The sequence below is a fragment of the Paenibacillus sp. J22P59 genome (genome assembly GCF_059383895.1).
The window spans coordinates 1-230,686 of record NZ_JBXENX010000004.1; the positions used below are offsets into that span (position 1 = coordinate 1).

The following is a 230,686-nucleotide window of genomic DNA, read 5'->3' on the forward strand; positions in this document are numbered from 1 at the left end:
GAAGCAAACGAATATTTGAGTTTGACGAGCAAACATACTTCGTAAGCTAATGCCTAATGTTTGTGAAGCAAACGAATAATTGAGTTTGTTGAGCAAACATACTTCGTAAGCTAATGCCTAATGTTTGTGAAGCAAACGAATAATTGAGTTTGTTGAGCAAACATACTTCGTAAGCCAATACCTAATGTTTGTGAAGCAAACGAATATTTGAGTTTGACGAGCAAACATACTTCGTAAGCTAATGCCTAATGTTTGTGAAGCAAACGAATAATTGAGTTTGTTGAGCAAACATACTTCGTAAGCCAATGCCTAATGTTTGTGAAGCAAACGAATATTTGAGTTTGTTGAGCAAACATACTTCGTAAGCTAATGCCTAATGTTTGTGAAGCAAGCTGCCTAGACACAGTTACAGCTTGCTTGTCCCATTGTAAGTTCGACACCAATAGACAAGCATCGTCCCTTTTTCCTATTTGCCAATTTACCAAATTGGGAATAGAGAATCATTCATGAAATGGATGAAGCAGGAAAAAGAGGCATACCCACTAGGGCATGCCTCTTTTTCCTGCTCGCGAAAAGCATTGCTGACACTGCATTATTTGCTGATTCCCTGTAAAAGCTCTTAGTCAAATTATCCTTTCATTCCATATAAGCCTTAGGAACTATTTGCCTTGTTTCAAAAATAATTGGCAACATTTACACTGTATAAGTATTACTTTTTTATAGTAAAATTGTCCACTTCATAAGGCTCAACATGAACATGTACACTCATAATATTATGCTTGCCCTCCATCCGACGCTCAATCTCATCGCTGATGCGATGGCTGTCAATTAGCGATAGCTTGGGATCGACCTGTACAATAACATCAATAAGTACATTGCTGCCATGTACACGAGCCTTGATATCCTTGATGGACTGTACGCCTTCCGTGCGTTCAATTGTTCCCCTTAGCGAAGTAAGCTCATTAGCATCAAAGCCGTCGGTTAATGCATGCGTCGAGCTATAAAAAATTTCCCAGGCTGTCTTGCAGATGATGCAGCCTACCGCTATAGCCGCAACCGGATCAAGCCAAGGCAGGCCGAACTGCGCTCCTATTATTCCAACTGCTGCCCCTATACTGACCAAAGCATCCGATAAATTGTCTTTGGCCGCTGCAAGAAGCGCTTGATTATTGATTCTCTTCGCCAGCTTACGATTATAGAAGTAGACGCCGCCCATGCATACTGCCGCGAACAATGCTACCCACGCAGACGTGAGATCAGGTACACTCCGCTCCCCCGAGAATAAGCTCCGGGTTGCACTGATTAGAACCTGAATCCCCACTGTCGCCATAATAAAAGAGGCAATCAAAGCCGCTATTGTCTCCGCGCGAAAATGTCCATACGGATGGTCCTTATCAGGCGGTTTTTGTGAAATTCGCAATCCTATCAGTACAGCAACCGATGCGACTATATCTGTCAGATTATTAAATCCATCGGCAACAAGTGCTCCAGATGTGAACCAATAACCGGCAATGAGCTTTAACGCTGACAGCGTTATGTAAGCGCCAATGCTAACCCAGGCTCCCTTCTCGCCTTGCCTGATCTCTTCATATTGATTCAGATCATTTCCCTCATTTCCTGTTTCATTCAATAAGATAGCATACCTGGGTAGCATTGAGATGGGTATAAAGAAACAGTGTTTACCTGATACGTACTTTTATGCAATGCCGCTGCCATTTTTGTTCAATTTTCTTAAATAAAAAACAAAAAAGCGGCAGAGGAAGGAGATGATCTCTCCTGCTCAACCGCTTATCACATACTATCGTCGTTATTGCCTATTGTACTGCGTACATACGCTCACGAATCGCTTTAATTTCATCACTCTCAAGGTATTCATCATAAGTCATCATCCGGTCGATGATACCGTTAGGCGTAATCTCCATAATCCGATTCGCAATCGTCTGAACGAACTGATGGTCATGAGAGGTGAATAGAACTGTACAATCGGTATCTGTAAGCCCATTATTCAATGCCGTAATCGATTCCAGATCCAAGTGATTCGTTGGTTCGTCCAGAATCAATACGTTAGAGCCGCTGAGCATGATCTTGGACAGCATGCAGCGTACCTTCTCGCCCCCGGACAATACGCTTGCTTTCTTAATTGCATCATCACCAGAGAACAGCATACGGCCCAAGAAGCCGCGGATGAACGTCTCATCCGGATCTTTGGAATATTGGCGCAGCCATTCCACCAGGTTAAGATCTATACCATCAAAGTAAGGTGTATTGTCTTTAGGGAAGTAGCCCTGCGTTGTCGTTACACCCCATTGATACGTACCGGCATCTGCCTCCAGCTCGCCTGTAAGCAGTTGGAACAATACCGTCTTAGGGAGACCGTTCGGGCCAACAAACGCAATTTTGTCGCCTTTATTAACCGTGATCGTCAGGTTGTCGATTACTTTCTCGCCATCAATCGTCTTCGTCAAGCCTTCTACCAGAAGCAAAGATTTGCCTGCTTCGCGCTCGCCTTTAAAGTTGATGAACGGATATTTACGGTTCGAAGGGCGAATATCATCGAGCGAGATTTTATCAAGCAGCTTCTTACGGGAAGTTGCCTGCTTGGATTTGGATTTGTTCGCGCTAAAGCGTTGAATAAACGCTTGAAGCTCTTTAATTTTGTCTTCTTTTTTCTTGTTCTCGCCGCGCATCAGGGACAATGCCAATTGGCTCGACTCGTACCAGAAGTCATAGTTGCCGACATACATTTGGATTTTACCGAAGTCAATATCCGCAATATGCGTACAAACCGTGTTCAAGAAGTGCCTGTCATGGCTGACTACGACAACAGTGCCTTCATATTTGGACAAGAAGTCTTCCAGCCAGCGAATCGACTCAATGTCCAAATGGTTGGTAGGCTCATCGAGGAGAAGAATGTTCGGCTCGCCAAACAATGCTTGCGCCAGCAATACGCGGACCTTCTCGTTGCCATCCAGCTCTTCCATCTTCTTGTCATGCATATCCGGCGTAATGCCGAGGCCATTAAGCATCTCCGCCGCTTCCGACTCTGCTTCCCAGCCGTTCATATCAGCGAATTCTGCTTCAAGCTCGCCTGCACGCATGCCGTCTTCGTCCGTGAACTCTGCTTTGGCATAGAGGGTGTCTTTCTCTTTCATAACTTCATACAGCTTCTTGTGACCCATAATAACAGTCTCAAGTACAGCAAACTGATCGTATTCGAAGTGATTCTGCTTCAATACCGCAAGACGTTCGCCCGGCGTAATGTGAACCTCACCGCTCGATTGCTCGACTTCGCCAGACAATATTTTAAGAAACGTCGATTTTCCTGCACCGTTCGCTCCAATTAATCCATAGCAGTTGCCAGGCGTAAACTTGATGCTTACATCTTCAAACAGCGCCCGCTTCCCGAAGCGGAGCGTAATGCCACTTGTACTAATCATAGTATTTAATCCCGTCCTTCTCTTTCAAACTCATTATCTCGAACCATTATAGCATAGTCTCCAAAGGAAACGAACGTTCAATTACCAATCCTGTCAAAAAGATCACACCTTATTTGCTCCAAGGCTCAGCTATTGGTGGTTTATGGCCTTCTAGAGCAGAGCAGCGAGCGACAAGCGGAAGTGCTCCACAATAGAAACCGCCTCCTCCATACAAAAAAAAAAAAAAAACCGTCCTGCCAAACAGCCTCGAAGGCTGTCAGATAGAACGGCTCCTATACGTTGCAAAGCTTAATGTATAATCAATCCCAATTCAGCTTCACTTCATTGCCCGTACGGGAAGATTCATAAATAGCATCGAGAATCAGACTGTTCGTATAACCGGAAATAGCTGAGCTTATCGGTTCCTTGCCCTCCATTATGCATGCAATAAAATGCTTGCTTAGCAGCATGCGGTCTTCTTCGCCTTCAAGCGGCTGAATCGCAGTCTCTACAACTTGATCGCCCTCATGCGTTACGAATGTTCCATTCGTTCCCACAAGCGCTGCACCGCCTTTTGTTCCCATGAGGTGGATAAATGGATCCTCCGGCATTCCTGCGGAATGAGCAGCCCAGCTCACATCAAGCGACAGAGTCGAGCCATTATCCAGCTTGATTAATGCTGTGGCAAGATCTTCTACGTCATAATAGCCGTCCCAATTCGGTGTTCCCCAGTTGCCAATGCCCTGGCGCTCTGGGCCAAACTCGGCATAGGTTGAACCATATACCGAGACCGGCTTCGGATCGCCCATCAAATACAGCGAGAGATCCAGCATATGAACACCGATATCAATCAGCGGGCCCCCGCCTGCTTGATCCTTGCGCGTAAACCAGGAACCCCAGCCCGGGATACCTTTCTTGCGGACCCAGCCTGTCTTCACATTGTAGATACGACCCAATTCAAAGCTTTCTATCCGTTGCTTAATCGCACGATTAATGCCGCTCCAGCGCATCTGCTGGGCCATCATCAATACCTTGCCTGATGCCTGCTTGGCCTCCACAATCAAACGTGCAGCTTGTGCATCAATCGCCATAGGCTTTTCCAATAGGACATGCTTGCCTTGCTTAAGCGCTTCTATTGCGAGCGGTGCATGGAATTGGTTAGGAACCGCTATCACGACAGCATCCACATCAGGATCCTGCAAAAGCTCCTGCGGCGTCGGATGTATGGTCTTGATCCCGTACTCCTGCGCACGCTGCTCCGCAAGCGGCATATATACATCAGTCACCGCAACAACCTCTACTTCATCCAGACGCTGAAAGGTCTGCATATGAACGCTGCCGATAGCTCCTGCTCCAACAATTCCTAGACGTACCGACTTGGACATCCCGTTGCCTCCTAGTGTTTAACTTATATACGCCTAGTATAGCTTCCTCCATTTTATACGTCATTGCTCGTATTTGGCACAGTCTTGTTCTCATTTGTTATTTTCCCGACAACCGCCACGTCTCGCCATGCGGAAGCACAACAATTCGTTCCTCTTCCACATTCTGCATCTGACGAGCCTGCTCCAGGCGATCGAGCGCCTCTCTTGGCGTATCATCTGCCAGCTTGAACGCTCCATAATGCATGGGCACGAACCAATCTGCTCCTGTATCCAAGAAGGCTTGAAGTGATTCTTCAGGCGTTACATGCTGAGGCCCCATGAACCACTCTGGCTCATAAGCACCGATTGGCATAAGCGCTACATCAATCCGGAAGCGCCTCCCGATATCCTTGAAGCCATTGAAATAGCCGCTGTCACCTGCAAAATAAACGGTAGGCGCATCCGAGACAATCGGTCGCGGTGTCACTGTCTGATCGTCCGCTGCAATCTCCTCTTCTGTATGCTTGCTTTCGGGTGTCGAATCGGACGCGTACGGCTCAATAATCCAACCGCCCCAATGGGAGCTGTTCGTATCCCAAGGCGTCCTTCGCGTCCAATGCTGAGAAGGAACAAACGTAAATTTCACGCCATGGATATGCACCGATTCCCACCAATGCAGCTCCTTCACATTCGTGAAGCCCTTCAGCTTGAGCTTGGCACTGAGCCCCGCGGGTACAAGCACCTGCTTGCGCCCTCCGAGCCTGCGCAGAGATTGAATGCTCAAATGATCATAATGAGAATGGGAGACAAGGACGACGTCGACAGGAGGCACATCCTCAATCTTGATCCCAGGCGGTGCCAGCCTTTTTTGGAAAGCCATCGAGCCTGACCATACGGGATCTGTTACTATATTAAGACCTGCCATCTGAATGAAAAAGGTGGAATGTCCAATCCATGTGACAGAGGGCTGCGTGCGATTATGAATCAAATACTTCAAATCCGGTTCTACATTAGGGACAGCATAGGAATAGTCCTTCACTTTCAGCTTGCGAATTCGTTCATGACGCCATCTCTTGAATTGCTTGAATGAATTATGCTGTTTAACGGCTTCTGTATTCACGAATTTTTTTGGGCTCATCCTTTCATCCCTCTTTCCGAACATTCTATACTTACATCTAGTATTTAAGATACCAACTGGAGGCTGTAGAAGCAACTTTAGGCAATTCTCTCGATTAGCAACACAGAAACATTTCATGTACACTAAAGCTATGGGAAGTCGTTAAACAAACGGGAGGTATATTTGACTATGAAACTAATTTCCATTGAACCAACGCCAAGCCCTAACTCTATGAAGCTCAATGTTGACGAACCGCTTCCACGCGGCTTGCAGCAATCCTATACGAAGAAAGAAGCCGATTCCGCTCCAGAGCCGCTGCGAAGCCTGCTCGCGATTGAAGGGGTGCGAAGCATATTCCGCACCGCAGACTTCATCGCACTGGACCGCATATCGAATGCGGACTGGGCACGCATTCTCGCCGAGGCGAGAGTGCTGCTGCAAGGAGATGCTGCTGGCAGCGCCGATCTCTCGGTCTCTCTCTCGGCCGAGAGCTACGGTGAGGCTCATGTGCTTGTCCAAATGTATCGGGGCATTCCGATGCAAGTCCGCGTTAAGACAGGCGAGCGCGAAGTAAGGTCGGCATTATCCCAGACCTTCACCGATGCCGTAACCGAAGCAGCAGGAGCCTCGATGATTCGCGAACGGAAGCTCGAAGAGTTCGGCATCCGTTACGGAGAACTGGAGGAGATTGCAGCCGATATCGTAAAAGAGCTTGAAGCGGCATACACGCCAGAGCGTCTGCAAGAGCTTATCCAAGCGGCGAAGGTTCTTGGACAGGGCGAGGAAGCCCCAGCGCCTACCAGACCAGCACCTTTAACCGCATCAGAGATTGAGACAGGCCTTGCCTCGCCAGATTGGCAGGTCCGTTACGCTGCACTTGAACGTATGTCGCCTGAGCCGGAGCTGCTCCCTCTAATCGCCCAAGCATTGGATGATGAGAAAGTAAATATACGCAGACTTGCCGTCGTCTATCTCGGCGACTTGAAGACGCCTGAGGCTATGCCTTATTTGTTCCAAGCCCTTCGTGACAAATCGGCCTCTGTCCGCCGCACCGCAGGCGATACCTTATCGGATTGGGGAGACCCTGCAGCTACAGGGCCTATGATCGAAGCGCTTAGCGATTCGAACAAGCTCGTACGCTGGCGGGCAGCACGCTTCCTGTATGAAGCAGGAGATGAGAGCGCCATTGAGGCACTTCGCATAGCAGCCCAAGACCCTGAGTTCGAGATTAAGCTGCAAGCCCAAATTGCGCTTGAGCGAATTGAACGCGGCGAGGAAGCAGCCGGTTCAATCTGGCAGCAAATGACTTCCGCCCGTAACCAGGAGTAGCCCTCTTACTAAAAAACAAAGACGTAAGAATAGTTACCCATTCTTACGTCTTTGTTATCTTTTCTAAATATATGTGAATGTAACGGATACCAGCATCGAGCCATCATTGGAATAAGGCTGATAGCTTGCAGAGTAGCCCGCTGGGAGATTAGCTGAATCAAACGCCTTCTCCAGATCGTTGGATAACTGCTCGCCAGCCAAATAGCGGAACTGCAGGTTTTTGACTCCCCGCTTCATCTCCATCTCTATTGCACTGGCTAACTGATCCGCATCTGTAATCGTATGGTCTGAGTCCAGCCAATGCAGCCCTAACTGCTGCTTCAGCTTGCTATAAGCTGCTGCATCCTCGTTATCCTTGCTTTCCAGCCTCCGCAATTCATCGACATACCTCGTATTTGCCACTGGATAAGTTTTCTCCCAACGATGATCACGACGCATTTCTTTATCTGTTTTCAAATAATAGGTATATTGAATCGGCTGATCCGCTGGTTTCATTGCTTGCTTCGATACAGGATCATCCCAGGTAAGATCAAGGTGATACCATCGGTCATCGAGCTTAACCATATTCCATGCATGATCGCCAGTATCGACACTGCCCTCAGCAATAAGAACATCCAGGCCGGAATCCTTAAGCAATCTATAGGCGAGCAGAGAATAGCCTTGGCATACCGCCTCATACGTCGTCAATGCCTCATAAGCGGTATACTTGCGCAGAGACTGATCATATTCCAGCTTGCTCACAATCCAGTCATGGATTTGCTTGACCTTCTCATGATCATTCATTCCCGGTGTTATGATCTCGCTGAGCGTTTGTGCGACTATTCTCTCGACCTCCGCGGTCTGTTCTGGCGTTTCCCGGTATCTGGCTTCGAGCTTAATCGTCGAACGAGTGCCCCAACTGCGGATCGTGTACACATAGGAATCAAGAATATAAGCCGTATAATCATCCTCCGATAGCGCCAGCTTAATCGTATTCTGCAGTTGATCGGACAGCTCCTGCTTGTCTCCCTTGTATTGCATCGTAAAATGCTCGGAACGATTAAGGAATTGCTGCGCCAGCTCCTCCTTGAGCAGAGATAGCGATGAGTCCTGCTGAGCAACTGCACTCACAGGGAACAAGTCCAGCTTCAGGTCTAGGCTGAACGCTGCCGTGATAAGAACGGCAAGCAGTAAGAACTTCCATGCTCTTTTTCGCATTTGGCCCTCCTATTATGTAAACGGTTAACGGTTTGTAACCCAACTGTAATATATGATTCAGCTTGCTTTCATCTTATGCTTCTATAATAAATTCATGACCCCCTTTATTATATATTTCTCTCTTGCAGCCTGCGGATGATTGCCGCAGGCCTCTTTGTTTGTATTACCCAAATAAGACGAGAATAACCACCTGCAGCTGCAGGTGGTTATTCTCGTCTTATTTGTTAGACATGCTTATGTAAGAAAGGCAATACGCGCTGCCAGAAGGGCTCGGCCTGCTCCGAAGCGCTATGCCCTGCCGTATCCACGTATAACGTATCTATTATCTGACGGGGAAGCCCCTGCTCCAGTTCTCGCAAATCTTCAACCGGAATAAAGTCATCTCCATTCGAATGAATCATGAGCACGGGCGTTCTTCCAGTCTGACCTTCTCCAGCATAGGTCTTCAAGACATCTGGAATACTCGCTTCACGAAACTCCGAGCGGCTAATTCCTGAACGAATCAGCCATATGCTAGGGATGAAGTAACCGAGTGGGAAGAAAGGAACTTTTTTGCGCTTCAGCTCTGACTTCATCATCGTCTCGAAACGAACCGGCGTTGAATCCGTTATTATCGCTTTGACCCGAAGCCCTTTGGCAAGCGCTAATACAGCTCCGAAGCCTCCCATAGAGTGACCCAGCACTGCAATACGATTTGCATCTACTTGGGGCATCTGGCTAGCTTGCTTAACCGCAGCAAGAACATCATCTCGGAACATTAGTCCAGATGGCGCTTTAATACAATCACTGTCGCCATGACTTCTCGCATCATACATGAACACCGCATACCCCGCTTCATAGAGGGGCTGCACATAACGCAGCACTCTGGAGCGGTTCGAGCTCCAGCCGTGGGCGACTACAATGGTTGGCAGAGGCCCTGCATTCCTATCCTGCTCCCGTCTGAGCAGCCATCCCGAAATGCTCGAGCCGCTGCTGGAATAGGTTATTGCCTCGCAATGCACATCTCCGCCGGGAGGCTCGGTGTTCGGCCGCAATCGTGGACGCTGACTCATTGCACCTATACGCCATATCCCCGCCGCTGCAGCAAGCAGCACAGCCAATATTCCAATTATCCATCCCATTGCCGTCATGGCACCTCCCTATAAGGAGCGTACAGCTTCTACAAACTGCCGCGCCCGGTCTGTAACAAGATCAAATTTCTGCTCTCTCACCCAGTCCAGATTAACGAGCTTGCCGCCCATTCCAACCGCATTGGCACCTGCTGCGAAATACTCCGCGATATTATGCAGATCTACACCGCCAGTCGCCATCATTGGAATTTGATCAAGCGGCCCTCTAATCTCCGCCAAGTATTTGGTTCCCAGCGTACCCATTGGAAAAATTTTGACTGCATCCGCCCCTGCTTTCCATGCACGGACAATTTCTGTAGGCGTCATTACTCCTGGCCATACCGATATTCCTCGCTCACGGCCATAGGCGATAACCGCCTCATCCAGATTGGGCGAAATAAGGAACTGGGCACCTGCATCAGCTGCCGTCTTCGCCATCTCTACATCAAGAACTGTACCTGCCCCTACTGCCGCCTGCCCTTCGAATCGGCTGCGCCATCTATCGATCATAATCGCAGCTCCCGGCGTATTCATCGTAATCTCCATCATGCGAATCCCGCCGTCAATCAAGGCTTGCCCCGCGGCATCCGCATGGCGATCCTCGATTCCCCGCAATATTGCAACGATCTTATGCTCAAGCAGCATATCCAGCATCGTACTCATATTCGTTCTCCCCCATTATTCGTCTACTTACTCCCAATAATGACGCAATATACGTATAAATAAATTCGGAAAAGCAAGGGTCTCCATATCCTCCGGCCCGATAAAACGATAATGCTCGCCGCCAGATGCAACCGCCTCAGCGAGATCCTCCCCTAATTCATAAGCAGCAGCCGATTCAGCAGCAAGCTCCGAGTGAAGGTAAGCCTGCCCAAGGTCTGCTTCATAGATCCTCATCTTCCAATGAATATGGCTGAAAATATGATCTGCATCCATGAACCAACGATAAGGCCTAATAAGCAAGCCGGTATCCTCTTCGACGGCTCGCGTCAGCAGCTCGCCCGCTTCTTCCTGATCCTCCAGCTTGCTGCCATCCGTGCTAAGCAGCGACTCCTGCTCTTTAGGCAGCAGAATATGAGGAAGCTCCCACATCTGGGCGAGCAGCCCTGTAGAAGGACGCTGTCTCACTAGAATCTTCCCGGCATTCTCTCCGCTACCTCTTACGATAGCAGCAATCCGCAGCTCATTACGCGGCTTCTTGGCCTTGGTCTTAATCGGAAGCTCTGTCTCCTTGCCCGCGAGCCTCGCACCGCAATGCTCCATGACGGGACATGGCAGGCAGCTTGGTGATTTTGGTGAACATACGAGTGCCCCAAGCTCCATCAAGGCCTGATTGAAATCGCCAGCAGCGCCTTCAGGAATTAGGGAAGCAGCCAGCTTCTCAATGCCAACGCGTGTGGATGGCTTCGCAATATCCTCCTCCAAGCAGAAGAAGCGCGACAACACCCGCATCACATTGCCGTCCACTGCTGGCTCAGGACGATTAAAGGCTATACTCATGATGGCACCGCTTGTATATGGGCCAACGCCCCTCAGAGCTGCTACCGCTGTCTTATCGTCAGGTACCTCGCCGCCATAAAGAGCCGCAACTTCCCTCGCTCCTGCTTGCAGATTTCTCGCACGAGAATAGTAACCGAGCCCCTCCCAGCATTTGAGCACCTCCGCTTCAGGCGCTTCTGCCAGCGCCTGCACCGTAGGAAATTTGTCCATAAATCTCTCGTAATACGGGATAACCGTGTCTACCCGAGTCTGTTGAAGCATAATTTCCGATACCCAGATTCGGTAAGCATTACGATTCATGCGCCAAGGCAGCTCTCGTCTATTCGCTCGATACCAGCTGAGCAATTCTCTGCTAAAGTAAGCGGCTGCCTCACTATTTGCTGCTGTCATTGCTGTACACTCCTTCTTTACAGACGGCTTCGACTCCTTGCTGCTCTCCGTCTCTAAGCCTATTTTGCATGATTCTTCGGTATTGCTTCGGTGTTATTCCTGTCTCTCGCTTGAACATGCGGGATAAATAATGGTTAAGCATTCCTACTTTGCTGGCAATATCAACGATAGGCAGACTCGTTTCTTCAAGCAGTCGCTTGGCTGCCTCTATTCTTTGTATAGTGACATATTGGATAGGCGCGCAGCCCATGATATTTTTGAATGAGGTTATAAAATAATTGGGGTGAAGGAAGGTTATCCTCGCCAAATCATCCACATGAATGATACGATGCAGATGCTGGTCGATATAGGTAAGCACTTCATTCCACTTCTTCCCGTCGGCAGTCAGCTGCAGCCAATCGGTATTAGAGGGACTTTTGTCCAAAAAAAAAGCGATCAACTCATAGAGAACAGACTTCATTCTTAGCTCGCGTGTAACGGTCCTCGCGCTCTGCGCTTCGATCATTTTTGTGAACAGGCATCGGATATACGGCTCATCTGCTAATTCAATATACAGCGGCGTACTTTTCGGCTCCATCACACGCTTCTCTAACGAAGAGGTAACACGGAAGTGGCACCAATAAAAGGCGAAAGCCCCATCTCCATTCGGCTGGTAGAATTGTTCTTCCCCAGGATAGAGCAGATACAGCCTTCCATGCTTAATTTCATGATCGCTTCCATCGTGATGAAGCAGAGCCTGTCCCTGAACCACATAGCAAAAACGAAATAACTCCGGCTCCATACGAATACTAGATACATCTGGATTCAATTCCGAATAAGCCGTCATTACGACTTCGGCTTGTAGCTGATTAAGCTGATGCTGTAAAATACGATTATTTGTCATTTCCATATGCTGCACCTGTATTCCTTATCCATGTTGGATCTGCTATTATCTTATCTATTATAACGATAATACCGCCAAAATCATATGGCAGGTAAATGTTCTCATGCACACATGCGAATACAAGCTGCTTGTGCAGCAGGAGATAGAGAGGGGTTTTTAAGATGCAAAACAACCGCTATTCCGAAATAATCAAAGGTATGCTAATAACGATGATCGCAATCATTCTACTGACCGCCTGCGGCAATGCAGGTGGGACGACTGCTCAAGGCGGGAAAAAATCCGAGCATATGGACGCTTCAGGCAAAACGGCAACTGTCTACAAAGCGAATTGCGTCAGCTGCCACGGCTCTGATCTACAAGGTCGTGTCGGCCCAAATACAAATTTGCAGAAGGTCGGGGCCCGGATGTCAGAGGAGGAAATTGTTCAGCAGCTCGAGCAAGGGGAAGGGTCGATGCCACCCTTTAAGGACAAGCTGACGAATGAGGAAATTGCCGGCTTGGCGGCTTGGCTGGCAGGGAAACAGTAGGCTGATTTTCAGGCTCTGAATGCCGATCGTGACGATTCAATTCCCGCAATCTCTGCTGTGCAGAATAGATCTCAAGCTGAGAGAGAAAGAAGATGCTTTCGACATATCCTGAATAAGCAAGCCCCTCTCGATCATTTCGAGAGGGGCAAAATCAAAAAGCACCTGATTGGGTACCTATTCTATATGAAATAATAATGTTATTCTCCTTAACCGGTCGCTCCATCCTCCACACTCTTCTGGAGCTTCTTCGGGTTAGGCGGCAGAAATCGCGTTTTTAGAACCATAGTAGCCAGCAATATCACAATACAGATGATGCTCACAAAGATGTCTGTGCTGCTCTCGTATGTGATCATTTTGCGGGCGATGGCGAGAATCAAAATATCAATAACATAATAAATATCTCTCTTAATGATTAAGATAGCCAGCTCGACTCCAACAGCCAGCAGTAAAATTTCGGACAGGATGATCTTGTAATTTTCAACTAGCGTCTCTTGACTCAGTTCTTTAATAATAATGACCACGATTTCTTTGGCGGTTGCCAGGATCGTTAGCAATAACAGCCCCACAATTAAAAACTCAAATGCTCTAAAAATTTTGTGCTTATACCTGGTGTTTTTCATGATGAACCCCTCTTTATTTCAATAAATGTTGAAAACCAACATACTATAATTATCTGAATATTGCAACTTATTTATTGTACTAATCGTGTTGCAGACAACAAAATCTGACACGCGTTCCATGAAGATATTAATAATTGCTATCTAGCATCTTTTTCCTGATGATACACAAATACGTTGTTCTTTCCTGCGTTTTTAGCTTTGAATAATTCTTTATCCGCATAATTAATTATTTGCTCTAAAGTATAATTCCGTGTTTTAAGATTGGCTCCCCCGATACTTACGGTAATAAGTATATGTATTCCTAAATCTGATGTTATAATGGCCTTCACAATATTTTGTCGGATAATCTCTGCTTTATGAATACATTGCTTCAACGATTCATTGGGGATTCCTACCATAAACTCTTCTCCGCCATATCTGCCTACCCTATCCTGCTCTCCTATACTAGCCTGAATCAGACCTGCCACACGCTCTAATACCCTATCTCCTTCTTGATGACCGTAGACATCATTTATTTGCTTGAAATTATCTACATCAATCATCAGGATACATAGTGTTCTATTTTCTTTGCTTTCTTTAAGCTGCTCGTACATTTGGGTTGTTTCTTCAAATAACTCTTTTCGATTATAGACTTTCGTTAATACATCGTATTTGGATGCATATTCAACTTCCCTATATAGCCTAGCATTCTCTAGCCCAATTCCCAGATAATTAGATAGGGTCTTAACTGTGCTCAAATCTTTTAAATTAAAAAAGTTTTTCTTATAAGCTTGAGCACTTATCACTCCTATCACTTTTTCTTTCAGAATAATGGGCACAAAAATTAGCGAATAAGGTATGGTCTCTATGACATACTCCTTTTTCTTCCTTACCTTCTCTAAGTACTCCTTGAAATCCTCAAAATAACGGCTATATTCTTTTTCCGTATCCTTAATAAAGATATCCTGCTTGTGCTTGACACTATATGCCCAGAAGCTATCTTCTAATATAGACATAGGCCCGATGACCAAGCGCTGTCCCTTTTCAATAGACAGCTCATTGTAAAGGATCCCTTCCTCTTCGTTATAAATGCCAATTTGAATAATATCCGCTTGGATTAAATCCTGTATTTCCTTAGCAACAATATTAAAGATGCTTTTCTTATCCAAGTAAGACAGGATGTTCTGACCTACGCCATTCAAAGCTTCCGTTTGATTATAGAGAAACTTATAGATTTTCCCCTCTTCCTCTTCTCTTTTTCGATTCAGCATTTCCATACTCTCGGCACTGCGAATAGCCTGCATTTGTTTTTCTAATGCCATATGCTTTTCTAAATACGCATAGGCTTGTTCATAATCTCCCAGTCCTTTAAAGCCTTTGCTCATATTCAAATACACTTTATTTAAATTTCTTATAGATTTGGACTTTTCTATCTCTTCTTCTACTTGCTGCAGCTTATCAACAGTCTGCTGATATCGCCCTTGTACCAAATCCAGCTCTGCCCAGTACAATAGTGCATCTTGAAGATACAGCTGCGCTCCAGCCGCTTTCGCCATTTCTACACTCTTCACGAAATATTGTTCTGCTGTACCGTAGCACCCTTTAGTTGCATATATATGAGCCATTTCTTTTAAGACATTGGGCACCATTTTGGGAGTGTATTCTTCTGCTAACTCAAGCGCCTTCGTAATATACACGATTGCCTGATCCAGCTCGCCCAATTTGTTGCAGCATTCCGCTTGATTAATGTAACAGGCCACTTTAAAAGCATTACTATATACACGAGGTGTATTTACAATCTGATCTAATAGCTCTTTTGCCTTTTCATACTCATCAATTTCCATATACAGCGCTGCAAGGTTCCCTTTGATTTGAGTTAGCCGCTCATAGTTACCCACTTTTCCTGCTAATTCTATACCCTCCATACCATGCTCAATAGCTTTGGAAAGCTTTTGCTGCACCGAATAACCGCTTACGAAAGCGCTGCTAGTCGCCAATTGGCCATCTATATTGTTATTCTCTTTGAAAATATGATAAGCCTCTTCATAAAGAGTAGTCGCAGCTTTAAAGTCTGTGGAATCAAAATATAACCAACCTTTATTATAAAGAATCCACGGGTAGGCACAGGTTAACATATTATGTTCCCTTACAAATTTAATAGCTGCTTCATAGGCTTTTATTGCAATTTTAGACTCAATTCCTCTTATTTTTTCGCATATTTTGATAATATAATTTTCATCATCCTTCAGCTTGCCCAGCTCTTTGTTTAATTCCTCCAGCCACATTTCATCTTCACCTAGTTTCTCAGTTGTATTCATCTTGACTTTTAATAAGGAATTTTACCCACTGGGAGCAGCGAGGATGTACAAATAAAAAGATGGCTTTATTTATAATAACCATCCTGCCTTTGTATAAATTATAAATGCGCAACCCACTTTATGAGTAAAAAATAAACTTAATTCACTCTATTATAATGAATATTTAGGAAGTGTTATAGTGTTCTGAGATTGCACTCCAAGCAAAAAAGGATCTGAAAGCTTACTTTCAGATCCTTTTTCCATATTAAAGCTTTGAATTCCTTTTTATATCAACCTCTATGGGTCACTAAATATTATTTCGTTTGTTAACTTCAATCGCAATGAACTTCGGCAAATAATTGGGCGTACAGCCCTTTGATACCATTTCGTCTTTGTATAGACCCGTTTTCTCACCAAGTTGAATACAACGCGCGCGATTCTTTTCATCATAAATGCCTATCCAGCCTGCCGTGAAATTCATAGCCCATTGAACTTCAGGTTCTTCCTGCGTAATATTAGCTTCTATTGAAGATAGTAAATCTGCGGTGTTATCGGGCGGTGTTTGTCCAGTCCATCTCAGTCGCGCTTGATAATACCAAAAAACTCGCCTTTGAAGAGCAGAAGGGCTGCTTTCCCATGACTCCATCCATGCAATTGTCTTCTTGTCTTTGGTGAGCTGATTAGCCATTAACCAATCCATTAAGTTATTTCGCTCATCAAAAGTGTGAGTCTGCATATCCTTATCAAGCTTACTTAGCACTTCTTGTGCAAGAAGTTTTTTATCCATAATTAAAATTGCTAATAGTCTGGGCAAAAACTCCTCGGTTGACCAAAGTTCCATAGCTAGCTCGTGATCTTTTTTAATTTCCTTTGCGATTTTCCGTAAGTCGCCTAGCTTAGTTTCACTATTAATCTGTGATAGAATGTATTCTGCTTTTGAAGAGCGTTTCATTTCTACACTTTTATTCTTATTCATTTGACACAACTCCCCTATTAAGCTGCGTTCACCGTAAACATCTACAATGAGATTTTCTAGCTTATAGTTGTCCCATCTATTTAAATGTTATTTTCACAGTATAACCAAGGTTGCTAAAAAAACCTGTAAGGACTTTCTCCGCATTCTGTTCCGCTGATTCTAATAAGCCCATTTCAGTCGCATCATCTTTGATCTCCCCCTGCGCTAGTGTTGCCAGATCAAAGCCTTCTTTCCATTTCACTTCTCCTCGGAACAGCCCTTTTTCTGAGAAGGTTTTGACACTATCCATGTGAATGGCAGGCTCCTGTATAAACGTTGCTCGCGGCAGGACGATTTCTAGCTGCTTTTCTTTATCGTTAACTCTTATATCGTTTGATGTTATCCCTTTAAGATCAACTCCCGCAATCACTGTAGCAGGAACAATTAATAATACCTTTCTCTTTGTGCCTGGAAAATTAACCGGAATATCCTTTCCGAATAACTTGTTATCCTCTTCCTCAACGACTACTTTTATATGGGCTTCGGCTGTTGCAAGCGTTGCTAATTCTTGGACCTGCTCTACAAATGTTGTACTTTCCCTTTTAAGTGAACTTCCGGGGAGTAACCAAGCAACTACGGATATGATGGCTATGAGAAACAATATAAATAAAAAAAACTTTTTTCCCAATAATTTAAAAACAGGCTTAAATAATGCTCCTGAGAAATTGGCTTTTCCTCTACTCCGTCCTACTACAGCAGTAGCAGCACTTTCTTCTGCACCCTTCTTTATTTCTCTCAATGCTCTCTCAAATTGTGTCAATCCTTCATCTTTTTTACTCATAGTATCCCTCCTTGCATTTTGCCTTCTTACAATACCTTGTGTAAGAACTTAATTCTGTTTACTTGCCTTTACGATTAGTATAACTATACGGATATTCCCTTGTCTAAGTTCTTAATATTTTAATATTGTCTGTATAATTAAGAGCATATGAATCTTTATACTGTATTGTACTTTAGATATAAACACAACATCCACCTAAAATGATATAAATGAAAATTAAAAGAGAGTATCCCCTGTCATTTTATGACTTTTGGAATACCCTCTATCGTACTATCATCTTACTATTGAAATTGAATTCTATTATGGCGTTTTATTCTTGAATAAAATGACCATTTTTTTGCTGCCTAAATATTCAACAGATGTATTAAGCTGCTCCGACACAAAGCGTACAGGAACGAATGCGCTGTTATTTTTCTGCAATAAAGGAGCATCGAACATTATGGTTTGTTGATTCACCTTAACTTGCTTATTCCCTACACGCCAACGAATCGTTTTACCGTCTTTTTGAATCGTTACCTCTTTCAAGCTCTCGTTCCAATTTACTTTTGCCCCAAGTTTCTCAGATATGAAACGAACCGGCACATAGGTACGGCCTGTCTGAATGAATGGCGCTTCTGTCATACTGTAGATGCTGTCTCCCAAAAAGGCATTCTTGCTGCCAATAATGAAGCGTTGCGATTTAATCTGAGACTTAATGCCAGAACGATCTGCATTCAGCTTTTTAAATAGTTTATAAGTTTGAGTTCCCTCGCTTAAGTCCAAGTAGTTATCGTTCAACTGCAGTCCGTAACGTTCCGCTCCCGTATCCCAATGAAAATCATAGCTGTTATTTTGGATCGGCTCCAAATCCCAGACCCGGTTGTTGTTCAAGTGTAGGATCTTTAAGGCTTTCAAATTTCTTAACGGTTCCAAATTCCATACTTGGTTGTTATCCAAGTAGAGGGTTTCCAGCTTGTTCAATTGTTTTAAGGGCCCTAGATCTTTAATCTTATTGGAGGATAAGTCCAAAGAAGACAAGTTAGCTAATTTCTCTAAAGGGGTAAGATCCTCGATGTTATTACTGTTAGCAGAGAGACCTCCGAGGTTGTTAAATCCCTCTAGCATCTTAAGATTAGTAATATGGTTACCATCAATCCCTAGATACGTAAGGCTTTTGGAGAGCGTCCTCAGCTGCGAAAAATCTTTGATTTTATTGTTAGACACATCAAGATAGGTCAGACTTTTTATGGTGCCTAGTGAGGCTATGTTTGCTATGGCATTGTCGCTCATTTTCAAAAACTGTAATTCCGAGGCATTAGAAAGAGCTTGAACATCCGAAATTTGATTGTGGTCAGCGCCCAGCTCGACTAGACGCGGCAATTGTTTCACCACATTCAAAGATGAAATCTGATTCCAGCTTACCTCTAAATATTTCATCTCTTTCAAGGCTGACAAGTCCTCAATTGATGTAATTTGATTTGCTTTGAGGCTGAGATCATGGAGCTTTGAAAGTTTATTTAGCGGTGTTAGGTCAGTAATTTCATTATTGTCTAAATTGAGTTCCGTGACATTAACCGCATGCTCTAATCCCTGCAAATCTTTAATTCCTTTACCTGCTAGAGATACAACGGTGAGAGATTCTAAATCCGCTTTGGTAAGTGGTGCATCGTCTGTTTTAGCTAACCATGATTTAATCGCTTGTTCGAGTTTTGCATCTTTAATGATCGGTTCTTGGCTAGACGCTTCCATTGAAGCTTGTCCTGGAAGGACCAAACCTAGGACAAATACAAAAAAAAGAAAGCCTACAGTAATACGTTTGTTCATAATGACTGTTCCTCCATTGACTGTATTATATTTATATTACCCCCAGGTTTTTAATATAAACAGAACATATGGATATCTGGGTGCCTCTTATCCCCAAAAATTACATATCACTTGTAGTATAGTTCACCGCATCATAATAAGTAGGGAGAATTTAAATCAGCACCTAATCAGTCATTGTGTTATTTCCGCAGCAGCTCATCCCTTACTTCAGTCAGCACGAATCCGAGTAGGTTCTTGCCCTGCCATTTCACGGGATTCTCCGCGTCCGGATTGGACTGATCCATGCCGATCCCCCAAATGCGATCTTGCGGGCTGGCTTCTACGAGAATACGATTTTTCGTTAACTTGAGATATTCGCCAAGCTTCGTATTTTGCGAGAATTTTGCCAAGTTGCCTCTTTTTACAATGCTATAGCATTCGTTGTCCCAAATATCCTTCTCGAAATTTCTGACTGCACGCCCATAGGCTTTCATCTCTTTGGGATGCTTAGATTCAAGAATCGCACCTAACGCCTCATCATCTCCAAACAGCCTTGCTTTCTCTGCCATCATAAACTGCTCGCCACAGGAATACTCGATCCCCTCTATCACGAAAGGGCTCATCCACCATTGGCTGAAGCAGCTTTTGTCGACAACGTCATCCTTTGGCGGTGTATGTCCCCAGAAGAACACAAACTTGAACTTTTCGCCTTTCATATATGCTTTTTTTAACTGCTCAATATTATATATCATTAATATTCCTCCATATTTCTCCGGTACAAACGGGAAGGACGATGTCCCGCATTTTCCGTATAAAGATCGGTCTCTGCCACGAGATCTGCCACTTTACGCCTGAAGGCGGCTTTCAGCAGCTCTTTGTCCAAGATTACCTCGTACACCTGCTGGAGTTCCGTCAGAGTAAAAAGCTGCGGCATCAAGTGCAGCGCAATAGCGGAATAATTTACTTTTCCCCGCATCCGCTCAATCGCGTAAGCAATAATCTTCGCATGATCGAAAGCCAGTCCTTCATTTGATACGATCGAGTATGCGGTAGACGTAGAGGCTGGCTTTGATGTTATCGTCCGCTCTACAATTGCTGTAAGCTCTGCCTCTTCGCTGCTTAGCTTGAGCTCGTATTCCAACGTTTTTACATACCCATCATCAATAAGCTCTTTGCGCTCTCGCAGAAGCCGATAGGTTACCTTAAACCAGGCAGCACCCGCAGCGTCAGCGCCTGCCTTGAGCTGTACCTGATCACTGTTAATTAAGGCCATGTAGCTGCAGCTCATCACCCAAGTACGAGGGTCCCTTCCAACATCACTGAAGGTGTACAGCTGTTCCAAATATTCGTCTTCCACGCCGGTTTCCTCTCGCAGCTCCCTCACTGCCGCCTGCTCCGTCGTCTCGCTGGGCCGAACGAAGCCGCCCGGAAGCGCCCACTTCCCTATAAACGGGTGGCCTCCCCGGCGAATGAGCAAAATTCGCAGCTCTTTTTCTGGAAGCTTGCGGTAGCTGTCCGCCTCCGTGTTCGTGACGGTGAAGATAACCATATCCGCCGCCACCGAAGGCCGCTCGTAATCCTCAGCACGATATTGCTCAAAAAATTCACGTTCCGTAAGTCCATCGCCATCCAACAGATTCAAGTGTCCTGCCTCCTGTGTTCTATATTCTATCCGTACAGCTCTCCGAAGTAGTTCCGATATGGCTCAAATTTCCCCAAGACCTCGTCTACTGTGTGCATTCGTTCCTCTACATTCCCACGCAGCGTGATAAAAGGAATCCGCCGCTCTTTCAAATCCGCAATGATCTGCTTATGAAAAACATGCCGCTTCTGATCCCCGCTGCGGTCCCATGTATCGTCGTAAGGAATATCATCGTCGCATAGGAAAAATAGATCGTAGCGCTGCGCGTTTTCTAAAGCAAGTCGAGTTAAGAGCTCAGGGGCCCGGCCATGGTAATCCAAAGCAAACATATAGGTGGTAATGGCATTGGTATCGACAAAGAGGTACCGATTAGCTTCCAGCAGAGCCTGTTCTTCCCGTTCGATATGGCCCACAGCGATCTCATCGAAGGCTTCTAGGCCGATCCTCCGATCTATTTGATTCTCGGTCCAATAATCACGACCATATTCGCTCGCAAAGGTAGTGTGATACCGCCGCGCCAGCGCTTCGGTAATGGTTGATTTGCCAGTCGACATCGCTCCCACGAATACCACTTTGGCAATTAAATCTTTATACACAACATTACTTACAAATTCGCGGTATTTATAAGGGTCGGAACGGACCATCGTAGCAGAAATCGGTACTTGCTCACGGGCTTCATCCACCCGTCGGTCTTCCGCACCTAAAGCCACACTCATATGTTTACCATAAAACTCGCTGGAGTAAAAATGCGTCACTTGTTCGCCCTTAAGCAGCCCCAAAATATACTGCTCCTCCCGGATTTCATATTCCCGGTCGTTCGAATACCCAACTGGACCATCCCAAGCTTCAATCACCCGGACCGTTGGGTAGAGCTTACGGATCCAGTTCGCTCGGATAGGAAGCGGAATCGGGGTCACCGTCGTCTCGTAAATGACGACAATCAACTCGTCGACCTCTTCTAACGCTGTCTCGATCATGAATTGATGTCCTTTATGCAACGGCGCGAATTTCCCCAGTGTTAACCCCAGCGTCTTCATGCCATCCTCTCCCTTGCCCCTTTGTTCCAATTGTAGTAACCGTATACCGCGTTAACTAGATATGCACTCCACATGACGATCATCAGCAATCCATCGCCACTGCCTTCCAGCATCCGAATCACCCACAAAAGCACCGTGAACATATTCAAAACAATATAGACCAGCCATTGCTCCTTGAATCTTCGAACCATTAAAAGGGTCGCCACAATAGATAGTACCGTCGTAACAGCATCGATATAAGGCGAGTTCTGTCCCGCGATAAACGATAGCCCGCTTCCCAGAAGCAGACTGCCTGCCACGCAGACCGCTCCTACGAGGAACAGCCACTTTAGATCCATTTGACGCATGGTTAGTTTGCCGTCTTGCCGGTTATTTCTCCACATATAGAAGCCCACGATATTCATAGGAACAAAAAATATCAGATTCAGCATGACCTCTCCAAATAAACCATTAATGTAAGCCAAATACGCATAACCGACCGTATTGAACATTCCGAAAGCATAACTCATCAGGTTTCCTTTCGCTGCTAGCACTACACACAGCACACCGGTAATAAAGACTATAAAACCGAATAAGGAATCTTTAGAAATAATCGTAAACCCGATAGCAATCGAGGTAAACAAAATTAACCAAACAATTTCAAACAGACTCCAGCCGCCCCATGTTTTATTCACTTTCATCCTCTCACTTTCCTTCCAATTCTGAATCTTAACCACATGATGTTTGTTAGTAATTATTTGATAATAACAATTTGTTACTAACAAATATAGCTTATAAGACACCTGAGTTGCAAGTAAAATATGTTCTCTCTGTTAAGCTGGCTGATAGAGGTCAAGGATATAGGTGGATCGTAACAAGGACCGTAATAGAAACTTGACAATGTAATCCAAATATTTTGTTGACAAAACTTATAGGAATAGTATAAATTAAAGCAAGGAAATCTGTTATAATTATGTAAAATTAATACATCCGACTGGTTAACCAGAGGCATGCTGATGAAAACCCATTACGTGGGTTAACAAAGTATGCCTCTTTTAACTTTGTAAAAATTTATTTGGAGGGAGCATGTTAACGACTATGAAAATGCAACTACAAAGGAACTTTTATCAAAAGCTTCATCAACGTTTACTCAAACTGGGGGTATGCGCGCTGATTTTGACTTCCTTCAGCTCCGTAACGGCGCTGGACGCTCAAGCGCCTACGTCGGTGCTGGCGACCACGGATCAACAGGTGTTGGATGCATTGAGCATTCAGATCAATCAGACCAACAATTACCCTGTGCTGAAGGCCCAAGCAAAGGCTGCGTACAAGCTCGCGTACGGCGGCCCATTAAGCACAGAGGCGGAGAGCCGTCTCGATAACGCAATCAACGAGCTCGCGTTCAGCGCAATTCAGAAAGCAGTCAACAATGATCCGTATTTCCCCAAGGTATATTGGTTAAACACCCCGCCGCGCAGTTGGGTTGGTCTGAACGTGCCGGGAGGACGATATTCTTATGATAACCCGGACAATATTTACCGTACCATCCCGATTGACGGCTCGTCTCAATACATCATACGTGGCAAACGAACGTTTCCGGGACCGACCGATGTAACGTTCTCGCTGATCAGCAACCCTAATTCACAGCAGACCATCACCTATTTATCCGGTAAAGATCTAGTAGTGAATGCGGATGGCAGCTATATCATATCCGTAGACAGCAATCCAGCCAATGGACGTGCCAACCATATCCAGTCCACGAGCGCGGCTGTACAGTTGTTCGTCCGCAATAACCTTGGCAATTGGAATACTGAAACGCCTGATGCACTGACGGTAGAGCGGCTGCCCGACGGCATCCAGCGTACGCCTAAGAATCGGTTTACCATTGCTGCCGAAGCCTGGGCGAATCTGCAGGAATCGATTATCGATTATGGTTATGGAGCTTTAGGCATAAAAACTCATACCAATCCAGTGAACACACTGTCAAATCCGACCTCTTCATCCACACTAGGCACGCTGGTCACGCAGGCCAGTTCGTTCGGCCACTTCAAACTGGCGGATGACGAAGCGTTAGTCGCAAGGGTAGTAACCGGAGGAGCAGGCTATGTCGTGTTCCCAGTTACAGACCCGTGGATGGTCAGCGTAGATCCTATCAACCATCAATCAAGCCTTAACAACGTTCAAGCAGCGTCGAATGCCGACGGCAGCTATACGTTTGTAGTATCGGTTACAGACCCGGGCGTAGCCAACTGGGTTGACCCTGCAGGCCTGCATGAGGGAACAATCATGGTTCGCTGGCAGAACCTGCCGGATACAACGCCTGCAACAGGTGGACCATCCGTACAGACACAGGTCGTGAAGCTCGCTAACCTCAGCAGTGTCCTGCCGTCCGATACAAGCTACGTGACTCCAGCGCAGCGCAGCCAGCAACTAGCCGATCGGGCAGCCGGTTACGCACGCCGCTGACAGAAGGCCTCAGGGCCTCTCACTCCACTGGAGAACTTATCAACATATCATTGCAAACGTTGCTACGAATAAAATGTACAGAGGTTGTCCCAAAAGGCGGGCTACCAAGCTAGAGAAGGAATGTCATGTACAATTTAATGAATACATTTGCTCTATCTCATTGCTCAGACAGGTAAAAAGGAGCAACAGTGAAGATATGTTCATTAATGGAGAACGGTCTAAGAGCTTTAAGCCGTTCTTTCTTTAAAAGAAGGAAAGGGGCTGTCCTAAAATCATCTTCATGATTTTTGGGACAGCCCCTATTTGTGATACAGTCCATCGTAATAGGAATTACTCGAGGTTTCTTAAAATGTCATTACGTATTATTACTTAGGCAATCACAGTGTGGATATTCCCTATCTTTTGCTTAAAACACTTTGCCGTATTATTCAGTCCACAATCCTGCTTTTTCTAATTTCTGTTTACCTTTAAACGCTAATATAATAGCTCCAACATTCAAGATCAACATTATAAAAATTCCATATAGCACATACGTATAACTGCCTGTTATTTGAAAAATATAACCGTATGCAGGCAGCGCAACAATACCTGCAACTGCTAACCCCGTAATTGCAAGTCCATAAATTCGACTAAACTCTTTATTGCCGAATAGTGCTGTTGTTAAAAGTGGCCCTAATGTGCCAAGAGAGGCAACAACAAATCCATATAGACCAGTAGCTATTGTAAATAGCAATGGGTTATCAGGAGCTGTTATAAGAATCCCTACTGGAATCAGCCCCAAAAGCATAGCGCAAATTCCTGTATTCCTCACTCCTGTTTTATCACTGAGGAAGCCGAAGAATAACGCTCCAATTACAACACCCGCCGACCAAGTCCCCATAGCACTGCCTGCAAACTTAATATCATAGCCCAAATCCATTGCGAACGGCGCAACATGTTGGTTAAAAGCAGCTATTGAAGTATCAAATAAGAAGAAAAGGATTAAAAAATAAAAGGCACTCGATTTTTTCGCTACGGCAGCTGTAACTCCGCTATTTGTTGTATTCCTTTGATTCGTTTCATTTGGCTTAATTTCATCCATGCCATACGGCTGCAAGCCTTTTTGCTGCGGTGCGATTCTAATCGTTAATAATACGACGGGTATAACAACCGCCATTACGCCTATTCCTAGAATAAAGTACGTATTTCTCCAACCCTCGCTGGCAATTAAATTTCCTGCAACCGGTTGCAGGAATGCTCCTATTAAACCGCCGGCTGCGACCATAATCCCCAAAGCTAAGCCTCTATGCTTTTTAAACCAATTATTAATCAGTACAGGGCCTGCCAATTGAGTAACTAATACCGACCCCACTGCCATTGGGATAGCAAACAGATACCAGCCCCATACGGAGTTCATGAACCCAAACATCGCAAAGGAGCCTGCCTCTAGAATAACAGCGGCTACTAAAAGCATCCTAATATTATATTTCGCGATCATCCTGCCTGCAATTGGCAAGGCAAACATGGTTGTAATGGATGATATGCTAAAGTACAAGGTTAAGCTGCCCATTCCAATACCTAAATCTTCTGTAACTGGAGTTAAAAATAACCCCCCCGTAGTCATAATGCCGCCTTTAGCAGCTCCGACCATTACGATTAACCCTACTAATACCCACCAAGCATAGTGAATCTTTTTCTTTGACTGACTCATGATGTGTCCCCGATTCGCATATTCGCATTTTATTTTCATACTGTGTTTCATCTTTGAGAATATCAACAAAATAAATATCGCCTGCTCTATTTGCCGTTTGCCCTCCCGTGCATTAGTTAATTTTTAGAAAAAACACAGCTTACATGGTAAAATAAACTTTTAATAACCAAGTTATTTTATGTAACAACAATAACTCTTCGAGGATAATGTGTCAACAATATGAACTTTACTAAATTTACAAAAAAAACTATCCTCTATAAGTTGAATTTAAAACTCCTCTATGCTATCCGTATATTTGCGTATAAGTCTTAAAAATACATGAGGCTCCTTTCTGGCCCTTCCCCAAACATAAAATTAAAAAAAGGCATGAGTGCGGTACAATACCGCCCTCATGCCTAGCAAGCTGTCTAATAAACTATTATATTTTACTTTGTACATTCAGCTTATGCTTTCGGTGTACCTTCCAGCAGCTTCTCCATAACAAAATCAAGCTGCTTGTCCAGCGAATAAATATCGCTGTAATACGCAAGCCCAAATTCGATCTCGTAAAAGCGTCCTTCTTTTACAGCCGGTATGTTGTTCCACACCGAGCTTTCAGACAGATTATCCATCCCAATATAGGAGGAGCGGAATATATAATCGCCCATATGCTCCGGCAGCACTTCCATGGATACGACCTTGTTGCTTCCTGTCTCTGTCTCGATTATTTCTTGAATCACCTTCGGAGCCTTCATTCCAAGGTATTCATAAATAATTTGCGAGCCTCGGCCAAACTGCTTGCTGGCGACAATAGACATTTCCTTATGACCGCCTTCAATAATGGAAACTGTCTTGTCATAAATGCCTGCTGCCTTCAGCTTCTCCTTACTCTCTTCCACCTTCTTATTGAAATTTTCCAACAGCGTATTTACTTCCTGTTCCTTATTGAACACTTTGCCCAGCATATTCATTCGTGATTCTGTCGTCTCATTATCAAATGGCTCAATAAAAACAGTCGGAGCAATATTACGCAGCATGTTATACGTCTCCTCAGAAGGTGTAATAATCAAATCGGGATCAAGCGCAAGTACCGCCTCTGGATTCGGCTCGAACCATTTGCCGAGTGTTTGAATGCCCGCAAGATCCTGCTCGAATGCAGCCCCTTCGTATACATCAGAAACACCGATTGGATTCACGCCCATTGCCACCACATCACCAAGCATATACAGCACCACAACCCGCTTCGGCTCGGCAGGCACTTCCACATCGCCTTTCTCTGTGCTGACGATGCGTGTTGCTGCTTTCCCAGGCGAAGCTTGGCCTCCATCGTTCTGAGCGGGCGATGCTGATTCCGTCGCATTGCTTGGTGAAGCAGAAGTGCCGGCATTCGGGCTCGTATTCGCAGCACCTGATGAGCAGGCACCTAACAATAGGGTTAACACGAGCAACAAGCTAATAGCAAGACTAGGCTTTGTAATTCTTTTCATTCGAACAGACCCTCCATTTATATACTGATAATGATTATCATAATCAGTATATTGCCGCAGCTTGCTCGTTCCAATGGATATTCCAGATAAGATGAATGGACGATCTTCGGAAAGCCGCTTCTTGCGTTCTCGCTCTTGAAACCGAACTGGAGATAAGCCTGTCTGCTTTTTGAAAATCCGGCTGAAGTAATACACATCCGCATAGCCAACCTCACGGCCGATTTCATTGAGTGTCGCATCCGTACCCATGAGCAGCTCGGCAGCACGCTTCACCCGAATTTGAATTAAATACTGGATCGAGCTTGCTCCGGTATGTTCTTTAAAGCGCATCGACAGATGCCGGGGACTATAATTCAGCTTCTCCCCAAGCAGCTCCAGCGTAATGGCCTCCTGAAAATGACTCTCTATATAGCGAATCGCCTGCGTTACAAGGTCCGGCTTGCTTACTATAATGTCCTGCATCCTCATTTGCCGATGAAGCTCATGGATGAATTGATAAAATAGCGCCTTGATCTGAATGCGCTCCAGATCATCTGCGTTTTTCCATGCTTCCTGAATCAGATCTAGCGGACGAAGCAATGGCAGCGGCTCTTGGGGCTGAAAACCATATTGCAGCACAAATGGTTGATGCCGATCCATCAGCCTCGCTAGCTCCTTATTGCGCGGCACAGCATACACCGCCCGGTACAAGAGCAAATAATATTCAAACTCCTCCTCCGCCCACACATCTAGCCGCATGCCCTTACCGCCATGCAGCACATGAAACCGCTGGGCCTCATGCTCTTTGCTGTCCAGCTTCAAATATCCCTTGCCGCGCACACTATAAATGAAGCAGCTTGAAGGCAGCAAATAATGCTCCAGCAGCTCCCCTGAATCCATGATGACATGGCGTATATCCCATATTTTAATAACAGCCTGATCCCATAATTTTATATGTTCATCCAGATTCATTTACTCACCCTCCCCAATTCCAGCTTTAGCCAATCCGCTCTGTGTATCCCTTAGTTCTTCCATTATAATTGATAACACTTCTCATTTACAACGGGAAATAACGATAGGTTACCAGCAGGTATTCATGGTTGAACATATAACCTAGAAGTTTCCGTATCATCGCGACACTGAGTCGCGAGTACTGTCTTTTACGGCTCAAGGTACTGGTATTTCGAGACACTCCAAATTCATTTCAAAATTTATCTCTGTCACTTATGTAAGACTCTGCGCGCTCACTCCCGATAATAATCGTCACATTCACCGTCCCGCCGACGCTTACCATACCGATCGTTCTTTCCTGGACTAAGACCTGACCTTTCCATCAACATGCCCCTTTCTCCTACCCTAATAATTATCGCTTTGGATACTGCGAGCTCTCCCGCACTAGCATCCCTTAGCGTTTCATTCGTACAGCACCTTTAAATGACATGGCATGAAAAGGCTAGAGCGTATTTAAAGCGTACAACTGCTGCATCATTCATTATGTTATTCACAATACGCAATAGAATATTTGTTTTATCGTTACTACTGCTTGAATAAGGTAGAAATTACGCTCCTTCCTAATTTTCATTACTATTTGATGCAATCTGAATGCTGTAGATTAAGATTCAATATCATTACTGAAAATATCTACAATTAAATACTGAGCAATTGGAAAATTAATACACAAAAAAGACACCGAGATTTCTATTCATCAGTGTCTTTTTGTATGGATACTTTTCGACCATCATCAGGAGAGGGTTTTAGTTTATAGCAACTTAATCAGCTCTTCTAGCTCATCAACTAATACTTTTGCAAGTTCAAAATTAGTATCTTTTAAAGCCAATTCTATTTTCATTTCAACTGCTTTTTTATTTTGTTCCGCTTCTAAATAGTTTTTATCAAAATGTCTCGCATAAATCATCTGTTTAAATTTCTTCATAGTCATTTTTCTAATCGTCTTATTGTCAATGATTAATACATAATCCATACCATTTACAACAGAATAGAAATCATGAGATATCATGAGAATCGCACCTTTATAATCTGCGATGGCATTCTCCAATGCGATTTGTGTATAGGTGTCTAAATGGCTTATCGGTTCATCAAGAAGCAATACGTTCGCTTTACTAGCAGAAACTTTAGCCAATTGAAGAATATTTTTTTCTCCACCCGATAAAGATGCTATCTTCTGATCAACGATTGTGCCTTCAAAGCCATAGTGTGAAAGATATGATCTAACCTCATCATACGTGCTAAACCCAGCATCGATGAATTCTTCTAATATTGTATTAGAATCCTTTAGCACTTCGTCTTGAAGCTGTGATAAATAGGCCACTTTAACATCCGCATGAATTTCAATGGAATCATGATTATTGTTAAAGATATCTCGGAGTAAAGTCGTTTTCCCGGTACCGTTTGGACCGATAATGGCTACTTTATCTGTAGATTTTATCTCAAAGCTAACATTGTCTAACAGCAGCTCATCAAAGGAAACACTATAATTATTGACATTTACAACAATGGTGTCTTCAATCTCATGATCAATATCAAAACTGATGTCCGGTTGCTTAATATCAACAAATGGCGCTTTAATTCTACGCGCTTCCAATCTCTCTTGAAACCTTACTCTAGCTTTTAAAGCTCTACCTCTAGAGGCTTCTGAATTAATAGTTGCAATCACTCTAAGATTATCGATGATGTTATCGTATCTCTCAATTTCTTCTTGTTCAGCGACTGCGATTTCTTGCAACTCAATTTTTGTCTGAAGTAATGAGAAGTTATACTCAATATATCGCCCATCAAACTCTTGGATCTCAGCGTTTTCAAGGTGAATAATTTTGTTGAAACAATGATTCAATAGATATCGGTTGTGCGTAACAACTAGCAGCATTCCTTTGTGGGAATTAATAAGTTTTTTAAGCGCATTTAAGTTTTCGAAATCTAAAAATACATCCGGCTCGTCCATAATCATGAGGTCGGGACGATTAAGCATTTCCTTCATGACTTGAACAAGCTTGAATTCCCCACCGCTCAGGTCGGATACCCTTAGATCTCTACGCTTCATAAGGTTTGCTAAATTAAGTTGCTTATGAATGGTACTTTCAAAATCATCTCCACCCATTGCATCCAATGCGTCTAAAGCGAATTGATACTTTTCGAGTAACGGTTCAATATCCGATGATGTTTCCATTTCCGTACAAATCGATTGTATTTCATGTTGCAGCTTAATAAATTTTTCTCCGATGTATTCAAAAACGGTTGTTTCTTCCATTCTGTCTAGTTGGGAGAACTGACTTACATACCCAATTGTACAGGTTGGATCTATCTCTAACTTGCCTTCGAACAAATATCTTTCTGGATCCATCAGTATATCGATCAGCGTACTTTTCCCACTGCCGCTTGTTCCAATAAAAGCGCAATGCTGTGCCTCTTCTAACGTAAATGAAATGTTTTTATATAGTTCTTTTTGTGGAAATGAGAAGGATAAGTTTTCAACTTTTATCATCGTATTACCTTTCTGAATAACTAAATTTGCGACTATTATTGAAAGTATTATAGAGCATAGGTTCAGAGTTTACCGTTGTAAGAGTAACACTGTTTACAAGCAACTTCAATATATTTGTATCTCCTCTGATTCCGGGATTTGCCTGTGTTTCATAGCAGATAAAGGTAAGTAAGCATAAACGACCTCTCATCTTGTGATTTACCGCTTCGTTGACGGCAATAATATAGTCGTTCGCAGCAATACCCTTTAACGTGTCCAGCCTTCTTTAAAAACAAAGGTTTCTCCTTTCGACATTGGATCGGTATCGAATTTTATGGGAATTACGAAGACAGCATCATAACGGTAATGAAGAATGACGATAGTTTAATTTGATTTATGCTTCAAGCGACAAAGAACATTTTGATGAAATAGATCAAGTTCTCTCGAAACTGGGAGTAGTCATTTGAAATTTTCTATCTCAAAATCAGATTTTACTATTAGTTTAATGTGATATTAGTTGTATCTTTATGGAGTGAGAGCGCCGCACGGCTCCTAAACAAAGCTGCTCATCTTTACAAATCTAGAAAAGTAGATATAATGATGGATATGGAACCTTTATTGATTTATAAAGCTTTGTCTAACGAGATGCGTTGTCAAATTATGCAATGGCTGAAGAACCCAGAGGAATTTTTTGATGAAAAGCTCTATTTGCAACAGGGTCTTAACTTTCGCATTGGTGTATGCGTAGGAGATATTCAGGCAAAATCGGGACTTGCCCAGTCTGTTATCTCAAACTATTTAGCCACCATGCAAAAAGCTGGTTTATTGGAGTCCGAGCGAATCGGAAAATGGACGTATTACCGCCGAAACGAAAAGACCATTAAGCAATTTTCCGAGTACGTCCAAAGTAAACTATAGCCGAAAGGAGTTTTTTTCGTTTCTCATATCTACAATTCTATATATGAATATTAATGGAGGCATATTTTTTTATGAAAAAGTTTCACTCTTCACTTATCATTTTTCTGGCTTTAGGTGTATTTGGCATTATTACAACGGAAATGGGTATTATAGGTGTTCTTCCCCAAGTCACTCAAAAATTTCACATATCGCTCTCTCAAGCTGGGTATCTTGTAAGTATATTTGCTTTAATCGTTGCCCTTTCAGGCCCATTCCTGACCTTACTCGCTTCCGGCATTAATCGTAAAGTCATTTTGTTAACCGCTATTCTTATGTTTGCCATCTCTAATATTGTCTATGCTTACACAACCAAGTTCGAAGTCATGCTTGCTTTCCGGATTGTCCCTGCTATTTTTCATCCTGTCTTTTTTTCAATTGCTCTTGTGACCGCGGCCAGCCTTGTTCCTCCTGAAAAGAGCAGCAAAGCCGTCACTAAGGTTTTTGCCGGAATAACCGTCGGATTCGCTTTTGGCGTGCCGTTGACCTCTTATCTCGGCGAAAAAATTTCGTTGGAAGCTGCTTTCCTGTTTGGTGCTGTTGTTAGCATGGTTGCCTTTATAGGGATACTTGCCTGGTTTCCTTCTATGCCTGTTAAGGAAAAAATGTCTTTTGGCAAGCAGCTTGGCATCTTGCGCAAACCTCAATTGTGGTTAACGATCGTAACTGTTGTTCTTATCTTTGCATCTATGTTTTCAGTGTATAGCTACTTTGCCGAATATCTTGGACAAGTCACCCATATGAACGGATCATGGATTAGCATTATGCTGATGGCCTTTGGCGTCGCCATGATTGCTGGAAACTTTTTGTTTGGGGGCTTTTTGCACAAAAGCATGACCAAGACCGTCATCCTGTTTCCTCTGGTATATGCGGTCATTTACTTATTCACTTATTTTCTCGGTTCGTATATCTTGCCGATGGCGGTCATCGTATTCATTTGGGGGGCCGTGCATTCCGGGGGGCTTATTGTCAGTCAAGCCTTGTTGATGACCGAGGCGAAAGAAGCTCCCGAATTCGGCAACAGCTTGTTTGTTTCATTTTCCAATGTTGGCATTACGGTAGGGGCCTCGATCGGCGGCTGGTTTATTTCTCAGTCTGGTACACATCAGCTCATCTGGTGCGGCATTATGTTTGCATTGCTTGCTTTCTTGTTGATCATAGTAAAAATAGCCATTTCCAAATCAAATGGTCTAGACATGGACTGACCAAGCTCCTTCTTATTCAGTAGTTTCTGGTTTTGGGGGCTATCTTCCTCTCCGCCCTCCTTCCAACTATAATAAATCCCCCAGATCAGAGCGTAAAGTACTTACTGTTTTGGCTACTTGCATTTTTTTAGGGGGAATTTCACAAAATCTATACCAGTGAACATTATTTTTCGCCGTCACTTATGATACGGTTCCCCCCGATTTATCTTCACTCCGCACGCTCAACAATAACAAATGCAGAAGCAATGGCACGATCATGAGTAATCGTTACGTGAATGCGAGCGGGCTCCCGCTCCAGGCGCCTCCATGCTTGTGCAGATAATAGACATTCCGGCTTGCCGTATTCATCCCTTAATATCTCAATGTCGCTAAAGCCCACCTTATTGCCGATCCCGCAGCCTAGCGCCTTCACGACAGCCTCCTTGGCTGCGAAGCGCCCGGAAGTGAATTGAACAAGCCGTTTTCCCGAGTATTCTCCGGCAAGCTCCTGTTCTCCTATCGTCAACACTCGCTCAAGAAACTTCTTTCCCACTTTCCCATTGAGCAGTTTCTCCATTCGTTCCATATCCGTTATATCGTGACCGATCCCTTCAATCATCGTTCTACCTCCTTTATCACTAGAATTAGCCGAAATGTTCATATGTATAATTGGCTGCTGCCCTTTTGCTGCCCTGCCACAGACCAGCCTAAATAGTAATTTCCTCTACTGCACAAAAAAAGGCGGAACAGGTATCGAACCTGCCCCACCTTTCATCAAGTGTTAAATGCCGGGAATATGTGAGCGCTTGTGCTCTGTCTTCAAATACTGCTTTTCCAGCTTCTCTTGTGCCTCAGCACCAATCGCTTTGCCTTCGAGATAAGCGCTGTTCTCGTCATATAGAATGCCGAGCTCTGCCTCATCCGTCTGGCCGTCCCATAGGCCGGCTGTAGGTGCTTTGTCGAGAATAGATTGCGGCACGCCAAGAACGGCAGCAAGCTGACGAACCTGACGCTTGTTCAGAGAGCTCATCGGAGTAATGTCGACTGCTCCGTCGCCCCACTTGGTGTAGAATCCGGTTATCGCCTCGGATGCATGATCCGTTCCGACAACAAGCAGATTGAGCTCGAAGGCAAGCGCATATTGCACGACCATGCGAGTTCTTGCTTTCACGTTGCCTTTGCCGCCGCGGCTCAGATGGCGCGGCAAGCCAAGCTTCTTCAAGCCATGCTCAGCCTCAATGGAAATTTCATCAACGGCTTCGCCGATATTCGTCTCCACCGTATGCTTGAGCGCGAATGCTTCAGCTACTGCATAGCTGTCCGAAATATCGGATTGCTCGCTGTAAGGCTGATAGACACCAAGCGTCATATACTCGCGGCCTGTCTCCGCAGACAGCTCATCTGTAGCTTGCTTACACAGGCCTGCTACTACAGCACTGTCAATTCCTCCGCTTATCGCGATCAAGAGACCTGTAGTGCCCGATTGCTGCACATATTGCTTCAGAAAATCGACGCGCTTGCGAATTTCTTCGTTCGGATCAATCTCAGGCTTCACACCAAAGCGCTTAATGATCTCTTGTTGTAAGCTCATAGTTCCTCCTATTAACGGCAGAAGCGGTCAAACGCTTCAGACAGATCAGCTGCGATATCCGCAGCAGAACGGTTCTCGATCTGATGACGTTCAATGAAATGAACAAGCTCTCCGTCCTTCATCAAAGCGATGGAAGGTGAAGACGGCGGGTATGGCGCGAAATATTCACGAGCCTTAGCCGTTGCCTCTTTATCTTGACCTGCGAATACCGTATACAAATGATCAGGTGTAATATCATGTCCCAAAGCTTGTGCTACGCCCGGACGGCATTGTCCAGCAGCACAGCCGCATACCGAGTTGACAACAACGAGTGCTGTTCCTTTGGATTCTGGCAATGCTTCTGCAACTTCCTCTGGTGTGCGAAGCTCTTTAATTCCTAGACGTGTAAGATCATCACGCATCGGTTGAACCATATCTAGCATATATCTCTCAAATGACATCGACATTTGAAACACACTCCTTTTTAATAACCAAGTTTAGTTACTATTATACCGTCTCTTAGGAAAATAAAGCAACCGGAGTGAGTTCACTCCGGCTGCTGATCCGCTGTCAATTGGGGCTCCTCATTAGGCTCGCTTGTGCGGTAAGAGACATTTTTATCAGGATGCATAAATGTCGCTGCCTGTGGAGCAATTCCGCGCTCGAACAAATCGCGATTCTCTGCTGTCAAGAAGCCTATATCCTTAAAAGGATGCACCCACTGATCGCCCGCCATTACAGCTGGGTCCGTATCGACGCTCCATTGATTAAGAGGAGAATGCGCAGATTCGTACATATGGTCTCCGATAACAACACCGTATTCGTTAACGAACGGCTCCGGATTGCCTCTGCCCTTCTTGAACTCCGGAAGAAAAGCAATCTCGTAAGGGTCTAGTGCCGGATCATCATTGTTGCTCATGCCTTGGAACCTCCCATAGACAGTTGTCTATGTTGCAGGGCGATTAGGCCCGTCGAGCTTCTTATCGAAGCCTTGATCCCCCGGTGTATTAGAACGAGCCTTATTATTATCCGTTGCTTGCTTAATCTGCTCCTGTGAGCTTCCTTTGTCCGCGCTATGCTGTGACATAAGTCTGAACCCTCCCGCTTTTATCTGGTTGTTCTTCCTTAGCTAGTATGCACGAGCGATAAGCGCTTTATGTTCCTGCTTATTCAACATTAAGCAGATTTGCACTGGAAGGAGACAATAAAGGTCGTTCCTTGGCCCTCCTCCGAATCAACATCTATGCGTCCATTATGACGCTCTGCGATACTTAGGCACAGGGGCAAGCCGAGACCGGTTCCTCTTGATTTGGTCGTAAAAAAAGGCTCGAACAATCTCTTCATCTGTTCTTGAGAGATGCCTATTCCTTCATCACGTATCCTTAGCTCGATTCGATCCTGCTCTGTATCATAGGAAGTATGTAAATGCAGCGCTCCCTTATCTTCCATCGCTTCCATCCCGTTACGCGCCAGATTGAGCACAAGTTGTTTGATCTCTTTATCATTGAGCATAAGGGGAGGCATGTATTCGCATAAATGGACGGACATGCTCTGCCCGCGCATGTTCGCATCCGCTTCCAGAAGGGGCTGCATTTCCTGAATAATCGCGTTCAGCGAGTATTTCTCCATGATCAACGAGCGATTCTGGGCAAGCGACAAGAAATCGCTAATGATATGATTAGCGCGATCAAGTTCCTCGATAACGATCCGATAATAATGCTCCTGATGCTCTGGACTTCTCTCCTTCATTAGCTGAACAAAGCCCCGAATGACCGCCATAGGGTTCCTGATTTCATGGGTAATGCTCGCAGCCATCTGTCCAACCAGACTAAGCCGCTCCATTCTTCCGACCTCGTCGCGCAGAAGCCAGAGCTCCGTTACATCCTGCGTGACGAGAGCAGCTCCAGTGATCGTGCCATTCTGAAGATTATGTATGCCAAAAGACGTGGCAAGCAGCGTTCGATTCCCTTCCTGTCTAGGCTCAAGCTGTGTTTTGCTGCCTTTCAACGCTGCTTGCAGCAGCTTGATCTCGAAGTCATGATGATCACGGTCGAAGAAGTTGGAGAAATGCTCACCCATATAAGCGATCTTATCTGCACAAGGTTTGAACAACTGTCTTCCCATATCATTAAGATGGGTAATCCGGCCCTGATGATCAACAATAATGACAGCAAACATCGTCTCATCAATAAATTGCTGGAGCTTGTCCACTTCGTACCGATATCTAGTAGATACGCGATGCACCTCTTCGTGCAGCTGCCTGTTCTCCTGCAGGCTTTCAATAATAAAAACACTGAACCAGACAACCGCAGCTGACGCTGCTATCATCAATCCTTCAAAAATAAGCAGATTGCTAGAGACGTCAATGCTCTTAATCGCTACATAAACGGCTATAGTTACGAAGTAATAGAGCATGACCATACTGGTCAAGCCTATTGCGATAAGCTTTTTTTGCGTACTCGAAGCTCGCTGGAATAACCGAATCCCAGACAGCATCATCGGAATCAGGACGATGATGAAGAGGATAAGCATACCCAGTGACAGTCCTGCATCTATTACCAGAAGACGTAATAGGACATACAGAATGGTCAAGGCTGCAAATGCATACGTTCCCCCATATAAAGAACCAATGATATAAGGTACGAGCCTCAGATCTACTGCGTAGCCATTATAGTCCATCGCCGCCAACATACACAGCACCATCGAGGCCCCACTGACAGCAGAGAGAAATAGAGGAACGGTACGCCAATTCTTACTAACGCTATGCCTTAGTTGAAAAATAAACAACGGCAACAAAGAAATGAAGAATTGCAAGAGCATCTCTTTTAACACAGACGATCCGTCTCCCTCTTATCGCTTTTCCAGCTGCTTTGCCAAATGTAAACTAATGTAACATTTTACTAATTTACCTGTTAGTCCGATTAAAACATAAACACTCTTTTTTTACAATTGGATGTTAAGCCAGTCTGTCACTTTTTGAATAACATGGTCGCCTTCAAGATCATTATGCAGCTCATGCAAGCCATTCTCCCAAGAGAGGAAAGAACACCGTTCCCCGATTCGCGCAGCGATCTCTTCACTTGCCTCGTAAGAAGTAATACGATCAGCCGTTCCGTGCATGAGCAATACCGGCATCGCAAGCTCACCGCAATGGGCAATTGCCCATTCCCCAGCCTCATTAATCTCCGTGAAGGTCTGAACTGTTATTCTCGTATGGCATAATGGGTCATTCTCCACAGGTGATGCGCCTGCAAAGCCTGGACGGAACAGATCCCTTGGCTTCAACCCCGTGTCCTGCGACAGAGATGGGGCAATTCGAACGATGCGCTTGGCCAGAAACACTTGTACAGCAGCAGGCTTAAAGGCCAATCTAAGCCATGGGCTTCCAAGAATAAGCCCTTGCAGCTTCAGCCTCTGTCTAAGCGCACAATTAAGCGCAACATTGCCGCCCATACTATGACCGTATAGAAAGAGCGGCACATCCTGATGCCTTTCTCTCGCTTGCTCCAGCACGAGCTCCGTATTGCGCACGGCAGAGTCAATCGTGGACACATGCCCTCTCTTGCCTGAGGATTGCCCATGTCCCTGCTGATCATGGGCAATCACAGCGAAGCCCTGCTCAGTCAGTTTCTTGGCGACATACGCATAACGCTCCCCATGCTCCCCCATCCCATGTACGATGCAGACAACACCCTTTATAGGCTCTTCTGCCTCTGGCATCCATTCCCTTATATAAATCGTCGAGCTGTTCTCCCCGTTCATAGCCCATGCCGAGCGCTTCATGAATAACCATGCCTCCCTTGAAAGGATAATCATTATATATATATTCTCTTCCTGTATGAGGCTTTCCTCGCTTATAATAGCAGTCTAATGCTCTATTACTGCTTTACTACCTCTCATTCGTATAAACATAACAAATAGAAGGTAGAATTGGTAACATAAGCTTGCCTGACAATCATTGGAGTTATAGAAAAGGAGTACATTATGTACGATGTAATTATTATTGGCGGCGGTTCGGCAGGACTTATGGCTAGTATCGCAGCCAGCCTGAATGGACAAAAAGTTCTTTTGCTGGACAAGGGAGATAAATTAGGGCGCAAGCTCGGCATATCTGGCGGCGGAAGATGCAACGTAACGAATAACAAAGACCTTGATGAGCTCATCAAGCATATACCCGGGAATGGAAGATTCCTATATAGCGCCTTTTCAAGCTTTAGCAACAAGGATATTATCGCTTTTTTCGAGAATTTGGGCATTCTTCTCAAGGAAGAGGATAACGGGAGAATGTTCCCTGTCACAGACAAGGCAAAGACGGTCGTCGATGCTCTAGTTGCTCAAGTCCGCAACCAAGGCGTAGCTATTCGTGTTAATTCGCCGATTGAAGAGGTGCTATACTCTGGCGGAGCAGTGTCTGGCGTTCGTCTGAAATCCAATGAAACGATTCATGGACGAAGTGTCATTATTGCAGCAGGAGGAAAATCCGTCCCTCATACCGGATCAACTGGCGATGGATACGCTTGGGCTGAAAAAGCAGGGCACACGATAACCGAGCTATTTCCTACCGAGGTTCCGATTACTTCTAACGAGCCTTTCATTCAATCGAAGGAGCTTCAAGGGCTATCCCTTCGCGATATTGGCTTGTCCGTCTGGAACGCGAAAGGCAAGAAGGTGATCGAGCATCATGGGGACTTGCTGTTCACTCACTTTGGGATCTCCGGCCCGGTTGCGCTGCGATGCAGCCAATTTGTTGTAAAAGCACTCAAACAATCGAATAACGGCAATGTCATCCTTGCCATTGACCTTCAGCCGGATAAAAGCGTAGATGAAATTTATGCAGAAACGCTCGCTCTCGCGAAGCTTGAGTCCAAAAAAAGTATTAAAAACGTCCTCAAAGGCTATTTGCCTGAGAAGCTAATCCCGCTTCTGCTCGCAGAGGCACAATTGAATGACAGCCTTACCTTTGACAACATTCCCAAGCAAGCATGGATGGCCCTTGCCAAGCTTATTAAAGCCTTTCAGATCAGGGCCTATGGGACATTGTCTTTGAAGGAAGCGTTCGTAACAGGCGGCGGCGTGAATCTGAAGGAAATTGATCCTACTACGATGGAATCCAAGCTTATGGACGGACTCTACTTCTGCGGGGAAATCCTTGATATTCATGGCTATACAGGAGGGTATAACATAACGGCCGCCTTCTCTACAGGCTATGCCGCTGGTACCCATGCCAGTAAAAAAGCAGCCTTAGCAGCAGCAAGCAGCTAAGGCCTTTCTTTTTTCTCTGCTCATATTCGCACATCGCCAGAAAAGTGACCGTACGTGCCTGGATCTGGCAGAAATTCGTCACTATAATCCGATGCGTCATCTCTATTATGGAGTCCATCTTCTGATTGAGAGTAAGCATCGCTCCAATCCTCATTCACGATATGAGCTGGGATCGTTATTCCGTTCAAGGAATAGGCCGTCTCGGTGACCGCACTTGCGCTAATGGACGATTGTTCCAATAGCTGACCGCCATACGACTGTGCTATTTCGAGAGCAGAGGTCAGATCACTGCCATCCACATGAATATGCACCCGATTCTCTTCATGCAGCAGCGGTTCATACCCTAGCTCCTGCAGCAGCTCGCAGGCAACCGCGGCACTGCGATTATCAGTGAATTCAAACATGATCGCCGAACTCGTCATGACGTATTCATCTCCCTTTTTCTAATCAAGCCTTTATTAGGTTGCCCTAGTGGCCGCTCTTTTTATGAATGAATCCGTTATTTATCCTTTTTTATTACTATTATTAATTAAGTAAGGTGGCCCATAACATGCATAGTATCTTTTATTTATTAGCTGATCCTATGTTTATCGTATATTACGAGCATAGCCGCTGGCATATTCGCGATATTAATCAAGCTTTTATCTCTTTAACAGGCTATAAGAAACAAGAGCTGATAGATGCCAGTCCAGACATGCTGCTCAAAGAGAATCTCAGCTTCGATCAAGTCATTCATCCGTTAAGCGTAGATCAAGAATATAGTATGGAGCTTGATTTTGTGGCAAAATCAGGCATGATTGTCCCGGTCAAGCTTACCTGTACTAAGCTATTAGTAGAGAATCGCTCGTATTATATGGTCATCTGCAAAGATTTGTCGCATGTACGATGGATTGATGAATTCACTATGGATAACAAGGTCACGCTGATTCTGTGCATCACGAGTAAATTTTTGATCGCCAGTACAACAAGATCCTATTCCCCATTGAATTATCGGCCATCCGACTTGGTTAATCAGCAGTTGTTCAACAATGTCCACGAGGAATACCGAAAGCCGCTTCGACGCGCCATGGACTATGCTCGCAATAATGGGACTATCGAGCAGGTCGAATTAGCCTTTTCGTTCAACGATACCAAGTATTTGACCTCTGCCATCATTAGACCGTTCTATCATGGGAATAAAGCATTTCGAAATTACGTCATTCTCCTGACAGATATTAATAGGCAATCCAAGGATGAGGATTCCGCACTGAAGCTGAGAATGCTCATGCTCAGCAGCAATATGTCTGCCAGTGAGCTATCTCGGCAAACACTAATTTCTTTGACCACGATATCCAAAATTCGCAATGGCAAAATAAAAAAGCCCCAGCGTCTCACAGCACAATTGATTGCTGGAGCACTGGGGGTGAAGCCAGAGACGATCTGGAGCAGCTACAAGCGCTGACCGTAAATAAATTAGAATGAAAATTTCATGACCAGATCATTCAAGTCCTGCGATATTTCCGTCAAACCGCCCGCTGCCGATGCAATTTCTTCTGCAGAGGCTGTTTGTCGTTCTGCACCTGCCGCTACATTACGGGCAATATCATACGTACGCCGCGCGATATCTGTTAGCTGCTCAATGGATGAGCTTACTTGCTCTGAGCTTGCCGCCAGCTCCTCAGCAGCTGCTGCTACCTCTTCGATCTTGCTAGAAACATCGCTGGAGGCCTCCGCAATTTGTCCAAAGGAAAGGCCAGCCGCATTCACACTCGCTAATCCCTTCATCGTCTCTTCACGGCTAGCAGCCATCTTATCTACCGTCAGCACCGTATCTGCTTTAATCTTCGTAATGACGGCGGCTATCTCCGATACAGAATTAGCCGTTTGGGTAGATAGCTTACGCACTTCCTCCGCCACTACTGCGAATCCTCGGCCTGCTTCTCCAGCGCGTGCAGCCTCAATAGCCGCATTCAAGGCGAGCAAATTCGTCTGCTTCGAAATGGTCCCAATGAGATCTGTAATCGATCCCACATTGCGCATATGCTCTTCCAGCAATTCTACATGCTCAGCGGCTGAGCGCACAGTTGCATCAATGGATTCCATCGTTACCACAGCTTGTCCGATCGTCTCGCTTCCAAGCTTCGCTTGTGCCGCAGCATTCGCTGACAGCTCTGCCGCATAAGAGCTGCTCTCAGCAATTTGCTGTGTACTGATTGCCATCTCTTCAGAGGAACGACTGATTTCTTCAAAGTTCTGCAGTTGATCCTGCGAGCCGGCAGCCGCTTCGTTGAACATTGTGGAAGCCTGCTCCGCGGAGCTTGCATTCTGCTCTGCGGCGGCTAGCATTTCTTCCGAGGATGCTGAAATACTCGTCGAAGCTGCCTGTACGCCTTGCAGCGTATCCCGAAGAGATGCCACCATCGCCCCGAGCGATTGAACCATCGTACCAATCTCGTCACGGCTGCGTACAGTCGGAATCGTCACGGCTAAGGAACCCTTAGCTACCTCCTCCAATACTTTGGAGGAATGTTTAATAGGGAGCGAGATTGTTTTACGAATATAGATCAATAGTCCGATAACAAGCAGCATAGCCACTGCAATACTCCAGCCTATCGTTGTAATGCCTTCCTTGTTCAGCTTCTCGCTGGATTCCTCTGCCGCCTGCGCACCCTGCTCGTTAATATGTACGATCGAATCGACATACGTTATCATCCCATTATAAGAACGTTCTGATTTGGTAAGCGCTTCGGCTGCCTGAGCGTTGTCCGCTTGTCCATTTACGAATTTAACCAAGGTGCGGTAATGCTCAATGTAAGCTCTCCATTCACCATACAGATTTTTGGATAAGTGAATGCTTTGTTTATGCTTGGAGCCTGTTATAAAAGCATTGTATTTCTCATCCAATGCCTTAATTGTTTTTTCGCCGTCAGCTTCAAGCTTTTTGCGCTTCGCCGGGTCTGATTCAGCAAGTAATTTGTACTGAACCGTGAACAGATGTTCATTTGAGTAATTGATCTCATAGATTAGTCTCGTGCTGTTCATCCATACTTGGGCAATTTCTTGCGTATTGGCATTCATTTTGTTCATCATATTCAAGCTTAGAACGCCATTGCTCACTAGTATAATCATAATGGCTAAGAAGGAAAGGGTTAATCTTTGACTTACTGATATTCTCCATTTGAATTTCACTTAGCACCCTCCATTAGTCCTATAAAATATGGTTATATTAAGTATATCCCACTATCAAACAAGGATAAAAGTCCTAAATTCCATATAAACCACCCTATTCGTAATCATTCTCATCGGATTTGACTCCCTTTTCTCCTTCTTGCAAATAAAAGTTTAAAACTTTAAACAAATGGCACTTAGTTTAAACGCATTATTTAAATAAAATACAAAAAGAGTCCTTTAAAACCATTTGATGGTTAAAGAGGACGCTTTTTGCTTTTTCTTCATTTGACTCGGTGTACACCTAACAGATCATAGCTTGTTCCTTCTATTGTAACAATCACTGAATCCCGCTTAATCACCCCATTACTATAGTAAGCTACAAATTCAAAGGTAATCGGCCCATCCTTCAGCTTCTCGAAGGATATGTCCCACAGTTCTCCCCTCCACTTCGTTCTAGCACCGTCCTTGGGTAAAAGCGGGATACGATAGCTTCCCATTACAACTTCTACACGTTCTGCTTTCGTTGCTGTGTTCGTAGCTGTCGTGTCTGCCGATAGGAGGAATTTCTCTCCTGCCCAGAACACATCATAGCCTCGCGGTGAGTGAACCGTACCGCTCGCTTTACTATTGTAGGCTTCCCGATATTCATTCCACAAAGGGCTATGGAGAACTTGTCCCTCCATACTTAACGGGAGAACCTGAATGTTCCGGGTAATCACAATCGGATCAGCGATACCATCACTAACCGTCATGGTAATCAGCCATATCCCTGTCTGCTTCATTGGAAGCTTTGGCCCATCCATAGAATAGGGACTAGTGATTTTGTATAAAAAGGATTGCGTCTCACCCGTCGGGCTCTTCATCACATACTTAACTTCCAGCTGATCCTGATCCGGATCACTAACATCTGTGACAAAGGTGGTGAGATCCCCTTCGTATACGGGCTTCGGGGACCAAGCAAAGTCGGCTGTCGGAGGACGATTCGTATTGAAGTAAATATAAGCATATTTGCCTTGATTGCCTGCTGTATCGTAGTCGATAACCGTCACTCGATACTCGCTGCCTGGCTGTAATCCTTTCACATGATAACTGCGGGCACTATTGGCAAGCGGAAGACTATACTCCGCCACGCCATCGCCACTTAGATCAATTTCTGTGAGTGAATCATTCGCATTAACCTTCTGCATGTAAAAAGCTCTTGATGCATGGCCCGAGGAAGGGGCTGCATCACGAAAAGCATCAAACCGAACCGTTACCGAGGCTGCTTCAATGGTTAGTTGTTCATTCACATCATCTGGAGGAACCGTATCTACAAAAAAGTAACCCACCGGCGGATAGCTGCCCCATAGATATCCATCATAAGCTCTGGCGCGCCAATAATGGAGCCCTTCCCGAAGCTTCGGTGTTGTATAAATTTGCGAGCGGGTTGCCTGATTCGTATCTACAACCATCATGCCGTCCAAGCTCTGAAACACCTCATAATCCACAAAGACAGCAGGATGCTTCTCGCGATCAACGACTGCTACTTGAAGGCTCGGATTATTCTTATTGGTGTAAATGGGAAGTTCAGCACTCGGGCCGTTAAAGTTAAGCAGCATTGTCTCTGGAGCCGTATCTATAATCATATACACGATGTTGCTCTGATTGGACCATAGCCCCTTGGAATAGACCTGCCCTTGCACACGAATGACTCGCCCTGGGTTCAGCATGCCAACAGCAACCTCATAGCTGCGATTATCTCCATGAATTTGCAGCTTCAACGCTTGTTCATTAGTATCGTCATAGGTAAAGGCCAATCTGTACTGCTCTTGCTGATCATTCTCACGATCATGATACAGCCAATGAACTTCAGGCTCTTTCGTTAATACCATCGGATTAGCTTTTGTACCCGATGGCAGTGTAATCTCCATCTCCGGCTTCGTCTGATTGACAGGAGGGAGCATTTTTTTATAAACTCTCGTCTCAGACCAGTATGACCATGCCCCATGAATATCCTTCACTTGCTCTTGGATAACCAATTCTACCCCTGGACGGCTGTAAATACTGCGTTGCCCTGCTGTCCAAGCTGACTCATCTGCCCACCTTGTCCGGAATACCCTCTCAGCCAGACGGTCTGGAGCATCCGGGTCATACGATTGGTCTAGAGAAAGATAATCCAGCGCCTCTCCCTCAATATAGACAATTCCGGTAAAAGCAACCTCCGGCAACGCTATTGGTCTCCTATGCACGTAGAGATTTTTGGTTACAGGCTCCGACCATTTGGCATAAGCAGGCAACCCCGGATTATCCTCAGCCCGATGAGTAATTTGGAATCTTCCCGGCTTGTCCAAGCTGTTCAGAGAATCCGGGAAGGCTCGCCCAGCAAATTCACTCCGTCCAAGTGGAATAGCGAAGTACGTGGGATCATGCTCGTAGCTCCACTCCTCTCTCGCTTTTCTATCCGCCTCAGGATCATTGAACAGCTTCTTATAGTCAATTTGTTCTCCAATTAATACGGCTTCGAAGGTTTCCTCCGGGACGGTAGTTCCGTAATTCGTTCGCTTTATTCCATGGAATGATGCTTGCTGCTGCCCCAGAGACATAATGCCGGCAGAGCCTTTTTTATAAGTGCTGTCTTGTGCTTCCAGCTGTATCACGCCATTAATCGTTAACCGCAGCGTCCCTGCAGCTGCTTCCAGCTTTACTGCATAGGGCAAATAAGGAGCTCGTATCTTATTAGCGGCAGACAATGCGATTTTCTTGCCATTGACTACTTTGTAAAGAGTAAGAATATCGTTCATCCACTCTAATGCATACATATTCTTTTCATTCTGAATCTGTATAGCAGCGCCGATCATTTTGTCATTAGCCATCGTATTAACTGCAACATTAAATTCCAATACTTGATTGTGCATCGTGCTGTGAGGATCATAGAATAAACCTCCCCACTCATCATCCATAATTTCGACTGTTTCTTCGTCCTTTGCAATCGGATATGAGGCTCCATTAGCCGGCACTATAGGCGTAATATAGTACTCAGGCAGAAGCCCTTGCCATGCTCCGCTAGTATCTGTAATGCCATAGAAAGAAGAGAACGTATATACAGCACCGTCCGGCGTTATTTCGGAAGTATCATTTAATCTCCAGCCTCCTGAGATAGGAACCGTATCCGTCAGCTTCTTATAGAAAGAGTTATCTTTGTATAAATCAAAGGATATGCTTTTGTTCTGAGCTCCTTGTACCATCGACAGCACATCGCCAGCTGGCTGATAGAATGACTTGCCACCTTCCCCAAGCCCTTCAGGCATCCCTGAAATTCCAGGTAGAGCATTTCCCCACTTATCGAAGATACCGCCATAAAACTGCATGTATGCTGGAATAAAAACGGCTCCACTCCCTGTCACTATTGGACTTACGACACGTGGGATTTCGCCTAGATCACTTAAAGAGAGGTATTCGCCCATGACGGATGTTCGTATATCAACAATAGTGTCCGCAGCTGCCCTATATACTTTAAGCAGATTCCTATGGTTATAATAGCTGCCTTTGTTCACCATAGCCGCATGGACATAGATCAGACTGCCATCCTCCGAGATGGTCGGAAATGAGCCGCTTCCTGCTCCATACAGGTCCGTTCTCAACAAAGCGCCATCCTTACTAACGGCGGCAAACCATACTTTGCTGTCCATTTGAGGTTTTTTCCCATGAAAGGTAAGATAGCTGCTTCCATTAGGAGCTATTGTGAGATTAACTCTATTAAACGTTTCTATCCCCTCACTCGTGTAAACCGTTGTTCTCCATATCACCTTCGCATGCTCCAAAGAAAACTTGGTAAGTGAAATAAAATCTGCATTCTCATCATTTTTTCTGTGCTGCTGAACTAAATATAGAAATTTGCTATCTTTAGAGAAGGTTAAACCGATTAAACTCCCCTTACTTCTTGTCTGAGGGAATATACCCAGATCAAAGCTAATATCAGATAGAAAATTGCCTTTCAAGTCATAAGCAAGCAATCTCTTCGCACTTGAATGGGGTCTCTTGTCTGGATCATGCGAAATATAAAGAGTTTCGTTCGGTGCTATACCGAGAAATTCCCCTTGAATATAGGTTAATGATTGCTCCTGCTCTTTTCTCACCGTGAAAGAATTCATCACTTCCCCATTCTTCGCATTACGAACGTTAAAATCCATTGTGTAGTCGGTTAAATAGTTTTGGGGATAATAAGTTAATATGCGGTGTCCAGATAAAATTCGAGCCACATAGTTTTCTTCTATACCAAGCTTCCACGATGGGAGCATAGTTATATCAGGTGCCAGATTATAAGAAGATCTAGCATTCGGCCCATTGCCGATATCCGGGTAACCGCTTGGGAAGATAGCCTTAACTGCATTTTTAGTCGTTAAAGAGCCCGCCTTGACCATCCAAGCTGCCTTAGATGTGTCCCCTCCCGTATATGGAAGCTTCAGCGACCAGGACCTACGTATAGAATCAGCGGTATAGGTTGTAATAGGTGGAGTGCTGTCTTCTCCCTGATCTGGCTGCTGTGTGATGCCACTGGCTGCAAAATCGACATAAGGGGCTTGATTAGTAATGTTAGTAAGAGCATAGTTTGAAGAGCCTGTTAATCCATAGTCTTCTGTGACGGTCGCGCGATACTGCCGTTTGCCTACCGTTGTATAATTCACAAGATGAGTATCCTTATAGCTTCCGTTGTAGACCGTCGTCCATACTTCATCGTCGAAGCTGCTGTCATTATTAGAATCGTATCGCTCCTCAATGAGTAAGTCGATAATTGGGTCCTCATCCGGGCTGCTCGCTTCGATGAATAAGGGAAGCTCCATGGCACGATAGCCTTCTTCAGCTGCAAGGATATCTACTACAGGCGGCTGATCAGGAACCACTTCAAGAAGCATACTGCCCCATTCGCTAGCTCGGGCTTGGGAATCATATACCTTTCCCTCAATGCTATAGCTGCCTAAACTCATAGGCACTTTCGTGGGCCACCCTTTGTCATAGCTATCAGCATCCGTTCTTTTATAACGCATCTCTGATCGGCTGAAATCAATCCTCACTCCGCGATCTGCCAGAGGGGTATATGAATTGCTCAAGCTATAGGGCGAAGGGAAGTCGCGGCCTTGAACTGCACGTGGAACTCCCGCTACCACGGCAATTGGCTTAGGATCAATAACTTGCAGATAAGCGCTGTCGCTATCCTCGTGCTTGGAGTTTGCTGCATGAAGCGTGGCATAATAGACACCCGGCTTATCAAACTGAATATTGGTATAGTCGAATTGAGAAGCATTCGGCAGTACCTCCAATAGGTTAGCTGAGAATTTCCAATTTAAATTATCATAATTTTCTGACTTATTAATAAGTGAAGATGTTTCTCCTGTTACAATCACAGGCGGATCAAATTCAATATCTGCCTTTACCGGTGGCAATGAGGGTTCCGGGCTTGAATTAGGACCTCCCGGAGTTAGGTGTTCATCGGTCCTTGTCACAGTAATAGGACAGTCCACCGCTTTCTCCTCACTTGTTCCGTCGGTGAAGTACACCATTGCTCGCATGACGATATTTTCAGTATAACTGTCTACTCCATCGAGCTTGGGTTGCAGGATATTAAATGTGAATTTGTGAGTAATACTTTCTAAGACAGGAACCTTCTGCGTCTGTAGCTGCGACCCATCCTGCAGCCGCCCATATAGCTTCCATTCTTTTATACGATGAGAACCCTTTTGTCCAACCGATGCCTTTAGTGTGGCATTTACTCGAATGTCCTTTCCCGTAAACGTTGGATTGGACGGGTTAGCAGAACAAGAGCATTCTACAAATGGTTTATCAGGCTCTGGCAATTTTTCATAGGTAACTCGGACCTCGCCCTCGTAGTAATAAGTATCCGCTTTCCAAGCTGTATCTGTTTTCATGATATATTTTAGTGCGATTGCATCGCCTGTGCATCCTGTGCAGGATTCTTCATTGTAAGAAGTATTATTTTTGGTTAAAGGAACTGAAACTTCAACCCTACCATAGCCAGCTTTCCCTCTACCAAAACTCAAAACTTCATGGTAACTATTTGATTTTGCATTAATAATTTCTATAGTGGAGGCAATTACTGCACTTTTATAAACACTCGTCTTCCTTCCAGAGTAATCAAAATTATAAGCTATCGGACCTGCAAATTCTTCACTCTCTTCTATAGCATAATTTAGCGTGCTTTTTCCGTTAACTGATGTTTTAGTGCTTCTGACTTTATTATCTATAGCTATTCCTCGATTATCCTTTAACGGAAGTTCTCCAGGGCATACCGCTTTCGCCCCTACCCAACAATCATCCTCCTTGGGCGGTGTGACGTAATAAGTCCCTCCTCCATTGCTACTTCTGCCTACTATCCATTCCGTACCATTAGATCTTCTATTAACAACATAGTACATATCTGATTGATGGCCTATATTTGTTAATCTGACTTTTGTACCGGGAACATTGTTTATATTCAAGGTAGTTCCCGACAAACTAAAGCTTGAAGCACGTTGAACTAATTTTAGATTTTTATTTTCATCCGCTACCATCATCCATAACTTATAGGAAGCAGCCCTGTATCCTGTTGGAACATGAAGAACTACTTTTATATTTGATAACGATGAATTTGGATTAAATTCTTGGCTTGCAAGAAAACTAATTTTTTGCGGTATTGTTATCGTTTCATTGGTTGCTGCAGAAACTGTCATCGAATAAGTAGGAACCCAGCTTATATTTAAAGAAAGGAGTATCAGAATGGCAATAATGGCCTTTAATTTTATCTTTTTGCCCATTGATCCTTCACTTCCGTTAAGTAAATTTGGTATTTGCGATCTCCAAATGCTCCCCCAAATTTCTCTAAATGAATAGGGAAAGCTCCAAAATATTTAATTTGGTCATTAATATATTTTTTACTTATTGTAGGCAAATAAAAATCGTGTCCTTTATTACCCTTTTTCGATAAATCTAATGCCCTTTTGTTCTCGAATATCCCTTTTCTTTCAATTGTTTTGCTGTCAATATAATGGTACTTGCGTGCTAGTGAGACCATACCCGAATTCCCTTCTCCATACATATAAAAACTACTACTAATAACCTGACTTTCTCTAGGTGAATTTAATAGACTTTCACCTATCAACTTATATGCAAAAACATAACCATTTGAGCTATTAACATCACCGAAGTATTCCGCACCCTCCAAATATTCTGCAAAAAAGCCCTTCTTATCAACTGGGTCCAGCACAATAAGCTTATCAATGGTCACCTGATATTTATCGTTAATCTTCACTGTATAGGGAAGCTTCACCAGATCATCCTGCGCGAACATCGTGATCATATTATGACGATGCCACTGAATCTCTGCGGCGCTGGAGGCACCTTGATCTGCTGTTAGCTTCGCGCCCTTTTGAATTTTCAATAGCCTAGTAACCAATACAGCTGCCTGAGCCCTTGTCGTCGTTCCCTTTGGATCAATACTTTCTGCTTGCGCCCCTGTGCGTGACAGCAGCCCCGCATGGACTGCACGGAACATAGCCTCATCCGCCGTCAGCTTCTTCCCCCGGTATCGCTCATAAGCTACGCGCACAGCAAGCTTCGCCATCTCCTCTCGCGTGGCACTAGCCGTCAGCTTATCTCCGAAATCCCCTGAGAAATATAGCTTCGCATCCTCTAACGCAGATTGATAAGGCCTATACCACAGCGTTCCTCCACCGCCGCCCTCAACCTTCATTCCGAACGTTAATGCCATCACCTTGAACAGCTCTGCACGTGTAATAGGATGATCTGGCTTAAACGTATGATCCGGATAGCCATTCAATATGCCAGCTTGAACCGCCGTTTCAATAGATGATTTGGCCCAGTGACCATATAAATCTGTGAATACGGGACTTACTGCCTTTGCATGTACTGAATTATTCCTCATTCCCGTCACCGAGAATATGAAAACTACTACACAACTGATACTTGCTAGAATGACTGCCGTTTTTTTCATCATGAACTCCCTCTCCCTTATCTGTTCTTATTCCTCTATTCTCTCTCTGCATGCCTATTCGTATATCCGTCCCGACCGAAGCAGCGACAGCAAAAAAGCACACAAAGAGCCCATGAGGCTTTAAGCGTGCTTCGCTTGTTATCCAATAAATTATTTACATATTACCTTATTTAATCATTTTATGTCAAATATTATATTATAGTCGATTCTCTCAATCCCTCTCTCTATGTGCATTGTCGCTCACATTGCTTACATTCAATCTCAGAACAGTATCCTTGACGGGAAAGGAACTCAAACAGGCAGTAAGCTTGGGTGAACTACCCTAACTCACTGCCTGATTAATTAATTCACTCAACTCTATGTTAGCTGGAAGTCAGAACCGACCTTAACCGTTAGCGGCTGCAGGAGCATTCATCTTATTCTTCCTTGCCGATATTGTAGCAATCCACACCTTCGGTGCGAAGCTGCTCAATCCATTGCTTCTCAAGCTCAGCTACAGATTTCCGGTATTGTCTCAATCGCTGGGCAGGCTGCCCTTCCTCTGCATCTGGTGTCAGGACATCTTTATAGTCATACTTGATCTTTTCTTCCAGCTTAAGCTTATCCAGCACCTCAAATACGAATGAATCGGAGCCCAGCGCATTCCAGTCCTTCTGAAGATCCTTGTTTTTATGAACACCAAAGCCCAGCTCAAACATCTCCCTACCCCAAGCCCCATCCATGTTGCTCGTAGAGCCTATATACCTTCGTCCGGTCGCCTTATTCGATATTTGGTAGACGCCTATTACGCGTTCCTGCTCCATATAATTCGCGACCACTTGCTTCCTCTGATCCTTATTCATCCTTAAAGCACCTCACATTTTCACCCAATATTCACTGCAATCATCCGTCCGGTCCAAGTAGCCATATTCAATCAAATAGCGACGCAGCGTTACGTAATCCTCTTTCCAAAAAGGCTTCAAGCATTCATTCACTTCTTTTTCTGTATAGGTCCGTCCTGAAGCAAATCTTGCTGCAAGATGACGAAGAATCACAACCTTGCGTTTTTCCTTGCGGGGAAAAGAAGCCAGCGGGCCATCCGGCCCATTCGGCAAATATTGCTTCATTAACGAAGCATATTCCTCTTCCGTAATCGCATACCGCTCATCCACCTGTGTCGCTGTCCGGTGAATCGGCACGAATCGAGGGACATCAGCAGCTACGCCGCTCTCCATCAGCTCCATAACCGCTAGCAGCAGCTTCGCTTGCTTAGCCTTTTCCTTGAGAACAAACCGATGGTTGCGAATCGTTGATGCACTGCCTCCACCCGCTTTTTTCACAATATCCGCATCGGACAGCCCTTGTGCAAAATCTCCAATTAATTCCTTCTGCAGATCAGTCAATCCTGTCGCTTTCTTGTCCAGCCCAAGCAAATAACCGAGCATCGAGCCGTGTACAGACTGTACGTGATAAGCTGCATACTTCCTTGCATCATACCAGCGGTCTTCGCTAGGAAGCCGGAATATCTCGCCTTCCTCAAAGGCTTTCCCGCATAAGAGGCATTGATAATGATTGCTCTCAGGTACATAGGTATAACCTTGCTTCATATCATCCAGCCCAGCAGACCAGAATAACTCACCCAATTCCAAAACCAAACACCTCAGCTTATGATCTGTATATTTTATAGACATTATATAATTTCGTTTGCTAAATTTCAATTAAAATATAAAAGGAATTTCCTTGATTAAATAACCAACTTGACCTATTGGAATTATTGTGTTAATTTATTTTCACATCAAACTATTTGGTCATACTGACCGGCCTACTGGATCACCAATGGCTTCCGCTCTTTATCGCTGTGCTCGCATACAAGCATTCTGCTTGTTCGATCAGAGACGATTAAAGTCGGGAGCTTTTTTGCTTGGAAGCAGATGGATAGAAAGGAGCACCTATGCCAAATACACAAAGGCTGAATACCGAATTGGATGAGACATTCCGCAAAATGATACGAAGATTCGTCGTTGAACGCGACAAGGTGCTTATTAACGGTGAAATATCACCTCAGCAGCTCATCGTTTTAGCCAAGCTGTACCGAGAAGGACCTCAAAAAGCCGGCGACCTGTCCGAAGAGCTGGACTTCTCGCCCGGAGCAACGACTAATCTATGCGACAAGCTGGTCAATCTCAACTTCGCTTATCGTACAAGACCGGATAGCGACCGCAGAGTTGTACGGCTTCATATTACCGCCAAAGGAATCAGCTTCTATGAAAGGTTACTTACCTCCAAATCCGACACTCGCGGCCTGCTCTTTGAAGGTCTCTCTCTGGAAGATAAGCAGACGCTGCTTCGCTTATCGCAGCATATTTTAAGCAAGCTGCCTAACTATTCTGAGGCGTTAAATCAGCATTTCAATCAAATTTTCGAAGGGATGCCCTCCCATGGGTGAACGTACAGCAACAGCAGTAGTAGCGTCCTGCTGCTCGGCAGCCCGGCTTCATACGGGAGCAATGACTAGCTCCATTGCCGCAGCATACCAACCTTCCCCAAGAAATCAAGAGCTAAGCAACACTGGCATGGTGTTGCTACAGGGAGGTACCTTCCTTATGGGGACGAATAGCCTTGAGGGCTTCCCCGCCGATGCAGAAGGGCCTGTCCGCGAATTCTTCGTTAATCCGCTATACATAGATGAGACGACAGTCACAAACAGGCAATTTGCTGCATTCGTCTCTGCTACAGGATACGTGACAGAAGCAGAGCAGTATGGCTGGTCCTTTGTCTTCTATTCGCTGGTCTCCAAGGAAATCGCGAATAAAGTAGATGCTGCAGTCGCTGGAGCTTCTTGGTGGTGGCAGGTTGAGGGGGCGGATTGGCGCCATCCAGAGGGACCAGACTCCAGCGTCAGCCATCGCCATGACCATCCTGTCGTGCACGTCTCTTGGCATGACGCTAATGCCTATTGCCAATGGGCAGGCAAGCGACTGCCCACCGAGAGCGAATGGGAGTATGCAGCCCGGGGTGGACTTGTCTCGCAGCGTTACCCTTGGGGTGACGAGCTTACACCGGATGGTGAGCATCGCTGCAATATTTGGCAGGGAAGCTTCCCCAAGGAGAATACAGAGGCTGACGGATATGCAAGCACAGCACCTGCACGCACCTTCAAGCCTAATGGATTTGGGCTCTACCAAATGTCCGGCAATGTATGGGAATGGTGCTCGAATTCATTCGATCTGACAGATCAGACCAAAGCGCTGAGGGGCGGCTCCTACTTATGCCATGAATCTTATTGCAATAGGTATAGAGTTGCGGCTAGAACCTCTAATACGCCGGATAGCTCAACAGGACATATGGGCTTCCGTTGTGTAAGGGATGTTTAATTATAAAAGGAGGAATAAACATGTCTATTTGGAAAAAAGAAAAGTTCCAAGGCCATATCGGTGCATCAACAGAGGATTCCACCCCGTGGTGGCCGGAACCTGCAGCTCCTCGTGAAGGGGCGCCGAATGTCGTCGTTATTTTGCTCGATGACCTGGGCTTCGCGCATCTTGGCTCTTACGGTTCAGATATCGCAACGCCGAACATCGATGCGTTGGCAGAAGGCGGCCTTCGCTACAATAACTTTCACACGACAGCCGTCTGCTCCCCTACCCGCGCTGCTCTCCTGACAGGCCGCAATCCCCATGCTACAGGCGTATCCTTCGTATCAGGCTTTGATGCCGGGTATCCGAACACGCGCGGTAAAGTGAGCAAAGAAACCGCACTGCTTAGCGAGCTATTGGTAGAAGAAGGCTATAACACCTTCGCCGTAGGCAAATGGCATCTCGTACCGGCAGCCGAGCATTCCGCTGCTGGACCCTTCGATAACTGGCCCTTAGGACGCGGCTTCGAGCGTTACTATGGCTTTCTTGAAGGAGCAACCAATCAATGGAATCCTGATCTGGTCGAGGATAACCGTCCTGTACCGCAACCAAAGTCAGCGGAAGACGGCTATCACCTAACGGAAGACCTCACCGACAAAGCCATTCAATATATACGTGACCAAAAGTCTGCCGCTCCTGATAAGCCATTCTTCTCTTATGTCGCCTACGGCGCTACACATGCTCCTCATCACGCTCCACAAGCTTATATTGATAAATATAAGGGCAAGTATGACAAAGGCTGGGACACCGCACGCGAGGAATGGTTCGCCCGCCAGAAGGAGCTTGGCATCATCCCTCAGGATGCTGTACTGCCGCCGCGCAACCCAGGTGTGAAGGCATGGGATACCCTAACAGAGGATGAGCAACGTCTATTCGCACGCCAACAAGAGGCATTTGCAGGATTCTTGGAGCACACGGATGAGCATATTGGCCGGCTTGTGGACTTTCTGCGAGAAATTGATCAGCTCGACAATACCTTGTTAATCCTGTTATCGGATAATGGCGCTTGCGCGATGGGGGGCCAAGAAGGAACAGTTCATACATGGGCTGAGAACTTTGGTGTAAAAGAATCGTTCGATGAGAAGCTGGCGAGAATTGATGAGATCGGCTCCCCTCTCGCGAATAATCATTATCCGACAGGCTGGGCTCAGGTTGGCAATACGCCGCTCAAGTGGTACAAATCCTTCGTTCATGCCGGCGGTGTAAAGGACCCGCTTATTATCCATTACCCGAATGGGATCAAGGAGCGCGGAGCTGTTCGCAGCCAATTTCACTTCGTGACGGATATCGTCCCGACTGTGCTGGAGCTGCTTGGTATCGAGGCGCCGGAAACGTATAAAGGCGTTAGCCAGCAGCCGATTCACGGGACCAGCCTTGCTTATACGTTCGAAGAAGCGGAAGGCCCTTCCCGCAAGTCGGTTCAGTATTTCGAGATGGTCGGCAATCGCGGCATTTGGAAGGATGGCTGGAAGGCTGTTGCTATTCACAAGCCGAACACACCCTTTCCTCAAGACGAATGGGAGCTGTATCATGTAGACGAGGACTTCTCAGAGTCGCGCAATCTAGCTACCGAGCAGCCTGAACGGCTGCGGGAGCTTGTGGACCTGTGGTGGGCCGAGGCAGGCCGCAATGGCGTTCTTCCGCTCGATGGCCGTTCCATTATCGCCAAAGTGAAGAGCATTGAGACACTTCGTCCTGTGAAGCAGGATATCGTATCACGCACCTTCTATCCGACCTCCTTCGGCTTGCCTTTCGCCAAAGCCCCGGATATTCGCAATAAGCCCTTTGAGATTCAGGCAGACATTGTTCGGACCAGTACAGCAGAAGAAGGCGCTATCGTCGCTCAAGGCGGACGGTTCGGAGGCTATGCGCTCTACGTCCAGAATAACAGGCTTACTTTCTTTTATAACCATTCCTATGGTGTTCAATATGTTATCACATCGGAATCCGAGCTGCCGACAGGTCCAATTACTCTCTCGTTCCGCTTCGCTAAGACGAGCGATAACGAAGGCATTGGATCGCTTTACAGTCAGGGAAACCTGATTGGCGAGGGCCATCTGGGCCATACAGGCTATCTGGGCTTCTCCAATGAGCAGTTCCATGTTGGAGAGAACTCTCCAACACCAGTCAGTCCAACCTATGCGTCTCCTTTTGCTTTTAACGGTATTCTGCAAAAAGTAGTCTATACGTTAGGCGGTTACTCCGTCGATCTGGAGTCGCTGCTTGCCGTCGAGCTGGCCACAGAATAAAGGCGCTGTCCCCAAATAAAAAGAAGCTTCCACTCCACTTTGCTTGTGGATTGGAAGCTTCTTTTCCTAACATCTATATCTCAGTAGTGTTGCCTGCTGGACTTCTTTATTTCCTCATATCGGTAGACGAACAGGTCAGGATGTAAAGCTGGATCACCTGCTCGTCTAGTGAAGCATTTTTTCTATCTAATGAGGATACTTTCACTAAAATGATTCCTCTGCGTGCTTGATCACAGGTTAGCGCCACTAAGGTCCCTAGTCGAGAAGCTTGGTTTCCCACTAAGGGACCCAGCTTCACTGTCTCGTTCTTCTGCCAAACTATAGTGTGGAACAGCGCAATGGGATTCACCGATTAGCGAATGCTGTTCTTTCCTAGAACAAACATGCTTTCCGCTATTCAAATGATGTAATCGAACAGCTTAGCGTCTCAACAATAGGGGACGAAAAAGAGGCTTCCCAAAGCACCGCCACAGATCAAAGAAGAGGATAGCGACACAGGAATCATAACCTGCATCGCTATCCCCTCTTTTATCCCAGCATTTTTGTTCAAAGCAAGCTAGATATCTGTCTAGCATCCTTACGACTTTCGGACACTCTCTTTCTGTTCACGTAAGAACCGCTAACGCCGATCTTTAGGCAAGAACACAGATAGCAGGCCTAGCAATGGCAATACACTGCCCGCAAGCATAACGCTCGCAAGGCCATAATGATCCGCCCCAGTTCCGAAGGCGATAGCACCAAGGCCTCCCATACCGAAGGCAAGCCCTGTAATTAGTCCGGAAGCCATGCCTACCTTGCCTGGGAGAAGCTCCTGCGCATACACGACACTGACCGAGAAGCCTGATTGCAGGATGAATCCGAGCAAGAAAATCACTGGATAGATCCATGGAAGCGGCAAATGCGGCAGTATCAAAGCGAATGGCGCTGCTCCTGCAATAGAGAACAGCATCATGCGCTTGCGCCCGAACCGATCGGATAATAGCCCTCCTACGAAGGTACCCGCTACCCCGGCAATCATGAAAATAAACAGGGGAACCTGTGCGGCTCTGATAGATAGCCCATACTCCTGCTGCAAATAGAATTGATAAAAGCTTCCTAAGCCTGCCGCATACCAGGAACGCGCAAATACAAGTACAAGGAGCAAGGCAAGTGCGAAGGCTATCACTTTACTGCTGTAAGCATCACTCGGCAGCGCAGCTGCTGATTTCCCTTTCGGTTTGGGAGCAGGCTTGCCTTTCTCGGCCAACTGGGCGCCATACCATGGGACGACACGCATTAGAACTACAATAGCGGCAATTGCCAGAAATGCGCCTAGAGCAGCTCCCCGTTGACCTAGCGGTACGAAAATATAAATCGTCATCAGAGGCGCAAGCGCTTGACCGAAGTTACCCCCTACTTGATAGATCGATTGTGCCAGCCCTCTCCGCTCACCCGCCGCAAAATAAACGACACGCGAGCCTTCGGGATGGAACACGGCCGAGCCGAAGCCGACAAAAACAACGGCAAGCAGCAGCGTCCAGAAGTTAGGGGCATACGCAAGGCCGAGCATGCCAATTAAACTGCAGCCCATGCCTGCAGGCAGCATCCAGGGAGCAGGCCTTTTATCAGATAATAATCCAACAGCAGGCTGCAATACGGATGAAGTCATATTAAGCGTAAAAGCAATCCACCCGATCTGTCCAAAGGTTAGGCCGAGTGAGTCCTCAAAAATGGGAAACAGTGCAGACACAACCGACTGCATGGAATCATTGAGCAAATGGACAGAGCTGATAGCGAACAGAATCGTATAGACTGTACTGTTCTTCACCATAGTTGATCTGGCAGAATCACCAGAGGACATGCTGCATTCCTTCTTTCGTCTTACTCTTCAAATGTGCCGCCAAAGCGAATGCACACTGGACTTGCTACCTCCAGAATAGTACCCTTGGAAGATATCATTCCAGTATTCGAATCAATCGTGTATAGAACGACATTGCCTGTTTTGGCATTGGCGACTAGCAAATGATTTCCATCCGGCGTTATGCCGAAGTTGCGAGGCGAATCGCCTCCGCAAGACTCATTTTGTACAACAGTCAGTTCCCCATTATCTTGGTTTACCGCGAATACGGTTATACTGTTATGTCCTCGGTTAGAGCAATACAAGAATTTGCCTGACGGCGCCAAGTGAATATCCGCACCATCCGAATAGCCGTCAAAATCAGCTGGCATCGCAGATATAGTCTGGATTGGAGTCAGCTCGTCACCGCTTTCAGATACCTTCAATGTTGTCACTGTCGTATCCAATTCGCCCATCACATAGGCATACGGAATTTGATTATGAATCGCCAAATGACGCGGGCCCGCTCCAGCATGGACGCGACAGGAACTTTTGTAATTGAGTGCCTTTCCTGCTTCTGCCTCATAAATATGGATCGAATCTGTTCCTAGATCAACCACATAGACAAAAGGCTTGGAGCTGTCCGGATGAGGTAGAATTGCATGTGCGTGAGGGGCCTCTTGCCTCCCTTTATCTGAACCCAGCGCTGCTTCTTGACGAACATTAGCAGTTGCCGGCTCCAATGTTCCATCTGCCGCGATGGGCAGCAATACCGCATTGCCACTCGTATAATTAGCTGCGAACAAAGACAGCCCTTGCGCGTCAACGCTTACATAACAAGGATGGTCGCCTTGAACAGGCTGACGATTCAATGGGGTCAGCTTGCCTGTCTTACGATCAATGGCAAAAGAAAAAGCCGAGCCAGGCACGGATTTCTCATCTTCCTTCGTCTCGCTGGCAGAATAGAGATAATCCCCTGAAGGATGAATCGCAAGGAAAGAAGCTGCCTCTGCATTCTGAACCTCCTGAATAACAGTCAGTTCTCCCATGCTGGCATCGAGCGAGCATACACGAATAGTCGTTTCTGAAGATTCTCCATAGGAACCAAGATACAGGATCATCGCCTTGGAGGTCTTTGGAAGCGAGTACATAGACATAAAAACATCAACCTCTCTTATAGAGTTCTAGAGTGACCATAGCACACGCCTCGTTTCCATACAATGTTTTTTCAAAAAATGCTTTTCATCCTACTTATAACCATGCTATAATGTAAGCGCTATCAATTCAGGTTCACATTTCTTAGGGGGGAATGCGGAATGATGAATACGACACTGCATGAGCGGAATGTATACGAGGATTTCGAATTGGAATCAGATATCCTCTATTTCAAGATCGGCGCACTTGGTCTAGTCAGCTTTCACGGCAGAAATTATAATATAAAAAAGAGAATGTCTGCTGAACAGATGACAGAAATTATGAACCACAGCTCCTTCTATCCCGTCCGTTCCAACTGCTACATCAATATTGGGAAAATCCATTCCATTGCTAGTGGCGTCATTTACTTCGGCTCTAAATACGATGAATCGAAGCAGCTGGCCGTTCCAAGAAGAAAACTGTACATGGTTCAACAGCTCTTCACACAGCGGGCTATTGATCATGAGCTGCGGATAACGCCTTAATTAAGCTACCATACTTAGATTCCGCCGCCTTCCAGCACCATGGAATGCGGCGGTTGTTTGTATAAGAACATCCTGCTATTCTAATCTAGAAGAACGTTACTGCATACAATTAAGGAGGCTAGCATGAGCACTAACAGGCAAGCATTTGAACAGCCTTACAATGGAGAACAAGCGGTCTGGCTTCAATGGAACGCTTATCAGGCAGCCGTACTGCCGCACATCGGCGCCAATTTAATTGCTTTTCGAGATACAGATAGAGGCTATCACTTCCTTCATGAGCCAGCCGCAGGCGAGGAAATGGAGGCCTTCAAAGCAAATCCGGGCATTCATGGAATACCCGTGCTTTTCCCGCCTAACCGTTACGAGGACGGCACCTTCCAGTGGAATGGAGCCACGTATACTTTTCCTGTAAATGAAGTCGCAACAGGCAACCATCTGCACGGCTTTGCGCATACTGCCGTTTGGCAGGTTGAAGATTACGGGACAACTAAGACGGAGAGCTTCGTCGCATTAAAGCTGGCGGTTGACGAGAACCATAGCATTTATCGCTATCTGCCGCATCAGTTCACTATTCGGCTTCGATACGCACTAAGTGACCTAGGTCTAGCGCAGCATGTATCCGTACATAATGAAGGTGCAGATGCTATGCCATGCATGATCGCCTTCCATACTGCCATTAATGCGCCATTTGCTCCGGAGAGCACCGTCGACGATTACTCCTTCACCTTGACTGTCGGCAAGCGCTGGATACTTAACGAACGCAAGCTGCCTACCGGCCAGCATCAGCCTCTCGGTCAAGAAGAGGAGTTAATGCGCACAACGGGACTCAATCCTTATTGGGAAGCGATGGACAATCATTATACGAGCGAACCGAAGAACGGGCGTAACTGTATGGTGCTTACGGACAACCGAGAGCATATCTCGCTTATCTATGATGTCGATGCAGCCTTCAAGCAATGGATGATCTGGAACAACAATGCGACAGCCGGTTTCTTCTGTCCGGAGCCGCAATTGAATGTAGTAAATGCTCCTAACGTTGCACTGCCCGCCGATGAATTAGGGCTCGTAGCTCTGGAGCCTGGCGGTATATGGGAAGCTTCAAGCCGTCTGTATATTCGACCTGACCAACCCTGAACAAGACAATGGGGCTGTCCCAGAAGCAATCCCTTTGCTTTGCTTTCCATGACAACTCTTTTAATGCCAAAACGAATAAATGGCGGTGCCGGGATATTACTCCTGCACCGCCATTTGGCTTTTATCCGTCTTCTTGAGCAATGCCTTCGTCTATAGTGAACGGCGCCCATTCTGCGAACCAATAATTTTCAAGACATCAGATACCAATTCCATTTACTAAATAACGTCTCTTCAACTGGGAGCAACGCTTTCCTCACCATTGTGTGAGGCTATCCTCACTCCAATAGCCAGTTTACCCTACAAATATGTGCTATATGAGGCTAGCCTCACAGCTCAGGAGGGGAGAATCCCGAGGAATGAGCTTTACCTCATACACTCAAGCTGCGCTCTCCACTCATCATAATTATAAGTGCTTAGCCTCACAGCTATGTGAGTTAAGCTCATAGGAAGTCGCCCGCCCTTCCCAACTCAAAATTTTGCGAGAGCACTATTATGATTTCTGCAGTTTTGCAAGCCTCATTAATCTAGCAGCCTGCCGATCCCTAGCCGTTCTGCCTCAGCAGCATAATAAGCGGCAACAGCAATGTCGAAGACAGCCATCCCCATTGGGGCGAACAGGATCGTCTCAATCTCAGCGTCAAGCGGATCATTGCCGTCCGAAGCATTACCTGCACGAGGCTGAACGAGCATGCTTGCAAGTGCAGTTGTATGTTCCTCCTCCAGCCCTCCTGCCAAATGAAGCCGTTCGATATCTGTATCAGCCCGGCATACTTCCTCCCAGCTATCCACAATAAACCGCCGGATTCCTTCCATAGCCCCCACCGTATAGTCACGCAAGGATACATGCATCAGTATGCTGCCAGACTTGGGAGACTCATTAATATAGCGCTCCGGGGCAGCCGTACAGGTGAATATAATATCGGCCCCCCTATACGCTTCCTGCCATGATCCGCACCAGTGTATGGGGACCTGCGAAGCCATAGGCTCTGTTTGCTCTTCAAATTCTTGTATGTCGACAACTCGTTGATCATGGACTCTTATACAGGCGAGCCTATCCCCGAATAAGCTCCTTAGCATCCTAACATGCATAAAGCCAATCGGTCCCATTCCAATAACGGCAGCCGTAAGCTTTCCATCGTCTCGAACGCTCAATAGTCTTTGCAGCAGCGCCGCACTCACAGCAGCGGTACGTATAGCACTAATTAGACCGCCTCTAATCAAGGCAATAGGTGCTCCCGTATCCGGATCATTCAGCACCGTTATACTATGTGCCCTCGGCAGCCCGGCTTCAATATTGTCCGGATAACTGGCAATCCACTTCAAGCCAGCCGCTCGTAACGGGCTTGTTACATAAGCAGGCATGGCAATAATCCGATTCTTCCGGCTGCCGAACTTCAAGTAAGGCTTGATTGGCTGTGCACACTCTCCAAGCCAATGAGCCTCAGCGGCTGCTCGAATGACCTTCACTAACGCAGTCCAATTAACACCAAGCTTGACTATATCCCCTTCATTCAAATATTTCATGGCAGTGGCACGTTTCTATGTGAGGTTTGTTTATCGGGCAAATTGCCGAGTTCCAATTCTACCCAATCATCATCATATACCGTATTCAAATAACGCTCTCCTCGATCAGGAAAGAGCACCACACATATCGAGCCCGGTTTGATCTGGTCTTGATACTTCTTAACCGCGGCAATTACGCCGCCAGAAGACCCGCCAGCAAGAATCGACTCCTCCGCAATCAACTGTCTACATGCTTCTACACATTCCTTATCATTCACGCGAATAACAGTGTCAATCCCTTCCTCCGGGCACAGCTCGGGACGAATGCCCGCTCCTAGCCCTGGCAGCAGCCGTGTAACCGTCCCCTTCTCATTGCCGAATATTAAGCTGCCTTCCGCATCTACAGCAATCACCTTCGTGCACAGCTCATACTCACGAATAAAGTTGATACAGCCGCGAAGCGTACCGCAGGTACTGACTCCACAGAACAAATAATCGACCTTTGGCAGATCAGCGGCTATCTCCGCCATCGTCGTGCGTTCATGAGCAAGGGCATTATGGGGATTAGCATATTGATTAGGCCAATAAGCATGCGGCAGCTTACGCAGCCAATGCTGAACGCGGGCAAGACGGGCAGGCACATATTCACCTGTAGCGGGATCAGGCTTGGTGACAAGATCAATTCTGGCGCCATATGCTCGCAAAATTTGTAAATTAGCTGTCGTTATACGCGGATCTACTACGCATATGAACAAACAGCCGATCTCCTTGCACAGCTGAGCTAAGCCAATGGCTAGATTGCCAGAGCTCGATTCAACAACTATCCCTCCCGGCTGTAGCCATCCCTCAGCTATCGCAGCCTGCAGCATGGACTTCGCCGATCGATCCTTGATACTGCCGCCTGGATTGAATAGCTCCAGCTTGGCATAAACATCAAATTCAGCCCCAGCAAACAGCCGTCCCAGCTTGAGAAGAGGGGTATTACCGATCAACGACATCATGTTGTCATGAATGCTCACCCTTATCCCCTCCTCTCGCTGCATCCTGAATATAGAGCTTCTTCTGCTTAATCGGCAGAACTATTCCTTCCCCTGCTTCAAGGGAATCCTCCGTGCTGTACACGAATCTGACATCCATAGCCTCTAGCATACCGCCGCGAATCATCATGCCAATCTCAGGTATAACGCCGTGAAGCTCCGCTTGTATGACAGCCTTAACGCCATCCTCTACCTCCAGAGGCGTAACGATATTGACCTGCAAGCGATTGCCGATAACATGTACCCTTACCTCTGCTTGCTGAATATGCTTGAATATTGCATTCTCTATGTCATAAATGCTGATCTTCTCTCCATGCTTCAGCTCAGGACCAACGCGCTTCACGAGAGCGGCAAATGTAGTTGTCATCTTCCCGTCCCGCTCCTCCGTACGAAGATCACGCACAACATCATAGGTCACGTAGCGAAGAGCCGGAAAACGCCGCCGTGCCCAAGAGGTTACTACGAGAATCTGCTCGCCATCAGGCAGCTCCACACTGCTAAGTCCCGCCTCCACGGGCGATATTCCCTCTGCCAGCAGGCCATCCAGCAGAACATAGCGGTCAAGCTCCCCATCATAATAAGCTATCGTACCGATCTCAATGCTTCCATAGGTATCAAGTATATCTGTCTCTTTAATGCCAAGCTGCTCGGAGACCCTCTTCCGCCATGCTGGAGGAGCTGGCTCGCCAACCAGAATGACGCAGCATAACCCCCACTGGAAGGACTCAGGGGCAACACGAAGCAAGCCATCGAGCAGCGATGGCATCGTATAAAGAACATTAGGGCGAAATTTTGCATATTGCAGCAAATGAGCCCCTGCTGGAAGCCCGAACGGCACCGTCTCACATGTGAGCCCTAATTCTCCAAATATTCGCTGTGCTGTCGCCTCCGCATGCCCCGTCCCCATATCACTTAGAACACGAGAGGCTCCCCTGCCCTGCAAAAGCTTGGCGAAAAGCTCTATTTTGTGATTGGCATACACAAGCTCATCCTGAGGGTCATAATAAATAGCTCGTCTTTTCTTCCCGCTAGTACCCGACGTTCGATATACATTCCAGTCTGGATGAGCTGCGCCTTCTCCCCGCTCATAATAAGGAGCCAAACGTTCATGTGTCAAAAGTGGAGGAATCTCGTCTTCTCCCATTTCTCCCGCTTCGGTCAGCTCAGCATACCAAGGATATAACCGCCTTAGTTCTTCCCACTTCGTCCTGACAGACGGCTCCCGTATACTAATTCGCATGTTCATCCCTCGCTTTTTAGCCTTCGATCGTACCATCTTATGCACGCACGAAGCGAAGCGTCCGCTTACACCCATTCTTTCGCAGACCAGCAGGCATATGCTGTAGCAGCAAGGTCATTACGGATGAACGGAGGAGCATACATTGCCTAGAGCCTCTCGCCTTCCCACAAGAACAAAAAGTGTCGCCAGCAAATGGCGCAAAACGATTGCCTTGAATCGCAGCCCCTCAATCAGACGGTATATACCTCTTACTAAGCGACTAAGAGGCAGCGCCCTCATCCAAATGCTGAAGCGCTATCGGATGGTCTATATCAAGCCCGTACGTGGTTCGCATGGCAAAGGGGTCATGAAGATCGAGCAGCATCAATCCACCTACACTCTCCATCAGGGAGCCAAAATCACTCAAGGCCTATCCCGTAAAAGCCTGAATCGAATCGTCAAGCAGAAGACAGCAAACAGTCCCTATCTTGTACAGCGAGGCATCGACATGCAACGCTACAAAGGGAGAATATATGATCTTCGTGTCGTAACCCAGCTTAATTCGAAGAAAAACTGGCAAGTAACCGGAATGCTGGCACGCGTCGGACGTCCTGGGCGAGCAGTCACGAATGGCAGTCAAGGAGCTTCGATTCATAGTATCCGCACCGTTCTTTTGGCACAGGGCAGTAAGACTCAACGTCGAAAAATAGATGCAGAGCTCCGCGGCATATGCCTTCGCTCGGCACAGCAGTTAAGAGGCTCTTTTCCCTTTCTGAAGGAGCTGGGGTTTGATATTGCTCTCGATAGAAAGCTGCATCCTTGGATTTTGGAGGTTAATACGACGCCAGAGGCGATTCCATTCCGCAAGCTGAGGAATCAAGCGATGTATCGACGCATTATGGCATTTAGAAAGCTTCGTTAAACTTTAGCAAGGGCTGATGCTGGCAGATCGCAGGCCCAGTTGTTCCTTCTTCTTTACTCGTCTTAGGGAAACCGCCTACCTTAAGCAGCTCCCCTGAGGCGAGCTTCTGCGCTATAGCTTAACAATTGTGCGGCCTTTCAGTTTGCCTTCCAGAATAAGAGACAGTGCTTTAGGCAGTTCTTCTAGCGTAATCTCGTTGACAATACTGTCGTTGAGCTTACTTGGCTTAAGATCATCCGCCAATCTTGCCCATATCTTCTTCCTGATCGCCATTGGACAATCAACCGAATCAATGCCGAGCCAGTTCACCCCTCTTGTAATAAATGGATAGACCGATGTCTCCACCTCATGACCGCCAGTCAGACCGCTGGTCGCTACTGATCCTCCATATTGAAGCGTGCTTAATATATATTGAAGCGTTTTCCCGCCAACAGGATCGACCGCAGCCGTCCACAGTGGCTTGCGGACAAGCTTGCGCTCCGAATCTATAAGCTCAGCCCGATCAATAATTTGGGCAGCGCCCAGCTCTCGCAAATAGTCATGCTCGCCCGACTTTCCCGTGCTCGCAACCACTTCATACCCTAGCTTAGCCAATATATCAACAGCTACACTGCCTACTCCGCCTGTCGCTCCTGCAACAAGTACAGGACCCTGTCCGATGCATAATCCGTTATCTTCAAGTCTCTGAATGGATAGAGCAGCTGTGAATCCAGCCGTGCCAAGAATCATCGCTTCACGCACAGTAAGACCTTCAGGCAACGGAACAACCCAATCGGCTGGCACCCGTGCAAGCTCGCTGAAGCCTCCATGATGGCTGACACCAAGCCCATAGCTGGTAACAATCACTTGATCCCCTGCACGAAAACGAGCATCCGTCGATTCCTCAACCGTCCCTGCCAGATCAATGCCTGGAATGAGCGGCAGCGACTTCACCATTCGATGCCATATAGCGACCATTCCATCTTTATAATTCACACTAGAGTAAGCAACTCTCACCGTCACCTCACCTGCGGGCAAATCCGCAGAGGACAGCTTCTGCAGCTCGAATACAGGCTCTTCACCGTTTAAGCTGCCTTTTTTTCGATCCAATACATAAGCTCTATATTCACTCATAAGTCTTCCTCCTTTTTCAAATAAAGAAAAGATGAACAACAAGCATGCACGGCTCGCAGTTCATCTTCATTCTAAACTTCCTTAGGTATGAAATTATAGATTTCCCCGGTCTCGAACGTGTCGATCAATCGGTGAAGCCATTTGTAATAAGCCAATGCTTCTTCAATCTTCAGCCTGTCGCTATCCATTACTTCGGTAAAGGCAGGATCATCTTCGTATTGCTGCTTGAGCTCATCAATCTCCTTCAGCGAGCGCGCCAAGACGCTCATATTCTGCTCTACCGCTTTCCTCCATTTGATCGAGAAAAAATCTGTGAAGTTCTGATGCCAGTCCGGCACAACCTCATATAAGTCTTTGCGAGATCCCTTGCCCCATACTTTATTGATCATCTTCAAGTCATGCAGCGTGCGCATTCCTGTACTCATGGACGTCTTGCTCATGCCCATCGTCTCACTCATCTCATCGAGCGTCACCGGCTCGCGATTAAAGTACATATTGCCGTACAAATGACCAATGGACAAAGTAATTCCATACAAGTCCATATTTTTCCCAATAGATTCAATTACACGGCGGCGTGCCTGGAATACCTTCGCTCGCTGCTCATCCGATAATGCGATTAGCTCATTCATTTTGATTTTGTTCCTCCCAAGATCCCAAGCGAAGTATATACCACCCATTGTACTCAAATGCCCCTTTGAATGTAAAGAATGTCGTTGGTACGAAAAAGGGAGCTATCACGAGTATTCTGAATATACAGTACGTAAAGTTATAACTGTACAAAGTATACAGAGGTATACGCCTTTTGACCCCTGTAAAGATAACCCACTAAACTTATAGGAGTCGAAATATTCCACAAAGGGGGCATAAGATGGCGATCATAGAAGCCAAAAGGCTAACCAAAATTTTCGGAGCTGATCCGAAAAAAGCGATCCCACTGCTGGATAAAGGATGGTCCAAAGAGAAAATCCTCGCAGAAACGAAACTTACAGTTGGGGTGAATCAAGCAGATTTTGCAATTGAGCAAGGACAGATTTTTGTCATTATGGGTCTGTCAGGCAGTGGCAAGTCCACGCTTGTCCGTCTTCTTAATCGGCTCATAGAGCCTACTTCCGGTCAAGTTCTATTCAATGGAACAGATGTTTTACGAATGTCACCGGAGAAGCTGCGTCAGTTCCGCCGCAAAAACGTTGGCATGGTATTTCAAAAATTTGCGTTGTTTCCTCATCGTACCGTTATTCAAAATATTGAATATGGCTTGGAGGTACAAGGCATTAACAAAATAAATCGCAGAGAAATGGCGATGCAGTCGCTGGAGCTTGTCGGCTTAAAGGGCTATGAACACAGCTATCCCGAACAATTAAGCGGCGGCATGCAGCAACGCGTAGGCTTGGCAAGAGGACTTGCCAATGACCCTGAAGTGCTCCTCATGGATGAGGCATTCAGTGCACTTGATCCCTTAATCCGTAAGGATATGCAGGACGAGCTGCTCGAATTGCAATCCAAAATGAAGAAGACCATCGTCTTCATTACCCATGATTTGAATGAAGCTTTGCGAATTGGCGATCAAATCGCCCTGATGAAGGACGGCAGTATCGTCCAAATCGGTTCCCCGGAGGAAATTCTTATGCAGCCTGCCAACAAATACGTTGAACGGTTCGTTGAAGATGTTGACCTCTCCAAAGTGCTCACCGCTTCCCATGTCATGATTAAGCCAGAGACCATTACACTTGAAAAAGGACCTCGTGTTGCCCTTCAATTCATGCGGGACCGCGGCGTGTCCAGCCTCTATGTCGTTGACAAAGAGAAGCGATTGCTTGGCGTCGTAACAGCTGAGGATGCTTCGCAGGCTATCAAAGAAAACAAACGCTTCGAGGAAGTCATGCAGCTTGATGTTCCAACTGCTACACAAGAAACCTTATTGCATGAATTATTTGAATCCATGAGTAATTCCAAGCTTCCAACAGCCGTCATCGGCACGAATGGGAAGCTGATTGGCATCGTTATAAAAGGTGCTGTACTTGCGGCATTGTCTGGAACTACAGGGTTAGAGGCTGGTGAACGTCATGAATCTGCCTAAAATCCCGCTTGCAGACTGGATCGAATCATTAGAAGCCTGGTTAGAGCTTCATTTTGACCCATTCTTCAGGCTCATACGCATCATTGTCGGTGAAACCGTAGGAGGGCTCGATTCCCTGCTTAACTGGTTCCCGCCGCTTATTCTTATCTTATTATTTACAGCAGCTGCATGGTTTATCGGCAAATGGCGGATGGGTGTGTTTACGCTAATCGGACTCGCCATAATTGAAAATTTGGGTTATTGGAGTCAGACGATGCAGACGCTTGCACTCGTCCTTACTGCCGCTGCTATCTCCGTCATCATCGGTGTTCCTGTTGGTATTCTCTGCGCTCGCAACCACGTAGTTCAGAAAATCGTTACCCCGATACTCGACTTCATGCAGACCATGCCTGCATTCGTCTACTTGCTCCCAGCGGTTACTTTCTTCTCGCTTGGCGTAGTACCCGGAGTCATTGCATCAATCATATTTGCGATTCCACCAACTATTCGCTTAACCAATCTTGGTATTCGTCAAGTTCCTGCCGAGCTTGTAGAGGCTGCCGATGCTTTCGGGTCAACCCCTTCACAAAAGCTGTTCAAGCTGCAGCTGCCGATCGCTATGCCAACCATTATGGCCGGTATTAACCAAACGATTATGCTTTCTCTGTCTATGGTCGTTATCGCTTCGATGATTGGCGCTCAAGGGGTTGGAGCCTATGTATATCGTGCTGTTACGCAAGGCAACACCGGCGTAGGCTTCGAAGCTGGTCTAGCTATCGTAATTCTGGCTATTATTCTGGATCGCTTAACACAGAAAATCATTCGCCAGACAAAAACCAGTTAAGAGAGACTTTCTTACCTCTCGGGTTTTCAGCTGTCTCTGTACTGTTCGCAAATTCGTTTGAGCCATAAACATTGTTTCTTAGTTAGTGTCTCTTACTCAGAGCAGTTTAATCGGTATTGTTTTAGTCAGTGTTGTTTTAGTTAGTTGTTTTTTAGTCGGTATTGTTTTAGACAGTGTTATTTCGAATTTTTTTACAAAATCGGAAGTTAGCGAAGCAGATGGATTGTCGTGGAGAAGCGTAGCGTTCGCCTTTTCCCCTAAATTTTCACGCTAGGCGTGATCATTCATAAAAATTTAGGAGCAACAGCGATCGGAGGGACAATCCATCTGTGCAGCGATAAGCTGTAGATTTTTCAAACTTCACATGCTTTCGAAGCAAAAATTGGAGGAGTGTTAAAAATTGATGAAACTTAACAAAATGCGTTTTATGCTGGCAGCTATCATGATCATTGTTCTATTGGCGGGATGTTCCACAAACGGAAGTGCTGGAGGCAAGAAAGAAATATCACTAGCCTACGTCGCATGGGATTCAGAAATTGCGAGCACCTACGTCGTAAAAGAAGTACTGGAGCAAAAGCTTGGCTACAAAGTTGAAATGCTTCAAGTAGATGCAGGCCCGATGTGGGCAGGCGTATCGGATGGCAGTGTTGATGCTATGGTAGCTGCTTGGCTGCCTACGACACATGCTTCCTACGTGGAGAAATACGATGGAAAATATGACGATCTGGGACCGAATCTAGACGGCACCAAAACGGGCCTTGTCGTTCCTGCCTATATGGACATCGACAGCATTGAGGATCTAAAAGGTGAAATCGGTGCTTCTCTTGATCACACCATCATCGGGATCGAGCCAGGCGCTGGACTAATGATGTCTACAGAAAAAGCATTGGATGAATACGGCCTTCGTGATGATTGGAACCTGCTTGAAAGCTCTTCCGCAGCGATGACTCAGCAACTAGAGAAATCCTATGCTAAAAAAGAGCCGATTATCGTAACAGGCTGGACACCTCACTGGAAGTTTGCCAAGATGGAACTGAAATATTTGGATGATCCTAAAAATGTATACGGCGGAGACGAGCAAATCCATACCATCGCCCGCAAAGCTCTAAAAGACGACCAACCAGAAGCTTATGCTTTCCTCGATAAGTTCTCTTGGACACCGGATGACATGGCCGCAGTTATGGTCAGCATTCAAGAGGGCAAAGAGCCTGAAGCAGCAGCAAAAGCTTGGGTGGAACAAAACCAAGACAAAGTTGATGCTTGGTTGAAATAAGCCCAATAAAAAGAACCCCTCTCACCGCAATTGAAGTGTGAAGTGCACCCCTTATAGTAAACATTGGAAAACCCCATATGGGAAACCGATGATACTTTAGGGGTGTATTTTTATGAGGAAAAGAGAGCAAACGAATAAATGGTATTTAATGAAGTAAGGAAAGAAATTTTATAGACAACGCCGCAATGGAGAGTTTCTTCTCGCATCTGAAAATGGAAGCACTCTCCCCCTATGATATTAGTTCAATTAGTGAGGCTCAACAACGAATTGAGAAGTTCAATAATGAACGAATCCAAATTAGATTAAAACAACAGACGCCAAATGAGTATCGACTACAATTTACATTATGAGTGCAAATGTTAGACTGGACCTCATTAAACTAACGGGCAGGATAGTCACATGAACCTCCCTATCATTAACCCATCTTTCTAAAAATAGTTTCTAGTCTAGCCAATAGTTAACTATTAGTCCATGCTGAAGAAAAATAACTCACGTACACTGTACAATCTTTATAGGAGGTGTAATGGTTGAGTTGTCCCGATACAAAAAAACGGTGCAAAAGGAAATCCATTATTGTATGCCATCCAAAAGGAAAAAAAAAGAAACGTCATCCACGATTTAAGAAGAAAGTTTGTATAAAGTGTCCCCCGCTTAAAGGACAGCAATTATTACGTGGAATTGCGGGGGCAATTGCAGAGGCTGGACCTCAAGGACTTGCGGGAGCACTTGGACCCCAAGGATTAACAGGACTTGTGGGTGCAATCGGTGCACTTGGACCTGAAGGGCTTGCAGGAGCACTTGGACCCCAAGGAGCAGCGGGTATTGCAGGAGCACTTGGCGCACTTGGACCTCAAGGACTTGCAGGAGCACTTGGACCTCAAGGAGCAGCAGGCCTTGTGGGTGCAATCGGTGCACTTGGACCTCAAGGACTTGCGGGAGCACTTGGACCCCAAGGATTACAAGGCCTTGTGGGTGCAATCGGCGCACTTGGACCTGAAGGACTTGCAGGAGCACTTGGACCCCAAGGATTACAAGGCCTTGTGGGTGCAATCGGCGCTCTTGGACCTGAAGGACTTGCAGGAGCACTTGGACCTCAAGGAGCAGCAGGCCTTGCAGGAGCGATTGGCGCAGCTGGATTGACAGGTCCACCGGGAGAAGCGGGACCAGCGGGACCAGCGGGACCAGCGGGACCAGCGGGACCAGCGGGACCAGCGGGACCAACGGGACTAACGGGACTAACAGGAGCCACAGGTGCAACCGGAGCAGTTGCAACAACACAAAACGGACTTTTTCTTGTTAGTGTATCACCTATTGCAAATGGTACAGATATTTCATATGTAACCTCATTTATTAATGGCCCTAATATTTCACATCCAACAGCCACAACCTTTTTATTAGCAACAGGGCACATTTATTTGGTTTCCTATACTTTCAGGGCAACTAGTTCAGTAGCTGGAAACATTACTGTTACACCAAGGCTTAATTTAGTATTTAAAGGTGATTTTTCAGGTAAAGCAAATACTGGTACTTTAGATGCTAATGCAAGTGTTTCTGGTACGTTCTTAGTTGACGCTACCGCAGGTGCTGTAACAGTAGATTTTCTTTATAATGGCTTGGCCCCAGCTAATCCGACTGATGGTTCTGTTTCGATTATTCAGGTTCAGTAAACTATGAGAGGCTAATATTTGCCTTCCCTAATTAAAACTAATTAATTTACGCGGTCTGTTTATTTCACTCCGATAACGTTTGCACAGATTTTTACAATTTCAAGTTAATGGAGTAGAGCCAGTGACTCCATGCCAACGATGACGCTGCTAAGTTTGTAGGATTTGAGAGGATCTTGGATCCAGCGCGAATAGATCGAACCCTTTACGATGGTTGCCTAACTCGAGCGGCGTTCCAAGAGCAATCCCACGAAAGCTGACCATAGTAGAGCGACCTCCTGATGGGCTTTTTGAGGCATTTGACCTCGTGCGTAACCCCATCGTACAGAGATAGGTTAACGGGAGATTATAGTTCAATGATTGAAACGGCGGACCAGAATTTGGTCCGCCGCTTTGTTATTAAACAGTTCAGTTAATAGGGCTTTTTTCATCGTCTACAGTATTAGGGCTTGACCATAATTGACGAAAGGAGTTCTTTTTCACGCTCACATCTTACTTCGATTAGTTAATGCGCTAATAGAGCCAATTGCAGCCCCGAACAAAGCGCCTACAGACACTTCAATCGGCTGATGCCCAAGCGTCTCTTTTAATTGCTTCTCCCGGCGCTCATGGCCTATGCCTGGAACCTTGCCCGATAATTTCTCCATATGCTCATCAAGATCATTAACTTGAACGGCAATTTCCCCGGCATGGCGCCTAATATTCATCGCATCGTACATAACAATGATACCAAGCATAGCTGCAACCGCAAATTCAGGTGTTTTCACCCCGTAACGGACACCTGTATAAGCAGCAAGCGCGGATACTCCACTGGCATGCGAGCTTGGCATACCTCCAGAGCCAATCATTTTTATAGCCTGCCATTTGCCTGTTTTGGCATAATGAAACGGCACCTTCAACAATTGGGCTGCTCCTACCGCTAATAATGAAGTACAAAGTCCACGATTCATAAGGAACCACCTCCATCAAATAACTAGTAAAGGTAGTTTGCTCTCGACCAGTGGAATTCATGCCATTATTCCTGAACAGAGTTCAGGAACGAGGTGATTAATTCCCCAGTATCAAGTACAGCCACTTTTTGTGGAGGCAGTCCTGTTCCCTCTTTATAACATACAGCCATTTTGTACTCGTCATGAATCGCATAAGGCTGAAACCAATAGCATTCATCCTCATATAAGGTAAAAGAACCGTTCTCGATATTTGTTCGTATGCTAAAGGCATTAAGCGGAAGCGAAAGCCCCATCCCTACCTGCTTAATCAGGCTCTCCTTCATGGTCCAGATCGAGTAGAAATAATCCAATTGATCGCTTGCATGCAGCAACGCTTCAATCTCTTCCGGCGCAAAAAAACGCTGCGCAATGTCCAGAAATTCGAACGTTTTTTTCTCCTCGACATCTATCCCTACAGCAGATTCTGATAGAGCTGCGACTACCCATAAGCCAGAATGAGAAACATTGAAATGCAAATTATCGTTGCCTATAATATAAGGCTTACCATACTTATTTTTATCCATCTGGATCGCTTTAATTGGAAGACCGATTAACTGCTTAATCTGTGTTTTTATCAGCATTTCACTGAACAATGAACGGTAAGCATCCTCTTTTCTAACAAAGCGCAGAGTTCGCTCTCGTCTATCATTCGACATATGTCCAACTAATTCATTGAATAAATCTGTTGGCATAGCGGTTGGAATTTGCACTGCGCAAACGGAATGAATCGTCATAAATACCTCTTGTAGGTGTAACGCTCAGCTAGCACGATTGCGGTGAACATGAGCAGTTACGCCACCCTCCCTTTTATTCCATTCATTCGCCATACTATACTATAATCTTCCAGAAACGTCTATAAAGCTGACTTAAATGTAATGAACCTTATTACTGACTGAATACTTAATCTAGCTATGCCTACCGTTGCTTCAAAGGAGTAATTCTTCTTTTCTTGAAGCGATTACGTGATAATGTACTACTGAATATCATTCAAGAGAGAAGCTAGTTGGAGTGTGAGATCGACTGCTGACGTCACTCAATCCCATACTATAAGCTGCGCGGTGCAGAAAGAGTAAGGAAGCGGCCACTGATATGAGGCAAAATCATATATAAATGAGGAAAAGCACCTATAATTGGACCGAGCGGTGAGGGATGTTGGAAGGTATGAGGGAAATCCCATATCTCAGGAAGTCAGGCTCATAAGCAATGAGGTTAGCCTCATTGTTCTCATGTCGTACCGTTGAACAGCTGATAGGAGTGAGTTTAGCCTCACAGAAGAGTGAGGTCACTGCCTCGTGTCCCGACACTAGTGGTTAGGAATTCCTATTTGCCGCTTCTGCATAAAAAAGAAACCGTTCTATGAAAAATGGAAGGTGTAGCCTGCCATTTTTCATAGAACGGTTAATCATCTGGAGAATAGCTTTTCATCCTCCACACATCTTTATAAAGATACTTAAGGTGCAACAGCTTCCTTCACGGAAAGCTTATATTCCTCTTCCCCCACACGAATGATGCTGTTAGCTGGAAGCTCGACCTGCTTGTCTAGCTGTACAACGACTTTACTGGCATAATCCGCCGCTGATACACTGTTGCTGCCATCACCGGTTCCAACGGGAGGATGAGTCTCCTCATTGGTGCCATCAGGTGTAGCCGCAGCATCGTTTCCGGTCGCAGAAGCATTATCAGGAACAGGCGTTGCCGACGGACTAGCGGATGGAGTAGCAGACTCAATCTCTGCTCCTACTGGTGACTCTATTGGCTGTTCCGATTCCTCTGGTGAACCGCCCTCTGTGTTTCCTTCAGTCGCTGTGTCTGCCTTACATGTTGGAGTGAATGTTAGCTCCTTGTATTCAACAGCTGCAGCACCGGGCGACTCTATCGTTAAGGCACTCGGTGAGAACTGTGTGCATACGGCTGCATCTTTGAACAAGAATACGAGTGCGGTCGTTGCCTCCTGGCCCTCAGACGCGACAGTTTGCTCTGCATATACCATCGTAGCTGGCTGAGCAATATCAATTGTAGGTGTCGGCTGCAATTCCGGCACAATCGGTTCATCCTCTCCTTTGCCGGAGGATAGCATAATGCCAGCGACAATTAGAATAACACCTAATGTGGCAACAGATGTGATCAGCGTCGCTTTGCGATTTTGACGAAAAAACTTGGCGAGCGGCGAAGAAACCTCCCGCTCTGCTTGCTTATAAGCAGCTGCAAGAGCCGAACCAGCCTTATCGAAATATTGCTTACGATTCAAGCGTTTTTTGAAGGCTTCGCGGTCATGCTTCTTGAAATAACCGACGATAGCGCTCGTATAGGCTGGCACGAAGCCTCTCGACTTCATGAACTCAGACTGCTTCTCGGACCATTGGAAGAAACGATAGATCAGCTCCTTATTTGGAGCGTTCCGCTGCAAATAATCCAGCAGGGCTGCATAATCTACCGCTTCCATATCCGAGCTCCGCAGGAAGCCTAGCACGAGTCGCCGTGAATCAGCCAGCTCCAGCTGTCCCGCCAATAGCTTAAGTCCTATTTGCTGAACGCGAGTTGTCTCTGGCAAGGACAATCTGCTGAATATGGCTACGGTCGGTTCAGGGAGAGCGAACCATTCATAGAGGGCAAGCAGCTCAAGTGCAGCTGACTTCTGCCGAGTATCCTGCAGCTGCCCGTTCCAGCGCTGCAATTGATCCTTATAGCTTAGGAAGCTTGCCTCTGCAAGCTGCTCCTTGCTCAGCCTCTCCAACTCGACCTTGGACAGCATTGCCTTATATGCAGCAAGCTCCAGCTCCTGATAAAGTTCAATGGCTTCATGGGAAGAGGACATCGATGGCATTCTTCCTGTATTCCCTCTCCCTGACCGCGCTTCACCTTCCAGCCTTCGCAGCTGCTCGAGAACCTTGCTCGCCGCGGCTAATGAATGACGCTCACGCTCCAGCTTTTCCGTAAGCTGCCGATGAGCGAGCTCTTGGAATGATCCATAGCCAAGCAGCGCTGGATATGCGCTTCCCCATTGCTCGATCAGCTCCAGCAAGCTGCTTGCTGCCGTTGCAGCCTTGAGCTTCTTCTCAAGAAAAGGAATGAGCACGCTGTTTGCCAGCCTAGGATCAGTCAGCAGCTTATTGAAGAATGCTTTACTAAGGGGAGGATCGCTCTCAATCGCCTTATAAAAGGAAGACGAAGCTTCTTGATCATTCTTCAGCTTGGCATTGTTGAGTGCGAGAATGAGATAAGAGACGATTTTGCTCTCGCTATGTTTACCGTCAATCTGATAATAATCTCTGAACGCATTGACGATGAACGTCTCAGGCACGACACCCTGCCGCACCTGATCATATTCATAATCGAACCGGGACAGGAATAAATCATTCAGACGCATTCTGGATTCCTGCGAGCCCGGCGGCTTCAAATAATCGAGCAGCCCGCGAAGGACTGCGGTTTTATGCGCTTCATATAACCTCTCATTGCCCTCTTCAATCTGGTACATGACACATAGCTCATGATAGCTGGAAGCCGCGATTTGACGCTCTGCCCCCATCCCAGCTACCATCTGCTCCGCAAATTGAAAGAAGCTATTCGCACGCGCAGGATGATCCAGGTTGTCCCATGCAAAGTCCAGGTAAGGCTGGTCGGCTCCATCGAGATCGACATTCATGAACCGATTATTGGCGAAGTCGAATATATAGTCCTTCTCAATGTTTCGATCATTGGGACGCAGGCTGCCCTGCTCAACGAAGGTTACATGAACTGACTTTCGGCTTTGCGGCTCTTTGGCATAAGTGATGAAGCCAAGCTGTTGGCGATAAGCATAAGGCAAGCTTCCATACAGCACAGAAAGCAGCTGCTTGGCATTATACGATAGCTGGACAATTGGCACAGCAAGGGAAATATAGACCTTCTTTTTGCCGCCAATTGCCATCATCACCGCATACAGAAGCTGCTTAAAGGTCTTCTCTCCTATATTCAGCAGCGTCAGTACAGAACGATAGGAAGGCCTCACTGAGGCAGCTTGAACCGGCAAGCTCGCTAATTCACTAATTTCTGTGCCCTGATCAATATCATAGCTATCTATGAAAGAAGCTTGCAGCCAGCTCTCATAATCGCTGGACGACTCGCTGGCATGTTCTCTTGGAATGACATAGTTATGGGTGAAAAACGCGCTGCGAAGGCCGGTGAAATCCGCTGCTTGATAGACACTGCGCCCTAGCAGGACATCGCCATTCTCCTGATGAAGCAAGTGCATCGCCTCAGGATACGCTGCTCCATCCTTCTCGCCCCGCGTTGCAAGCTCATTCGGAGCATCATACACGCATAGCGGGTGAAGCACCTTTTTAATGAAAGAAGGGTCCAGCCTGCTTGATTTGGCGATCGTGTCATAGCCTTCCGTGGATCTGAAAATGCCGCGTCTTTCCCGTGCGTACAGCTGCTGCTGGATCATTCTACGGGGTGTAGTATCGCGCACTATTCTCTTCTCCCCTCAATAAAGTTCAGCTTATAGAGCAGCCAAATGAAGGGCTCGTCTACCCGAATAGGGCTCACGACCGTTTGCAGCTTCTGGTCAATCGGATTGCTGCCGAGCGCCGATACCGCATAATAAGCTGTATCCTTGAAGTAGACATCCATCGTTCCCTTGAACGGACGATCGACCTTTTCTATGAAGCGCCTGATCTCTCCGTCAATATTCTCGAATTCCGTCAGATTAAAATAATTGCGATGAATCATATTATTAAATATATTGCTGTTCGATTTGATATACTCGCCGTCTTCATCCTTGAGAGAATGAAGCATATCACTCTTCGTAAGCACAACAGCGGTCGGAATATCGGTTTTACTATTCTCCTGATAAGCAATAAAATCACCGAACATGGACAATACAACATCACGAGGCTCGTCATATTGGGATACCCATTCACCAGGCTTGTCACCCAGATTGATTCTGATCTTTTCGCGAATCGAACGAATTTGCAGCGGATCTACCATTAGGAGAATACCCGCCGAATTTTTAATATGCTGACCATGCAGGCTCAAATAATCCTGCTCGACCATACCCTCGCCCGCTACATCAAAAAATACGAGCGTAAGCGGCGGCTTAGATTCATCCTTAAATACGAATTGGAAAATAAACGGCTCCTGCATCTTCTCCTTCTGAGTGGAAGCCAGCAGATCGCCGCGCTCAAATAAGGGCTCTTCATAATAAGTGCGGAACTTGCGGCTAATCTCGGCATTCAGCGGCATGCACGCCGCATTGAAATGATCGGCTGTCGTATTCTGCAAAGTATGGATTAAAGCCGTCATATAGACGGATTTCCCTACTTGAGAGGCGCCTATAATCGAGATAATGTTGCTTGGCACCTTCCCTGCCGTAACAGGAAGCTCATTATGGCATTTGGGGCAGAGTCTTCTGCGGGTTAATTCACCATAGCGATCATTAAGACCAATCAATACATGATCAGAGTAAATCCGATGCTCCATAGGCACGTCATCAGGATATAGCACGGCCTCCATATCATGTACGGAATCAAGGCCAAAGCGCTCACGGTATTTGTTCAAGGCTTCGTCTTCTCCAAGCGCATAATCCTCATCATCCTCACGGGAATGAGAAGCCCGGAAAACAACCTCGTCCGGCGTAAATTTACTGAAGCAATAAGGGCAGACGATATCGTAGAACAATGGGCGCGGCTTTGCTTCCGGTTTTTTTTTGAATAGATCAAAGATGCTCATGCGAGTTCCTCCTTTGCCTTAATCTTTATACTGAAATTAACTCATACATTTGTCCGTAGGTTCGGCCATCAGTGAAAAACAAACGAATATAATCGTCTTTGCCAATCTCAATAGCAGGCAAAGTGTTCTTGCCCGCTGCAAAAGGGGCGACGAATGGATATAGCATGCCATCCTCTTTATTCGCTGGATAGCCGCCCTGCTTCTTCACATAACAGAGTACATCCTTTGCAACCGGCACCTCTGTCGTCACCTGTATTTGAACCGTTTTGTACTTCCTGAATAACAGGCTTTTGCTTGAGATCGAATAATAAATTTTGGCCTTGCCGGCACTAATCTCTATTCGATTGTCCTGATTAGGCTGGAGGATGAGCAGCGGGCCGCCGCTCCCCTCCACGGAGGCATATACGGTGAAAATATACAGCCCCACACCATCTATACGAGTGTGATAGCCGTTATTCGCTTTGTATTCTGCCTTCGTATAAAGCTTTACATGATCCGTAGACGTTACGTCTGCTTGCTCGGCAGGCACTTTTCCAATATAAACGGCTTCTATGCCGCTCGGCCAAATCCAGCGCAGCGTGCAGCGATCCTCCTCTAGCATTCGGGTCAAGCCGCTAATGACTGGAGAATCCTCTTCTGCATCAATAAACCGCATTTAAGTCCGCCTCCTGCATCGTTTAGAATCCATGGCTGCGGCTGTCCCTCGTCCGTCCGCCTACCCCTTCCGAGGAGCGGCTGCTTATGCCTTTTCTCCCACCGCGCAGCTTCTTGTTGTTATTCTCACCGATTGGAATTACTAATGTGAATAAGCCAATGATTGCCGCAAGCACAAGAGCTGCGATCAGGCGGCATAAGCCATCGGAGAGCGTATGCCCGGACAATCCGGCATCGAGAATATAGCCTGCCAGCAAACCGCCGACAACGCCTCCAGCGCCAAAGCTAATAGCAAGGAAGCGATTGTCGAACATTAATCCCAGTGCTACGCCAATTGCAGCGCCAATAATCGCGAATGATAAAATACGCAGCAGTGTATAGAACGTACTGTCTGCCAGCGGACCAGTCCGCTCAGTTAAGAGTGTCCGATTATCAATCGTATCGTAAATATTTTTGAAGACGAGCGTTAATCCATTTGCTTCCGTCACATCATAATATCTGCCGCCAGTCGAATTAGCGATATCCTGCAGCAATACGGCGCCCTGATCGTTTACGACACTAAGGCCAATCGTATTCACAACAATCTGCTGCTCTTGAAAAGCTTTAAGCTGCTGAGTGATACTGGCATCACTAAAGCCATCCGACAATAGCATCACCATCGTCCCGCGCTTCGCATCTGTCTTATCCTCTATGATCTCAAGCGCCTCGGACAATGCCGCGCTGAAGTCTGTCCCTCCATCATTCGGCTGCAGCCGGTCAATCGCGGCGTATACCGAATCTTTATCTGCTTGAGAAGCTACGCTGGTGAAGGGATGCAGCAGCTCTGCCGTGTGCGTGAAGCCAACTACAGCCACTCGTTTATCCTTCTCCATGTTATCAATAAGCTGCTTGGCAGCCGTGAACCGTTCGTTGTCAGGGTCGGTCTCCAGCATGCTACCGGAGTTATCAATGACTAGCACGATATCCTTTATCTGCTTCGCGCCGCCATAGGACAAGCCATAATTAAGCTGAAGCAAGCCTCCTGCTATAAAAAGCATAACCAGCGTCGCTGGTACGAGCAGCATCCAAGATAACCCGGTGTAACGCTGCCGCCAGGAAGATCCATTCAACCGAGGCGTAATCAATTCGGCAATCAGACAAGATAATCCAATGCACAGTGCAAGAACACCAAAGTAGAGGCCCACAACGACAAACCGCGGCCAGCCCTCCGATAGCCCGCCTAGTATAACCTCACCGATCGCGAATCCAATTGCCCCTCCTATTAAACTGAATAATAGAAGAAGCATATTTATTTTCCGTTGCATAATGACTGCACCCTTTCTGCTTGCTAATGGACTCAGCGATTATTGCGATGTATACCGGGTTAGCGAAGCTCCGGCAGAAGAGCGGGATCAAGCACATGAAATTCATACCCATTCTGCAAATAGGTTTCATAATATACTTTACCGTTTCGGTAATACATCAAGTCTTCCAAATGGAAGCCGCCCATTAAATTTAATTTCTCTACTCCGCTGCTGCGCTTCTCATGTACACAGCCCAGCTTATATATCCGTGAAGTCTCATCCACGCCAAGAGCATAGCGAATGAATTCACTCTCGCGGTCTCCGAACAAATACTTCTCTTCATAACGATGCTCATGCGTATAGTCGAGAAGCCGAATGTTAATCGCTGCGTTATCCTCCAGCGTACGATACAGCTTATGGAACAGCTCATCCCGTGATAAAGCCTTGCGATTGGTGTATTCCACCGATACATTCGCCCGCAGCAGCAGCTCCTCCTCAAAGGTCTGTGCGAATGGCTCAGCAGCCAAGATGTGCTTGCGGCATACCTCAATCAGCCGTTCAATGAGCGCTTGATTGCCCTGCTCCAGCAGCTCCGTCACATTGCCAACAAGACGCTCCTCGAAGAACACGCCTGCGCCGCGCTTCTCTTCCATATCCGCCATGATGCCTTCGGTTACGCGTTCATAATAATCGAATATATTTTGCCCGATATAATCGTCCGCGAGGCGAATGCTTTGCAGCGCCGTCTCTTTAAGCTCTGCCTCCAGCAGCTCCATCTGACGCACACGAATACGATAAGCCTCGTGCAGCTGCTCCAGCTCTCCTGCAAGTCTCCGATACAGAGCAAGCTCTGATTCCAGCCGCAAGAGCTGCCACTTCAGCCGATAGACCGTATCGAAAAAGATACGAATAAAAGCACGCAGATTCTGTTTATCCATGAACGGAATACGTTGGAATTTCAAATCCTCTACACGTACTTCATGAATACGGTCCAGCTCCTCTTGAGCCAGATCAATCTCTCGAACCAAATCACGCATTCTAGCGCGAAGTGTCTCCACCACGCTGCCCGCTTCATTCTTCTCATCCGTCCATTCCGCTACCTGATAGAAGCAAATCTCCGGCTGTTCCTTACTGCTGCGGGCAACGGTACGGCGCAGCTCCTCTGCTGGCTCGATCTCACCAAGACGTTTCTTCGCGGCATCGGTGAAATGCTTATGGAAGAACACCTTACAGCCATCCCCGAACAAAGCTTCCTCTGCCTCACGCAGCGACATTCTGCGAAGCTGCTCATAACGCACACCGCTCGTCAAGAGCCCTGACATGTCGTTCAGGTTGCCTTCATCGGGTACGATCTCAGCGGTTTTAGCCTCCATCGCCTTACTGTCCAGTCCGAAGAAAGCCAGCTTCTCCTTACTCCCCTGTTCAGGAACGTTCTTCATCCGTTCTGTCAATTGGGCAAAGAAGTGATAGAGCACCGTAAGAGCAATAGAGTAACTAGGGCGCTTCACCTTAGCAAGTCCCGCAGATACGAATCCCTGCCTTCCCGATTCAGCCATCAGACTGTTCTTGAAGGAAGAATTATTATAGCTTCCGTCATTCGACTGAATTTGTGCGTCTTTCCGTCTCCTGTTTTTGAGCAAAAGAATATGGCAGATGATCTCATAGTTGTCCTGCATGCCGCCCAGTGTCGTCATTCCCCGCTCATTCCGATCAGATAATAAATACACGAGATCGAATAAGGGCGATGGCTTATGAATGACCGGGATGGACAAGCCGTCGCTCGTTACCTGCAGCTTCATTGAGTAGGAATAATCAGGCTGCTGCATTCCCTCCAGCTCACGCAGGAAGCTGATTCCTGCAGCACTCCCATAGCCAGACTGCTCTCGCTCACTGATCAATGCATACAAATCCATTTGCACGGACTTGAATAATTGTAGAAATATAGATTGCGCCAGCAATGATATTTCGGGAACAAGCACGCTCATCGGATCATCAGCCCTTGTAATAATAGCAAGGTGGAGACGATCAAAAGAGGCATACAATCGGCCATAATCGGCAATTCTATCGCTAACCTGCCGCAGCATTCGATTGAGCTCAACGAGATGACGGTCCTCTTGATGAAAGGCTGTTCCGATATCCCTGCGTTCTGTCTTCTTATCGCTGTCAGCTGTCGTAAGTCCGCTCATCGGCACATGTATGACTTTTTCGGCAGATCGACCATTATCCGCCTCGCGATAGGCAAAATCCGCATTTGCCGCTCCGGATGATACATGGAGGTAAATAACGCCTGCACTATTATCCCACTTCAATTCATTAGAACGAATCATCGGCTCAATAGCATGTCCAGCTTCATCGCCAATGAATAGAAAGACAGTGGGATAATGAATGCTGCTCTGATCATCCTCAAGACCTCTCAGCTTCTGCTCAGCGGCCGAATAATCGGCCGCGAATCTATCTAGCAATACACTCATAGCTACTTCAGCTTTCTGAGAATTTCATTAAGCTTGGTCGTCATTTCCTTATAGAACCGGTACAGCTCCTCGCCGTTCGCCAGCTCCACCTTCTCATATTCTAGGCGCTCGCGTGCATCAAGGAAGGCTCCGAACAGCTCCTCAAGCTTATGAAGCAGCAGCTTCGTATCCTCTGTTGCCGTCAGTTCAGTTACTCTGCGCGCCGCTTTGCGCATTAGTGTGCTGCGATTCTTCTCCTCCAGAGCACGGAAGCTCTCGAACACCTCATGCTCGACATAGCTGCTGCTCTTCATCAGGTTAGCAAAAGGCGACCAAGCCTCCTCTTCAGGCTCCCGGTCATAGACATATAGCGCACCCTTCTTGGTAATCGTGTCTGTGTACAGTGCCTCAATAAATTGATCGAACCACTTTTCCTCGTCCTGATGCTGATTGAGCAATTGCTCCAGCTCAGCAGCCTTCGCGGAAATCTCCTCGTACTTCGCTAATTCCTCACGAACCCTTCTTAGCTGCTCTGGTGAGCGAATTAGATTCTCCTGTGCTAGCTCCTCGGAGAAGCTTCCGAATATATCCTTCGTAGAATCGAGCTGAAGCCCCTCAGACAATAGGCGTTTCAGCTCATTAAGCGCACGCTTCACTTCCCCAAGATTAGGCTTCGCTGCATCCAGCTGCATATTGAACGGAGCAAGCACATCCGCAAGGTGGAGTGGCTTCGTGTAACGAACCGAATAACGATTGCTCGTATTATGCTCGCTGCCCTTCTCCACAATGATTCGATAGCTCTCTGCTTGCATAAACTCGGCACGGACTTTGGCATTATAGCTCTGAACCCGTGGATTGACGTACGTGTCACCCCATGATTTCTCTGGAATCGGCGACGGCAAATACGTCCAATTGACCCGATCAGTCTGCACCAAGTGACGTCCAATGCCTTCCTTGTCCAGAATGGTGCGTTCATAGCTCTCCTCATAGACCTTGAGCGGCGTATAGACGAACAGAGGCACACCATTCTTCGTATTCAGCCAGAAAATCCGGTTCTTGACTTCACTTTCCTTAATTGTGAAGTGAGACTTGCCAATCGAGTTATTCTGGTAATTGCGGATGCCTCGCAATATGCTAGGCGCCTGCACTGGCACAGATACGAAGCCCCATGAAGGCACATGCAGATTGCCTGAGCTGTTGCTAAGATGGAAGACAGGAATCGCTTCCTCATCCAGCTTGCTCGCGATATGCCGCTCTACAAACTTATCAATAGACTCATCATTACCGTATTTCATAACGAGGAAGTCTTCCATTGATTTGGTAATGAGATCACCGAATTTGTCAGTCAAGAACTCCGAGATCGAGCTGACAATGTCGATTTCCTGCTCCTTCACCCATAGATTCGAATGGTCAAGCAGCTCCTGAGTGAAGTCACGAATCAGATCATCTCCGTCCTTCTTGTCCATCAAGCGGCTGATGACATCCGAGATATCGGGAACATCAACGATATTCCAGTAATACGTCTTGTTCCCTTTATGGTCGGTCTGCTCTTCACTGTTCGTCAATATATCGCCATTCTTGGCAAAGATCGAATTCAGCACATCAAGAATTTCAGTGAATACATTATAGATTCGATTATTCTCTTGGTTCAGCAGCTGATGCAGATCCTCATAGAATTCGATCATCTGCTCCATGCGCTCCACATCGGCGTGAAGCCAGTACTCATTGATCTTCGCTTCAATATAATTGTTTTTCTTCTTGTCTTTGGACACGAACGCACTCTTCGCATCTCCCATACGCTCCTCTGCTTGTTCTCTAGCTGCTTCGATATCACGAGGTAGGCGTGACAGCCCTTCGCGAAGCGTCTCAATATAAGAGAGCAGCATCTTCAGCAAGCAGAAGCCCTTCTCCGTATACAAAAGGCGCGATACATAGAACGGCCCTTGCTCAGGATGAAGAAAGGTACGGCGAATTTGATCGGTGAATTGTCCAACGATCTCACCCGGAAGCTGCTTCTTGGCCTTAATGTATTCCTCACGCGCACGAGCCAAGAAGTTCTGCTCCAGCTCGGTATCCATATTCACGGCTTGCATCTTAATAACGTTATTGTAGCTTAAGCGCTCGCTGTTCTCGAAGCCAGGCAGCGGCTCCGGCACACGTGAATCGAAGGTCTTCATCATCGTATCGAGATCGATGCCAAGCTTGCGGGCGAATTTCTCCACATCGTCCTGGCTTGGCGCCTTTTCGAACATCTTATCCATTTTATTGAATAGCCGGTACGCCAAATACGTCGTCATTTCCTCGATTGGCAATACAGCCGAAGAAGCTCCGATAATATTGTAATCGTAGTTGGCAGGATACAGCTTATTCATCTGGGCAATATTCGTCCGGATGTTGCTGATATAGTCATGAATGGCGAATTCTTCGCCAGACTGTTTTTCCTCACTGGAAATAAAGTTTGTAATATTCTCTGCTGTTACATTCATGCAATAATCGTAGGCATTCTCCAGCAGCTTGCCCTCCGCGTTCGTAGCGGAGATAAGATGGCATAGGTTAAAAGGCGGCAATGGAGAGTTAACCGACAGAATGCTGCCATATTGCTGCTTGAACCGTTCCCCTCGGCCGTCTACATTCATCCAATAATCCAATTCCTTAAGCGCGGCATATCCGTTCTTCTTAATGTACTCACGGGTATGGTCGCTCAAGCTTTTGTTCGCAAGGTTAATGTCCGGCGTGAACAAATAGCCAAGTGTATTCACTCGGTCGATGCCAGCAGAGCCATGATCGCGCTCAATAATGCCTCTGACGATATACGAAATATCGAGGAAGCAGCCGCTGCCCGTTCCACCAGATAGACCTGTAAGCAGGAACACCATCAGCTTTTTGTTCGTTCCGACTGACAGTGTTTTGATTTTTTTATCAATGCTCTGCACGACCTGATTGATCTTCGTGAACAGCAGCAGCCGTCCTGCTTGACGAACGCCGGCAGCGCCGTTCATTCCATCGGTAATACTCAGCTCTGGGGACAGCCAGTCTGTAATGTACGGCTCTAGAATGCTGCGATTTTGCAGCAAGCCTCCAACCTCAGCATTGGATAACAGTACGAATTCATTAATAGGATCGAGACCGATCCCTTTATATTTCTTGTTGCGGTCCTGTTCATTCGTTTCGAACGCCAGAAACTCAACATTGTCGGGCTTATCGCTCTTCCTCTTGGTGACAGGGTCCGCAGGCAGCTTAAAGCGGCGGTTAATCTGGTATTTCAAGCGCAGCAGCGCGTCGATGCCGGTACCGCCCAAGCCTATGATCAGGATCGGGTTGTCGATCGTATCCACTCTAATTTTCTCGCTGACAATTCCGCCGCCAAGTGATACATCCAGTTGTTGTATATGTTCTCTAACGATTGGTTTCATTCTTAATTACCCCCTAGGGACGATTTATACGAGATATTCTATAAAAATCATTTTGTCTACATGCTGTAAGGAAACCGTAATTCGGTCACCGCTCTTCAATTCCAATCCATCTGCTGTCTGGATCGCGCGTCCTGACTTCTCAATCATGCAGGCAGAATCATTATGCAGCATGATGCGGTCGTTATTGCCCGGTCTAAAGATAACTTTCTCCGTCTCCTTCAGCTCAGGCGCCAGCTGCAGCAGCTGATGGAGCTGAAGCTTGCCCTTGAAGGCTGAGAGCTTCTTATACTGCGGCGGTGTTTTGTCTCCCGTATTCTCATCACGAATCTCGATGACGAGCTGACCGACAAAGCCGCGATTAGCCTGCTTCATCATTCGCATTACGTAGTACACGGCTGCAAGCAATACAATTAGGCCGACAGCTCCAAGAATGACAGGAATAAGAGGGAATGGCTTCTTGGGCTCAGCAGGCTGACCAGGTGCAGTCTGTCCGGATTTTGCAGTAATCGTAACCGCATCGGTCTCCCGAAAGAAGCTAGCCTCCTCGGCCTTCACTTTAATCTCATAGTCATGCTCATCGGCAATTTTATAAGTACCTTCGAAATGGTCACCGGCATTATCCATCTTAATTTCCTTCGTTGTACCGGTATCTAAATCTTTAACGAGTAAAACTGCGCTCATGTTGCTGTATTGTGCATCGTCCTTTAGCTTTTGCCCGCCGCTAACCAAATACGAGTTGACCTTAACCTTGTCGCCTTTGGAATAAGCCGTCGTTGCAAGCGGGTCCATCGCCAAGCTCAGATCATAGTTAAAAATAAGGTTAATATCGATTTTGTCCCGGTTAACGCCTTTAACCTGCAGCGTCCAATCGCCTTCCGTTGGTTTGAGCAGCTTTATTAAGGAATAGCTCTTCGACTTAGACAACATTACGTCATCCGACGGAATTGGAACGCTTTTGCCTGATGGATCTACAAGCTTCGCCTCTACTGGCTTGGAGGACATAATCGAAATATTAGCTTCCAGCACATTGGAGTTAGGAACCGAAATCTTCACATCCTGATAGCTGCCGTTAGCCGTGAAGGAATTGACAGGCACCACGTTCAGCTCAAGATGGCTGGCAAAAATTTCACTTAATATTTGCGGCAGATCATCTGCCGAATTCGTGGAGAACGACTTGCCCTTGGTCAAATCGGACAGCTCAGCAAGCGCTTCTTTATTCAATTTGCCATTAGCGTTCAAGCCAATCGTATAGATCGGCACGCCGCTGTCATTCGCTTCCTTAATCGCCTTGTCCATATCAGCGTCAGACTGGGCTTGCGTTCTACCGGACTTATCGTCGAAATCGTTATTGCCGTCAGCAAGCAATATAATCATCGGCTCATGATTCGGATCAGAGCCATCCTTCAAGATTTGTACGGCTTCCTTGACCCCCACTGCTACGTCGGTATACGCACCCCGATTCAGCTGATCAATAAAGCTCTTCAAGTTCTCTTTATCCGAACCCGACTGGATTTCGAGCAGTGCTTTCTCCCGCTGAATCACATCGGTATAGGCTACAATTCCTACCCGGTCTCCCTTTGTCGGCAGCATGTCGATGAACATCTTCATTGCTTCATTGCCGATTTTGCCCGGATCACTGGTGCTCATTGAATTACTCACATCAAGCACGAGCACCGCATCAATCTGTGAGCCCCCTTGTGCTGCTGACACTTGCGATAAGCTGCTGAAGGGCAGCAGAAGAATGGCGGCAATCACTAAAAGCTGGCGTGAAAAACGTGTAACTCTATTCATAATTATACTCCTTTGTAATAGGACGGACGGTTTTACCGCATTAGTCCAATAGTCACTGTTAGTCATTGGTCCTGCAATGATGATATACTATAAAATAAGTATACCTGATAGATTTCCATAAATCACTTTTACTGTTAAGAAAGGAACCGCATATGGTTACATACGTCTGTCTAGGGTTATTGTTTCTTTTTGCAGCGATCAAGGCCCTTAGCTACCGTTCGCGCCGGAGACGAGCCCCTTCTCCCGAGCAGCTGAGCAAGCTCGTGTTATCCATCATTAAAGGTCGGCAGCGTGATCACGAATGATGAAGAAGCTGCCTGTATTGCTTAATCCTTATATTAAATCACGCTATCCTTATAATAAACTTAAAATATGCCGCCGCTGCAAGCACTTCACCGTACTCGGCGAAGAAGAATGTCCCGTATGCGGCAAAGCTGCCCTGCAAGACGCAGAGGCTCGGGCTGCCTCTATGCTTCAACGATCTATGTGGAGAACACGACTCTTCGTCGTGTTACTTACAGTCGCCGGACTAGTTATGAGCGGCTCGATGCTGCAGACGATTGTAATGAGTGCCTCGGGTGTGCTCATACTTTCTCTATTATGGACGATCCAGAGACGCTCGACCCCTGCACTTTTGCTCTATCAGCTCGAAAAATTATTTCTGGATGAGGCTCGAGGCCTAATTGCAGGGCTAATTAATGACCGTGAGGCGGCGATAGAAGTATTTCATAACGGTGATAAGCCGCTTGCCTATGAGATGCTTCGCGAGGTCGGTGCTCTCGTCCGAACCGATCAGCTCAAGGTTGAGCAGATTCTATTGCTCCAATCCTTCATCCTGCGCAAGGATATGGATCTGATGGTCGATCCGCTGCTGCTGGATCATTTCAATCCCGATCTTGTCGAATATATTGGCGAGATCGCGAAGATCAGGCGGGACCTGCTGAAGGAAAATACGTTCCGTTATATTTTGCAATATGAGGTGCAAATTTTGCGGATGGAGCATGGCGAGAGCATTCTAATCAGTGTCGCGGGTGCAGCCGTTAGAATGAAGCGATACATTACGATGTATCCCTACTTGGTGCTGCGCTATGCGCGCAAGCTCCCCAAAGACCGTTTTCTGCGCCTGTATCGAATCATTCAGGATAGTCCGCAGTCCACCTTATATGATGAGGTTATGAGTATTTATAATGAGAAGTACAAATGGGATGAGGACTTTCAGTCAGTAGGCAAAGAGCGAGGCTAGCAGACTATCATTTTTATGAGGGCAATTAGAAAAAGGTATTCCCCTGCCGATTGAACGGTGAGGGAATACCTTTTTCTAGTTATAAGAAAGAGAAATAAGAGGGTTAAATTCGTCTAGTCCCTGCCTTTTGGCATTTGTAGCAATCAGCCCAGCATTAGCTTTGTGCTGCCAGCTCGTCCAGCCGCTGCTCGTATTGCTCCAGAAGCACGTATAATTTTTTGTTGCTCATTGCTAATCCCCCTGGCCTGTTCCGAGACAGCCACAGCCTATTGAATTGTTCAATGATTGCTGTAAGCTCAGCCTTAATCCTTTTCAGCCAGGCAATCTCTGCTTCGGCATCCGGCATGTCGATTCGGAAAATATATCTGTGCAAGTCAGAGCCGTGAGCAATAAGACGAATCGCATTCGCTAGCTCGCTTACAATAAGGTCAGCCTCAGGATGATCAAGGCTTACCCGGCTTAGCTCTTCCTCCCGCTCCTTCAGCCATTCTTGCATCTCTTGATAGCGATAGTCCAACTTGAACGGCGTTCCGCTGCCTCCAATCTCCACTAGCAGCTTCACCAGCATGGCCGTATCCGTCTCCAGCATCTCTCTCGTAGACAACCCGCGATTAAGCAGATAGCTTGTGTATGTCATGTTCTCCAGCGTGCTGTTCTCCAGATGGTAATAACGCCCCAGCTCCAGCAACAGCTTGCCAATAGCGCCTCCTCTGTCGCGCAAGAGACATTCCGATACGTAATGCTCCATCTGGTCCATATTCTCCATATTAGCTTCAACATTCCAACTTGCGCCAGCAGCATAGACATAGCCTGGATAGCTCATCACCATAGGCTGCCAATGCCCAGAGTCTCCCCAATCCGTTACAATAAGGCCGCCCGCGCCATAAGCCTTACCGTTCTTGGCAGCATCTGCGATATTAGCGAGCATATTATCCGTTCTTCCCGTAATCGCTGACCAAGAGCTTGTACCTGGGCACACGTAAAAGGATAAGCCATTGTCCCGAAGCAGCTTGCAGTGAGCCTCAAACGAAATATGACCCTCATAGTTCCAATCCAGAATGGTGACGTCCTTCGGCAGGTCCGGAATAATTTCCTCATGCTTCGTTAGGATATCCCCCCACATCAATACGCGCTTCCCGTGATTATGAACGATAGCAAAAACTTGCTCTGCATAGTCCAAATACAGTCTGCCTAAGCCGATTTCATCTGCTCGCTCCTTGCTCTGTCCCGTTCCCAATCCAAAAGGCTCGTCCATGTTGATATTGACATAATCAGATGTGAAATTCGGCAGCAGCTCATCGAACATCGTCTTCACCAGCTCGATCGACCGTTCATCCGTCGGATTCAAGGTCGTCGGCGGCAGGTTGAATTGGATCGGTGTCGGCTGTCCATTAGGATGCTCTGCAAGCTCAATAAATTCTGGCTTGGCTAACCAAGGCCCCATATGCCCAAGACAGTTCTGGTTCGGCACCAGATCGATGAATCTGGCCTTTGCATAAGCGTCCAGCTCCCGTAATTCTGCTGCGCTGATCGGCGTCGCATCAGGGAACGATTCTTTGTAGGCGGTATAATCGAAGCAAAAGCCCTCCATATAGAGCTGAAGATGGTTAATCTTCACTTCAGACAAGCGATCGATCAGCTCCAGAATCGTCTCTACCTTCGGTATTTTATTGCGTCCGATATCAAGCATAACGCCGCGAACCGGAAAATCCGGCTCATCCTCGATTCGGAAATGCTCCCATTCCAGCCCTTCGCGTGCAATCAGCTGCGCAATGGTCACGATTGCATAATACAGTCCTGCCGCTTCGCTGAATGTGATAGTAACGGCTGCACCGTTCCATTCGATGGCATAGCCTTGCGGATGCAGTCCCGAATCATGGCTGATCTGCAAGGAGGTAGGAGGCAGCGTAGAATGGTGTGAAGCAGCCGCTTCCAGCCGCTCTTTGATTTGCAAGCCAGAGGAGGCTCGTTCAGCCTCCGGCCCCATGAATTCGACAGCGAATTTGGATGACAATACAGAGCTTCCACCGAGACGCTCCAGAATACGCGGCTGCGGATACAATCGAAATGAATTTGGCAATGGTCATACCTCCTATGCGCTTAACTATTTAACTGCTTAATAACCTGTGCGAGACTCTCTTCCGTAAACTTGCCCCCGCTAAAGGAGAGCAGTCCGCGCAGCGGCATTTGTGCCAAGAACGCCTTCAGCATTTCGGCATGCTCCTCGTTAATCGAACCGGCAAAGGGAAGCGAGCTGCTAAACTGCTCCACAAACGCCGCTCCTTTTTCCGTCTGCATAAGATCTGCTACCGTTGAATTGCGGTGAAAAATTCGCTCGCGAATATAGGTGGACGTAACGATAACTTCCTCGGACAAAACAATATCCTGCGATGACTTTCCGATCATAATCTCGAATGATCCCGACTCTACCATCCAATCGCAGATATCCACATCGTAATAGGCAAAGCTTCGCTTATCTAACAGGAACGCTACCGTCTTCGCTTCACCCGAAGCAAGCTCCACCTTGTCGAATCCCTTCAATTCTTTCTCGGGACGAATCACGCTGCTCTCCGCATCTCGCACGTAAAGCTGTACGATTTCCTTACCCTTGCAGCTTCCAGTATTGCGGACCTTGACGGTCACATTAAGCGTTTCCGATTCCTTCAATTGTTGCTTATCGACCGTCAAATCGGAATACTCGAAGGTTGAATAGCTAAGGCCGTATCCGAAAGGAAACAGCGGCTGCAATTTTTTCTTATCGTAATAGCGGTAACCTACGAACAACCCTTCCCGATATTCCACTTTGTCTCCTTCACCAGGGAAGAACAGATAGGATGGGTTATCGCTGAGCTGCAACGGGAACGTCTCCGCGAGCTTGCCCGATGGACTCTCGTCTCCGAACAGCAGATCGGCAATCGCGCCTCCAAGCGCTTGCCCGCCTAGATACGCTTCCAGTACAGCCTTTGCGCTGTTCAACCAAGGCATCTCGATAGGCGCTCCATTACTCAGCACAACAACGAGATTAGGCTGCACGGCTGCCAGCGCCTCAATAAGAGCAGATTGATTATTCGGCATCTTCAGATGCTTGCGGTCGAAGCCCTCCGACTCATAGCGCTTAGGCAAGCCTGCGAATAGAATGACAACATCCGCTTCTCTAGCACAGTCAGCAGCTTCCCGAATAAGCTCAGCATGGTCTTCATCACTATCCAGCACATAACCTTGTGCGTAAGAAATCTCCGCTCCCGCACCTGCCGCCTTCGCCAGCTCCTCGCTAATATCTTCAAGACGTGTCGGCTTAATTTGCGAACTGCCGCTTCCTTGATAACGAGGTTCCTTTGCCAGCGCACCGACAACCGCAATCTTGCCGCTTCGCTTCAATGGCAAAATGCCCTCCTCATTTTTCAAAAGCACCATACTCTCCCTCGCAACCTCGCGAGCTAACGCATGATGCTCCTCCGGGTCAAAGGAGGCGTCTGGCTTACGTCCGTCTACGGCTTTGAAAATAACCGCAAGCAGTCGCAGAGCAGCCGCATCCAGCTTCTCCTCCAGCAGCGTCCCGTCCTTGATCGCAGCAAGGATCGCCCTATCTCCTTCGCCATAGCTCGATGGCATCTCCAGCTCCAGACCAGCAGCCAAGCCCTTTGCCCGGTCGTTTACCGCGCCCCAGTCTGACACCACGAAGCCTTCATGGCCCCATTCATCCTTCAAAATGTCCGTCAGCAGTATTTCGTTCTCAGCAGCATATTCTCCGTTTACTTTGTTATAAGAGCACATAACTGTCCATGGCTGTGCCTTCTTCACCGCACCTTCAAAGCTGGCCAAATAGATTTCCCTTAGTGACCGCTCGTCTATAATCGAGTCAGAGGTCATGCGGCGATGCTCCTGATTATTCGCTGCAAAATGCTTGAGTGACGTCCCGACGCCTTCGCTCTGTACCCCAATAATGTGATGAGCTGCCATCTCTGAGGAGAGGTAAGGGTCCTCGGAGAAATATTCGAAATTTCTGCCGCATAGCGGAGAACGCTTAATATTCGCCCCAGGCCCCAGCAGGACGGCTACATTCTCCGCTTGGCATTCCTTGCCGAGCGCCTGCCCCATCCGCTCGATCAGTTCGCGGTTCCAAGAGCTTGCGACGCCTGCCGCCGAAGGAAAACAAGTGGAAGGCACACTGTCGAACAAGCCCAAATGATCGGCCGATGCCCGCTGCTTACGCAAGCCATGCGGTCCGTCCGTAACCATAATGGATGGAATGCCTAGCCTCTCGATTCCTTTCAAATGCCAAGTATCAAGTCCAGAGCATAATGCTGCTTTCTCTTCGAGCGTCATTGCTGCGACTATTGCTTCTAAATCCCGTTGCTTGTTCATTGCTGATTCCTCCTTCATAGGCTCGTCTCTACTTCCGTGCTTATCCATTCAAACTCTGCCAAGGTAACATCACGGCTGTTTCTTCCGACATAAGCTACAAAATCACCTGGCTCCGCAGAGTAACCGCCTACTGGCGACCAGAACATCAAATCCCGCTTCCCTATTTCAAAAAGGATTTCCTGGCTTTGCCCAGGCTCAAGCCATAGCTTGCGGAAGCCCTTGAGCTCCTTGACCGGACGCACGATGCTGCCATAACGGTCTTGAATATACAGCTGTACCGTTTCTTCCCCCGCAGCCTTTCCTGCATTCGTAACGGTTACCGATATACAAAGCTTCTCTTCATCTATAATTACGCTGCGATCTGTCTTCAAGCTCGAATACTCAAAACGGGTATAACTAAGCCCATAGCCGAAAGGATACAGCGGCTCATTCGGACCATCTATATATTTGGAGATGAATTTGTTAGTTTGATTTGCTGCTGTCAGCGGTCTTCCTGTATGAAAATGATTGTAATAGACCGGAATCTGTCCCTCATGTGCCGGGAAGCTCATCGTTAGCTTGCCTGACGGATTATAGTCACCCATTAGGACATCGGCGATAGCATGACCAGCTTGAGAGCCTAGGAACCAGGTTTCTACTATGGCGTTAACATGGTTATGGAACCAATCGAGCACCAGCGGCCGCCCATTCGTAAGGACAAGAATAACGGGCTTGCCAATTGCAACTGCTGCTTCTGCAAGCCGCAGTTGAGCCTCTGGAAGATGAATGCTTAACCGGGATGCCGCCTCGCCGGACATATCGCTGCTCTCGCCCAGTGCAAGAATAACCAGATCAGCCTGAGCGGCTTGAGCCATCGCTTCCTCCACTCCGCCGTCGATGGCCTCGTTCACTCCGCACCCTTGCGCATAGAGTAACCGCTCCTCCGGGATGCCTTTGTCCCGCAAGCCCTCATAAAGCGTAACCGTCTCATGCCCATACTTGGAGAACTGCCATGGTCCCAGCAGATCCTTGCTATCTGCGAACGGACCTATCAGCGCGATCTTAGCACCCTCCTTAAAGAGTGGAAGCACGCCATCGTTCTTCAACAGCACGATTGACTTGCGAGCTAAATCTAGGCTCGCTTGCAGATGCTCCTTATGGAAGTGGTATTCCTGCTCCTTCTCGGGCCGGATGTACCGGAACGGATCATCCATTAATCCGAGCTTATATTTTAGATGCAGAATACGGCGAGCAGCAGCTTCAATTACTTCTTCTGCCACTGAGCCCTCCTGCACCAGCTCCAGCAAATGCTCATAGGAGCGGGTAGCCATCTCGATATCCATGGTCGCATTAGCTGCCAGCTTAGCGGCCTCCTTCACATCCTTGGCATATCCGTGCTGGACGATCTCCTCTACTGACCCATAGTCGGAGATAAGGACGCCATCAAAGCCCAGCTCATCGCGAAGCAGATCCTTAAGCAGAGCCTTGCTCGCTGCCACAGGCACCCCTTGGTAAATATTAAAGGCATTCATAACCGAGCCCGCTCCAGCTTCAATCCCTGCTTGAAACGGCGGCAAATAGACATTGCGCATAAGGGCTTCCGACAAGTCAACCGTGTTGTAGTCTCTGCCACCCTCTGCTGCCCCGTAACCGATAAAATGCTTCAAGCAAGCAACAATTGTCTCTGGATGCATCAACGAGTCGCCTTGGAAGCCTTCCACCTGCGCCTTCGCAATGAGGGAGCCTAGATACGGATCTTCTCCAGCCCCTTCAACTATACGTCCCCAGCGAGGATCACGGCCGATATCAATCATCGGTCCATGGTTGTACACCGTGCCCGAAGCGCTTGCTTCCTTCGCAGCTATTGCGCAGGCTTCTTTGATTGCCGGCAGATCCCAGCTGCAAGACCAAGCCAGCGGCACCGGAAAAATGGTCTGTGCGCCGTGGATAATATCCGCATTGAACAAAAGCGGAATGCCATACGGCGATTGCTCGACAGCGATCCGCTGCAGCTCGAACACGCGACTGATATCAAAGGCGCCCAGAACGGAGCCTGACCTGCCTTCCGCAATCAGCTTCTCTGGCGGATCAGAATCCACTGCGCTGCCGAATGAGAAGTTGGATGCTGGAACCTGGAACATCTGTCCGATCTTATCGGCTAGAGACATTCGCGAGAGCAGTTCCTCCACCGCTTCATGAATCTCCTCATCAGACCGTTCCTTGACGTTACTCTTCCGATAAGGCGCTGCTATCGTCTCCAGCTCAGCCGAGAGTGCAGCTCCTCTTCCCTTGGCTCCTTGCAGCTGCATATTCCCGAAATTCGGAATATACAAATCACCCGAGAAGGACTCCTCCTTGAATGACAGCTGAACGACGACCTCTTCCGCTGGATTCCAGAATGCTTTGCCCGCTCCGTGCAGACAGCTGCCATCCCACTCCACCTTCGTTAACTGTATAGGCAGAGACAACGGCTCCGTCACCATATCAAGCGTGTACCTTGCCGTCCGCCCAATTTTGAATTGCACCTTCATTTTCATACGCGGTGTTTCGATAAACGCATGCCACAAGCCGATCATAGTTCTATCACTCCTTTTCTAGTGCTTGCCAACTAACCCTTCACAGCGCCGATAGTGAGTCCTTTGACAAAATATTTTTGGAAGAACGGATACGCTGCCAATATGGGCAGCACTCCGATAACAGCGATCGCCATCCTGAATGTCTCGCTTGGAAGATGTGCCGCCGCATTGCCGGCATTCATATTGCTGTTGTTTGCAAGGAATTGAATATCGTTCATGATCCGATTCAGTACGTTCTGCAAGCTGAATAGATCAGGCTCCGTCACGAAAATAAGACCATTATTCCAATCATTCCAGTAGGCGAGCCCTTGGAACATCCCCACTGTCGCCATAATCGGAAGCGATAGCTGCAGGACGATGCTGTAGTAAATCTTGAATTCGCCTGCGCCGTCTATACTGGCAGATTCCAGCACAGCGGTCGGAACGGTACTACTGAAGAAGGCTCGCATGAGGAGGACGTTGAAGCCGTTCATGAGCAGCCAAGGAATAAGCAGCGCGAACAGCGTATTTTTCAGCTCGAAGATTTGAGTATATACCATATATGTCGGGACCAGCCCGCCATTGAATAGCAGCGTGAAAAATACGATAAAAGCAAGCACCATGCCTCCCGGCAAATCTTTACGGGATAACGGATAGGCCAGCATAGAAGTCATGATTAAGCTTGCCGCCGTGCCCACGACGGTAACTAGAATCGTGATGCCGTAAGCGTGAAAGATCAGCTCGGATTGCTCCCAGAGATATTTATAAGCACTAAAGCTGAAGCCGGACGGAAAAAACGTATAACCTTCCGTCACGATAAGCTTCTCATCCGTTATAGATGCCATAATTAGCAGCACGAACGGCAATATACAAGCAAGAGAGAACAATCCCAGCACGAGATGTGCCGTCCATTGCCAGCCCCGGTATGATTTCGACATTCTGATTCCCTCCTTAGAACAATGCGTTTTCTTTATTGATTTTGCGGACAATATAATTGGATAGCAGGACAAGAACAAAGCCTACGAGCGATTGGTAGAAGCCTGCTGCGGAGGACATGCCGATGTCTCCCAGCTGCATTAAGCCGCGGAACACATAGGTATCAATGACATTAGTGGTAGAGAAGAGCGCTCCTGAATTCATAGGCACCTGATAGAACAAGCCGAAATCCGAATAGAAGATTCGACCTATGCCAAGAAGCGTCAGCATCGTAATAATTGGCGTAATCATAGGCAGCGTAATTTTTCGAATCTGCATCCATTTTGAAGCGCCATCCAGCTCAGCAGCCTCATAATACTCTTTATCAATGCTGATAATAGCCGCCAGATACACGATACAGGAGTAGCCAGCTCCCTTCCAAATATGGACCAGCGTCAGAATGTATGGCCAATATTTCGGCTCGCTGTACCAGGAGATTGGATCAAGTCCAAGCGCAGGCAACAGCGTCTTATTAACAAAGCCCGTATCGATGCTGAGCATCGCATACACAAGGTAGCTGACCAGAATGATTGAAATGAGGAACGGCAAAATAATAACGCTTTGATAAAATCGCTGAGCAAGTTTATTCTTCAGCTCATTGAGCAAAATTGCGATCGAGACCGATACGATCAGCCCCAGAATAATGAAGGCCGTATTGTACAACAGCGTGTTTTTTGTGATGAGAAAGGCATCGCTTGTCTTGAACAGGTATTCAAAATTTTTCAGTCCTACCCAGTCGCTATCCCAGATGCCTTTGGCATAGTTGATATCCTTAAAAGCGATGGACAGGCCAAACATCGGCATGTAGTTGTTAATGGCCAAATAAATCAGGCCAGGCAGCATCATGGCATACAGCGGGATATATCTTCGAAAGCCTCTCCATTTGTTGCGTTGTTTTAGCGTGGACACTGTTGTTTTCCCCTCCTTGCGGCTTGTTGCCGATTACACTTCTAATCCTATACAAAATACAAATCAGCCTCTGCCGCTCAGACGACCACCAGCTTGCATTTTTCCGACTTTCCTTCATCAGGGCAAAGGCGGAATTATTGCTATGGACGAAGGGCTGTCTCAGAAGGGTCTGCTTGCTTGAATCGGCAGCTCACTTAACGAAACACCAAAAAAAGAAATGGCGGTAGTAGAAGGGCATCCTCGTACTTTCATTTCTGACTTTTGGTTCATTGCCTCCTTCATTAGAAAATGATGTCTATCGAACGCAACCCGACCTCTAGGCTCGCTTTCACTTAGAAAGGTAAAAGAGTATCTTTTATTCTAGCAAAGAAGATGATTCGCTAATTGGTGAACCACTTTTCGTTGTTTGACAACATTTAGCGGTAGAAAATAAAAACAATGAAGCTAGGTTCACTAGTGGAAAACCGGGCTTCTCCAATAGACTCCTTAGCGGCGCTAATCCTCCAACAAGCTCTTAAAGTGATTCAATTAGAGCAAATTGCCTCGCTAAACAGAGAAAATGGCTCATTAGAGGAACAATGGTTGAACGAGCATTTAGGTAGTTCCAGCAAAGAAGATGATTCGCTAATTGATAAACCACTTTTCGTTGTTTGACTATAGTTAGCGGTAGAAAATAAAAACAATGAAGCTAGGTTCACTAGTGGCAAACCGAGCTTCTCCAATAGACTCCTTAGCGACGCTAATCCTCGAACAAGCTCGTAAAATGAGCCAATTAGAGCAAATTGCCTCGCTAAATAACGAAAATGCATCATTAAAGGATCATCAAGCACGTAAGCCTACTTTGTAACCATCCACTTTTCGATCAACAGGTTTAAAAGTTCCAGCAATCAATTTGTGAGTACATATCACTCACCAAGATCTATATCTAAGAACAAAAAAAACCATCAAATCCACTTCACTCGTTGGATTTGATGGTTTATCACTTACAGTTCAGGAGTCTTCAAATACCTTTGAGACAGCCCTAACGTGATTCATTCGATTGCATTACATAATTACTTCACGCCGTTTTCCTTCGCCCATGTGTCGAGCTGGTTCTGTTTCTCTCCGATAATTTTAGCGATGCCAGCAGCTTTCAGCTTAGAGATAAACTCCGGTAAAATATTAGCGGGATCAACGCTACCCGTCTCAAGCGGAAGCTTATATTGCGTTATAACGTTCATAACAGCTGCGTATTCCGTTTTCACAGGAGAAATATCGAACATGAAGCCCAGCGCTTTGGAACGCTTCGCGCTTTTGTTGAATTCATCCGTTTTCGCCCAAATGTCAGGATCATTGCCTTCCAGAACATACGAAAGGAACTGATTGCCGAACATCCAGCCCAGCGGCATATTATAGCCTACTGTAGTAGAGTTAAGCCCGCTTGGGTAAGCAATCACATTGTCGGTGCCTTCTACCTTAACGTAATGCTTGCCCTCAATTCCCCAGTCAAACAAATTAACGATATCCTTGTCGCTGAACATCAGATTCATGAACGCCATAGCTTTCTCAGGCACTTCGGAATGTACAGGAATTCCCCACATTGCGCTGGTGACCGTACCTGTTGTTGCAACTGGCGCCAGCAGCTCTGCCGTCACCATTTCGATGCCGCTTGCTTGTGTTTCTCCGCTTGCAAAGCCTGGCTTCTGCCTGGACATATAAGCAAAGCCTTTGTTCGACTTAATCAGATCGAACTGGGATGACTTATTCGTCGCAGCATCCTTCAAAATATAGCCGTCCAAGTACCATTGACGAATTTTTTGAATATGCTCCGCGTATTCCTTCGTTTCGTACAGGTTAACAACCTTCAGGTCATTGTCATAGTTCGGAAGAACGCCGATAGAATCGCTAAGTTCATCGAAATATACATAATCGTCTGCGAACGAGCGCCCGATTGCACCCGGCATAAGCGGAGTGAAATTGTTATCTCCATTCTTTACCGTCTTTAACATGCTCTCCACATCGTCAAGCGTCTTAATAGAAGCAAGATCGATGCCGTGCTTCTCTACCAGGTCTTTGCGCATCGTCAAGCCATAGCTAGTTGCGAGGTCGCGCACTGTCGGCACGGCATGGACTTCTCCTTTTACCTTAGCCGCTTGTAAATACTCTTCGCCGAGCGCAGCTGTAATGCCTTGACCATGCTCCTTAATAAGTGCATCAAGCGGAAGGAGCTGTCCTTTGGCAATCATATTGCTGTATGAGGTTCCCATCACAACAAACAGGTCCAGCTTTTCGTTGCTAGTAAACATTAGATTGGTTTGCTGCTGCCATTCACTTACGCTGATCGGAAGAAAATCCACCTTTGCTCCGATCTTCGCCACCGCGATCTCATTGATCGCGTCTTCAATCAATTGCATATCCTTAGGTATAGCTCCGACAAAAGGGAAAGCGAGCGTAAGCTCATCCACCTTAGCAGGAGATTCTGCGCCTCCTTCATTCTGCTTGTCTTTCCCTCCGCCGCAAGCCGAGAGCACGAGCGTGAAGCAGAGGAGCAATGTAGCTACACCCATCAACTTGTTTTTCATTCCATTCCCCGCCTTTTTATCTTGATGATGTTAATAATTCCATTCTACTGATGCGGGGGGCACCCATCTGCTCCGATTACGACTTCTTGTTACCGCTTTCCCGACTTTCAGCAGCGGCAGCTTGTTGTCGACTGTTCCTGTACTCAAGCGGATTCATATTTTTATGCTTCTTGAACATGCGCGAGAAATGAGAGAAATTCGCATAGCCGATTTTGGCACCAATAGCACTCACCGAAGAATCGGTATTCTCCAGAAGCTCTGCGGCAATATCTAGTCGCTGTTGCAGCAAATATTCGGAAATAGACAACCCCGTCTCTTTTTTAAATATGCGGGTTAAGTAATCAGGATTCAAATAGACGTGGCTCGCGATGCTCTCACGGGATAGTTCCTCCGCCAGATGCCTTCTAATATAAGCCTTCGCCTTATCCACTACACTTTCTGATTGCTCAATCGAAGCAACAAAGTCCATCGCCTTATCGATACTATGGTGCATCCAAGCCAGAGCATCCGTTACTGAACGCGCAGACATGGCGTATAACGCGATGGAGTTCCGGTCTCCAAGCAGTTGGTGAGCCTGAATTCCTTTAACCTTAAGTACGTAGTAAAGCATCTGCTGAAAATCCTGAATGAATTGGTTCAACAAACTAGGCGTTAGCTGGTTCAACTGGACTTGGTTCATAATATAGCTTTCTGCAGCTTCTAGTACCTTCGATCTCCCGCCTTCCTCAAGCAGAACTGCCCACACGCCCATATCAGGCAAAAGATACTGAACAAGTGATGGCTGGAAATCCTGCAGCTCGAATACTTTCTCATCATAGGCTACATTATTGGCATCAAGCTTCAATAGCTTCTGGAACATGGCAGCTAGCTCATGACCGCTCGCATTGCCTCCGATATAACAGGAAACGCCCATATAAAAGTAAGTGCGGCAAGCTTCAATATAGCGTGTGCAACGCTCCCGCAATTCACTTATTTGGGATACGTGAGATTCCCCATTCATCATAACAAGGATATAGCCATTTCCTATCGTTACAATTAGCCCATTCTCTGGTCCAACCAGCAGCAGCTCCTCGGCTGATTTGCGTATGGCGTATTCGATTACCTTCTCGTCACGCAGTGAAATCTCCTTATACCGTCTTCTAATATGAATAAGGATCGGCAGAATAGTAAGCTCCTCCGAGTAAGGAATATTCCGCTCCTCTGCTACCTTCTTGATCGCTTGTGCATGGCTTGGAATCGATTGCTCCAATATATCCAGCCAGAATCGTTCAACAAGCATCGGTTGATGCTGAACCCAGAACTTTCCATAGTTACTGAATTCATTGATTCTGCTATCCAGCTCAAGCTTGTTAAGCGCCCGCTTAACCACCTCTTCTAGCTCTTTGAAAGGAATCGGCTTCAACAGGTAATCTAAGCTGCCCAGTTGAATGGCTTGCTTCGCATAATGAAAATCGGCATGACAAGTTAGAAAAATCGTCTCTGTCTTGGCATAATGCTCGCGCACCCATTCCAATAGCTGAAGTCCCGTTCCTTGCGGCATCTCGATGTCGCAGAGCATGATATCTATAGGCTCTTGTTGGAATATTTCCTTAGCCTGATCGGGACTATACGCGGTCAATACCTTGGTGATGCCAATTGCAGACCACTCGACACCTGTTCTCAATCCTTCTACAGCAATAAGCTCGTCATCTACGATCAGCAGCTGCCGCATCGTCCCTCCACTCCTTCCCTTCCAATGGTGGATGTAATGGAATAACCAGCTCCACGACCGCCCCTTGGGGATCGTCATTATAGCATTCCATTGTCGCCACAGTCCCATATTGCAGCCTTAGCCTTTCCTGCGCATTCCATAGGCCGATATGCTCGCCTGCCTCATCGACATAGAGCTTGCCAAGACGAATGCTTTCCAAAGCAGCCTCTGAGAAGCCCCCTCCCGTATCCCGAATCGAGATATTGACCATTGGCTCCTCTGCCAAATCATCCAGAAAAGCTTCTATTGTAAAGGTTATCGGTTCACCCATCTTCACCGCATGCTTGATCGTATTCTCCACAAAGGTTTGCAGCAGCAACGGCGGTACGGGCGTCATTTGCAAATAATCAGGAACCTGAATCTCATAGGTTAATTGATAAGGAAAACGCAGCTCCTGAATGCGCAAATAGTTTCTCACATGCTGCAGCTCATCCTTAAGTGAAGCAAAGGAGCTGTTGCTCTGGAACATATAACGGAAATAATGGACGAGGCATAGCGTCATTTCTTGAATAAGCTCGTAATTTTTCACTTGTGCCAGGCTGTATAGAATATTAAAGGAGTTCATAAAAAAATGAGGGTTAATCTGCAGCTGAAGATGCTTCAGCTCCGCCTTTTGCTTGTTCAGCTGCTCTTCATACACATTGATTTTCAATTCCTCGATTTGAGAAATCATTTGATTAAAGGTGCGATTGACCAGTTGGAACTCATCCGGAAGCGGCTCTGTCTCAATACGCGTATTGAAATTCCCTTCTCCAATGCGACGCATCGCCGTCATCATTCTTCTTAGCGGAAGCAGCAGAACTCGACGAAGAGACCATAGGCTTAGTGGAACCATAAGAATCGCTATAAAAACAACAACGGTGGAGATTTTGTTTAAATAAGGGAGATTCTCAAGGATCTGCTTGTTGGGAATAACCGATGCCAAGCTGAAATCCCCTTTTTCTGACGAGTCTCCAATTATGAGATAATCCTTGCCGGTCCCAGATAAATAATAATGCTGGAACCCTCTTGTGAAATCCAACTGCGGATCAGAAAGTGGCCTTGTACTATACAGCTGCTGTCCTAGATCGTTCACGAACAGAAGCGCTCCTGAAGCGCCATTCTGCATTTCACTTAACGGCTTCAACAATGTCTCTACCTTTACCCAAGAGCCTATATAAATGTCGCCGCTTCGGAACAGCCTCACAAGATGGCTCGCACCATTAATCTGCTCCACAGTCCACTCATTGTTCTTATAGCCCGGCTGATCAGCCAGCATGATGACTTTTTCCTTCATCGCATTTCGGATTCCTGACAGCTGAATATAACTCATAGATCCGTTGAAAGCGTCTACCATATCTTGTTTGGGAATAGAATACACAAAAAAACCGTCGATGTAGGGATAAACCGACAGATCAGAAGACAAGCGCCGCGATACGCTGCTCTTGGCTATCGCATATTCATCATCTGAATTCGGCTCTCCCATTGTCTGAACATTCCATTCCGAGAACGCAAGTCCCATCATATGGCGTTCTGCCTCAGACAGTTGGTCGTCGATTTGTTTCATATAAAGAGAAATTAAAGTTTTATTCGATACGGCTACCTGATTATGAATCACATTGACGCTATAATAATTGTTGTAAATCAATAGCACGATAAGAGGCAAAGTAATGCTCAGAAGGCCAAGCACCAGCTTGACCCGAATGGATTTCCAAGGGATTTCGCTTAAATGTCTGATCATATATGTGCGCACACCCTTTTAAGTATTGATGGAGTAAAATATTATAGCATCCCTTCATCCTAATGCCACTACTTATTATAATCCACCCTTTAGACGACTATTCAGTTGCACTTTGATGACATCATTGAGCGAAGATATTATCTATGAAATATCGTTTAGTTGATGAAACCTTAATGTATAAAAATATTTATTCGATGAAAGCAGTCGACGCTCTACGTAAACAAAGGAGATGAGACAGTAAAAAAACCTATCGTCGACGCAGTTCTTTGTTAACCAAAAAGCACACAAGTCTGCCACGGGTTACGGCGGTCTTGTGTGCTTTAATTCATCCTAAATTTATTGATATATCTTCCCTACATACAATAAATTTATATAGTCAACTGGCTCAATAAAATCTTAAACAGAACTCTTAGCTATTTTTTCACCCTATCTCCGTTTCCCACACATTCCCTTCAAATGGCCATTCCCACAAGTCCATAAATAGCCCTAGATCCCTTATCTCCCTTATTGCATCCTCACATATGATGGAGCTACCAATATCCATGTAATAATCGTAGGAAAAGTTCAAGAAAAACTTATCGCCATGTCTAAGCTGGCAAGCAATATCCTCTCTCATGCCCAATCTAACGATATATTCGATTTGTTTACCTGTAAGGAGAGACCCATCCTGTAAAGAGTAATAGGCATCTACAATCTCTTGAGGATAGCATTTCGGATATTTTAAAATGTGTTCAGTAAAAAGCTCTTCTCGTAATTTATTCATTAAGCAAATTTCTAATTCATGAACTTGAATACTGTTCATATAGATATCTACTGCCCTAACATATTTATCCTCAACAGATAAGTACTCGCTCATCGAGAGGCTTACCCCATTATAAGTCTGCCCTATATCTATTATCGAAGTCCACGTAGGTGTTTTGGGCTTATTCTCTTCCCCTTCTTTCAAAGGAGGGTATTTTCTTACTTGCCAATAATGCATGCTCAATTCTCCATTCCCCACTCGTTTCTCAATAGGCTGATTAAAACATTAAAATCCTTAAGTTGATTGGGGTTTTCAAAGATTTTTATATCCCAAGTTGCGCCCTTACATATTCTAGATTTCGTGCATTGTTCAATTTAATTAAAATACCCATTTTAACCCTTCTTGACCATTACAGGGTAAACCGATTAAAAAGAAACCTTCAAAGGCATGATACCTATCTGAAGGGCATCCCTTAGAATGGACATTGGATTAACCTACTGGTCTTTACGATGAATTATTAGGGGGTGTATTTTCATGCCGGTAAAGGGACTTTAGTTTAACATTAATCCACGGCCACAAATCGCCATAATAGCTCCTTGCCAGCTGAGATACCGATGCGTGGTGTTTTCTCTACTTGTAGGACTTGATCCTTCTGCTCCAGAGAAAAACGATTATCTGGATCATTAATGAGGTCATATCCATAAAAATCTTTATTGATGTTTAGTCCCTGAGTTAGCTTTCCGGGACCATTCAAAAGTATTTTATCACTTTTAACCGGTCGATTATTTCGGATCAGTTCGATCCCCTCTATCGGTTTAGCGGCACGTAACAATACTCCCCCGACAGTTCCAGGCAGATGCGCAACCACATTCATGCAGAAATACATACCGTAAATAAAATAAACATACAAATGACCCACTTCTCCAAACATAGCTTGGGTGCGGGGTGTCATTCCTCGATAGGCATGGCTGGCTGGATCTTCACCACCCTTGTATGCTTCCGTCTCAGTAATTTGTACACGTATTATTCCATTCTCTGTTTTTCTCACAAGATAGCAGCCAATCAGCTGTTCAGCCACCACAAGCGTATCCTGTTCGAGAAAGGTTCTATCCATGATTAGTTTTCTCCTTGTTATCCATTATACGAACGTTCATTCGGTTGCCTAAAATAGGGACTGTACATATTCCAGATTTTAAGGAAAACGAGTAATCCTGAATACATCTTGTTATAAACAACATTTCGGACACCTATATAGTGAATACTGTTTTCTTCATTTTTACCCTCTCTAAGCATTCCTTAATCCAGTTTATCTTGATCAACTTGCCGCTACAACTATTCATTCTGACAACTATGACATGATTTTTTCGCCGTTACTTAGGATAGGACTCACCTTAACGGAACTAACTTGAGATTAAACTAAATAGTGGATACACCCTAAGGAAAAACCTTTAAAATAGAATTAACTAATAGGTGGAGGTGTGACATGGGAATAGCCGCCAGCAGAAATTAATGAAGCGAATATGCAAAAGAGGCAGATGATCGCTCATCGGCCTCTTTTGCATGTTCTGTAATCATTCTTCGGTGCTTTCCTACTTATGAGACAATCTCTTTGTTGAGGTTGTCATGATCCGTTAGCTAGAAGGATTCGTTACTACATACATCCATGCTAGCAATGAATCAAGGGTTCTCTTCTGTTTCCTTGGGAATGGAATTACTTTACAGCATTTATGCCTAACAACACCAGAATCCCCATTCCGACAGCCCATACGACTATGGCAATCGTTTGCCAAATCATCACATATCGTTTCGATGCACCCGATGCAATACAAACTAAAGCCGCGATATGGTCTCCGATCAGTAAAGGACCTAGAAGCGACACTCCGGGAACACCGTACTTTTGAAATAGCTTCTGCCCACGTTCTAAACGTTTATTGTGCTTTTCTTGTTTACGTTCAGACGGTTTTCTTCTTTGCAGCCACTGCCTTACTCGATCACTAGCCAGGATAACAACCATAACCGAGATCCAGTTTCCGACGATTGCCGCTACGATAGTCATCACTGCAGGGAACCCGACCGCAATCCCTATAGGTACTGCAAAGTATCCTTCGAGAAAGGGGATCATTCCTACAAGCATAACCCCAAGGAATTGTAATATCGGATTAGAGTCTTGCAACTGCTGCAAAAATTGTTCCAACTTGCCATCATCCTCTTCTAATTTGTAACTATTAAATTTTTGTACATAAGAATGCATATCTACGCGACTATCAATAATTTTGATTGTTAAGGGCGCAATTCATACTTAGTCATTCACTTTTTTAATTTATACTTTGCGAGCTACATTCCGATTTAGGAAAGTGCCATTTTACATTCAACGCTCATGGATTGCGTCACTGTGAATTAGCACTTTCCGAATCGCGGAGATTTTGAACCTCAATAACTGACAAACCCTTGATACGCCTGCGTTTTCACTTACTCTGGTGACGGTTTTCCGTGGCATTTCATTTTACTGTGAGTGACAATCGCATGTATAACGTGTGACAACAGTACGTATTGCCCACAGGTCCAACCATTCCCTACACCTTAAAAGCCTTCATCGCTTTGCGCAGCTCTTTCCAGCTTGGGCGCTTGCCGTACATCAGTACGCCTGTGCGGTAGATCTTCGCCGAGATCCAGCCTGCGATGTAGATCGTAACGAACAGAATTCCGATGGACAACAGCACTTCCCACATCGCTGGGTTCGCAAGACCAAGGCGAAGCATCATTACGAATGGGGAGAAGAACGGAATGAACGATGAGATGATGACAAGCGTGCTGTCTGGACTCGAAATACTGAAGTTTCCGATGTAGAAGCCTGCGAGAGCCAGCAATGTAACCGGCAATACAGCTTGCCCGAGATCCTCAGTCCGGCTCACAATTGATCCTACAGCTGCGAACAGCGTCGAATACAAGAAATATCCGGCTAAGTAGAAGACTAGAGCATATACCAGAAGCATCGGATCAATCGCCGACAAGTCAATTTCGAACGACTGGAAAGCTTCTTTATTATGAGGCAGATTTATATTGATAATAACAATGATCACATATACGACAATTTGGGATAAGCCGACGATGAACATACCGAAGATTTTCCCGAACATTTGCTTCAAAGGCGCTACGCTCGTTACGAGAATCTCCATAACACGGGAGCTCTTCTCCGCTGTAATTTCCGAAGCAATGAGATTGCCTGTGAACATAATCGCGAAGAACAGCAGAATCATAATGGCCATGACCAAGAACATCGATACACCTTGCTCATTTGCCGTTTTTCCATTGCCGGCACTTCCTGCTCCGCCGCCTGCCGCGATTTGAACGAAATCAATCACGACGGGTGAATTAAGAATCACCTTCTGCTCAGCCGTCAGTCCTGCATCCTTCAATACTCTATCCTGTTTGATCATGTACAGAGCACCTTGCAAAGACGCTGTTACTTTCTCGTCAAACAGCTTTTCTGATTTATAAGTTACGCTTGGCAGACCGCTTTCTGTAGCTGCACCGAAGGTAAAGTAGCCTTTAATCTCCTCGGCTGCAACTTTATCCTTCAATTGCTTCTCGTTGCTCTCGACAGATCCAGCATCCGGATATTCGATCAGCTTAATGTCCGGCTTTTCCTGTGCGTCATAATACACCTTCAGCTGCTGCACAAGCTCTTCTTCTGAGTTAGCTGTGTAACCAACCTCGATGGCCTTGCCGGCACCTTTATCGAATAGAGTAATGATATAAGGAATGTTCACACCGATACTAAGAATAATAGCGAAGATCAATGTTGTAATGAGGAAGGATTTGGCCTTGAATTTATTGCGAACCGTGAAGCTAACGACCGTCCAAAAACTATTCATGACTGTCACCACCTACTAATTTAATAAAGATTTCATTCAATGTCGGCTCCATAATCTCGAAGCGCTGAATATCCGTCTGACCGATCGCATGGCGTAAAATATCTCCAGCTGCCTTCTCGCTCTGAATGCCAAGCTGATAACCATTGTCCTGGCGAGTTACCGACGTAACGCCCCTAATAGCCTCCAAGCCGCTGACTTCCCCACTTGTTCTCAGCAGGACACGCTCCCTTGGATAACGAGCTTTAATGTCCTTAAGATTCCCTTGCAGAACGGGCTTCGAACGATGCATAATCGTAATATTCTGACAAAGCTCCTCGACATGCTCCATACGGTGCGTAGAGAACAGCATTGTCGTTCCGCTATCGCGCAGCTCCTTGACCGTCGATTTCAGCAGCTCGACATTAACCGGGTCCAATCCGCTGAATGCTTCATCCAATATAACGATACGAGGATTATGAATAACAGAAGCAACGAACTGAATCTTTTGTTGATTACCCTTGGACAGCTCTTCTATCTTCTTATTGTAGTATTCCGAGATCTCGAAGCGTTCCAGCCATCGCTTCAAGCTTTTATCCGCATCCTTCTTGGACATGCCGCGCAATTGAGCGAGGTAGATTAATTGATCGCTTACCTGAATCCGTGGATACAGTCCGCGTTCCTCTGGCAAGTAGCCCAGCATTCTGAGCTGGTCATTCGTATAAGGCTGGCCATTGTATAGAATTTTACCGTTATCCGGAAAAATCAGGCCCAACACCATGCGCATGGTCGTTGTTTTCCCTGCTCCATTCGCGCCTAGCAATCCATAAATTTCTCCTTCGCCAACCTCGAAGCTGATGTTGCTAACCGCTGTCTTATCCCCATATTGCTTCGATACTTGCTCTACTATTAACGGTTTCATATCTTTATCCCCTCTCTCTTCTTAAGAACGTGCACGCAGCCGCTCCTGATCTATCAGAATGGACAATATATCATCCAAATTCATCGCTTGCCTGCTCATAATGTGAATATCCTGCTGCTCACACCATTGCTCTGCAGCCATCGCCTGCCTAGTTACAATACGCAGTCTACCGCCGCCAGTATCTTCAATGCTGCATTGACCAGGTATGGCCTCTGCCCTTGCCCTCGTTAACCCATCTCCACTAACATAAAAAGAATGCCAGCTGCTGAATAACTCATCCTTCTCATACACCCCAAGAATTCTTCCATAGGCCATGAACACAATGTAATCAGCAAGTCTCTTTACTTCCTCTACAATATGAGAGGCCATAAGAATCGTCCGATCCCCGTTATCCATGTACTTGTGGAGTACATCAATCATCGTTCGCCAAGCCAGAGGATCAAGTCCCGAGGAGGGCTCGTCGAGAAGCAGCAGCTCCGGATGATGCGATAAGATCAAAGCAAGCTCGTACTTACGCCTCATCCCTTTGGACATGCTCTTCAGCTTGATGCTATCGTCGAGCTCGAATATTCGCAGCAGCTCTCGATAGCGGTTGAAATCCCAATTGGGATACCATTGTCTCGCGAATGATGTCTTATCCGCAGCCTTCATTCCATCGTCAAAAATACTGAATAATTCAGGTAAATATCCGATTTTCTGCTTAACCTCCGTGTCCTTTCCTTCGCCAACGCGGTGACCAAGCATATCAATCGTCCCCGAATCCGGCTTCACAAGATCAAGCAGCAGATTGAAGGTTGTACTTTTCCCCGATCCATTCGGTCCGACAATTGCGGTGACATATCCTGCGGGGATATCCAAATTGATTGGTCCCAGTCGAAATTGAGGCCGCTCCATCTTAACTTCAACAAGCCGCAGGGCAGCTATCGCATCCTCCATCATCATCTTCAGCCCGTCCCCTTCCTGCTGCTATTCTTTATATTTCCTCTCCAGCACTTCATGGAAAAGCTCAGCTAACTCTTCTTTTGTGCATTGTACCAGCTTGCCTGCAGTCACTCCTGTCTCGAATGCCTCAATGACCGCTTCAAGGCGATATTGGTCCATCTGCAGCTGTTCGACGCGAGCGACATACGTTCCGGTTCCTTGCCTTGTACGTAGCAAGCCTTCTGTCTCCAGGTCCTGATAAACCCGGCGAACCGTTATTACACTGCACTTCAACATTTGAGCAAGCTCCCGTATAGAGGGAAGCAAGATTCCTTCTTCCAGCTGCCCGCTTACAATAAGTGCTCTTAGCTGTACTTCAATCTGATAATAAAGCGGTTCGGCACTTTGCTCGTTAATTTGTATAGGCAGCCACACAGCCTCACCTTCTTTGCCATTTCATTTATATCACACTTAATTGTTAGCGAAGCTTCGTTTCTGAAGCCGCTGAACGATGAGCTTATATCCTACAAATAATGATGCTAAGCAGAATGCTAACGAAAGAATGACATACAGCCAGTTCCCAGCTATAGATCCCTTCATTACACCAAGTACGATGTTTGCTCCAAGCAGCTTCAGCCCCATAACTAGTAGAATAATAATTGGGAGGAAGAGATAGCAGAACATCGAATACATTTTTCCGGAATACCCCAGCTCCCAGTAGACATAAGAAACGGATACACCAAGCGCATAGAACAGCCAGAACATCAGATTCAGCAAGAATCCACCAAGGCTCATCGTTTCTTGCAATTGATCGACCACTAGATATTGAGCTGTGAAAAACAAGATCAGCATGGGTAGCAGCACGATAATTAGTTGAAGAAAGCGGCCGATTACCAATTGTTCAATCGGAATGGGCATCGTGCGCCAATACGCCAGCTTGTCTGAATATGAATCCTCTCTCCATACCCGGAATGTAGTTTTGGTCATGATGAATGCCAGACTTGGCAATGCGCTAATAAATAGAAAGTCCAGTAACCATGACATTGTTCGAGCTGCCTGTTCGTCATCATCGTACAACGTTGAGGATGTGAACGAAAGGTATAAACAGAATATAATCGTAAGTATAAGACCGTATCGATCTCTGCTCAATTCATGCTTGGCAATCTGCCAAGCTCCCTGCCAAAGCTTCACGAAGTTATCTCCTTCCACCCAAGAGGTGATTATACTGTATATATCTTTATACACAGTATAATCACACCCTCCAATCATGTCAACATATTCCACAAAAAATAAAAAAGCACAGCTGCCTTATCCGCTTCCGCCGATAAATCAACTATGCTCCTATATTAACTATATTCTCTCTGCTCTTATAATCCGAATATCGCATCAATCATTGGTTTCGTATGACCGCCTGGATACATGAGGTACAGCATGATGTAGACGAGAGTACCTGTAATCGCCGTAATAAACCAAATAATAGACGTAATGCGTCCCCACTTGCGATGCTTGGCATACTTGCTCTTGAAGCCGAGCACCAAAGTCGTGATGCCGAATACAGCAGCTACCGTCGCAAGTGTGATATGGAACAATAAGAAGGTCAGATAAAAGGGCTTCAAGCTATCGGGTCCGCCCCATGAAGTGTTTCCTACTAGAATAGTGCGAGAGGAATAGATGATGAAGAAGATGATAGCAGCAATAGCTGCAGCAATCATCACTTTCTTATGCTCCACCAGTCTCCGTTTGATCGCCAGTGACCAGCCAATCGCGACCAGAATAGCGCTAATAACGATAAATGTTGTACTAACCGTTGGGAAAATCATATACCAGTTCAATGTCGATCCCACCTATAATGTAATATTCACGATAATCTGCAATTATGCTGTGCCTGTACCCGCATTCGGAAGCTCGTCATCCTTATGTTCCCGCTTGAACCAAATGGCGAAAATATAGGACAGGATAATGCCGTACATAAGCTCTTGTACCAGCTTCATCACAATACCGCCAAGCTGCTGATCCTCCGTTACGTCCATCCAATTGAAAAACTCTGGACCGCCACCTACCAGCTCAAGCAGTCTCGCAGGATCGCCGGATACACAATAGCCCATAGCTTCCACCCATACCTGGGGATCATTATAGATCGCATACATAGGTGAAGTAGCGAAAATAATAAGCGCGCAGGCAGGTGTAAGCAATACGCCATTCGCGAATACATAAGCCATTTTTTTGAGATCAGTCAATCTATTCCACTCTGGCACCGGACAAGTAATCTGCCACCACATCATCATCGCTGTAATCAAGAGAATGCCATAATAGAGGCGATGCACGGTGAAATTCGTCATGACATAATCATGAATAATCGGAATATGGTACACCGAGAACAATAGATTGAATAGAATTAGCGTAACAACCGGATTCATCAAGAAGCTGAGCTTAGACCAGCCTTTAGCGGCAAAAGCCCTTCTCCACACAAAAGCCGGTATACCCAATAGCACCATTGGAGGGACAATCAGATAAGATACCGACATATTAACCATATGGAAGGTGAACATCAAATGTCCCAGCAGATTGAATGGACCACCGTGAACCATATAGAACAGGAAGGCAGCAGACACGAATAACAGCTTCTGCTTGCCTGTTGCTTTCTCCTCATCAGGTACCAGCTGCTTCTCTCTCCAAGGCCCTATAATATAGAAGTAGAGAATTACAACAGCAATCGTACCGAATAAAAACCATGGGGTCCACAACTCTTCGAAGCTGAAATATTGTAAACCTAGCATTTGTGGAAGCTCCTTTCACATATCTACAAAAGAGGAGGGACCCATAGGGGGACCCTCCTCTTTTCAATTATACGTTGGCTTATTACCACCAAACCCAATATTCTGCCATGATTACGCATGTGAAGACGATAAACACGCCGCCTAGAATACCGATAATGGCGAATGTATGACCGCGATCCTTCATATGCATCCAGAACGCTAATTGAACGAATACTTGCAGGAATGCACAGCCCATCAAGATGATGTAGATGAAATCTTTATTGATCTCGCCGCCTGCAACAGCAGCAAAAGCAATTACCGTCAGCAGAATCGATAAGATAAAGGAAATGATATGCTTCTTCGGACCTTCAACCTTATGACGCTCAGGACGTTGTTCTTCCGTAGCGGAATGATTGCTAGCCATCGGATTAAACCACCTTTCCCATCAAATAAACGACGGTGAAGATAAATACCCATACTACGTCGATAAAGTGCCAATACAGACCTGCCACATAAGCTTTAGGAGCTGTTACGACTGTAAGACCTTTCTTCATCAATTGCATGATCAGAATAGAGATCCAACCAATACCGAATGCTACGTGAGCACCATGGAAGCCGACAAGCGTATAGAACGAGGAGCTGAATGCGCTCGTTGTAAAGCCATGGCCTTCATGTACATAGTGAACGAACTCGTAAATTTCCAGTCCCAGGAAGCCTAGGCCAAGAACGACCGTCACGATCAACCAACTGATTAATGCTTTTACATTCCGTTGGTGCAGCGCTTGTGTAGCGAATACGCTCGTCAAGCTCGATGTCAGCAACAATGCTGTTGCTGTAGCAACCAGCGGCAAGGAGAAAAGCTCGCTCGGCGGAGGACCATCCATAACCTGATGGCGCAATGCCAGGAACGCTGAGAACAGCGTTCCGAACAATACCGTTTCACCACCAAGGAAAAGCCAGAAACCAAGTATCTTATTGCGTCCCTCTAGGGTCGCTTTTTCGGGCTCATGAGGCAATTGCCCGTCTACATGCGAATGCGCGCTCATGCTTTTACCCCCTTGTCTTGCAGCTCTTCTGGTTCAATATGGAAGCCATGATCATCAAATACAGAACGAAGCACCATGCAGGCGAATGTAATAACCAATCCAGCACCAACTACGATGTAGCCTGTATCAATACCTGCAATCTTACCCCACTCGCCATTGGAATACATCAATCCGAAGCCTGTAATGAACAAGCCAAGTGACATAAAGAATGGCAGAATAGATGGGGATGGCATATGGATCGATGCGATAGGCTCAGCAGGCGTCATGCCTGTATTGCCTTCCATCTTCTCTTTCCAATAAGCATCGTAACCGCGAACGAGCGGCGTTTGTTTGAAGTTATATTCTGGCGGCGGGGATGGAATTGTCCACTCCAGCGTACGGCCATCTTCCCATGGATCATTAGCAGCGTTAGCCGGCTTGAATGCCGTAATAACAACGTTAAGAAGGAAGAAGATCGTGCCGAGACCCATCAGCAAAGCACCGATTGTACTAATTAAGTTCATTTCATTGAAGCCGAGACCATCAAGATAAGTCCAGATACGACGCGGCATACCAAGCAAGCCAAGGAAATGCTGAACGAAGAACGTCATATGGAATCCGATAAAGAAGGTCCAGAACGTCCATTTGCCAAGTGTTTCATTGAGCAAGCGTCCGAACATCTTAGGCCACCAGTAATGCAAGCCCGCGAAGATACCCAAGATCAAACCGCCTACGATAACGTAGTGGAAATGGGCTACGACGAAATAGCTGTCATGATACTGGAAGTCAGCAGGTGCAGCTGCTAGCATAACGCCCGTTACGCCACCCATTACGAAGGTAGGTACGAAGCCTACAGCGAATAGATTTGCTGCCGTGAATTTGATCGAGCCGCCCCACATCGTGAACAGCCAGTTGAAAATTTTGATACCTGTCGGTATAGCAATCAGCATCGTTGCTATTGAGAAGAGCGCATTCGCAACGGGCCCAAGACCAGTTGTGAACATGTGATGCGCCCAAACCATGAAGCCTAAGAAGCCGATAAGGATGGTAGCAAATACCATCGAGCTGTAACCGAACAATCTCTTGCGTGAGAATGTACTGATAACCTCCGAAATAACACCGAAGGCCGGCAAGATGAGGATATACACCTCAGGATGCCCGAATATCCAGAAAATATGCTCCCACAGTACGGTGTTACCGCCGCCTGAAGGATTAAAGAAGTTTGCATCAAATATACGGTCGAACATCAGTGCCGCCAGACCAACTGCCAAGGCAGGGAATGCGAACAAGATCAGAGCTGATGTAATGAATGCTGTCCATGTGAATAGCGGCATACGCATGAACGTCATGCCTGGCGCACGCATATTAATGATCGTTACGAGGAAGTTAATGCCCCCGATCAATGTACCAATACCAGCGATCTGCAAACCTATTACATAATAGTCTACGCCATGATCGCCATTGTATGTAGTGCCTGCAAGTGGTGCATAAGCAGTCCAGCCTGCATCTGGAGCTCCGCCAGTGAACCAGCTGATATTCAGCAATACACCGCCGAATAAGAAGGTCCAGAAGCCTAGTGCGTTGACGAATGGGAACGCTACGTCGCGAGCACCGATCTGCAGCGGGATAATCGCATTCATTAGCGCGAATATCATAGGCATCGCTGCAAGGAATATCATTGTCGTACCATGCATGGTCAGCAATTCATTGAACGTGTCCGCGGATACGAAATTGTTAAGCGGCTTCCACAGTTGAATACGAATGAGCAATGCTTCCAATCCACCGACCAGAAAGAAAAATCCCCCGGCTATCAAATACAATATACCGATTTTTTTGTGGTCAACCGTCGTCAACCAGTCCATAAGACCAGTATGGCGTTTAACCGCATGTCCATGAGCCAAAGTAGGTACCTCCTTCAATCACTGATGATTTATTGTTCATAGTCGAGCGTAAGCTTCGACAGATAATCCGAGATGCCTTCAAGCTCCTGTGGTGTCAAATCAACCTTAGGCATTTGGTTGCCTGGTTTCACCTTCTCTGGATCTTCGATCCAACGATGCAGGTTCTCATATACCGTACCTTCGTTGGAGTATTTCTTATCATCAGTGTTAACAAGAATACCTCCGACAGTCTCACGGCTACCGATACCAGTCAAGTTAGGGAAAGCTGGTCCACCTTGATCGCCTACTGCATGACAAGTCAAGCACTTGCTGACAAATGCTTCTTTGATTGCAGGGTCACTTGGCAGTGCTACCGGCTCTTGAAGCGCAGCTGTCCAACGATCAAATTCATCTGGACTTACTGATTTCACTTTGAAATCCATCAGACCATGGGAAGGTCCACATAGCTCTGCGCATTTACCTAAGTAAACGCCTTCTTTTGGAGCTGAGAAGTACATCGTATTAACGTTAGCGCCAGCATTGGAGTCAATCTTGCCGGCAAGCGCCGGAATCCAGAAGGAGTGCTTCACGTCAGCTGACTTAGTCTCAATAGAAATCGTTTTGTCTGTTGGAATGATTAATTCCTGTGCAGTCTTAATACCCAGCTCTGGATATTCGAACTCCCACCAGTAGAGATGCGAAGTTACGATAACTTTAACCGCATCAGGGTCCTTCGTATAATCCTTGGACAGATTGAATACCGATTGTACGGTAGGAACGCCAAGAATGATAAGCATGATAATTGGAATAACGGTCCAAATAATCTCCAGCTTATGGCTTCCTTCCACTTGCTTCGGAATCGTGTTGTCTCCAGGACGTCTACGGAAACGAATAATTACATACAAAGAAATCGCAAACACGACTACAATCACGATCAACATGATTGAAATCGCCAGCTTCATCAGTCCGAACTGCTCTTCCGCTACGGGACCTTGGGGATTCAGCGTGGACAAGTCACTTCGTCCACATGCCGACAGCACCAACACCATCAAGGCCAGAAGCGGCGCAAGCCGTTTTACAAACTGCCACCGATTCATCAATAATCAACCCCACTTTTGACGTTTTCGCAGCTGCAAATATCGCGTGAATTGCGGCATACTGCGTGTTTTTCACAGATGTTTTGACAACTCCTGTAACTTAAATCACTTTATTAAATATAAAGTTGAACCCCATATTTGTCAATGTTCCACAGAGAGTTCACAAATTGTTCGCAAAGCTGTCAAAAAGGCTAATTGCCAAGGTTTTTTGACGGCCGATGAGGCTTGCCCCACTCTCTAATCCCCATCCTACATTGTGCACCAAACCCATGGTCAATTATGTATGGACCTGCAAGCGTATATTTCATCGTTCCCTACAAACCCTATTCCTATAACCGCCCGAATGGAGGCTGACCTAATAATGAAGAAACGAGTTGCTGGATTACTGATTGGCTGTGCCTTATTGACCACCACAACTGCCTGCAATTATGAGCAACGCATTCAACAAAGTGATTATGATTATGGAAGCCGCACAGCTGATGATCCCAAAATGCTTGGCAATAAGCTTTATGGCTCTGCATCCACCAACCCTCACCAGCACGACAATCGTTTTTTTGAATACAGCAATACGATTTCAGGAAAGGTCACCGAGCTTAATGGCGTCGCATCCGCTATTGTCATGCTGACAGACAAGAATGCTTATGTCGGCATTATGCTGGATTGGACCGCCGTTGGAACCAAAAGCACAGGCAAGACAGATGAACAGGATAACAGTGGCGCGGGCGGCGAGGGTGTCTATAACCATGATACCGGCAGCCCGAGATGGGATAACAGGCAGCTGGTTACGCCTTATAATTCTTATTTCTCGGTCAATGACCATAATCAATTGTCGCCGGAGCTTAAGCAGACTATCGCAAGGCGTGTTCGTGAGCTGGCGCCTATGGTTCAGGAAGTGCATATTTCGGCGAATATGGATTACGTGAATCAAATGAATGATTATGCCAAGCAAGCTTGGATGAATCATTCATTGACACCATGGCTGGAGGATTTCAATAACTTAGTCAAATATCAATTTGCGGGCGGAAAAATTATGCCTAAGCAAGTGTCCGATTATGAAGGAATACGCGCTAGAAACCGGAAAGGACAGTCATTAATACCTACACATTAGATCAAATTTATTGATGCTAAAAAAATCGCTTCCTATTATATATAGAAAACGAGCAAAAAGGAGCAAACCCCCTTTTTGCTCGTTTTCTCTTCATATTCCAATGTTTCCCTCCATTATACACTCATTGCTAGCCTTGTTGTTTTTGCGGTTTCATGAGCGCCTGAAGCTTATGGATCGCATCCCGATAATCCTGTTTATCCTCATCATTCATGGCGAACTGCTCCAGCATCTGAAGCTCTGCTTCGTACTGATCAAGCAAGGCTGTAATCTGCTCAGCAGGCTTATTAGGCTTCTTCCCCGAGATGCTCTTATAGCCAGTCTGTACGGACAATTCCCCTTGTGCATCAATCTGCGCCATAAATACATTCTCCATCGCAACCTTCTGCTTATGCAGCTCTCTCTTCAACCACTGTTTGTCTCGTCCGGAAGCCTCCAGGGATTGCTCAAGCACTTGACCATCCATAAGTATGGTTTGCGGCTCCTCCTCCTGAGGCATCTTCCACCCTAGCATGTCAGGGGTTAGCGGACGATACTCCTTCTTGAGCAGAACGTTAATAACGCCGCTTTGCTCCAATATAGCGAATTCAACATCTGCCACTCGGAAAACATCTTTTTTTCGCAGCTGCTCCAGCATTTCATCTATTGTAATTTTTTCCTTCTTCATATTTTCTTTCAACATAACACCCTTATCAATTAATACCGTTCCTCGGCCATCTACAATATCTCGAAGCTTTTTATTGTGAAGTGTCCAATACTCTATCCCAACAGAAACCGCTACCCAGACAACTAGAGATACAATACCCAAATACCAATTGTTATCTAAATCCAATGAAATATAAGCGGCGATATTCCCCATTGTTATCCCCGTGATATATTCAAAGAGCGATAATTGCGATATTTGTCGTTTGCCTAGAAGCTTCGTAATGGCGAACAAAATTAGGACAGACGATAAGGTCCTCAGTGAAATCTCCAACCAATCCGGCATTGCATTTCCCTCCTGCTGGCAATTACTAATGTTGTCTTTCCTATAATCTCCCGTTGCCAAGAAGTCATACATGCTTACATAGTTTTCCTTCTAGTTGCATTTCTGACTGAGATGAGTTATACTTTAGCTATTGTGTTGTATTTAACCCCAGTATATCCCTCATTAGAAAACTCAACGTTTTCCTCAGATTTTGATTTTCTTTTCCTGTTAATTTCCAATCCTGTACGTGCTGTAAGAACTTTGATTCACACTGGCGCGGTCATCGGAGCCGCGAGGACGGAAGAGAGGTAGGGCTTTCGTTGTTTTGAAGAATGCTTACGAAACTGTTTTGCGCTCACGCAGAACCTAGTAGGCAAGATAATGCGATCTTGCTGTAATTAACAAGGGATATTGAACGGCCATCCCGTTGCTAGCATGGCCCGATGAGACTAACCTCAACCCGAGGTTAAATATATGTTACACAAGCCAACGGCATCCAGACTATCTGGATGCCGTTATCCATTCTGCCCCTTCTCCATCGTCTTGCTGTATTCTTTCAAGCTGAAGTAGACGCATAGCATCAGAAAACAAACATAGGCAAGAGCGCTCGCTGTACCATAGCTCCCTCTCATGTGCCCTACCATTGATCCGGTAACAATTGATAATAGACCGCCGACAATGGACAGCCATATCCCTTTGCCATAGCCCCCTGCCTTCGCATCAGATGGAAGACCCGGTTTCTTTTTCCTGAGAACACCTATAAGCAAGAAGCCAAAAAAGATAAATTGCACGGCAAAGGTTATAGGCATAATCCCATAGGTTACAAACAGGACTACCTCATCTGTGTTATTGAAAGCAAGACCAGCAAACAGAGATATCGCTAGACCAGTCAGAACATTGGCGAAGTCATAGTTTTGCTGCTTTGTATAAGAGGTAAGGCCTGTCAGAATAGCAAAATATAAAACCGCAAATTTAATTAATATGGTCGGAATATATCCCGAAATCAAAAATATATCTACACGATCCAAAAAGTCGGTCACATGGATCTGCTGAACGAGTATCCAGCCAATATACAGAAGTCTGGAAGCAAGCACCGGACTGATTACACTCACAATACAGAATAGCCATATCGTTAATATAAAAGCGGATATAACGACACCCATCTTCACTGCAAGATAGATATCGCGCGGCTTCCGTATATGATGCAGAAAAGCCCCAATCGCAATGAGATCGGCAAATGAACTGACGACAAGTATACTGCTTTTCATTGGAGGAATTATGCCATCGCTCAACACAGGAGGCAATTTGTTCAAATCTATTTCATTCAACAGCAGCAGGGGCAATAGAACGTACATAGTGATGAACACCATACTAAACATAAGGTTAGCTCTTGCCAGATGCTCCATCGTCCCTGTAGCAAAGTACATCATTAGAAATACCGTCAATAATAAAATAAACTCATGGGGGGTCTTCAATAATATGGAGGAATTAAAAAAATCACTAAATAGCCTTAGCTGGCTGACCAAATCCATAAATAAATAACCGATTAACAGCGCATTCAGCAGTCCGCCGAACCATTTGCCCCATAAGGAATTAGCCATATCGAACAGATTTTTGCCCGGCATGCTGCGAGCCAAGCGCCACAGCATATAAGCATAGCCAATTCCAAGGGGTATAGGGAGCAGGAAAGAAAGCCATGCATCTTGATTGGCGATCCCCGTCAACGCCATTGGCAAGCTGACCATATTGGATGCAATAAGAAAAGAACTGACCAGCATCGCTAGTTTCAGTGTGGAAATTTTCATGTGATCCTTCATTGCCAGCTCATCCTTTCATCATAGTCATTATTTTTATAGCCAGCGTATACAAGATAGAATTTTCCGTAATCCACAGATTAATGGAAATCGCATAGAGAACTAACGCTGAACTATTTATTATCAGCAGCGAAATGAATACGGCTTTGCTTGGTACACAGGTAAGCTTTTTCCATTTCCTAACAATGACAACGATCATAATTGCCAACACGATCATTACATACGGGATGTCCATTAATTCGCCTTCCTCGTTAAATTTTCCCTGTTCATTCCCAGGCGATAGATATTCGCCCCTGTCACCACTTCAAATTCACATTCCGAGAATACAGTGTCCCAGTTTTTGCTCCATTCCTTTTTCCATAGGGAAGGGTATGCACGGTCAGCATATTGTCCAAATCCAATTACATCGGCATTGTGGCGCTGCATAAGCCTAATTGCTTCTTTAAGTGAAGCGGACAGCTTCTTTTCTACCAGTTCTTCAATTGCCAGACGTTGTCCAATATCATCGTAATCCCGTTCTATATGGGTATCCTCGGATATGCTCACCTCTACGTTCGCATCAATGCGAAATCGAAGTTTAGTATCGTTCACCATCGGTTTGATTCGAACGTTGGCCTTACTAATTAGAACGCTGATCACGCCGCTCTCATCCTTTAAGGTTTCGTTATAGGGACGGAATCTTCCACTCAATAATCTTATTCCGTTGGCAGCATCACCTTTGGCGACGCCAACCATCTTGCCATCATGCGTCAAGGCAAATCCCATTATACCCACATCATTTTGCTCTTGCGTGGGAATCTTGCTCTCGATTACCGTTAAGTAAGGTAAGAAGGCATCCGAGCCTACTACTGATACTTTTGAAGCTACATCCTTCAAAGACACTCTAACCGTAGCATTCGATTGCAGAAGCTCACGCATGGACTCTGCTGAGAATCTTTCCAATGTCGTTTGTGTATTTAAGAGGTCCAACCCCTTTCCCTTGGAAACAACTATAAAGGAAGTCAACCGATTCTCAGGCAGGCGAGTAATGCTGTCCACTATCCAGCCAACTCCTTTAGTTTTGGCCAACTCCTCACCAATAATGAAAACTCTGCGGTGACCAAAATATAGCCGTCGGGGCAGCTCATTCTGAAGCTTGATAATCCCTTCTCTTATGGTGCTCCCTGTCTCTGTCTTAATCGCATAGGATTTTTGGCCACTGCCCCCGCCTCCTCCACTCCCAGCTGCCCCCATATTGCCAGGCAAAGGAATCAGGACACTGGTTCGTATCTTATCGCCCTCTATGTCTACAGCACTTGCTAATACAAAGGCCATATCATTAATTTCTGTACGATCCCAACAGCCTGATAACAGAAGAGGTGAGCAGACTATTAATAAAAACAGCAATAGCGATCGCTTATTCATGTTCATAACGCGAATTACCTGTTCCCTTCAAATTATCTTGTCTCACTTCGTTTTCTGGATTCAGAAAAGCAGGACGATTCTTCATTTTCCACCATGGTGACCTAATGAATACGTCCCTCCAATCTTTGAACGACACAGGCGACACAGGCGAGAAATAAGGAACGCCAAAGGAGGTAATTCTCGACATATGCGCTACAATAGCAACCGCTCCGATCAGTATGCCGAACACACCGAACAAAGAAGCAAGCAGCATCAAAGGAAAACGCAGCATTCTCAAAGATACGGCAGGGCTGTATCTGGGCAATGTGAAGGACGCTATCCCTGTCATGGATACGACAATAACCATAGCAGCAGACACGATGCCTGCCTGGACAGCCGCTTGCCCCACGACCAGCGCCCCCAATATGCTGACAGCTTGCCCGACGGTTCGCGGCAGCCTGATTCCTGCTTCACGCAAGGCTTCGAAGGAAATCTCCATGATTAATGCTTCGACTACCGCCGGGAATGGAATCGCTTCGCGAGAAGCAGCGATACTCAGCAGCAGATTAGTTGGAATCATCTCTGGATGATAGGTCGAAGCCGCAATATAAATGGCTGGCGCGAATAAAGCTACGAATAAGGCGCCAAACCGTAATAGTCGTAGAAGAGACCCTATTATAAATCTTTCATAATAATCCTCACTCGACTGCAGCCACTGAAAAAATCCGAACGGGGCAATTAGCACGAACGGTGTCCCATCTACCATAATGGCAACCCGCCCTTCCAGAAGTGACGCTGCCACTGCATCTGGCCGCTCTGTATTCTGAATTTGCGGGAATATCGAATAGCCTTGATCCTGTATGAGCTCTTCTATATAGCCGCTCTCCAGCACACCATCTATCTCAATTCGCTTGATTCGATTCACAACTTCCTCTACTAGCTTCGTGTTCGCGATCCCTGCCATATAACTAACGATGACATTCGTATTCGTCTCTCTTCCTACGACGAAGGATTGCATCTTTAGGCGGGGAGACTTGATCTTATTGCGAAGCAAACCCGTGTTCGTCCGAAGCGTTTCATTGAAGCCCTCTCTTGGTCCACGAACGACCGTCTCCGTCTCCGGCTCGGATACGCTTCGGCGTTGTCCTCCCCGGAGTCCCAAGCAGACAGCTGTATCGCAACCGTCTACGAAAAACCCGCTGTCTCCGGATAACACATTCACCAGAAGCTCCGCGTAGGTCTGAACCTCCAATGTCTGAACGACAGGCAAGGCTTGTTCCACGATATCATCTGCTTTCGAAGCATTTCCTTCGAATACCATGATGGATTGAAGAGCAGCATCAACCGCATCGGTCATCACCATGCCGTCGACGTAACAAATTAGCGCATTCGGGCCGTTCTGAATTTGGAAGCCCCGTATAACCACATCCGAGCTATCCTTGAACAGCTCTTCCAGCATTCGTCTATTACCCTCTACCGTCTTGCCAATCGGCACCTCTTTGAATTCCTGAATCGCATGGTGATCCAGTCTTCCTTCCTTTACATTGGTTTTTCTGGGCATAGTTTTTCACCGCCGGTCATTGTTTTGTAGTTATTTTCTTCCTATAGCACTTTATTTATGCAACAAATAGAGAAGCAGCATCTAACTGCTCCCTGTTATTGCACAAAAAAAATACGCTCTGGCCAGTAAGGCTCAAGCGTATTCCATCTCATTATTCCAATAATAATTCATGATTAGAAATAGCGATTCCGACTTTTTTTCCATAAGCAGAAGTGGATAACCGACCATCATTGCCGTTATAATAAACGGCTCCTGGCCGCAGTACAACTCCTTCGATTTCTACTATTCCGCGAATCACTACATCAATGCTCTGTCCGCCTTCGCCATCCGATGCAGCTACCCCAAGAGGTGTTAAATACGGTCTTCCTAATGACAGGCACTCTTCATCCTTATAGGCAATAGCAAACAGTTGATTCTGGGAGGCATCTGTGACAATGCAGAATGCTCGGGTATCATCTATCGGAAGAAATACAGGTGCAGCATCTGCTGACGTTGGGATAGCGTAATGTTGATCGCGCGGAGCTGTCCCGTCCAAAGGGGGATCCGTATCTAGAAATGCGGCATACACATCCTGATGGGGCAGTCCAACACTAGAAGTATTGCCGCTAGCCCATCTCGCTTTATAGAGGAAGACTGCTCTGCCGCCCATTCGATGAATATCCGTCATAATCGCCCGCATGCCTGCCTGCCGAATAATCGTATCGCCAGCTTGATATAGTGCTGAATCAAGGAAAGCATAGGAAGTCGTCTCCATTACCTCCAGATTGCTTCGGTCTGTCGTTAGAACAGCTGCTCTGCCATTACCATCGCCTATGATGCCGTGAGTCATCCGATTGCCGCCGATATCCATATAGAAACGTTGATGAACAAAAAGAACGCCATTATCATCAACTTCGATGAGGTGGGTAGAAATAGATTGCACAACTACTTTACGGCTAGTTATCCGTACAGCATGAAAGCTGCTTCTCTCATAATCAAGCGTTACAGAAGGTCCGAACGCAGTGAAGGAAGGGCTTCCTCCTGTATGGTCATACTTGAATACGCGGGCAATCAAATTCTGGCTGGGATTGCTTATCCCAACGACAAGAATCAAGCCCCCTGCCAACGGAAATAATCGACTGTCCAAATAAGGATCATTCATATCAAGGCTTGCTGTCATCTTGCTTGTTAATCCATCTCCGCTAACAGAGGCTACCATCACCTTTACTTCCTCATAGCCAGCCCCTCGCAAATATTGGTCTGAACCGTAGGCTGGTATAATCCTCTGTTTGTATTGCAATGCCAGCGTACCTGGAACTAATTCAATAACCGCAATATTGTCAACATGGCTATAAGAGAACGTATGCGAGACTAGCGGACGATACCCGCCCTCTTGCGGCTCGAATATAGATAGCTTGCCATGCCAAGTATCTCTTTCTCGATAGGCTAACGCGATATAGCCATTAGACATAACGATAGAGTCATAATAACGGCCATTACGATCAAAATCACCAGTCACTGACTGGAATTCTCCGATACCAGCAGTTATAAATCTTAGAGGTGACCAAGAATAGCGGAACAGCTTGATTCTGCTTGCTCCAGCAGCCACGAAGCTCCCTTCTGTTCCAGATGCACTGAGATAGAAGCTCTCCGCCCTGCAATCCTGATCCCATATATTAATGAGTTGTTCCTTCTCCTTGAACGCCTCGAATGCTTCCTGACTGGGCAAAGCACGGACCATAACCGTCTGGGTGTAATTATTATTATTAGGCGTCAGCGAATTAAAGGTCAGAGCGAATAATGAATGGCTCAGGGAAGTGAATGTCAGCTTATTGCTTCCACCGCTTACCCGATCAAGAATACTCTGCGAATACAACGGCTGCAGCTTGCTATCCGCCGTATCAAATACACAGAACACCAGCCTGCCAGGCTGCATATAAGTCGATTCACTATTGGGCTTGTACGCCAACATGAACCGGGTATCCGATATCTCGATAACATCGAAAACCGGATCTCGCAGCTCATCCTCAACTGCGTGAGAATAAAGATTAAGCTTATTCAGCTCTATCGTTGCATTGATAAGCTGCAGCACTCCCTCTTGCTTGTTCAGTATGACGAATCGATTGGATGTGAGCAGAAGATGCCTTAACGAGACTGATCTTAGGGAAGAGTTCGTTATTTGCTTGTCTCCCAGTGTGATTGTTGAGCCCTCGATTGATAACAATCTGGTCACCAGTTGAGAAGAGTTCTGCTGAAGCACATAACTGACGGCGAAACTCCCCGTTGCCAGCTTACTGAATGCAAAGCTGCTGCCTAGAAGACTATTTGTTTCGATCTCCAAGGGATATCCTTCGTACGTAAGCGAATCTTCAGAGCCAATGCTCACAATCACCGCTTTGAGCCTTTGCGGCGTCGCCTTATAGCATTGCCATGCCAGAACAAAGCTCGTAGAAGAAATGCTCTCGATTGCAGGCAATAGGGAAGTGTACAATTCAGCAACGAAGGGCTTGCCTAATTGGAGACCATCAGTGTCCCCCCAACGAATGACGATCAACACCCATTTGTCGGTATTATGCTCCAAATAGCATAGAAGGCCAGCCTCGCTTGTCAATGGACGAAACGTCAACAGATTCATTCCTTCAACGCCATAGATAGGAATCGTTCTGCTGCTCTCCACCAGAATCCCATCCGTTCCTACTCCCAATCTCGTGAGAATGATCGTACTCTGCGTCGTTGCGATATGAATAAATCCATTTGCATAGATAGGATGGATGACGTGGCTTTCCGCAACAGAGGGCAAATAAAGAACATCCGGACTGAATCTCGGAAGACTGCTGATCGGAGCCTTGGCGTTTTTATAAAGCCGATTATTAACAACGGAGACGATGTCGCCTTTTTGAATTGTCTCCCCTTGGGCAGCAGGAAACGATCGCCTTATAACTCCCGCGCTTCCGTTCATCATCCCCTTCAAAGAGCTATACAACCGAAATCACCTCGACTCCTGATATATCTAGAGATAATGCCCCTGCGACGGTCTGTCTTGCTGCAATTTTCGTCCCTTTGGGCAGCACCGTTTCGAATGTAATTTTGATCGTATCCTCACCGCTAATAGTTGTGCCAATACGCTGTGTTTCCGCATTTGCCAGCTTGCCTGGACGAATGACATATAATAGCAGCTTGGAGCCAACGGGCGTGGTGTTATGAATGACAATGCTCTTCAATATCGTTTTTTGACTGAGGGTTACTAGATCCGTGATTGCAACGGCCGGTTGCCCAGCATACAGATCAATCGCTGTGTAGACTTCATAGGGCATTCGCCTTTACACCTCCATCCAGTGCAGGCAAAGCATGTTGCTTAGCTTGATATTCAATTCCAATTCCAGCCTGTCCATGCGTGCTTCCGCCTCGTCCAGCGCCGTATTAACCTTCTGCGCTCCTGCATACAGGCTGTCAGGAGCGGCCGGGTCCAAATTAATGCGGTTCGGATTACTCATTCTCTTCACCCGCTTCTCTAAGATAACGTAACCATCAGCCGCCTCGCCCTAGGTGTTTCAGCTCTGCTAGCTTCCGTATTTGACTGCTTGATCCGGATTCGAACCTGTTTTTTGGCAGTAGCCAGTGTCGCTTCATACTTGTATTGCGTGTACTGCCCAATGAACTGCTTGGCGACCTCCGCCCCCAACGGATGCCATGCAGCCCCATCGTCCGTACTGTACTCCACGCTCTGAGCGGTCCCCGACGGCGTGTGGAAATCTACGTAGATCGTTAACTTAGTAAAAGGATCATTGACGAACCATTGCTTGCTAATATAAACACCCGCCGGTTTGAAAGCCAATGCTGCAGCTCCGATGGCTTCCGTCTGAATGACGGGCGAGCTTTTTTTCGTTCCGCTTAACATCGCCCTTACTTGAATATCCTTCGTCGGATGGCCAAGACCTGTTACGCCTGTATCAGCTAGCGCATACCAATCCTCTCCATCCGATGACCATTGCCATTGCAAATTGCTGCCCTGCGGCACCAACTGGCTAGTGGATAAGAGCAGTTGAGAGGCTGCTGTCGAGAGCTTAAGTCCCTTGAAATATAGCTGGCTGCTCGTACTCTTGAATTCAGCCGCATATAGCCTAAATTTCAAATCCATATCCTGATGCGCTGTCCAAGCTGTCGCGTTCGAGCTGGAGAAAAGAAGGCCAACTGCATAGGGCTGTCTGGATACGATATTGCCGCTGATTAGATCCTTGCCGCTCATGCGAGCCACGAATAATCGGTACTGGCTTGATCCAGTCAGTATAACGATGGCGTATTCAATATTGGCTTGAAGCAGAATGGGATCTGCGAACGTTACTTTTGTCGGAACATCTCCCTTTAATGATGTCTTAACCGAAGGGGCCTCCATTACTTTCGAGGCGAGAACAGTAGTACCGGGATAGCCATTCACAACGTCTCGCAGCTGGATCGTTACAGGCTTATCATCGTCCTTCGTTTCGAAGAACAAGTCTACGCTCGTGACAAATCTCTCTTCAAGCAGCAGGAACGTCTGGGCGAGCGGATCAATCTGGTTCCACCATGGCACCTGCCAGAAGGTCTGCTCAATAATTTGCCTTCTGCCCACTCCTACATAAGACGTTCTTGATTCATTCTGAATTTGAGGCTCAGCCACTGCAATACCTCCTATACGTAATTAAATATCCGCACTTCTCTCGTTCCAGTACGTATCTGGTCTGGAATTGTGAACAAAGCGGTGAATCTGCCTAAGCTATTTGCCTTTACCGTACCTGGCTTCGTTCCGGCCTCCGAGCCTGCTGCCGGACTTAGTGCGATCGCTACGCCGTCGAACGTCGCTTGCAGATTGTTGCTATGGGGCTCGAACCCTTCACCATGCACCGTAACAACTCTTCTTCTAATAAAGGGAACATTCTCATCTAGAATGACCCTTGTTTCCGTACGATTGCCGCTCCACCATGCATCCCACCAGCCCCACACGGTTTGATGAATATAAGTAGTCTCCACCCATGAATCCTGAGATGGGGTTAGACGCATAGTCGCTTGCGAGCCGAATACCTGATACGGGTTAACATTCAATGATTCTGTGCCATGGCTCTGATCCAGTACAACCTGCTCTATATAATCCATCGTAAGGAGTCTCTCATGCTGTCTTACCGACTCTCCGCTCTCGAAGTCCAATTGAATGAACTGCTGGATCGCTGGGAGCTGCAGTGTCTGATTCACTGGATCGATCATGGAGTCGAAGCCCTCTCTTGTTACGTCAGATCGCTCGAAGTTGGTAAAGTTATCGGAGAATATCCCTTTCTTCGCTAGCATAGGGTCAGCAATTTGAGCTGTCCGATCCAGCTCCACCAGTGCCTGGTTGTACTCTGCCCGTTCCAGTCGGTCAAGAAGAGAGCGAAGCTCCAGCATGGTAAGGCGTTTGGGCTTATAGTTAACAACTCTCACCTCGGTACTGGCCGGGGGAAAATAGAGCTCGCCAAGCTCCAATATATCCGGCGGCACAGGCGGAGCTGGCGGATTGACATCCGACTGTCCCGACACAATTCTGACTTGCCCGTCAGCAGTCAAGTAGAAGGCATCCTTACGAGCTAGGTAGTAATCATAAGTGACATTAAATATAGAGCCATCTACAGGCCGATCCTTAGCTAGCCAAGCAACAGTATGATCACCGTCCAGTTGATAATCCTCACCTTGAATCATCGTCTTCATATAATCATAGGTGGCCTGATAGGTCTCACCGATTCCAGGCTTGTCCATCCCTATAGACCAATCGATATGATTGCCCGACAGCTTGTAATCCCTGCCCTTAACGAAGGTCTTCGCTCCCTGCACAATACTGATAATATCAACAACTGCATTCTGGAGGAGCGGATCATGCTGATCGGCAGAATTTTGTCTGGTCATGATCATATTGGACAAGCGGACCTTCGCTGTCAGCTCCGCAATGGCCTTAACCGGTCTGCTGTTGAGCGCATAGAGACTCGTATTATTGGCATAGCTTTTCACTTCATCGGCTACTCTTCTCGTATCCAACGCCTTGGGCAGCTTGCTTCTCGTCGGAACCAGACGGTTGATCTCATAGCCTTGAACATACGCCTTTCCCGCCTCAATAACTAGATTGATGTGGTCACTGCCCGCAGGCTCAATAAAACCGTCCATTCCTGATACAAGGAAGCTGCCGCTCGTATCATGTGTTCTTCTGGCTAGCACCGGTGTGAACCCTTCCAATTCGGGCGGGACCTTGGCGGATACAACCTCCCCATCCACAAGCCGATACATCGGTATGGCAGCTGCATCATTCAGCACCCAATCCGGAGAAGCGATTAGCCGATCCATACCCGGGGAGCCAAAGTTTGCGTAACCGACCGCCGGGTCGAGCAGCTCTTTCTCTGTCTCAAAGGTTACGGTTCGATAAATAATTTTGAGCCCGATCACTTCTTCTCCCTCGGACGTTATCGGAATGCTTTTTTCCCCAATGTCATGAATTACGCCGTCGAAATAAACGGTAGCAGGAAAAATAATAGCTGTACGATCCGGCTTAATATAAATCTGGCCGCCTTCGATAATATGGCCGGAGCCGAATATGACATCTCCCATGCGCTTATCGCGATGCAGCGACAAGGATTGGATCTCATTCAATTCGGCAGCCTGCAAGCGCCTGCCAGTCTGAGCTTGCAAGGAGACCCAGCGCTTGGCCGGATCAAAACGATTGTATACACTCATCCTGCGATCCTCCTAAACAAGATGCCCTTACTGGGCTATATAGCTGCAGCCAATGCACTTGAGCCTCTATCAGAACTCAACAATAAACTCAAGATATTCCCGCTGATCCGCCGTTCGATGAATTGGAGAGCGATTATTGACAATCAGAGCGTATCCCTGACTGTCTACCTCCTCAGGCAATACGGCCAGCTTACCCGGCGGCGTATCTGCACGGAGCTGCAGTCCCGTTACAATGGCACTTTGCCGATAGCTGACGGCTGGCAGCTCGTTGCCTGTAAGCCATGCTGCGACATAGACCCAGCGAGTGAAGCTCTGCGATGCTTCCTCCTCAGAGATTAGCTTCCACCTTTGCTCGAATTGGATAATATCTCCTTGGCTATCGGGCATGATGAAACGTACCTTTTCTGCTTTCTTATAGCCAACCGGCTCGATAAGCTGCATAGAGCTCGATACTTCGGGAACGCTGTCCGCCTCATTCCATGGCGTAGGCTTGCCAATGCCGATCCAGACATTATCCGTATGAACGAGATGAAGCGCTTGAAAGGTCCTCATGCCAGCCACCGTCGCCGTATAACTGACTCCCATCTATTGTCCTCCTCAGGTTAAGTCATTACTGTAATGTGTGATCTCTGAATACGGAAATCATCCTCTAAGTAAGTAGTTTGATCGGTAAAAAATACATTTGGAGACCACCAAGCGGATCTAGAAGCTTCAGTTTTACTTATATAATAAGAAGAGTTAAGAAGACCCGTACTTACCTGTACGCCGCTTAGCTCCTCATAAGAAAGCTTCGTTGCCCGATCTGGACCCAGATAGAGGCTTCTTAGTGTTCCGGTACGAGGATTCGTCAGCTTGACGGCTTGCTTCAACGTAACGGCCAGCCAATACTTGAATCCGGCAAAGCCGCTAATCTGAATCAAATTGCGAACAATGCTCACTTGATCAGGATTGACGTAGATTGCGGTGATTAATGGACCATAGAATTGTCCATCGGGGAATACGGCGTCATCTCCTGACAGCGTATATCCATCCTCTGGACTTAAACGATGGGTCTCTACTGCGGACAATCCCAATGCCTGCAAGGTCTCCATATTCAGCGTTCCCGAGGAACGCAGCTTGGCGAGCAACGCTTCTCTCGAAGACTCTTTCAGCTCTTGCTGCCATAAGTAGATCCATTCCTCTGGCGTCTCTGACAGGAATAAGGAATGAAGCAAATGACTATCAACGTCGGGTATATCCGGCCATGAAGCCTCCATTATGGCATTCATTTGCCTGCTTTCCTGATAGTAGTCAGGCAAATAACGCATCAGCGGAGTCGTCATACGACAATCACCTTCGCTTCCAAGCTATGGTCAATCGGCAGCGTTCGATTCTGCTTTGGTTCGAGCACGGAAGCATCCGCCGCACCTGCGGTAATCAATGCCGCCACTATTTTGGATATATAGATCGTGCCGCCAATATTCACCGTCCGCAAATATTTATATACCGCATTTTTCGCTAGGGATTCCTCCAGACCGATGACTTTTACTTTTACATCCAACTTCTCTGGCACTACCTTTTTCACGCACACGTCCACCCCGAGCGGCTTCTTCAGCTCAATAAGACGACTGACATCCTTGCAGATCTGATCAATGTCAGCAGCAGCGCCGATAACAACATCAACTGTACCGAGTCCGCGGGCGAAGTTGACGGCTTCTGCATAGGTCACGCCTGTCACCGATAAAGCCCAGCGCTTATAATCTGATTCCGTACCGCCATGCTCCGGATTGCGCTTCTGATACAAAATGCGTTCCCTGAGTACCTCGTCAGCCTCCTGATTCAAGCCGCCTGCAGCCGGTAGCATATTATTAACCGTCCATATATCCTTCACAGGATCGAACAATAGACGAATCATGTCGGCGTTGACATTCCCGATCAATCCCGGCTGTCTGCACCTCGCCATCACGGTCGTTCTGCCATTGCTGCCAATAACCGCTTCCGCTATCGTAACAAAGGAAAGATCAGAGTTTGCTATGCCGAGCGTAGTCCCTTCTGGGATAACCGCATTTACAATGCCCGTCAACTCCAGCTCCACCTTTGCCGATGCCGCAGGGGTACGCTCAAGACCATAATCCTTCGCAATCAAATCAAGGAAACGCCCCTCCGCTGTTACAGCGAAGGCTTGCTCCAGAATACTGCGAAATTTGCTCTCTTCCATCCATAGCTGCATGGCAATTGGCGCCAGCGCATCATAGATAATCGAGCCTTCACTCTTATCCAGCTTGTCATCGACCCTGTCTAGCAGCTGCTGCAGCTTCGACTCGAAGCTGAGCGTATTCGCTCCTTCCAAGCTACAACACTCCTTCATACCGCACAGTACCTTGGGACGAGTCCACCCGAAAGGCAATGGCAACCTCATCCTGCACCGAATGAATAGTAAAATCATAGACACGGCTGATCCGTTCATCATACAGAAGCGCCTCTGTTACCATTCGGATCATCTCCACTCTAATAAAGCCTTGGGAATAGGGCTTGCCGAGCATATGCAGAATCTCGCAGCCATAATCCTTCGAATAGATCGGGTAATTGAATCGAATGGTTTGGATCGCTTTATGAATGAATTGTTTAATCGCATCAAGACCGTCTATCCGTCTGCCAATTTCACCTGTCTCCATATCCAAATGATAGGTTTGAAGGGCCGGGGTTTTGCTGACAATTACATTCGGAAATTGAACATCAGGTGTCAGACCCATTCGCTGGCGCCTCCCTTCGACGGTTAATATTGAACGATCCGATCGATAATAAAAAACTTCTGTCCGCCCTCGAAGGAGATTACCATCACTTTGTCGCCCTTTTTCAGCAAGTCATCCTTCTTCTCCTCGTTCAGGTAATGAAGCTCACCCTCCTTCATCTCGAAGTTACGGCTCGCCAAGGCAACGGAAACATCAGCCGTATGAACATGGCCGTCCACTGGTGACGGGGTCATATTCGCCACCGGGAATTTTTGCGTCTGGATTTCTGTTTTTCCCTTATTCGTAATGTTAACCATACGCTTCACCCGGCATAGATGCTCTGCTACAACGATCAGCTCCTTCGGTATGATCAGCTTATCGCTGCCCTTGAGCTTAATCTTCAAGTCAGGGGCATCTGAGACAACCTCGGCTTCCATCAGCTCCGGAAGCTTCAACGATTGTATGCTTTTTAAGCTATGCTGCTTAATGATCTGCCCCAGCGACATCGCGCTTCACCTTCTTTGCCATCATGTCATTTCTGTTAATGCTAGCGACATCGTATGATGCCTGCCTTTGAATTGGTGGCTATCTTCCTCGACCGCATAAGCCTGCTCAAGGCCAAGCTCCGCTATCTTCACGATAATGACCGTTCCCGATACGACATCGGGAAGACCCAATACTTCATCCAGCCGCAGCGCCTTCTTCACCTTGCCCTTTGTCTGCAGCATCCGATCAGCAGATTCCTGCAGCTGAGCGCGATTGACCTTCGTCTTCACCTTCTCATAATGCTGCAGCACGCCAAATTCCTTCTGCAGCGACTTGTTCTCTGCGGTAGCGATAATCGTCTGCTTCTCTTCCCCGCCCACCAGCTTCACCTTAGTAATAGTGTTCTCAATCGACTCATCATAAGAATAATCAATCAGATTCATGCCGGACTCGATGACCCATTGCCTGCTGTTCTCCTTATAAGGCACCAACTCTACCTTACCAGCCCTCGAATACAGAGAATACCTGATTCCCTTATGCTTAAAGGTGATCTCAAGCGCCTTCTTCACCATATCGAACAAAGTTTCCTCGTCGCAGACCAAATAAGAAATAACATGACCGGTATCCTTAATCATGCCTGCCTCAATGGAGAAATCCGAGCATAGCCTGCTTAAGATGGTAGAAGCCTTCATGCTGGTGAACACGTAAGAATCCTTGTTGTTCGTCAAATAGATGAGCTGATCATAGGCAGTAAGACTAAGCTTGCCAGGCTTGTACTCGGCATGGAATACAATGCCGCGGAACAGCTCTTCTTCACCATGAAGCAGCAGGATGCCGCTGCCATTAACAATAGGCTCCAGCGTTTCACCACCCTCAGCGGCATGGACAAGACTGACGGCCAGCTTGCGAACTGCCTTCTGGGAGGTTCCTGACCACTCCACGCTTTCAACAAGCGGTGTCATATCCTTGATGCTGCCGCCCTCAATGATCAACACTTGAATTGGAAGTTCAATCATGGAATGACCAGCACCTGATTTGATCGAATCTGGTAGGGCGGCTTAATGCCATTCGCCGCGGCAATTTTCTCATAGGAGACCCCAACACGGCGGTCTATCGTCCATAATGTATCGCCCGCTTTTACCGTGTAAGACCTCGGCTTTACCGTCTGATCCGGACGCTGTCCTTTGCTGCTGATCTCAGCCGTAGTCTGGCCCTTCTCTTGCCTCGTCTTCACACTTCGCGATTTTCTGTACTTATATTCCTGGAGCGTGAGCTCATAATAAATCGTTCCGATATCTCCTGCCTTCTCTTGGTAAGAAAGTGATTCAATTGTCGCAGGTACGGTAATATCGAGGCCTTCCGGATTAATGACAATGAATTGAATCGGAAATCCGCTATTTTTCCATCGTTCGATTAGATCAATGGCCTGCCAGGGCTCCGGAATATTCTTATAGATACAATAAGGCCCATAATGCTTCGGAAATTGGGAAGACAGCTCATAGGTTTTCAGAACGGGATCTTGAATAACCGTCACCTGTCCGAGCTTCTGCACAGATACGGTCTCATTGGCTGAGCCAATCGATACCTTTAATTCCGGAGGATTGACGGGGAGGCAGATGCCCTCTTCCGCGTTGTTATAAGTGAGCCAAATCTCAACCGACATAGACGCCCTCCCCTTCTGTCAACAGATCCTCCTCCAGCAGCCGCTTCAATTTCTCAATGAACCGATTCTCATCCGCCTCATCATGGACATGCATCTCCCCGACCATATTCGCAATCTTCACTGATTTATTCTGATTAACAGTGCCAGCTCCGCCCCCGCTGTATGCGTGCAGCATTGAAGCTTGCTGCTCTGTAGAGAGCTGTCCGCCGCGATAATCATTCGCTTGTCTCGCAGTAAGCACCATCTCGCCCTGATGCAGCTCCGCCATATAACCATTGAAAGGCACATGGTTCAATCCGAGCTTATGGCTTCCATCTACCTTCTGCACGGAAAAGCTGACCGCGGCTTGGTTGCCCGTAAATATGCTCCTCACAGCGTCCATTATTTGCGATACCTTCTGCATGAGCGGGCCCGCCATCTGCTCAAAGCCAAGTATAAGACCATCCATGAATTGTTGCCCGTAGGACATCGCCGATTGAACAAGCCCATTCAGAACGTCGTACACGATGCGAGCTCCCCAAGCAAAAGACCCGATAATAATTCCCAGCATCAAAGTTGTAAACTCCGAAATAGAAGAGAGAGCGGACGAAATAGCCCCTCCTACAGCAGCCATCTTGCCTACAACCGACAGGTACATAGAATCTAGCGCATCAGTCACGGCTGCTGCGGCTGCTTTCCAGCCTATATCGAACAAATTCTCCATTACCGTAATTGCATTTGATAGATAGGTCTCAATCTCGGTTATTTTATTCTGAATGCTAATAACTACAGAAATGAGAGCCTGCAGGGCAGCCATTTTTATAGCAAACGCAGTCTTATCAAAAAAAGAGAGCATTGCCGAGCCTAATTGCTGAAGATAGCCTGCGAATGCCGACAAGGATTGCAACGTAGAAGTAATCGCCTCCCCTATTCGCTGGCCAGCAGCTATAGCGATAGCAGCACCTTGATTCAAGGCCGCATATACGATATTCCAAATCGGCACGATAGCCGCCTCAATTGTTTGTCCGAGCTGGGAGATGCCTGACACATAGCCCATCACGAAATTAATGGCATGGCCTGCAGCCGTCGAAGCGAAGCCTTGCAGCAGACTGCCGACTTTGCCTAGTGCGCCTGCAATCGCTTTCCTTATCGTCTCTATCGCCCCAAGGTGATCACCCGCCGCTCCTTGCCAGACCCCTGCGAATATACCCCGGAGCATCTCCATGCCCGCCGCTCCGATTCCGATAATGGTATCGAATGTTGCTGACACGATACCGCTCACCGATTGAAAAGCTGCCTTCACGGTATTCCCAATAAACAAACCGATTGAGCCTGCAATACTCGCCATTCCAGTCCATATAAGCGAGTAGAGCTGAAGCACAGTCGCCATAGTACTGGAGACAATCGTCCAGATCTGCTGGAAGACATTGCTGACTGCTGCTCCTATCTTAGCTGCCAACGCCGTTGTATCAGCAACGATATTGCTCCAGGTCTGTTTCGTCCATGCACTCAAATCCGCATATAATTGCTTCGCGTCCGTTATAAACTGTGTGATTGCCTGCTTCGCTGCCTGATAGGAGGATATGATCCAGGCGATTGCATCAGCCGTAATATCTCGAATGCCAAGCCAATTGCCCGTCCATGCGGCAGTTAAGAGGCCAATTGCTGCGACAATCCAGAAGATCGGATTGGATAGCAGGGCGACAGCAACACCGATTCCTGAAATAATAGAAATGACCGTCGTAATGACCGTAAAAGCGGCAAAAGCAGCGATTAGCCCATTCAGTATAGGCTTTAGTGTCTCGAAGTTGGCACCCACCCAATCGAGCGCCTTCTCCAGCCAGCCGAACACAGGCTGCACCACATCGACCATCCATAAGAAGCATTTAACGAGTACATCGACCGTCTTGGCAGCGATATCCTCCAGCTTCTTGAAGCCGCCGTTCTTGAGCCAATCTACAAGCCGCTGCATCACTGGCTTAACTTTATCCAGTGCAGCTACACCTGCATTCTGCAGAGAGCCTTTGACACCTTCCGTGATAATTTCCCACATCCCGTTGGCTGACGCATTCAGCTTATCCCCGCCGCCTTGGAACCACTTGTCCGCCTCCTTCAGAAAGGTATTCCAGCCCTGTTTCTTAAACTCCAGACCGAACCCCTTCATCTTGGAGTAATCACCCTTCTTCGCATCGCCGATTGCCTCCATCGCTTCTTCAATCGACTTGCCGGGGTTAAAGGCAGCCATATCCTCCGCCAGCTTGACGAGCTGCATCGCTTTACCCGTGTCACCCTTCGTCAGCTTGATTGCTTTCATCCCGCCTGCTAGCACCTGATCAGCAGAGAAGGCGGTCATCTGCGCATTCTCACGCAAAGCGGTCCAATAATCCGCGAATGATTGTTCCAAAGCCTTAGCGCTTGCGGGACCTTTCCCCTTGGCTCCACTGCCCGGAGGCTTTAGCCTGCTCGTCAGAAAATCAAAGCCGATCTTGCTCGACTCCATATCTGCCGCTGACACTAATGTCGCATTCGCAAAGCTGGTGAGCGCACCCGAAATGCCAAGAGAGCCTACCGCTTCATTCATAGACTTCATATTCTCTCCCAGCTTCTCATTGAAGCTTTTGGCTCCTGCGCTGAGCTTGCTCTTGAATCCCTTCAAGCCTGTACTAAGCTTGGAGAAGCCTTGCTTGGTGGAGCCCAGACGCGCATTCAGCTTGGTCCCGAAATCGACCAGGAACTTTACGGCAGCCATCCTAGCCTGTCACCTCCTTCCCTGCAGCTAACAAGGTTTCTTATCTTCGTTTAGCTGCCCGCTCTGATTTGCGCTCGGCATCCATTTCTACAAACTCCGAGGCATAAATAAACGCGCGGTGGTAATCATCCATTCCCCACAGGTCCTGGGGAGCAATATGATGCTTTTGCCACACCCGATGAGACATGAGCGCATGATAATCACCACTGCGAATTAGTTTTTTGCGTCATCCACCAGATCTTCGAAGTCCGTATCGAAGCCATTCACTCGCTGTACTGCTTGAATCAATTCGGCATACTCGCCGCCTACATTTAGTATCTCCTTCACAAGATCGCTGGGATCTACGAGACCATAGCTGCTTAGCAGCTCAGGATCGCGGAAGTTTGGATAGACCGTTGTTTCCACAGCAAGCCGGCAAGCAAATCGTTTCCAGTCGACCTCTTCGCCAATCTTCTTTCCCTTCTTGAACTGCGGCACTGTACATTCATCCTGCAAATCTTCAATTCGTTTCGTATCCACCGCTTTGAGCGTGAAGGGGATGGGGCTTCCGTCTTCCGCCGTATAGCGTTTGGACACAATCACCTCTTCAAGAACAGCCTGCTTGGCCTTTCCTTTCATGAACACATCCATCGTCTTCGTTGTCGTTGTCATATACATCCTCCTTCTAGTGTCCTATCGAAATATCCGTTCCTGATAGCCTTCGTCGGCTGCTGCGATTATTCAAACGATTCGTTCAGCGACTCCGGTATTTCCGCACCCTCGAAGGTGAACGGAATTTCCTCCTCTAGCGCCTCCGCCTCGACATTGAACTGTCCTATCTTCACTGAGTCAATATTGCAATTCAGCAGCGTTACTCTTTCCTTCCCTCGTCCCGAGCCAGGGTCATCAAGTACTCCTTGCAGCGTGAAATAAACATCTTTGCCTGTAGTCGCATATTCAAGCAGCATATTCGAGAATTTCGTCGTAACCTTATATAAGGTCAACGTCCCGGTGCCGCTTAGGCTAGTCGTTTTCTTGCCCATCCAGCGATTTCCAAGAATAGCGATATCGATTTTATTCTTCTCAATCGTTGCCTCGAAGGATTTGGCGTAGCCAATCTCCTCACTATCGAGAAATAGTCTCGCCTCCCGCCCGTTGATCGTATTATCCGCACGAAATTTGGCCATCGTTTATCGAACCTCCACGGTAAAGAAAAATTTCTCCATACTGTCGACTGGCTGAATCCCCAAATTAACATGAACCTCATCGCCAACCGATCTTACCGGATCAATCTCAAAATCCTTAATAAAATCCACATTCTGAATCGCCCCGGCGTCCTGCAGGTCACGCAAATATTGATTGGCAGCCGCTTTGAGCAAGGCCTGGCCATCCGCATTGTTATCCATTTTGCCGATGTAGCTGTCGTTTGCCACCTTTGCAAAATCATTCGCAATAGCGTCTAGAACACGTACGACCCGGTTCTTGGAGAACCTTCCGTTACGCGTCTGGGAATAGGTAACGAGCGAGTTAATATCCTGCTCGACCTTCACCTTCACACCATCATGCACGAATACGAATTGACCTCGCTTGAGCGCATTGATCACCTGACTGTTCTTCAGTCTCGGATTCGCATCCACTGCCCCTTCGTATGGGCTATAAGTATTCGATTGGATAATCGAAGCGCCAGCCGTTGCCCCGGCAACCCATGCGACAGCATCGGTCGCTGTAAGCTCCGTGCCATCAAGCAGCACTACACCGTTGCCAACACTGACAACGCCTTCGTAATCCGCTATGTTCAGGAAGGCACCATCCTTCAAGGTTCCGGCAATTACGCCCTGAATTTTCTTTCCTTCCTCTTCACGCATCCTCTTGATGAACGAAATAAAGGAAATCTTCAGGTTGGCATCCTCGAAGGGATAAGCGATCACCTCAAAATGCTGGGTTTCCGTCGCCTCCAAGTAGGCTGTATGCTCAGCCCCCGTAACCGTGCCATCCGTTCCCCCGAGCAGCGGTGTTCCTGCGGTTTTCTCTACTGCTCCAGTTCCAGAAAAAGCTACCCATGCATTTGCTCGAAGCTCCGAGCTAGTACTGACAACCTGCTGATCAACCACTCGTCCATTAAGCAGTGTCTTAACCAGCTTCTTCGCATCCCCTGAAGGATCATCTTCCGCTGTAACTGCAAGATCATTGCCGCGCGTACCTGTATGAAGAGCTGTCGCTGTCGTTGTATTAGGCTCAGCTCCAAAAGAAGCCTTCGCTTGCAATCCGACATTCAGCCTATAGATAAGAAGGGTCTTCGCCCGCTTCTTGGCCTCACGTACTTTTCTCACTTGCGGATCATTAATGTCGTAACCAAGCAGCTCCAGCACATCGCCATCCTTCTCGATTCGCAGAAACTTATGAGATTCTCCCCAGCTTAGAGCAAGCGGCATGGTTACCGTGCCTCTGTCTCCTGATTTGATCCGCTCAAGCGCAGCAATCTTGAAATTCATATATAATCCAGGTCTTACCTTCTCAACACCTTGAATCCATGTGCCTCCAGCCATCGTTATTTAACCTCCCTATGCAAATAAGCCGTAATCTTTTCTTGAGCTTCCACAATCGTATATTCCGAATGATTGGAACCGTATAAGGCACCATCCACAATCTCGGGATTCACTTGAAATAATTGCAAAGCATTGCGTCTTAAGCTAGCTGCTGAGTAGCGCGTCTCAACTGCTGGTGCTTCTACAACGGTCTTCTGTATGGGCTGCTCTTGCTGTGAAGCATCAGCCTTCCGCGGTCTCCCCATTGGTCTTCACCCTCTCCACGAGTATTAATTTATTTATTCGTTCATTGCTTTCTCTGTCATAGCTAACCTGTCTTGTCCATGTTAGCGTCAGCTCTGCTTCACCGGGACCTGCCATCTGCAGCTCTAATTGTTCGATTCGCAGGAGGATATCTGTCACATTCTCCTCCTCATCCACTAGTGGAATCCGATACTTGGAATAGCGGATTCCATCCGCTATGGCTTCTGCTGCCACAAACGCTTCGCGGTCTGTTTCATGGCATACTTTTATAACGAGCGTATACCTTTTGCGAAACGAGCCTAGCGTACCGGGACTGTCTACAATGCGCGGAGGCGGAAAACAGAGCGCAGGAATAGCCTTCTCAGGTGGAACGTCTCCCATATAGATCTGCGCACTAAAAAATTTTGTGCAATAAACCGCGATAGCATCCATGTCGGCAAACAATCCATCATCTCCTTACCGTTTGCGCCCTTTGTGGCGGATTCCACTCTCACCTCCACCTGAAAGAGCCACCCTTGCCGGATGGCTCTATAAATGTTCTGTTTAAGTGTAATCCGTTTGCCGCTCATTATCGGTATAGGTTTCATTCAGATTCAGCACGACAATCGCCCAATAAAAGTTTAAAGAAAGATCACTGCTTGCTTTACCCCACCGCATAGGGAATATGGAGTGAGGGAATTAACCATAGATACAGAAAGAACCTTCCTATCCACTATCAAAGTGGAAACGAAGGTTCTTATTTAACCCTTACTACGTATAGCGTTTTCTCTATAGGAAAAGCTTCCTCGGCGGAAGCTCGTATTCATTCATTTGAGGTTACAGCATATTAGCAGCCTTCAAGATCGTGGTCAAGGTATGAATGGCGCGTGATTTGTAAAGGTCATATGTGCTTTTCGGTATTTTTAGAACAAACTCATAGAGGTACTTGTCTTTTTTCTGTTCAAAAAAGCATTTCGTTAATATTTCCTTCCCTTCATACGGCAAGGCTTCCAGAGCCCGTTCGATCGCCTTGCATTTCCAAGCATATTCAGATAGATGAGCGGTGCTGCCATCCCATACCGATATGTCTACTGTGGCTTTCATCGCCGGGTACATCTTCAGCAGTTGCTTAACCCTCATCCGTTCCTCTTCAGAAACGACCGCTTGCAACAGTTCCATCACATCATTCCTCCACCGGCAGCTTTACTAAATCACGCTTCTTTCTTCATTGGATTATTTATTCCAACCCAGGCTCACCACCGCCTTTTTTGAGGTATGCCTAATTTTATCAAAAAAACCTTTTTTGTGAAGAGGAAGTTTGGACGATTTTATCGTTACTATTTTATTTATTGCCTTTTAATGTTTGTGAAATAAATCACTAATTCACAATTTCGACATTGTTATTTTATCCAATGTAGCTTATGATAAGAGCAATTACACATTGTGATATTTTTCACACTTTTTAACGAACATTGTGAAATAAATCACGTTTCCTTTTTAAAGCACAGCTCCACCCATTCCTTTTGAAGCGATTTTGTTTCACAAAATTTAAACCTATGCTTTCGAAGTAATTTTGCTTCGCAAAATTTAAGCCTATGCTTTCGAAGTAATTTTGCTTCGCAAAATTTAAGCTTCGCAAAATTTGAAGGAGGTTCCCCCTATGAAAATTGCAGTCATCGGATGTACACATGCAGGAACAGCAGCTATTACGCAAATGGCCAAGCTTTACCCAGAAGCTCAGATTAACGTTTATGAAAGAAACGATAATATCTCCTTCCTCTCGTGCGGAATTGCACTGCATGTAGGGGGTGTCGTTAAGCATGCCGAGGATTTATTCTACTCGTCGCCAGAGCAACTGGCCGCAGTCGGCGTCCATACGTATATGCGCCATGACGTGCTCGCCGTTGATACAGATAACAAAACAATAAAGGTGAAAAACTTACTAACAAATGAAGAACTCATAGATACTTATGATAAGCTCATTGTCACTACAGGATCGTGGCCGATTATTCCGAAGATGGAAGGCATGGAGCTTGATAATATTCTTCTATGCAAAAACTATAGCCACGCACAGACTATTATCGAAAAAGCCAAGCACGCTACCAACATCACAGTGATCGGAGCAGGCTATATCGGAATCGAACTGGTCGAAGCCTTCGAGCAGCTTGGCAAAAACGTCACGCTAATTGATAATATGGACCGCATTTTGTTCAAGTATCTGGATCGCGAATTCACGAATCCAATCGAATCGGAGCTTGCAGGCCACGGGGTAAAGCTAGCCCTTCGGCAAACTGTACAAGCATTTAGAGGAGAGAACGGCGCTGTTAACCGCGTTGTCACTAACCGAGGCGATTATATGACCGATCTGGTCGTTCTCTGCATCGGCTTCCGGCCGAATACTGAACTGCTCAAAGGACAGGTTGACATGCTGCCTAATGGCGCCATCCTTGTCGATGAATACATGCGCACTAGCAAAGCAGATGTATTCGCCGCAGGCGACAGCTGTGCGGTTATGTACAATCCAACCGGAGAGCATGCCTATATTCCTCTCGCAACCAATGCCGTACGAATGGGAACGCTGGCAGCCAGAAATTTGCTTCAGCCTACTGTGAAATATTTAGGGACTCAAGGGACATCGGCGATCAAAATTCATGACTTAAACATCGCTTCGACCGGCATGACCGAAACAGCAGCCATTGCTGCGGGATTACATGTGAAAACTGTCACAATAGAGGAAAATGATCGTCCTGAGTTTATGCCTACCTATGATAAGGCGCTTTTAAAAGTAGTCTATGAGGATATAGGGGGCAGAATCGTTGGTGCACAGGTATTATCGAAAGCGGATCTTACACAATCGATTAATACACTGTCGGTCTGCATTCAGAACCGCATGACGATGGATGAACTAAGCTTCGTCGATTTCTTCTTCCAGCCTCATTATAACAAGCCTTGGAATTTGCTTAATCAAGCTGGCTTGCAAGCTATTTAACCCGTCAACCTGTAATCCCAAAAAGCAGAAGCACCTGTCATACCGCTCATTCAGCGGTATGACAGGTGCTTCTTCGGTGTTGCAGGTGTTCTAACTATTTCAGCGGTATTGCAGGTGCTTCTGATGTTATGTGCTATGCTACTCACTTATTCGTACTACAAAAGGTATCGTCAGCACATCGCCATTTCTCTTGAATTGTCCCCATATTTTGTAGATCCCTGCCTTCGGAAACATCGTTGCGAACTTCGGGCCAGTCGATCGCTCGTCCAGAGGATGCACATGCAGGTACTCCTCCAAATCCTCACTTATAATAACGACATGCCCGACAGCGCCTAGGTAAGTCTCAAGATCAGTTATTGGCTTGCCCGTGGAGCCATTCGTGAATGAGAAGGTCAGCTCCGTCTCATCTCGCGCCTTAGTGGAAGACAGCGACAAAGCTACGGCATTGTCCTCCACTTTCTGGATGAGCTTGCTGTCTGCCTTCAAGGGCGACTCTTTGGAGCGTTGTCCATGTACTTGAACAGTTGTGCTCACCATCTGCTGCCCCCAACCTATCGGTATGAAATCAGCAATCAGCTTATACGCCCCTCCGGCTGGAAACTTCAAATCTGCTGTGAATCTTCCTGATCCCTGATCTATAGGGTGGACATGGCTGAAATAGCTTAGATCCTCGCTGACAATGATTAGATGCAGCTTCTTCTCATGATTTGTCGCAAAGCTTCCCAACCGCTCTCCCGTCGCTGTAGTCACCGTTAATTCAAGAAGAGATTCCTTACCTGCAATTGGCTCCCCGTTCGCAAAGCTCCATTTGGCCTTGGCGTTCTCGGCAGTATGTCCCTCATGCAAATTTCCAACAGTTGGATCTGACTCCGCACTTCCATGCTCAGCATGTTGCTCATGAACCGGTGACTGAGAATGACTCCATCCAGAGAGAATCATTACCATTGCCAGAGCTGTAACTGCTGCTATCATCTTTATTGTTCTTTTCCGCATATGCATCTTCCTTCATCTGTCTCTATTATCTGATAATATACCCCACTTGGGTATATTTATACGCAAAAAAAAAGAGCATGCTTACCTTTGAGAGAGGCGAGCTCTTCTTGTTTTTATTGCTGTAAAAGATTAATCTTCAGAATTTCTTCAGAAAGTTCCTAGGCAGGAACTAAGTATTTTTTTCTAAAATGATGTTGTCCTTAGCGGGACGAACACCAGTCATTTTCACGAAATGGGGAGCATACGTGGATCAAATTATGACAATGATAAGCCATTATGGCTACATTGTACTTTTCTTAGCCTTCTGTTTAGGGCCTTTTGGGATTCCAGTTCCAAATGAGGTGACGATTATCGCCGCTGGAATTATGACGTCTCATGGATTGTTGCACCCCTTTTACACCTTTGCATCCATTCTATTTGGAATGACATCCGCCGTGACGTTGGGGTATTGGATCGGCAGGCTAGCAAGAAACTACGATTTCCTTCGATTGAGCCATTTCGCAGGATATAAGAAAGCTGAACAATTTTATATAAGGCATAGTGGAACAGCTTTGTCTTTAGGCTATTTAATTCCGCTAGTTCGATACTTTGTAAGTATCTTAGCCGGAGTAAACAAAGTTTCTTTTAAACGAATAATCTTCGTCTCCTATCCCAGTGCTATTGTTTGGATCGGCACATTATACGGTATTGGCTTCATTTGTGGCAATCAATTAATCCAAATATTTTAATGAGGTGAACAATGATAAATAATCATTCACTGCTTTTTTTAAAAAAATTCATTCTTAATCCAAAAAGGGTTGGAAGTGTCATTCCCAGCTCACGTTTTTTGGCGAAACGTATGGTTGCAGCGGCAAGGTGGAAGCAAGCTAAAAACATCGTCGAAATCGGTTCAGGTACTGGTGCAATTACACAAGTAATTGCACATCGGGTAACGTCTGAAAGCAAGGTTATCTTATTTGAAAAAGATGAGGACATGGGACAAAGGCTTCAACGGGATTTTCCCCAGTTCATTAGAGAAAGTAATGCATTACATTTAGTTTCCCAACTTAAGAAGCACAATATCCAAGAAGTCGATTATATCTTTAGCGGATTGCCGTTTTACAACTTTTCCCCAGTGATGCGTAACCAACTGGTTCAGCAGTGCAAAGAAGCGCTGAGACCAGGCGGTAAATTTATTGCTTTTCAGTATTCATTGCAGATGAAAAAATTGCTTTCGGAGCATTTTGAGATTGAAAGTATCTCTTTGGTCCCCTTGAACATCCCTCCCGCGTTTGTTTATGTTTGTAGGAAAATCGAAAAATAGTACATTTAGGGAGAGATTCAAATGAGTTTAATTTTAGTCGTAGATGATGATCCGGAAATCAGAGACGTTATTCATGTTTATTTGCGCAATGAAGGATACTCGGTCCTTGAAGCTAAGGATGGAGCGGAAGCACTCGATGTGCTTTCGCAACGGGAATTGGATTTAGTCATTTTGGATGTAATGATGCCACGAATGGACGGTATTAAAGCATGCATGCACATTCGAGAACGATATGCTGTCCCAATCATTATGCTCTCTGCGAAGGAAGGAGATATCGATAAGATCATGGGGTTATCGACAGGTGCGGACGATTATGTTACGAAGCCATTTAACCCCATCGAACTAATTGCCCGAGTGAAGGCGCAGCTAAGACGACAAAAAATGTTCGAAAAGAAGGATGTTCTAAACCATCAAATAACCATTGGAGAGCTCGTCATTGATATTGCAAAGCACTTTGTATCGATCCGAGAACACGAGGTTATGCTGACACCGCTTGAGTTTTCAATTCTAAATCTGCTTGCGGCTAATGCAGGACAAGTATTTAGTGCTGAGACTATCTATGAATCCGTATGGAAAGAGCGTATCGGCTATTCAGATAATACGGTCATGGTTCATATACGAAATCTGAGGGAGAAACTTGAACTCAATCCCAGAAAGCCAGAGTACATCAAGACGGTATGGGGTGTTGGTTATAAATTGGATAAATAAACGTCTCAAAATTAGACATAGCGTAAGATATTCCTTTCTATGTGCTACGCTCCTGACCATAGTGATCTCCTACTGTCTTAGCTTGTATATTGTCGGGTTCGTTGCGCAGTTGGTCGATCCGATCTCATCAAAGGGAAAGCCAGCGAATATTGTGATTCTGATCGTTGTATCGCTCGCTATTTTCATAGTGATCTTCCTCCTTTCATTCTACATGCTAACTAAGCGAATTATTAAATACTTTTCGGTTCTTTCGGAAGGGTTAGGGTTTATATCACATGGTAATTTTGAGTATAGGGTTCCCGTTCGCCGCGAGGACGAATTGGGCATACTAGCCAAAAACATGAACAGAATGGCTGAACAGCTCGCATCCCAAAAAATGAAAGAAAAGGAGGCTGAAGATTCTAAAATGAATCTCATTACAGGCGTTTCTCATGATCTTCGAACTCCGCTAACGAGTATGATTGGCTATTTGGATTTACTTCGTAATAGATCCTTCTTAGACGAGAACGAATATGATCGGTTCGTAAACAATGCTTATAGCAAAGCCCAGCAATTGAAAAAGCTTATTGATGATCTATTCATTTATACCCGATTGTCTTCTGGGGAGATGATTTTGACGAAGCAACATGCGGATATGCACGAGCTTTTGGAGCAAGTGCTATTTGAGTTTGTGCCAATTGCCGAAGAGCAGCATGTAGTGGTTAGGCCACAGATAATTATTCAAAAGGCAGCCGTCAATATTGACCCTGAACAAGTCGCTAGGATCTTAGACAATCTCCTGATGAACGCTCTTAAATATTCAACGACTCCTAAAGTCATTGATATCCGCTTAACCTCAGATGAGGCATCCGTTTACTTAACCGTAGCAAATGAGGGAGAACATATTACGAAAGAACAGGAGGCCAAACTCTTCGAGCGCTTTTATAAGGCGGAAAATATGGAGCATAACACACATCTTCAATTAGGTGCTGGCTTAGGCCTTGCGATTGCAAGACAACTTGCAGAACACCAAGACGGTCGCCTTACACTTGCATATGATAATGGTCATTATGCATTCACGTTAGAACTTCCCCTGCTTACTATAAGAAAAAATTGAATTATTCAGCACAACATGAAGCTCAACAGATAGCCCCGAACCGTAATATAATTGTAAATAGACGAAAAGATGGATAGAGATTCAGATGCATTCTGAAATCTCTATCCATTCTTATTTCGCCAATATAATGTCTAATATTGATTGCTTATCATTATTTATACTTAAACGATGTCGTAGCCCTGCTCTTCAATAGCCTCTTTAATGGCATCCAGAGATAGCTTCGCCTCATCGAATTGGACGGCCACTGTGCCGCCAGCCAAATCAACCTTACCGCTAGCACCTGCTGTGCTTAAAGCCTTCTCTATTGAATTAACGCAGTGACCACAGCTCATTCCTTGAACCTTCAATGTTACGTTCGCCATTTGTAACGCCTCCTAATTAGTTATGAGTTATTTCATTAATTTATTGACTGTAACAAGCAGCTCGTCGATAACTTCGCTCTCTCCAGCCTGTATACGATCAATGACACAGCTCTTCAAATGACCTTCAAGCAGCAGCTTCCCGACGCCATTGAGCGCCGATTGAACAGCTGCTATTTGATTCAGCACATCATCACAATAGGTGTCCTTCTCAATCATTGCCTTCACTCCGCGAATCTGGCCCTCAATACGGTTCAAGCGCGAGACGAGATTCGACTTCATTTTGTCTGAATGATGGCTTTTCCTTATGCCCGAATTCTCTCCCGTCTCTGTATCGCCAGATGCGGAATGACAATGCTGCTGTCCTTGTTCCTCCATACTAAATACCTCCCGGGGGTATGCTTGCTACAACTCTATCCTAACATACCCCCATAGGGTATGTAAAGTGATATTTATACCACTATATTTTGACCGTTCGCCTAACATTCATGTAAGATAATAGCGATATCGCCAATTCCAAAGATTAGCATTAACCTTTGCGCTCAATTAGGACAAATGACGAACATGGAGAGGACGAGAATAACGATGACACAGCTAATTAATTACGCACACAGAGGAGCTTCCGGCTACTGTCCCGAGAATACCATGGCCGCCTTCACAAAAAGTCTTGCGCTTGGAGCGACCGGTATAGAAACGGATGTACAAATGACCAAGGACGGTGAGCTTGTACTCATTCATGATGAGAAGCTAACCCGCACAACCGGAAGGAATGAGTTAGTCGCCAACGTCACCTACAGTGAGCTTACGCAATTGGATGCAGGAAGCTGGTACGCCCCTGAATTTCATGAAGAACGCATACCTACTCTGAGCGCACTGCTTGCTCTTGTTAGACAGACCGACACTATTCTCAATCTGGAATTGAAGAATGGCATTGTGCTTTATCCGGATATTGAGCAAAAAGTCATTGAAGCAGTACGCTCAGCGGGTATGACGGAACGTGTCATCCTCTCAAGCTTCAATCATTATTCTCTAGCCGCTTGCCACCAATTGGCCCCGGAGATTACGACTGGCATCCTTTATATGGAAGGAATCTATCGTCCTTGGGACTACGCCAAATCATTAGGTGCAACGGCTCTCCATGCTGCCCATTATGCTGTTCTCCCTGAATGGGTAACCGAGGCTAAGGAGCATGGTGTGATTTATAATCCATTCACCGTTAATGAACCCGCCGATATGAGTCGTTTAATAGATGCTGGTGTAGCAGGCATTATTACCGATTTCCCTGACCGCCTAGCTGCCTTGCTATAATCCGATTACGAGAGGAGCTTGTATGCGATGAAAAAAACGTGGCTGCTTGGCTTCGGATTTTTCAGTATCAGCATTACCTGGGCACTGTACAACGCCTTCGTGCCGTTCTTTCTTGATAAATTTATTACGAGCACGATGCTTATCGGCTTCATGATGACGATAGACAACTACTTTGCCCTGTTCCTTCAGCCCTGGATAGGCAGAAAAAGCGACTCTACCACTACTCGCTTCGGCAAGCGCATCCCCTTCCTATTGATAGGAATGCCGCTTGCCGCTATATTCAGTGCCCTGATTCCCTTGCATACTTCTCTGCTCACCCTTGTCCTATTCATGGTGCTTATGAACCTGTCCATGAGCCTTTACCGTTCACCCACCGTCGCACTCATGCCGGACATAACGCCCGAGCCGCAGCGAACGAAAGCCAATGGCATTATTAATTTCTTAGGCGGCATCGGCTCAGTGCTGGCCTTCTTGGTGGGCTCCTATTTATACAAAGCAAGCCCCTCCCTGCCTTTTCTGTCGGCCTCTATTCTCACCGTAATTTGCCTAATTATCGTGATGGCTGCCATTCGAGAAAAGCGGGACAGCTTGCCGATAGATACTCTGACAACAAAAAAGACTTCATTCAAAGAAGAATGGAATCGCCCCACCATCTTCCTGTTAGCCGCCATTTTCTTCTGGTTCGTAGCCTATCAAGGCGTAGAAACCTTCTTTACCCTCTATGGCAAGCACCACCTCGGGCTCTCGGAGAGCGATGCTTCCTTCTCCCTCGCCTTTTTCTCGCTTATGTTTGTATTAGCGGCTATACCAGCAGGCTTCCTCGGCAACCGATTCGGTCAAAAAAGAGTCATCGCCAGCGGTATCATCGGCCTTGCTCTCGTCTTTATCGCAATGACCTTTGCAGACTCCTTGCTATTGGTAAGGGCTTTGCTGCTCGCCGGCGGCATCTGCTGGGCTCTCATTAATATCAACTCCTATCCCTATGTCATTGGACTAGGCAGCCCAACTAGCATCGGGACTCGCACCGGCATGTACTATCTGGTCTCTTCTCTTGCAGCTATCGCTTCTCCACCATTGATGGGCTATCTAATCGACCTGTTCGATTACTCCATCCTGTTCTACAGCGCTTCTGCCAGTATGGCTATTGCTTGGCTGCTGCTTGCGGGAGTCAAGCGACATGGAATGGCGCAGCCACTCAGCGATAAGCAGCATACTCATTCCTCCTAGAATTTGATCAAGCATAAGCGAAAAAGCCTCCAGACCACTGCTGCAGTGGTTCTGGAGGCTTCTTTGCTTGTGTAAAGACATCCTTACATGAATGGAATCAATGAATCTGCTTCTTTGCGAAATTCCCGCCCTGCACATCAGATACATGCTCAATAGCAATGAAGGCACGCGGATCAATTTCTTGTACTATGGATTTGAGCTTAGCTACCTCAAGACGGCTGACAACACAATAGACCATTTGGGTCTCTTCACGTGAATAGCCGCCTCTTGCTGCGATATAAGTCGTGCTCCGACCTAGGCGTGTCATAATAGTCTCGGATATTTCTTCGTAGGCACTGGAGATAATCGTTACCGATTTCGATTCCTCGATACCTTCGACTACGATATCCATTACTTTCGTTGCTATGTAGTACGTAACCATGGAATACATCGCTGAATCCCATTCGAATACGAAGCCGGCCACGATAAAAATAAATACGTTAAAGATCATGATAATTTGACCGACTGGCATATTGAACTTCTTGGAAGCCAATATAGCGACAATCTCTGTCCCGTCAAGTGATCCCCCGAAACGAATAGCTAGACCGACACCTCCGCCGAGAATAATCCCGCCGAACAATACGGCAAGCAATTTTTCATCCGTGAACGCCTCAACATGATGAAGAAACTGCGTAGTAAGAGACATAACGATGATGCCATACAGCGTAGAAATAGCGAACGTCTTGCCGATCTGCTTGAAGCCTAGAAACAAGAAGGGTAAGTTAAGGATGAAGATGATAATACCTAGCGGCAGTCCGATCTGGGAGACCATAATGGATATACCGGTTATTCCTCCATCAATAATCTGATTTGGAACGAGGAATAATTCCAGTGCGACACCCATTAATATGGCGCCTGCTGTAATGAAGAAAATCCTTTTAACGATTTCTAGCAATGATAACTTCTTATGTACTTTTGCCATCCCTACCTCTAACCCCCGCCTTTTTTATTACTTATAAGGTTATCACACAATATGTCGTTTTTCAAAATTTGTATACAATTAAAATTTAGAATGTCACCATTGCTCTCATCATGTTGATTCTAAAACTAGTTCTAGTTTACGGGAATAATGGTATAATAGTTCCAACTGCCTAATAGAAGAATATGGAATTAGTCCGTGAGGGGGAAGCATTGCTTCATGAATAACCTATTAACTCGAATGTTTGTCTTTTTTTCAGGAATCCTGCTGGTTGGGGGCATCGTGCTGGGCCTGACTTTGTACCGTTCCTCCACCCACCTTGTAGAGGAATCGTTGGGCATGCAGGCGAAGGCTATTGCTGAACAAGCTGCCCGCCTCATTAATATTGAAGACTATGGAAAAATAACAGAGGAATCAGACTACTATCAAGCTTTGCGCCAAGAGCTGAATGAGCTTCGCGCTGCTAATGGATTAAAATATTTGTATACGTTAGAGAGAAAAGAGCAAGACGGGGTGTATAAGTACTTCTTTGTCGTGGACGGTGCCCCCGAGGATGTCTCTGAGGAAGACTTCTCTCCTTTTGGAACAGAAGAAGAGAATGCCTACCCTGATATGATTCGGGCCTTCGAGGAAGGAACGGCTCAGAGTGGTGAATTATCCAATGACAGCTATGGAGCTACGCTTACCGCCTATGTGCCTATTCTCGGCAAGGACGGTGCCCAGCTCGGTGTGATCGGTGCTGATCTTGACGCTTCGGATGTCTATGCATTAATGAAGTCTAACCAACGCACAATGCTTGGGACAGGCGCCCTTATTTTATTAATCAGCATGGTGCTTATTTATACGCTCGCCCGTTATTTGACCTCCCCGCTCAAGAAGCTTACTGCACAAGTAGCCAAAGTAGGAGAAGGAGACATGACCGTAACGGTGCTGCTCAACCGCAAGGATGAGATTGGACAGCTTGCTGATGCCTTCAATCGGCTCGTAGCTGATACGAGAAGCGTTATTCACGGCATTCAAGACAGCTCTGCCAAGCTGCTTGCGGCATCGGAGGACGTATCTGAGCATGCGAGAATGACAGCAACAGCAAGCTCCTCTATCTCAACTAATATTCGTGAAGCTAGTGAAGGTACGCAAAATCAAGTTCAACGGTCCGCGGAGATCACAGCAGCAATGGAGGATGTAACCAAGAGCATGCAGCATATCGCCCATTCCTCCTCCATCGTAGCTGAGGTGTCCCAAGAGACAACAGATAATGCCAAGCAAGGCCATGCCTCCATTGATGCAGTTATCCAATCCATGCAGGCGATTCATGCCTCATCGACCAAGATGTCCTCAGCCACCCAAGCGCTGGAGACCCATTCCGGCCAAATCGTGGAGATTATCGCTATGATGGCCGATATTGCAGCCCAAACGAATCTGCTTGCTTTGAATGCAAGCATCGAGGCCGCTCGTGCTGGCGATAATGGCCGCGGCTTTGCGGTTGTCGCAGCCGAAGTAAGGAAGCTGGCTAACCAGTCCCAGCTCTCCTCTCAGCGTGTAGCAGAGCTGATTCAGGCCATTATTCACCAATCCTCTGAGCTCTCGGAGAGTATGGCGGCGAGCTCGCTGGAGGTTCAGGCAGGCATGGACACCGTATATACCGCAGGTGAGTCCTTCTCGGCCATTCGTTCTGGACTTGAGACCGTTAATGACAAGCTTCATGAGGTATCTGCCGCTTCCGAGCAGCTCTCAGCCGGCTCCGAGCAGGTAGCTGCCTCCGTTGAGGATATGGAGCATATCTCAAGGCAATTCGCTAAGCGCTTTGAAGAGGTCGCTCACGCTTCCAAAGAGCAGCTTGTATCCATGGATGAAGTTAGCGCCTCATCCGAGTCCATGCGTGTCCTCTCGAGCCATTTGAAGAAGCTTACTGAACGATTCACTGTCTAGAATTGCGACGAACGAGCTTCCCTTGTCTACTAATAAAGAAGAGCGAGCAAGCCATGCTGTCATGGCTTGCTCGCTCTTCTTCTTTTACTATTAGTTCTCAGTAGCCGGAGTTATAGCGTAATGGAGCTCCAGCTCCAGTTCCTCCGCATAAGCCTTGCTCATCTCTTCCGACCACCCGAATATAGCAGCCATATAGACATGAACACGATCCTTGCATTTGTCGACCCGCGTGCGGTCGAACAACAGATTGCCCGTACGGCGAATCCAGAAATCAGTTGGCTTGCTCGTCATCTCATGACGAATTGAATACATAAGCTCTATAACAATCGGAATCGGCAATTCATAACTGATCGCATCTTCCCTTGCTTCAGGCATCAGCTCCAGTACCGTGTCAATATTCGTACCGAATCGGCGGACGATTCGCTCTGCATCCTTCTTAGGCAGCCCGGCTTCAATAGCATAGGCTATTTTCTCCTGCAAGAAGGCAGGATATCGGCTCGACCCGCCGCAATCACCGCCAGAGATCGGCATCGACTTCGTCATGCTTGGGCCAATTCCGGCACGGCCCTCTGCAGTCAGCTGCTCTGCCGCCTTATTGACAACCGTCTCAGCCATCTTCCGATAGCCGGTCAGCTTGCCCCCTGCAATTGAAATCAGCCCTGACTCCGATTGGAAAATTTCATCCTTCCGCGAAATCTCGGATGGGTCCTTGCCCTCCTGATGGATGAGCGGGCGAAGCCCTGCCCAGCTTGATTCCATGTCTGCTTCCGTCAGCTTTAACGTCGGGAACATGAAATTAGCAGCATTAAGCACATAGTCCAAGTCTTGACGGCTAATTCTCGGATAAGCGATATCCGCCTTATAATTCGTATCGGTTGTCCCAATATAGGTTTTGCCGTCACGCGGAATCGCGAACAGCATACGCCCATCTGGAGCATCGAAGTAAATCGCCTGACCAAGCGGGAAACGCTCCTGATCGAATACGAGATGGACTCCCTTCGTCAAGTGAAGCGTCTTGCCTTTCTTCGAGCCATCCTTCTCGCGCAGTGTATCCACCCATGGGCCGGCTGCATTAATAATCTTAACAGCTCGAACCTCACCTGCATCGCCCGATAACAGATTACGAACATTCGCCCCAACGGCTTTGCCATTCTCATCGTAGATGAAGGACTCTACCTTCACATAAGGGATCGCGAGCGCTCCAAGCTCAACCGCTTTTTTCATGACTTCAATCGTCAGTCTCGCATCATCGGTACGGTACTCGACATAATAGCCTCCGCCCTTCATTCCCTCACGCTTAAGCAGCGGCTCCTTGTCCATCGTCTGGTCCAAGCTGAGCATCTTCCGTCTTTCAGTGCGCTTAACGCCCGCAAGAAAATCATATACCCGAAGTCCGAGCGAAGTGCTGAAACGTCCGAATGTTCCCCCTTGATAGAAGGGCAGCAGCATCCACTCTGGTGTAGTGACATGCGGCCCATTCTCATATACGATAGCTCTTTCCTTGCCCACCTCAGCTACAACGCCGATCTCAAGCTGCTTCAAATAACGGAGGCCGCCATGCACGAGCTTCGTCGATCGGCTGGAGGTGCCCGCCGCGAAATCCTGCATATCTACAAGGGCGGTACGCAAGCCTCTCGTCTGAGCATCGAGCGCAATTCCCGCTCCCGTAATGCCGCCGCCAATAACCAATATATCAAAGGGCTGCTCCTGCATGCGCCCGAATAGCTCGTTGTGGTTCAAAGCATTGAATCGTTCATTTTTCATATACCATTTATTGTTTTGGACCATCGTGATCGCCTCTTCCTGTTGTAGTGTTATTCCCCAATGGAGATCCCAAATAAACAATAAAAGAAAAACCGCAAACACCTCCTACCATGCTATTCGCATAATAAAAGGATATTGCGGTTTCTCCTGATCTCCGACCGAATATGAACTTGTAACGAGATTATAGCATAACGATCAGCGGAATGCCATAGCCGCTCTAACTGCCTTTTGCCAGCCCTCGTACAGCTCCTTGCGGCGCTCCTCATCCATAACAGGCTCAAATGAGTTCTCGCTTGCGCGCAGCTGCGAAATCTGCTCGCGATTGTCCCAGTAACCGACAGCAAGGCCTGCCAAGTACGCAGCACCCAGAGCGGTTGTCTCGCCGACACCCGGCCGTTCAACCGGCACGCCGAGCAGATCGCTTTGAAATTGCATCAGCATTTCATTGCGAATAGCACCGCCATCCACACAAAGCGATTGCAGCTTGATTCCCGCTGATTGCTCCATCGCATCGAGCACATCCTTGGATTGATAAGCAATAGACTCAAGCGTCGCACGCACGAAATGCTCACGCCGTGTTCCCCTTGTCATTCCGAATGCAGCCCCGCGCACATCGCTGTCCCAGTAAGGCGTGCCTAAGCCTACGAAGGCAGGAACCACATAGACTCCATCCGTCGAATCGACCGAAGCAGCAAGCTGCTCACTTTCCTCCGAGGTGACAATCATGCCGAGGCCATCTCTCAGCCACTGAATTGCCGAGCCGGCAACGAATACGCTGCCCTCCAGCGCATAATCAACCTGACCATCAATTCCCCAAGCAATCGTTGTCAGCAAGCCGTTCTCAGATTTGATTGGTTCAGCTCCGGTATTCATGAGCATGAAGCAGCCTGTTCCATACGTGTTTTTCGTTTCTCCCTTATCGAAGCAAGCATGGCCGAATAGTGCAGCCTGCTGATCGCCAGCAGCCCCTGCAATCGGAATTTCTCCACCGAACAAGCTGGCATCCGTCTTCCCGTACACCTCCGACGAGGAGCGGACCTCAGGAAGCATAGCAGCAGGAATATCAAGCCAAGCGAGCAGCTCTTCATCCCAGCGGAGCTCATGAATGTTATAGAGCAGCGTACGAGACGCATTGGAATAATCGGTAACGTGAACCGCGCCGTTCGTCAGCTTCCAGATCAGCCAACTGTCCACGGTGCCCATCAGCAGCTTGCCTTCCTCGGCCCTTTCGCGTGCGCCTTCAACATGATCAAGCAGCCACTTGACCTTTGTACCCGAGAAATACGGATCAATCAGCAAGCCTGTTTTATCACGAATGGCTTGCTCATGGCCTGCTGCTCGGAGACCCTCGCAAATGTCGGATGTCTGTCTCGATTGCCAGACAATGGCATGATAAATAGGCTGGCCTGTTTCTTTATCCCAGACAATTGCGGTCTCCCTTTGGTTCGTAATGCCAATAGCGGCAATCTGATCCGCCTTCAGCTCGGCCTTGGCCAGCACGTCCCTTATCACCTGCTCGGTGCTTTCCCATAATTGTACTGCGTCCTGCTCTACCCAGCCTGGATGCGGAAACAAGCAATCTATTGCGGTCTGGGCAATGGCGAATGGCTGCCCCTCTTTATCAAATAAAATAGCCCTAGTGCTCGTCGTTCCCTGATCGAGAGCTAATACATAAGTCGTTTCGTTCATTGTGTGATGTCCTCCGTTCCCCTGCCCCTATAGTAAGCCTGCTTTAACCATCCACCTGAGAATAGCGCTTCCATAATTCACGTCTGGAGGTCGTTACGGCATCAGCGCCTGCTTTCAGTGCCAGCTCCACGTCCTGCTCCGTACGAATCAGTCCTCCTGCCAAAATCGGCGTACTCGTCCGCTCCAGAACTTCCTTAATCATATGGGGCATCACACCTGGCATCACTTCTATAAAGTCAGGCTTCGTACGCTGCACAAGTGCAATGCTTTTCTCCAGCGCAATGGTATCCAATAAAAACAATCGTTGAATCGCGAGCAGCCCATTCTGCTGCGTCTTCTGAATGACACCCGTTCGCGTCGAAATAATGCCCGCTGGACGAATGTGCTGGCATAGGAACTCAGCTGCATATTCATCATTCTTGAGCCCCTCGATCAGATCCGCATGCACCAGCATCTTCTTGCCGTGACGAGATGCTTCGTCAACAGCGCCCTTGAGTTGTCCAATATGGCTGTCCAGTAATACCAGATAAGTAAAAGAAGAGTCCAACAGCCATTCAAAGTCTTTCCATCCACGCACAGCAGGCATGATGGATTGTCCGAAAAACGACATCAGCTAACGCCCCCAGCTCAAGCACGTATTGTTCATCACTAGTCGTACAGACTTTATTATGTATTTGTCTTGGAGTCAAGCCCACTCCTTGTACATGGGAAGGATTTCCTCTGCTCTGCAATAAGGTGAACAAAGACAAGGAGCAGTGCAAGAACGACTGCCCCTTTTCCCTCTGCTTCTCTAATCAGAACCGTTCGGAGACAAGCTTTGCCTGTGTGAACAAAAGCAAATAATCTCTGCCGCCTGCTTTGGAATCTGTTCCTGACAGATTAAATCCGCCGAACGGATGCGTACCGACAAGCGCTCCTGTACATTTACGATTGAAGTATAAATTACCCGCGAAAAACTCTCTTCGCGCATGCTCCAAATGCGTCCGATTATTAGAGATAACAGCTCCAGTCAAGCCATAATCGCTCAGGTTGGCGAATGCCAGGGCCTCTTGGAAGGAGGCGGCTTTCGTGAAAGCAACGATTGGACCGAATATTTCCTCTTGAGCGATACGAGCAGTCGGCTTCACCTCGGCAAATATCGTCGGCTCAATGAAATAACCGGATTTATCCCCCGTACCGCCGCCCAAGACGAGACGCCCCTCTTGCTTACCAAGCTCGATATAATGCTGAATTCGTGCATACGCCTTCTCATCAATGACTGGTCCAATCTGCGTGGAGGCTTCCGAAGGGGGGCCCATAACCAGCTTCTTCGCCCGCTCGACTACCTTGCCCAATACAACCTCGTATACCGCTTCATGAACAATTGCCCTGGAGCAGGCCGAGCACTTCTGCCCCGAGAAGCCAAAGGCCGATGCCGTTATCGCATCAGCAGCCAGCTCCAGATCTGCTGAGCTGTCGACAATAATGGCATCCTTCCCTCCCAGCTCAGCGATGACTCGCTTGATCCATCGCTGGCCAGGGTTCATTCTGGCAGCACGCTCATTAATCCGTAAGCCGATCTCACGCGAGCCCGTAAAGCAGATGAAGCGAGTTAACGGATGGTCAACCAAATAATCGCCTACCTCGCCCCCTGCTCCAGGCAAGAAGTTGACCACACCTGCTGGCAGCCCGGCCTCTTCCAGCAGGGCAATAAACTTCGCGGCAATGACAGGGGACGAGCTTGCCGGCTTCAGGACAACCGTATTTCCAGCGACAAGCGAGGCTGCCGTCATCCCTGCCATAATTGCAAGCGGGAAATTCCATGGCGGAATGACAATACCGACGCCAAGCGGAATATAATAAAGTTGATTCTCCTCTTCGTTAGCTATCGTGAGCGGCTGCGGCAGGCTTAAGCGCTGCATCTCGCGGGCGTAGAACTCGAGGAAATCAATAGCCTCCGCCGTGTCCGCATCCGCTTCGGCCCTAGTCTTGCCAGACTCCAAGGTCATCCACGCGGACAGCTCATGCCTGCGGCTTCGCAGCAGCGCGGCTGTTTTATATAAGTAGCGAGCACGCTCATTCGGCTTAACGCGGCTCCAAGATTCGAAAGTACGGGCGGCCGATTGGATGGCAGCCTCTGCTTGCCGTTCATTCGCTTGGGAGATGTATCCGATGACTTGCTCCTTGGCAGCAGGATTAATGGAGGCGATCTTGCGATCCGTAATGATCGTTCTGCCGCCAATGACGAGTCCGTATTCCTGACCTAATCGGGCCTCTGCCTCAGCAAGTGCAGCATCATACTGCTTATTCATCCGCTCATCCTCAAAGTTCGTGAACGGTTCGTTACGGAACGCTGCTCTCATACCGTTGCCCCCTATGAACATTGTATCCAGCAAATCTACATATTCCATTTATAGTTCATCGATCCAGCCGATATGACCCAAGCAGCGAAGACTGCTGGAAGGAGTGAGCCCATTATGCGTATTGGTATGCAGCTCTATCAAAAAACCGTACTCTCTATTGCAGGCAACAAGCTTGTACGCAAGCTATCCATGAAGTACGGCAGCAAGCTTGCCCGTAAATTCATTGCCGGTGGGACGCTTACTGATGCTTTAGAGGCTGCACAAGAATTGAATGCACGAGGAATTATGGTCACACTGGATCATTTGGGAGAAGGAATTAAGGCAATAGAGGAGGCATCGGAATACAAAGAAGCTTATTTGCGGCTAATTAAAGGAATCTCTGAGCACAAGCTAAGTGCCAACGTATCCCTGAAGCCTACCCAAATGGGACTTGCGCTTGATCCCGCGGCTTGTCTTGCCAACATTCGCGCAGTCGTTGCATGCGCAAGATTGCATCGGAATTTCGTGCGGATTGATATGGAGAATACGCCTTATACGCAGGCCACAATTGATATCGTTCAACGGCTTCACACCGAAGGGCTCAAAAATGTAGGCACCGTCCTTCAAGCCTATCTGTTCCGAACAGAGGAAGATGTTACAGCGTTAATGGCTAAGGGCATTAATCTTCGTCTTGTCAAAGGAGCTTATCAGGAATCTGATCTAGTCGCCTATCAAGAGGCCGAAGAAATTATTGCAAGGTTCAAGTCGATGATCGAGCAGCATTTGCAGCAAAAGGTATATACCGCTATCGCTTCGCATGACGATACGATTATCGAATGGGTGAAGGACTATGCGATGCGCAACAGTATCCCCAAGCATTCTTTCGAATTCCAAATGCTCTTCGGCCTTCGCATGGGCAAGCAAGAACAATTAGCCAAGGATGGCTATCGGGTTCGCTGCTATGTCCCTTATGGGACGATGTGGTATCCCTACTACACACGCCGTCTTGCGGAGAAGCCTGCCAATCTTATGCTCGTCCTCAAGAACATGACTAACCGTTGATGCTTATAAAAAACGCGCTCACCGCCTATTGGCCGATGAACGCGACTATTTCTTGTACCGATCCAAACTTTTAAAAGCGCAAGTCTCTCCTTACTTGATACCCAGACTTTGCAGTTGTTTAGGATAGCTCGTCAATACCTGGCTTGAACCGTCCGCCTGAATATAGATATCATCCTCGATTCGTACGCCGCCAATAACCGGATGATAAATGCCAGGCTCTATCGTAAAGAGCAGGCCCGGTTCAATAATCATGCCATTCTGTCCTGAGACGGAAGGCTGCTCATGCACATCCATTCCGAAGCCATGCCCCACCCGATGGGTAAAAAGAGCGCCGAAGCCTGCTCCGTCAATAACATCCCGTGCTGCCTTGTCTACAGCGGAAAGCGCCGTTCCTGCCCTTGCTGCCTCAATTCCTGCAAGATTGGCAGCCAGCACGGTATCATAGATTTGACGCTGCTCCGCTGAAGGCTCTCCCATCACGAAGGTTCGGGTAATATCCGAGCAATAGCCCCCTGCTTGAACGCCAATATCAATCAGCAGGAAGTCTCCTTGGCGAATTGGCACATGCTCGGGCTTGCCATGAGGCAATGCTGATCGAGCCCCGGCGAGCACAATCGATTCGAAGGCCGGACGATCCGCACCAAGCTTACGCATCTGATACTCAAGCTCAGCAGTCAACTCAAGCTCCGTCATGCCAATAACGGCGTGAGCCGCTGCATAGGCAACAACCTGTTCGACCAGCTCAATAGCGGTACGGACTTTAACAATTTCCTCTTGGCTCTTGTTCATTCGCAGCGAGAGAATGAAGCCCTCCAGATCAACGAGTGAGACATCGCCGAATGCCTGCTGCAGCCTTTCTGCCTTCGCCAAGCTAACCGCTTCCTTCTCTACTCCCATGCAGCTAACATCCGTTCTAGAATGTCTCTGAATAACAGCATAAGCATCCTCCGTATCGGAGATCGGAATAACATCTCCATCCGTGCCATGCGGCTGCGCTGCTGCAAGATCAAGCAGCGGCACATAAAGGGATTCCTTGCCGGTCTGTGCATCTATGGAAAGGGCTAAAAAACGCTCATGCGGATTGCAATAGAAGCCGGTGAAATAATATACATTCGTCGTAGATGTAATCCAGACGATATCGATCTCGTTCTCTCTCATATAGGCTAGCAATCGTTGCTTTCTATTATGCCAAGTGGACTCCATGCTTGCTCACACTCCAATTCCAATAAATAAGTATCCTTCTCATTTATTATAACGCTGCTGCTCGAGTTGACCAAACCTGCATAAAACTCATAATAAAAAGGCCGACCAGTTAGAAAACACTGATCAGCCTTTTTCGGAAAAGCTTGTTATGAGGATGGGGTTTCCTTACTCTTCCGATCCTAATTCCGTATTCAAGTTATCCGACAAATATTGAATAATGCCATTCTCTGCATCCTGGGCATATTCCCACACCATGGAGCCTGCCAAATCCTTTTTCTTAATGTACTGAACCTTTGCCTTGAGCGCTTCTTTATCTTCATAGCTGATGAACGTTTTGCCGTCATACAAGTACGCGGCCTTCGCCTTATCATCGAAGTAACGCTTGAAGCCTTTCTGGTTCAAATAGCTTTTCTCAATGGCCTTATAGTCAATATCCGTTTTCTCGATATCGATCGGCTTGCCCTCAGCGAACAGCCCGTCGCCATCGCTCTTCACATTGGTCCAGCCATAGGAGTAAGCCGGCACGCCGAGCAGCAGCTTTTTGCTATCGATCTTATGGTCCAGATAGGATTGAATAATTTGATCAATGCTAAGCAGAGATTTGTTCTGCTTATCCATATAGAGGTTGGCGTTAAATCCAGTCGTGTTCGACCATCTGCCCGTTAAGTCATAGCTCATTACATTGATATAGTCTACATACTTCTCAACCTCTTTGACCTCGACGTTCTTGAAATACCAGTCCTGCGTTCCCGCGGCAAAGGTCAGAATATATTTACGGTTTCCTTTATGCGGCAGTTGGTTCAATCTTTCTCTCAATTCCCGCATTAGGCTCGTAAAGTTTTTGGTATCCTTTGGACTGGCCTTGACCGTTCCCCAAGCATCAAACGCCGGGAATTCCCAGTCAATATCAATGCCATCAAGATCAAGCTCCTTGACCAAATCAATAATGCTTTGTGTGAACAAATAGCGATTGCCGTCCATGGAGGCATCTGAGAAGCCGTCAACCCCATAGCCGCCTACCGCCAGCACCATTCTAGTCTCCGGATTATTCTTTTTAAGCTGCTTAATATTTTCTTTGATCATCGTGTTGGCGGCTTCATCCTCATGGAAGAATAGGCTTGTGCCTTTGATTTTGGCGAAGGCTACGAATGCAATATCCACCCCTTGCTCCGACAGCCTGACATCCTTCGGATCACGCCATGCTTCTATATAGACCGACGAGATTTTGCGCTCTTCTGCATTGACGCTTTGATAGAAATAGATCGCCATGCCAATCAGCACGATAGCTACAATTCCTTTGGTCAAAAAATTCACTTTGATTGCTCTTTTCGCCTTCATCGGTTTCATTGCTCTACCCTCTTCCGCCGAATAATATTTGCGTTACCCATCGATTCAGATTAAGCACCTTGACGATAATATAGCTGATCGAGAAGATCGCTACGATATTGAACAACAAGCTTAGCGTTGTCTCGAGGAAGGTAGCATCTACTGCCACGCTTCGGGATACGAGCATATCAATCAACAAATGAATCAGGTAAATGCTGAAGCTTGCTGTTGAGATTGAGCCGATTATTTTTTTCACTTTGTAATTGGTATGTTTGGTAATGGCATTTTCCTTTTCACGGAAAAATAAAAACATGCCAACAGCCATAAAGAAGCTTGTAACCGAATAGTTGCCGTAGAACATTTCATCCAATACTCCCTTATTCACCGACACCCAATAAGTCAGCACAGGAGCGACGAAGAAGGAAAGGATACCCAAGTTGAACAGCGTATGCTTGAGTCTAGGAGGAAGCTCGAAATTAAACAAATAATAGCCCAGTATAAAGTAGCCCAGATACCCTGTAAAAAGCGGAATATTCAAGCTTGGAATGTACAGGTAGGTCTCCGTCACCCGAAACACAATGTCGGATACAAAACGATAGCCGATGCTGACAATAATCCATAGGAGCAAGAAGTATCTTATATCCTTCTCACTGCATGCGCGTATCAGCTTGCCAATCAACGGAACAGTCATATAGACCGCAATAATGGCGTAGAGGAACCATAGATGTACATAGTTCTTATCAACCAGCAGCTTATAGCCAAAATCGACTATGAACTCTAACGCCGTCATTTTGCTGCCAAGTATCTTATACTGAAAGTACAAGCCATAAATCAAGGACCAGGTGAACAAAGGGATGAGGAGCGGCACTACCCTTTTGATATAGAAGTCCTTGTAGGACTTTACCTCAACCCTCAGAATCATCGCGCCGCTGATCATGAAGAATACAGGAACGGCAAAGCGGCAAATAGAATTGAATACATTGCTGACCCACCAGGAAGTGGTCGTGAAATCATTCGTACGTGTCAACAGCGAAGCGGTAATATGAAGCACAATAACCGCAACGATAGACAAAATCCTTAATAAATCGATATACATAATTCTTTTTCTTGGTGCACTTCCTTGTACGACGCTGCTCATTATTTCCCTCCAATATTATCTAGATGCCATATTCTGGCTGATGCTTGCCACTCCTTTGCGTTCTACAAAGCCCCACCCTTCGTCATTATCAAAGTATTTGAATGTGCCTACAATGTTGATATACAGAAGCACGAGTCGGTACGTGAACAATTCGACTTGGCTGAACATGAACATTTTGCAATAGTCCCAGAAAGAATAGTTGCTGCCGAACTTCCTGCACAGATGCAAGGAGATAACGATCTGTACGGCATTGATCAGAATCGTAATGATAAACATAATGATGGCAACCATTAGATTCCCGCCCGCGAAGATCGCTTGAACCATATGGAAGATCGTTGTAAAGGCCGTCAATGTTCCGAGAATAAAACCATCAATGGCAAAGAAAATGCTTACGCCGAAGCCAAAGCTCTTGGATAATTTGGACCAATAGATTAAGATGCAATCGACGAATGCCTTCTGCCAACGAATCCGCTGCTTGTAGAAGTTCTTCATATTTTCCGGACATTCTGTATAGCAGACTGCTTCCGGTGCATAGACCAGCTTGCTTTTGAGCTTATTGGCTTTGATATACTCATGAATCTTCAACGTAATGTCGATATCTTCGCCAACTGTGCTTCTGAAGCCGTTCACGTCATACATCAATTCTTTATAGAACGCTCCGAATGCTCCTGATATAACCACGATAGAGTTAAAGACAGATTGTGTTAGCTTACGTACATAGAAACTGTGTATATAGCTAATCACTTGGCTCTGGATAATTCCTTTTCCTTTGAATTTCTCCATAATAACGCCATCTTTTCTCTCCGCACCTTGTACGATCTTAACTGTGCCTCCCAGAGCAATAATGTCCGGGTTGTAAAAGTATTGATTCACGTATTTGAGGGAATTTACTTCAAGCATGCTGTCGGCGTCCAAAGTAATGACAATCTCGGCGCTGGCATAGTCAATTCCTGCATTGAGCGAATCCGCTTTGCCGCCATTCAGCTTATCAATAACATAAATATGAGGATATAGATTAGACCGATAGAAGCCTTTAATGCGCTTGTACTTAAGCCTCTGATTCGGTTTGCGGTAGTCATTGCGGAGATCGAGCAGCTCTTGCAGCCTGTGGAAGGTACGATCCTTGGAGCCATCATTAACGATGATAATTTCGTGGTTGGCATAATTCAGCCCTTCCATCGCGTCAATGCAGTTCTTAATCGTCAGTTCCTCATTATAGGCCGGTACGAGTACAGAGATCGTTTTCTCCTCAAGCCCGCTCTCCAGTTTTTTCACCTTGCTGAATATCAAAGGGATAACTGTGTAAATCAATTGAAATAGTAGGAAAACTATCGTCGTTAAATACAGTACGTATTGAATAAGGACTCACTCCTTTTCTCTAATCAAACAGTTTCTTAAAGCAGTCATGACAGGCATCCGCCCATTAGTTGCTTCATGCTGGTAAGCGGGAAGATAACCGAACAGATAGGACTTGAGATCAAGATTTGGATTAAAATAAATGATGTCGAATCGCGGAGTTGTTGCGGAGCAATAACCAACTATGCAGATGTATGAAATGATGTTGGCTGCTAATATTCTCCTTTCTTCTAAAAAGTGCTTATCGCCAAAACCAATTTTTTCTTCTTATACTACTAAACTATCTTATTAGCACCAAAAATGTAAAACCTCTCATATTTTGAAGAAAACGAATACATCAGGGTTTTTCATGAAAAAACTCCCTTTTTTCTCGATTTGCTCCCGTTACGCCAATATTATTGTACGTCCCGGTTGTAGAAGATTTGTCGAAGGAAATGACGAATAATGTCGAATTGTGACATAAGAATGCAGTTATGCAACAAAAAAACAGCCTAGAGAAAGGATTTTCTCAGGCTGTTGTATAAAATGCATAAAGTCGAATCATCAGAAAAAATATTAGTTATGCATGTATTCCTTATTAATTGTAATTTTTTACCTTCACGTAACTGTCACAGTTAGCTGTTTCAAGCTTTTTCCACTGCTATTCTCGCTATTAATATTCGTATCTTTACAAATATAACATATGCTTTCTCGTGAAAGCAGTACTCTCTTCTATACTTATGCGAAATATAACATACATACTTATTATTAGACCCAAACCAAGGTTCCCAGAAGCTCTTTCGTTCTTCTACGAAGTACTTCCCCATTATCCGCCATAAAATCTCATGAATAATATTCCTGCAAAGGCTGTTACAATACCAGCAGTCTCCAGCTTCGTGAACCGATCCTTCACAACAAACCGTGTATACAGTAATACAATTAATACATTTAGCGCCGTTACTGCCGATACAAGGCCCGCTTTCCCATGATCGAAGGCAGTAATGATCAGCATCATTCCGACTACATTCGTAATGCCGACCATCATGCCGATTCCGAAGGTGCGTTTGTCACTCCAACGGCTTGCGCTTGTATTGGCATTATCGTCCGAAGCGGATGGCTCCGCTCCACTAACAACCGCCATAGCATCCCCGCTACCCGCTGCTGCCAAGCTTCTCATACTCGCTGCCCTTTTCTCTTGCCTAAGCTCCTTCAACCACCATAGGCCGAAGCAGGCTGAGCCAATTCCGAATAAATAGAACAAGGACGGCAAAAGCGGCGCGTCCATCATTGTTGACCATTTGCCCGACAGATCATTCCCCGCGAACATCAATAGTGCCAGCACGCCCCACTGAGCTCCTTGTAGATTGCTCCATGACAGGTCGTTTGAATACCTTACCAACAGGATGCCAATAACGATAACAACAAAGGCAAGCAGCTGCATCAGATTCAATGTTTCTCCCCATAGACCATAGGCGACAAGAACGACAACAACCGAAGGCAATGCCGTTAATATAGCAACTAAAGAAGCTCTGCCTACCGCAAACCCTTTGAACATGCTCGCATTGCCTCCGAAGGAGAACAGCCCCATTTGCAAGCCAATCAATGCCGTTGTCGTCCATTGCTGCCCCGTCACAAGCGCCCCTATTAAACTAATTAATGCCCCTGAAAAAAAAGCCCCGCATAACAGCGCATTGCGGCTCAACGGCAGCTGACTCGTCCAATGATATAAAATCCCCCGCAAGCCAAAGCTGCAAGCAGCAAGCACGGAAAAAATAAGCCATGTCATTCTACTATCCCCTAACTTGATCATCAAGCACTTTCATCATGGTGTTGGATTATTTCAAACCACCTTAATAATGACAGCTAGCAGAGCAATTGTAAATCGAATCCTTCTTAGATTAGAATTGCTTCTACTCTACTATTTATAGCATTTCAACCTATCGGATACTCTATTATTTAATGTGGATAATTAAACCCACAAACATGTGGATAACTATCTCGTATTCATCCGTTTTTCCCCTATTCGCCATGTTGATAATGTGTATAACTCTGTGGATAAATATAACAATAGAGCTTACGGAAGTGCCAGCCAGCCGCAAGCTCTATGCATATTTACAACGTGTATAAGAAAAAAGCATAATCCGTTGGAACGCCTGTCTGCCCTTGCTGCCTCAGCATAGCCGTTACATTGCCCCGATGATAAGTGGCATGGTTCACGACATGTTGAATGGCACCCGAGTACGATGCCTCTGCTATGCCATACGTAGGATGCGACAGCGTTAATGGGCCATCCAAATCGGCTGTCTCTGCAAAAAAGCGGTGATAGCGTTCCGTTATCTCGTGATATCGCTTTTCCAGCTCTTCTACAGATATCCCCCTGACCTCTTCCTTCGCTTTCCCGGCATCCTGTATGATCTGCTCGAACTCATGCTTTGAAGCAACGCCGAGCCAAATGAGATCACTCACATAAATATGCTCCATCACCGCTGAGACGGAAGGAAACACACTGTTGACCTCAGCGTAATAAACTTCCTCCGGCAGCTGCTTCAAATGATTGAATAATTGGTTATTCGCCCATACATGATAGTGATAGGATTGCAAGGCATGATGCTTCATTGGCTATTCCTCCTCGAATGATATGCTCTCATCTTCAGCTAGTATAGCTATTATTAACTGACAGACTCTGTCAGTTAGTTCGAATAATGCTTCAGCAGTTCTGAAGCGGCTTCATAGAGATGCTGCTTAAGCTCAGTCGGCTCCACTACAGTGATCGCCCTGCCATAGGGAAGCAGCATTTGGGGAATATAGCTCTTTATCGCTTTCTCATCCACTTCAAAATAAGCCTCATGCGAAGTTCGGGATGTTAATATATGATTGAACATCCAATTACCGCATAGGTCATTAATGGCCTGTGCCATTCCGTGAACATGAATCGTAATCAATCTCGCATGATCTTGCCGCTCTGGAAGAAGGCTTTTCATGAAATAATCTCTCGCCGAAAAAGCTGCCGGTCTCTCAAAATAATAATTCAGCAGTGAGAGCTCGCGAACACGATCCGCGCGGAAGCTGCGAATCTCCCGGCGCATATGACAATAGCCCACGAAATACCAGCGGCCCTTCCAATAAACGATCCCATATGGATCAATAGAACGTGAAGCAGCTTGTTGCTCGTTATAGCCGCTCTGATACACCATCCCTATTCGTCTGCTCTGTGCGATAGCTGCCTCCAGTTGCTGGACAACTACAGCTAACGAGCCGTCTCCCGGCGGCTGAATAACCTCAAAGCCTGCAGTGTGACGATTGATTTGATCGCTTTGCTCTTCATTATTATGCCTTTTCAGCTTAGTTACTGCTCGATTGAGCTCTTCATCAAACGGATAACCCGCCTCCTTCGCGAACACTGCCGCATGAATAAGCGATTTCTGTTCATCAATATCGAAGAAAAGCGGCGCTTTGGCAAAATGCTCAAGCAAGCTATAGCCGCCATTATGCCCCGAATCTGCGACTATCGGAACACCGCTTGCGCATAAGGCATCAATATAACGGTATACCGTCCGAACGTTTATTTCCAGCGCTTCCGCAAGCTGCTTGGCTGTTACTCTCTTCTCGGCCTTCAGCATCCATAGAATCGCCAGCATATTGTCTACTTTAGACATAAATGATCTTGTTCCTGCCTTTCCTATGGTTGAAGCGAATTATGCTTCTCTATTCCATGTCCTTCATCATACAACATGTCTGCCAAATGACAACAGACCAAAGGAATACTCCTTTGGTCTGTTCTGGTTGTTAGGCTAGCTCACTTACGTATAGGAAGCCATTGCAGCACCCTTTGAAGCTGCGCATCCCAATAGCTCCACGTATGGTCCCCAGGACCATCCTCATAAGTAAGCTCATACGAAGAACGAAGGCATGCATCGCGGAATGCTATATTTTCCTTGTAGAGAAAATCCTCTGTTCCACAGCATTGATAGAGCAGCGGCTTCTGCCTCTGCTTCTTGTCTCCTTCTTCAAGCAGCCACAATAGATCATTCCCAGTTCCAACAATCTGCTGCTCCCCATAAATAAGATGGATTGTTTTCCCCAGCACAGAGGTTAGCATAGCGTTCTCTCTTATTCCTTGCATATCCAGTGCTCCCGATAAGCTTGCCGCCGCACCAATTCGTTCCGGATAAGTGAGAGCCCATTTCATAGCCCCATAACCCCCCATGGACAAGCCTGCTGCGAAGTTATCCTCCCGCTTGTCAGACAAGGGGAAGAACGAACGGGCAATAGTCGGCAGCTCCTCGGTCAAGAAGGTCCAATAATTGTCTCCGTACGCCATGTCTGTGTAGAAGCTTTTATGTACAGCAGGCATTACAACCGCTATTCCAAGCGAGGATACGTAGCGCTCGATCGAGGTCTGACGCATCCATATCGTATGATCATCGGATAGCCCATGCAACAAATACAGCGTTGGGAGCAATCCCTCACGCTTCGATCCCTGCATGCCAATCTGACTGGCTGCCTGCTGAGGCAATATTACCGTCATCGAAGTGCTCAGACCGAGTGTCTCTGAGTAAAAATCACATTGTAGTAAGGCCATCTTCATACATCTCCCGAGTGAATAATATACATTGCTATAAGGCTAATTGTATCCCGTTGCGGGCTCAATTACTATAATAGGCTGCTGCATAGCAGCTTTGCGCAACCGTAGCCAAAAGTGAGAGATCAATCTTAGGAGGATGGCAGAATGTCCATATTCAAACGCTTGCGTGATCTGACCTTATCGAACGTCTATTCCCTGATCGAGAAGGCGGAGGACCCGATCAAATTAACCGATCAATACATCCGGGATATGCAAGAGGATTTGGAGGATGCAGAAAAAGCAGTAGCTGCCCAAATCGCTCTGGAGAAAAAATTCAAGCAACTATACGAGGAGCAAGCACAGCTCGTAGAGAAACGAGGTGAGCAGGCTCGTATTGCCGCACAAGCCCAGAACATCGAGCTGGCACGCCGCGCGTTGGAAGAGAAAAAGGCTGCTGAAGCCAAAGCCGCAGATTACAAAACCGGATTTGATTCCAATAAAGCAATGGCAGACCGCCTTCGCGAGAAGCTGGCAGAAATGCGCAAGCAGCTAACCGAGATCAAGAACAAGCGCGAAACGCTCGCAGCCCGCTACAGCGCAGCCAAAGCGCAAGAGCATATCAATAAATCACTAGCCGGATTTGGCTCAGACACAGCCAGCTCTGGGCTAAAGCGCATGGAAGAAAAAATGCTGCAAATGGAAGCCCGAGCCGAAGCCAGCAATGAATTGGTTCAAGCGAAGGGCAAGTCACTGGATGAGGAGTTCGCAGCTCTTGGCAAAGACCAAGCGATCGAAGATGAGCTTGCCGCCCTGATCAACCAATACAAAAAGAACGATTAGCATAACGATTGTTCCCGCTGGTTGCTTGTCCTTGCACGGAACAGCCGACGGCTCGGCATACAACGATCCGAACAAGCGAGGCGTCGGCTCATTATCCTTATATTACCCATATCAAGGGGGAAGCCATTCTATGACTTGGACAGATTTGCTGCAGATTCCAGTGTGGACCGCTGCGGGAGCCCTTTTACTCTTTATTCTGATGTATCTGGACTCCCTATCCACCAAATACCATGATTTTCAGGAAATGAAAAATGGCAATATTGCCGTAACGACACGATTTATTATGAAGCTGGGTGCCCAAGCCTATATTTTATCCCAGTCCATCGGACAGTCCACCTTTATGTGGGAAGCACTGCTAATATCGCTCGCTTCGTTCATTACGCTGCTTGTTGTAGAAGCATTATTCCGAATTATATTCTCCGCTGCCGCAGGAATAAAGCTTGAGGATGGCATCCATGAGGGCAAGATCAGCTGCGCGCTTATTGCTGGTTCCCTGCATATCGCAGGCGCTCTCATTATTGGATCTATATAACGAATTAAGAAGGAGCTACCCCAATGCCTCTTTTCCAACGAATAAAAAACTTGCTGGCCAAGCCGGAATCCGTACGGCCAGAGAAAAGCATGCTCTCTCTTCATGCAGGAGATATATGCGAGGTATCGCTCATTACCTATCAGGTAACTGGAAGAACACAAAACCGCAGCAGGAACAGCGTTATTCTAACTCTTCAGGATGGGACAGCTATCAAGTATTTGTCTATTGAAGACAGAGAGCAGACTGTGTACACGCTCTATGAACCGATAGACGGACGGCTGGATGCGTTCGATGAGGTGCCGACTACGCTTGAGCTGGATGGACGGGACTATCATATGGAGGAGCATTATTCAGGGTTAATTGCAGCTAGCGGCAAAACTCCATTCATGCAAGGCGGAGAGCAGCATGTGTGGCAGTATCAGGCAGACGACAGGAGACTGCTGCGCATTGAATGGCTGGATGGGCGCTTCATGCTGTACATAGGCGAGTCTGTTCTGGCAGCAGATATTCAGGTGGTGCGAGGCGTCTAGCCTTATTTAGTTGCTAGGAGGATTATGATGGCAAAGAAACGATGGCTGTACAGCCTCAAACTCATTCTTATATTAAGCCTTGTCATCCCGCTTCTCGCTGCCTGCTCCCTATCAGATTCGGTGAAAGAGCAGTACCCGTTAGAATCGGTGAACGGCTCAGGCAAGGAAACCTCCTACGTCTACCGGGCTGAGGGTCAGACCGTACCAGAGGTTGCACAGCTGCTTGTCGACAAGCGCAAGCCCGAGCAGCAATCGGAAGAAAGCAAAGAGCGTATTTTCCTCGTCTACCGAGATGAGATTATTCATGTGCAGCAGGCGAGCGATGACCCTGCCGATACGTTAATCGAGGTAAGCTCCAAAGCCTATGTCCGCAGCAACTATAGCATAGGTTTTTTACAAGGATACTTATTAGCCAGCCTGCTGGACGACCTGTTCGACAACGGACGTTATGGCAAAGGAACTTACAGAGGCTACTCCTCCAAAGATGTGTACAAACCAAGCAGAGCCTATCACACTCCAACCAAGCAGGAAATCAGCAAAACGCCTCCAATGACTGTGGATCGTAAAGGAATGATCTTCAAACGCTCCAAGGATGCCGATACGTCTTCCGCTGGCAGCAAGCATTCTGCTTCTCCTGCTCCCGGCTCCAAGGGAAAAATAAAGCTTGGCGAGAAGCAGCCGAGCAAGAAAAAGTCTACCTTCACGAAGCCGCGAAAGTCAGCACCCAAAATCCGAATGGGCTCCGGCAGAGTATCTCGCAGGCGATAATTAATCAGCACTAGCCAGAAAGCCCTGGCTGTCGCGTAGCTTTGCGAATTCCGGGGCCTTCTGGCTATTTGCTGTAGTGGTTCTCTTCGTGCCTTGCCAATGAGAGATTACTGAGCGGTATAGCCGCCATCCACCAGAAGAGTCGTCCCTGTAATGAAAGAAGCATCTTCACTCGCCAGGAATAAGACGGCTTTGGCTACCTCCTGAGGCTTGCCGAGTCGGCCGATTGGATGCAGGCTGATTAGATGCTGATGGACAGCCTCGCTTAAGTTGGAGAGGAGAGGGGTGTCAATATAGCCTGGACAGACGGCATTGACCCGAATGCCTTCCCGGGCGTAATCAATCCCAAGCGTCTGCGTCAGCAGCTTAACGCCGCCTTTGGCTGCTGCATAAGCAGTGACATTCCCTTTTCCCACATGGCTGTGAATAGAGCCGCAGTTGACGATAGCTCCACCCGTGCCCTGAGCTAGCATTTGTTCGATGACCGCTTTATCGCTCAGATAGACACCGGTTAAGTTAATATCAATTGTCGACTGCCACCAGTCAGCAGCAAGCTGATGGATCGGGGCATCCTTCGCAATGCCGGCATTGGCAAAAAGGATATCCACCCGTCCGTATTTACGAACGGTCTCCGCGACCATGCTGTTCACGTCTGCTGCTTTGGTCACATCGGTCTTGATGAATAACGTATCGAAGCCTTCTTTATTCAATTCCTCCGAGAGCTGCTGCCCCTTATCAGAGAAATCAGCAATAACAGCCTTCGCTCCTTCTTGCACGAATAGCTTGACGGTCTCCGCTCCTATGCCGCTGGCCCCACCTGTAACAATGGCCACTTTATCTTTGAATCTCATCTGCCTTACTACCCCCTCATCAAATTCACATGAGAGATTATTTCCATCTTGCTTATGAACTAACCAAAGCATTTGTCCTGTAAGTAAAAAAACAGCCCCGTCCAAAAAATGGACGAGGCTGTTTTTGTCTTCACTATTGCTCTATGATTTGATTAGCTTCTCATAGATACAGGAATGAAATCCTGTTCGGATACTTGGCGTTCGAATAGAGCCGCATTCTTCTCAAAGCAATTGCAGTAGTAGTCTTTCCGGCACAGCGGGCAAGGTACATTCAGCATGCGCGTTACGCCTGTCAATTTCCACTCTGGGCTGTTGCTGTAAAAAAGTCTCGCTCTGGAGCCTTCGCTAAGTGTCATGATGAACTGAAACAAACCGGATTTCAGGTCTTTGTCCGCTAAGGTTACACTCTTAATTTGAAGTTTCGAATTCAAGATTTTCACCCTTACTGTTCGTATTCGAGATTGTGTAATAATACCCCTAATAGCGCTCGAAGTCAATATTTACGGTAAGATTGCCTCACAAAAGCAGACATTCGGCATTTCATTTGGCGTCGTGTATACTTATTTATTGTACAGTTACTTAACAATAGATTTCCATCGGAGGTGTTCATGAATGATTAAGCTGGGAATATTAGACCAGTCACATATAGGAGAAGGCCAGAACGCTGCTGCTGCTTTGGCAGACACGACAAAGCTTGCACAGGAAGCAGAGCGGCTCGGCTATGGCCGTTATTGGATATCTGAGCATCATGCTGGAAGAATGCTGTCGTTCTCCAGCCCCGAGATTCTTATCGCTCATCTTGCTGCCGCCACATCTACCATTCGCGTAGGATCAGGCGGCGTTATGCTGCCTCACTACAGCGCCTATAAAGTAGCTGAGAGCTTCAAGCTGCTAGAGGCGCTTCACCCCGGCCGTATCGACGTCGGTCTAGGCCGTGCCCCTGGTGGAATGCCGCTGGCGACTAGAGCCTTGCAAGAAAATAAATATGTAGACATTAACAAATATCCTCAGCAAATTAAGGATTTGATCGGGTATTTGCATGGCAAGCTGCCAGAGGGCCATCCCTTTGCCGGGCTGCATGCCGCCCCCGCTATTGCTGAAGCGCCAGAAGTATGGCTATTAGGATCAAGCTTCGAGAGCGCCCGAATTGCGGCACAGCTGGGCACCTCTTATGCCTTTGCGCAATTTTTCGGCAGCCCCGGCGGTGAGACGGCGATGCAGCATTACCAGGAGCATTTTCAGCCGTCGAGCTTGATGGAACGGCCCCACTCCATGGTTGCTGCCTTGGCGATTTGCGCAGATACGGAGGAAGAAGCCAATCAACTGGCGCTAAGCACGGATTTGTTCTTCCTGCTGCTGGAGAATGGCGTTGACCAGCATGGCTTCCCTTCTGTGCAAACGGCATTGGACTATCCCTATACCGAGAATGACTACTATCGTATCAATCGTGCAAGAGAGCGGCGCATTATTGGTACGCCAGAGAAAGTAAAGGCAGGTATCATCCAGCTCGCAGAGCAGTATAAAGCCGACGAAGTACTCATTATGAGCTCGATCCACAACTTCGACGCCCGCCTGAAATCTTACCGTTTGCTAGCTGAGGCCTTCCAGCTGTAATCGCGTTGTTGATACTGCTCACCCTGCGGACATTGCATTGCAGCTCATTGGTAGGCGGATCCGTGAATAGCGGAAGGGATCGCGGATCGCAGCTGCGGTATTCACGCGGATTCGCGGGCGTGATCAACTTTAGCGGACCTGCGTTCCTCTATTTGCCTACGTATCGTTATTTCGCCTCGTTTAGCGGAACGCAGGTCCGCTATTCCAACGCATTCACGACGATTCCCACTTGCTCGCAGCTTTAGCGGAACCGCGTTCCTCTATTCGTCGACATATCGTTTTTCCGCCTCATTTAGCGGAACGCAGTTCCTCTATTCCAGCGCATTCACGACGATTCCCGCTTGCTCGCAGCTTTAGCGGAACCGCGTTCCTCTATTCGTCGACATATCGTTTTTCCGCCTCATTTAGCGGAACGCAGGTCCGCTATTCCAGCGCATTCACGACGATTTCCGCTTGCTCACAGCTTTAGAGGAACCGCGTTCCTCTATTCGACGACATATCGTTTTTCCGCCTCATTTAGCGGAACGCAGGTCCGCTATTCCGCGAATCTCTTCAATACGATTGCGGCGTTATGACCGCCGAAGCCAAAAGAATTAGAGAGTCCAATCGTCAGGGAGCTGTTATGCCGAGCATGATTGGGGACATAATCGAGATCGCAAGCTGGATCTGGCTTCGTCAGATTTATCGTGGCCGGTATGATTCCCTCGTTCAGGCTCCTCACCAACGCAATCGCTTCAACGCCGCCAGCTGCTCCCAGCATATGACCTAGCATCGACTTATTCGCAGTAATGGGTATACTCGCTGCTTGCTCACCGAACAACCGCTTGATCGCTAGCGTCTCTGCATAATCTCCGGCTGGTGTGCTTGTTGCATGAGCACTTATGACATCTACACCTTCCGCCTTGATACCCGCAGAAGCTAGAGCGGCGCGCATAGCCAAGTAAGCTCCTGTTCCTTCGGGATGGGGAGCGACGACATGGTAAGCATCCGAGCTCGCACCATATCCAATCACTTCCGCAAGCACCTGTGCCCCTCTGCTCCTCGCATGCTCAAGAGATTCAAGCACAAGGATGCCCGCGCCCTCGCTCATGACAAAACCATCTCGCTCTGCATCGAACGGCCGACTCGCCGCAGCCGGATCTTCATTCCTCGTCGATAACGCCGTCGCATTACCGAAGCTTGCGAGCGCAATAGGTGTCACCGCTGCCTCGGAGCCCCCGGCTATAATGACATCCAGATCACCCAGTCGAATAGCACGGAAGGCTTCTCCAATCGCTGTATTGCCAATCGAGCAGGCAGTAACAGGTGATAACGAAGCACCGAGAGTGCCGAACCTCATACTGATTTGGGCAGCAGCCATATTCGATATCATCATCGGCACCAAGGTCGGACTAACTCTTCCCGGACCTCGGTCACTGAGCAGATTCACATTGGACGCTAATGTCTCGATCCCTCCAATTCCAGAACCAACATAGACGCCTACCCGCTCCTTATCCACACTGTCCATATCCAAAGCAGCATTTTCAACAGCCTGCTCCGCCGCCGCGAGTGCGTAATGGCAGAAACGATCCATACGCCTTGCTTCTTTGCGTCCCCATCGCTCCTCAGCATCGAATTCTCTCACTAGTCCTGCAAACCTCGTTTTTTGCCCGCTCGTATCAAATGTATCTATCGTTTGTATCCCGGACTTTCCTTCGAGCATATGACTCCATAGCGTATCCACATCATTGCCTAATGGCGATAGGACGCCCATTCCCGTAATTACTACTCTATTCAATCGAACCCACTCCTTATCATTTCTTGTAGAACAAGCTCTGGTTTCACTCATTTTAACCTTTATTTATCCTATTACAAGTTTCTGGTTATCCTAGTATAATAAATACTACAATATCCCTGTCACAAAGGAGCGATCTATTACGATGAAGCCAGAAGCAAGATTGGTCGCTTTATCCGAATTCCTCAACTCACATCGCGCCAAGGTACAGCCTCGAATGGTCGGGTTGCCTGAGGGGACACGGAGACGTACTCCGGGGCTAAGGAGAGAAGAGGTCGCACAGCTAGCAGGTGTCAGCACAACATGGTATACCTGGCTAGAGCAAGGAAGAGATATCAAAGCCTCTCCTTCGGTTCTGGATGCCATTGCAGGCGCTCTGCGCTTGAACGCAGATGAGCGTAAATATTTGCATCATCTAGCACTGGAGAACGGAGCTGCTTACCCGCTAACTCCACACAATGAGACGGCTGCGCCTCTTAGTGCCTCTCTAAAAACGATTTTGAAAGAGCTCCGCTACTGCCCTACGATCATCTCAGACAAACGCTGCAACATTGTGGGATGGAACGAAGCAGCCTCGCATGTTTTTCTCAATTTCGATCTCATCCCGCCAGATGAGCGCAACCTTATTCATTTGCTTTTTGCAAAAAAAGAACTGCGCAGCCTGGCTGTGAATTGGGAGCATTTTGTCAAAGGCTTTCTTGCTATATTCCGGGTCTATTACGGGCAGTACATGGCCGATCATTGGTATAAACGATTCATAGAGCAGATGGAGCAGAGCTATCCTGAGTTCCATGACCTTTGGATGCAAAGTGAGGTTAGCTCTGCACCAGAGCTTCTGATTGAATTCCGCCATGCCAAGGCCGGAAAAATGCTGTTCGACCTATGCTCGCTTCAAGTGCAAGGAGACCTGAGATGCAGCGTCTATACGCCTGTCGAGCAGTCCAATACGGAGGAGAAGCTGCGGCGCTTGCTGATGGAAGATCATCCAAAAAAGTTAGATTTTGAAGAACAGGCAGCAAGGACCGTTCAAAAACAAATAAAATAAAATGAACCGGGGTGCTACATATGAGCATTACAGAAGATAATTTCGTCTATTGGACTTACCTGCAAGATGGACCGTGGAACTTGTATATAGCTGCAACCGCCACAGGGCTTTGTTACGTAGGATCACAAGAGGGAACGTTCGACGAGCTTACAGAGTGGGTCGATGCCCGGCTTCCTAAACGGCAGTTAGTACATAATAACGATGCTTTACAGGTCTATACTGATGCTTTTCAAGCCTATCTGCAAGGTAAGCAGAATACGCTAGCTATCCCCTTGGATCAGGTCGGCACTCCGTTTCAATTAACGGTATGGAAGGCAATGAACGAAGTGAAATACGGGCATACCGCTACCTATTCCGAGATTGCAGAAGCGATCGGACGTCCGCAGGCTTCTCGAGCTGTTGGTGCAGCGATCGGAGCGAATCCTGTACTTATCGCACTGCCTTGTCACCGCATTGTGGGCAAGGCTGGCACTTTAACCGGCTATAGAGGCGGACTGGAGATGAAAGCCGCCCTGCTTAAGCTGGAGTCCGGACAACTGTATAGAGAAAATACAACAGACTAACTAAAAAGGAACAGCTGCCGACGGCAGCTGTTCCTTTTTGCACACACTCTATCCGGTCAGCCTAACAATTTCCTGCAACGCTTCAAAACAGTGTCTGTTTCTATTCGAATTAGTAGTCAAAATCAATACTACAACTTTATTCTAATTTTTATCAAATAAATCCAAAAAAGAGCTGTCCCAAGCGAACCAATGGTTGGTTCACTTCAGAACAGCTCTTAGCTGATTGCTTCATTATGCGTTATAGAACTTCACGAGCTCGCGGACAATATCCTCTTGCTTGCCATCAACCAGCGTCTGGCGCTGCGGCTTGTCGAACAATGCCGTGATTTGCTCAGGGAACGGCTGCTCAATGTGGCAGAGCTTGATTGCTTCATCGAACTTAGCCGGGTGAGCAGTAGCGAGAGATACTGTAATCTCCCCTTCTCCGCTGCATTTGTTCGATGCGGCTACGCCACATGCAGAGTGAGGATCGAGCAAATAGTCGGCCTCCGACTTATAAGCTGTGATCGTATCCAAGCATTCCTGCCCCTGGACACCATGAGCGGCGAATTCGGCTTGAACGCGGCTGAGCGCTTCTGCCGAAATAACAATTTCGCCCTCCTTCTTGAAGCTGTCCATTAACGTACGGATTTGCTCAGGGTTTTCACCCAGTACATAATACAAGTAGCGCTCAAAGTTACTTGCCACCTGAATATCCATGGATGGGCTGTAGGTGCTGCGGAAATCGCCTGGCATATAGACGCCTTCTTGAATAAACCGCTCCAAGATGTTATTCTCGTTCGTTGCAAGAATGAGCTTGTTCACTGGCAAGCCCATCCGCTTCGCCAAATAGCCCGCGAAAATATCACCGAAGTTGCCCGTAGGCACGCTGAAGTTCACTTGCTGCACGTCTGCCTGCTTCACCACTTGGAAGTAAGCATAGAAATAATAAACGGTCTGAGCCATGATGCGTACGAAGTTAATCGAGTTGATCGCACAGAGGTGATTGCTCGATTTGAAATCCAGATCAGCGAACAGATCTTTAATAATGCGCTGGCAATCATCGAAATTGCCTTCGACCGATAGATTCAGTACATTGCTGTCCTGTACCGTCGTCATTTGCAGCTCCTGCACCTTGCTCACTTTGCCATTCGGGTGCAGAATACAAATCTTAATTCCCTCTTTGCCTTTGACGCCTTCGATAGCTGAAGCGCCCGTATCGCCAGAGGTAGCTCCGAGAATATGAATCGTCTTATTCTGTTTCTGTGATACATACGTATATAATTGGCCCATGAATTGCAGCGCAATATCTTTGAAGGCAAAGGTCGGACCATGGAACAGCTCCAGCAGGTACAAGCTGTCATCCAGCTTATGGACAGGTGTTACTTCCGGGTGACGGAATGTAGCGTAGCTGTCATTGACCAGTTTTTTCAAGTCCTCATATGGAATCTCATCATTGGTATAAAGCGAGAAAATTTCTAGAACCAGCTCTTGATAGGACAGCTCCTGCCATTCCTTCAGCTTTGCTGCAGATACGGTCGGAATTTCGTATGGGACTAGAAGCCCGCCATCATTTGCCAAGCCCATTAAAAATGCATCTATAAAGCCGATCTTGCCTATACTTCCTCTTGTACTAATAAATTCCATCTGCATTTCCTCCTACGTCCGTATTCACTGTTTTTTGTTGTATGAATCATACCACGTTTTGTATGAAATTCGAACTCTTTCTTGCAAGGTTTTGGCTGGATTAGCTCACCGCTACTATAATAAAGGTATTTCTAGCACTCTATCAGGCCCTTAAGTAATCGATCATTATTTTCTTCATTATAACAAACTGACGCTCACAGTCCAGATTGATTACCCTGCATTACTGGGGTTGAAAAGCTAGTGGTTGGCGGCGTAACTGCGAAATAAATCTTTTCTGCTGCAATACGCAAAAAACTCAAGCTCACTATTTCAGTGAAGCTTGAGTTTTTTTACATTTGTGCTAACCTGCCCCTCCCAGCTGAAGCAGACCATAAATGACGGCTGCCAGCACAAGACGATAGATAGCAAAAGGAACAAGCTTGATCCGGTTAATCAGCTTCAAGAAGAAACGAATAGAGATAAAGGCGAATAGGAACGCACTCATAAAACCTACCGCAAGAAACAGAATGACTTCCGAATTGATGGCGTCCCAGCTTTTCAAAAGCGAGATGAAGCTTATTCCTGCCATTACGGGAACGGCCATAATAAAAGTGAAATCGGCGGCCACCCGGTGACTCATTCCAGTAAGCACGCCACCGGATATAGTCGCGCCAGAACGGGAAAAGCCAGGCCACATAGATAAACATTGAAATAGCCCAACGACCAAAGCTTGCTTATACGTAATGCGATCGACATCCTCCGTTACGGAGCGACGGGGCCTTGCCCAATCTGCGATAAGCATCACGATTGAACCTGCGACGAGGCCAATAATTACCGTCTCCGCCGAAAATAAATAGCGGTCGATATAATCATCTAGCAGCAAATAGAGAACACCGGCCGGCAGCATTCCTAGGAATACCTGCAACAGGCTCAATCGCGGTCCAGACGTTGATGAATTCTTCATACGGCCCATACCAAGCAAGCGGACGAAACGATCCCGCATTAGAATGACAACGGCGAGTATGGAGCCCAGCTGGAAGACGATCTTGAACATAATTGCGAGCTCAGGGGTGAACCTGTCCTTCGTCTGGAATAGAAAATCATCTGCGAGGATCAAATGACCGGTAGAGGATACCGGCATGAATTCCGTCAAGCCCTCCACCATCCCTAGAATAAAGGCGACAATAGCTTCTCCAATCGGCATCAGTCAATGTCCGCCTTGCTGAAGTAACTCAGGGCAGCCACAAAGCCTATGACTGCCGTCAGCAGAATGGACAGATAAGAGAGATACGGCGGATAGGCAGGAACAAAGCTATGGTTGGCAATCACATGAACGGCCGACCAAGGAAACAAAGCGCTGTAATCCTTATTCGCAAGCGCGACATTCCCCATCGTCATGACAGCGGTGAAAATAATTGTCGGCACATAATTTTTGAACAGCAGGGTGACAAAGATCGTCGGCGTCGACAACAGGAACAATAAGCTGCCTCCTACAAGAAATTGCCTGAGTGATTGTACCAACACTTCCGCGCTGAGACCTTCCGCTTGTCCCACCATACCGAGCAGAAAGGTTAAGCCCCAAGCAACAAGCGTCAGCCCAGCTATCCAAAGGAATAACAGCGTCAGCTTGCTAAGCATGAGGCTGGTTCTGGATACAGGTATGGTCAATAAGTTTTTCAACGTATCCTCGGCATATTCCCGATTAAACAAATAGGCGGTAATAACGCCATAGAGCAGCGTCCCTATCAAGAGAAGAGTGTATAAATTTGTCTCCGAGAATAATTCACTATAGGTCACTACGGCGGACGGATTTTTACTCTTCATATCCAGATAGCCGATAAAGATCATCAGAGGAGCGGCGGCGGCCCCGAGAACACTGACCAAAAACATTTTCGCCCGCTTCAGCTTCAGCACTTCCACATACAGTAAATCAACCAATTGCTCCACCTCCTATCAGCTTGATGAAGTAATCTTCCAGCCTATCCTCGCTTGTCGTAATCTTGGATACATCAACGGCATGCTCGACGAATAACTTGTTCAGCACAGCTTGCTGACCGATATGCGAATAGATGCGAATAAGGCCTTCCTCTTGCACCTCATAATCCGTGATCTGATGATGCTGCTCTAGCAGCATTACCGCCTTGCTTTCATTGGACACCTGGAACTCCAAGTATTTGCGATTTCTTCTCTGAAGCTCCTCAAGCGGCACCTGCTCCAGCAGCTTCCCCCCATGTATAATACCGATATGGTCAGCTAGCTGCTCTACTTCAGACAAAATGTGACTGGATATAAGTATCGTAATTTTCCGTTCCTCGGCAAGTTTCTTAATGAGCTTACGCATTTCTTTAATGCCGATCGGATCTAGTCCATTCGTAGGTTCATCTAATATAAGCAGCTCCGGATGATGCAGAATCGCTCTTGCAATGCCAAGACGCTGCTTCATCCCCATGGAATATTGGCCGACCAGCTTTTTCGTTTCCTGCTGCAGGCCGACGATAACGAGTGCCTCTTCAATTGCATTTTTCTTATGGACGCCCATAAGTCTGGCATTGATTAACAGATTCTCATAGGCAGTCAGATTCTCATAGAACCCCGAATGCTCGACAATCGAGCCCACTCTGCGAAGAATGGCTTTGCGATGCTTGGTGGCGTTCTCGCCGAACAGCTCGATCTGTCCGTCCGTCGGTTTAATCAATCCGAGCAGCATGCGAATCGTCGTCGTCTTTCCTGCTCCATTCCTCCCTAAGAACCCGTATATCTGCCCTAGCTTCACCTGCATATTCAGATGATCGACTGCTTTTTGCGTTCCATACTGCTTAGTTAAATTCGTAGTCTGAATAACCGTGCTCATCCTTCACCTCCAGCCTGGCTTTCTTCACCAGCTCTTTATCTAGTATAGGTGATCGAATTTAAATGCCTCTTAACCACTTCTTAACGGTTTCTTAATCGCAATTCCGAAGCTTGTCTTGAGGCCCGGACTGCTCTCCACCCAGATAGAGCCGCCTTGTTTCTCGACTAAAGCCTTAGCAATAGCAAGGCCTAAGCCGCTTCCTCCGCCGGAGCTGTCACGCGCCCGATCTGCCCGATACATCCGATCGAATACATGGGGAATGTCCTCCTCTGCTATCCCTGGACCATGATCCCATATATGGAGGTGATACTCATCAGGCCTATCCGCAAGCTCGATTCCGATCATTCTGCCTTCCTGTCCGTAGTGCAGTGCATTCTTCATAATGTTGCCAATAATCCTTAGCAGGCTTAACCGATCGGCCTGAACGAGACACAGGGAGTCGGGCACCTGTATGCTCAGCTCTATATTCGCCTTGCTTATATCGGGCAAATAATCAATCAGCGCTTCCCGGACTAATTCTGCCAAATCTAATGTCTCTGGCTGCAAACTGATTTCATCCGCATCCAGCTTCGCCATCTGGAATAGTTGTTCTATCAGCTCTTTCATGGCGCTGCTCTTGCGGGCTATAATCTCGACATACTCCCGTTTTTCTTCTGGGGAAGCTGCCATATCATCCTTCAACGCATCCACGTAGCCCATGATGGAGGTTAGAGGTGTTCGAATATCATGAGATATATTGGATAACAGCTGTTTTCGCGCCCCATCGGATTTCAAGCTCTGAGCCTGAACCTTGCTAAGCTGTTCAATCAGTTCATTAATGGAGAATATAACCTCATCTGCACAAGGGGTATCCTTAGACAATAGTCTCGTATTGTAATTGCCCTCCAGAGCCCGTTGCAATTGGCTGAGCATATCGGTCGTCCTTTCCCTAACCCGCCATTGATGCCACAGCAGCGTCGCTGAAATAAGGAACAGCACGCCAAATAAAGCCCCTCGATCATACGTTAAGGGGCGTGAAGCTGCGTCTAAGACGAACAGAATAACAATTAGAATTATTTGCATAGCAATGAAATACAGTCTGCTGCCCCTACCCATCTGCTTCACCTACGAACCGATAACCAATACCCCATACAGTCTGGATAAAAAGAGGATTGGCTGCATCCTCCTCAATTTTTTTCCTCAGCCTGCGGATATGCACCATGATCGTATTGTCATCCTCGACATAAGAGCTCCCCCATACCTGACGAGAGATTTGGGTTTTCGTGAACACCTGCTGCGGATTGGACGCGAGAAAATAAAGCAGCTCGAATTCTCTTGCCGTGAGCGGAATCTCTATTCCGTTTTTGAGCACTCTGAATGTCTTAGAATCGATCTTCAGGCCTTTATAAGCAATCGCCCCCTCCTGCTCCTGATGAGGGCTGCTGTCGCTGCCGAGCACGAAAAATCGCCGCAGATGGGCCTTGATACGGGCAATAAGCTCATGGATGCTGAAGGGCTTCGTCATGTAATCATCTGCCCCTATACTCAGCCCCAGCAGTTTGTCCAGCTCCTGATCCTTGGCTGTCAGCATCAGAATCGGAATATTCGACTTCTCACGAAGCCTCCTGCACACCTCTATCCCATCTATCTTGGGCATCATCAAATCCAGCAGTACGAGGTTGTATTTGTATTGCTCGAATAGGCGCAGCGCTTCCTCACCATGGATCGCTACGTCTACACGATATTGCTCTCTTTCCAAATAAAGCTTCACGAGATCTCTAATTTCTTTATCATCATCGGCAATTAATATCCGAATATCTTGCATAGCTCCACCTGCTTTTATATCATTCTGTCAGTCGACTTACAAAATCAGGGTATCATGACGATCGCTTTTCATCAACAAGGCTGTTTTCTCCTATCGTTAGAACGCAGGAAGTGTATAAGAAGATTTATGTTTTAAACTATTAGTTAGAAGAACATTTAACCCTAATAAAATAAGGGCGCAGGATTATATCCCGCACCCCCAATTAATCCTCAATAAATAGCTGCTGCTCCTCTTTTGTTGCCTCTGCATCATCTAACATAAGAACGTACCATCTTTGATATTGAGGAACATATTTCAATTCTTTAATTATAGGTATACCCCAGTCTTTTTTCTGGATCAGCGCTTCCATGAGCACCTCTTCCCCAGTACGCCGTGGATTCCCCTTCGTCTCAATCGCAATTTTGTTAATCCTTTCCGCAAGACCTTGTGCAGGATAGGACGCTGCTAGCTCATCCCCCTCAAAAAACACCTCTACCATTTGGCCCAAAGATAAGTTTTCAGATGTGTTTACCCACACTGCCTCGTAATGGTTATTGCCTGTTGAGCTTACGGAGACCACTAGAACTTTCCCGACGTCTTTTTTGACGACATAGCCAGACAAGCCGACATCTTGACTCACATTATCTTTACTTACGTTATCGTTACCGTTTCCGCATCCAGCAAGCATAATGGCGAGAACAACTAATACGATAATTCTCAAGCTCCTCCAACCCCCTTTAACCTTGTGAAATCCCTTCTCGGGATGCATCGGATTCCCCTCAGATTGGATGCAGATCTGCCTCCCGATGTACCAGACTCTCTCCTCCGGCTGTATCCAAATCCCTCTCTGAATGCATCATATTCTCCTTCCACTGCAACAGGTAAGTCCAATCTGCATTCTCATTAACAGTAGCAACTTGCCGTTCTGAAGAGTTGACTATAAAGAGATCGAATTGCCCCTTTTATTCGATGCATGTCGAGCTTAGACGTCTATACGCACCGATCAGCAATGTTCTTTTCAGCTTAAGCTTAACGGAACGCGGTTCCGTAATTTCTTCCTATTCAGCTCCACAGCATCAAATAGCGGAACACCGTTCCGCTATCGCGAGCAAACAGCGTCTAATATCTATATTTACGTAAAATAACGGACTGCAGGTTCGTTATTTGTAAGCTGGAGAGGAATTCAGAACAATTAACGGAACCCGGTTCCGCAATATTGAAAAATGATGATACAACAATCAAGACTATCTCCAGACAAATAATGTACGCCGCACCAGCACAACGCTGTAACATACAAAACAATGATCGTTACAACTCGAAGCGAAGTACAGTTAGTGCAGTACAGTTAGTGCAGTACAGTTAGTGCAGTACAGTTAGTGCAGTACAGTTTGTGCAGTAGAGTTAGTTCAGTTTGTGCAATAAAGTTAGTGCAGTACGTAAAGCACAGCAAAGCATACAGCTTATTGAAAGCTCAGCAGGGCAATCAGACCATCTGAGAACACCCTACTAGAAAACATTATATTCCATTTGAAGCGTTGCAGCATCTTTTGCACAAAAGCAAAAAATAACTGCCGAGAATCATCTCGACAGTTATCTTCCATGCTTATTTCTTCTTTTGGGCTGTGCCCTTGATGAGCTCGATGAGCTGGTTCAAGGTATCTGTGCCTTTTTCTTGACTCATATTGCGAATATATTGCTCTCGATGCTGATACAGCTCAGACACTCTATTTTGCAGTGTATCGGCTGTCATCTGCTCCTCATAGAGTACTTCACAGTAACCCGCTTCCTCGAACGAACGGGCATTCAGCAGCTGATCCCCCCGGCTCTGCTCCTTGGTAAGCGGAATAAGCAGCATCGGCTTGCGAAGATAAAGGAACTCGAAAATCGAGTTGGAGCCTGCTCGAGAAACGATAACATCCGCCATAGCGAGCAGATCAGGCAGCTCCTCATTCACATATTCAAATTGCTTATAGCGCTGTGATTCAAGGATAGGCTCAACCTGCCCTTTGCCGCACAAATGCACAATTTGGAATTGTTCTGTCAGCTTATGGAGCGCTTCCCTTATTGTTTGGTTAATTTTGCGTGCGCCAAGGCTGCCGCCCATAATGAGCAGAATTGGCTTGGTTGAGGAGTAAGCGCATAATGCTCTTCCGCGTGCGGCATTCCCCTGCTTTAATTGATCGCGGATGACCGCTCCGACATAATGAGCCTTGCCCGCAGGCAAATGCTTCTCGGTCTCGGGGAAGGTCGTGCACACACCTGAGACGAACGGAATCGCAATCCGATTCGCCAAGCCTGGTGTTAAATCCGACTCATGGATAAGGACAGGTACTTTGTTCAGCCATGCTCCAATTACAACAGGCACGGATACGAATCCTCCTTTGGAGAATAGAACATCGGGCTTCTGCTTCTTAATCAAGCGATAAGCCTGAAAAGCACCTTTCACCACCTTGAACGGGTCCTTTACATTTTGCCAATCCAAATATCTTCTAAGCTTGCCTGTTGCAATGCTATGATACTTTACATTAGCCAGCGGTGCGATCAGCTGCCGCTCAATGCCATTCTCCGAACCTATGTAATCAACGGACCAGCCCTCTTCCAAAAAATGAGGAATCAAAGCCAGATTCACAGTTACGTGCCCTGCCGATCCGCCGCCTGTAAACATGATTTTACGCATAGAAATCACTCCTTAATCCGTCACTCTCGCTAGCTACCCCGTCTATTGTATGCCAGCAAGGATGGGAATTGCCAGTATCAAAGGAAACTTTCCTTGAAGGCAGAGAATGACATGGAAAAAAGCGCCAAAATAGCGCTCTAATCACCTGCTATATGAGCTGGAAGTAACTGTATGAAGCAACCAGCTTAGCTTCCTTGCCTCTGCTTAATCTAGCTGTGAGTCAGTGTGTTCCTCGTCGTTCTCCACAAAGCGCTGCAGTGCGCTCAGCTTATTCTCCCAGAACCTTTCATAATAGGCGAGCCAGCGCTTTAGCTCTCGCAGCGGTTCAGGGTCGAGCCGATAGCGTGTCTCCCGCCCAACCTTGCGTTCCTTGACGAGTCCCGCTTCCGCAAGCACACGCAAATGCTTGGATACCGCTGTTCGGCTCATCGGATAATGTCCGCTTATCACATTCACCGGCATTTCCTGATCCACTAGCAGCTGAAGCAGGCTTCGTCTCGTGGGATCCGCTATCGCTTGGAACACGTCATACTTCGGCTCGGATTCCGATACGGCTTTACTGGGCATCGACATAAGTCCCGAGCGACTGCACCAGCTTGATCCAGCCCCCAGCCATTCTATCGCGAACAATGGAATGCTTCTCGCCAAATGCTGTTGCCTTATCTGCATCCCAGCCCCCATGAATAAGGGTGAATTCTGTCTTGCCCTCACCCAGCTCCTTCAATTCGAAGGTGATCGTCCAATCCTTGTCCCAATTGAAGGATAACCGGTAGGGAGGATCAAGCTCCGTTACCTTACATAAGGATTGCCCGAACGGTCCGGCTTCCAGATGGAACTCATAGCCAAGCTCCGGCTGAAAATTATTCGGCATAAACCACGCCGCAATACCATCTGATGTCGCCACGGCACTCCATACTTTCTGAATGGGCGCATTCAGCTCCAGCGTTTGACGAATATCAGGCAAAGTCTCTGCATGCTCGCTCATCTTCCCAACCCCCGAATCTGCCTTAGTCTTCACTTTATCCTTCAGACGGAAACGCAAGGCTGACCATGTCGCATCAATCGACACATTGCTGACGGGTCTGTATGCCGTAGTGTCCATGACGATGCCTGCCAGTACATCCCGGTTAATATCCGTTTTCACCTTCGAGCTCTGCTTCGGATACGTAATCCAGAATACCGCATCCTCCTTCAACAGCAGGATCGCCTGTCCAAGCTTCTCATTCAGCTCTGTCGTGCTGCTGACGAATAATTGGACGAAGTCGCTACCTCCCTCACTTTCGCTGCTTCCTTCAACACCCAGAATATACCCCTCTGGAGCATTGATAATCACGGCTTGGCCTTCTTTGTATCGCAATTTTTTCAACAGCTCATTATTCATCTATTCATTCCTCCGAGAGCTAGACATTCATTTTATGGCGCTCACTCATTATAGGAAACCATTTGGTTTCATGTCAATGCAACATTTTCCCACTCAGCTTGAATGATCCTATCTAATTATAAGCCTTCTCCTCCTACAGACCGATGCCATAGCCTGCTGGAGACGGTTCTAACCATGCCTGTATCTATCTTACAATGAGAAGCAGACTGATTACGAAATAAGATGGGGGAACTAATATGCCCGTATTGGAAGTCACGAATTTGAAGAAGTCATTCGGTCCTGTCAACGCTGTAGCAGATATCAGCTTCGCAGTAGAAGCTGGTGAAGTATTCACTATTATTGGCCCGAACGGTGCCGGCAAGACAACGACACTCGAGATGATCGAAGGGCTTGTAACGCCTGATGCTGGACATATTGCCTTCGGTGAGCTCAATTGGTCAAGCCATAACGCCCAGATTAAAGTATCTATTGGCGTGCAGCCGCAATCCAGTGCCCTGTTTGATCTGCTGACGGTGGAGGAGAACCTCGCTCTATTCGCTACCTTCTATCCCCGTACACGTCCTGTACAAGAAGTATTGGACATGATCAGCTTGAGCGATCAGCGCAACAAGCAAGTGCGAAAGCTGTCGGGCGGACAAAAGCAGCGGCTTGCTATCGGACTAGCGATGATTAATGATCCCTCGATTATTTTTCTGGATGAACCGACTACAGGCCTTGATCCACAAGCAAGGCGCAACGTCTGGGACATCATTCTCAGGCTGAAGGAACTAGGCAAGACCACCATACTTACAACCCATTACATGGAAGAAGCTGAGAAGCTCAGTGACCGTGTATGCATCGTCGATCAGGGGACAATCGTCACACTCGATACCCCGGCAGCTCTAATTGATAAGCTGACTAAGGAGCGTGAAGTCCGTCTCACTCTAATGGATGGAGAAGCTGCGGCAGCTACTATTGAGCAAATGGCCTGTCTCCAGCCTGCTGTCAGGAGAGTAGAGCGCGAAGGCGCCTCACTACAGCTCTGGACGACACATCCTGAGGATACGCTATATGAATTATTCGGCTTTACGAAGGATAGAGGCTATCGCTTAGAACAAATCTCCATTCGTGAGATGAGCCTCGAAGACGTCTTCATTGCCTTCACGGGCAAAGAATGGAGGGATTAACATGAATAATGCTAAGCAGCTCTCTGCAATGTTCTCCGCGCAGCTCAAAACGATGTTCCGCGACAAGCAAACGTGGTTTTGGAATATTTTCTTCCCTATTATTCTCATGGTTCTGTTTATGGTTATTTTCGGCGGCGGTTCAGGAAGCAGCTTTGCAGCCAAAATTGCCGTAGTTGACTCTCAGCCGAATACGACTTCGAGTATGCTGCTGGAGCAGTTGAAGCAAATCACTTCCCTTGAGTTCACAGAAGATATGCCAAATAGCAAGGAGGAAGGCATAGACTGGGTCAAGGCGGAAGATGTTGATGCCCTCCTTATATTGCCCGCCACCGCTGATTCCTCTTCTATCCAGCTAATCGTGAATACAGAGAAGGAATTTAATGCGACCACACAAGCTATATCCGGCCTATTGGACAAATTCATTCAACAGGCTAATCTGGCAGCCGCTGGAGCTGTACCCGTGTACAGCCTAACGCAGCAATCGGTGTCCTCTGGGGCTGCCGACCTCAATTATCAGGATTTTCTCTTAACCGGCATGATTGGGCTCTCTGTTGCACAGGGTGGACTGTTCGGCATGGTCGATCTGGTTGAAATGCGAAGGAAGGGATTAATGAAGCGTCTGCGCATGACTCCTGCGAGCATTGGCATGTTCGGATTAGCTGGCATGCTAGTAAGGCTTATGCTTGGCATTATTCAGATCGTGCTGCTATCGCTAATCGGCGTGCTTGGATTTGGTGCGAATCTGCATATCAATGTATTCAGTCTGGTCATTGCCTTCTTCGCTGGCGTGCTGGTGTTCAACGCCATGGGCTACTTATTCTCATCCTTCAGCAAATCCCTGGAGGCTTACATGGGCGTAGCCAATATTACGAGTATGCTGATGATGTTTCTAAGCGGTGTCTTCTTCCCGTTGGAATCACTCCCAGAGTGGCTGCAGCCTGTTACACAGATGCTGCCGTTAACCTATTTCGTAGACGGCATGCGCGATGGATTAATTTATGCCTCAGGCATTACATCCAGCAGCTTCTGGATCGGAATCGGGATCATGGTATTATGGGGCATTGCTTCCTTCCTAGTTGCTTCCCAAATCTATAAAGCAAAATCGATTGCCTCAACTAGATAAGCTCTACACGATGCTTAACTCAGTTATATAATCCGTCAGTGCAGGCAGGTGTGCTGCTAATTCTAAGTGAATGGATAGAGCATGCCTCCGACGCTGAACGAAGATTGTCCTGTCTCCTCCGATACAACAAGAACAACAGCATCACATTGTTCCGTTAGCCCAAGAGCTGCTCGGTGCCTTGTGCCTAGCTTCCGTTCCCCTGTCTCCATAACGGCAAGCGGCAGCACATTGCCAGCCGATACAATTTTGTCTGCGTGAACGAATACAGCCCCATCATGCAGCGGTCCTCCCGGAACAAAGATCGTCTCCAGCAGTGAGTGCGTAAGCTCAGCATCAAGACGAACCCCTTGTGTAATGTACGGAAGAATAGAGTCTTTCCGCTGGACAACCAACAGTGCCCCGTGCCTGCGTTTGGACAAATGCCGGATCGACATGGAGAGCTCTGAGTACTTATTCGTATAGGAAGAAAGAAAACATCTTAAATAATAAGCCGCTGCCAGCGACTCTGTCTCCATAAGCTTACTCTTTACTTCCTCGAAATCATTCAGCAAGCAGTAGCTATCCTCTTCTAACTTACTAGCCATCAACTCAATCCTCTGCATGATCCCCTTAATCTCAACCTTTAGCTCCTCCCGAAGAGGGGAAAAATCACAATTGTTCTGCTCCATCACTTCGCCGCCTTACCTTCATTATTCGCTTAGTAGGTTGCCCCATTATTTCTCATCTAGCCCTCCTCTCCCTTAAAAAAAGACGCGACCGCTCTCCCTCGAAAAGGAAAGCATCGCGTCCATCTTTTTTATTGATTACTTTACAAAATAAGCAGCTATCTTCGCAATTTCTGCTCGGGTGATCGTAGCCTTCGGACGCAAGGTGCCATCCTCGTAGCCTTCAATTATACCAGCTTGGACTAGCGCCGCGGCTGCCTCTTGTGCCCAGCCAGCAATCTGGCTGCCATCCGTAAAGGTTGGCTTCTGGTCTGATGGAGCTTCTGGCAGCTGTCCCTTCATTGCCCGGTACAACATAACGAACGCCTCTTCCCTTGTCATGTGCTGATTCGGCTTGAAGGTTCCATCCGTGAAGCCATTCACGATGCCGGCCTTCATTAGCTCACTTACGTATTCCTTATACCAAGCGTTATCCCCAATATCGGTGAAGGAAGGCGCTATGCCAGCCGTAGGCTTCAATCCCAGCAAGCGATAAATAACCGCCACATACTCTGCTCTGCTCATCCGATTATTCGGCTTGAACTCTCCGTTTGGATATCCTGTAATAATCTTGTTGTCAGCTAGCTTTGCGATATAGGTCTCGGCCCAATGGGATTTCGTATCTTTGAACGAAGGCTTCTCTTCCGTGCCTCCGCCATTTCCACCATTCCCGTTGCCGCCAGTACCGCCGTTTCCACCAGTACCTCCGTTTCCGCCATTGCCGCCCGTTCCGCCGCCATTGCCTCCGTTGCCTCCGCCAGATGGGATATCTCCTGTTGCAAAGCCCCAAATATCCGACAGCGTGGAACCGCTATTCGCATCTTCAGCAATAACATACCATTGGTAATATTGGTCAGCGGACAATCCATTCCATACAGCTGTTGCAACACTTCCACTGGCTACGTTAGCAGCTTGACCGATCGTTTGATCGGTGTACACTTTCACAGCGAAGTAATCTGTTGCGACCCGCTTTTCCATTTGAGTTAAATCGACGTCCATATCAAATTCATCTTTGCCTGGCTCTTTGATTGGATCGTAATAGTTGTAATCATCCAGATAAGGAGAATAAGTCTTCATATGCACCTTATTGTTCTGTAAGTCGAATTGCATTAATCGGATATAGCCTAATCCGCCTTGCTCAGCACCTTGATAGTCGGCCAGCATCTGATAGACCTTGCGATCAGGCTTGCCGTCTCCATCATCGTCAATCTCGTCGACCAATGTCTCTGCATCATGATAATGCCCAGACAGCGTCGCAAATACGTTTTTGTTTGGCACAACAACCTTCTCATAAATTTTGTCTGCGATTGGAGCACGGTTATTCGATACGAGCATGTACTCGTGAAAAGCCAGAATCGCCTTTCGGTCAGGGTGATCCTGCACAACCTGATTTATCCAATCGATCTGCTCATCTCCGATGTTCCAGCCCATATATACGATGATAAAATCAACACCGCCTGCGGAAATCAGGTCATAGTGACCTCTATTGTTCTGATAAGAGCCTCCATAGGTCGGCTGGTTTTTGAAGCGGTCCTCGCCATAGTGCTTCCAATAGTAGGAATAGTCTCCTGTCTGATGGGACACATCATGATTGCCTGCAAGCACGCCGTAAGGAATCTTGGAATCATCCAGCACCTTCATGCTTTTATTGGCGTTCTGCCATTGATAATCCTGATCGGCATCATCAACGATATCTCCAGTATGAATCACATACTTAATGTTCATCGCATCCTGCTGCTCGACAATCCACTCTACATTTTTCTGATAAATTTCCGGATAGCTCTCAGAATAATATTGCGTATCGGACATCCAGATAAAGGAGAAATCATAAGGGTCCTGCTTCACTGGCAATTCGTCCTGTACCATGACCTGAATAATACCGTTATCATTGTAAAGGCCAGCGTTGACAGTAGACCCAAGATTGAAGTCTTCCACTCCCGCTACTTTGTAATCGAGCAGCATCCAGCGGTTTTCCTTCGGACTCCAAGCGTATAAGCTAACCTTGCGCCCCTCCAACGATTTGCCCTGCCACTGAATATCGACACGGTCCGTTGCTTTAACACTCTTGTCCAGCTTGATCTCGAAGCGATGATACGGGAAGCGATCCACCGAATCACTCACGAGATAATCGCCATCTACGCTGCTGATTTTGCTGTAATCGGAGGAATCCATCGCTTGATCGCCTTCCGGAACGATTTGCTTAGGAGGCTCAATCTCCGATGCGCCTTTAAAGGCAACAAACCCGCTCTTGGCAGCTGCATCGTAATTGAAGCCCTTCATGAACAGTAATTTCATCACGTCGCCTGTCGGATCAGACGCCTTGACTGACAGATTAACGCTGCTGCCAGCCATAGTCGAGCCTTGAAGCGGCGCTACCAATTGCGGCTTATCCGGGTTCTCATTCGGCACTTGGAAGCGAATGGTCTTCTCCGACTGATTGCCAGCTTTGTCCGTCGCTTGAATGAAGAGCTCATGCTCACCTGCAGCAAGCTTGCCTGATGCTGTCGCATACGGCAATTCGATAGGGGCCCCATCAAGCTTCGCGTTCACCGATGCCACACCAGCCAGCTTATCTGTTACATCTGCTTCCAGCTTGAATGCACCGCGATAGATTTGCCCATCTTCCACACTAGCTTGAATAGAAGGAGGAGTATTATCCACGGTCACCTTCGCTGATACCTCGCTGGCGCCATGCTTCACAGCTATCGTATGAACACCATCCTCGACAGCCTTCGTATTCCAGTCGCTTGCTTTCGCATGCATTTTATCCGCTGTTATCGGGAATTTGAATTCTACGAATCTTGGCTTGCTTGCCGAAGAATCACCGATCTTAATGTCCTTGTTCCGATCAGCGTAGGCCGGATCATAGATCGTTGTGCCATCGCTCAACACGAGACGAACATTCCTTACCTGAAAATCATCCCGGTTCTCCTCAGGGCGATCATCGAATGGTCCCGTCTTCGTACCTGCCCGAATAGCAATGCCATTCTCGCCTTCCTTGAGTCGTGCGCTATCAATCGGATAGCTCAGCGTCTCATAGCTATTGATTGGGTCCATGAACGTATATAGAATCTCTTCTCCAATCGTAACCGCATTCTTGAAATAATAGTTCACCTCTGCTGCCTCGAAGGCAAAGGATGCGTCCTGCTCCAGCGCGCGGTACGTATGGTCAGCAGGAGTACCGTCCACCATTAGCTCCAGAGCATCCGCTCCCGCATTCTCCGCCGTACCCTTCAGCACGTATGTTCCAGAGACAAGATCGCCATTCTTCACGTTCAGACGCAGAGGAGAACGATCTGGGCCTCCTGTCACAGCCACACGCTTCACAGGGGACTTAATCGTATGCGCTCCATCCGATGCTTCAAAATAATATTCAATATACGACTTCGCAATTAAGTTAGGAGCTGCCACCGTGTAATGGTACATCGTATCGTTGTAATCCTGGTATAAATAATGCTTGGTGTAGCCATCATCCAGATTAGACTTGAAATAGACGGCAACCGATTGGATTCCTTGATCATCCTTTGCATCTACAATCAGCTCAAGATTATCTGACTGTGCAATCTCAACCGTTCCCGTTACATCCGTTACAGTTGGAGGGATCATATCCTCCTTCACCTCTATTGGCTGCAGAGGAACTTGATCCGGCTCTATGCTACCTGGGGACGGGGCTTTTGCTCCCACGCTGTATTTAATTGAAGTTGTCGTACCATTAACAGGATATTTATAATAAATGCCCTTGTTCTCTGCTGTCTCGCCTGCAATCGAGCCATCATAATAGGCCGACGCTATTTCCCTATGTGTATTCGTTCCAATGACGACGCCTCTGCGGCTCCCATTCGCCATGCCGTCACTGTACATTTTTACGATGTCTTTATTCTCTACCAGCGCCGTGCCGAATGCAGCATTGAAGTCCGCAACGGTCCGATCTGTATTCTCGCTATTAATGATCCAGAATACGATAGAGCCCTGTGCCGGGATGCGGATATCCTCCTGATCCGTCGGCCAGATTACATCCGCATCCGTACCAGAATCCGGATATCGGTAGAAGATTTTATAATTGCTGAAATTCACTTCCGCCGTCGTATTGTTATAGACCTCTATAAATTCATACCCATCTGATTTCCCCACATTCGAGCTATTCGGCAGCAGCTCTGTCACGAGCAGGGGCGGAACATTCGCCGGATCGAAGCTAGGCAATCCATCCACTGCAACCGTATAGGTTGAAGTCGTTACCGTATTCGCCTGATCCTTCACTTGAATATAGTAGTTCAGCTCTGGCTCTACCATCGCCGCTTTGGAGATGATTCCTTGATAATCAGTCATTCCAGCGCCAGCACTCATGCTCGCTGCTGTGAAAAATTGCTGAGAAGCCGATTTATAAAAAACCGTAGCAACGACCGGGTCATTCCCGCCGTTCTGGCTCTCTTCGTTCGTGATGGAGGCGGCAATAGCCAGATCACTTAATACGCTTGCTGAAGCAGCCGGGCTGTGATTAATGACTGGCGCTGCGTTAGTTACGGGAGGCGTCACCTGCTCGGGCAGCACACTGCCAGGGGTAGCGGGCTGCGTTCCCACTCCATCCATCATTAGCATTTCTACTGCTCCGGCTGGAGCGATTTTGTAGAAAATCCCTTTGTTCTCCTGCGTCTGATCATCATTCTGATAGCTCGCCTGAGAGATAATCGTCCCGCTGCTGTCTTTAATCGCTAGAGACCGCGGGCCTCCATTCGCCATCCCTCCGCTTACTGCAAAGCGGAATAGATCTGTATTTTCAACCAGGCTTGTCCCATAATTGGTGTTAAATTTATCTGCGATTAAGTCATTATTCGGTCCGTTCATGACCCATAATACAATGGCTTTGCCCGCAGGAATTCGAATATCCCCTGCCGATGATATCGGCCATGGTGTATATACTTTATTGTTCAAGTAGTAAATGCCATAGTCTTTGAAATCAATCTCGGATGCCGTGTTGTTATACACCTCAACAAATTCATAGGCATCTGAGCCCCCCACATTAGCGCTGTCTGGCACAAGCTCAGTAATAAGCAGGCTTGGATAAGGACTCGCTGCTACTGCAACAGGGACTGCCGTAGGAACTAATCCTAACAGCAAGCTGCTGATCAACAGCCATGCAATCATCTGTTTTTTTCTTCTTTTCATCGTGTACACCTCTTCTGTTAGCTCTAGTTAAGTAACAAGATAGAAGTCTATACCCTTAGTATGCGCGTTCCATTAACTCGACGTGAAGATATTGTAAATCCGCGTTTTTGAGACCCTTATTGCAAAAACAGACGGTCCAGGCTTTCTCGGGAATCCGTCCATCAGTCATATACCTAACTCATAATCTCTACAGTCCCTCAATAGGTGACGATGAACTAACCCATTCAACAAACAGTTACTCTATCGACGAATCATCCACTCCGAGCGGCAATTCCCTCACTATTCAGTGAGGCTATCCTCACATATTCAGCCTGCTTTCCCCACACTACATGCATTCAATGAGGCTAGACTCATATCTCAGGAGGCTTGCCTCCCGAGGTATGAGCTTTACCTCACACATACTAGCTTTCCTCACCATTTGCAGTAATTATAGGCGGCCATCCTCACACTTATATGAGTTAGCCTCATAGCAGCTCCCCTGCCTTGTCTCATATCCCTCAAGTCCCTCAATAGCTGACGATATGCTTACCCACTCAATAGCTGGAAATGAACTCCCCATTCAACAAACAGTTACTCTAGGAAACGAATCATCCGCTCCGAGCGGCACTTCCCTCACTATTCAGTGAGGCTATTCTCACACATTCGGCCTGCTTTCCCTACTCTACATGCATTCAATGAGGCTAGACTCATATCTCAGGAGGCTTGCCTCCCCTAAACAACAAATAACTGGTGAACCCCTTAACAAACAAAAATAACCTTCGAAACCACTATGAAAGTGGAAACGAAGGTTATAGCTTTACCAAAAATTAAAGCAGAGACCAAAATTTCGACAATAGTTTCTATACCTCCAGGGACCTTCCCTTACCGAATCCCATCCCTAATCTACATTCTATAAGCGGTGAATATGGAATTCGAATACGAGTTCTTGGTCCGCTTGGATCAAGTATTCCTTGTGCACAGGCGCTCCCCAGCTATCATCTCCTCCTACACCCATTTGTCTGCCTGCCACGGTTACCACGGTATAGTGGACGCTCGGCAGCTCATAATGATGGTAGGCACTCTCCAGCTCGAATGCGGTGTACGGAGAAATATTGCACTCCACCGGCTGAGAAGCGGGAGCTGTAATTTGGATGCCGTGACCGTTGTCATTCGTGATGCCGACACGGCGCACGCCCGTACGGTTGCCGGATTCCTGTGGGACAACATAGCCCGATACATTATCGGCTGCCTTGTTGCTGAATGCACCAAGCCTTGCACCGAAGGCACGATCAATATAGTTTTCTTCCGGACCCATCGCATACCAGTCCAAATGATGATAATCAGCCGGCACCTTGAATGACAAGGCGAAGATAGGCAGCTTCGGAAGTCCTGCCGTTCCGGAATAGTGAGATTTCACCTTAATGCTTCCGTCTCCATATACCGTATAGGCAACTACGACCTTCACATCAGCACTAATGCTTAGATTATAAGTGAAAGCGACTGTGACATGACCTTCAGCTTCTGTCAATTCAACAGCGATGCATTTGCGAGTGAGGCTAGCCGCGAACCAGCCCGCGGAATCAAAGCCCAGCGCAAAGCCTTTATCATTGTCCGTCGTTGCCCGCCAGAACAGCGGTGCTGGTGGAATCGCGATCATCTCACGTCCTGCATAATTGACAGAGGTCAAGCTTCCTGCCTGCTTCGAGAACATAATACTATAATCGAGGCCGTGAACCCCGATGTTCACGTCGCCTTCTACAACTCGGAACTGACCTTTCGGCAATACAGGAACCTCAGCATCAAGCAAGAAAATATGCTGTCCAAAAAACATTTCATAACCAGCATCCGCCCATAGCGTGCTCTCCTTCAATGTAAGCGAGACATCCAGCTGATATTCACCAGGCTTTGCCTCCGACCAATCAGGCAAATGCAATGAAATATAAGCCTCTGTCTGTGCCGGAACATCAATATCCAGCTTGCCGTGCTGCACCTCTTCGCCGTTAAGCTTCAAGCTATAGATCAGATCATAAGCATCCGTTCCTTCGAACAGGTTCTCATTCGTGATCTTCACTCCTTGGCGATCAGGAACCAGCTTCACATTCTGATACAAGAATTTCACTTCCTGCATCTTCGGTGATTCCTTGCGGTCTGCGAACACGATACCGTTCGTACAGAAATTATAGTCGGTCGCTCTGTCATCGAAGTCGCCGCCGAAGGCGAGGAAAGATTCACCGTAGCGATTTTTCTTCTCGATAACCTGATCGATATAATCCCAGATGAAGCCGCCTTGATACATCGGGTACTTGTTCTCAAGCTCCGTATATTTATGCATCCCGCCGACCGAATTGCCCATCGCATGCATATATTCACAGCTAATGTATGGCTTCTGTGGATTGTCATTCAAATATTGCTCAATATCAGCCGGCTTCGCGTACATCCGGCTCTCCATATCGCTCGTATCATTATAATCGCGGTCATAGAATACCCCTTCATAATGAACAAGACGGCTAGGGTCTGTATCCCGGAAGTAGTTCGACACATTAAGCAGCACTTGGCCCGCATAAGATTCATTGCCGACTGACCAGATTAGAATTGAAGGATGATTCTTATCCCGCTCAACCATCGAGATTGCCCGATCCATAATAATAGGCTCCCACTCCGGCTTGTTCCGGGGAACATTCCAGGACGGCTCGACAGCGCCCATCTTCTGCCAAGAGCCATGCGACTCCAGATTCATCTCATCTATAACATACACGCCATATTCATCACATAGCTCATACCATAGCGACTGGTTCGGATAATGGGAGGTACGAACCGCATTCAGATTGTTGCGCTTGAGCGCCTTAATATCCCACAGCATATCTTCCTTCGTAATCGCCCGGCCTCTATGCGCATTGAATTCATGCCGGTTCACACCTTTGAACACAATCCGCTTGCCATTAAGATGCATAATTTTATCAATCATTTCGAATTTGCGGAAGCCTGCCCTCTGCGGAATCACCTCTACTAGCTTACCTGCTGTATCGTACACACTAATATACAGCATGTACAAATATGGCTTCTCGGCGCTCCAAGCTTGAACTTCCCCTGCATTCATAGAAAGAACGGCTTCCTCCCCAATAGGCGCAGTCAGGGTCGTGGAAGCAACCAGCTTACCAGCCGCATCCTTCAGTTCGCCTACGATTCTGCCGGCTTGCTCACCTTGCAGCTTCAAGCGCGCGTTAAGCGTGCCTTTTGTATAAGAAGAATCCAGATCGGCATTCACGAACAAATCCCGCACATGAATATCTGGAACCGTATAGAGGTACACATCCCGGAATATTCCGGAGAACCGCCAGAAATCCTGATCCTCCAGCCAGCTTCCCGTACTGCGTTGATATACCTCAACGGCGAGCTTGTTCTCGCCAGCTTGCAGGTACTTCGTCAGCTCAAATTCGGAGGGCGTGAAGCTATCCTCGCTATATCCAACAAATTGACCGTTCAACCACACATAAAAGGCCGACTCCACGCCTTGGAAAGAAAGATAGACCGGCTTGCCTGTCCACTCCTCAGGTACCGTCACAACCTTCACATAGCTTCCGACCGGATTATGCTGCTCAGGAATTGCGGGAGGACGAATATCGTCATGCCCATCCCATGGGTACATCGTATTCACATACTGCGGTTTGCCGTAGCCCTGCAGCTGAATATGCCCTGGCACTTGAATATTGTCCCAGCCGCTGCACTCATAATCAAGCTCATAAAAGCGCTCAGCGCGAGCCTTCGGATTAACGGCATAGCTGAACTTCCAAGTGCCGTTCAAGTCATGGCGAAGCGCCATTGGCTTCTTCTCCTCAGCGTCCTTCATCGTCTCATAATAAGGATGATCCGAGTGTGCCAGCACTCGGTTAACCGCAAATACGCTTACGTCAGTCAACCAGGTCAAGGTTGGTGTTATAGCTTTCATTGTGATCTCTCCCTTGTTGTTAGCCATCATGCAATGTACTTCCCCGAATATATCGAAACGGCCATAGTCCCCAGTCTTTATTCCTCTGTCCTTCGTCCTTACTCTTACTTCACAGACCCTGTCATTCCCGCGACGAAATGCTTCTGCATGAGGAAGAATACGAGCGCGGTCGGTATCGTCGAGATAACGATAGCCGTCATAATAATGCCGTAATCAGGCGAATAGCTGGAGCCCAGATTCGAGATTAGCAGCGGTATTGTCTTTTTCTCCGGCGATTGCAGCACGATGAGCGGCCACAAATAATTGTTCCAGCTCGACATGAATGTAATGATGCCGGCTGCCGCATAGGTCGTCTTCATTGTCGGCATATAGATGCGGAAGAACAGCCCCAGCTCAGTTAGCCCATCGATCCGTCCCGCTTCAAGCAGATCCTTCGGAAACATCTTCGTACTCTGACGGAAGAAGAAGATCAGGAAGGCTGTCGTGAAGGTTGGCAGAACAACGGATACCAGCGTATCAATCCCGATGGCCGGCATTGTACGCGAAATACCTGCGAACATTTGATACAACGGCACCATCAACGCCGCGAATGGAATCATCATGGACAACAGCAATATGTTGAAGACGATATCCTTTGTTTTGCTTCGGAACACTTCAAAGCCATAGCCTGCAAGCGAAGCGATCAGCATCGCCAGTATCGTTGTCGTTACCGAGATTTTCGCCGAGTTCCATAGTGCCCCGCCAAGATCAACAGTGTTGATCAGATTATTGAAGTTATCTATAAGATGGCTGCCGGGAAGCAATCTTCCCTTCGTCACATCGACTGATTTGTTCGTGGCGCTGATGATCATCCATAAGAAAGGAAAGATCGATACCAGCGATACCAAACTTAAGAAAAGGTAAATGAATATGCGTTTTAATTTGGCCATTACTTATCACCTGCCGCTTTGAACTGGAGGATCGACAATATAATAATCATAATCACGATGGAATACGATACGGTTGCCGCATAGCCGAAGTCCGGTGTGTATTTGAATGAAAGATTGTAGATGTATTGTGAGATGGACATCGTCGCATTGCCCGGTCCACCCTTCGTAATGTTGACGATCTCATCGAACAATTGAAGCGTTCCGATCGTCGACGTAATCGAGGTGAACAGAATGATTGGCTTAAGCAAAGGAACTGTAATGCCGAAAAACTGTCGAACTGGAGAAGCGCCATCAATTCTCGCCGCTTCATAGATGGAATTATCAATATTTTGAAGGGCGGACAGATAGAAAATCATATTGTAGCCTGTCCAGCGCCATGTGATTGCAATAATAATGGTAACCTTGGCCCAGAAAGGATCGGTGATCCATTCGATAGGAGCATTAATCAGGTGAATCTTAGTCAGCATTTGATTGATTAGACCGTCCGTTGCGAACAAATATTTAAAGATAACGGAATAGGCGACAAGCGAGGTAACGCAAGGCAAGAAGATTGCCGTACGGAAAAAGCCTTTGAATTTCAGCTTGCTGTCATTAAGCAATACGGATATGAACAGCGCCAGAATAATCATGACGGGTACTTGAACGATTAAGAAAATAAAAGTGTTTTTAACTGCCGTCAAAAACGTGGGGTCCTGCAATAAACGCTTGTAGTTATCAAGACCTGTAAATGATAAATTCACGCCTGTCCCTGTCTTAAAAGAAAGAATCAAGGCTTGAATCATTGGATAGAAATAAAAGGTTCCAATCATGATGACTGCAAGTGCGATGAATAACCAGCCAATCATGCTCTCTTTGGAGCGAATGTTAATACCAGGCTTTGCTGCTTTCACGTCAGCCGAACCCCTTTCTTGACGGAAATACAACCTTGGGTATAGCCCAAGGTTGTATGCTTTCCGCGATCTTTTGAGCGATTATTTAACTTGAGTTTCTGCTTGGGATTGTGCGTCTGCAAGTACTTTATCCAGCGCTTTGCCGCCCATGAAATTCTGCATTTCTACGACGAGGATATCCTCAATAGCGTACGTATGCATACCATAGTTCACACTAGGAATTTTCTCTGTCATTGCAGCGAAGTCAGCAATAATTTTTTGTCCGCCGAAATACTCATCGGCTTGCTCGTAAGCTGAGCCTGTTGCTGCTGCTTTCAGCGTACCGATAACGCCTACTTCAGTAACCATCTTCTGATACAGCTCAACATCAGAACCCAAAGTTTGTGCCAAGAATTCTGCTGCCGCTTCCTTGCCATCAATGTTCATGACATACCACGAGCTGCCGCCAAGGTTCGAGGCATTAACCGCTTTGTCGCTACCTGGAAGAGTTGGGAATGGCACGACTGCCCATTTGCCGGATTGTGAAGCTTCCGCTTTGATCGAAGGTGTAATCCAGTTGCCTGTTGGAACAGAAGCCACATCACCGCTGTTGAAGCCAGCTACGAATTGGCTCCAGTCGGAAGTGATTTTCACGATATCTGCATCCATAATCTTTTTGTAGGTCTCGAACGCCAGCTTCAACGTCTCATTGCCTGCCAGATTTGGCGTTTTGCCATCCTCTTTGAGGTACCATGAGCCGGAGGATTGAATCATCATTCGAATCAGACCAAGGTCATTAGGGTCCTGTGTAAGCAGGTTTTTACCTGTTTTTTCTTTTACCTTCTTGCCTACCTCAATAATTTTGTCCCAATCTACGTTCGTTATATCAGCTGTTGTATAGCCTGCTTGCTCAAGGTAATCCGTACGGATATACAAGCCAGTAACGCCGGAATCGAATGGCACGCCATATTGCTTGCCGTCTACGCTAGTAGGACCGATTTTGTAATCGGCAAAATCAGAGGCTTTGATCGAGCTGCTCATGTCATAGAAAGCATCTGGATAAGCCTGCAAGAAGCTTTGAGCACGATAGTCTTCGATAAGTACGATATTAGGCAAGCCCTTGGTTGTGCCGGAGTTCAAGCCAGTGTTCAGCTTTTGAACGATATCCGCTTGGGCATTCTCAACGATATTCACATTTACATCTGGTTTTTTGGCTGCATAAGCATCCTTTGCAAGCTCTAGAGCTGCAATGTTGAAGGCAGGGTCCCAAGCCCAAACTGTAAGTTCTTGCTTGCCGTCAGCAGGCTTTTCAGAAGCTGCTCCGTTATTTGCATTGTTGGAGCACGCGGATAGCAATACGATGCTCGCGATTAGAACAGTAAGTAATTTTTTCAATTCCTTCCAACCCCTTTTCTTGATTTCAGCCTTGTTTGAAAGCGTTTGCCGGCTAACAAAATTATTATAACAACAGGTCAAAATAACTCGTTAGCAATATATTTGCTTCGATTAGTCATTTTATTGTTTCCTGTATTTGTATCCTTATCCCAGTAGGAATCATCTTGTTTTTTGGTATTATTTTTAGGTTTATTTGAGAATAGGCAAGCGAATTCGCACACGAGTTCCTTCTCCTGGAGCACTCGTCAGGGTTACACCATAATTTTCACCGTATAAAAGTGCGATTCGATCATTCACATTTCGTACGCCTATTCCTGAGAATAGCTTGCGAGAGCGATTCGTTCGAGGCAAGGCAGCTTTGCCATTATCAGAGGCAAGCTCCATGCCTGAGCCGTTATCGACAACCTCGCAGATCAAGGAGCCGGATTCCTTGGATACCATCACATAGATGTATCCCTCGTTCGTCTCATTGAAGGCATGGAAAAAGGCATTCTCCAGAAACGGCTGAATAATCAGCTTGGGCAGATGGTACGCCATACAATCGGGGGCGATGAAATAATTGACTTTAATCTGCTCCCCATAGCGAACGTGATTAATAAATACATAATTTTTTAGATTATCGAGCTCCTGCTCCACTGTAATCGTCTCGCTTACGTTGCTGACCGTATTCTGGAGTAAGGATATAAGCGCATGGATCGTCTCAGCTGCCCTTTCTTTATTTCCCTGCTGTACGAGAATTTTAATAGACGCAAGCGTGTTATATAGAAAATGCGGATTAATCTGCATTTGCAAGGCTGCAAGCTCCGCGTTGCGCTGCTCCTTCTGCGTCTGGACCAGTTTTTTCACATAATCATTCAGCTCATCCAGCATGTAATTGTAGGCCTGGCCCAGCTCCCTCACTTCATAGCCGCCTGACACCGTAATATAGTTGTCAAAGTTTTTTTGCGTGACTCTGGACATTTGACGGACAAGCAGGGTCAAGGATCTCGTCATCCGCCTTGTAATAAGAAAGACAAGAAGAAGAGCGACCAAGACGATCCCCCCGCAGATCAGCGCAATTGCCCGGGCATCGACCAGTTGGCTCCGTGCAACCTGCTTGTCGATCAAATTGATCAGATAGAAGTCATAGGTGGGCAAATGCTCGGCGAGCAAAATATAATCCTTGCCCATCGCCGTAACATCCTTGTAGTCCTTCCCTTCTTGCTTAAGCTCGCTTGCATAGCCGAGAAGCTCATGGCCGTCTTGACCGATCAACTCCCCTAGGTTGCTCGATATAATACGGCCTGCGTTATCTACGATGACGATATCATTGCCCTCGCTCGTGAAGTTTGTATACAATCGCTTGAATTCCTGCTCGCGAATCGGAATATACAATGCGCCATAAATATTACCGTTCACACGATCCATTAATGCTTTGGAAGCAACAATAACCGATTCGCCAAGAGACGAATCGGTTGCATGATACATAAGCCGCTTAGGCTCATCCAGTGTATGAGCTGTAATGGTATGCTTGCGAAGCGCCTCCGTCGTGATCGGCCAATAGGCACTGTCTGTAGAAAAGCTTCGTCCATTGCTCCCTATAACGGTAATGCCGACATCATAGGAGCTCAGATTGGAACGGATCTCCTTCATTTGCTGGCTGGCCCGAAAAACCTGGGTGGAGGTTGTAACCGAATCCGAATCCGCTCTCGTCAGGAAGCCCTTAATCGTCCCGCTCTGGAGCACACTATTGGATGCTCTCACCACAGCATAATTGAAGGATTCGAAATTCTCCTGCATTTGGTTAATCACTTTGCCGTTCGTTATGCTGAAGGTTTCCATGAACAGCTGCTCCGACAGGCGTATCGTCACCCATGACGTTAGCAGCGATACAGAAATGATGCTGACGACCATAACAATGAATATTTTGAAAAACAAGCCGTTGACCTTGAACCCATCCCGTAATGTGCGCATAGTTAATCCCTCTTGTTCAGCATTTGTTTGCGATAATGACTTGGTGAAAGTCCCATAAGCTTCTTAAATACTTTCGTGAAGTAGCTATGATCCGAGTAGCCAACCATTCCGCTAATCTCAGAGATCGTGGCTGCATCCATGCGCAGCAGTTCTGCCGCTTTTTCGACCCGAATCTTATTCAAATACTCACTGAAGCCTTCTGTATTGTGCATCGTGAAATAGGTGGACAAATATGACGGATTAAAGTGAAAATGCTTGGCAACGTCCGTCAAGCTCAGCGGATCAGCATAATGCTCCACAATATAATCCAGCAGCATTTGCATATTGGGATTGCCTGCTTGCCGCCTGCTCTCGATTCTGTCCCGCGCTTCTGCTATGAACTTATCCAGCAGCTCAGAGGCTTCTCTTATATGCCTCGCTTCTTCCATCCATTTGAAATAATCGTATTTGACTGCATCTAGGTCCTTCACTTCATAGCCCAATCGTCCGAGACTAATCAGAATTGTGAAAATAACATTGCTTAGCAAAGACTTGAATTCATATACACTCGCCTTATAATTGCCAGCCATGCCTGTTACATACTCCTGCAAATTCTCAAACGCGGCGTCGAAGTGCTGCCTATTCAACTCTTCGGTAAACCCGGCAATATCGAACGTCAGATTCTCTCCTGTCGGAACCGGAAGCTCACTATGCAGAATCAACTGCTGATCTGGGAAATAGAAACGGTATTCATTCAGCCTGAGAAAATTATCGCGATAAATAGCCCCGAGCTGGCCAAAGTCGCTAAATACTTTACTTATCGTCCAACCAACATCAAGGCTCTGCTCTTGCGACCAAGCGGCCAGCGACTTACCCGCTAGCGCCAGTCTGCTGCCTATATCTACTTTCTCCGCATTAATTACAAAAACAATGGCATTCGAATTAGCCGGAACGATGACTCTATATTGAAGCTTATCGAATTCAAGCTCAAGCTCACTTATCATTCTCGCCTGTATACGTACTTCTTGCACCTTAGGCTTGTACTGCAGCCTCTTAAGATCGGCACCAAGCAAGCAGAAGCCCTGATAAGGAAAGGTCCCGGCGATGGTGGCAGCGTCATACTCGACATCATAGCCGGACAATTGCTTATCAATCATCGACTCGATGGACCCGGTGGATTCCATCGTTCCTTCCGGCATTTGCAGGGATGGAATTTTGAGTGCGGTGCGGCGAAGAATCTGCAGCAGCTCCTCGGCTTCCAGCTTCGGCTTCAATATGTAATCAGCAACTCCGCTCTGGAAGGTAGAACGAACGTATTCGAATTCTCCGAAGCTGCTCAATATGATGACCTCAATATCTGGGTATTGCGCCTTCACAAGACGCGTCAATTCTTCCCCATCCATAATGGGCATCACAATATCCGTAATAACAATATGAGGCTGAACCTGCTCAATAATCTCCAGCGCTTCCTTGCCGTTAGAGGCTTCTCCGACGATCCGGAAGCCCTCTTGCTCCCAATTCAGATGATGCTTGATCCCTTGCCGAACCAATATTTCGTCGTCCACGATGACGACTTTGCATGCATGCCCCATGAGCGTACCTCCACTATGATGTTATCTTCTCCTCTAGTCACGGGTTACAACCAAGCCAAAGAGTGACGCGAATACCGCTGCTTGATGAGGGGCAATTATGCAGCCCTGCAAATCTTCTAAAGAAGCCCCGAGCGCATCGAACTCGCATTGACTTAGATCAATGCCTGCCAGCTTAGTCTGCGAGAATTGGGCTTGATCCAGATTCGTCTCTTCGAAGGTCGCTTTGACTAAAGTCGTTCTGAAAAAATCCGCTTTGGCAAAAGTCCCCCTCGTAAGCTTCATCTGCTTGGTATTAGCAAAGCGAAGGACGGCATATTCCGCATAGCAGTCCTCGAATAGCACATTTCGCAAAGTACTCTCTGACAAATCCATGCCAAGCAGCTTGCAGTTGCGAAAAGCTACCCGATGCATAATGGCTGCATTAAGGTCCAGATTGGACAAATCACAATTATCGAACAGGACATCTGTGAATTCAGCCTTGCGAAGGGTTGTCCTGCGGAACGCCACGTTCTTGAACAATACGCGATCGAAGCAAACTCTATGGGCTGACTGGTTAGCCATATCGCGGTCTTGAAGAACGCAATCATGAATGCTCCGTTCATCCTCTAATTCATAATCCTCCAGCTCCAATTCGTCCAGATGAGTTGGAAGCTTCGGCAGTTCAATTGCTTCTTTTTTGGCAGACATTCTAATTCCCCCATGAAAATAGTTTTATAAACGTTTATTCACCCGACATTTCGGTGTAAAGAAGGATAAGGAAGGTGAATAACAATGCCAACAATGACAACCGTGACATCGAAGAAACGAATGAAGAACTCTTTTGTGAAAAACTTATATGCCAGATTCCGTGATGATGATGTTCCTGCATTAGGTGCGCAGGTCAGCTATTATTTGATTCTATCCATTTTCCCTTTTCTTATCTTTATCGTCAATCTGCTAGGCATGATCCAACTATCAGGGGATCAATTCCTCCAGGAATTCGTCCAGATTCTCCCTGCCGATACAGGGAACTCTATTCAAGATCTTATGGCAGAAGTGCTGAATACCGGCAGCGGAGCTGTGCTGTCTATTGGTATGATTGCGACTATATGGTCGGCCTCAGGCGGTATGAATGCGATTATTAAGGGACTTAATAAAGCATATGATATCGAAGACGATCGCCCATTCTGGAAGCTTCGCGGCATCTCGCTAATAGCCACTGTCGTCCTCGCAGTCCTTATTCTTGTAGCCATGCTTACGCTTGTATTCGGCAAGGTAATAAGTGACTATTTGACACGTCTCTTGCATACGCCCGACAGCTTGGGATGGGCATGGACGCTGTCTCACTATTTGATTCCTATCGTCGTAATGATTGGCGTATTTACGCTGCTCTACTGGTTCCTTCCCTGCCGCAGGCTTAGCTTCAAGGAAGTCATTCCCGGTGCGCTGTTCAGTACCTTCGGATGGCTGGCGACTTCCGTCGGCTTTCAATTTTACATTAATAATTTCAGCAATTACTCCAAAACCTATGGTAGTCTCGGGGGAATCATTGTGTTATTGATTTGGCTGTACTTGAGTTCTATTGTCATTATTATTGGCGGCGAAATAAATGCAACACTTGCTGATGATAAATAATGTTATTTTTTACCTAATAACAACGAGTGCAACATTAATAAACCTTGCCTCGTTGTTATTGTTGTACACAGACAACAAACTTGAAGGAGTCGATAATTGATGAGAAAAAAATCCGTAGTTATCATAATGATGGTTGTAGTATTAGGTTTAATGCTGACTGCTTGCTCAAGCGCCAATAAAGGCAATGCGAATAAAGAAGAGGCTTACGAGCCGAAGCAGACGACAACCGAAATGGTTGAAGCTATACTTGGATCGGAAGAGCAGCGTCCATTCCTGGATCTGGAGGCTGATATGGTGAAGGAATTGTACCATCTTGATCCAGCCTTGCTTGAAGAGTACACAATCAAGACACCTATGATGAATGTTTCAACGAATGAAATTGCTGTAATCAAAGTAAAAGACGAGAAGGATATTCCTGCTGTAGAGACAGCAGTCAAACAACGTGCTGCAGATGTGCAGAAGCAATTCGAAACTTATTTGCAGGATCAATATGAGAATGCCAAAAACTATAAGCTTGTAACGAAAGGCAAATACGTCTACTTCGCAATTTCTGAGAAAGAACGCGCTGATAAGCAAGTAAAAGTCTTCGAAGATTTCTTCGTTAAAGAATAATCGGCTATGGTATTCAGCAGCCTGCTATTCCTATTCCTATTCTTGCCTGCTGTGCTGCTGTTGTATTTCAGCTCACCTTGGCGAATTAAGAACCTTGTTTTATTTGCGACAAGCCTGATTTTCTACGCATGGGGCGAGCCCATCTATATTGTCATCATGCTCATCTCTACACTAACTGACTACGGCTTCGGCCTGCTCCTTGAGCGGCCGAAGCTCAGTCCTCTGCAGCGGAAGTGGATTGTTGCGGCATCTATTGCCGTTAATTTGAGTTTATTATCTTATTTCAAATATGCCGATTTCCTTATCGGTAACGTCAATGCCTTATTAGGCACCGATATTCCGTTAACGGATCTGCCTTTGCCTATCGGCATTTCGTTCTACACCTTCCAATCTATGTCGTACATCATTGACGTATATCGGGGGACTGCGAAAGCGCAGCGCAACTGGCTCGACTTTGGTACATTCGTCGCCTTATTCCCGCAATTAGTAGCAGGGCCTATCGTCCAATACTCGACGATTGCCGAGCAGCTTCGTCACCGGACAGTGAGCATCGCGATGTTCTCCGAGGGTGTCCAGCGCTTCACCATTGGCTTAGCCAAAAAAGTACTGCTAGCCAACAATATCGGGCTGCTGTGGAATGGGATATCCAGCTCCAGCCCAGATACCTTAACTACCTTAGTCGCCTGGATCGGCATTATAGCATTTGCTTTCCAGATCTACTTTGATTTCAGCGGCTATTCCGATATGGCAATCGGGCTGGGGCTCATGTTCGGCTTCCGATTCAATGAGAACTTCAACAAGCCCTATGTGGCACAGAGCATTACAGACTTCTGGCGACGCTGGCATATCTCGCTCAGCACTTGGTTCCGTGACTACGTCTATATTCCGTTAGGCGGCAATCGCCGTGGGCTATGGATGCAGCTGCGGAACATTATGATCGTCTGGCTGCTTACGGGCATTTGGCATGGAGCAAGCTGGAACTTCCTACTGTGGGGATTATACTTTGGAGTGGTCCTTATTTTCGAGAAATGGGTAGGTCTCGGCCTGCTGAAGCGGATGCCAAGATGGGTACGCCATTGCTATGCTTTGCTGCTCATTCTAATCGGCTGGGTATTCTTCGCTTTTGAAGAATTGCCTGCGATGGGAAGCTATTTCCTTGCTATGGCAGGTCTGAACGGACAGCCTTTGTGGGATTCAGGAGCTTTCTATCTGCTCTACACGAATGCGATTCTGCTTATCGTCTTGATCATCGCTTCTATGCCCGCACCTGCAAAAAGAAAGGGTTGGCTTGCATCAAAGCCCTATTTGGGGCTAGGCTGGCATGGTATTTTATTCCTGCTGTCGGTCGCTTATTTGGTTGATGCCACCTTTAACCCTTTCCTGTATTTCCGCTTTTAATCTAGAAGAGGAGCATGAACAAGATGAAGAAAAGTACGGATCGCATTTATGTTATCGGCTTTGTCGCCATCCTGTTCGTCATGTCCTTCCTGTTCTTCCTGCTGCCTAAGCAGACCTTCTCTGATACGGAGAACCGCAACCTGCAAAGCACGCCGCAGCTTACTTGGGACAATCTATTCTCCAAGAAGTTCGCTGATCAGGCCGAAAGCTTCGTTACGGATCACTTCCCGTTCCGTAACAACTGGGTTGCGGTGAAATCTACTATGGAGCAGCTCCGCTTGCAGCAGGAGAACAACGGGATTTATAACGGCAAGAATGGTTATTTATTTGAGAAATTCGACAAACCGGACTTTGCATTGATCAAGCAGCTCTCCGGGGCAGTCCAGAAGTTTATAGCCAAAAATCCGGATGCGGATATGACCTTCCTGCTGGCTCCTAACTCCATCGGCCTGTACCCGGATCGTCTGCCTTGGCTCGCTTCGGCTTATCCGCAGACGGAAGTTAATACCTTTGTGGCGAAGCAATTACAGGATCGCCTGACTTTTATGGATGGCTTTGATTTTCTTAGCCCGGCGGCTGGCGGTTCCAGACCTATTTTCTACCGTACCGACCATCATTGGACGACTTACGGTGCTTACTTAGCTTACGTCGCTTATGCAGAGAAGATGGGATGGGAACCGAAGCAGGAGAAGGATTTCGACATTAAGACGGTGACGGAGTCATTCCTTGGCAGCTACCATACTCGCAGTCAATTCAATGGACTGACAGCGGACTCCGTTCAGGTCTATCTTCCCAAGCAGAGCCTTGCTAGTGAAGTCTTTATCGCTGACACAGGCGAAACGGTCGAGGGGCTATATGACGACAGCTATCTAGAGAAGAAAGATAAATACTCTTATTTTCTTGGCGGCGTTCATGCCCTTATGACTATTAAAAGCGATGTGAATCCCGCTGATGTGAAGCAAGAGAAGCTGCTTGTCATCAAGGACTCCTATGCACACAGCGTACTGCCCTTCTTGGCGCTTCATGTACCTGAGATTCATGTCATTGATCTGCGTTATTACAACGGCAGCATTAGCGATTATATGGCACAGAACGAGATCAAGGATGTGCTTATGCTGTTCAACACAACAACCTTCGTTGATAATCGCGAGATACTCAAGCTCGCTTATTAGACGGTTGAAGTAAGGAGAGAGGCTTCGACGAACGACGGTTCGTTTGAAGCTTCTCTTTTTTTGTATATATAGGAAAAAACTATAAACTTTATATATTCTATATATTTCACGAATAAGATGAGTTGAATTAGTATGAAGAAAATAAACTTAGCTATCGGGAGGTCAGTTACATGAATAATAGACATGAGGTTCGCAGCCAATTTGATGAAGCAGCACAGGTGTATGATGAGCAAAGAAGAAAACTGATCCCTTGCTTTGATGACTTTTACAATCTATCTGTCTCTCTAGCAAATGCTCCTACGAACACGCCGCGCGTACTCGACTTAGGTGCTGGGACCGGGCTATTCTCGTCCCTGCTCTTGCAGAAATATCCGGATGCCAGAGTGACGCTTATCGACCTTTCGGAGAACATGCTGGCTATCGCCAAGCAAAGACTGCAGCAATTCCCCAATGTCACTTATCTGCTGGATGACTATACGAATTATGAGCAGCGTGAGGGGTTCGACATCATTATATCATCCCTATCCATTCATCATCTCGCAGATCGTGACAAACAAGAGCTGTATCGCAACACTTATTCCAATCTTGCTCCGAATGGTATCTTCATTAATGCTGATCAGGTTCTGGGTCACACTGCGTTTGTTGATTCCCTCTACAAGCAGGACTGGAAGAACAAAGTGGAAGCCAGCGGCTTATCCAGAGCCGCAATACATTCGGCTTACGAGAGAACGAAGCTCGATCGAATGACACCTCTGGATGTACAGTTGAACTGGCTGCAAGAGATTGGATTCACCGATGTAGATTGCATGTACAAGTATTTCAACTTCGCAGTTATGTATGGTCGCAAACCATAGGGATACGTTTATACAAGTTCAAGCCATTCCTCACGCTATAGATAGCATGAGGAATGGCTTGAACTTATGGATTTTTATTATGGCAGCAATCTAGCGACTGAGCTATATTCATTAAAAGCATTCTACCGTCTTCCGTTACAACGCCGCCCTGTAATGCTAATCCTTGTCTACTGCATTCCAGTTTTCTTTGATTTTCATCGACATGTCCGTACCAAACTCCGCGAACAATAAATATACAAACCCAATAACTAACGCGATCATACTGAGGACTAGTGGACCATTACCCACGTATTTCAGCAATTCTTGGAATAGATCCTTATCCCAAGAGGACACATTCGATCCAAAAATAGCAGCGCTCAAATACCTCACTCCATATAAAAACGCAGCAATGCATATAAACACGATACCCGTTGCTCGCTTGCTCATCTTATCGCCCCTCAGCTATATGATTTAACAATAGTCATACTCATTCGAATTTATGAAACAGACTAAGCTACAAGGCACATAGTAACAATTCGTACAACTGCAATTTACTTACTTATTAACTACTTCGCACAAGACTCGTGTCAAAAACTTCCGTAACTTCATTCCGTCTACTTACTAGCTACTAAACCGGTTTACAAACATTTTCCCGAGCAAGATTCACGATATCATCTGTACCGATTTCATTCAGTTTCTCAAACAAGGCTTCCATCCCATGCTCCAGCTTATACTCAACTTCTTCCTTATAAAGTGGAACTAATGTAAAGAAGTGAACAACTCTTTCATCCGAAATTGTTAGATTAAAGAAATCTACTTTAATTTCATCAGCAACGTCCGGAAGGGAAAGAAGCATACTTTGGAATTGTGTATCCTCACTATAAGGTACGGCTGGACTGTCATTATCTAAGGTGTGACCAAGAAAAAGCCAAGTGTTATGTTCATGGGGGAATCTCGCCAATGTTTTCAATGCCTTCACCGGCCAGTAATATCGCTCACTCTGAAATGCCTCATTAGAAACCTTCCATGTAGAAGGCAGGCAGATCATTAGCTCAGCAAAACGGTATTCCTCTGCTCCGTCTGGTACTGTCATGGGTAGCTCACTCATCCCACATGTAATAAAAGTATAAAAATTCCGTTCAGCTGTTGGAGCCACGCTCAGAATATCAATAGACAAATTATCTGACACAATCTCTTTAAACACAGCTTCAATTTCACCGATGTACTTTTCAATATGATTATAAATTTTTTGATAATTTCCAGTTGAATAGGACATATTATCGCTCCTTATTATTAATATGCTTGCTATACTAGTAGAACCTAATTTCCTCCATTATACATGAATCTTGAACTCTCCATTCTATTACACTTAAATTTCAGTTATTTTTCTTTACTCTTCAAAAAAACGATATCCCTCTTGATATAACAATCAAGAAGGATATCGTTCTAAAGTAATTGACTAGTTTATTTGTACTTGTACTACTGATGTTTTATGGACCGTTGTTCCGTCTCCTAGCTGCCCTATAGTATTATCGCCTGTGGCCCATATTGTGTCATTTTTCGTCAGAAACATGCTATGCTCGTAACCGGCAGCTATTGCCAAGACATCCGTTAAGCCAGCTACTTTTACAGGAATATTGCTCTGAACATTCGAACCGATTCCTAGTTGGCCTAAACGATTGCTGCCCCATGACCATGCACTTCCATCACTTTTCACTGCTATGCTATGGGAGCCTCCTGCACTAATCGCAGTTATGTCAGTCAATCCACTTAAAACAATTGGAGTATTTGGCCCAATTAGAGAACCTATCCCCAATTGTCCATTTCCATTGCTGCCCCAACCCCAAACCGTTCCATCTTCTTTCAAAGCTAGAGTATGACTACTACCTGTGGCTAGTGCCTTTACTCCCACTAAATTTTTTGTTTGTATAGGAGTAATGGCATATCCTGTTGTGCCGGTACCTAATTCACCACTCTGATTTTTCCCCCAGCCCCAGACCGTTCCATCTGATTTTATGACTAATACATACGATACTCCTGCTTCCATCGTACGTACTCCACTAATTTTGGCCTGGACTGGCTTTTGTTGGTCAACGTATGTTCCATCTCCTAATTGATAAGCACCATTAAATCCCCATGACCATACGGTTCCATCTTTTTTCAAGGCATAACTGGAGTTTGAACCCGTTTCTATCGCTACAACTCCCGTAAGTCCTGACACTTGTACAGGAGTAGTGCGTTGTGTCTTACTGTTATCCCCCAGCTGACCAAAAGTGTTATTTCCCCATGACCATACGGTTCCATCACTCTTCAGAGCTAGACTATGACTCGCTCCACTTGCTACTGCTATTACATTGGTAATACCTACAACTTGAACTGGCGTTATCTTGTTAATTAAAGTACCATCACCTAATTGGCCAGCACTATTACTGCCCCATCCCCAAACCGTTCCATCTTTTTTGAATGTTAAACTGTGATTGCTACTTGAAAGACCAAGAATATTGCCAGTGCTGGTTGCAATAGTTATCCAGCCTGAACTTGACCACTCTGACCAGATACTTTCATCCTTTACTCGAACTCTCACTTGATAAGTCTCATTCACAGGCAGTGGGTTACTCACCGTCCAGCTTCCTGTAGAAACTGTTGTCGATCCCATAATTTCTCCTGAATCTACAATAACAGAGCCCGTTGCTCTTAATACTTGCACCTGGAAACCGGTATAATTAGTCCATACCGCATCTTCCTGTGACCAGGCTACTATTGGCTTTAAGACATTGGTTACTATCGGATTCGTCTCAGTCCCTAAGGGAGACTTTAATTTCACGATAGGAGCTTTATTATCCTGTACTTGGACCTGTACATTCCTATTAATGTTCGTTCCGTCTCCCAATTGACCTGATCCATTTAAGCCCGAGGCCCATATGGTGTTATCTGCCCTCAGAGTTAGAACATGATTAGCTCCAGAAGCAACTTGAATAGCATCTGTTATTCCTATTGCTTTGACTGGCGTAGTGCTTGCAATCTGTGTGCCATTTCCTAATTGTCCGTAACCATTGTAGCCCCATGACCACACACTGCCATCATTCTTCACTACAGAGCTGTGCCTATCTCCTACACTAACCGCCATTATGCCTGTTAATCCATTTATAACAGTCGGTGTTAGTTGTGTGTTGATAGTTCCTATTCCTAATTGTCCCGTCCCATTGTCTCCCCAGGACCAGACCGTTCCGTCACTCTTCAAAGCCAAGGTGTGACCACTACCAGTTGCTATTGCCTTTACTCCCTCTATATTTTTAGCTTGTACAGCGGTAGCGGCGATTTGTGTATTTCCGGTCCCTAATTGTCCGTAGTTATTGCCTCCCCATCCCCAGACTGTTCCATCTGTTTTTACTATCAATACATGAGATACCCCTGCCTTAATTGTACTTACTCCACTGATGGAAAGGCGAATAGGCTGTAGTCGCTCTACGACCGTTCCATCTCCTAATTGATAGGAGCTATTATCGCCCCAGGACCAGACGGTCCCATCTTCTGCTAAGGCATAACTAGAATACGCACCCGCTGCTATCGCTTTAATACCCGAAAGCCCTAATACTTGTACGGGAGTAGTTCGCTGCGTCCTACTGTTATCTCCTAGCTGCCCCTTCGTGTTCAAGCCCCATGACCACACGGTTCCGTCACTCTTCAAGGCTAAACTATGATTCAATCCACTCGCTACAGCCGTTGCGTCTTCAAAACCTAGAACCTGAACCGCTGTTGTTTTATTACTTGTACTCCCGTCTCCTAATTGGCCGTAACCATTGTAGCCCCATGACCACACGGTTTCATCATTCTTAATCATAAGATTATGCGTTCCAAAACTTGAAATTGAAGGTGTGATCTCTCTACTGCCTTCTATCTTTATCCAACCCGGACTCGACCATTCTGACCAAGTATTCCCCTCTTTTACTCGCACCCTAACTTTATATGTCTCATTATCAGTTAATTCCTTATTAACTTTCCAACTACCTATAGAAGTTAGTGATGGTTCTATAACCTCACCTGAATCTACTATTACAGTACTTTCTGCTTGGAATACTTGTACTTGGAAGCTAGTCCATTTCCCTTGTATGGTATCATCATGTGACCAGGTCTGTAACCAGGTTATCACTGGCTGTAATACTCTGTTTGTTGAAGGAGCTGTTTCCGTTCCCAATGGGTAACTTAGTTTCACAACTCGCTTAATGTTCTCCTGTAGCTGTTCCTGTACTTGCACCAGAGTGTTCTTATCAGTTACTGTTCCATCCCCCAGTTGACCCACAACATTAAGACCTGTTGCCCATGTGGTATCATCATTTTTCAAGAATAAACTATGATTCGATCCCGTGGCCACTTGGATAACATCTGTTATGCCAACTACTCGGACTGGCGCAGCACTTGTATTTTGATTGCCAATTCCAAGCTGACCGTACCAATTATAACCCCACGCCCAGGCACTCCCGTCCTTCTTCAGCGCTAAGCTATGCTTATCTCCTACACTAACCGCAATTACGTCAACTAATCCATTTATAGCCACAGGCGTTAGTTGAGGTTGCGCAGTCATTGATCCTAAGCCAAGTTGTCCTCTCTCATTAAGTCCCCAAGACCAGACCGTTCCATCATTTTTCAAGGCCACAGTATGACCACTACCTGTTGCTATTGCTTTTACTCCCTCTATATTTTTAATTTGTACCGGATTAATAGCAATGTCCTGCGTGCCATTGCCTAATTGGCCATTATTATTTCGTCCCCAGCCCCAAAGCGTTCCATCTGTTTTTATAACTAACACATGTGTAGGCCCAGCGGCAATAACACTTGCCCCAGTAATAGGAATTTGGATTGGACGCAATCGATCTATAGCCGTTCCATCTCCCAGTTGGTAATAACTATTACCCCCCCATGACCATATTGTTCCATTTTCCGCCAAAGCATAACTAGAAGTACCATTCGCTGCTATTGCTATGATTCCTGTTAGCCCTGATACTTGTATCGGAGTTGTGCTCTGCGTTTTGCTATTATCCCCTAATTGACCATTAGAGTTGAAGCCCCATGACCACACCGTCCCATCACTCTTTAAAGCTAAGCTATGATTCCACCCGCTAGATACTGCTATTGCATCGTTTAAACCCAATACTTGAACAGGCTTGGTCTTATTGGCTACGGTACCGTCTCCTAATTGACCGTAGTTATTCGATCCCCATGCCAAGACTGTCCCGTCGTTCTTTATTTTTAAGTTATGCAAATTCGTAGTTGAGATAATGGGCTGGTCTTCTTGCTCTGTTCCTATTGTCAACCATCCAGAAACTGACCATTCTGACCAAATGTGCTCATCTTTTACCCGCACCCTCACTTGATAAGTTTGATTAGCCGATAGATCCTCATTCACCGTCCAGCTACCTGTAGAGGCTGTTGTTGGCTCTACAATTTCACCTGAGTCTACGATAATCGTACTTGATGCATCTAATACTTGCACTTGATAGCGGGTCAAATTACTCAGAGCAGCATCTTCCTGTGACCAGGTTAGTGCTGGCCTTAATACATTGCTAGATGCAGGGGATGCCTCTGTCCCCAACGGGTACTTCAAGTTTACAACAGGTGCCTTGTTTTCCTGTACCTGCACCTGTGTATACCTATCAGTTATTGTTCCGTCTCCTAATTGTCCCATATTATTAAGACCTACTGAAACTATATTCCCGTCTTCCTTCAAAAACAGGCTATGACTTGATCCAGCTGCTACTTGAATAGCATTCGTTACGCCGATCACTTTAACTGGCGTAGGACTTGGACTTTGCGTACCAGTCCCCAATTGTCCGTACCAATTATAGCCCCAGGACCATACGCTTCCATCCTTTTTCAACGCTAAGCTATGCTTATCTCCAGCACTGACTGCAATTACGTCTGTTAACCCGTTTACAGCTACAGGAGTCAACTGCGTAGCATACGTTCCTAGTCCCAGTTGTCCAGAACCATTGAGCCCCCATGACCAAAGCGTTCCGTCCTGCCTCATAGCCATTGTATGACTATGCCCAACTGCTATTTCCTTTATATCTACAATATTTTTAGTTTGAACCGGAGCAACAGCAATTTCCTGCGTGCCATTGCCTAATTGACCATTATTATTGTTTCCCCAACCCCATACTGTTCCATCTTTTTTAATAACCATCACATGTGACGGTCCGGCCGCAATTTTACTCACTCCACTAATAGATATCTGAACAGGCTGTAATCGCTCTACAGTTGTTCCATCTCCCAGTTGATATGAATTATTTTCTCCCCATGACCATACGGTACCGTCTTCTGCTAGAGCATAACTAGAAAATCCACCTGCTGCTATTGCTACAATCCTCGTTAATCCTGGTACTTGTATAGGTGTAGTACGCTGAGTCCTGCTATTATCTCCCAGCTGACCTTTGCTATTTAAGCCCCATGACCAAACCGTGCCATCACTTTTCAGCGCTAAGCTATGATGCCATCCACTTGATACGCTTATTACATTGCTTAAACCATCTACAGCAACAGACGTTGTCTTATGCGTTATAGTGCCATCTCCTAGCTGACCTGAAGCATTGGCCCCCCAGCCCCACACTGTTCCATCTTTCTTTAGAAAGAAGGAATGCGAAGAACCTGGCGATGATATCACAGTAGACTCTACAACACCATTACCCTCTGTTACTATTTCAATAGGATCACTAAACTCTGAAATGTTTCCTGATAGATCAACTGCCGCTACTTTAACCACATACTTCGTTCCTGTTATTAGATCAGAAAGAGAATAATGTGGATCTTTGGAAGTAGCAGTTACTTTATCATTGATATAAATTTCATAATAATCAATACCTTTATTATCTACGGAAGGGCTCCATTCCAGCTCAACCGAAGACTCGGTCACCTGTGTCGCTGCCAAATGAAGTGGCTTACTTGGAGGCTCTTTATCTTCACTTGTTGCGGTTATTATACTATCGCTAAATGCTGATTTATTCCCCATCCTGTCTATGGCTCTTACTTTAAACGTATACTCTGTATTAGGCTTCAGATTGGTTATTACATAACTAGTCGTAGTAGATGTACCAGCTAGTTTCCCATCCGAATAAATCTCATATTGTGCTACGGCAACATTATCAACCGATGGTGACCATGTTAGTTCAATGGACGTATCCTTAATTTCTCCGATAACTAATTGATCTGGCTTGCTAGGCGGTATTAGATCTAGCTGCACTGGACCAGCAATACCATATCCCCAATACCAGAAGGATTCATCCTCTGCTTTTGCTGTTATATAACTATCTTCCGTTATATTCAAATATTGCATACGTGGGAGTATTACTTTCACAGGAGCCTTTTTATTTTCTTGATCTCCTACTCCTAATAATCCGCCCACATTATTTCCCCATGCCCAGACAGAAGCATCATTGGTAATAGCCATTGCATATTTATATAAGCTGGAGCGATGACTTGCATATATTTCCCTTACATTAGGCAGAGCGACAAGTTTGGCAAATTGCGAATGTGTAGCATCTGAATTTATTCCTAACTGTCCACTATTATTTTGTCCAGCAGACCACATCGCTCCACTGCTGGTCAAAGCATACGTATTGTACTCTGATGCGGCAATATCGATCACATTCTTCACCGTATCATCATAGTTATATCTGAATAGGCTTGGACTCAATGCATATGGCTCTAAGTCTTCTATTGGTCTAGTGCCATTCCCGAGCTCTCCCGAGCTATCAGAACCCCAAGCATGAACCTCACCTGTAGTTGTTAGGGCAACACTATGGAAACGTCCAACGGCTATTTTGGTATAAGAGCTGGTACTCTGCACTTTAACTGGGGTATCATACTGCCCGCCTTTAACTCCAATTCCTAGCTGACCGTGTGTGTTTAACCCCCAAGCCCATATCGTTCCATCGTTTTGAAGTGCTAAAGAATGCCCTCCAGGGCCCAGAGCTAACGCAGTTATACCATTTAATTGAGTAATGCGAGTCGCAGAGGGACTTGTCTCACGATCGACAGGCTTTATGTTCCAAACCGTCCCGTCCTTCTTAATTGCATAAATATGACCTTCCTCAACGTAGAGTTTAGATACATCCGTCAAAGCAGATATCTGAAGGGGTGTTTTACTATTAAAAGGAATACCTCCCCATCCCCAAACAGTACCATCTTTTTTAAGAGTAACTACCGTCTCGCTCGTTTTATAAATTTTTGCTACATCTTTAATATTTTCAACTAATTCTGGATTGTTTCGATTTGTAGTCGTTCCGTCTCCTAACTGTCCCCAGAAATTATTTCCCCATGTTAGAACATGGCCATCTGGCTGCAAATACACACTAGAATTCCCATAAATAAAATCTGATTCAGATAGTGTCTCTACATAATAGACATCACTTTTTACAGAATAATTTTCTGCCTCATCATAAGCAACTATTTGAAAAGCATAGGTGGTATTCGGTCTAAGGTTGCCGAAGTAATATGTCTCTTCCGTAGTTTTTCCGATTCTAACGCCATCTTTATACACATCATAGCCAACGACACCTAGTTTATCAGTCGCACCCGACCAAGACAGGGTCAGCTTATTGTGCTTCAAATCAGACACGAAGAATGTCGTAGGAGGCATAGGAGCAGTACCGTCGTACTTGATGTGCCTCTGTACTGCAGCACTAGCATTCCCCGCCCAATCTATCGTTCTTGCATAAATATCATGTCTTCCTTCTTCCTCAATCATTTCTGGTCCCATGTAGTCGTCCCATGCGCCATCATTGATCTTAAATTCCAACCGTCTAACCGAGCTATCCCCATCCGCTCCGCCAGACAATTCGAAAGTAACTTCTTCAGTAAACCAGCCCTCATATTGCGTAATACCTTCTTCATTCTCAGTAAGCCATTCGTCATATTCTGTAATAATTAAGGGAGATGTAGGGAGTGTCTTATCAATTTGCACAGTATCCTCTACAATCTCACTAACATTTCCCGCATAATCAATAGCACGAGCATACACTTTTTGATTCGGGCTGTTCACCACGAATGGATGTGTATAGTCCAACCAAGGAGCATTCTCGTCCATACGGTATTGTGTCTTTTTAATACCACTTTGCTCATCTATGGCATTGGCGATTGTTACGGTTACTTCTGTATTCGTCCAACCATGAGGATCAAATATAAGAGATGGACTCTCTGGTGGGATAGTATCCACATTAATTTTGGTTTTTTTAGTTTTTTCAATATTACCAGCCTTATCCTTCGAACGATAATGAATAACATTTCCAGCCGGCTCCGTTATTGTGAATGGTGCTGTATACTTAATCCAGGTTTTTGCTCCATCTATACTATATTCCGTATACTCAATTCCAGACTGATAATCGACCGCTGTAAATTGTACCGTTATCGTGCCAATATAGTAATTATTCTGGCCTTTCTCTCCTTGAATATGGATAGAAGTATCTGGCGCTGCATTATCCGGTTTTACACTAAACTTTTTGGTTTTAGCAGGCTCAACATTTCCACTATTATCGATTGAGCGATAAGTTATCGTATAGGCTTTACTCTCCGTCAAAGTGATCGCTTCTGAGTAAGTGCTCCAACTAGCCCCTCCATTAAAACTATAATGGGTACTAGAGACCCCGCTGCTATTATCAGAACTATTTAATAGGATTTGCACTGCCCCGTAGTAGATTCCATTAGCCCCCAGATGACCATTAATAGTGATGGAGGTAACTGGCGGCTCCGTATCAGAAGCCGCCCATAGTTGATTTGGAACAATAACCATTAAACAAGACATAAATATAAGAATTAACTTCTTCAATATACTAACCTCCGAATGTGAGCTAGTGATGCGGTATGTTTAAATATCTGATCGTTCAACTTCATGCCACAACAAATCAAATAAAACAGGTGGATAATAGTAAGGTGCAAGCCACATGTAGGAGAGATCTTTAGATGGAATGCCTAAGTAGATAAAACCTTCTGAATCTTTTTGAATTTTCCATCGTCCGCTCGCAACTGCTTTCCCAGATTCCACTAAAGAAATAGCTTCTGTCCAGTTAAATTCAATACCTTTATTTAGTTCAATTGTCTTAATAAAGTTATCGTATTTTACTAGTATTTCTTGATCAATTTCTGTATCTAATTCAGAATCCCAGACCTCATTAAAGGCCAAACCTTTAATATTCGCATCAGATATAATTTTCTTGAAATGATCTGTCACATAGACACTAACATTTACTTCTTCGCGAATTTTAAAAATTAATTGATTCTCGACTTTTTCTTTATGAAAATATCTAGTATTAAACCCTCCAAAATATTCATTTAAAATTAATGAGAATTCAGAACGATGATAGTCAATACATTCAAGCACATTAATTACATTCACAGCATAAAGTTCGTTGCCTCCGTCATCACTGAGTGGTAGAAACTGGACGGAATTTTCAATATGAGGTTTTAATAAATCAACTGCTTTTTTCGAGAACACAGGTACTCCTGTTAATAAGTTGAAGAAATTATCGTACTCTCCTTTTTTTACTATACTTACTTTAACCGTTTCCCAATTCAAACGGGGAATACCATTGAAATATGTTATTTCGCCGTCTATATTGCTGTCATTTAAAGTAATTATCGGACTTTTAATATCGGAAACTAGTTGCCATATTTTCATATTCTCATCTCCTTAAATTATAATTTACCTATTATCATCTTCCCACTCAGAAGATCCTCCCGAATTTTATATAATTGTTCTTTAACCATTTTTTCACTATGTTTTACAGGTGCAATCATTTGTAGTACATAATCATAATAGTTATAAGAATGACCGCCATTATGAGTGGATGCCTTCCAAATAAGTAAAGTATCATTATCTATAAATTCAACCGTATTTTCGCCTTTCTTCATAGGTAACCATACTCCATTTGCAGCAGAGTTTACATCAATGTGCAATTTTTTTAATATTTTTCTTGCATCTATCGCTGATTGTCTTGCTTTTGCTGTTGCAGCCACAATATGATGCGCAGCCCAACCAGTAACTCCATTTTCCAATGGTGGCTCCTTTATTCCAGCCTCTACTAATGATTGTCCTAATATCTTACTAGGAGATCCTTTAATTGCTGCCGGTATTATACTCAAATCTCCGCCATTATATTCTTTTAGATTACATACCAAGTTATGTGTATATATACTTAACTCTGTTGCGAAATAAGTGTGATATTCATCGACAGTCATATTGTATACAGTCGCCTGTTGTTGCCTTATCTCAATATAATCAATAGGTAATAGGGTAGACTCTTTTGTCTCTAATAGATCGCCCTCACGCAATTCACTAGCTGTTAACCACCCTTCACCGTATATCCAGAACGGATGGTTATCTGTCGTGAAAATTTCTTGACCATTCGCCTTTATTACGTATAACTCTTGGACCTCTTTAGTAAACTTATATACGACCGGTTTATAGGCGATCTCACCAGTCTCATCATTTTTAGATAAAACTAAATCTCCAATTTCAATCTCTTCTATTTTTTTATTGCCATCCTCGGTTACAACAACCGTTCCTTCAGCAAAGCAATTACATACTGCACCTCCAGTTGATCTAGTAAACTTCCTTAGTCCAGCTATTTTCTTGGCATTTGCAGCTACTTCTACATAAGGAATCATAGAAGCGAATGAAATGAGCGAGTTCTGATAATCACCTTTAAATAGGTATAGGACACCATTCAGACCATCAGCTGGAGCTCCTAATATTGGAATGAAACCTATATTACTAAAAGATTGATGTATATTTTCTATAATAGATTTATTAGGGTCGTAAACCTGATTGCTGGCACTATGCCAAAATTTCTCCAACCCACTAAGACCATACATCGAACCTCGCCACTTGTCATAACTAGGTGGTTCATTAATGTCTCGAATATAAGTTATATAGTAATTCCAGCACGCTTGACACCCTTTTGAATTTTTACTAGTGATCAGAGTTTTATCATTATCTCTTTTTGGAGCAATTGGTATCCAGTTATATTCGAGTTCTGGATTATTCGAGACCATAACCCTGTAGGAAACTGAATATTTCTTCTTTCCTTTTGGATATACAATAACTATGTAGTTACCGTTTTTTGCATAATACTTATATTGGTTATTATGATAGGCTCTGTTGGCGTAGACATCCCTGTTCTGTGTTATTTGACCGAACCAGGTAATAGGAATCCATTTGTTCTGAATATTAATTTCAGTTGCATAAACAGAGCTGTCAGATATGTCATCCGCAAAGACTTCAACTATGAACTTTGTATCATTAATATTTTTGTTCTCATAAGACCAAGTAGCTTTACCATTTGCGCCAGGTGTTGCATCAAATGATTTGGTACTCATATTCGCCACGCGTCTCAGAGATGTATTTTCTGGCTCGCTGCTATATAAGATTTCATTAATATAGAAGCCAGCATAATACTCGTACTGATTGAAGAGAGAGTATTCCAAATGCTTTGTTCTACCTAGAATATCATTTTGAACTTTTATATAATACTTTCCTGCAGGCAGATCAAAGATGGAACTGCCTTTGTCGCTAAAATAACCATACGGCGTACCGTCTTCCGTTTCTATCACTCCAGAAGCAGTACCAACATTAATATTAACTTGTTTGTTTTCAGCTAAATTCAACACAAAATAATCCACATCATACAAGGATGTTATCATTAGATTATTATTATAGGGATCTGATTCAACGAAATCGCCCCAGTTAACTGCTTGCGCCCTCTCCTTGGAACCGTTAAAACTATCCTCTATCGTAAATCTAGTATTCAGTTCTTCCGATGACAAGGTATTCTTTACCACAATGTAATACGCAGTTCCCGCTTCTAGACGGTATTCAAGCTTGGAGTATAATACCCCGTATGGTTTACTTCCCTGCACATCATCATTGGAAGCCAGCAAATTGCTCAAGGATTGATTAGAATAAAGCGCAATTTCGGTATCCTGACTTCCTCCTATACTGAGTGGCGAAGCAGAAGTGAAGAGCCTGTACATCCCTGTCTGGCTAGGCGTAAATTTGAGCAGGCCCTTTATTCCTGGCGGCATGGATATATCCTCTGGAGTACGGTTATTAATAACTATTGCAGTCTGTTGCTTAACCGAGACTAATAGGCGGGCATATACCTTGCTATTATCAAAACCATGTATTTTGATAAAATAAGGCTTGCCTTTTTCCAACGCAATAGAAATCTCGGAGAATACAGAAGTAGCAGAATCATCATTGTATCCGCCAGATACGAGATTTCTCAGGTTGATATCGCTATAGATGGATAATTGGGTATCATTCTCTCTATTATTCGGATTGCCCGCGTAAAAATTCGTAGAAACAATAAACTGCTCATCGTCCGTCGGAACAAATACATACACATTACTATCCTTATTGCTCTCAGATACATCAACTGGTTGATTTAACTGAATGTAAGGTATACTTGATTTAATGACTTCTGCCATTATGCTCGCTTCCAATGATTCGTCTCCGAATGATGACAACGTCACATAATAAGTTTCTCCACCAGTAAAGCTTTGTTTAATCTCGGAATAAGCCGTTCCGTTGTAGTCATCATTACTTGCGACTATCTGTGTGAGGTTGCGATCCGAATAAACGGTCAGCTTCGTATCACTTGAAAGACCTGTGCCTTGGTTTTGGCTTGTGAAAATTCGATAGATGCCATCAGTCGCTGGCTTAAATACAAATAATTGCTTTGATGATTGTTGACTCACATTAATAGAAGCATAGACGATAAGCTCCTGTATGACTGTCGTTGCAGTGATTTCAGCATAAGGACTTATGCCGCCATCTGCGTAGTGAGCCGCTACAGCCAGTCTATACTCCGTAAGCGGTTCTAAATTATTGAAAATATAGGTCGTTTCTGTTGTTGTACCGACGTTAACTCCATTCAACAAAACTGTATATGAAACAGCATTCAGAGGTGGAGACCAGCTTAATTTAATGCTGTTGGCTGAAGGATTGACTCTTAAATCCCCAGGTGCAGGATGCCCCAGTCCTTCCACATAAACGGTAAATATATCATCGTCTACGCCAGTTGGTCTCGCAGGATATTTATATTTAATGATATAAGTACCCGGTGTAGTATTTTTGGTTGTATTCCATACATAGCGAATAGTTTGATCCAACACTGGATTCTGGATAATCTGAGAAGCAATAATATTAGATGGATCATTCGATGGATATACAACGATTTCAATTCTTTCATGAATATTATTCCCGTTGAGATCCCCATTTAGCTTGACTGATACCTCCGCAGATTCGCCTGCCATAATAACTTGTCCATTACCAGTCTGGTCGTATGAAGCAATACTAATATCCCCATCACCTGATGGAATCCAGATGTTCTTATCTGCAATTTCTTCTTCATCTGTCAGAGGCGGAATGGCCTCTGTGGTTATATTCAAAGCCTTCGCCACATTTATTAATCCAGAGCCATACTCGTTCGCATCACCCAAATAAGTTGAAGAGCTAGTTAATAAACTTTTCATTTCATTCAAGGTTAATTGTGGTTGTCTGGACCATATTAAAGCCGCAGCTCCACTCACATGTGCCGCTGCAATCGAGGTTCCAGATGTAACACTATAGCCACCATGTTTAGCCGTAGTTAAGATATTAGTTCCTGGCGCTACCAAATCTAGCTCAGATCCCGTACTCGAGAATGTGGATCTCTTGTAGGAAGAATTAACAGATCCAACTGCTAAAACCTCTTCATATAATGCAGGGTATTGAATCTTATTCTCGCCTTTTCCAATATTACCCGCTGCTGCTACGATAAGAATCCCATTCTCTTCTGCTTTCTGGATCGCTTCCTCCAAAGCTTTACTATAATCAGAACCTACAAAGCTCAAATTAATTATTTTTACGCCTTCATTAATAGCCCATTCTATACCTTGTATCACCGAGCTGGTATACCCTCTACCATGACTGTCCATCACTTTAACAGAATACAAATTAACATTATTGGTAATTCCCACAATTCCTTTTACATCATCAGAGGCTGCTATAGTACCAGCTATTTGAGTACCATGCCCATTGTCATCATTATAGCTTCCACTTGATTCAACGAATGATGCCCCGCCCTGAATAGTTAGCTCAGAGTGCTCCGCAATACCTGTATCGAGGACAGCTATAGGCACCTTGTTTCCGCTATTACTAGTGCTAGCATTAACTGTATAGGCGCCAGTTGAATATATTCCCCATGGAACTTGCTGTACATTTGAATTAATGATATTTTCATTTACTTGCTGTTGTGAATTACTAGATGTACTAATTGGATGATCAATTTCAATAGACTCTACCAAAGCTTGCGCCTTCAAATCTTCTACTTGAGATGCCGTTAACTCGACAGCAATCGAATTAATCAGATTAAGCTGTGCCACTCCTTCAATCGCACTCTCTCGCATGCTTTCATAGAAAGAATCGGAAATGGTTTGAGATTTATATTGATTCGTCTTAAGACGAACGATATATCGTTCTGTCGGCAATCCATAAGTCGATTCAACGACGGATAATATAGAGTCTACTTGGTCTGATAAATCATATACTTCTAATTCTTGATCTTCTTCACCAACATTAGCACCCATAGTTGTGCTTGGAGAAGAAGCTACGTATTGAAGATTATTAGGTAATAGTAAAGAAAGCAGAACCAATAAAACAACAATTTTTTTAATGTAC

At 46.3% G+C, this 230,686-nt stretch carries 185 protein-coding genes and 1 pseudogene (1 of these 186 cut by a window edge); 45 read left to right on the forward strand and 141 right to left on the reverse strand.

The window, feature by feature from the left end:
- Positions 1–709: 709 nt before the first annotated feature.
- The 4 genes from AC50YO_RS07510 to AC50YO_RS07525 form a co-directional block, all read right to left on the reverse strand.
- A complete protein-coding gene (locus AC50YO_RS07510) occupies positions 710–1,600 on the reverse strand; it encodes a cation diffusion facilitator family transporter (RefSeq protein ID WP_494846409.1) in 891 nt (296 codons plus the stop codon).
- 214 nt (positions 1,601–1,814) lie between these two features.
- Complete coding sequence (locus AC50YO_RS07515) at positions 1,815–3,437, reverse strand: ABC-F family ATP-binding cassette domain-containing protein (RefSeq protein ID WP_494845344.1); 1,623 nt, start codon at positions 3,435–3,437, stop codon at positions 1,815–1,817.
- Positions 3,438–3,736: 299 nt separating this feature from the next.
- Positions 3,737–4,801 (reverse strand): Gfo/Idh/MocA family protein, encoded by a 1,065-nt coding sequence (locus tag AC50YO_RS07520; protein ID WP_494845350.1) that lies wholly within the window; start codon positions 4,799–4,801, stop codon positions 3,737–3,739.
- A 97-nt stretch (positions 4,802–4,898) separates the two neighbouring features.
- Positions 4,899–5,918 carry an MBL fold metallo-hydrolase gene (locus AC50YO_RS07525; RefSeq protein WP_494845355.1) on the reverse strand — a complete coding sequence of 340 codons (1,020 nt, stop codon included), beginning with the start codon at positions 5,916–5,918 and terminating at the stop codon, positions 4,899–4,901.
- 168 nt (positions 5,919–6,086) lie between these two features.
- On the opposite strand from AC50YO_RS07525, the gene AC50YO_RS07530 reads away from it, so the two are divergent.
- A complete protein-coding gene (locus AC50YO_RS07530; protein ID WP_494845357.1) occupies positions 6,087–7,226 on the forward strand; it encodes a virulence factor in 1,140 nt (379 codons plus the stop codon).
- A gap of 63 nt (positions 7,227–7,289) precedes the next feature.
- Here AC50YO_RS07530 and AC50YO_RS07535 read toward each other — a convergent pair whose 3' ends face one another.
- From AC50YO_RS07535 to AC50YO_RS07555, 5 genes are all read right to left on the reverse strand, one after another.
- Positions 7,290–8,423 carry a transglutaminase domain-containing protein gene (locus AC50YO_RS07535; protein WP_494845360.1) on the reverse strand — a complete coding sequence of 378 codons (1,134 nt, stop codon included), beginning with the start codon at positions 8,421–8,423 and terminating at the stop codon, positions 7,290–7,292.
- A 224-nt stretch (positions 8,424–8,647) separates the two neighbouring features.
- Entirely contained in the window at positions 8,648–9,544 is an 897-nt protein-coding gene (locus tag AC50YO_RS07540) for an alpha/beta hydrolase (RefSeq protein WP_494845364.1), read from the reverse strand.
- A gap of 18 nt (positions 9,545–9,562) precedes the next feature.
- The gene (locus AC50YO_RS07545; RefSeq protein ID WP_494845366.1) at positions 9,563–10,195 is read right to left on the reverse strand and encodes a bifunctional 4-hydroxy-2-oxoglutarate aldolase/2-dehydro-3-deoxy-phosphogluconate aldolase; all 633 of its coding nucleotides are present in this window, start codon (positions 10,193–10,195) and stop codon (positions 9,563–9,565) included.
- A 27-nt stretch (positions 10,196–10,222) separates the two neighbouring features.
- On the reverse strand, positions 10,223–11,422 hold the full coding sequence (mutY, locus tag AC50YO_RS07550) for an A/G-specific adenine glycosylase (RefSeq protein ID WP_494845371.1): 1,200 nt from the start codon (positions 11,420–11,422) through the stop codon (positions 10,223–10,225).
- A complete protein-coding gene (locus AC50YO_RS07555; protein ID WP_494845377.1) occupies positions 11,406–12,305 on the reverse strand; it encodes a helix-turn-helix domain-containing protein in 900 nt (299 codons plus the stop codon). Before AC50YO_RS07555 ends, mutY begins: the two co-directional genes overlap by 17 nt.
- 161 nt (positions 12,306–12,466) lie before the next feature.
- Here AC50YO_RS07555 and AC50YO_RS07560 point away from each other — a divergent pair, with 161 nt between their 5' ends.
- Entirely contained in the window at positions 12,467–12,832 is a 366-nt protein-coding gene (locus tag AC50YO_RS07560; RefSeq protein ID WP_494845380.1) for a c-type cytochrome, read from the forward strand.
- 206 nt (positions 12,833–13,038) lie between these two features.
- Here AC50YO_RS07560 and AC50YO_RS07565 read toward each other — a convergent pair whose 3' ends face one another.
- The 9 genes from AC50YO_RS07565 to pnuC all read right to left on the reverse strand — a co-directional run bounded on the left by AC50YO_RS07565 (position 13,039) and on the right by pnuC (position 22,659).
- A complete protein-coding gene (locus tag AC50YO_RS07565; RefSeq protein WP_494845383.1) occupies positions 13,039–13,452 on the reverse strand; it encodes a hypothetical protein in 414 nt (137 codons plus the stop codon).
- Positions 13,453–13,589: 137 nt separating this feature from the next.
- Positions 13,590–15,749 carry a sensor domain-containing diguanylate cyclase gene (locus tag AC50YO_RS07570; protein ID WP_494845388.1) on the reverse strand — a complete coding sequence of 720 codons (2,160 nt, stop codon included), beginning with the start codon at positions 15,747–15,749 and terminating at the stop codon, positions 13,590–13,592.
- Positions 15,750–16,035: 286 nt separating this feature from the next.
- The gene (locus AC50YO_RS07575; RefSeq protein WP_494845390.1) at positions 16,036–16,704 is read right to left on the reverse strand and encodes a DNA alkylation repair protein; all 669 of its coding nucleotides are present in this window, start codon (positions 16,702–16,704) and stop codon (positions 16,036–16,038) included.
- A gap of 76 nt (positions 16,705–16,780) precedes the next feature.
- Positions 16,781–17,524 carry a DUF4230 domain-containing protein gene (locus AC50YO_RS07580; RefSeq protein WP_494845392.1) on the reverse strand — a complete coding sequence of 248 codons (744 nt, stop codon included), beginning with the start codon at positions 17,522–17,524 and terminating at the stop codon, positions 16,781–16,783.
- Between the two features lie 300 nt (positions 17,525–17,824).
- Positions 17,825–19,327, reverse strand: a complete 1,503-nt coding sequence (locus AC50YO_RS07585; protein WP_494845394.1) for a leucine-rich repeat domain-containing protein — start codon at positions 19,325–19,327, stop codon at positions 17,825–17,827.
- Between the two features lie 179 nt (positions 19,328–19,506).
- Positions 19,507–20,058: a riboflavin biosynthesis intermediates N-glycosidase gene (gene ybiA, locus AC50YO_RS07590; RefSeq protein ID WP_494845398.1), complete on the reverse strand. Its 552-nt coding sequence runs from the start codon at positions 20,056–20,058 to the stop codon at positions 19,507–19,509.
- Positions 20,058–20,948, reverse strand: coding sequence for an NUDIX hydrolase (locus tag AC50YO_RS07595; RefSeq protein ID WP_494845402.1), 891 nt, complete (start codon positions 20,946–20,948; stop codon positions 20,058–20,060). The genes ybiA and AC50YO_RS07595 overlap by 1 nt, the downstream gene beginning before the upstream one ends.
- Before the next feature lie 26 nt (positions 20,949–20,974).
- Positions 20,975–21,985 carry an AAA family ATPase gene (locus AC50YO_RS07600; protein WP_494846412.1) on the reverse strand — a complete coding sequence of 337 codons (1,011 nt, stop codon included), beginning with the start codon at positions 21,983–21,985 and terminating at the stop codon, positions 20,975–20,977.
- Positions 21,982–22,659 carry a nicotinamide riboside transporter PnuC gene (gene pnuC / locus AC50YO_RS07605; protein WP_494845404.1) on the reverse strand — a complete coding sequence of 226 codons (678 nt, stop codon included), beginning with the start codon at positions 22,657–22,659 and terminating at the stop codon, positions 21,982–21,984. The genes AC50YO_RS07600 and pnuC overlap by 4 nt, the downstream gene beginning before the upstream one ends.
- Before the next feature lie 409 nt (positions 22,660–23,068).
- On the opposite strand from pnuC, the gene AC50YO_RS07610 reads away from it, so the two are divergent.
- Positions 23,069–24,430, forward strand: coding sequence for a hypothetical protein (locus tag AC50YO_RS07610; RefSeq protein ID WP_494845407.1), 1,362 nt, complete (start codon positions 23,069–23,071; stop codon positions 24,428–24,430).
- A gap of 424 nt (positions 24,431–24,854) precedes the next feature.
- On the opposite strand, the gene AC50YO_RS07615 is transcribed toward AC50YO_RS07610, so the two are convergent.
- The 4 genes and pseudogenes from AC50YO_RS07615 to AC50YO_RS07630 form a co-directional block, all read right to left on the reverse strand.
- Entirely contained in the window at positions 24,855–26,171 is a 1,317-nt protein-coding gene (locus AC50YO_RS07615; protein ID WP_494845409.1) for an MFS transporter, read from the reverse strand.
- Between the two features lie 392 nt (positions 26,172–26,563).
- Positions 26,564–28,537, reverse strand: a complete 1,974-nt coding sequence (locus tag AC50YO_RS07620) for a helix-turn-helix domain-containing protein (RefSeq protein WP_494845411.1) — start codon at positions 28,535–28,537, stop codon at positions 26,564–26,566.
- Between the two features lie 787 nt (positions 28,538–29,324).
- A complete protein-coding gene (locus tag AC50YO_RS07625) occupies positions 29,325–31,064 on the reverse strand; it encodes an ABC-F family ATP-binding cassette domain-containing protein (RefSeq protein WP_494845413.1) in 1,740 nt (579 codons plus the stop codon).
- A 187-nt stretch (positions 31,065–31,251) separates the two neighbouring features.
- Positions 31,252–31,326: pseudogene (locus AC50YO_RS07630) on the reverse strand (transcriptional regulator); the annotation flags it as partial.
- Positions 31,327–31,649: 323 nt separating this feature from the next.
- On the opposite strand from AC50YO_RS07630, the gene AC50YO_RS07635 reads away from it, so the two are divergent.
- Together AC50YO_RS07635 and AC50YO_RS07640 are read left to right on the forward strand one after the other, a co-directional pair.
- Positions 31,650–31,961, forward strand: a complete 312-nt coding sequence (locus AC50YO_RS07635) for an ArsR/SmtB family transcription factor (RefSeq protein WP_494846414.1) — start codon at positions 31,650–31,652, stop codon at positions 31,959–31,961.
- Positions 31,962–32,032: 71 nt separating this feature from the next.
- A complete protein-coding gene (locus tag AC50YO_RS07640; RefSeq protein WP_494845418.1) occupies positions 32,033–33,202 on the forward strand; it encodes an MFS transporter in 1,170 nt (389 codons plus the stop codon).
- Between the two features lie 208 nt (positions 33,203–33,410).
- On the opposite strand, the gene acpS is transcribed toward AC50YO_RS07640, so the two are convergent.
- The 7 genes from acpS to AC50YO_RS07675 all read right to left on the reverse strand — a co-directional run bounded on the left by acpS (position 33,411) and on the right by AC50YO_RS07675 (position 38,534).
- Positions 33,411–33,800, reverse strand: a complete 390-nt coding sequence (gene acpS, locus AC50YO_RS07645; protein ID WP_494845422.1) for a holo-ACP synthase — start codon at positions 33,798–33,800, stop codon at positions 33,411–33,413.
- 162 nt (positions 33,801–33,962) lie between these two features.
- On the reverse strand, positions 33,963–34,772 hold the full coding sequence (nadE, locus tag AC50YO_RS07650; protein ID WP_494845424.1) for an NAD(+) synthase: 810 nt from the start codon (positions 34,770–34,772) through the stop codon (positions 33,963–33,965).
- 11 nt (positions 34,773–34,783) lie between these two features.
- Entirely contained in the window at positions 34,784–35,218 is a 435-nt protein-coding gene (locus tag AC50YO_RS07655; protein WP_494845426.1) for a BrxA/BrxB family bacilliredoxin, read from the reverse strand.
- Between the two features lie 80 nt (positions 35,219–35,298).
- A complete protein-coding gene (locus AC50YO_RS07660) occupies positions 35,299–35,670 on the reverse strand; it encodes a DUF3905 domain-containing protein (protein ID WP_494845428.1) in 372 nt (123 codons plus the stop codon).
- A gap of 27 nt (positions 35,671–35,697) precedes the next feature.
- Positions 35,698–35,838 (reverse strand): hypothetical protein, encoded by a 141-nt coding sequence (locus AC50YO_RS07665; RefSeq protein WP_494845433.1) that lies wholly within the window; start codon positions 35,836–35,838, stop codon positions 35,698–35,700.
- Between the two features lie 89 nt (positions 35,839–35,927).
- Positions 35,928–37,583: an ATP-binding protein gene (locus AC50YO_RS07670; RefSeq protein WP_494845435.1), complete on the reverse strand. Its 1,656-nt coding sequence runs from the start codon at positions 37,581–37,583 to the stop codon at positions 35,928–35,930.
- A gap of 111 nt (positions 37,584–37,694) precedes the next feature.
- Positions 37,695–38,534 carry an alpha/beta hydrolase gene (locus tag AC50YO_RS07675; protein ID WP_494845440.1) on the reverse strand — a complete coding sequence of 280 codons (840 nt, stop codon included), beginning with the start codon at positions 38,532–38,534 and terminating at the stop codon, positions 37,695–37,697.
- Between the two features lie 198 nt (positions 38,535–38,732).
- Here AC50YO_RS07675 and AC50YO_RS07680 point away from each other — a divergent pair, with 198 nt between their 5' ends.
- Entirely contained in the window at positions 38,733–40,013 is a 1,281-nt protein-coding gene (locus tag AC50YO_RS07680) for a BaiN/RdsA family NAD(P)/FAD-dependent oxidoreductase (protein WP_494846416.1), read from the forward strand.
- 20 nt (positions 40,014–40,033) lie between these two features.
- Here the strand turns inward: AC50YO_RS07680 and AC50YO_RS07685 are convergent, their stop codons facing one another.
- Complete coding sequence (locus AC50YO_RS07685; RefSeq protein ID WP_494845444.1) at positions 40,034–40,435, reverse strand: hypothetical protein; 402 nt, start codon at positions 40,433–40,435, stop codon at positions 40,034–40,036.
- A gap of 128 nt (positions 40,436–40,563) precedes the next feature.
- Here AC50YO_RS07685 and AC50YO_RS07690 point away from each other — a divergent pair, with 128 nt between their 5' ends.
- Positions 40,564–41,454 (forward strand): PAS domain-containing protein, encoded by an 891-nt coding sequence (locus AC50YO_RS07690; protein ID WP_494845446.1) that lies wholly within the window; start codon positions 40,564–40,566, stop codon positions 41,452–41,454.
- An 11-nt stretch (positions 41,455–41,465) separates the two neighbouring features.
- On the opposite strand, the gene AC50YO_RS07695 is transcribed toward AC50YO_RS07690, so the two are convergent.
- The 5 genes from AC50YO_RS07695 to AC50YO_RS07715 all read right to left on the reverse strand — a co-directional run bounded on the left by AC50YO_RS07695 (position 41,466) and on the right by AC50YO_RS07715 (position 52,817).
- A complete protein-coding gene (locus AC50YO_RS07695) occupies positions 41,466–43,181 on the reverse strand; it encodes a methyl-accepting chemotaxis protein (protein WP_494845449.1) in 1,716 nt (571 codons plus the stop codon).
- Positions 43,182–43,444: 263 nt separating this feature from the next.
- Entirely contained in the window at positions 43,445–49,066 is a 5,622-nt protein-coding gene (locus AC50YO_RS07700; protein ID WP_494845454.1) for an SdiA-regulated/phytase-like domain-containing protein, read from the reverse strand.
- An 869-nt stretch (positions 49,067–49,935) separates the two neighbouring features.
- Complete coding sequence (locus tag AC50YO_RS07705; protein ID WP_494845457.1) at positions 49,936–51,150, reverse strand: S-layer homology domain-containing protein; 1,215 nt, start codon at positions 51,148–51,150, stop codon at positions 49,936–49,938.
- Between the two features lie 413 nt (positions 51,151–51,563).
- Positions 51,564–51,989 carry a GIY-YIG nuclease family protein gene (locus AC50YO_RS07710; protein ID WP_494845459.1) on the reverse strand — a complete coding sequence of 142 codons (426 nt, stop codon included), beginning with the start codon at positions 51,987–51,989 and terminating at the stop codon, positions 51,564–51,566.
- A 12-nt stretch (positions 51,990–52,001) separates the two neighbouring features.
- A complete protein-coding gene (locus AC50YO_RS07715) occupies positions 52,002–52,817 on the reverse strand; it encodes a DUF2087 domain-containing protein (protein ID WP_494845461.1) in 816 nt (271 codons plus the stop codon).
- Positions 52,818–53,077: 260 nt separating this feature from the next.
- On the opposite strand from AC50YO_RS07715, the gene AC50YO_RS07720 reads away from it, so the two are divergent.
- The 3 genes from AC50YO_RS07720 to AC50YO_RS07730 are packed head-to-tail and all read left to right on the forward strand — an operon-like array spanning position 53,078 to position 56,791.
- Positions 53,078–53,572 (forward strand): MarR family winged helix-turn-helix transcriptional regulator, encoded by a 495-nt coding sequence (locus AC50YO_RS07720; RefSeq protein ID WP_494845463.1) that lies wholly within the window; start codon positions 53,078–53,080, stop codon positions 53,570–53,572.
- On the forward strand, positions 53,565–54,500 hold the full coding sequence (locus tag AC50YO_RS07725; protein ID WP_494845465.1) for a formylglycine-generating enzyme family protein: 936 nt from the start codon (positions 53,565–53,567) through the stop codon (positions 54,498–54,500). The genes AC50YO_RS07720 and AC50YO_RS07725 overlap by 8 nt, the downstream gene beginning before the upstream one ends.
- A gap of 20 nt (positions 54,501–54,520) precedes the next feature.
- A complete protein-coding gene (locus tag AC50YO_RS07730) occupies positions 54,521–56,791 on the forward strand; it encodes an arylsulfatase (protein ID WP_494845468.1) in 2,271 nt (756 codons plus the stop codon).
- 619 nt (positions 56,792–57,410) lie between these two features.
- Here the strand turns inward: AC50YO_RS07730 and AC50YO_RS07735 are convergent.
- Together AC50YO_RS07735 and AC50YO_RS07740 are read right to left on the reverse strand one after the other, a co-directional pair.
- On the reverse strand, positions 57,411–58,631 hold the full coding sequence (locus AC50YO_RS07735) for an MFS transporter (protein ID WP_494845470.1): 1,221 nt from the start codon (positions 58,629–58,631) through the stop codon (positions 57,411–57,413).
- 20 nt (positions 58,632–58,651) lie between these two features.
- A complete protein-coding gene (locus tag AC50YO_RS07740; protein WP_494845474.1) occupies positions 58,652–59,764 on the reverse strand; it encodes a lactonase family protein in 1,113 nt (370 codons plus the stop codon).
- 159 nt (positions 59,765–59,923) lie between these two features.
- Between AC50YO_RS07740 and AC50YO_RS07745 the strand changes: the two genes are divergently transcribed.
- Positions 59,924–60,286: a hypothetical protein gene (locus AC50YO_RS07745; protein ID WP_494845478.1), complete on the forward strand. Its 363-nt coding sequence runs from the start codon at positions 59,924–59,926 to the stop codon at positions 60,284–60,286.
- A gap of 123 nt (positions 60,287–60,409) precedes the next feature.
- Complete coding sequence (locus tag AC50YO_RS07750; protein ID WP_494845481.1) at positions 60,410–61,420, forward strand: aldose 1-epimerase; 1,011 nt, start codon at positions 60,410–60,412, stop codon at positions 61,418–61,420.
- Between the two features lie 519 nt (positions 61,421–61,939).
- Here the strand turns inward: AC50YO_RS07750 and AC50YO_RS07755 are convergent.
- From AC50YO_RS07755 to AC50YO_RS07765, 3 genes are read right to left on the reverse strand one after another with little or no spacing between them, the layout of a single operon-like run.
- Positions 61,940–62,944, reverse strand: coding sequence for a 2,3-diaminopropionate biosynthesis protein SbnB (locus AC50YO_RS07755; RefSeq protein WP_494845485.1), 1,005 nt, complete (start codon positions 62,942–62,944; stop codon positions 61,940–61,942).
- Positions 62,941–63,942, reverse strand: coding sequence for a 2,3-diaminopropionate biosynthesis protein SbnA (gene sbnA, locus AC50YO_RS07760; protein ID WP_494845488.1), 1,002 nt, complete (start codon positions 63,940–63,942; stop codon positions 62,941–62,943). The genes AC50YO_RS07755 and sbnA overlap by 4 nt, the downstream gene beginning before the upstream one ends.
- Positions 63,929–65,200: a phenylacetate--CoA ligase family protein gene (locus AC50YO_RS07765; protein ID WP_494845493.1), complete on the reverse strand. Its 1,272-nt coding sequence runs from the start codon at positions 65,198–65,200 to the stop codon at positions 63,929–63,931. Before AC50YO_RS07765 ends, sbnA begins: the two co-directional genes overlap by 14 nt.
- A 142-nt stretch (positions 65,201–65,342) precedes the next feature.
- Here AC50YO_RS07765 and AC50YO_RS07770 point away from each other — a divergent pair, with 142 nt between their 5' ends.
- A complete protein-coding gene (locus AC50YO_RS07770) occupies positions 65,343–66,101 on the forward strand; it encodes a YheC/YheD family protein (protein WP_494845495.1) in 759 nt (252 codons plus the stop codon).
- A 111-nt stretch (positions 66,102–66,212) separates the two neighbouring features.
- Here the strand turns inward: AC50YO_RS07770 and AC50YO_RS07775 are convergent, their stop codons facing one another.
- Both AC50YO_RS07775 and AC50YO_RS07780 read right to left on the reverse strand, forming a co-directional pair.
- Complete coding sequence (locus AC50YO_RS07775) at positions 66,213–67,214, reverse strand: acrylyl-CoA reductase family protein (protein ID WP_494845498.1); 1,002 nt, start codon at positions 67,212–67,214, stop codon at positions 66,213–66,215.
- Between the two features lie 71 nt (positions 67,215–67,285).
- Complete coding sequence (locus AC50YO_RS07780; protein WP_494845502.1) at positions 67,286–67,843, reverse strand: GbsR/MarR family transcriptional regulator; 558 nt, start codon at positions 67,841–67,843, stop codon at positions 67,286–67,288.
- 239 nt (positions 67,844–68,082) lie between these two features.
- On the opposite strand from AC50YO_RS07780, the gene AC50YO_RS07785 reads away from it, so the two are divergent.
- From AC50YO_RS07785 to AC50YO_RS07805, 5 genes are all read left to right on the forward strand, one after another.
- Entirely contained in the window at positions 68,083–69,291 is a 1,209-nt protein-coding gene (locus tag AC50YO_RS07785; protein WP_494845505.1) for a quaternary amine ABC transporter ATP-binding protein, read from the forward strand.
- Positions 69,278–70,114, forward strand: coding sequence for an ABC transporter permease (locus tag AC50YO_RS07790; RefSeq protein ID WP_494845508.1), 837 nt, complete (start codon positions 69,278–69,280; stop codon positions 70,112–70,114). Before AC50YO_RS07785 ends, AC50YO_RS07790 begins: the two co-directional genes overlap by 14 nt.
- Before the next feature lie 403 nt (positions 70,115–70,517).
- Entirely contained in the window at positions 70,518–71,387 is an 870-nt protein-coding gene (locus tag AC50YO_RS07795; protein ID WP_494845513.1) for a glycine betaine ABC transporter substrate-binding protein, read from the forward strand.
- Positions 71,388–71,572: 185 nt separating this feature from the next.
- On the forward strand, positions 71,573–71,737 hold the full coding sequence (locus AC50YO_RS07800; RefSeq protein WP_494845517.1) for an IS3 family transposase: 165 nt from the start codon (positions 71,573–71,575) through the stop codon (positions 71,735–71,737).
- Positions 71,738–71,914: 177 nt separating this feature from the next.
- The gene (locus AC50YO_RS07805; protein ID WP_494845521.1) at positions 71,915–73,054 is read left to right on the forward strand and encodes a BclA C-terminal domain-containing protein; all 1,140 of its coding nucleotides are present in this window, start codon (positions 71,915–71,917) and stop codon (positions 73,052–73,054) included.
- Between the two features lie 482 nt (positions 73,055–73,536).
- On the opposite strand, the gene AC50YO_RS07810 is transcribed toward AC50YO_RS07805, so the two are convergent.
- The 9 genes from AC50YO_RS07810 to AC50YO_RS07850 form a co-directional block, all read right to left on the reverse strand.
- A complete protein-coding gene (locus tag AC50YO_RS07810; protein WP_494845526.1) occupies positions 73,537–74,001 on the reverse strand; it encodes a divergent PAP2 family protein in 465 nt (154 codons plus the stop codon).
- Positions 74,002–74,066: 65 nt separating this feature from the next.
- The gene (locus AC50YO_RS07815; protein WP_494845529.1) at positions 74,067–74,732 is read right to left on the reverse strand and encodes a 4'-phosphopantetheinyl transferase family protein; all 666 of its coding nucleotides are present in this window, start codon (positions 74,730–74,732) and stop codon (positions 74,067–74,069) included.
- 758 nt (positions 74,733–75,490) lie between these two features.
- On the reverse strand, positions 75,491–78,490 hold the full coding sequence (locus tag AC50YO_RS07820; protein ID WP_494845533.1) for a GAP1-N2 domain-containing protein: 3,000 nt from the start codon (positions 78,488–78,490) through the stop codon (positions 75,491–75,493).
- Entirely contained in the window at positions 78,490–79,749 is a 1,260-nt protein-coding gene (locus tag AC50YO_RS07825; protein ID WP_494845537.1) for a TRAFAC clade GTPase domain-containing protein, read from the reverse strand. Before AC50YO_RS07825 ends, AC50YO_RS07820 begins: the two co-directional genes overlap by 1 nt.
- A gap of 25 nt (positions 79,750–79,774) precedes the next feature.
- Positions 79,775–80,404 carry a beta-mannanase gene (locus AC50YO_RS07830; protein WP_494845541.1) on the reverse strand — a complete coding sequence of 210 codons (630 nt, stop codon included), beginning with the start codon at positions 80,402–80,404 and terminating at the stop codon, positions 79,775–79,777.
- 22 nt (positions 80,405–80,426) lie between these two features.
- Positions 80,427–81,707, reverse strand: a complete 1,281-nt coding sequence (locus tag AC50YO_RS07835) for a vWA domain-containing protein (protein ID WP_494845545.1) — start codon at positions 81,705–81,707, stop codon at positions 80,427–80,429.
- A 59-nt stretch (positions 81,708–81,766) separates the two neighbouring features.
- Positions 81,767–84,157, reverse strand: a complete 2,391-nt coding sequence (locus AC50YO_RS07840) for a transcription initiation factor TFIID (protein WP_494845549.1) — start codon at positions 84,155–84,157, stop codon at positions 81,767–81,769.
- A gap of 2 nt (positions 84,158–84,159) precedes the next feature.
- Positions 84,160–87,549, reverse strand: coding sequence for a tubulin-like doman-containing protein (locus AC50YO_RS07845; RefSeq protein WP_494845552.1), 3,390 nt, complete (start codon positions 87,547–87,549; stop codon positions 84,160–84,162).
- A gap of 24 nt (positions 87,550–87,573) precedes the next feature.
- Positions 87,574–89,340, reverse strand: coding sequence for a vWA domain-containing protein (locus AC50YO_RS07850; protein ID WP_494845555.1), 1,767 nt, complete (start codon positions 89,338–89,340; stop codon positions 87,574–87,576).
- A gap of 301 nt (positions 89,341–89,641) precedes the next feature.
- Here AC50YO_RS07850 and AC50YO_RS07855 point away from each other — a divergent pair, with 301 nt between their 5' ends.
- Entirely contained in the window at positions 89,642–90,583 is a 942-nt protein-coding gene (locus tag AC50YO_RS07855) for a hypothetical protein (RefSeq protein WP_494845559.1), read from the forward strand.
- 154 nt (positions 90,584–90,737) lie between these two features.
- On the opposite strand, the gene AC50YO_RS07860 is transcribed toward AC50YO_RS07855, so the two are convergent.
- The 5 genes from AC50YO_RS07860 to AC50YO_RS07880 are packed head-to-tail and all read right to left on the reverse strand — an operon-like array spanning position 90,738 to position 99,303.
- Entirely contained in the window at positions 90,738–92,663 is a 1,926-nt protein-coding gene (locus AC50YO_RS07860) for a beta-N-acetylhexosaminidase (RefSeq protein ID WP_494845561.1), read from the reverse strand.
- Between the two features lie 20 nt (positions 92,664–92,683).
- Positions 92,684–94,948: a glycoside hydrolase family 3 C-terminal domain-containing protein gene (locus AC50YO_RS07865; protein ID WP_494845564.1), complete on the reverse strand. Its 2,265-nt coding sequence runs from the start codon at positions 94,946–94,948 to the stop codon at positions 92,684–92,686.
- A gap of 14 nt (positions 94,949–94,962) precedes the next feature.
- Positions 94,963–97,503 carry a glycoside hydrolase family 3 N-terminal domain-containing protein gene (locus AC50YO_RS07870; protein WP_494845567.1) on the reverse strand — a complete coding sequence of 847 codons (2,541 nt, stop codon included), beginning with the start codon at positions 97,501–97,503 and terminating at the stop codon, positions 94,963–94,965.
- A 32-nt stretch (positions 97,504–97,535) separates the two neighbouring features.
- A complete protein-coding gene (locus AC50YO_RS07875) occupies positions 97,536–98,420 on the reverse strand; it encodes a carbohydrate ABC transporter permease (RefSeq protein WP_494845569.1) in 885 nt (294 codons plus the stop codon).
- A 13-nt stretch (positions 98,421–98,433) separates the two neighbouring features.
- Positions 98,434–99,303, reverse strand: a complete 870-nt coding sequence (locus AC50YO_RS07880) for an ABC transporter permease (protein WP_494846419.1) — start codon at positions 99,301–99,303, stop codon at positions 98,434–98,436.
- Between the two features lie 501 nt (positions 99,304–99,804).
- Between AC50YO_RS07880 and AC50YO_RS07885 the strand changes: the two genes are divergently transcribed.
- A complete protein-coding gene (locus tag AC50YO_RS07885; protein WP_494845572.1) occupies positions 99,805–100,020 on the forward strand; it encodes a hypothetical protein in 216 nt (71 codons plus the stop codon).
- 398 nt (positions 100,021–100,418) lie between these two features.
- Here AC50YO_RS07885 and AC50YO_RS07890 read toward each other — a convergent pair whose 3' ends face one another.
- From AC50YO_RS07890 to coxB, 17 genes are all read right to left on the reverse strand, one after another.
- On the reverse strand, positions 100,419–101,927 hold the full coding sequence (locus AC50YO_RS07890) for an ABC transporter substrate-binding protein (RefSeq protein WP_494845574.1): 1,509 nt from the start codon (positions 101,925–101,927) through the stop codon (positions 100,419–100,421).
- 76 nt (positions 101,928–102,003) lie between these two features.
- A complete protein-coding gene (locus AC50YO_RS07895) occupies positions 102,004–103,638 on the reverse strand; it encodes a response regulator (protein WP_494845578.1) in 1,635 nt (544 codons plus the stop codon).
- Entirely contained in the window at positions 103,613–105,397 is a 1,785-nt protein-coding gene (locus AC50YO_RS07900) for a sensor histidine kinase (protein WP_494845580.1), read from the reverse strand. The genes AC50YO_RS07895 and AC50YO_RS07900 overlap by 26 nt, the downstream gene beginning before the upstream one ends.
- 421 nt (positions 105,398–105,818) lie before the next feature.
- The gene (locus AC50YO_RS07905; RefSeq protein ID WP_494845583.1) at positions 105,819–106,376 is read right to left on the reverse strand and encodes a hypothetical protein; all 558 of its coding nucleotides are present in this window, start codon (positions 106,374–106,376) and stop codon (positions 105,819–105,821) included.
- 325 nt (positions 106,377–106,701) lie between these two features.
- Positions 106,702–107,253: a DNA-3-methyladenine glycosylase gene (locus tag AC50YO_RS07910; RefSeq protein WP_494845588.1), complete on the reverse strand. Its 552-nt coding sequence runs from the start codon at positions 107,251–107,253 to the stop codon at positions 106,702–106,704.
- A gap of 597 nt (positions 107,254–107,850) precedes the next feature.
- Positions 107,851–108,321 (reverse strand): small multi-drug export protein, encoded by a 471-nt coding sequence (locus AC50YO_RS07915; protein WP_494845589.1) that lies wholly within the window; start codon positions 108,319–108,321, stop codon positions 107,851–107,853.
- Between the two features lie 391 nt (positions 108,322–108,712).
- Entirely contained in the window at positions 108,713–110,014 is a 1,302-nt protein-coding gene (locus tag AC50YO_RS07920; protein ID WP_494845593.1) for an ABC transporter permease, read from the reverse strand.
- Positions 110,007–110,912, reverse strand: a complete 906-nt coding sequence (locus tag AC50YO_RS07925) for an ABC transporter ATP-binding protein (protein ID WP_494845598.1) — start codon at positions 110,910–110,912, stop codon at positions 110,007–110,009. The genes AC50YO_RS07920 and AC50YO_RS07925 overlap by 8 nt, the downstream gene beginning before the upstream one ends.
- Before the next feature lie 21 nt (positions 110,913–110,933).
- A complete protein-coding gene (locus AC50YO_RS07930; RefSeq protein ID WP_494845602.1) occupies positions 110,934–111,854 on the reverse strand; it encodes an ABC transporter ATP-binding protein in 921 nt (306 codons plus the stop codon).
- Positions 111,855–111,878: 24 nt separating this feature from the next.
- Positions 111,879–112,268 (reverse strand): GntR family transcriptional regulator, encoded by a 390-nt coding sequence (locus tag AC50YO_RS07935; protein WP_494845604.1) that lies wholly within the window; start codon positions 112,266–112,268, stop codon positions 111,879–111,881.
- 36 nt (positions 112,269–112,304) lie between these two features.
- Entirely contained in the window at positions 112,305–113,024 is a 720-nt protein-coding gene (locus AC50YO_RS07940; RefSeq protein ID WP_494845609.1) for a hypothetical protein, read from the reverse strand.
- 176 nt (positions 113,025–113,200) lie between these two features.
- Positions 113,201–113,665 (reverse strand): DUF420 domain-containing protein, encoded by a 465-nt coding sequence (locus tag AC50YO_RS07945; RefSeq protein ID WP_494845612.1) that lies wholly within the window; start codon positions 113,663–113,665, stop codon positions 113,201–113,203.
- 42 nt (positions 113,666–113,707) lie between these two features.
- Complete coding sequence (gene ctaG / locus AC50YO_RS07950) at positions 113,708–114,610, reverse strand: cytochrome c oxidase assembly factor CtaG (protein WP_494845614.1); 903 nt, start codon at positions 114,608–114,610, stop codon at positions 113,708–113,710.
- A gap of 82 nt (positions 114,611–114,692) precedes the next feature.
- On the reverse strand, positions 114,693–115,013 hold the full coding sequence (locus AC50YO_RS07955; RefSeq protein ID WP_494845616.1) for a cytochrome C oxidase subunit IV family protein: 321 nt from the start codon (positions 115,011–115,013) through the stop codon (positions 114,693–114,695).
- A 4-nt stretch (positions 115,014–115,017) separates the two neighbouring features.
- Complete coding sequence (locus AC50YO_RS07960) at positions 115,018–115,635, reverse strand: cytochrome (ubi)quinol oxidase subunit III (RefSeq protein WP_494845619.1); 618 nt, start codon at positions 115,633–115,635, stop codon at positions 115,018–115,020.
- Positions 115,632–117,515, reverse strand: coding sequence for a cytochrome c oxidase subunit I (ctaD, locus tag AC50YO_RS07965; protein WP_494845621.1), 1,884 nt, complete (start codon positions 117,513–117,515; stop codon positions 115,632–115,634). The genes AC50YO_RS07960 and ctaD overlap by 4 nt, the downstream gene beginning before the upstream one ends.
- Before the next feature lie 29 nt (positions 117,516–117,544).
- Positions 117,545–118,591 (reverse strand): cytochrome c oxidase subunit II, encoded by a 1,047-nt coding sequence (gene coxB / locus AC50YO_RS07970; RefSeq protein WP_494845626.1) that lies wholly within the window; start codon positions 118,589–118,591, stop codon positions 117,545–117,547.
- Positions 118,592–118,952: 361 nt separating this feature from the next.
- Between coxB and AC50YO_RS07975 the strand changes: the two genes are divergently transcribed.
- Positions 118,953–119,699 carry a YhcN/YlaJ family sporulation lipoprotein gene (locus tag AC50YO_RS07975; protein WP_494845629.1) on the forward strand — a complete coding sequence of 249 codons (747 nt, stop codon included), beginning with the start codon at positions 118,953–118,955 and terminating at the stop codon, positions 119,697–119,699.
- 127 nt (positions 119,700–119,826) lie between these two features.
- Here AC50YO_RS07975 and AC50YO_RS07980 read toward each other — a convergent pair whose 3' ends face one another.
- From AC50YO_RS07980 to AC50YO_RS08100, 25 genes are all read right to left on the reverse strand, one after another.
- Positions 119,827–120,684, reverse strand: coding sequence for a DUF421 domain-containing protein (locus AC50YO_RS07980; RefSeq protein ID WP_494845632.1), 858 nt, complete (start codon positions 120,682–120,684; stop codon positions 119,827–119,829).
- A 494-nt stretch (positions 120,685–121,178) separates the two neighbouring features.
- The gene (locus AC50YO_RS07985) at positions 121,179–122,480 is read right to left on the reverse strand and encodes a GerAB/ArcD/ProY family transporter (RefSeq protein WP_494845635.1); all 1,302 of its coding nucleotides are present in this window, start codon (positions 122,478–122,480) and stop codon (positions 121,179–121,181) included.
- A gap of 7 nt (positions 122,481–122,487) precedes the next feature.
- Positions 122,488–122,712 (reverse strand): hypothetical protein, encoded by a 225-nt coding sequence (locus AC50YO_RS07990; protein ID WP_494845641.1) that lies wholly within the window; start codon positions 122,710–122,712, stop codon positions 122,488–122,490.
- Positions 122,712–123,881: a Ger(x)C family spore germination protein gene (locus AC50YO_RS07995; RefSeq protein ID WP_494845646.1), complete on the reverse strand. Its 1,170-nt coding sequence runs from the start codon at positions 123,879–123,881 to the stop codon at positions 122,712–122,714. The genes AC50YO_RS07990 and AC50YO_RS07995 overlap by 1 nt, the downstream gene beginning before the upstream one ends.
- A complete protein-coding gene (locus AC50YO_RS08000; protein ID WP_494845648.1) occupies positions 123,874–125,421 on the reverse strand; it encodes a spore germination protein in 1,548 nt (515 codons plus the stop codon). Before AC50YO_RS08000 ends, AC50YO_RS07995 begins: the two co-directional genes overlap by 8 nt.
- Before the next feature lie 151 nt (positions 125,422–125,572).
- Entirely contained in the window at positions 125,573–128,362 is a 2,790-nt protein-coding gene (locus tag AC50YO_RS08005) for a hypothetical protein (RefSeq protein WP_494845650.1), read from the reverse strand.
- A 13-nt stretch (positions 128,363–128,375) separates the two neighbouring features.
- Positions 128,376–128,714, reverse strand: coding sequence for a hypothetical protein (locus tag AC50YO_RS08010; protein WP_494845652.1), 339 nt, complete (start codon positions 128,712–128,714; stop codon positions 128,376–128,378).
- Positions 128,715–128,720: 6 nt separating this feature from the next.
- The gene (locus AC50YO_RS08015; RefSeq protein WP_494845656.1) at positions 128,721–128,894 is read right to left on the reverse strand and encodes a hypothetical protein; all 174 of its coding nucleotides are present in this window, start codon (positions 128,892–128,894) and stop codon (positions 128,721–128,723) included.
- 17 nt (positions 128,895–128,911) lie between these two features.
- Positions 128,912–130,057 carry a hypothetical protein gene (locus tag AC50YO_RS08020; RefSeq protein ID WP_494845660.1) on the reverse strand — a complete coding sequence of 382 codons (1,146 nt, stop codon included), beginning with the start codon at positions 130,055–130,057 and terminating at the stop codon, positions 128,912–128,914.
- 11 nt (positions 130,058–130,068) lie between these two features.
- The gene (locus tag AC50YO_RS08025; RefSeq protein WP_494845662.1) at positions 130,069–132,129 is read right to left on the reverse strand and encodes a DUF4815 domain-containing protein; all 2,061 of its coding nucleotides are present in this window, start codon (positions 132,127–132,129) and stop codon (positions 130,069–130,071) included.
- Positions 132,130–132,198: 69 nt separating this feature from the next.
- Complete coding sequence (locus AC50YO_RS08030) at positions 132,199–132,714, reverse strand: BW3TFN family phage tail fiber component (protein WP_494845664.1); 516 nt, start codon at positions 132,712–132,714, stop codon at positions 132,199–132,201.
- A gap of 17 nt (positions 132,715–132,731) precedes the next feature.
- Complete coding sequence (locus AC50YO_RS08035; protein WP_494845667.1) at positions 132,732–133,451, reverse strand: hypothetical protein; 720 nt, start codon at positions 133,449–133,451, stop codon at positions 132,732–132,734.
- Complete coding sequence (locus AC50YO_RS08040; RefSeq protein WP_494845671.1) at positions 133,448–134,458, reverse strand: baseplate J/gp47 family protein; 1,011 nt, start codon at positions 134,456–134,458, stop codon at positions 133,448–133,450. The genes AC50YO_RS08035 and AC50YO_RS08040 overlap by 4 nt, the downstream gene beginning before the upstream one ends.
- Position 134,459: 1 nt before the next feature.
- On the reverse strand, positions 134,460–134,861 hold the full coding sequence (locus tag AC50YO_RS08045; protein WP_494845673.1) for a DUF2634 domain-containing protein: 402 nt from the start codon (positions 134,859–134,861) through the stop codon (positions 134,460–134,462).
- A 23-nt stretch (positions 134,862–134,884) separates the two neighbouring features.
- The gene (locus AC50YO_RS08050; protein WP_494845675.1) at positions 134,885–135,346 is read right to left on the reverse strand and encodes a DUF2577 family protein; all 462 of its coding nucleotides are present in this window, start codon (positions 135,344–135,346) and stop codon (positions 134,885–134,887) included.
- Positions 135,347–135,367: 21 nt separating this feature from the next.
- On the reverse strand, positions 135,368–136,342 hold the full coding sequence (locus AC50YO_RS08055; protein WP_494845678.1) for an XkdQ/YqbQ family protein: 975 nt from the start codon (positions 136,340–136,342) through the stop codon (positions 135,368–135,370).
- The gene (locus AC50YO_RS08060) at positions 136,339–136,989 is read right to left on the reverse strand and encodes a LysM peptidoglycan-binding domain-containing protein (protein WP_494845681.1); all 651 of its coding nucleotides are present in this window, start codon (positions 136,987–136,989) and stop codon (positions 136,339–136,341) included. The genes AC50YO_RS08055 and AC50YO_RS08060 overlap by 4 nt, the downstream gene beginning before the upstream one ends.
- Positions 136,979–139,717: a phage tail protein gene (locus AC50YO_RS08065; protein WP_494845686.1), complete on the reverse strand. Its 2,739-nt coding sequence runs from the start codon at positions 139,715–139,717 to the stop codon at positions 136,979–136,981. The genes AC50YO_RS08060 and AC50YO_RS08065 overlap by 11 nt, the downstream gene beginning before the upstream one ends.
- Before the next feature lie 40 nt (positions 139,718–139,757).
- Positions 139,758–139,904 (reverse strand): hypothetical protein, encoded by a 147-nt coding sequence (locus tag AC50YO_RS08070; protein WP_494845690.1) that lies wholly within the window; start codon positions 139,902–139,904, stop codon positions 139,758–139,760.
- Between the two features lie 26 nt (positions 139,905–139,930).
- On the reverse strand, positions 139,931–140,368 hold the full coding sequence (locus AC50YO_RS08075) for a phage tail assembly chaperone (RefSeq protein WP_494845694.1): 438 nt from the start codon (positions 140,366–140,368) through the stop codon (positions 139,931–139,933).
- A 65-nt stretch (positions 140,369–140,433) separates the two neighbouring features.
- Positions 140,434–140,883, reverse strand: a complete 450-nt coding sequence (locus AC50YO_RS08080) for a phage tail tube protein (protein WP_494845696.1) — start codon at positions 140,881–140,883, stop codon at positions 140,434–140,436.
- A 3-nt stretch (positions 140,884–140,886) separates the two neighbouring features.
- On the reverse strand, positions 140,887–142,242 hold the full coding sequence (locus AC50YO_RS08085; protein WP_494845699.1) for a phage tail sheath family protein: 1,356 nt from the start codon (positions 142,240–142,242) through the stop codon (positions 140,887–140,889).
- Positions 142,243–142,244: 2 nt separating this feature from the next.
- Positions 142,245–142,487, reverse strand: coding sequence for a YqzN/YkzM domain-containing protein (locus AC50YO_RS08090; RefSeq protein WP_494845701.1), 243 nt, complete (start codon positions 142,485–142,487; stop codon positions 142,245–142,247).
- Positions 142,465–142,866 (reverse strand): hypothetical protein, encoded by a 402-nt coding sequence (locus AC50YO_RS08095; protein ID WP_494845705.1) that lies wholly within the window; start codon positions 142,864–142,866, stop codon positions 142,465–142,467. Before AC50YO_RS08095 ends, AC50YO_RS08090 begins: the two co-directional genes overlap by 23 nt.
- A 435-nt stretch (positions 142,867–143,301) precedes the next feature.
- Complete coding sequence (locus AC50YO_RS08100; RefSeq protein ID WP_494845708.1) at positions 143,302–143,643, reverse strand: hypothetical protein; 342 nt, start codon at positions 143,641–143,643, stop codon at positions 143,302–143,304.
- Between the two features lie 481 nt (positions 143,644–144,124).
- On the opposite strand from AC50YO_RS08100, the gene AC50YO_RS08105 reads away from it, so the two are divergent.
- Positions 144,125–145,453 (forward strand): FAD-dependent oxidoreductase, encoded by a 1,329-nt coding sequence (locus AC50YO_RS08105; protein WP_494845714.1) that lies wholly within the window; start codon positions 144,125–144,127, stop codon positions 145,451–145,453.
- A gap of 138 nt (positions 145,454–145,591) precedes the next feature.
- Here the strand turns inward: AC50YO_RS08105 and AC50YO_RS08110 are convergent, their stop codons facing one another.
- Positions 145,592–146,446 carry a DUF8832 domain-containing protein gene (locus AC50YO_RS08110; RefSeq protein ID WP_494845719.1) on the reverse strand — a complete coding sequence of 285 codons (855 nt, stop codon included), beginning with the start codon at positions 146,444–146,446 and terminating at the stop codon, positions 145,592–145,594.
- 245 nt (positions 146,447–146,691) lie between these two features.
- Here AC50YO_RS08110 and AC50YO_RS08115 point away from each other — a divergent pair, with 245 nt between their 5' ends.
- The 4 genes from AC50YO_RS08115 (at position 146,692) to AC50YO_RS08130 (ending at position 149,553) form a co-directional block, all read left to right on the forward strand.
- On the forward strand, positions 146,692–147,174 hold the full coding sequence (locus tag AC50YO_RS08115; RefSeq protein ID WP_494845724.1) for a DedA family protein: 483 nt from the start codon (positions 146,692–146,694) through the stop codon (positions 147,172–147,174).
- An 11-nt stretch (positions 147,175–147,185) separates the two neighbouring features.
- The gene (locus AC50YO_RS08120; RefSeq protein WP_494845728.1) at positions 147,186–147,749 is read left to right on the forward strand and encodes a class I SAM-dependent methyltransferase; all 564 of its coding nucleotides are present in this window, start codon (positions 147,186–147,188) and stop codon (positions 147,747–147,749) included.
- Between the two features lie 21 nt (positions 147,750–147,770).
- On the forward strand, positions 147,771–148,457 hold the full coding sequence (locus AC50YO_RS08125; RefSeq protein ID WP_494845732.1) for a response regulator: 687 nt from the start codon (positions 147,771–147,773) through the stop codon (positions 148,455–148,457).
- A 211-nt stretch (positions 148,458–148,668) separates the two neighbouring features.
- A complete protein-coding gene (locus tag AC50YO_RS08130; RefSeq protein WP_494845735.1) occupies positions 148,669–149,553 on the forward strand; it encodes a HAMP domain-containing sensor histidine kinase in 885 nt (294 codons plus the stop codon).
- Between the two features lie 161 nt (positions 149,554–149,714).
- Here AC50YO_RS08130 and AC50YO_RS08135 read toward each other — a convergent pair whose 3' ends face one another.
- Both AC50YO_RS08135 and AC50YO_RS08140 read right to left on the reverse strand, forming a co-directional pair.
- Entirely contained in the window at positions 149,715–149,915 is a 201-nt protein-coding gene (locus tag AC50YO_RS08135; RefSeq protein ID WP_494845737.1) for a copper ion binding protein, read from the reverse strand.
- Between the two features lie 27 nt (positions 149,916–149,942).
- Positions 149,943–150,290, reverse strand: a complete 348-nt coding sequence (locus AC50YO_RS08140; RefSeq protein ID WP_494845739.1) for a metal-sensitive transcriptional regulator — start codon at positions 150,288–150,290, stop codon at positions 149,943–149,945.
- A gap of 207 nt (positions 150,291–150,497) precedes the next feature.
- On the opposite strand from AC50YO_RS08140, the gene AC50YO_RS08145 reads away from it, so the two are divergent.
- Together AC50YO_RS08145 and AC50YO_RS08150 are read left to right on the forward strand one after the other, a co-directional pair.
- A complete protein-coding gene (locus AC50YO_RS08145; RefSeq protein WP_494846420.1) occupies positions 150,498–151,220 on the forward strand; it encodes a glycerophosphodiester phosphodiesterase in 723 nt (240 codons plus the stop codon).
- Between the two features lie 27 nt (positions 151,221–151,247).
- Positions 151,248–152,447 (forward strand): SLC45 family MFS transporter, encoded by a 1,200-nt coding sequence (locus tag AC50YO_RS08150; protein ID WP_494845741.1) that lies wholly within the window; start codon positions 151,248–151,250, stop codon positions 152,445–152,447.
- A gap of 97 nt (positions 152,448–152,544) precedes the next feature.
- Here AC50YO_RS08150 and AC50YO_RS08155 read toward each other — a convergent pair whose 3' ends face one another.
- Positions 152,545–153,408 (reverse strand): YitT family protein, encoded by an 864-nt coding sequence (locus AC50YO_RS08155; RefSeq protein WP_494845743.1) that lies wholly within the window; start codon positions 153,406–153,408, stop codon positions 152,545–152,547.
- A gap of 216 nt (positions 153,409–153,624) precedes the next feature.
- On the opposite strand from AC50YO_RS08155, the gene AC50YO_RS08160 reads away from it, so the two are divergent.
- Positions 153,625–155,334, forward strand: coding sequence for a methyl-accepting chemotaxis protein (locus tag AC50YO_RS08160; RefSeq protein ID WP_494845745.1), 1,710 nt, complete (start codon positions 153,625–153,627; stop codon positions 155,332–155,334).
- Between the two features lie 90 nt (positions 155,335–155,424).
- Here AC50YO_RS08160 and AC50YO_RS08165 read toward each other — a convergent pair whose 3' ends face one another.
- The 4 genes from AC50YO_RS08165 to pruA form a co-directional block, all read right to left on the reverse strand.
- Positions 155,425–157,098 (reverse strand): glycerol-3-phosphate dehydrogenase/oxidase, encoded by a 1,674-nt coding sequence (locus AC50YO_RS08165; protein ID WP_494846421.1) that lies wholly within the window; start codon positions 157,096–157,098, stop codon positions 155,425–155,427.
- A gap of 195 nt (positions 157,099–157,293) precedes the next feature.
- A complete protein-coding gene (gene glpK, locus AC50YO_RS08170; protein ID WP_494845747.1) occupies positions 157,294–158,787 on the reverse strand; it encodes a glycerol kinase GlpK in 1,494 nt (497 codons plus the stop codon).
- A 43-nt stretch (positions 158,788–158,830) separates the two neighbouring features.
- A complete protein-coding gene (locus AC50YO_RS08175; protein ID WP_494845749.1) occupies positions 158,831–159,397 on the reverse strand; it encodes a glycerol-3-phosphate responsive antiterminator in 567 nt (188 codons plus the stop codon).
- Positions 159,398–159,581: 184 nt separating this feature from the next.
- The gene (gene pruA / locus AC50YO_RS08180; protein WP_494845754.1) at positions 159,582–161,129 is read right to left on the reverse strand and encodes an L-glutamate gamma-semialdehyde dehydrogenase; all 1,548 of its coding nucleotides are present in this window, start codon (positions 161,127–161,129) and stop codon (positions 159,582–159,584) included.
- 114 nt (positions 161,130–161,243) lie between these two features.
- On the opposite strand from pruA, the gene AC50YO_RS08185 reads away from it, so the two are divergent.
- Positions 161,244–162,170 carry a proline dehydrogenase family protein gene (locus AC50YO_RS08185; protein WP_494845758.1) on the forward strand — a complete coding sequence of 309 codons (927 nt, stop codon included), beginning with the start codon at positions 161,244–161,246 and terminating at the stop codon, positions 162,168–162,170.
- A 90-nt stretch (positions 162,171–162,260) separates the two neighbouring features.
- On the opposite strand, the gene AC50YO_RS08190 is transcribed toward AC50YO_RS08185, so the two are convergent.
- From AC50YO_RS08190 to AC50YO_RS08225, 8 genes are all read right to left on the reverse strand, one after another.
- Entirely contained in the window at positions 162,261–163,373 is a 1,113-nt protein-coding gene (locus AC50YO_RS08190) for a M24 family metallopeptidase (protein ID WP_494845762.1), read from the reverse strand.
- 165 nt (positions 163,374–163,538) lie between these two features.
- On the reverse strand, positions 163,539–164,711 hold the full coding sequence (locus AC50YO_RS08195) for a glycoside hydrolase family 18 protein (protein WP_494846423.1): 1,173 nt from the start codon (positions 164,709–164,711) through the stop codon (positions 163,539–163,541).
- Between the two features lie 13 nt (positions 164,712–164,724).
- Positions 164,725–165,837, reverse strand: a complete 1,113-nt coding sequence (locus tag AC50YO_RS08200; protein ID WP_494845764.1) for an acyltransferase — start codon at positions 165,835–165,837, stop codon at positions 164,725–164,727.
- 15 nt (positions 165,838–165,852) lie between these two features.
- Complete coding sequence (locus AC50YO_RS08205) at positions 165,853–167,196, reverse strand: glycosyltransferase (protein WP_494846426.1); 1,344 nt, start codon at positions 167,194–167,196, stop codon at positions 165,853–165,855.
- Between the two features lie 802 nt (positions 167,197–167,998).
- Positions 167,999–168,958, reverse strand: a complete 960-nt coding sequence (locus AC50YO_RS08210; RefSeq protein ID WP_494845769.1) for an EamA family transporter — start codon at positions 168,956–168,958, stop codon at positions 167,999–168,001.
- Between the two features lie 326 nt (positions 168,959–169,284).
- Entirely contained in the window at positions 169,285–169,788 is a 504-nt protein-coding gene (locus tag AC50YO_RS08215; RefSeq protein WP_494845774.1) for a DinB family protein, read from the reverse strand.
- Positions 169,789–169,862: 74 nt separating this feature from the next.
- Positions 169,863–170,828, reverse strand: a complete 966-nt coding sequence (locus AC50YO_RS08220; protein ID WP_494845777.1) for a helix-turn-helix transcriptional regulator — start codon at positions 170,826–170,828, stop codon at positions 169,863–169,865.
- A 140-nt stretch (positions 170,829–170,968) separates the two neighbouring features.
- Entirely contained in the window at positions 170,969–171,754 is a 786-nt protein-coding gene (locus tag AC50YO_RS08225; protein WP_494845782.1) for an alpha/beta hydrolase, read from the reverse strand.
- 147 nt (positions 171,755–171,901) lie between these two features.
- Between AC50YO_RS08225 and AC50YO_RS08230 the strand changes: the two genes are divergently transcribed.
- The 4 genes from AC50YO_RS08230 (at position 171,902) to AC50YO_RS08245 (ending at position 174,406) form a co-directional block, all read left to right on the forward strand.
- Entirely contained in the window at positions 171,902–172,576 is a 675-nt protein-coding gene (locus AC50YO_RS08230; RefSeq protein ID WP_494845785.1) for a PspA/IM30 family protein, read from the forward strand.
- Positions 172,577–172,706: 130 nt separating this feature from the next.
- Positions 172,707–173,108, forward strand: coding sequence for a DUF350 domain-containing protein (locus tag AC50YO_RS08235; RefSeq protein ID WP_494845788.1), 402 nt, complete (start codon positions 172,707–172,709; stop codon positions 173,106–173,108).
- A gap of 23 nt (positions 173,109–173,131) precedes the next feature.
- Entirely contained in the window at positions 173,132–173,638 is a 507-nt protein-coding gene (locus AC50YO_RS08240; RefSeq protein WP_494845791.1) for a DUF4178 domain-containing protein, read from the forward strand.
- A 27-nt stretch (positions 173,639–173,665) separates the two neighbouring features.
- Positions 173,666–174,406: a DUF4247 domain-containing protein gene (locus AC50YO_RS08245; RefSeq protein WP_494845794.1), complete on the forward strand. Its 741-nt coding sequence runs from the start codon at positions 173,666–173,668 to the stop codon at positions 174,404–174,406.
- A 107-nt stretch (positions 174,407–174,513) separates the two neighbouring features.
- Here AC50YO_RS08245 and AC50YO_RS08250 read toward each other — a convergent pair whose 3' ends face one another.
- On the reverse strand, positions 174,514–175,257 hold the full coding sequence (locus AC50YO_RS08250) for an SDR family NAD(P)-dependent oxidoreductase (RefSeq protein WP_494845799.1): 744 nt from the start codon (positions 175,255–175,257) through the stop codon (positions 174,514–174,516).
- Between the two features lie 152 nt (positions 175,258–175,409).
- A complete protein-coding gene (locus AC50YO_RS08255) occupies positions 175,410–175,688 on the reverse strand; it encodes a hypothetical protein (protein ID WP_494845802.1) in 279 nt (92 codons plus the stop codon).
- A gap of 181 nt (positions 175,689–175,869) precedes the next feature.
- Between AC50YO_RS08255 and AC50YO_RS08260 the strand changes: the two genes are divergently transcribed.
- Together AC50YO_RS08260 and AC50YO_RS08265 are read left to right on the forward strand one after the other, a co-directional pair.
- Positions 175,870–176,871, forward strand: coding sequence for an LLM class flavin-dependent oxidoreductase (locus AC50YO_RS08260; RefSeq protein WP_494845806.1), 1,002 nt, complete (start codon positions 175,870–175,872; stop codon positions 176,869–176,871).
- A 62-nt stretch (positions 176,872–176,933) separates the two neighbouring features.
- Complete coding sequence (locus AC50YO_RS08265; protein WP_494845810.1) at positions 176,934–177,116, forward strand: hypothetical protein; 183 nt, start codon at positions 176,934–176,936, stop codon at positions 177,114–177,116.
- Between the two features lie 290 nt (positions 177,117–177,406).
- Here AC50YO_RS08265 and fabF read toward each other — a convergent pair whose 3' ends face one another.
- Entirely contained in the window at positions 177,407–178,648 is a 1,242-nt protein-coding gene (gene fabF, locus AC50YO_RS08270; protein ID WP_494845815.1) for a beta-ketoacyl-ACP synthase II, read from the reverse strand.
- A 142-nt stretch (positions 178,649–178,790) separates the two neighbouring features.
- On the opposite strand from fabF, the gene AC50YO_RS08275 reads away from it, so the two are divergent.
- Together AC50YO_RS08275 and AC50YO_RS08280 are read left to right on the forward strand one after the other, a co-directional pair.
- A complete protein-coding gene (locus AC50YO_RS08275; RefSeq protein WP_494845819.1) occupies positions 178,791–179,690 on the forward strand; it encodes a helix-turn-helix transcriptional regulator in 900 nt (299 codons plus the stop codon).
- Positions 179,691–179,710: 20 nt separating this feature from the next.
- The gene (locus AC50YO_RS08280; protein ID WP_494845822.1) at positions 179,711–180,253 is read left to right on the forward strand and encodes a methylated-DNA--[protein]-cysteine S-methyltransferase; all 543 of its coding nucleotides are present in this window, start codon (positions 179,711–179,713) and stop codon (positions 180,251–180,253) included.
- Positions 180,254–180,484: 231 nt separating this feature from the next.
- Here the strand turns inward: AC50YO_RS08280 and thrC are convergent, their stop codons facing one another.
- The 10 genes from thrC to AC50YO_RS08330 form a co-directional block, all read right to left on the reverse strand.
- On the reverse strand, positions 180,485–181,879 hold the full coding sequence (gene thrC, locus AC50YO_RS08285; RefSeq protein WP_494845826.1) for a threonine synthase: 1,395 nt from the start codon (positions 181,877–181,879) through the stop codon (positions 180,485–180,487).
- A 340-nt stretch (positions 181,880–182,219) separates the two neighbouring features.
- Positions 182,220–183,062: an undecaprenyl-diphosphate phosphatase gene (locus AC50YO_RS08290; protein ID WP_494845828.1), complete on the reverse strand. Its 843-nt coding sequence runs from the start codon at positions 183,060–183,062 to the stop codon at positions 182,220–182,222.
- Positions 183,062–183,796, reverse strand: coding sequence for an ABC transporter permease (locus AC50YO_RS08295; protein WP_494845830.1), 735 nt, complete (start codon positions 183,794–183,796; stop codon positions 183,062–183,064). Before AC50YO_RS08295 ends, AC50YO_RS08290 begins: the two co-directional genes overlap by 1 nt.
- Entirely contained in the window at positions 183,789–184,709 is a 921-nt protein-coding gene (locus AC50YO_RS08300; RefSeq protein WP_494845833.1) for an ABC transporter ATP-binding protein, read from the reverse strand. Before AC50YO_RS08300 ends, AC50YO_RS08295 begins: the two co-directional genes overlap by 8 nt.
- 69 nt (positions 184,710–184,778) lie before the next feature.
- Positions 184,779–185,771: a sensor histidine kinase gene (locus AC50YO_RS08305; RefSeq protein ID WP_494845835.1), complete on the reverse strand. Its 993-nt coding sequence runs from the start codon at positions 185,769–185,771 to the stop codon at positions 184,779–184,781.
- A gap of 25 nt (positions 185,772–185,796) precedes the next feature.
- A complete protein-coding gene (locus AC50YO_RS08310) occupies positions 185,797–186,513 on the reverse strand; it encodes a response regulator transcription factor (protein ID WP_494845837.1) in 717 nt (238 codons plus the stop codon).
- Between the two features lie 202 nt (positions 186,514–186,715).
- Positions 186,716–187,213 (reverse strand): DUF3221 domain-containing protein, encoded by a 498-nt coding sequence (locus tag AC50YO_RS08315; protein WP_494845840.1) that lies wholly within the window; start codon positions 187,211–187,213, stop codon positions 186,716–186,718.
- Between the two features lie 882 nt (positions 187,214–188,095).
- Entirely contained in the window at positions 188,096–189,169 is a 1,074-nt protein-coding gene (murG, locus tag AC50YO_RS08320; protein ID WP_494845842.1) for an undecaprenyldiphospho-muramoylpentapeptide beta-N-acetylglucosaminyltransferase, read from the reverse strand.
- A gap of 204 nt (positions 189,170–189,373) precedes the next feature.
- Positions 189,374–189,742, reverse strand: coding sequence for an ArsR/SmtB family transcription factor (locus tag AC50YO_RS08325; RefSeq protein ID WP_494845844.1), 369 nt, complete (start codon positions 189,740–189,742; stop codon positions 189,374–189,376).
- Positions 189,726–190,154: an SRPBCC family protein gene (locus AC50YO_RS08330; RefSeq protein ID WP_494846428.1), complete on the reverse strand. Its 429-nt coding sequence runs from the start codon at positions 190,152–190,154 to the stop codon at positions 189,726–189,728. The genes AC50YO_RS08325 and AC50YO_RS08330 overlap by 17 nt, the downstream gene beginning before the upstream one ends.
- A gap of 632 nt (positions 190,155–190,786) precedes the next feature.
- On the opposite strand from AC50YO_RS08330, the gene AC50YO_RS08335 reads away from it, so the two are divergent.
- Positions 190,787–191,716 (forward strand): ABC transporter ATP-binding protein, encoded by a 930-nt coding sequence (locus AC50YO_RS08335; RefSeq protein WP_494845848.1) that lies wholly within the window; start codon positions 190,787–190,789, stop codon positions 191,714–191,716.
- Between the two features lies 1 nt (position 191,717).
- Positions 191,718–192,839: an ABC transporter permease gene (locus AC50YO_RS08340; RefSeq protein ID WP_494845850.1), complete on the forward strand. Its 1,122-nt coding sequence runs from the start codon at positions 191,718–191,720 to the stop codon at positions 192,837–192,839.
- A gap of 62 nt (positions 192,840–192,901) precedes the next feature.
- Here the strand turns inward: AC50YO_RS08340 and cdaS are convergent, their stop codons facing one another.
- The 9 genes from cdaS to AC50YO_RS08385 all read right to left on the reverse strand — a co-directional run bounded on the left by cdaS (position 192,902) and on the right by AC50YO_RS08385 (position 210,035).
- Entirely contained in the window at positions 192,902–193,507 is a 606-nt protein-coding gene (gene cdaS, locus AC50YO_RS08345) for a sporulation-specific diadenylate cyclase CdaS (RefSeq protein WP_494845856.1), read from the reverse strand.
- Between the two features lie 135 nt (positions 193,508–193,642).
- On the reverse strand, positions 193,643–198,706 hold the full coding sequence (locus AC50YO_RS08350; RefSeq protein WP_494845862.1) for an S-layer homology domain-containing protein: 5,064 nt from the start codon (positions 198,704–198,706) through the stop codon (positions 193,643–193,645).
- Between the two features lie 889 nt (positions 198,707–199,595).
- Positions 199,596–202,631: a beta-galactosidase, LacZ type gene (gene lacZ, locus AC50YO_RS08355; RefSeq protein WP_494845868.1), complete on the reverse strand. Its 3,036-nt coding sequence runs from the start codon at positions 202,629–202,631 to the stop codon at positions 199,596–199,598.
- Between the two features lie 104 nt (positions 202,632–202,735).
- A complete protein-coding gene (locus tag AC50YO_RS08360) occupies positions 202,736–203,560 on the reverse strand; it encodes a carbohydrate ABC transporter permease (RefSeq protein ID WP_494845873.1) in 825 nt (274 codons plus the stop codon).
- Positions 203,560–204,405 (reverse strand): carbohydrate ABC transporter permease, encoded by an 846-nt coding sequence (locus AC50YO_RS08365; RefSeq protein WP_494846430.1) that lies wholly within the window; start codon positions 204,403–204,405, stop codon positions 203,560–203,562. Before AC50YO_RS08365 ends, AC50YO_RS08360 begins: the two co-directional genes overlap by 1 nt.
- Before the next feature lie 126 nt (positions 204,406–204,531).
- Positions 204,532–205,824, reverse strand: coding sequence for an ABC transporter substrate-binding protein (locus AC50YO_RS08370; protein ID WP_494845875.1), 1,293 nt, complete (start codon positions 205,822–205,824; stop codon positions 204,532–204,534).
- A gap of 189 nt (positions 205,825–206,013) precedes the next feature.
- Positions 206,014–207,777 carry a cache domain-containing sensor histidine kinase gene (locus tag AC50YO_RS08375; RefSeq protein ID WP_494845879.1) on the reverse strand — a complete coding sequence of 588 codons (1,764 nt, stop codon included), beginning with the start codon at positions 207,775–207,777 and terminating at the stop codon, positions 206,014–206,016.
- Positions 207,778–207,779: 2 nt separating this feature from the next.
- Positions 207,780–209,348, reverse strand: a complete 1,569-nt coding sequence (locus AC50YO_RS08380; RefSeq protein ID WP_494845884.1) for a response regulator transcription factor — start codon at positions 209,346–209,348, stop codon at positions 207,780–207,782.
- A gap of 33 nt (positions 209,349–209,381) precedes the next feature.
- On the reverse strand, positions 209,382–210,035 hold the full coding sequence (locus AC50YO_RS08385) for a pentapeptide repeat-containing protein (protein WP_494845888.1): 654 nt from the start codon (positions 210,033–210,035) through the stop codon (positions 209,382–209,384).
- A gap of 84 nt (positions 210,036–210,119) precedes the next feature.
- Here AC50YO_RS08385 and AC50YO_RS08390 point away from each other — a divergent pair, with 84 nt between their 5' ends.
- The 5 genes from AC50YO_RS08390 to AC50YO_RS08410 all read left to right on the forward strand — a co-directional run bounded on the left by AC50YO_RS08390 (position 210,120) and on the right by AC50YO_RS08410 (position 214,998).
- Positions 210,120–210,962 (forward strand): YihY/virulence factor BrkB family protein, encoded by an 843-nt coding sequence (locus tag AC50YO_RS08390; RefSeq protein ID WP_494845892.1) that lies wholly within the window; start codon positions 210,120–210,122, stop codon positions 210,960–210,962.
- Between the two features lie 99 nt (positions 210,963–211,061).
- Positions 211,062–211,574 carry a DUF4358 domain-containing protein gene (locus AC50YO_RS08395; RefSeq protein WP_494845895.1) on the forward strand — a complete coding sequence of 171 codons (513 nt, stop codon included), beginning with the start codon at positions 211,062–211,064 and terminating at the stop codon, positions 211,572–211,574.
- A gap of 6 nt (positions 211,575–211,580) precedes the next feature.
- Positions 211,581–212,972, forward strand: a complete 1,392-nt coding sequence (locus AC50YO_RS08400; protein WP_494845897.1) for an MBOAT family O-acyltransferase — start codon at positions 211,581–211,583, stop codon at positions 212,970–212,972.
- Positions 212,973–212,995: 23 nt separating this feature from the next.
- Positions 212,996–214,144, forward strand: coding sequence for a DHHW family protein (locus AC50YO_RS08405; RefSeq protein ID WP_494845900.1), 1,149 nt, complete (start codon positions 212,996–212,998; stop codon positions 214,142–214,144).
- A 170-nt stretch (positions 214,145–214,314) separates the two neighbouring features.
- Positions 214,315–214,998: a class I SAM-dependent methyltransferase gene (locus AC50YO_RS08410; RefSeq protein WP_494845903.1), complete on the forward strand. Its 684-nt coding sequence runs from the start codon at positions 214,315–214,317 to the stop codon at positions 214,996–214,998.
- 156 nt (positions 214,999–215,154) lie between these two features.
- On the opposite strand, the gene AC50YO_RS08415 is transcribed toward AC50YO_RS08410, so the two are convergent.
- The 5 genes from AC50YO_RS08415 to AC50YO_RS08435 form a co-directional block, all read right to left on the reverse strand.
- Positions 215,155–215,424: a hypothetical protein gene (locus tag AC50YO_RS08415; RefSeq protein ID WP_494845909.1), complete on the reverse strand. Its 270-nt coding sequence runs from the start codon at positions 215,422–215,424 to the stop codon at positions 215,155–215,157.
- Positions 215,425–215,605: 181 nt separating this feature from the next.
- On the reverse strand, positions 215,606–216,253 hold the full coding sequence (locus AC50YO_RS08420; protein WP_494845912.1) for a suppressor of fused domain protein: 648 nt from the start codon (positions 216,251–216,253) through the stop codon (positions 215,606–215,608).
- Between the two features lie 183 nt (positions 216,254–216,436).
- Positions 216,437–224,794 (reverse strand): RCC1 domain-containing protein, encoded by an 8,358-nt coding sequence (locus tag AC50YO_RS08425; RefSeq protein WP_494845915.1) that lies wholly within the window; start codon positions 224,792–224,794, stop codon positions 216,437–216,439.
- A 39-nt stretch (positions 224,795–224,833) separates the two neighbouring features.
- Positions 224,834–225,643: an imm11 family protein gene (locus AC50YO_RS08430; protein ID WP_494845920.1), complete on the reverse strand. Its 810-nt coding sequence runs from the start codon at positions 225,641–225,643 to the stop codon at positions 224,834–224,836.
- Between the two features lie 17 nt (positions 225,644–225,660).
- Positions 225,661–230,686: the 3' portion of a S8 family serine peptidase gene (locus AC50YO_RS08435; protein WP_494845924.1), read on the reverse strand. Its footprint extends 17 nt past the window's final position; only the last 5,026 of its 5,043 coding nucleotides appear in the window; its start codon lies off the right edge, out of view; it ends in the stop codon at positions 225,661–225,663.

Coding starts and splice junctions, on each gene's coding strand:
- AC50YO_RS07515 (WP_494845344.1), bottom strand. CDS start 3,437: ATGATTAGTACAAGTGGCATTACGCTCCGCTTCGGGAAGCGGGCGCTG.
- AC50YO_RS07520 (WP_494845350.1), bottom strand. CDS start 4,801: ATGTCCAAGTCGGTACGTCTAGGAATTGTTGGAGCAGGAGCTATCGGC.
- AC50YO_RS07525 (WP_494845355.1), bottom strand. CDS start 5,918: ATGAGCCCAAAAAAATTCGTGAATACAGAAGCCGTTAAACAGCATAAT.
- AC50YO_RS07530 (WP_494845357.1), top strand. CDS start 6,087: ATGAAACTAATTTCCATTGAACCAACGCCAAGCCCTAACTCTATGAAG.
- AC50YO_RS07535 (WP_494845360.1), bottom strand. CDS start 8,423: ATGCGAAAAAGAGCATGGAAGTTCTTACTGCTTGCCGTTCTTATCACG.
- AC50YO_RS07540 (WP_494845364.1), bottom strand. CDS start 9,544: ATGGGATGGATAATTGGAATATTGGCTGTGCTGCTTGCTGCAGCGGCG.
- AC50YO_RS07545 (WP_494845366.1), bottom strand. CDS start 10,195: ATGAGTACGATGCTGGATATGCTGCTTGAGCATAAGATCGTTGCAATA.
- mutY (WP_494845371.1), bottom strand. CDS start 11,422: ATGACAGCAGCAAATAGTGAGGCAGCCGCTTACTTTAGCAGAGAATTG.
- AC50YO_RS07555 (WP_494845377.1), bottom strand. CDS start 12,305: ATGACAAATAATCGTATTTTACAGCATCAGCTTAATCAGCTACAAGCC.
- AC50YO_RS07560 (WP_494845380.1), top strand. CDS start 12,467: ATGCAAAACAACCGCTATTCCGAAATAATCAAAGGTATGCTAATAACG.
- AC50YO_RS07565 (WP_494845383.1), bottom strand. CDS start 13,452: ATGAAAAACACCAGGTATAAGCACAAAATTTTTAGAGCATTTGAGTTT.
- AC50YO_RS07570 (WP_494845388.1), bottom strand. CDS start 15,749: ATGAATACAACTGAGAAACTAGGTGAAGATGAAATGTGGCTGGAGGAA.
- AC50YO_RS07575 (WP_494845390.1), bottom strand. CDS start 16,704: ATGAATAAGAATAAAAGTGTAGAAATGAAACGCTCTTCAAAAGCAGAA.
- AC50YO_RS07580 (WP_494845392.1), bottom strand. CDS start 17,524: ATGAGTAAAAAAGATGAAGGATTGACACAATTTGAGAGAGCATTGAGA.
- AC50YO_RS07585 (WP_494845394.1), bottom strand. CDS start 19,327: ATGAACAAACGTATTACTGTAGGCTTTCTTTTTTTTGTATTTGTCCTA.
- ybiA (WP_494845398.1), bottom strand. CDS start 20,058: ATGATATATAATATTGAGCAGTTAAAAAAAGCATATATGAAAGGCGAA.
- AC50YO_RS07600 (WP_494846412.1), bottom strand. CDS start 21,985: ATGAAGACGCTGGGGTTAACACTGGGGAAATTCGCGCCGTTGCATAAA.
- AC50YO_RS07610 (WP_494845407.1), top strand. CDS start 23,069: ATGCAACTACAAAGGAACTTTTATCAAAAGCTTCATCAACGTTTACTC.
- AC50YO_RS07615 (WP_494845409.1), bottom strand. CDS start 26,171: ATGAAACACAGTATGAAAATAAAATGCGAATATGCGAATCGGGGACAC.
- AC50YO_RS07620 (WP_494845411.1), bottom strand. CDS start 28,537: ATGAATCTGGATGAACATATAAAATTATGGGATCAGGCTGTTATTAAA.
- AC50YO_RS07625 (WP_494845413.1), bottom strand. CDS start 31,064: ATGATAAAAGTTGAAAACTTATCCTTCTCATTTCCACAAAAAGAACTA.
- AC50YO_RS07635 (WP_494846414.1), top strand. CDS start 31,650: ATGGAACCTTTATTGATTTATAAAGCTTTGTCTAACGAGATGCGTTGT.
- AC50YO_RS07640 (WP_494845418.1), top strand. CDS start 32,033: ATGAAAAAGTTTCACTCTTCACTTATCATTTTTCTGGCTTTAGGTGTA.
- acpS (WP_494845422.1), bottom strand. CDS start 33,800: ATGATTGAAGGGATCGGTCACGATATAACGGATATGGAACGAATGGAG.
- nadE (WP_494845424.1), bottom strand. CDS start 34,772: ATGAGCTTACAACAAGAGATCATTAAGCGCTTTGGTGTGAAGCCTGAG.
- AC50YO_RS07655 (WP_494845426.1), bottom strand. CDS start 35,218: ATGTCGATGTCATTTGAGAGATATATGCTAGATATGGTTCAACCGATG.
- AC50YO_RS07660 (WP_494845428.1), bottom strand. CDS start 35,670: ATGAGCAACAATGATGATCCGGCACTAGACCCTTACGAGATTGCTTTT.
- AC50YO_RS07665 (WP_494845433.1), bottom strand. CDS start 35,838: ATGTCACAGCATAGCGCGGACAAAGGAAGCTCACAGGAGCAGATTAAG.
- AC50YO_RS07675 (WP_494845440.1), bottom strand. CDS start 38,534: ATGAAGCGCTCGGCATGGGCTATGAACGGGGAGAACAGCTCGACGATT.
- AC50YO_RS07685 (WP_494845444.1), bottom strand. CDS start 40,435: ATGACGAGTTCGGCGATCATGTTTGAATTCACTGATAATCGCAGTGCC.
- AC50YO_RS07690 (WP_494845446.1), top strand. CDS start 40,564: ATGCATAGTATCTTTTATTTATTAGCTGATCCTATGTTTATCGTATAT.
- AC50YO_RS07700 (WP_494845454.1), bottom strand. CDS start 49,066: ATGAAAACAGATACAGCTTGGAAAGCGGATACTTATTACTACGAGGGC.
- AC50YO_RS07705 (WP_494845457.1), bottom strand. CDS start 51,150: ATGATGAAAAAAACGGCAGTCATTCTAGCAAGTATCAGTTGTGTAGTA.
- AC50YO_RS07710 (WP_494845459.1), bottom strand. CDS start 51,989: ATGAATAAGGATCAGAGGAAGCAAGTGGTCGCGAATTATATGGAGCAG.
- AC50YO_RS07715 (WP_494845461.1), bottom strand. CDS start 52,817: ATGTCTATAAAATATACAGATCATAAGCTGAGGTGTTTGGTTTTGGAA.
- AC50YO_RS07720 (WP_494845463.1), top strand. CDS start 53,078: ATGCCAAATACACAAAGGCTGAATACCGAATTGGATGAGACATTCCGC.
- AC50YO_RS07725 (WP_494845465.1), top strand. CDS start 53,565: ATGGGTGAACGTACAGCAACAGCAGTAGTAGCGTCCTGCTGCTCGGCA.
- AC50YO_RS07730 (WP_494845468.1), top strand. CDS start 54,521: ATGTCTATTTGGAAAAAAGAAAAGTTCCAAGGCCATATCGGTGCATCA.
- AC50YO_RS07735 (WP_494845470.1), bottom strand. CDS start 58,631: ATGTCCTCTGGTGATTCTGCCAGATCAACTATGGTGAAGAACAGTACA.
- AC50YO_RS07740 (WP_494845474.1), bottom strand. CDS start 59,764: ATGTCTATGTACTCGCTTCCAAAGACCTCCAAGGCGATGATCCTGTAT.
- AC50YO_RS07745 (WP_494845478.1), top strand. CDS start 59,924: ATGATGAATACGACACTGCATGAGCGGAATGTATACGAGGATTTCGAA.
- AC50YO_RS07750 (WP_494845481.1), top strand. CDS start 60,410: ATGAGCACTAACAGGCAAGCATTTGAACAGCCTTACAATGGAGAACAA.
- AC50YO_RS07755 (WP_494845485.1), bottom strand. CDS start 62,944: ATGAAATATTTGAATGAAGGGGATATAGTCAAGCTTGGTGTTAATTGG.
- AC50YO_RS07765 (WP_494845493.1), bottom strand. CDS start 65,200: ATGCGAATTAGTATACGGGAGCCGTCTGTCAGGACGAAGTGGGAAGAA.
- AC50YO_RS07775 (WP_494845498.1), bottom strand. CDS start 67,214: ATGAGTGAATATAGAGCTTATGTATTGGATCGAAAAAAAGGCAGCTTA.
- AC50YO_RS07780 (WP_494845502.1), bottom strand. CDS start 67,843: ATGAATGAGCTAATCGCATTATCGGATGAGCAGCGAGCGAAGGTATTC.
- AC50YO_RS07785 (WP_494845505.1), top strand. CDS start 68,083: ATGGCGATCATAGAAGCCAAAAGGCTAACCAAAATTTTCGGAGCTGAT.
- AC50YO_RS07790 (WP_494845508.1), top strand. CDS start 69,278: ATGAATCTGCCTAAAATCCCGCTTGCAGACTGGATCGAATCATTAGAA.
- AC50YO_RS07795 (WP_494845513.1), top strand. CDS start 70,518: ATGAAACTTAACAAAATGCGTTTTATGCTGGCAGCTATCATGATCATT.
- AC50YO_RS07800 (WP_494845517.1), top strand. CDS start 71,573: ATGGAGAGTTTCTTCTCGCATCTGAAAATGGAAGCACTCTCCCCCTAT.
- AC50YO_RS07810 (WP_494845526.1), bottom strand. CDS start 74,001: ATGAATCGTGGACTTTGTACTTCATTATTAGCGGTAGGAGCAGCCCAA.
- AC50YO_RS07815 (WP_494845529.1), bottom strand. CDS start 74,732: ATGCCAACAGATTTATTCAATGAATTAGTTGGACATATGTCGAATGAT.
- AC50YO_RS07825 (WP_494845537.1), bottom strand. CDS start 79,749: ATGAGCATCTTTGATCTATTCAAAAAAAAACCGGAAGCAAAGCCGCGC.
- AC50YO_RS07830 (WP_494845541.1), bottom strand. CDS start 80,404: ATGCGGTTTATTGATGCAGAAGAGGATTCTCCAGTCATTAGCGGCTTG.
- AC50YO_RS07835 (WP_494845545.1), bottom strand. CDS start 81,707: ATGCAACGGAAAATAAATATGCTTCTTCTATTATTCAGTTTAATAGGA.
- AC50YO_RS07840 (WP_494845549.1), bottom strand. CDS start 84,157: ATGAGTGTATTGCTAGATAGATTCGCGGCCGATTATTCGGCCGCTGAG.
- AC50YO_RS07845 (WP_494845552.1), bottom strand. CDS start 87,549: ATGAAACCAATCGTTAGAGAACATATACAACAACTGGATGTATCACTT.
- AC50YO_RS07850 (WP_494845555.1), bottom strand. CDS start 89,340: ATGAATAGAGTTACACGTTTTTCACGCCAGCTTTTAGTGATTGCCGCC.
- AC50YO_RS07855 (WP_494845559.1), top strand. CDS start 89,642: ATGATGAAGAAGCTGCCTGTATTGCTTAATCCTTATATTAAATCACGC.
- AC50YO_RS07865 (WP_494845564.1), bottom strand. CDS start 94,948: ATGAACAAGCAACGGGATTTAGAAGCAATAGTCGCAGCAATGACGCTC.
- AC50YO_RS07870 (WP_494845567.1), bottom strand. CDS start 97,503: ATGATCGGCTTGTGGCATGCGTTTATCGAAACACCGCGTATGAAAATG.
- AC50YO_RS07875 (WP_494845569.1), bottom strand. CDS start 98,420: ATGTCGAAATCATACCGGGGCTGGCAATGGACGGCACATCTCGTGCTG.
- AC50YO_RS07880 (WP_494846419.1), bottom strand. CDS start 99,303: ATGATGCTGCCTGGCCTGATTTATTTGGCCATTAACAACTACATGCCG.
- AC50YO_RS07885 (WP_494845572.1), top strand. CDS start 99,805: ATGAAGCTAGGTTCACTAGTGGAAAACCGGGCTTCTCCAATAGACTCC.
- AC50YO_RS07890 (WP_494845574.1), bottom strand. CDS start 101,927: ATGAAAAACAAGTTGATGGGTGTAGCTACATTGCTCCTCTGCTTCACG.
- AC50YO_RS07895 (WP_494845578.1), bottom strand. CDS start 103,638: ATGCGGCAGCTGCTGATCGTAGATGACGAGCTTATTGCTGTAGAAGGA.
- AC50YO_RS07900 (WP_494845580.1), bottom strand. CDS start 105,397: ATGATCAGACATTTAAGCGAAATCCCTTGGAAATCCATTCGGGTCAAG.
- AC50YO_RS07905 (WP_494845583.1), bottom strand. CDS start 106,376: ATGCATTATTGGCAAGTAAGAAAATACCCTCCTTTGAAAGAAGGGGAA.
- AC50YO_RS07910 (WP_494845588.1), bottom strand. CDS start 107,253: ATGGATAGAACCTTTCTCGAACAGGATACGCTTGTGGTGGCTGAACAG.
- AC50YO_RS07920 (WP_494845593.1), bottom strand. CDS start 110,014: ATGAATAGTTTTTGGACGGTCGTTAGCTTCACGGTTCGCAATAAATTC.
- AC50YO_RS07925 (WP_494845598.1), bottom strand. CDS start 110,912: ATGAAACCGTTAATAGTAGAGCAAGTATCGAAGCAATATGGGGATAAG.
- AC50YO_RS07930 (WP_494845602.1), bottom strand. CDS start 111,854: ATGATGATGGAGGATGCGATAGCTGCCCTGCGGCTTGTTGAAGTTAAG.
- ctaG (WP_494845614.1), bottom strand. CDS start 114,610: ATGCTAGGTTTACAATATTTCAGCTTCGAAGAGTTGTGGACCCCATGG.
- AC50YO_RS07955 (WP_494845616.1), bottom strand. CDS start 115,013: ATGGCTAGCAATCATTCCGCTACGGAAGAACAACGTCCTGAGCGTCAT.
- AC50YO_RS07960 (WP_494845619.1), bottom strand. CDS start 115,635: ATGAGCGCGCATTCGCATGTAGACGGGCAATTGCCTCATGAGCCCGAA.
- coxB (WP_494845626.1), bottom strand. CDS start 118,591: ATGAATCGGTGGCAGTTTGTAAAACGGCTTGCGCCGCTTCTGGCCTTG.
- AC50YO_RS07975 (WP_494845629.1), top strand. CDS start 118,953: ATGAAGAAACGAGTTGCTGGATTACTGATTGGCTGTGCCTTATTGACC.
- AC50YO_RS07980 (WP_494845632.1), bottom strand. CDS start 120,684: ATGCCGGATTGGTTGGAGATTTCACTGAGGACCTTATCGTCTGTCCTA.
- AC50YO_RS07985 (WP_494845635.1), bottom strand. CDS start 122,480: ATGAAGGATCACATGAAAATTTCCACACTGAAACTAGCGATGCTGGTC.
- AC50YO_RS07990 (WP_494845641.1), bottom strand. CDS start 122,712: ATGGACATCCCGTATGTAATGATCGTGTTGGCAATTATGATCGTTGTC.
- AC50YO_RS07995 (WP_494845646.1), bottom strand. CDS start 123,881: ATGAATAAGCGATCGCTATTGCTGTTTTTATTAATAGTCTGCTCACCT.
- AC50YO_RS08000 (WP_494845648.1), bottom strand. CDS start 125,421: ATGCCCAGAAAAACCAATGTAAAGGAAGGAAGACTGGATCACCATGCG.
- AC50YO_RS08005 (WP_494845650.1), bottom strand. CDS start 128,362: ATGATGAACGGAAGCGCGGGAGTTATAAGGCGATCGTTTCCTGCTGCC.
- AC50YO_RS08010 (WP_494845652.1), bottom strand. CDS start 128,714: ATGCCCTATGAAGTCTACACAGCGATTGATCTGTATGCTGGGCAACCG.
- AC50YO_RS08015 (WP_494845656.1), bottom strand. CDS start 128,894: ATGAGTAATCCGAACCGCATTAATTTGGACCCGGCCGCTCCTGACAGC.
- AC50YO_RS08025 (WP_494845662.1), bottom strand. CDS start 132,129: ATGAGTGTATACAATCGTTTTGATCCGGCCAAGCGCTGGGTCTCCTTG.
- AC50YO_RS08030 (WP_494845664.1), bottom strand. CDS start 132,714: ATGGGAGTCAGTTATACGGCGACGGTGGCTGGCATGAGGACCTTTCAA.
- AC50YO_RS08035 (WP_494845667.1), bottom strand. CDS start 133,451: ATGACGACTCCGCTGATGCGTTATTTGCCTGACTACTATCAGGAAAGC.
- AC50YO_RS08045 (WP_494845673.1), bottom strand. CDS start 134,861: ATGGGTCTGACACCTGATGTTCAATTTCCGAATGTAATTGTCAGCAAA.
- AC50YO_RS08050 (WP_494845675.1), bottom strand. CDS start 135,346: ATGTCGCTGGGGCAGATCATTAAGCAGCATAGCTTAAAAAGCATACAA.
- AC50YO_RS08055 (WP_494845678.1), bottom strand. CDS start 136,342: ATGATTGAACTTCCAATTCAAGTGTTGATCATTGAGGGCGGCAGCATC.
- AC50YO_RS08060 (WP_494845681.1), bottom strand. CDS start 136,989: ATGTCGGTTGAGATTTGGCTCACTTATAACAACGCGGAAGAGGGCATC.
- AC50YO_RS08065 (WP_494845686.1), bottom strand. CDS start 139,717: ATGGCTGCCGTAAAGTTCCTGGTCGATTTCGGGACCAAGCTGAATGCG.
- AC50YO_RS08070 (WP_494845690.1), bottom strand. CDS start 139,904: ATGTCTCATCGGGTGTGGCAAAAGCATCATATTGCTCCCCAGGACCTG.
- AC50YO_RS08075 (WP_494845694.1), bottom strand. CDS start 140,368: ATGACAACGACAACGAAGACGATGGATGTGTTCATGAAAGGAAAGGCC.
- AC50YO_RS08080 (WP_494845696.1), bottom strand. CDS start 140,883: ATGGCCAAATTTCGTGCGGATAATACGATCAACGGGCGGGAGGCGAGA.
- AC50YO_RS08085 (WP_494845699.1), bottom strand. CDS start 142,242: ATGGCTGGAGGCACATGGATTCAAGGTGTTGAGAAGGTAAGACCTGGA.
- AC50YO_RS08090 (WP_494845701.1), bottom strand. CDS start 142,487: ATGGGGAGACCGCGGAAGGCTGATGCTTCACAGCAAGAGCAGCCCATA.
- AC50YO_RS08095 (WP_494845705.1), bottom strand. CDS start 142,866: ATGGGAGACGTTCCACCTGAGAAGGCTATTCCTGCGCTCTGTTTTCCG.
- AC50YO_RS08100 (WP_494845708.1), bottom strand. CDS start 143,643: ATGGAACTGTTGCAAGCGGTCGTTTCTGAAGAGGAACGGATGAGGGTT.
- AC50YO_RS08105 (WP_494845714.1), top strand. CDS start 144,125: ATGAAAATTGCAGTCATCGGATGTACACATGCAGGAACAGCAGCTATT.
- AC50YO_RS08110 (WP_494845719.1), bottom strand. CDS start 146,446: ATGCGGAAAAGAACAATAAAGATGATAGCAGCAGTTACAGCTCTGGCA.
- AC50YO_RS08120 (WP_494845728.1), top strand. CDS start 147,186: ATGATAAATAATCATTCACTGCTTTTTTTAAAAAAATTCATTCTTAAT.
- AC50YO_RS08125 (WP_494845732.1), top strand. CDS start 147,771: ATGAGTTTAATTTTAGTCGTAGATGATGATCCGGAAATCAGAGACGTT.
- AC50YO_RS08130 (WP_494845735.1), top strand. CDS start 148,669: ATGCTAACTAAGCGAATTATTAAATACTTTTCGGTTCTTTCGGAAGGG.
- AC50YO_RS08135 (WP_494845737.1), bottom strand. CDS start 149,915: ATGGCGAACGTAACATTGAAGGTTCAAGGAATGAGCTGTGGTCACTGC.
- AC50YO_RS08140 (WP_494845739.1), bottom strand. CDS start 150,290: ATGGAGGAACAAGGACAGCAGCATTGTCATTCCGCATCTGGCGATACA.
- AC50YO_RS08145 (WP_494846420.1), top strand. CDS start 150,498: ATGACACAGCTAATTAATTACGCACACAGAGGAGCTTCCGGCTACTGT.
- AC50YO_RS08150 (WP_494845741.1), top strand. CDS start 151,248: ATGAAAAAAACGTGGCTGCTTGGCTTCGGATTTTTCAGTATCAGCATT.
- AC50YO_RS08155 (WP_494845743.1), bottom strand. CDS start 153,408: ATGGCAAAAGTACATAAGAAGTTATCATTGCTAGAAATCGTTAAAAGG.
- AC50YO_RS08160 (WP_494845745.1), top strand. CDS start 153,625: ATGAATAACCTATTAACTCGAATGTTTGTCTTTTTTTCAGGAATCCTG.
- AC50YO_RS08165 (WP_494846421.1), bottom strand. CDS start 157,098: ATGAAAAATGAACGATTCAATGCTTTGAACCACAACGAGCTATTCGGG.
- glpK (WP_494845747.1), bottom strand. CDS start 158,787: ATGAACGAAACGACTTATGTATTAGCTCTCGATCAGGGAACGACGAGC.
- AC50YO_RS08175 (WP_494845749.1), bottom strand. CDS start 159,397: ATGTCGTTTTTCGGACAATCCATCATGCCTGCTGTGCGTGGATGGAAA.
- pruA (WP_494845754.1), bottom strand. CDS start 161,129: ATGAGAGCAGCGTTCCGTAACGAACCGTTCACGAACTTTGAGGATGAG.
- AC50YO_RS08185 (WP_494845758.1), top strand. CDS start 161,244: ATGCGTATTGGTATGCAGCTCTATCAAAAAACCGTACTCTCTATTGCA.
- AC50YO_RS08190 (WP_494845762.1), bottom strand. CDS start 163,373: ATGGAGTCCACTTGGCATAATAGAAAGCAACGATTGCTAGCCTATATG.
- AC50YO_RS08195 (WP_494846423.1), bottom strand. CDS start 164,711: ATGAAGGCGAAAAGAGCAATCAAAGTGAATTTTTTGACCAAAGGAATT.
- AC50YO_RS08200 (WP_494845764.1), bottom strand. CDS start 165,837: ATGAGCAGCGTCGTACAAGGAAGTGCACCAAGAAAAAGAATTATGTAT.
- AC50YO_RS08210 (WP_494845769.1), bottom strand. CDS start 168,958: ATGACATGGCTTATTTTTTCCGTGCTTGCTGCTTGCAGCTTTGGCTTG.
- AC50YO_RS08215 (WP_494845774.1), bottom strand. CDS start 169,788: ATGAAGCATCATGCCTTGCAATCCTATCACTATCATGTATGGGCGAAT.
- AC50YO_RS08220 (WP_494845777.1), bottom strand. CDS start 170,828: ATGTCTAAAGTAGACAATATGCTGGCGATTCTATGGATGCTGAAGGCC.
- AC50YO_RS08225 (WP_494845782.1), bottom strand. CDS start 171,754: ATGGCCTTACTACAATGTGATTTTTACTCAGAGACACTCGGTCTGAGC.
- AC50YO_RS08230 (WP_494845785.1), top strand. CDS start 171,902: ATGTCCATATTCAAACGCTTGCGTGATCTGACCTTATCGAACGTCTAT.
- AC50YO_RS08235 (WP_494845788.1), top strand. CDS start 172,707: ATGACTTGGACAGATTTGCTGCAGATTCCAGTGTGGACCGCTGCGGGA.
- AC50YO_RS08240 (WP_494845791.1), top strand. CDS start 173,132: ATGCCTCTTTTCCAACGAATAAAAAACTTGCTGGCCAAGCCGGAATCC.
- AC50YO_RS08245 (WP_494845794.1), top strand. CDS start 173,666: ATGGCAAAGAAACGATGGCTGTACAGCCTCAAACTCATTCTTATATTA.
- AC50YO_RS08250 (WP_494845799.1), bottom strand. CDS start 175,257: ATGAGATTCAAAGATAAAGTGGCCATTGTTACAGGTGGGGCCAGCGGC.
- AC50YO_RS08260 (WP_494845806.1), top strand. CDS start 175,870: ATGATTAAGCTGGGAATATTAGACCAGTCACATATAGGAGAAGGCCAG.
- AC50YO_RS08275 (WP_494845819.1), top strand. CDS start 178,791: ATGAAGCCAGAAGCAAGATTGGTCGCTTTATCCGAATTCCTCAACTCA.
- AC50YO_RS08280 (WP_494845822.1), top strand. CDS start 179,711: ATGAGCATTACAGAAGATAATTTCGTCTATTGGACTTACCTGCAAGAT.
- thrC (WP_494845826.1), bottom strand. CDS start 181,879: ATGGAATTTATTAGTACAAGAGGAAGTATAGGCAAGATCGGCTTTATA.
- AC50YO_RS08290 (WP_494845828.1), bottom strand. CDS start 183,062: ATGCCGATTGGAGAAGCTATTGTCGCCTTTATTCTAGGGATGGTGGAG.
- AC50YO_RS08300 (WP_494845833.1), bottom strand. CDS start 184,709: ATGAGCACGGTTATTCAGACTACGAATTTAACTAAGCAGTATGGAACG.
- AC50YO_RS08305 (WP_494845835.1), bottom strand. CDS start 185,771: ATGCAAATAATTCTAATTGTTATTCTGTTCGTCTTAGACGCAGCTTCA.
- AC50YO_RS08310 (WP_494845837.1), bottom strand. CDS start 186,513: ATGCAAGATATTCGGATATTAATTGCCGATGATGATAAAGAAATTAGA.
- murG (WP_494845842.1), bottom strand. CDS start 189,169: ATGCGTAAAATCATGTTTACAGGCGGCGGATCGGCAGGGCACGTAACT.
- AC50YO_RS08325 (WP_494845844.1), bottom strand. CDS start 189,742: ATGTCGATGCCCAGTAAAGCCGTATCGGAATCCGAGCCGAAGTATGAC.
- AC50YO_RS08330 (WP_494846428.1), bottom strand. CDS start 190,154: ATGAGCGAGCATGCAGAGACTTTGCCTGATATTCGTCAAACGCTGGAG.
- AC50YO_RS08335 (WP_494845848.1), top strand. CDS start 190,787: ATGCCCGTATTGGAAGTCACGAATTTGAAGAAGTCATTCGGTCCTGTC.
- AC50YO_RS08340 (WP_494845850.1), top strand. CDS start 191,718: ATGAATAATGCTAAGCAGCTCTCTGCAATGTTCTCCGCGCAGCTCAAA.
- cdaS (WP_494845856.1), bottom strand. CDS start 193,507: ATGGAGCAGAACAATTGTGATTTTTCCCCTCTTCGGGAGGAGCTAAAG.
- AC50YO_RS08350 (WP_494845862.1), bottom strand. CDS start 198,706: ATGAAAAGAAGAAAAAAACAGATGATTGCATGGCTGTTGATCAGCAGC.
- lacZ (WP_494845868.1), bottom strand. CDS start 202,631: ATGAAAGCTATAACACCAACCTTGACCTGGTTGACTGACGTAAGCGTA.
- AC50YO_RS08360 (WP_494845873.1), bottom strand. CDS start 203,560: ATGGCCAAATTAAAACGCATATTCATTTACCTTTTCTTAAGTTTGGTA.
- AC50YO_RS08365 (WP_494846430.1), bottom strand. CDS start 204,405: ATGATTGGCTGGTTATTCATCGCACTTGCAGTCATCATGATTGGAACC.
- AC50YO_RS08375 (WP_494845879.1), bottom strand. CDS start 207,777: ATGCGCACATTACGGGATGGGTTCAAGGTCAACGGCTTGTTTTTCAAA.
- AC50YO_RS08380 (WP_494845884.1), bottom strand. CDS start 209,348: ATGGGGCATGCATGCAAAGTCGTCATCGTGGACGACGAAATATTGGTT.
- AC50YO_RS08385 (WP_494845888.1), bottom strand. CDS start 210,035: ATGTCTGCCAAAAAAGAAGCAATTGAACTGCCGAAGCTTCCAACTCAT.
- AC50YO_RS08390 (WP_494845892.1), top strand. CDS start 210,120: ATGCCAACAATGACAACCGTGACATCGAAGAAACGAATGAAGAACTCT.
- AC50YO_RS08395 (WP_494845895.1), top strand. CDS start 211,062: ATGAGAAAAAAATCCGTAGTTATCATAATGATGGTTGTAGTATTAGGT.
- AC50YO_RS08400 (WP_494845897.1), top strand. CDS start 211,581: ATGGTATTCAGCAGCCTGCTATTCCTATTCCTATTCTTGCCTGCTGTG.
- AC50YO_RS08405 (WP_494845900.1), top strand. CDS start 212,996: ATGAAGAAAAGTACGGATCGCATTTATGTTATCGGCTTTGTCGCCATC.
- AC50YO_RS08410 (WP_494845903.1), top strand. CDS start 214,315: ATGAATAATAGACATGAGGTTCGCAGCCAATTTGATGAAGCAGCACAG.
- AC50YO_RS08415 (WP_494845909.1), bottom strand. CDS start 215,424: ATGAGCAAGCGAGCAACGGGTATCGTGTTTATATGCATTGCTGCGTTT.
- AC50YO_RS08420 (WP_494845912.1), bottom strand. CDS start 216,253: ATGTCCTATTCAACTGGAAATTATCAAAAAATTTATAATCATATTGAA.
- AC50YO_RS08430 (WP_494845920.1), bottom strand. CDS start 225,643: ATGAAAATATGGCAACTAGTTTCCGATATTAAAAGTCCGATAATTACT.